General features: G+C 62.8%; 211 protein-coding genes, 1 tRNA gene, 2 pseudogenes and 1 riboswitch (1 of these 215 running past the window's edge). Of the genes and pseudogenes, 121 read left to right on the top strand and 93 right to left on the bottom strand.

The genetic code is table 11. From position 1 onward, the window contains the following. Together J1C56_RS19825 and J1C56_RS19820 are read left to right on the top strand one after the other, a co-directional pair. Positions 1–1,794: the 3' end of an NAD-glutamate dehydrogenase gene (locus J1C56_RS19825; protein ID WP_214391754.1), read on the top strand. It extends 3,000 nt beyond the left edge of the window; only the last 1,794 of its 4,794 coding nucleotides appear in the window; its start codon lies beyond the left edge, outside the window; the stop codon is at positions 1,792–1,794. A 116-nt stretch (positions 1,795–1,910) separates the two neighbouring features. Next, positions 1,911–3,287: an MFS transporter gene (locus J1C56_RS19820; protein ID WP_420797415.1), complete on the top strand. Its 1,377-nt coding sequence runs from the start codon at positions 1,911–1,913 to the stop codon at positions 3,285–3,287. Between the two features lie 61 nt (positions 3,288–3,348). Here J1C56_RS19820 and purH read toward each other — a convergent pair whose 3' ends face one another. The 4 genes from purH to htpX form a co-directional block, all read right to left on the bottom strand. Continuing rightward, entirely contained in the window at positions 3,349–4,965 is a 1,617-nt protein-coding gene (gene purH / locus J1C56_RS19815; protein WP_214391752.1) for a bifunctional phosphoribosylaminoimidazolecarboxamide formyltransferase/IMP cyclohydrolase, read from the bottom strand. Positions 4,966–5,088: 123 nt separating this feature from the next. Continuing rightward, positions 5,089–6,819, bottom strand: a complete 1,731-nt coding sequence (locus tag J1C56_RS19810) for a heparinase II/III family protein (RefSeq protein WP_214391751.1) — start codon at positions 6,817–6,819, stop codon at positions 5,089–5,091. 92 nt (positions 6,820–6,911) lie between these two features. Continuing rightward, on the bottom strand, positions 6,912–8,315 hold the full coding sequence (locus J1C56_RS19805; RefSeq protein ID WP_420797414.1) for an RsmB/NOP family class I SAM-dependent RNA methyltransferase: 1,404 nt from the start codon (positions 8,313–8,315) through the stop codon (positions 6,912–6,914). Continuing rightward, the gene (gene htpX / locus J1C56_RS19800) at positions 8,312–9,328 is read right to left on the bottom strand and encodes a zinc metalloprotease HtpX (protein ID WP_214391750.1); all 1,017 of its coding nucleotides are present in this window, start codon (positions 9,326–9,328) and stop codon (positions 8,312–8,314) included. The genes J1C56_RS19805 and htpX overlap by 4 nt, the downstream gene beginning before the upstream one ends. Positions 9,329–9,436: 108 nt before the next feature. Here htpX and J1C56_RS19795 point away from each other — a divergent pair, with 108 nt between their 5' ends. The 3 genes from J1C56_RS19795 (at position 9,437) to J1C56_RS19785 (ending at position 11,692) form a co-directional block, all read left to right on the top strand. Beyond that, on the top strand, positions 9,437–9,649 hold the full coding sequence (locus tag J1C56_RS19795; RefSeq protein WP_214391749.1) for a DUF1674 domain-containing protein: 213 nt from the start codon (positions 9,437–9,439) through the stop codon (positions 9,647–9,649). A gap of 88 nt (positions 9,650–9,737) precedes the next feature. Then, positions 9,738–10,004: a PepSY domain-containing protein gene (locus tag J1C56_RS19790; protein WP_214391748.1), complete on the top strand. Its 267-nt coding sequence runs from the start codon at positions 9,738–9,740 to the stop codon at positions 10,002–10,004. A gap of 320 nt (positions 10,005–10,324) precedes the next feature. Continuing rightward, positions 10,325–11,692 (top strand): vWA domain-containing protein, encoded by a 1,368-nt coding sequence (locus J1C56_RS19785; RefSeq protein ID WP_214391747.1) that lies wholly within the window; start codon positions 10,325–10,327, stop codon positions 11,690–11,692. A 292-nt stretch (positions 11,693–11,984) separates the two neighbouring features. Here J1C56_RS19785 and J1C56_RS19780 read toward each other — a convergent pair whose 3' ends face one another. The 4 genes from J1C56_RS19780 to J1C56_RS19765 all read right to left on the bottom strand — a co-directional run bounded on the left by J1C56_RS19780 (position 11,985) and on the right by J1C56_RS19765 (position 15,394). Next, on the bottom strand, positions 11,985–12,380 hold the full coding sequence (locus J1C56_RS19780; RefSeq protein ID WP_214391746.1) for a carboxymuconolactone decarboxylase family protein: 396 nt from the start codon (positions 12,378–12,380) through the stop codon (positions 11,985–11,987). Beyond that, positions 12,328–12,747 carry a MerR family transcriptional regulator gene (locus J1C56_RS19775; RefSeq protein WP_214391745.1) on the bottom strand — a complete coding sequence of 140 codons (420 nt, stop codon included), beginning with the start codon at positions 12,745–12,747 and terminating at the stop codon, positions 12,328–12,330. Before J1C56_RS19775 ends, J1C56_RS19780 begins: the two co-directional genes overlap by 53 nt. Before the next feature lie 147 nt (positions 12,748–12,894). Next, positions 12,895–14,514: an ABC transporter substrate-binding protein gene (locus J1C56_RS19770; protein ID WP_214391744.1), complete on the bottom strand. Its 1,620-nt coding sequence runs from the start codon at positions 14,512–14,514 to the stop codon at positions 12,895–12,897. Between the two features lie 55 nt (positions 14,515–14,569). Further along, complete coding sequence (locus J1C56_RS19765; protein ID WP_214391743.1) at positions 14,570–15,394, bottom strand: creatininase family protein; 825 nt, start codon at positions 15,392–15,394, stop codon at positions 14,570–14,572. 226 nt (positions 15,395–15,620) lie between these two features. Here J1C56_RS19765 and J1C56_RS19760 point away from each other — a divergent pair, with 226 nt between their 5' ends. Then, entirely contained in the window at positions 15,621–15,890 is a 270-nt protein-coding gene (locus J1C56_RS19760) for an excalibur calcium-binding domain-containing protein (RefSeq protein WP_214391742.1), read from the top strand. A 48-nt stretch (positions 15,891–15,938) separates the two neighbouring features. Here the strand turns inward: J1C56_RS19760 and acs are convergent, their stop codons facing one another. Continuing rightward, the gene (gene acs, locus J1C56_RS19755) at positions 15,939–17,894 is read right to left on the bottom strand and encodes an acetate--CoA ligase (protein WP_214391741.1); all 1,956 of its coding nucleotides are present in this window, start codon (positions 17,892–17,894) and stop codon (positions 15,939–15,941) included. A 312-nt stretch (positions 17,895–18,206) separates the two neighbouring features. Between acs and J1C56_RS19750 the strand changes: the two genes are divergently transcribed. Both J1C56_RS19750 and J1C56_RS19745 read left to right on the top strand, forming a co-directional pair. Beyond that, a complete protein-coding gene (locus J1C56_RS19750) occupies positions 18,207–18,479 on the top strand; it encodes an usg protein (RefSeq protein ID WP_109574304.1) in 273 nt (90 codons plus the stop codon). Positions 18,480–18,680: 201 nt separating this feature from the next. Beyond that, complete coding sequence (locus J1C56_RS19745) at positions 18,681–19,787, top strand: branched-chain amino acid ABC transporter substrate-binding protein (protein WP_214391740.1); 1,107 nt, start codon at positions 18,681–18,683, stop codon at positions 19,785–19,787. A gap of 69 nt (positions 19,788–19,856) precedes the next feature. Here the strand turns inward: J1C56_RS19745 and J1C56_RS19740 are convergent, their stop codons facing one another. Continuing rightward, positions 19,857–20,519, bottom strand: a complete 663-nt coding sequence (locus J1C56_RS19740; protein WP_214391739.1) for a YggS family pyridoxal phosphate-dependent enzyme — start codon at positions 20,517–20,519, stop codon at positions 19,857–19,859. Between the two features lie 143 nt (positions 20,520–20,662). On the opposite strand from J1C56_RS19740, the gene leuS reads away from it, so the two are divergent. From leuS to J1C56_RS19725, 3 genes are read left to right on the top strand one after another with little or no spacing between them, the layout of a single operon-like run. Next, entirely contained in the window at positions 20,663–23,293 is a 2,631-nt protein-coding gene (gene leuS, locus J1C56_RS19735) for a leucine--tRNA ligase (protein ID WP_214391738.1), read from the top strand. Then, positions 23,280–23,843: an LPS assembly lipoprotein LptE gene (gene lptE / locus J1C56_RS19730; RefSeq protein WP_214391737.1), complete on the top strand. Its 564-nt coding sequence runs from the start codon at positions 23,280–23,282 to the stop codon at positions 23,841–23,843. The genes leuS and lptE overlap by 14 nt, the downstream gene beginning before the upstream one ends. 25 nt (positions 23,844–23,868) lie before the next feature. Next, positions 23,869–24,999 carry an AAA family ATPase gene (locus J1C56_RS19725; protein ID WP_214391736.1) on the top strand — a complete coding sequence of 377 codons (1,131 nt, stop codon included), beginning with the start codon at positions 23,869–23,871 and terminating at the stop codon, positions 24,997–24,999. 7 nt (positions 25,000–25,006) lie between these two features. Here J1C56_RS19725 and J1C56_RS19720 read toward each other — a convergent pair whose 3' ends face one another. Next, a complete protein-coding gene (locus J1C56_RS19720; RefSeq protein WP_214391735.1) occupies positions 25,007–25,897 on the bottom strand; it encodes a DMT family transporter in 891 nt (296 codons plus the stop codon). Positions 25,898–26,030: 133 nt separating this feature from the next. Here J1C56_RS19720 and J1C56_RS19715 point away from each other — a divergent pair, with 133 nt between their 5' ends. Beyond that, the gene (locus tag J1C56_RS19715) at positions 26,031–26,468 is read left to right on the top strand and encodes an Lrp/AsnC family transcriptional regulator (protein WP_214391734.1); all 438 of its coding nucleotides are present in this window, start codon (positions 26,031–26,033) and stop codon (positions 26,466–26,468) included. A gap of 69 nt (positions 26,469–26,537) precedes the next feature. Here J1C56_RS19715 and fsa read toward each other — a convergent pair whose 3' ends face one another. Further along, the gene (fsa, locus tag J1C56_RS19710; RefSeq protein WP_184768050.1) at positions 26,538–27,191 is read right to left on the bottom strand and encodes a fructose-6-phosphate aldolase; all 654 of its coding nucleotides are present in this window, start codon (positions 27,189–27,191) and stop codon (positions 26,538–26,540) included. A gap of 90 nt (positions 27,192–27,281) precedes the next feature. Here fsa and J1C56_RS19705 point away from each other — a divergent pair, with 90 nt between their 5' ends. Then, positions 27,282–29,465, top strand: a complete 2,184-nt coding sequence (locus J1C56_RS19705) for a primosomal protein N' (protein WP_214391733.1) — start codon at positions 27,282–27,284, stop codon at positions 29,463–29,465. 4 nt (positions 29,466–29,469) lie between these two features. Here the strand turns inward: J1C56_RS19705 and J1C56_RS19700 are convergent, their stop codons facing one another. Further along, positions 29,470–29,985 (bottom strand): SAM-dependent methyltransferase, encoded by a 516-nt coding sequence (locus tag J1C56_RS19700; RefSeq protein ID WP_214391732.1) that lies wholly within the window; start codon positions 29,983–29,985, stop codon positions 29,470–29,472. Positions 29,986–30,111: 126 nt separating this feature from the next. Between J1C56_RS19700 and J1C56_RS19695 the strand changes: the two genes are divergently transcribed. The 6 genes from J1C56_RS19695 to J1C56_RS19670 all read left to right on the top strand — a co-directional run bounded on the left by J1C56_RS19695 (position 30,112) and on the right by J1C56_RS19670 (position 35,854). After that, entirely contained in the window at positions 30,112–30,507 is a 396-nt protein-coding gene (locus tag J1C56_RS19695; RefSeq protein ID WP_214391731.1) for an AGROH133_08824 family phage infection protein, read from the top strand. Between the two features lie 238 nt (positions 30,508–30,745). After that, positions 30,746–31,306 (top strand): F0F1 ATP synthase subunit delta, encoded by a 561-nt coding sequence (locus tag J1C56_RS19690; RefSeq protein WP_214391730.1) that lies wholly within the window; start codon positions 30,746–30,748, stop codon positions 31,304–31,306. Then, a complete protein-coding gene (atpA, locus tag J1C56_RS19685; protein WP_108606391.1) occupies positions 31,306–32,835 on the top strand; it encodes a F0F1 ATP synthase subunit alpha in 1,530 nt (509 codons plus the stop codon). The genes J1C56_RS19690 and atpA overlap by 1 nt, the downstream gene beginning before the upstream one ends. 16 nt (positions 32,836–32,851) lie before the next feature. Then, on the top strand, positions 32,852–33,736 hold the full coding sequence (locus tag J1C56_RS19680) for a F0F1 ATP synthase subunit gamma (RefSeq protein WP_214391729.1): 885 nt from the start codon (positions 32,852–32,854) through the stop codon (positions 33,734–33,736). Positions 33,737–33,801: 65 nt separating this feature from the next. Next, positions 33,802–35,349, top strand: coding sequence for a F0F1 ATP synthase subunit beta (gene atpD / locus J1C56_RS19675; RefSeq protein WP_214391728.1), 1,548 nt, complete (start codon positions 33,802–33,804; stop codon positions 35,347–35,349). A gap of 106 nt (positions 35,350–35,455) precedes the next feature. Further along, complete coding sequence (locus tag J1C56_RS19670; protein ID WP_214391727.1) at positions 35,456–35,854, top strand: F0F1 ATP synthase subunit epsilon; 399 nt, start codon at positions 35,456–35,458, stop codon at positions 35,852–35,854. Between the two features lie 127 nt (positions 35,855–35,981). Here J1C56_RS19670 and J1C56_RS19665 read toward each other — a convergent pair whose 3' ends face one another. From J1C56_RS19665 to J1C56_RS19655, 3 genes are all read right to left on the bottom strand, one after another. Beyond that, complete coding sequence (locus tag J1C56_RS19665) at positions 35,982–37,073, bottom strand: CaiB/BaiF CoA transferase family protein (RefSeq protein WP_214391726.1); 1,092 nt, start codon at positions 37,071–37,073, stop codon at positions 35,982–35,984. 59 nt (positions 37,074–37,132) lie between these two features. After that, a complete protein-coding gene (locus J1C56_RS19660; RefSeq protein ID WP_214391851.1) occupies positions 37,133–37,726 on the bottom strand; it encodes an ankyrin repeat domain-containing protein in 594 nt (197 codons plus the stop codon). Positions 37,727–37,818: 92 nt separating this feature from the next. Next, entirely contained in the window at positions 37,819–37,989 is a 171-nt protein-coding gene (locus J1C56_RS19655) for a hypothetical protein (protein WP_214391725.1), read from the bottom strand. A gap of 12 nt (positions 37,990–38,001) precedes the next feature. On the opposite strand from J1C56_RS19655, the gene rfbA reads away from it, so the two are divergent. The 8 genes from rfbA to J1C56_RS19615 all read left to right on the top strand — a co-directional run bounded on the left by rfbA (position 38,002) and on the right by J1C56_RS19615 (position 45,818). Then, the gene (gene rfbA, locus J1C56_RS19650; RefSeq protein WP_214391724.1) at positions 38,002–38,883 is read left to right on the top strand and encodes a glucose-1-phosphate thymidylyltransferase RfbA; all 882 of its coding nucleotides are present in this window, start codon (positions 38,002–38,004) and stop codon (positions 38,881–38,883) included. Continuing rightward, positions 38,876–39,439 carry a dTDP-4-dehydrorhamnose 3,5-epimerase gene (gene rfbC, locus J1C56_RS19645; RefSeq protein ID WP_214391723.1) on the top strand — a complete coding sequence of 188 codons (564 nt, stop codon included), beginning with the start codon at positions 38,876–38,878 and terminating at the stop codon, positions 39,437–39,439. The genes rfbA and rfbC overlap by 8 nt, the downstream gene beginning before the upstream one ends. After that, positions 39,436–40,515, top strand: coding sequence for a dTDP-glucose 4,6-dehydratase (gene rfbB / locus J1C56_RS19640; RefSeq protein WP_280225431.1), 1,080 nt, complete (start codon positions 39,436–39,438; stop codon positions 40,513–40,515). Before rfbC ends, rfbB begins: the two co-directional genes overlap by 4 nt. Then, the gene (gene rfbD, locus J1C56_RS19635; RefSeq protein ID WP_214391722.1) at positions 40,512–41,396 is read left to right on the top strand and encodes a dTDP-4-dehydrorhamnose reductase; all 885 of its coding nucleotides are present in this window, start codon (positions 40,512–40,514) and stop codon (positions 41,394–41,396) included. Before rfbB ends, rfbD begins: the two co-directional genes overlap by 4 nt. 235 nt (positions 41,397–41,631) lie before the next feature. Beyond that, entirely contained in the window at positions 41,632–42,474 is an 843-nt protein-coding gene (locus tag J1C56_RS19630) for a glycosyltransferase family 2 protein (RefSeq protein WP_214391721.1), read from the top strand. Further along, complete coding sequence (locus tag J1C56_RS19625; RefSeq protein WP_338001474.1) at positions 42,357–43,727, top strand: glycosyltransferase WbsX family protein; 1,371 nt, start codon at positions 42,357–42,359, stop codon at positions 43,725–43,727. Before J1C56_RS19630 ends, J1C56_RS19625 begins: the two co-directional genes overlap by 118 nt. Positions 43,728–43,836: 109 nt before the next feature. Continuing rightward, positions 43,837–44,925, top strand: a complete 1,089-nt coding sequence (locus J1C56_RS19620; protein WP_214391720.1) for a DmpA family aminopeptidase — start codon at positions 43,837–43,839, stop codon at positions 44,923–44,925. 26 nt (positions 44,926–44,951) lie between these two features. Beyond that, entirely contained in the window at positions 44,952–45,818 is an 867-nt protein-coding gene (locus J1C56_RS19615; protein WP_214391719.1) for a D-amino-acid transaminase, read from the top strand. A gap of 268 nt (positions 45,819–46,086) precedes the next feature. Here J1C56_RS19615 and J1C56_RS19610 read toward each other — a convergent pair whose 3' ends face one another. The 5 genes from J1C56_RS19610 to J1C56_RS19590 form a co-directional block, all read right to left on the bottom strand. Further along, entirely contained in the window at positions 46,087–47,904 is a 1,818-nt protein-coding gene (locus tag J1C56_RS19610) for a methyl-accepting chemotaxis protein (RefSeq protein WP_214391718.1), read from the bottom strand. Between the two features lie 660 nt (positions 47,905–48,564). Then, positions 48,565–50,019 (bottom strand): phosphonoacetaldehyde dehydrogenase, encoded by a 1,455-nt coding sequence (phnY, locus tag J1C56_RS19605; protein WP_214391717.1) that lies wholly within the window; start codon positions 50,017–50,019, stop codon positions 48,565–48,567. 13 nt (positions 50,020–50,032) lie between these two features. Continuing rightward, positions 50,033–51,289, bottom strand: coding sequence for a phosphonoacetate hydrolase (gene phnA / locus J1C56_RS19600; protein WP_214391029.1), 1,257 nt, complete (start codon positions 51,287–51,289; stop codon positions 50,033–50,035). A gap of 139 nt (positions 51,290–51,428) precedes the next feature. Then, positions 51,429–53,093, bottom strand: coding sequence for a Na/Pi cotransporter family protein (locus J1C56_RS19595; protein WP_214391716.1), 1,665 nt, complete (start codon positions 53,091–53,093; stop codon positions 51,429–51,431). Positions 53,094–53,190: 97 nt separating this feature from the next. Continuing rightward, the gene (locus J1C56_RS19590; protein ID WP_214391715.1) at positions 53,191–54,063 is read right to left on the bottom strand and encodes a LysR substrate-binding domain-containing protein; all 873 of its coding nucleotides are present in this window, start codon (positions 54,061–54,063) and stop codon (positions 53,191–53,193) included. 92 nt (positions 54,064–54,155) lie between these two features. Here J1C56_RS19590 and psrA point away from each other — a divergent pair, with 92 nt between their 5' ends. From psrA to J1C56_RS19485, 21 genes are all read left to right on the top strand, one after another. Then, entirely contained in the window at positions 54,156–55,283 is a 1,128-nt protein-coding gene (gene psrA, locus J1C56_RS19585; RefSeq protein WP_280225446.1) for an iron-containing alcohol dehydrogenase PsrA, read from the top strand. Between the two features lie 56 nt (positions 55,284–55,339). Next, the gene (locus tag J1C56_RS19580; protein WP_214391713.1) at positions 55,340–56,251 is read left to right on the top strand and encodes a phosphate/phosphite/phosphonate ABC transporter substrate-binding protein; all 912 of its coding nucleotides are present in this window, start codon (positions 55,340–55,342) and stop codon (positions 56,249–56,251) included. Beyond that, positions 56,248–57,069: a phosphonate ABC transporter ATP-binding protein gene (phnC, locus tag J1C56_RS19575; RefSeq protein ID WP_280225447.1), complete on the top strand. Its 822-nt coding sequence runs from the start codon at positions 56,248–56,250 to the stop codon at positions 57,067–57,069. Before J1C56_RS19580 ends, phnC begins: the two co-directional genes overlap by 4 nt. Further along, positions 57,069–57,896, top strand: coding sequence for a phosphonate ABC transporter, permease protein PhnE (phnE, locus tag J1C56_RS19570; RefSeq protein ID WP_184769517.1), 828 nt, complete (start codon positions 57,069–57,071; stop codon positions 57,894–57,896). Before phnC ends, phnE (J1C56_RS19570) begins: the two co-directional genes overlap by 1 nt. Before the next feature lie 10 nt (positions 57,897–57,906). Next, positions 57,907–58,752 carry a phosphonate ABC transporter, permease protein PhnE gene (phnE, locus tag J1C56_RS19565; RefSeq protein ID WP_214391712.1) on the top strand — a complete coding sequence of 282 codons (846 nt, stop codon included), beginning with the start codon at positions 57,907–57,909 and terminating at the stop codon, positions 58,750–58,752. A 1,131-nt stretch (positions 58,753–59,883) separates the two neighbouring features. Then, entirely contained in the window at positions 59,884–60,549 is a 666-nt protein-coding gene (npdG, locus tag J1C56_RS19560; RefSeq protein ID WP_214391711.1) for an NADPH-dependent F420 reductase, read from the top strand. 6 nt (positions 60,550–60,555) lie between these two features. Beyond that, positions 60,556–61,323 carry a coenzyme F420-0:L-glutamate ligase gene (gene cofE, locus J1C56_RS19555; protein ID WP_214391710.1) on the top strand — a complete coding sequence of 256 codons (768 nt, stop codon included), beginning with the start codon at positions 60,556–60,558 and terminating at the stop codon, positions 61,321–61,323. Beyond that, positions 61,320–62,297, top strand: coding sequence for a 2-phospho-L-lactate transferase (cofD, locus tag J1C56_RS19550; protein WP_214391709.1), 978 nt, complete (start codon positions 61,320–61,322; stop codon positions 62,295–62,297). Before cofE ends, cofD begins: the two co-directional genes overlap by 4 nt. Before the next feature lie 5 nt (positions 62,298–62,302). Continuing rightward, positions 62,303–63,004, top strand: a complete 702-nt coding sequence (gene cofC, locus J1C56_RS19545) for a 2-phospho-L-lactate guanylyltransferase (RefSeq protein WP_214391708.1) — start codon at positions 62,303–62,305, stop codon at positions 63,002–63,004. Then, entirely contained in the window at positions 63,001–65,424 is a 2,424-nt protein-coding gene (cofH, locus tag J1C56_RS19540; RefSeq protein ID WP_214391707.1) for a 5-amino-6-(D-ribitylamino)uracil--L-tyrosine 4-hydroxyphenyl transferase CofH, read from the top strand. Before cofC ends, cofH begins: the two co-directional genes overlap by 4 nt. Before the next feature lie 125 nt (positions 65,425–65,549). Next, positions 65,550–67,052, top strand: coding sequence for a pyridoxal-phosphate dependent enzyme (locus J1C56_RS19535; RefSeq protein ID WP_214391706.1), 1,503 nt, complete (start codon positions 65,550–65,552; stop codon positions 67,050–67,052). 39 nt (positions 67,053–67,091) lie between these two features. Next, entirely contained in the window at positions 67,092–68,057 is a 966-nt protein-coding gene (locus J1C56_RS19530; RefSeq protein WP_214391705.1) for a CoA transferase subunit A, read from the top strand. After that, a complete protein-coding gene (locus J1C56_RS19525; RefSeq protein WP_214391704.1) occupies positions 68,050–68,820 on the top strand; it encodes a CoA-transferase subunit beta in 771 nt (256 codons plus the stop codon). Before J1C56_RS19530 ends, J1C56_RS19525 begins: the two co-directional genes overlap by 8 nt. A 19-nt stretch (positions 68,821–68,839) precedes the next feature. Beyond that, complete coding sequence (locus J1C56_RS19520; protein WP_214391703.1) at positions 68,840–69,823, top strand: LLM class flavin-dependent oxidoreductase; 984 nt, start codon at positions 68,840–68,842, stop codon at positions 69,821–69,823. Between the two features lie 85 nt (positions 69,824–69,908). Continuing rightward, the gene (locus J1C56_RS19515) at positions 69,909–71,192 is read left to right on the top strand and encodes an ArgE/DapE family deacylase (protein ID WP_214391702.1); all 1,284 of its coding nucleotides are present in this window, start codon (positions 69,909–69,911) and stop codon (positions 71,190–71,192) included. A 335-nt stretch (positions 71,193–71,527) separates the two neighbouring features. Then, the gene (locus J1C56_RS19510) at positions 71,528–73,099 is read left to right on the top strand and encodes a Re/Si-specific NAD(P)(+) transhydrogenase subunit alpha (RefSeq protein ID WP_214391701.1); all 1,572 of its coding nucleotides are present in this window, start codon (positions 71,528–71,530) and stop codon (positions 73,097–73,099) included. Between the two features lie 11 nt (positions 73,100–73,110). Then, positions 73,111–74,580 (top strand): NAD(P)(+) transhydrogenase (Re/Si-specific) subunit beta, encoded by a 1,470-nt coding sequence (locus J1C56_RS19505; protein WP_214391700.1) that lies wholly within the window; start codon positions 73,111–73,113, stop codon positions 74,578–74,580. A gap of 176 nt (positions 74,581–74,756) precedes the next feature. After that, positions 74,757–77,120: a xanthine dehydrogenase family protein molybdopterin-binding subunit gene (locus J1C56_RS19500; protein WP_214391699.1), complete on the top strand. Its 2,364-nt coding sequence runs from the start codon at positions 74,757–74,759 to the stop codon at positions 77,118–77,120. Continuing rightward, positions 77,117–77,956, top strand: a complete 840-nt coding sequence (locus J1C56_RS19495; protein ID WP_214391698.1) for an FAD binding domain-containing protein — start codon at positions 77,117–77,119, stop codon at positions 77,954–77,956. Before J1C56_RS19500 ends, J1C56_RS19495 begins: the two co-directional genes overlap by 4 nt. Next, the gene (locus J1C56_RS19490) at positions 77,953–79,155 is read left to right on the top strand and encodes a xanthine dehydrogenase family Fe-S subunit (RefSeq protein WP_214391697.1); all 1,203 of its coding nucleotides are present in this window, start codon (positions 77,953–77,955) and stop codon (positions 79,153–79,155) included. The genes J1C56_RS19495 and J1C56_RS19490 overlap by 4 nt, the downstream gene beginning before the upstream one ends. 140 nt (positions 79,156–79,295) lie before the next feature. Then, entirely contained in the window at positions 79,296–80,060 is a 765-nt protein-coding gene (locus J1C56_RS19485) for a GntR family transcriptional regulator (RefSeq protein WP_214391696.1), read from the top strand. Positions 80,061–80,126: 66 nt separating this feature from the next. Here J1C56_RS19485 and J1C56_RS19480 read toward each other — a convergent pair whose 3' ends face one another. Then, positions 80,127–81,320: a diaminopropionate ammonia-lyase gene (locus tag J1C56_RS19480; protein WP_214391847.1), complete on the bottom strand. Its 1,194-nt coding sequence runs from the start codon at positions 81,318–81,320 to the stop codon at positions 80,127–80,129. Positions 81,321–81,428: 108 nt separating this feature from the next. Between J1C56_RS19480 and J1C56_RS19475 the strand changes: the two genes are divergently transcribed. Then, the gene (locus tag J1C56_RS19475; RefSeq protein WP_214391695.1) at positions 81,429–81,914 is read left to right on the top strand and encodes an Lrp/AsnC family transcriptional regulator; all 486 of its coding nucleotides are present in this window, start codon (positions 81,429–81,431) and stop codon (positions 81,912–81,914) included. Positions 81,915–81,978: 64 nt separating this feature from the next. Here J1C56_RS19475 and J1C56_RS19470 read toward each other — a convergent pair whose 3' ends face one another. Beyond that, on the bottom strand, positions 81,979–83,097 hold the full coding sequence (locus J1C56_RS19470; RefSeq protein ID WP_420797420.1) for an ABC transporter substrate-binding protein: 1,119 nt from the start codon (positions 83,095–83,097) through the stop codon (positions 81,979–81,981). Between the two features lie 404 nt (positions 83,098–83,501). On the opposite strand from J1C56_RS19470, the pseudogene J1C56_RS32990 reads away from it, so the two are divergent. Next, positions 83,502–83,750: pseudogene (locus tag J1C56_RS32990) on the top strand (hypothetical protein); the annotation flags it as partial. Between the two features lie 391 nt (positions 83,751–84,141). Here the strand turns inward: J1C56_RS32990 and J1C56_RS19460 are convergent. The 6 genes from J1C56_RS19460 to J1C56_RS19435 form a co-directional block, all read right to left on the bottom strand. After that, positions 84,142–84,861: an ABC transporter ATP-binding protein gene (locus J1C56_RS19460; protein ID WP_184770857.1), complete on the bottom strand. Its 720-nt coding sequence runs from the start codon at positions 84,859–84,861 to the stop codon at positions 84,142–84,144. Positions 84,862–84,865: 4 nt separating this feature from the next. Further along, positions 84,866–85,051 (bottom strand): hypothetical protein, encoded by a 186-nt coding sequence (locus tag J1C56_RS19455; protein ID WP_214391692.1) that lies wholly within the window; start codon positions 85,049–85,051, stop codon positions 84,866–84,868. After that, entirely contained in the window at positions 85,044–85,784 is a 741-nt protein-coding gene (locus J1C56_RS19450; protein WP_214391846.1) for an ABC transporter ATP-binding protein, read from the bottom strand. Before J1C56_RS19450 ends, J1C56_RS19455 begins: the two co-directional genes overlap by 8 nt. A 47-nt stretch (positions 85,785–85,831) precedes the next feature. Further along, positions 85,832–86,863, bottom strand: a complete 1,032-nt coding sequence (locus J1C56_RS19445) for a branched-chain amino acid ABC transporter permease (RefSeq protein ID WP_214391691.1) — start codon at positions 86,861–86,863, stop codon at positions 85,832–85,834. Then, a complete protein-coding gene (locus J1C56_RS19440) occupies positions 86,860–87,732 on the bottom strand; it encodes a branched-chain amino acid ABC transporter permease (protein ID WP_214391690.1) in 873 nt (290 codons plus the stop codon). The genes J1C56_RS19445 and J1C56_RS19440 overlap by 4 nt, the downstream gene beginning before the upstream one ends. Positions 87,733–88,383: 651 nt before the next feature. Further along, positions 88,384–88,473 (bottom strand) — tRNA-Ser (locus J1C56_RS19435). Between the two features lie 462 nt (positions 88,474–88,935). On the opposite strand from J1C56_RS19435, the gene rplU reads away from it, so the two are divergent. The 3 genes from rplU to J1C56_RS19420 all read left to right on the top strand — a co-directional run bounded on the left by rplU (position 88,936) and on the right by J1C56_RS19420 (position 90,373). Then, a complete protein-coding gene (rplU, locus tag J1C56_RS19430; RefSeq protein ID WP_214391689.1) occupies positions 88,936–89,367 on the top strand; it encodes a 50S ribosomal protein L21 in 432 nt (143 codons plus the stop codon). A 25-nt stretch (positions 89,368–89,392) separates the two neighbouring features. Continuing rightward, positions 89,393–89,662 carry a 50S ribosomal protein L27 gene (gene rpmA, locus J1C56_RS19425; RefSeq protein ID WP_055974797.1) on the top strand — a complete coding sequence of 90 codons (270 nt, stop codon included), beginning with the start codon at positions 89,393–89,395 and terminating at the stop codon, positions 89,660–89,662. A 123-nt stretch (positions 89,663–89,785) separates the two neighbouring features. Then, on the top strand, positions 89,786–90,373 hold the full coding sequence (locus J1C56_RS19420; RefSeq protein ID WP_214391688.1) for a GNAT family N-acetyltransferase: 588 nt from the start codon (positions 89,786–89,788) through the stop codon (positions 90,371–90,373). A gap of 9 nt (positions 90,374–90,382) precedes the next feature. On the opposite strand, the gene J1C56_RS19415 is transcribed toward J1C56_RS19420, so the two are convergent. Beyond that, a complete protein-coding gene (locus tag J1C56_RS19415; RefSeq protein ID WP_246591594.1) occupies positions 90,383–91,276 on the bottom strand; it encodes an endonuclease/exonuclease/phosphatase family protein in 894 nt (297 codons plus the stop codon). 81 nt (positions 91,277–91,357) lie between these two features. Here J1C56_RS19415 and obgE point away from each other — a divergent pair, with 81 nt between their 5' ends. The 4 genes from obgE to J1C56_RS19395 all read left to right on the top strand — a co-directional run bounded on the left by obgE (position 91,358) and on the right by J1C56_RS19395 (position 95,593). After that, a complete protein-coding gene (obgE, locus tag J1C56_RS19410; RefSeq protein WP_214391687.1) occupies positions 91,358–92,395 on the top strand; it encodes a GTPase ObgE in 1,038 nt (345 codons plus the stop codon). 16 nt (positions 92,396–92,411) lie between these two features. Then, positions 92,412–93,554, top strand: a complete 1,143-nt coding sequence (gene proB, locus J1C56_RS19405) for a glutamate 5-kinase (RefSeq protein WP_214391844.1) — start codon at positions 92,412–92,414, stop codon at positions 93,552–93,554. 3 nt (positions 93,555–93,557) lie between these two features. Beyond that, positions 93,558–94,844 (top strand): glutamate-5-semialdehyde dehydrogenase, encoded by a 1,287-nt coding sequence (locus tag J1C56_RS19400; protein ID WP_214391686.1) that lies wholly within the window; start codon positions 93,558–93,560, stop codon positions 94,842–94,844. Positions 94,845–94,990: 146 nt separating this feature from the next. Continuing rightward, entirely contained in the window at positions 94,991–95,593 is a 603-nt protein-coding gene (locus J1C56_RS19395) for a nicotinate-nucleotide adenylyltransferase (RefSeq protein ID WP_214391685.1), read from the top strand. Here J1C56_RS19395 and J1C56_RS19390 read toward each other — a convergent pair. Next, complete coding sequence (locus tag J1C56_RS19390) at positions 95,583–96,413, bottom strand: AraC family transcriptional regulator (RefSeq protein ID WP_214391684.1); 831 nt, start codon at positions 96,411–96,413, stop codon at positions 95,583–95,585. The genes J1C56_RS19395 and J1C56_RS19390 overlap by 11 nt on opposite strands. A 195-nt stretch (positions 96,414–96,608) precedes the next feature. Here J1C56_RS19390 and J1C56_RS19385 point away from each other — a divergent pair, with 195 nt between their 5' ends. The 10 genes from J1C56_RS19385 to J1C56_RS19340 all read left to right on the top strand — a co-directional run bounded on the left by J1C56_RS19385 (position 96,609) and on the right by J1C56_RS19340 (position 106,188). Further along, positions 96,609–97,856, top strand: coding sequence for an MFS transporter (locus J1C56_RS19385; protein ID WP_214391683.1), 1,248 nt, complete (start codon positions 96,609–96,611; stop codon positions 97,854–97,856). Between the two features lie 167 nt (positions 97,857–98,023). Continuing rightward, positions 98,024–98,401 (top strand): ribosome silencing factor, encoded by a 378-nt coding sequence (gene rsfS / locus J1C56_RS19380; RefSeq protein WP_214391682.1) that lies wholly within the window; start codon positions 98,024–98,026, stop codon positions 98,399–98,401. 17 nt (positions 98,402–98,418) lie between these two features. Next, a complete protein-coding gene (gene rlmH / locus J1C56_RS19375) occupies positions 98,419–98,901 on the top strand; it encodes a 23S rRNA (pseudouridine(1915)-N(3))-methyltransferase RlmH (RefSeq protein WP_214391681.1) in 483 nt (160 codons plus the stop codon). Positions 98,902–99,023: 122 nt separating this feature from the next. Then, entirely contained in the window at positions 99,024–100,343 is a 1,320-nt protein-coding gene (locus J1C56_RS19370) for a murein hydrolase activator EnvC family protein (protein WP_214391680.1), read from the top strand. Between the two features lies 1 nt (position 100,344). Then, positions 100,345–101,673: a S41 family peptidase gene (locus tag J1C56_RS19365; protein ID WP_214391679.1), complete on the top strand. Its 1,329-nt coding sequence runs from the start codon at positions 100,345–100,347 to the stop codon at positions 101,671–101,673. 109 nt (positions 101,674–101,782) lie between these two features. Further along, complete coding sequence (locus tag J1C56_RS19360) at positions 101,783–102,931, top strand: divergent polysaccharide deacetylase family protein (RefSeq protein WP_214391678.1); 1,149 nt, start codon at positions 101,783–101,785, stop codon at positions 102,929–102,931. Between the two features lie 6 nt (positions 102,932–102,937). Beyond that, on the top strand, positions 102,938–103,456 hold the full coding sequence (locus tag J1C56_RS19355; protein WP_214391677.1) for an RNA pyrophosphohydrolase: 519 nt from the start codon (positions 102,938–102,940) through the stop codon (positions 103,454–103,456). A gap of 283 nt (positions 103,457–103,739) precedes the next feature. Further along, a complete protein-coding gene (rnk, locus tag J1C56_RS19350) occupies positions 103,740–104,168 on the top strand; it encodes a nucleoside diphosphate kinase regulator (protein WP_214391676.1) in 429 nt (142 codons plus the stop codon). Between the two features lie 106 nt (positions 104,169–104,274). Continuing rightward, positions 104,275–104,817 (top strand): GreA/GreB family elongation factor, encoded by a 543-nt coding sequence (locus J1C56_RS19345; protein ID WP_214391675.1) that lies wholly within the window; start codon positions 104,275–104,277, stop codon positions 104,815–104,817. Between the two features lie 117 nt (positions 104,818–104,934). Beyond that, a complete protein-coding gene (locus J1C56_RS19340) occupies positions 104,935–106,188 on the top strand; it encodes a D-amino acid dehydrogenase (protein WP_214391674.1) in 1,254 nt (417 codons plus the stop codon). A 2-nt stretch (positions 106,189–106,190) separates the two neighbouring features. On the opposite strand, the gene J1C56_RS19335 is transcribed toward J1C56_RS19340, so the two are convergent. From J1C56_RS19335 to J1C56_RS19325, 3 genes are all read right to left on the bottom strand, one after another. Then, a complete protein-coding gene (locus J1C56_RS19335) occupies positions 106,191–106,592 on the bottom strand; it encodes a VOC family protein (protein ID WP_214391673.1) in 402 nt (133 codons plus the stop codon). 4 nt (positions 106,593–106,596) lie between these two features. Then, positions 106,597–107,202 carry a transcriptional regulator gene (locus J1C56_RS19330; RefSeq protein ID WP_246591589.1) on the bottom strand — a complete coding sequence of 202 codons (606 nt, stop codon included), beginning with the start codon at positions 107,200–107,202 and terminating at the stop codon, positions 106,597–106,599. Between the two features lie 82 nt (positions 107,203–107,284). Beyond that, positions 107,285–108,166, bottom strand: coding sequence for a LysR family transcriptional regulator (locus J1C56_RS19325; RefSeq protein ID WP_214391671.1), 882 nt, complete (start codon positions 108,164–108,166; stop codon positions 107,285–107,287). A 296-nt stretch (positions 108,167–108,462) separates the two neighbouring features. On the opposite strand from J1C56_RS19325, the gene J1C56_RS19320 reads away from it, so the two are divergent. After that, complete coding sequence (locus J1C56_RS19320; RefSeq protein ID WP_214391670.1) at positions 108,463–109,959, top strand: CoA-acylating methylmalonate-semialdehyde dehydrogenase; 1,497 nt, start codon at positions 108,463–108,465, stop codon at positions 109,957–109,959. Positions 109,960–110,006: 47 nt separating this feature from the next. Here J1C56_RS19320 and J1C56_RS19315 read toward each other — a convergent pair whose 3' ends face one another. After that, positions 110,007–110,234 (bottom strand): helix-turn-helix domain-containing protein, encoded by a 228-nt coding sequence (locus J1C56_RS19315; RefSeq protein WP_214391669.1) that lies wholly within the window; start codon positions 110,232–110,234, stop codon positions 110,007–110,009. A gap of 1 nt (position 110,235) precedes the next feature. Continuing rightward, positions 110,236–110,784 carry a hypothetical protein gene (locus J1C56_RS19310; RefSeq protein WP_214391668.1) on the bottom strand — a complete coding sequence of 183 codons (549 nt, stop codon included), beginning with the start codon at positions 110,782–110,784 and terminating at the stop codon, positions 110,236–110,238. Between the two features lie 81 nt (positions 110,785–110,865). On the opposite strand from J1C56_RS19310, the gene J1C56_RS19305 reads away from it, so the two are divergent. After that, positions 110,866–111,462, top strand: coding sequence for a hypothetical protein (locus tag J1C56_RS19305; protein WP_214391667.1), 597 nt, complete (start codon positions 110,866–110,868; stop codon positions 111,460–111,462). 174 nt (positions 111,463–111,636) lie between these two features. Further along, the gene (locus J1C56_RS19300) at positions 111,637–111,957 is read left to right on the top strand and encodes a hypothetical protein (protein ID WP_246591587.1); all 321 of its coding nucleotides are present in this window, start codon (positions 111,637–111,639) and stop codon (positions 111,955–111,957) included. A 15-nt stretch (positions 111,958–111,972) separates the two neighbouring features. Here J1C56_RS19300 and J1C56_RS19295 read toward each other — a convergent pair whose 3' ends face one another. Continuing rightward, the gene (locus J1C56_RS19295; protein ID WP_214391666.1) at positions 111,973–112,620 is read right to left on the bottom strand and encodes a GntR family transcriptional regulator; all 648 of its coding nucleotides are present in this window, start codon (positions 112,618–112,620) and stop codon (positions 111,973–111,975) included. Between the two features lie 115 nt (positions 112,621–112,735). Between J1C56_RS19295 and J1C56_RS19290 the strand changes: the two genes are divergently transcribed. The 10 genes from J1C56_RS19290 to pyc all read left to right on the top strand — a co-directional run bounded on the left by J1C56_RS19290 (position 112,736) and on the right by pyc (position 126,779). Further along, a complete protein-coding gene (locus tag J1C56_RS19290; protein WP_214391665.1) occupies positions 112,736–113,629 on the top strand; it encodes a dihydrodipicolinate synthase family protein in 894 nt (297 codons plus the stop codon). A 31-nt stretch (positions 113,630–113,660) separates the two neighbouring features. Continuing rightward, on the top strand, positions 113,661–114,914 hold the full coding sequence (locus tag J1C56_RS19285; protein WP_214391664.1) for an NAD(P)/FAD-dependent oxidoreductase: 1,254 nt from the start codon (positions 113,661–113,663) through the stop codon (positions 114,912–114,914). A gap of 14 nt (positions 114,915–114,928) precedes the next feature. Further along, positions 114,929–115,930: a 4-hydroxyproline epimerase gene (locus J1C56_RS19280; protein ID WP_214391663.1), complete on the top strand. Its 1,002-nt coding sequence runs from the start codon at positions 114,929–114,931 to the stop codon at positions 115,928–115,930. A 344-nt stretch (positions 115,931–116,274) separates the two neighbouring features. After that, on the top strand, positions 116,275–117,177 hold the full coding sequence (locus J1C56_RS19275) for a branched-chain amino acid ABC transporter permease (RefSeq protein WP_214391662.1): 903 nt from the start codon (positions 116,275–116,277) through the stop codon (positions 117,175–117,177). A 25-nt stretch (positions 117,178–117,202) separates the two neighbouring features. Further along, positions 117,203–118,777: a high-affinity branched-chain amino acid ABC transporter permease LivM gene (livM, locus tag J1C56_RS19270; RefSeq protein WP_420797419.1), complete on the top strand. Its 1,575-nt coding sequence runs from the start codon at positions 117,203–117,205 to the stop codon at positions 118,775–118,777. After that, positions 118,777–120,783 (top strand): ATP-binding cassette domain-containing protein, encoded by a 2,007-nt coding sequence (locus J1C56_RS32985; protein WP_246591585.1) that lies wholly within the window; start codon positions 118,777–118,779, stop codon positions 120,781–120,783. Before livM ends, J1C56_RS32985 begins: the two co-directional genes overlap by 1 nt. Beyond that, a complete protein-coding gene (locus J1C56_RS19255) occupies positions 120,780–121,511 on the top strand; it encodes an ABC transporter ATP-binding protein (RefSeq protein WP_184768004.1) in 732 nt (243 codons plus the stop codon). Before J1C56_RS32985 ends, J1C56_RS19255 begins: the two co-directional genes overlap by 4 nt. 11 nt (positions 121,512–121,522) lie before the next feature. Continuing rightward, positions 121,523–121,870: a DUF6867 family protein gene (locus tag J1C56_RS19250; protein WP_214391660.1), complete on the top strand. Its 348-nt coding sequence runs from the start codon at positions 121,523–121,525 to the stop codon at positions 121,868–121,870. A 144-nt stretch (positions 121,871–122,014) separates the two neighbouring features. Beyond that, positions 122,015–123,130, top strand: coding sequence for a branched-chain amino acid ABC transporter substrate-binding protein (locus J1C56_RS19245; protein ID WP_214391659.1), 1,116 nt, complete (start codon positions 122,015–122,017; stop codon positions 123,128–123,130). A 190-nt stretch (positions 123,131–123,320) separates the two neighbouring features. Further along, positions 123,321–126,779 carry a pyruvate carboxylase gene (pyc, locus tag J1C56_RS19240; protein ID WP_214391658.1) on the top strand — a complete coding sequence of 1,153 codons (3,459 nt, stop codon included), beginning with the start codon at positions 123,321–123,323 and terminating at the stop codon, positions 126,777–126,779. Positions 126,780–126,832: 53 nt separating this feature from the next. Here pyc and J1C56_RS19235 read toward each other — a convergent pair whose 3' ends face one another. Then, a complete protein-coding gene (locus tag J1C56_RS19235) occupies positions 126,833–127,642 on the bottom strand; it encodes an SH3 domain-containing protein (protein ID WP_214391657.1) in 810 nt (269 codons plus the stop codon). 366 nt (positions 127,643–128,008) lie between these two features. On the opposite strand from J1C56_RS19235, the gene J1C56_RS19230 reads away from it, so the two are divergent. Continuing rightward, positions 128,009–129,202, top strand: coding sequence for an MFS transporter (locus J1C56_RS19230; RefSeq protein ID WP_214391656.1), 1,194 nt, complete (start codon positions 128,009–128,011; stop codon positions 129,200–129,202). On the opposite strand, the gene J1C56_RS19225 is transcribed toward J1C56_RS19230, so the two are convergent. Continuing rightward, positions 129,181–130,074, bottom strand: coding sequence for a LysR family transcriptional regulator (locus tag J1C56_RS19225; protein ID WP_214391655.1), 894 nt, complete (start codon positions 130,072–130,074; stop codon positions 129,181–129,183). The genes J1C56_RS19230 and J1C56_RS19225 overlap by 22 nt on opposite strands. 99 nt (positions 130,075–130,173) lie before the next feature. Here J1C56_RS19225 and J1C56_RS19220 point away from each other — a divergent pair, with 99 nt between their 5' ends. Further along, a complete protein-coding gene (locus J1C56_RS19220; RefSeq protein WP_214391654.1) occupies positions 130,174–131,130 on the top strand; it encodes an NmrA family NAD(P)-binding protein in 957 nt (318 codons plus the stop codon). Positions 131,131–131,189: 59 nt separating this feature from the next. On the opposite strand, the gene J1C56_RS19215 is transcribed toward J1C56_RS19220, so the two are convergent. From J1C56_RS19215 to J1C56_RS19190, 6 genes are all read right to left on the bottom strand, one after another. Continuing rightward, positions 131,190–131,348 (bottom strand): DUF3309 family protein, encoded by a 159-nt coding sequence (locus tag J1C56_RS19215; RefSeq protein WP_214391653.1) that lies wholly within the window; start codon positions 131,346–131,348, stop codon positions 131,190–131,192. A gap of 98 nt (positions 131,349–131,446) precedes the next feature. After that, positions 131,447–134,626 (bottom strand): efflux RND transporter permease subunit, encoded by a 3,180-nt coding sequence (locus tag J1C56_RS19210; protein ID WP_214391652.1) that lies wholly within the window; start codon positions 134,624–134,626, stop codon positions 131,447–131,449. A 2-nt stretch (positions 134,627–134,628) separates the two neighbouring features. Beyond that, positions 134,629–135,759, bottom strand: coding sequence for an efflux RND transporter periplasmic adaptor subunit (locus J1C56_RS19205; protein ID WP_214391651.1), 1,131 nt, complete (start codon positions 135,757–135,759; stop codon positions 134,629–134,631). A gap of 242 nt (positions 135,760–136,001) precedes the next feature. Next, on the bottom strand, positions 136,002–137,132 hold the full coding sequence (locus J1C56_RS19200) for a patatin-like phospholipase family protein (protein ID WP_214391650.1): 1,131 nt from the start codon (positions 137,130–137,132) through the stop codon (positions 136,002–136,004). A 48-nt stretch (positions 137,133–137,180) separates the two neighbouring features. After that, on the bottom strand, positions 137,181–137,963 hold the full coding sequence (locus J1C56_RS19195) for a 3-hydroxybutyrate dehydrogenase (protein WP_214391649.1): 783 nt from the start codon (positions 137,961–137,963) through the stop codon (positions 137,181–137,183). Positions 137,964–138,081: 118 nt separating this feature from the next. After that, positions 138,082–138,672: a hypothetical protein gene (locus J1C56_RS19190; protein WP_214391648.1), complete on the bottom strand. Its 591-nt coding sequence runs from the start codon at positions 138,670–138,672 to the stop codon at positions 138,082–138,084. A 186-nt stretch (positions 138,673–138,858) separates the two neighbouring features. Between J1C56_RS19190 and ispG the strand changes: the two genes are divergently transcribed. Together ispG and J1C56_RS19180 are read left to right on the top strand one after the other, a co-directional pair. Next, the gene (gene ispG / locus J1C56_RS19185) at positions 138,859–140,112 is read left to right on the top strand and encodes a flavodoxin-dependent (E)-4-hydroxy-3-methylbut-2-enyl-diphosphate synthase (protein WP_214391647.1); all 1,254 of its coding nucleotides are present in this window, start codon (positions 138,859–138,861) and stop codon (positions 140,110–140,112) included. A 2-nt stretch (positions 140,113–140,114) separates the two neighbouring features. Continuing rightward, positions 140,115–140,969 carry a lytic transglycosylase domain-containing protein gene (locus J1C56_RS19180; protein ID WP_214391646.1) on the top strand — a complete coding sequence of 285 codons (855 nt, stop codon included), beginning with the start codon at positions 140,115–140,117 and terminating at the stop codon, positions 140,967–140,969. Between the two features lie 12 nt (positions 140,970–140,981). Here the strand turns inward: J1C56_RS19180 and J1C56_RS19175 are convergent, their stop codons facing one another. The 4 genes from J1C56_RS19175 to J1C56_RS19160 all read right to left on the bottom strand — a co-directional run bounded on the left by J1C56_RS19175 (position 140,982) and on the right by J1C56_RS19160 (position 145,152). Further along, positions 140,982–141,455 (bottom strand): PTS sugar transporter subunit IIA, encoded by a 474-nt coding sequence (locus J1C56_RS19175; RefSeq protein WP_214391645.1) that lies wholly within the window; start codon positions 141,453–141,455, stop codon positions 140,982–140,984. A 2-nt stretch (positions 141,456–141,457) separates the two neighbouring features. Continuing rightward, complete coding sequence (locus J1C56_RS19170) at positions 141,458–141,643, bottom strand: hypothetical protein (RefSeq protein WP_214391644.1); 186 nt, start codon at positions 141,641–141,643, stop codon at positions 141,458–141,460. Between the two features lie 140 nt (positions 141,644–141,783). Beyond that, the gene (locus J1C56_RS19165) at positions 141,784–144,117 is read right to left on the bottom strand and encodes a response regulator (protein ID WP_214391643.1); all 2,334 of its coding nucleotides are present in this window, start codon (positions 144,115–144,117) and stop codon (positions 141,784–141,786) included. Between the two features lie 117 nt (positions 144,118–144,234). Beyond that, positions 144,235–145,152, bottom strand: coding sequence for a polyprenyl synthetase family protein (locus J1C56_RS19160; protein WP_214391642.1), 918 nt, complete (start codon positions 145,150–145,152; stop codon positions 144,235–144,237). Positions 145,153–145,280: 128 nt separating this feature from the next. On the opposite strand from J1C56_RS19160, the gene mtgA reads away from it, so the two are divergent. The 3 genes from mtgA to J1C56_RS19145 all read left to right on the top strand — a co-directional run bounded on the left by mtgA (position 145,281) and on the right by J1C56_RS19145 (position 146,907). Then, on the top strand, positions 145,281–145,991 hold the full coding sequence (mtgA, locus tag J1C56_RS19155; protein WP_214391842.1) for a monofunctional biosynthetic peptidoglycan transglycosylase: 711 nt from the start codon (positions 145,281–145,283) through the stop codon (positions 145,989–145,991). 154 nt (positions 145,992–146,145) lie between these two features. Then, complete coding sequence (gene rpmF / locus J1C56_RS19150) at positions 146,146–146,328, top strand: 50S ribosomal protein L32 (protein ID WP_008834724.1); 183 nt, start codon at positions 146,146–146,148, stop codon at positions 146,326–146,328. 165 nt (positions 146,329–146,493) lie between these two features. Next, complete coding sequence (locus J1C56_RS19145; RefSeq protein WP_184767984.1) at positions 146,494–146,907, top strand: hypothetical protein; 414 nt, start codon at positions 146,494–146,496, stop codon at positions 146,905–146,907. Positions 146,908–146,939: 32 nt separating this feature from the next. Here J1C56_RS19145 and J1C56_RS19140 read toward each other — a convergent pair whose 3' ends face one another. Both J1C56_RS19140 and phaR read right to left on the bottom strand, forming a co-directional pair. Further along, a complete protein-coding gene (locus J1C56_RS19140) occupies positions 146,940–147,368 on the bottom strand; it encodes a GlcG/HbpS family heme-binding protein (RefSeq protein WP_214391641.1) in 429 nt (142 codons plus the stop codon). A gap of 251 nt (positions 147,369–147,619) precedes the next feature. Continuing rightward, positions 147,620–148,222, bottom strand: coding sequence for a polyhydroxyalkanoate synthesis repressor PhaR (phaR, locus tag J1C56_RS19135; RefSeq protein ID WP_214391640.1), 603 nt, complete (start codon positions 148,220–148,222; stop codon positions 147,620–147,622). Between the two features lie 294 nt (positions 148,223–148,516). Here phaR and J1C56_RS19130 point away from each other — a divergent pair, with 294 nt between their 5' ends. Together J1C56_RS19130 and phbB are read left to right on the top strand one after the other, a co-directional pair. Further along, positions 148,517–149,701, top strand: a complete 1,185-nt coding sequence (locus tag J1C56_RS19130) for an acetyl-CoA C-acetyltransferase (protein ID WP_214391639.1) — start codon at positions 148,517–148,519, stop codon at positions 149,699–149,701. Positions 149,702–149,900: 199 nt separating this feature from the next. Beyond that, a complete protein-coding gene (gene phbB, locus J1C56_RS19125) occupies positions 149,901–150,623 on the top strand; it encodes a beta-ketoacyl-ACP reductase (protein WP_214391638.1) in 723 nt (240 codons plus the stop codon). A gap of 73 nt (positions 150,624–150,696) precedes the next feature. Here phbB and aqpZ read toward each other — a convergent pair whose 3' ends face one another. Continuing rightward, positions 150,697–151,386: an aquaporin Z gene (gene aqpZ / locus J1C56_RS19120; RefSeq protein ID WP_214391637.1), complete on the bottom strand. Its 690-nt coding sequence runs from the start codon at positions 151,384–151,386 to the stop codon at positions 150,697–150,699. A gap of 736 nt (positions 151,387–152,122) precedes the next feature. On the opposite strand from aqpZ, the gene J1C56_RS19115 reads away from it, so the two are divergent. The 4 genes from J1C56_RS19115 (at position 152,123) to J1C56_RS19100 (ending at position 157,240) form a co-directional block, all read left to right on the top strand. Further along, entirely contained in the window at positions 152,123–155,422 is a 3,300-nt protein-coding gene (locus tag J1C56_RS19115; protein WP_214391636.1) for a helicase-related protein, read from the top strand. Positions 155,423–155,427: 5 nt separating this feature from the next. Continuing rightward, positions 155,428–155,811 carry an RNA-binding S4 domain-containing protein gene (locus tag J1C56_RS19110; protein WP_214391635.1) on the top strand — a complete coding sequence of 128 codons (384 nt, stop codon included), beginning with the start codon at positions 155,428–155,430 and terminating at the stop codon, positions 155,809–155,811. Positions 155,812–155,959: 148 nt separating this feature from the next. Further along, positions 155,960–156,298, top strand: coding sequence for a ferredoxin FdxA (fdxA, locus tag J1C56_RS19105; protein ID WP_214391634.1), 339 nt, complete (start codon positions 155,960–155,962; stop codon positions 156,296–156,298). A 357-nt stretch (positions 156,299–156,655) separates the two neighbouring features. Continuing rightward, entirely contained in the window at positions 156,656–157,240 is a 585-nt protein-coding gene (locus J1C56_RS19100) for a CarD family transcriptional regulator (protein ID WP_115730409.1), read from the top strand. A gap of 73 nt (positions 157,241–157,313) precedes the next feature. Here J1C56_RS19100 and J1C56_RS19095 read toward each other — a convergent pair whose 3' ends face one another. The 3 genes from J1C56_RS19095 to J1C56_RS19085 all read right to left on the bottom strand — a co-directional run bounded on the left by J1C56_RS19095 (position 157,314) and on the right by J1C56_RS19085 (position 159,678). Further along, on the bottom strand, positions 157,314–158,087 hold the full coding sequence (locus J1C56_RS19095) for an amino acid ABC transporter ATP-binding protein (protein WP_214391633.1): 774 nt from the start codon (positions 158,085–158,087) through the stop codon (positions 157,314–157,316). Next, positions 158,084–158,764 carry an amino acid ABC transporter permease gene (locus tag J1C56_RS19090; RefSeq protein ID WP_214391632.1) on the bottom strand — a complete coding sequence of 227 codons (681 nt, stop codon included), beginning with the start codon at positions 158,762–158,764 and terminating at the stop codon, positions 158,084–158,086. The genes J1C56_RS19095 and J1C56_RS19090 overlap by 4 nt, the downstream gene beginning before the upstream one ends. Before the next feature lie 140 nt (positions 158,765–158,904). Continuing rightward, positions 158,905–159,678: an amino acid ABC transporter substrate-binding protein gene (locus tag J1C56_RS19085; protein WP_214391631.1), complete on the bottom strand. Its 774-nt coding sequence runs from the start codon at positions 159,676–159,678 to the stop codon at positions 158,905–158,907. Between the two features lie 250 nt (positions 159,679–159,928). On the opposite strand from J1C56_RS19085, the gene J1C56_RS19080 reads away from it, so the two are divergent. After that, the gene (locus tag J1C56_RS19080; protein ID WP_214391630.1) at positions 159,929–160,798 is read left to right on the top strand and encodes an RNA polymerase factor sigma-32; all 870 of its coding nucleotides are present in this window, start codon (positions 159,929–159,931) and stop codon (positions 160,796–160,798) included. Positions 160,799–160,802: 4 nt separating this feature from the next. Here the strand turns inward: J1C56_RS19080 and J1C56_RS19075 are convergent, their stop codons facing one another. The 4 genes and pseudogenes from J1C56_RS19075 to thiB all read right to left on the bottom strand — a co-directional run bounded on the left by J1C56_RS19075 (position 160,803) and on the right by thiB (position 165,958). Beyond that, positions 160,803–162,254: a M48 family metalloprotease gene (locus tag J1C56_RS19075; RefSeq protein ID WP_246591651.1), complete on the bottom strand. Its 1,452-nt coding sequence runs from the start codon at positions 162,252–162,254 to the stop codon at positions 160,803–160,805. 186 nt (positions 162,255–162,440) lie between these two features. Beyond that, positions 162,441–163,198, bottom strand: a pseudogene (thiQ, locus tag J1C56_RS19070) (thiamine ABC transporter ATP-binding protein); the annotation flags it as partial. Continuing rightward, a complete protein-coding gene (gene thiP / locus J1C56_RS19065; protein ID WP_246591582.1) occupies positions 163,195–164,811 on the bottom strand; it encodes a thiamine/thiamine pyrophosphate ABC transporter permease in 1,617 nt (538 codons plus the stop codon). The gene thiP and the pseudogene thiQ, both read right to left, overlap by 4 nt. A gap of 145 nt (positions 164,812–164,956) precedes the next feature. Further along, complete coding sequence (gene thiB / locus J1C56_RS19060; protein WP_214391627.1) at positions 164,957–165,958, bottom strand: thiamine ABC transporter substrate binding subunit; 1,002 nt, start codon at positions 165,956–165,958, stop codon at positions 164,957–164,959. A 44-nt stretch (positions 165,959–166,002) separates the two neighbouring features. After that, positions 166,003–166,123: riboswitch (TPP riboswitch) on the bottom strand. 103 nt (positions 166,124–166,226) lie between these two features. On the opposite strand from thiB, the gene J1C56_RS19055 reads away from it, so the two are divergent. Continuing rightward, positions 166,227–166,871, top strand: a complete 645-nt coding sequence (locus J1C56_RS19055) for a thiamine diphosphokinase (RefSeq protein WP_214391626.1) — start codon at positions 166,227–166,229, stop codon at positions 166,869–166,871. Positions 166,872–166,874: 3 nt separating this feature from the next. Continuing rightward, positions 166,875–168,689 (top strand): ABC-F family ATP-binding cassette domain-containing protein, encoded by a 1,815-nt coding sequence (locus tag J1C56_RS19050; RefSeq protein ID WP_214391625.1) that lies wholly within the window; start codon positions 166,875–166,877, stop codon positions 168,687–168,689. A 10-nt stretch (positions 168,690–168,699) separates the two neighbouring features. Here J1C56_RS19050 and J1C56_RS19045 read toward each other — a convergent pair whose 3' ends face one another. Further along, positions 168,700–169,638, bottom strand: a complete 939-nt coding sequence (locus tag J1C56_RS19045; protein ID WP_214391624.1) for a homocysteine S-methyltransferase family protein — start codon at positions 169,636–169,638, stop codon at positions 168,700–168,702. Between the two features lie 217 nt (positions 169,639–169,855). Here J1C56_RS19045 and J1C56_RS19040 point away from each other — a divergent pair, with 217 nt between their 5' ends. Both J1C56_RS19040 and J1C56_RS19035 read left to right on the top strand, forming a co-directional pair. After that, positions 169,856–170,098, top strand: coding sequence for a type II toxin-antitoxin system CcdA family antitoxin (locus J1C56_RS19040; protein WP_214391623.1), 243 nt, complete (start codon positions 169,856–169,858; stop codon positions 170,096–170,098). Further along, on the top strand, positions 170,098–170,397 hold the full coding sequence (locus J1C56_RS19035; RefSeq protein ID WP_214391622.1) for a CcdB family protein: 300 nt from the start codon (positions 170,098–170,100) through the stop codon (positions 170,395–170,397). The genes J1C56_RS19040 and J1C56_RS19035 overlap by 1 nt, the downstream gene beginning before the upstream one ends. 37 nt (positions 170,398–170,434) lie before the next feature. Here J1C56_RS19035 and J1C56_RS19030 read toward each other — a convergent pair whose 3' ends face one another. Both J1C56_RS19030 and J1C56_RS19025 read right to left on the bottom strand, forming a co-directional pair. After that, positions 170,435–171,937: a hypothetical protein gene (locus tag J1C56_RS19030; RefSeq protein ID WP_214391621.1), complete on the bottom strand. Its 1,503-nt coding sequence runs from the start codon at positions 171,935–171,937 to the stop codon at positions 170,435–170,437. Positions 171,938–172,012: 75 nt separating this feature from the next. Continuing rightward, positions 172,013–173,311 (bottom strand): adenylosuccinate synthase, encoded by a 1,299-nt coding sequence (locus J1C56_RS19025; protein ID WP_184767962.1) that lies wholly within the window; start codon positions 173,309–173,311, stop codon positions 172,013–172,015. 195 nt (positions 173,312–173,506) lie between these two features. Here J1C56_RS19025 and J1C56_RS19020 point away from each other — a divergent pair, with 195 nt between their 5' ends. Next, positions 173,507–174,439: a DMT family transporter gene (locus J1C56_RS19020; protein WP_214391620.1), complete on the top strand. Its 933-nt coding sequence runs from the start codon at positions 173,507–173,509 to the stop codon at positions 174,437–174,439. 53 nt (positions 174,440–174,492) lie between these two features. On the opposite strand, the gene serA is transcribed toward J1C56_RS19020, so the two are convergent. From serA to J1C56_RS19000, 4 genes are all read right to left on the bottom strand, one after another. Continuing rightward, positions 174,493–176,094 (bottom strand): phosphoglycerate dehydrogenase, encoded by a 1,602-nt coding sequence (gene serA, locus J1C56_RS19015; protein ID WP_214391619.1) that lies wholly within the window; start codon positions 176,092–176,094, stop codon positions 174,493–174,495. Positions 176,095–176,269: 175 nt separating this feature from the next. Then, positions 176,270–177,445: a phosphoserine transaminase gene (locus J1C56_RS19010; protein WP_214391618.1), complete on the bottom strand. Its 1,176-nt coding sequence runs from the start codon at positions 177,443–177,445 to the stop codon at positions 176,270–176,272. Between the two features lie 631 nt (positions 177,446–178,076). After that, a complete protein-coding gene (locus J1C56_RS19005) occupies positions 178,077–178,766 on the bottom strand; it encodes an outer membrane protein (RefSeq protein WP_214391617.1) in 690 nt (229 codons plus the stop codon). A gap of 192 nt (positions 178,767–178,958) precedes the next feature. Beyond that, positions 178,959–179,741: an outer membrane protein gene (locus J1C56_RS19000; RefSeq protein WP_214391616.1), complete on the bottom strand. Its 783-nt coding sequence runs from the start codon at positions 179,739–179,741 to the stop codon at positions 178,959–178,961. Positions 179,742–180,288: 547 nt separating this feature from the next. On the opposite strand from J1C56_RS19000, the gene J1C56_RS18995 reads away from it, so the two are divergent. After that, a complete protein-coding gene (locus J1C56_RS18995; protein ID WP_214391615.1) occupies positions 180,289–181,314 on the top strand; it encodes a helix-turn-helix domain-containing protein in 1,026 nt (341 codons plus the stop codon). 84 nt (positions 181,315–181,398) lie between these two features. Here the strand turns inward: J1C56_RS18995 and J1C56_RS18990 are convergent, their stop codons facing one another. Then, entirely contained in the window at positions 181,399–182,178 is a 780-nt protein-coding gene (locus J1C56_RS18990) for an outer membrane protein (protein WP_338001471.1), read from the bottom strand. Positions 182,179–182,475: 297 nt separating this feature from the next. Here J1C56_RS18990 and J1C56_RS18985 point away from each other — a divergent pair, with 297 nt between their 5' ends. The 4 genes from J1C56_RS18985 (at position 182,476) to J1C56_RS18970 (ending at position 184,329) form a co-directional block, all read left to right on the top strand. After that, on the top strand, positions 182,476–183,159 hold the full coding sequence (locus tag J1C56_RS18985; protein ID WP_214391613.1) for an outer membrane protein: 684 nt from the start codon (positions 182,476–182,478) through the stop codon (positions 183,157–183,159). 91 nt (positions 183,160–183,250) lie between these two features. Continuing rightward, positions 183,251–183,523, top strand: coding sequence for a hypothetical protein (locus J1C56_RS18980; RefSeq protein ID WP_214391612.1), 273 nt, complete (start codon positions 183,251–183,253; stop codon positions 183,521–183,523). Between the two features lie 60 nt (positions 183,524–183,583). Beyond that, a complete protein-coding gene (locus J1C56_RS18975; RefSeq protein ID WP_214391611.1) occupies positions 183,584–183,805 on the top strand; it encodes a hypothetical protein in 222 nt (73 codons plus the stop codon). A gap of 149 nt (positions 183,806–183,954) precedes the next feature. Beyond that, positions 183,955–184,329, top strand: a complete 375-nt coding sequence (locus tag J1C56_RS18970; RefSeq protein ID WP_214391840.1) for a heme-copper oxidase family protein — start codon at positions 183,955–183,957, stop codon at positions 184,327–184,329. 142 nt (positions 184,330–184,471) lie between these two features. Here the strand turns inward: J1C56_RS18970 and glmM are convergent, their stop codons facing one another. Further along, positions 184,472–185,824 (bottom strand): phosphoglucosamine mutase, encoded by a 1,353-nt coding sequence (glmM, locus tag J1C56_RS18965; RefSeq protein WP_214391610.1) that lies wholly within the window; start codon positions 185,822–185,824, stop codon positions 184,472–184,474. Positions 185,825–186,145: 321 nt separating this feature from the next. On the opposite strand from glmM, the gene J1C56_RS18960 reads away from it, so the two are divergent. Next, a complete protein-coding gene (locus J1C56_RS18960) occupies positions 186,146–186,514 on the top strand; it encodes a hypothetical protein (RefSeq protein ID WP_214391609.1) in 369 nt (122 codons plus the stop codon). 42 nt (positions 186,515–186,556) lie between these two features. On the opposite strand, the gene J1C56_RS18955 is transcribed toward J1C56_RS18960, so the two are convergent. The 12 genes from J1C56_RS18955 to J1C56_RS32980 form a co-directional block, all read right to left on the bottom strand. Then, positions 186,557–187,726, bottom strand: coding sequence for a serine hydrolase domain-containing protein (locus tag J1C56_RS18955; protein WP_214391608.1), 1,170 nt, complete (start codon positions 187,724–187,726; stop codon positions 186,557–186,559). A gap of 205 nt (positions 187,727–187,931) precedes the next feature. Further along, entirely contained in the window at positions 187,932–189,866 is a 1,935-nt protein-coding gene (gene ftsH / locus J1C56_RS18950; RefSeq protein ID WP_214391607.1) for an ATP-dependent zinc metalloprotease FtsH, read from the bottom strand. A 110-nt stretch (positions 189,867–189,976) separates the two neighbouring features. Beyond that, entirely contained in the window at positions 189,977–191,326 is a 1,350-nt protein-coding gene (tilS, locus tag J1C56_RS18945) for a tRNA lysidine(34) synthetase TilS (RefSeq protein ID WP_338001470.1), read from the bottom strand. After that, positions 191,320–192,372, bottom strand: a complete 1,053-nt coding sequence (gene ybgF / locus J1C56_RS18940) for a tol-pal system protein YbgF (protein ID WP_214391606.1) — start codon at positions 192,370–192,372, stop codon at positions 191,320–191,322. Before ybgF ends, tilS begins: the two co-directional genes overlap by 7 nt. 159 nt (positions 192,373–192,531) lie before the next feature. Next, positions 192,532–193,041, bottom strand: a complete 510-nt coding sequence (pal, locus tag J1C56_RS18935; protein WP_214391605.1) for a peptidoglycan-associated lipoprotein Pal — start codon at positions 193,039–193,041, stop codon at positions 192,532–192,534. A gap of 250 nt (positions 193,042–193,291) precedes the next feature. Next, positions 193,292–194,569 (bottom strand): Tol-Pal system beta propeller repeat protein TolB, encoded by a 1,278-nt coding sequence (gene tolB, locus J1C56_RS18930; RefSeq protein WP_246591648.1) that lies wholly within the window; start codon positions 194,567–194,569, stop codon positions 193,292–193,294. A 77-nt stretch (positions 194,570–194,646) separates the two neighbouring features. Then, entirely contained in the window at positions 194,647–195,717 is a 1,071-nt protein-coding gene (locus J1C56_RS18925) for a hypothetical protein (RefSeq protein WP_214391603.1), read from the bottom strand. Between the two features lie 8 nt (positions 195,718–195,725). Next, the gene (tolR, locus tag J1C56_RS18920; protein ID WP_420797418.1) at positions 195,726–196,178 is read right to left on the bottom strand and encodes a protein TolR; all 453 of its coding nucleotides are present in this window, start codon (positions 196,176–196,178) and stop codon (positions 195,726–195,728) included. A gap of 16 nt (positions 196,179–196,194) precedes the next feature. Next, positions 196,195–196,905, bottom strand: coding sequence for a protein TolQ (tolQ, locus tag J1C56_RS18915; RefSeq protein ID WP_067956800.1), 711 nt, complete (start codon positions 196,903–196,905; stop codon positions 196,195–196,197). 362 nt (positions 196,906–197,267) lie between these two features. Continuing rightward, the gene (gene ybgC, locus J1C56_RS18910) at positions 197,268–197,735 is read right to left on the bottom strand and encodes a tol-pal system-associated acyl-CoA thioesterase (RefSeq protein WP_214391601.1); all 468 of its coding nucleotides are present in this window, start codon (positions 197,733–197,735) and stop codon (positions 197,268–197,270) included. Between the two features lie 183 nt (positions 197,736–197,918). Continuing rightward, entirely contained in the window at positions 197,919–198,740 is an 822-nt protein-coding gene (locus J1C56_RS18905) for a class I SAM-dependent methyltransferase (protein ID WP_214391600.1), read from the bottom strand. 201 nt (positions 198,741–198,941) lie between these two features. Continuing rightward, complete coding sequence (locus J1C56_RS32980) at positions 198,942–199,160, bottom strand: hypothetical protein (protein WP_246591666.1); 219 nt, start codon at positions 199,158–199,160, stop codon at positions 198,942–198,944. On the opposite strand from J1C56_RS32980, the gene J1C56_RS18900 reads away from it, so the two are divergent. From J1C56_RS18900 to J1C56_RS18885, 4 genes are all read left to right on the top strand, one after another. Next, positions 199,069–200,301 carry a glycoside hydrolase family 5 protein gene (locus J1C56_RS18900; protein WP_246591580.1) on the top strand — a complete coding sequence of 411 codons (1,233 nt, stop codon included), beginning with the start codon at positions 199,069–199,071 and terminating at the stop codon, positions 200,299–200,301. The two genes, J1C56_RS32980 and J1C56_RS18900, sit on opposite strands and share 92 nt — an antisense overlap. A 74-nt stretch (positions 200,302–200,375) precedes the next feature. Further along, on the top strand, positions 200,376–201,425 hold the full coding sequence (locus J1C56_RS18895) for a hypothetical protein (RefSeq protein ID WP_214391598.1): 1,050 nt from the start codon (positions 200,376–200,378) through the stop codon (positions 201,423–201,425). Further along, entirely contained in the window at positions 201,422–202,099 is a 678-nt protein-coding gene (locus tag J1C56_RS18890) for a hypothetical protein (protein WP_214391597.1), read from the top strand. The genes J1C56_RS18895 and J1C56_RS18890 overlap by 4 nt, the downstream gene beginning before the upstream one ends. Before the next feature lie 287 nt (positions 202,100–202,386). Then, a complete protein-coding gene (locus J1C56_RS18885) occupies positions 202,387–202,800 on the top strand; it encodes a hypothetical protein (protein WP_214391596.1) in 414 nt (137 codons plus the stop codon). A 66-nt stretch (positions 202,801–202,866) separates the two neighbouring features. Here the strand turns inward: J1C56_RS18885 and J1C56_RS18880 are convergent, their stop codons facing one another. The 12 genes from J1C56_RS18880 to J1C56_RS18825 all read right to left on the bottom strand — a co-directional run bounded on the left by J1C56_RS18880 (position 202,867) and on the right by J1C56_RS18825 (position 211,135). Further along, positions 202,867–203,346 (bottom strand): GNAT family N-acetyltransferase, encoded by a 480-nt coding sequence (locus J1C56_RS18880; RefSeq protein WP_214391595.1) that lies wholly within the window; start codon positions 203,344–203,346, stop codon positions 202,867–202,869. A gap of 2 nt (positions 203,347–203,348) precedes the next feature. Then, entirely contained in the window at positions 203,349–204,389 is a 1,041-nt protein-coding gene (ruvB, locus tag J1C56_RS18875) for a Holliday junction branch migration DNA helicase RuvB (protein ID WP_214391594.1), read from the bottom strand. Beyond that, entirely contained in the window at positions 204,386–204,790 is a 405-nt protein-coding gene (locus tag J1C56_RS18870) for a PIN domain-containing protein (RefSeq protein ID WP_214391593.1), read from the bottom strand. The genes ruvB and J1C56_RS18870 overlap by 4 nt, the downstream gene beginning before the upstream one ends. Then, on the bottom strand, positions 204,787–205,068 hold the full coding sequence (locus J1C56_RS18865) for an AbrB/MazE/SpoVT family DNA-binding domain-containing protein (RefSeq protein WP_214391592.1): 282 nt from the start codon (positions 205,066–205,068) through the stop codon (positions 204,787–204,789). Before J1C56_RS18865 ends, J1C56_RS18870 begins: the two co-directional genes overlap by 4 nt. Before the next feature lie 67 nt (positions 205,069–205,135). Then, on the bottom strand, positions 205,136–205,756 hold the full coding sequence (gene ruvA / locus J1C56_RS18860; protein ID WP_214391591.1) for a Holliday junction branch migration protein RuvA: 621 nt from the start codon (positions 205,754–205,756) through the stop codon (positions 205,136–205,138). 13 nt (positions 205,757–205,769) lie between these two features. Then, positions 205,770–206,186 (bottom strand): type II toxin-antitoxin system VapC family toxin, encoded by a 417-nt coding sequence (locus J1C56_RS18855; protein ID WP_246591578.1) that lies wholly within the window; start codon positions 206,184–206,186, stop codon positions 205,770–205,772. Next, positions 206,167–206,436: an AbrB/MazE/SpoVT family DNA-binding domain-containing protein gene (locus J1C56_RS18850; RefSeq protein WP_214391589.1), complete on the bottom strand. Its 270-nt coding sequence runs from the start codon at positions 206,434–206,436 to the stop codon at positions 206,167–206,169. Before J1C56_RS18850 ends, J1C56_RS18855 begins: the two co-directional genes overlap by 20 nt. Positions 206,437–206,489: 53 nt before the next feature. Continuing rightward, on the bottom strand, positions 206,490–207,011 hold the full coding sequence (gene ruvC / locus J1C56_RS18845) for a crossover junction endodeoxyribonuclease RuvC (RefSeq protein WP_214391588.1): 522 nt from the start codon (positions 207,009–207,011) through the stop codon (positions 206,490–206,492). A 90-nt stretch (positions 207,012–207,101) separates the two neighbouring features. Further along, positions 207,102–207,635, bottom strand: coding sequence for a protease adaptor protein RcdA (gene rcdA / locus J1C56_RS18840; protein WP_214391587.1), 534 nt, complete (start codon positions 207,633–207,635; stop codon positions 207,102–207,104). Positions 207,636–208,051: 416 nt separating this feature from the next. Beyond that, positions 208,052–208,429 (bottom strand): hypothetical protein, encoded by a 378-nt coding sequence (locus J1C56_RS18835; RefSeq protein WP_214391586.1) that lies wholly within the window; start codon positions 208,427–208,429, stop codon positions 208,052–208,054. 246 nt (positions 208,430–208,675) lie between these two features. Beyond that, a complete protein-coding gene (locus tag J1C56_RS18830; protein WP_214391585.1) occupies positions 208,676–210,313 on the bottom strand; it encodes an acyl-CoA synthetase in 1,638 nt (545 codons plus the stop codon). A 51-nt stretch (positions 210,314–210,364) separates the two neighbouring features. Continuing rightward, complete coding sequence (locus J1C56_RS18825) at positions 210,365–211,135, bottom strand: sulfite exporter TauE/SafE family protein (RefSeq protein ID WP_214391584.1); 771 nt, start codon at positions 211,133–211,135, stop codon at positions 210,365–210,367. Positions 211,136–211,309: 174 nt separating this feature from the next. On the opposite strand from J1C56_RS18825, the gene J1C56_RS18820 reads away from it, so the two are divergent. The 7 genes from J1C56_RS18820 (at position 211,310) to J1C56_RS18790 (ending at position 217,590) form a co-directional block, all read left to right on the top strand. Continuing rightward, the gene (locus J1C56_RS18820) at positions 211,310–211,957 is read left to right on the top strand and encodes a thiamine phosphate synthase (protein WP_214391583.1); all 648 of its coding nucleotides are present in this window, start codon (positions 211,310–211,312) and stop codon (positions 211,955–211,957) included. A 6-nt stretch (positions 211,958–211,963) separates the two neighbouring features. Beyond that, complete coding sequence (locus J1C56_RS18815; protein ID WP_246591576.1) at positions 211,964–213,082, top strand: tetratricopeptide repeat protein; 1,119 nt, start codon at positions 211,964–211,966, stop codon at positions 213,080–213,082. A gap of 104 nt (positions 213,083–213,186) precedes the next feature. Then, the gene (gene efp / locus J1C56_RS18810; RefSeq protein ID WP_184767932.1) at positions 213,187–213,753 is read left to right on the top strand and encodes an elongation factor P; all 567 of its coding nucleotides are present in this window, start codon (positions 213,187–213,189) and stop codon (positions 213,751–213,753) included. A 25-nt stretch (positions 213,754–213,778) separates the two neighbouring features. Beyond that, on the top strand, positions 213,779–214,579 hold the full coding sequence (locus J1C56_RS18805; protein ID WP_214391582.1) for an inositol monophosphatase family protein: 801 nt from the start codon (positions 213,779–213,781) through the stop codon (positions 214,577–214,579). Positions 214,580–214,651: 72 nt separating this feature from the next. Beyond that, the gene (gene trhA / locus J1C56_RS18800; protein WP_214391581.1) at positions 214,652–215,341 is read left to right on the top strand and encodes a PAQR family membrane homeostasis protein TrhA; all 690 of its coding nucleotides are present in this window, start codon (positions 214,652–214,654) and stop codon (positions 215,339–215,341) included. A 196-nt stretch (positions 215,342–215,537) separates the two neighbouring features. Then, positions 215,538–216,557, top strand: coding sequence for a MotA/TolQ/ExbB proton channel family protein (locus J1C56_RS18795; protein ID WP_214391580.1), 1,020 nt, complete (start codon positions 215,538–215,540; stop codon positions 216,555–216,557). A gap of 1 nt (position 216,558) precedes the next feature. Further along, complete coding sequence (locus tag J1C56_RS18790; protein ID WP_214391579.1) at positions 216,559–217,590, top strand: peptidoglycan -binding protein; 1,032 nt, start codon at positions 216,559–216,561, stop codon at positions 217,588–217,590. On the opposite strand, the gene J1C56_RS18785 is transcribed toward J1C56_RS18790, so the two are convergent. Then, positions 217,591–217,944, bottom strand: coding sequence for a DUF1304 domain-containing protein (locus tag J1C56_RS18785; RefSeq protein WP_214391578.1), 354 nt, complete (start codon positions 217,942–217,944; stop codon positions 217,591–217,593). 137 nt (positions 217,945–218,081) lie between these two features. On the opposite strand from J1C56_RS18785, the gene J1C56_RS18780 reads away from it, so the two are divergent. The 5 genes from J1C56_RS18780 to J1C56_RS18760 all read left to right on the top strand — a co-directional run bounded on the left by J1C56_RS18780 (position 218,082) and on the right by J1C56_RS18760 (position 230,079). Beyond that, positions 218,082–219,566, top strand: coding sequence for a carboxypeptidase M32 (locus J1C56_RS18780; RefSeq protein WP_214391577.1), 1,485 nt, complete (start codon positions 218,082–218,084; stop codon positions 219,564–219,566). Between the two features lie 92 nt (positions 219,567–219,658). Next, complete coding sequence (locus tag J1C56_RS18775; RefSeq protein WP_338001469.1) at positions 219,659–222,247, top strand: DUF3857 domain-containing transglutaminase family protein; 2,589 nt, start codon at positions 219,659–219,661, stop codon at positions 222,245–222,247. Positions 222,248–222,361: 114 nt separating this feature from the next. After that, positions 222,362–224,014 (top strand): FAD-binding dehydrogenase, encoded by a 1,653-nt coding sequence (locus J1C56_RS18770; protein ID WP_214391576.1) that lies wholly within the window; start codon positions 222,362–222,364, stop codon positions 224,012–224,014. Positions 224,015–224,357: 343 nt separating this feature from the next. Continuing rightward, the gene (locus J1C56_RS18765) at positions 224,358–226,844 is read left to right on the top strand and encodes an autotransporter family protein (RefSeq protein ID WP_338001468.1); all 2,487 of its coding nucleotides are present in this window, start codon (positions 224,358–224,360) and stop codon (positions 226,842–226,844) included. Between the two features lie 358 nt (positions 226,845–227,202). Next, positions 227,203–230,079, top strand: coding sequence for an autotransporter outer membrane beta-barrel domain-containing protein (locus J1C56_RS18760; protein ID WP_246591574.1), 2,877 nt, complete (start codon positions 227,203–227,205; stop codon positions 230,077–230,079). Positions 230,080–230,148: the final 69 nt, after the last annotated feature.

Below are 230,148 nucleotides of genomic sequence, written 5' to 3'. Positions count from 1 at the left end.
CGCGACATCTTCATCGATCCCGAGCCCGACATGGCGGCGTCCTTTGCCGAGCGCAAGCGCATGTTCGACCTGCCACGCTCGAGTTGGCAGGACTATGACAAGTCGAAGCTGTCGGAAGGTGGCGTGATCGTTTCGCGCGCCCAGAAGTCGGTGACGCTGCCCCAGGCGGCTGCGACGGCGATCGGCCTCGCCAAGACGACGGCGTCGCCGACCGAGATCATGAACGCCATCCTGCGCGCGCAAGTCGACCTGTTGTGGTTCGGCGGCATCGGCACCTATGTCCGGGCAACTGGTGAAACCAACCAGGAAGTCGGCGACCGCGCCAATGATGCGATCCGCGTCACCGCCACCGACCTTAGGGTCAAGGTGATCGGCGAGGGTGCCAATCTCGGTACCACGCAGCGTGCGCGCATCGAGTTCGGCCTCAAGGGCGGGCGCTGCAACTCGGATGCCATCGACAATTCGGGCGGCGTCAATTCGTCCGACGTCGAGGTCAACATCAAGATCGCCCTGGCCTCGGCGATGCGCAAAGGCACGCTTCAGCGGCCGGCGCGCAACAAGTTCCTCGCCGAAATGACCGAGGAGGTTGCCGGACTGGTGCTGGCCAACAACTACGAGCAGACGCTGGCGCTGTCGGTTGCCGCCAAGCGCGGCCTGCAGGACATCGCGCATCAGGGCCGCTTCATGAGCGCGCTGGAAGCACGTGGGCTGCTCGACCGGGCGGTGGAAAACCTGCCTTGGCCGCCGGCCCTGGCTGAACGCCAGACGCGTGGCGAACCGCTGACCCGCGCTGAGCTCGGCGTGCTGCTCGCCTATGCCAAGATCGTGCTGTTCTCCGACATCGTTGCCAGCGACGTTCCTGACGAGGCGCATTTCGAACGCGATCTGCTCGGCTATTTCCCCGAGCGCATGGCCAAGAAGTACGCTGCAGAGATCGGCGGTCACCGGCTGCGGCGTGAGATCATCGCGCGTGTCGTCGCCAACGATCTCGTCAACCGCGGCGGTCCGTCCTTCGTCAACCGGCTGCAGGAAGCGAGCGGCCGTTCGGCGGCCGATGTGGTGCGGGCCTTCGCCGTCGTTCGCGACGGTTTTGCCTTGCCGGCGCTCTATCGCGAGATCGACGCGCTCGACAATGTCGTCGACGGTACGCTGCAGCTCGACCTCTACCAGGCGGTGAGCCGGCTGATCTTCGGTACCAGCGGCTGGTATCTCAGGAACGAGCAGAGCGATACGCCGTTGGCGAGCCGCATCGCCGAACTGCAGGAAGCGCGCGCGGCACTGGAGCCAAAATTCTCCGGCATGCTGCCGGCCTTCACCCGCGAGCGCATCGAAAACCGCAAGGCGGGCTTTGCCGCTGCCGGCGCGCCGGAGAAGCTGGCCGAGCGGCTATCGCTGCTCGAAGTCGGCGAACTGGTGCCCGACATCGCGCTGGTGGCGAAGACCGCGAAGGCCGACATCCTGGCAGCGGCGAAGGCGTTCTTCGGCGTCAGCGAGGCGTTCCGCATCCCGCGTATCGAAGATGCCACCCATGCCATTGCCACCTCGGACTATTACGAGGGGCTGGCGCTGTCGCGGGCATCCGACACCATCGGTGCCGCGCGACGTGGCATCGCGGTTGCGGCCTTGACCGGTTTCGGCACAGCTGCCGATCCGGTGGCGGCATGGCTCGAAGCGGGCGGGGAACGCATCAACCGCACCCGCGAAAGGCTGCAGGCCCTGACCGAAGGCGGCGACATCACCGTGTCGCGCCTGACGGTGGCCGCCGGCCTGATGAGCGACCTGTCGGGCCGCTGAGCCTTGCTATAAGGCCTGCCACGGTTGCCTGTGGCAGGCATTTTCCTCAAGGACCACGCAAGCGAACTGCGCTATAGCTCCAGACAACGCGCTGATGCGGCGCGCGCGGAGGGATGATGGCTGACACGATGGTGGTTCAACGCACGCCACGGCGTGGCGTCTGGGGATGGATGTTCTTCGACTGGGCGGCGCAGCCGTTCTTCACCGTGGTCACGACCTTCATCTTCGGCCCCTATTTCGTTTCGCGCATGGCGACCGATCCGGCCATGGGCCAGGCAGCCTGGGGCTACGGCATAGCCGCAGCGGGCCTCGTCATCGCCATCCTGTCGCCGGTGCTCGGCTCGATCGCCGACCAGACCGGCCCACGCAAGCCGTGGATCGCCTCCTTCGCTGCGATCAAGATCATCTGCCTGTGCCTGCTGTGGTACGCCGAGCCCGGCTCGCCGCTGGTGCCGATCGTGCTGTTGTTCTCGCTCGCCTCGGTGGCGGCGGAATTCTCGATCGTCTTCAACGATTCGATGATGCCGCGCCTGGTGTCGAAGGAAGAGATCGGCAAGATCTCCAACATCGCCTGGGGACTTGGCTATCTCGGCGGCATGATCGTGCTGATCTTCGTCGTCGGTTTCCTTGCCGCTTCGCCCGAGACCGGCAAGACGATCATCGGCGCTGCTCCGCTGTTCGGGCTCGATCCGGCAGCGGGCGAGGACGCGCGGGCCACTGGCCCGATTTCGGCTCTTTGGTATCTGATCTTCATCCTGCCGATGTTTTTCTTCACACCCGACAGCGGCAAGGGCATCGCGATCCGCCCGGCCGTGCGGCTGGGGCTCAGCGAGCTCAAGTCGACGCTGGGCGAAGTGCGCCGGCGCACTGGCATCTTCCGCTTCCTTGTCGCCCGCATGATCTACCAGGACGGCGTCAACGCGCTGCTCGGCCTCGGCGGCGCCTTTGCCGCGGCGATGTTCGGCTGGTCGATCACCGAGATCGGCATCTACGGCATCATCCTCAATGTCGTCGCCATTTTTGGCTGCCTCGTCGCCAGCCGGCTCGACACCAGCTTCGGCTCGAAGATCGTGGTGGTGTTCTCGCTGGTGCTTTTGACGATCGCCACAATCGGCATCGTCTCGACCGGACCGGGCTATACGCTGTTCGGCCTCTGGCAGATGCCTGGCGTCGACACCAACGGACTGTTTGGAACGCCTGCGGAAAAGGCCTATATCGCCTTTGGCCTGCTTGTCGGCATCGCCTTCGGCCCGGTGCAGGCCTCGTCGCGCTCCTACATGGCGCGCAGCGTCTCGGCCGACGAGGCCGGGCGCTATTTCGGGCTCTATGCGCTGTCAGGCCGGGCGACGAGTTTTGTCGCACCCTTTACGGTTGCGACGGTCACCGCGCTCAGCGGCTCGCCACGCCTCGGCATGGCGATGATCATCATCTTCTTCGCGGTCGGTCTGGCGGTGCTGTTGAGGACGCCATATCCGGCAGATGAGGTGAAGTAGGGACGCCCCACCCCGCTCCGCTTCGCGGATCGACCCTCCCCACAAGGGGGAGGGTAAAATCTCAGTGCCTGAAATGCCTGACGCCGGTGAAGATCATGGCGATGCCATGGGCGTCGGCCGCGGCGATGACGTCGTCGTCGCGCATCGAGCCACCCGGCTGGATGACGGCCGTGGCGCCGGCCTCGACGGCCGACAGCAAGCCATCGGCGAAGGGGAAGAAGGCGTCGGAGGCGACGACAGAGCCCTTGGTCAGCGGCTCGGCGAGGCCCGCGGCTTCAGCCGCGTCCAGAGCCTTGCGCGCGGCGATGCGCGAGGAGTCGACACGGCTCATCTGGCCGGCACCGATGCCTACGGTGGCAAGGTCCTTTGCGTAGACGATGGCGTTCGACTTGACGTGCTTGGCAACGCGGAAGGCGAACTTGAGATCCTCGATCTCGCGCTGGGTCGGCTGGCGCTTGGTGACGACATTGAGGTCGAGCGTATCGATGACCGCGTTGTCGCGCGACTGGACGAGCAGGCCGCCGGCCACCGACTTGACCGTAATGCCGGCACGGTCTGGATCAGGCAGGCCGCCGGTGACCAGCAGGCGCAAATTCTTCTTGGCCGCGACGATGGCCTGGGCTTCCGGCGTGGCGTCGGGCGCGATGATGACTTCGGTGAAGGTCTTGACGATCTCTTCGGCCGCTTGCGCATCGAGGATGCGGTTGAGGGCGACGATTCCACCGAATGCCGAGACGGGATCGCAGGCCAGCGCCTTGGCGTAGGCCTCTGCGAGCGTTGCACCCTCGGCGACGCCGCAAGGATTGGCGTGCTTGATGATGGCGACTGCAGCGGTGCGGACCGGGTCGAACTCGCCGGCGAGCTCGAAGGCGGCGTCGGTGTCATTGATGTTGTTGTAGGACAGCTGCTTGCCCTGAAGCTGGGTCGCGGTGGCGACGCCGGGACGCTTGTCGCCGGTCAGGTAGAAGCCGGCTGACTGGTGCGGGTTTTCGCCATAGCGCATGACGCTCTGAAGCTTGCCGCCGAAGGCGCGCCAGTCGGGCGTGTCGATTTCGAGCGCTTCGGCGAACCAGCCCGAGATTGCAGCGTCATAGGCCGCGGTGCGGGCGAAAGCCTTGGCCGCGAGCTTCTTGCGGAACTCATAGGTCAGGCAGCCATTGTTGGCGACGATGCTGTCCAGCACATCCTTGTAGTCGGCCGGGTCGGTGACGATGGCGACATAGGCGTGGTTCTTGGCCGAGGCGCGGACCATGGCCGGGCCGCCGATGTCGATGTTCTCGACGATCGAGGCGTATTGGGCGCCCGAATTGCGCACCTCCTCGAAGGGGTAGAGATTGACCGCGACGAGGTCGATCGGCTCGATGCCGTGCTCGGCCATGGCCGCGACATGCTCGGGGTCGTCGCGGACGCCGAGCAGCGCGCCGTGGACCGAGGGATGCAGCGTCTTGACGCGGCCATCCATGATCTCGGGAAAGCCGGTGAGCTCCGAGACGTCGCGAACCGCGATGCCTTCGGCTGAAATGCTCTTGGCGGTGCCGCCAGTGGAGACCAACTCGATGCCGACATTGGCCAGGCATTGGGCGAATTCGATAAGGCCGGTCTTATCGGAAACCGACAGCAGGGCGCGGCGGATAGGCACGAGGTCGGGTGCGGGGATATTCTTGGAAACGACGGCCATGGGTGGCGGGCCCTTCAAAGTTGGGAGCGGAAACTTTGCTTGCGCGCGGCCTAGCATATGAGGCCCGGAAATCAAGGCGCCCAGCGGCGCATCGGGCCTATTTCGCTTGCGAGACGGGGGCGGTCAGCCGCGCTCGCTTTCGAGCCGGTTGATGATGCGCGTGCGCGAGAACTGCCAATGCACTTCGGAGATTTCCGATGCCTTGAACGACAGCACGATCTGGCGCGAGCGGCACGGGCCGCCGAGACCGGCGAAATAGATCGATTCCTCGACCTCGGCTGGAACGTCGGGCGAGGTGAAAACCCAGGTGTCGATGTCGGGCCCGGTCAGCACCAGGCGCTCCTTCTGGTCGCGGAACAGCTGGACGTCGGGATGGACATGGAAGCGGACGGTCACGAGGTCGCGGCCATCGTTCTTGATCGGCGTCTTGCCGGCGCGAAGAATGCGGTCAAAGCCCGACAGGATGCTGCCGCCGGCCGAAAGGCTGAGTTCGCGCTCGTGATGCAGGCCAAAGCGCTGGGCGTAGCCATCGTGGCGAGCGACGAAACCGTGGATGCCTGTCTTGTCGAAGCGCTGGGTCGACACCGACCTGGGGCCGGCATAAAGCGGACTGCCGAGCACGCCGCTGACACGTTGCGAATGGGCGAAGCTGGCCGAAGAGGTGTCGTTGATGGTGACCGTGGAGTGGGCGGCGGTGGCACGCGCCAACGGCCTGAGGTCGGCGGCACCATAGGTGTCAATGCCGGCATTGACGATGTAGTGCTGGCGGCCCGACGACATCTCGAAGGCCAGGCAGCCGGCATGGGCATGGTTCGCCACCTCGATGGGCGGGGCCGTGCCGGTGTCGGCAATCACGGTGGTGCCGCCCATGGCAAGGCGTTCATAGCCGGAATGGGTGGCGTGCAGCGGCGGTGAGCCGGCAGTGTCGTCGTGGCGCAGGATCGCGACGATGCGGTCGTGGATGGTGGCGCCCATGCCGTTGAAGCGGGCCAGGCTGCCGTCCTGGTGGCGGAAGAAGCGCAATGCCGGCAGCATGCGTTCGACGGCATTGATCAGCGCCAGCGGCGGCTGCTCGGCCTGGTTGGCGTAGGTGTGGCGCAAGGGCAGCAGGTCGGCGAGGATCTCCAGCACGGCCATCGGATTGCGCGAGATGTGTCCGCCATCGGGCAGGATCTGGCGGTCGAGCTCTTCGGCGAGGTTGCGGGTGGCCGAGCGCAGCGCGGAGACAGGTGCCGGCAAGGAGAGCGCGGCGAAGGCAAGCGCAATGCGAGCCCTGAGCCGATCCTTGCCGTCGGGCATCTCGCGCGCCATCGCCCGGAGATAGCGGATCTGCATCGCGAGTGAGCGCAGGAAGGATCGGTAGAAGGCGAATTCGGCGCCCTGCAGCACCACCGAGGAATGCTGCAGCCAGGCGATGATACGCTTGGCTGTGGTCGCAGGCTCCCAGGCCGTTCCGGATATGCGGTTGCCGTGCAGGGCGATCCAGTCGGAGACCAGGGCGCGGGCGTTGGCGGCCGCCAGCTCGGTGCCGGCAGCGCGCATGTGGCGCAGCCAGCGGAAGCCATGCAGGCTGCGCTGCCAGCCGCGATTGGGCACGTCGATCAGGAAAGGCGACTGTCCGCCGGTCTCGACCAGATGGCCGGAAAGGGGAAAGCGGCCATAGTAGATTTCGAGTGCGATCTGGGGGTCGGCAAGGCGCAGGTCGGGTGGGGCGATCAGCACGCGTTCGGGCGTTCGTCCGGAGTAGCGCCAGCTGTAAGCCGGGCCGGCGCGCAAACGCCGGCGCGCCTTGCGCCAAAACTCCTTGGCGACGAGTGCCCAAAGGCGCGTCGTGCTGTCCGCCGAGATCGACAATACCCCTCCTGACGCAACCCCACGTCGTGAAACAAATTAGGTTGTTTCAATGGTGGGCGCGAGGGTGAATTTTTCGTTAATGGCCGATTGGATCAGGCGATGCGGCGGAACCTTGCTGCAAAGAAGCCGTCGAGGCCGGAGATTGCGGGATTGCCGAGGTCGAGGCCGGCAGGCGTGGTGCGTAAAAAGCCGGTGGCGGTGACAAAATCGTCGATGCCGGCGACCTCGCCTACGCCAATCGGGTCGAGTTCGACCTTGCCCTTGTGATCGCTCAGGAAGCCGGCGACGAGGGCTTCGCCCTCTTCAGGGTCGAGCGAACAGTTGGAAAAGACGATGCGGCCGCCTGGCTTCACCAGCCTCAGTGTTGCGTCGAGCAGGGCGCGCTGGACGCCGGCGAGCTTGGTGATGTCGGCCGGCGACTTGGTCCACAGCACGTCGGGATGGCGGCGCACCGTGCCGGTGGACGAGCATGGCGCGTCGAGCAACGCGGCGTCGAACAGCTCTTCCGGCTCATAGGCAAGGATGTCGGCATTGACCTTGTCGGCATCGAGGCCAAGGCGCTCGAGATTGCCGGCAAGGCGGACAAGGCGGTTTTTCGAAGCCTCGACTGCCGTGACCTTGGCGCCGGTCAGCACGAGCTGTGCCGTTTTCCCGCCGGGAGCGGCGCACAGATCGGCGACACGCTGACCAGCGACGTCGCCAAACAGCTTTGCGGGCAGGGCGGCGGCGGCGTCCTGGACCCACCAGGCGCCTTCGGCGAAGCCCGGCAGTTCAGCGACCGGACCGGAGAGGCGTTCGATGCGGATCGTCCCGGTGGGCAGCACGGTGCCGCCCAGTTGCTCCGCCCATTTCGCCGGATCCGCCTTGGCGGTGAAATCGACAGGAGCCTCGATGCGATGCGCTGCGAGGATCTTTTGAGCTTCCTCCGCGCCATAGGCCGCGGTCAGCCGCGCGACGAACCAGTCCGGCGCATCGTTTGTCGTAGCCAGCATGTCGGCCAGTTCGGCCTCCTTGGCGCGGGCAAGGGTGCGCAGCACGCCATTGACCAGGCCGGAGAAACGAACCGTGCGCGGATCGGCCTTGGCGTGGGTGACGGCAAGGTCGACGGCGGCGCTGTCGGGAATGTCGAGGAACAGGATCTGGGCTGCCGCGACGTGCAGGATGTGGGTCAGCACGGTGGCATTGGCCGGCAGCGGCTTTTCCAGCCGGCGCGCAATCAGCTTGGAGATGGTGACGCGATGGCGAAGGGCCGTGGCCAGGATGGCGCGGACGAGGCCGCGGTCGCGCATGTCGAGTGCGCGGAATTGCGGATGGCCGTGTTCGTGATCGGTCAGGCCGTCGAGCGGGGTCCTGGCGTCGATGGTCGCGGCAAGCAGGCGAGCGGCTGCCATGCGCGCGGCGATGCCGGGAACGTCGGGGACGATGGACGGCCGGTTGCCCTTGCCGTCGCTGCTGCGTGCGCGGTTTCGCTTTGGGTCGCGCTCGCCGCCGCTCACGACCTCGGGCCCTTCGGCCCGGTCGGATTGCGGCCCCAGGGACCGGAAGGACGCGGCTGCTCGGGCGCCGCCTCCTCGGCAGGTCGACCGCCCCAGGGGCCCTGCTGGCCGGAAGGCGCTGAACGCTGTGCTGTCGGCTGCGGCGCCGTGCGCTGGGCAGGACGACCGACACCCTCGTTCGCCATCGCCTGAAGGGCGGCGATGCGGTTTTCGGTGTTGGGGTGGGTCGAGAAAAGATTGTCCATGCGCTCGCCGGAAAGAGGATTGATGATGAAGAGGGGAGCCATCGCAGGATTGCGCTCGGCTTGGGGGTTGTGGATGCGTTCGACGTTGCGGGCGATCTTGTCAAGGGCGGAAGCGAGCCAGAGCGGATTGCCGCAGATCTCGGCGCCGCGTCTGTCGGCGGAATATTCGCGCGTCCGGCTGATCGCCATCTGCACCAGCATGGCGGCAAAAGGCGCTACGATCATCGCCACCAGCACGCCGATGAAGCCGAGCGGATTGTTGTTGTCGCGGTTGCCGCCGAAGAAGAAGGCGAAGTTGCCGAGCATCGAGATCGCACCGGCAAGGGTTGCGGTAACAGTCATGATCAGCGTGTCGCGGTTTTCGATATGGGCCAATTCGTGCGCCATGACGGCCGCGACTTCTTCGTGGCTGAGGCGCTGCAACAGGCCGGTGGAGGCGGCGACGGCGGCATTTTCAGGATTGCGGCCGGTGGCGAACGCATTGGGCTGCGGGCTGTCGATCAGGTAGACCTTGGGCATCGGCAGGCCGGCATTGGCGGCAAGGCCGCGCACGATGGCGTAATATTCGGGCGCATTGCGCTCGTCGACCTCGACGGCGTGGTTCATGCGCAGAACCATCTTGTCGGAGTTCCAGTAGCTGAACAGGTTCATGCCCGCCGCGATCAGGAAGGCGATGGTCATGCCGCCCGAGCCGCCGATCAGGTAGCCGACGCCCATGAACAGCGCCGTCATGGTCGCCAGAAGCATCGCCGTCCGCATCATGTTCATCGTTCACTCCGTCCTTTTCCGCCCGCGCCAGGGTCGATCACGGCTGCGCGCTTCGCTATATATGATGGGAGAGACGAGGGTTCGTTTCAATCATTTCCGAGGAATCCCATGGACGACGCCAAACCGCAGACCGATCTGGAAACGCCTGCACCCAAGGAGCTTTCGCCGGCAGCCAAGCGTGCTCTGGCGGAAGCCGAGGCGCGCCGCGAGGCCTATGAGGCTCAGCAGGCCAAGCTGCCGCGCGAGATCGGCGGCCGTGGCGGCAAGGAGCCCGGGCGCTATGGCGACTGGGAGATCAAGGGCCTGACCAGCGATTTCTGAGCGGTTCGGGCCGCGCGCTCCCCGCGTTGCGCGATGGAACCGAAATCGCGAGCCGTTCGTTCTCCCAGGGATCGCGCAAGGAGTTGCTATGACCAAGATGATTTTGGGACTCGTGCTTGCTGTCCTGCTGGGTGCCATGCCGGCGCAGGCCCAGACCAAGGAACCAGTGGTGCCGCCGCAGAATTCGCTCAAGCTGTCCGAGATCATCGCCAAGATCGAGCAGCGCGACCAATTCCATTACGTCTCCGAGGTCGATTGGGAGAGCGAGGGCTACTACGACGTGACTTACTACACGTCCGACAAGGCCAAGGTGGAGATCAAGATCGATCCGGTCAGCGGCGAGCCGAGGATGTAGGTTCGCGGCGCGCGCTTCGGGCGCTTTGCCAAGATTGCGAATAGGCGGGACATCTTGGTGTGGCTGCCCCGATCTGGCACAGGCTCGGCGTGCCGAAGTGAGGCGCCACTGGTGGCGCTGCTATTGTCATGGTGAATGGGTGGTAAAGAAGGCGCGGCCGTTGAGCAGGCTGATTAACCTGTTGTTCACCATGTAATCCGGCGATTTACTTGAAATTCAATGACTTGATGCCTTGACGCCACTTCGCCTGCCCGAATGGGCCGCTGCGGCCGGTTTCCTGCTTTGTCCTTGCCAGAGGCACAAAGGCGGCGGGGCGGGACATGCGGAAATTTCAGGCACTGGCACGGGCGGCAAAGCTTTTCGCCGGCGACAGCGGCGGCAATTTCGCCATCCTGGGCGGGATCACCATTTCCATGCTCGCCATGGCAGCCGGCTTCGGCGTCAACGTGGCCCAGCTTCACAATGTCAAATCGGGCCTGTCGCAGGCAGTCGATGCCGCGGTGACGTCGACCGCGCGGGATCTGACGACCGGTAGGATCAAGCTTGAGGACGCGGACGTTACAGTCCGGGCCTTTCTCGAGGCCAATTCCAGCCGGTTGCTGGCGCCCGGCGAAAAGGTCGTGCTGAACAAGGTGACAGTCGACAAGCTGGTCGGCACTGTCGAGGCATCGGCCTATATCGACGTCAATGTGTTCTTTCCATTGTTCGGCAGTGCCAACAAGCAGCGCGTTTCGGCGAAGACCGCTTCACTCTATTCCGACAAGCGCATCGAAGTGGCGATGATGCTCGACGTGACCGGATCGATGAAGGGTCAGAAGATCAAAGATCTGAAGAAGGCAGCAACGAATGCGGTCGACAGTTTTCTGAAGGGTGAGAAGACACCGTCAGGCGACCCGCGCGTGCGCATGTCGCTTGTGCCCTACGCAAACTCGGTCAATACAGGCACTCTGGCGTCAAGCTCTGTCTTCGTGGAGCGCAGTATGGCGGACCGCAAGCAAGCGCCGGCCAATACCGATGCGAAGGCGGTTTCGAGCTCGACGCGTCCCGACAATTGCGCCACCGAGCGCAAAGGGGATTACCAGTACACCGATGCCGGCCCCGATCTTTCGATGGTCAATCGCGACTTTCTCATCGACGACTACTCCAAAGAATACGACGACACACCAACCTGCCCCAGCGCGAAGGTGGTGCCACTTACCGACGATAGCAAGAAGCTCAAGACCGAGATCGAGGCCTTTGTTGCCGATGGTGGCACGGCAGGGCATATCGGCATCCAATGGGCATGGTACACGCTGTCCGAGAACTGGGCCGGGATCTTTCAGAAGTCGGAGCGACCTGACAAGGCCGATCCGGAAAAGGTGGCTAAGTTCGCAATCCTGATGACCGACGGTGAATTCAACTTGTCCTATGCCGACGCTTCCGACGGGAAGGGCGCCTACAATGCGAGCGGCAAGACCGCGACCCGCGCTGCGGCCAAGACGTTGTGCGAAGAGATGCGCAAGAAGGGCGTCGAGATTTTCAGCATTGGCTTCAAGCTCGACACCGCTGCCGCGAAGCAGACGATGAAGGACTGCGCTTCGCCCGACGGTGTGGTGAAGCGCTATTTCGAGACCTCAAACGGGAAGGAACTCGATGCTGCCTTCCAGACAATCGCTCAGAACATCGAGCGACTGGCGCTGACCAAATAGCCAAACGAAGCGCCCAAGAAAAAAGGCCGCCCTTCTTGCGAAGGTGCGGCCTTTCCGTGTTTCCGTCCATGGCGCGGTCTCTGGCTTATGACCCGGAGGTCACCAGCCGCGCTTCTCGCGCCTTAACGGGAAGACTGCTTCCCGAAAGGGCAATCCGCTGAGGCCACGTTTAGGAAAACGAAATCACTCGACATCGGATCACCTCCTTTCAGTTCGTTGAACACAACAGCAAGGTGGGGTGTTTCCGACGTTTTGGCAAGTGCGACCATCGCACTAGGCCCTTGGTACGAGATCATGCGGCGAGACTGTGCTCTTGCTGAAACACCTCCTTGGCGGCGAACAGGCCGTTCAGCGCTGCCGGAAAGCCGGCATAGACGGCCATCTGCATGATGATTTCGACGATCTCATTGCGGCTTAGCCCGACATTGAGCCCCGCCTGGATGTGGACCTTGAGCTGCGGCGTGGCATTGCCGAGCGCTGTTAGCGCCGCGATCGTTGCGATCTCGCGCGATCTGAGGTCCAGGCCAGGGCGCGAGTAGATGTCGCCGAATGGAAACTCGATGATGTAGCGGGCGAAGTCGGGGGCAATGTCGGCGAGGGAATCGACGACCTTTTGGCCGCCTGCGCCGTCGATTTCAAAGAGTGCGCGGGCGCCGCGCTCGAAGCGGCTTTCGCTTGACTGGGTCATGTTGTGTCTCGATCCTTTTTTCTGCATCGGCGTAGCCCGATATCTTGGCGTCGAGAACGAGGAGGTTGGCCTGGAGGTCGGCGACATGGTCCCGCACCTTGCGGCGATGCGCCTCAAGCAGGGTGCGGCGCTCGGCATCGGTGGCTGAGCCTTTCTCGCGGAGGGCAGCATAACGCAGCATTTCGCGGATCGGCATGCCGGTGGCCTTGAGCCGGCCGAGAAACTCGATCCAGGTCAGGATCGATGCGTCATAGTCGCGCTGGCCCGATGCGTCCTTGTCGGGCGCAGGCAAAAGTCCGATCTGCTCGTAGTAGCGGATCGTGTAGGCGGTCAGGCCCGAGCGTTTTGCGAGTTCGCCGATCTTCATGAACACCCTTGTCTCGTTACGACGCTCGCGATGCTAGGTGTTCGAGCGCACTCTAAGTCAAGGCTGTTTTTCGAGGGCTGTTGGAGGCGAGGCAAACGCCCCTCGCGCGGTGGCGCGAAGGGCGTGTTGTATTGATGCGGGCTCTGCCTACTCGGCGATGTCGACAGTCTCGAAGCGATGCGAGCCGAGCGGGTCCATCACGTAGCCGCTGACCTTCTTCGACATAGGCAAGGAGACGGTCGAGTGGTCGAGCGTCGCCCAGGGCGCCTGTTCCTTGAAGATCAGCTGGGCCTGCTCGTAGAGCTTTGCGCGTTCGGCCTGGTCGACAGTCGTGCGTGCCTTCTGCATCAGGTCCTCGAAGGGCTGGTGGCACCAGTTGGCCATATTGGCGCCGCCGACGCCGGCGCAGGAGAAGAAGTAGGACAGCAGATTGTCCGGATCGCCATTGTCGCTGGTGCCGCCGAGGATGATCGCGCCATCACGCTGCTTGTCGCGGGCGCGCTTCAGATATTCGGCCCATTCGTAGGACACGACCTCGACTTCGACGCCGACCTTCTGGAAGTCGGACTGGATCAATTCGGCGACGCGACGCGCATTGGGCATGTAGGGCCGGCTGACCGGCATCGCCCAGACCTTCATCTTCAGGTCCTTGACGCCGGCGTCATCAAGCATCTTCTTTGCCGCCACCGGATCGTAGGGATCGTCGACGACGGCATCGTTGTAGCCCCACATCGCCGGCGGGATCGGGTTCTTGGCGACTTCGCCGAGATCCTGGAACACCGCCTGGAGAATGGCCTTCTTGTCGATCGCCATGTTCAGCGCCTTGCGCACCTCGATCTTGTCGAAGGGCGGGGTCAAGGTGTTGTAGGCGAGATAGGCAACGTTGAGGCCCGGCTTTTCCATCACCACCAGGTTGGGGTCGGCCTTGAGGCCGGGCACATCTGCCGGTGCCGGGTAGGCTGCGACATGGCATTCGCCGGCCTGGAGGCGCTGCATCCGCGTCGATGCATCGGCGGTGATGGCGAAGACCAGCTCGTCCAGTTTCGGCTTGGCGCCCCAGTAGGTCGGGTTTGCCTTGAAGCGCACCACGGCGTCCTGCTGGTAGCCGACGAACTGGAACGGCCCGGTACCGACCGGCTCGGAGTTCAGCTTTTCGGGCGTTCCGGCCGCGGCGAGCTTGTCGGCATATTCCTTGGAGACGATCGACCCCAGGTCCATCGCAAGGTTGGAGAGAATCGACGCATTCGGCTGGCTCAGCACCAGCTTGACGGTGAGGTCGTCGACCTTGGAGATGTCCTTTACCGTCGCCTGCATGTCCATGCCGGCATACATCTCGTAGTTCGCGCCGGTGACATACTGGTGCCATGGATTGTCGGTGCGGTACTGGCGGTCGAAGGAAAGCACCACGTCGTCCGCGTTCATGTCGCGCGTCGGGGTGAAGTAGTCGGTGGTCTGGAATCTCACGCCGGGACGAAGCTTGAACGTGTAGGTCAGCATGTCGTCGGAAACGCTCCAGCTCTCCGCCAGACCGGGAACAAGGTTCGTCGTGCCATTCTCGAATTCGACCAGCCGGCTATAGATCGGCTTCGACGATGCATCCCAGGTGCTGTTGGTGGAGTAGAGTGCGGGATCGAAACCTTCCGGTGCCGCCTCGGAACAATAGACAAGCGTCTTGGCCGATGCCTGGCCACTGAGCAAGCCGAGTGCCCCGGCGGCGACCGTAAGACAAAGGGCAGCCCGAATCGAGCCGCGTTTCAAGGATTTCATCGGGTTCTTCCCCTTCAGGTGTTCTTGGGTGCGGGCGTGACGTTGCAGCCCTGCGTCAGTCGGCACGTCCGGCGCGGGTGTCGAGCCCACGGCCCGGGCGCCAAACGGCGTCGGGCTGCGTCCACAGCACCGGGTCGACGATCAGCTTGGCGAGTTCACGCGCCTGCAGATCGAGGAAGCGTTCGCCTTTCTCAGCCGTGCCCTTGGCGGGGACACCCCATGTGCCGGTGTCGGGCGCGCGCTCGGAAAACGAGTAGAAGCGGTGGGCACCGTGCGGCGCCTCGTGCTTGCCGGCCTCGGCCGTGAAGGCCTCTTCGAACTTGTCTGATTTGACGGTGTCGGGCGAGATCGCCAGCATCACCGATGCCTCGCCCTCGCAGGCATGCTTGGGGCCGTTGTCGGTTTCAAACAGTGCTGCCGTTTCCTCCGGCGCCAGCATCCACGGCGTGGTGTAGACGATGGGCATGGCGAACTCGACGGCCAGTTCGCGTGTCGACATCGCCAGCGGGTCGATGTTGCCGCCATGGCCGTTGACGATGAGCAGGCGGGTGAAACCGATCGCCTTCAGCGAGCGGACAATCGACTTCAGGACATGGAAATAAGCGGTGTAGTCGAGGCTGATCGTGCCGCCGAACGGCAGATGATGCTCGCTCATGCCGAGCCAGAGGCCGGGAAGCACGGCGAGAGGCACATCGTCGGCGACCAGGCGCGCGCCGCGCCGGGCTGCCGCCTCGGCACTCGCCGTGTCGGTGATGACTGGCAGATGCGGGCCGTGCTGCTCGAGCGAGCCGACCGGCAGGATGGCGATGGCGTTGCTGCGCGCGGCGATCGCGCGCAGCTCGGGTGCGGTCATGCGCGCCCACTCAACTTCCCGTGCCATCGAAAACTCCTACCTCGCATGCGAAAATTATTATTCTATAGGAAAATATTTTTCTTAATTGAGTGAATTGTCAATAGCGATACCGAGGTGGCGGCTTGGGCCAAGGGGCTGGGACCTAGCCTGTCCGTGCCGCCCGGGAGGGAGCGGGGTTTGACGCGGGGCAGGTCTCGACCGCAAAAGTTGTCGAGGCCGGGCTTTGGGGGAAGTGGAATTGCGTCAGACGTGCATGCGGATCGGTTCGATCCTGGGAATCTGGATATTCACATTGGGGAGCGCCGGCGCGACATCGCGGCTGGAACGGGCCGTGGAGCAAGGATTGCCGATCACACTTGTCCAGGCCCGAACCTGCAAGCAGGTAAGTTCCTGTGCCGAGGCGGTGGAGCTTTGGTGTGGCGGCTACAGGCGGGCGGACGCCGACAATGACGGCATTCCCTGCGAGAATGTCTGTCCGACGAAAGAACTTGTCGATGAGTTGCGCCAGCAGATCGGCTGCTGAGCCGCGGGAAAATCCCCTCGCATCGTATGACGCGAGGGGATCGAGGGCCTAGGCCCGCTTGTTCTGCCGGTTGGCGACGAGATCGTCGACGACGGCCGGATCGGCCAGCGTCGAGGTGTCGCCCAATGCGCCGAAATCGTCCTCGGCGATCTTGCGCAGGATGCGGCGCATGATCTTGCCCGAGCGGGTCTTGGGCAGGCCGGGCGCGAACTGGATCTTGTCGGGCGAAGCGATGGCGCCGATTTCCTTGCGGACATGGGCGACGAGTTCCTTGCGCAGGTCGTCGGTGGCCTCGATGCCGGACATCAGCGTGACATAGCTGTAGATGCCCTGGCCCTTGATGTCGTGCGGGTAGCCGACGACGGCGGCTTCCGAAACCTTGTCGTGGCTGACAAGTGCGGACTCGACCTCGGCGGTGCCCATGCGGTGGCCTGAGACGTTGATGACGTCGTCGACGCGGCCGGTGATCCAGTAGTAGCCGTCGGCGTCGCGGCGGCAGCCGTCACCAGTGAAATACTTGCCCTTGTAGGTGGCGAAGTAGGTCTGGATGAAGCGCTCGTGGTCGCCATAGACTGTGCGCATCTGGCCCGGCCAGGAATCGGTGATGCAGAGATTGCCGTCGGCAGCGCCTTCCAGCAGCTTGCCCTCGTTGTCGACCAGTTCGGGAACCACGCCGAAGAACGGCCGCGTCGCCGAGCCGGGCTTGAGGTCGGTGGCGCCCGGCAGAGGCGTGATCAGGATGCCGCCGGTTTCGGTCTGCCACCAGGTGTCGACAATCGGCACCTTCTTGTCGCCGACGACGTTGTAGTACCACTCCCAGGCTTCCGGATTGATCGGCTCGCCGACCGAACCCAGCACGCGCAGGCTCTTGCGCGAGGTCTTCTTCACGTGATCGTCGCCGGCGCCCATAAGGGCGCGGATGGCGGTGGGGGCGGTGTAGAAGATGTTGACCTTGTGCTTGTCGACGACGTCCCAGAAGCGCGAGGCGCTGGGGTAATTGGGCACGCCCTCGAACATCAGCGTGGTGGCGCCGTTGGCGAGCGGGCCATAGACGATGTAGCTGTGGCCGGTGACCCAGCCGACATCGGCCGTGCACCAGTATATGTCGCCGTCATGGTAGTCGAAGACGTACTGGTGGGTCATCGAGGCGTAGACGAGATAGCCGCCGGTGGTGTGCAGCACGCCCTTCGGCTTGCCGGTCGAGCCCGAGGTGTAGAGGATGAACAGCGGGTCCTCGGCCTTCATCTTCTCCGGCTTGCATTCGGCTTTCACCGAACGGACCTCGTCGTGGTACCAGTGGTCGCGGCCCGGCGCCCAGCCGATCTTGCCGCCGGTGCGGCGCACCACCAGCACGTCCTTGACCATGACATGATGCTTGGCGGCGATGTCGATCGCCTTGTCGGTGTTTTCCTTGAGCGGAATGGCCTTGCCGCCGCGCAGGCCCTCGTCTGACGTGATGACGAAGGTCGATTCGCAGTCGACGATACGACCGGCCAGCGCGTCGGGCGAGAAGCCGCCGAAGACGATGGAATGGATGGCGCCGATGCGGGTGCAGGCGAGCATCGCGTAGGCCGCCTCGGGGATCATCGGCATGTAGATGGTGACACGGTCGCCCTTCTTGACGCCATGCTTCTTCATCACATTGGCCAGGCGGCAGACGTGTTCGTAGAGCTCGTTATAGGTGATCTTCTTGTCGTCGTAGGGGTTGTCGCCTTCCCAGATGATGGCGGTCTGGTTGCCACGCTTCTTCAGGTGGCGGTCGATGCAGTTATAGGAGACGTTGGTCAGCCCGTCCTCGAACCACTTGATCGACACCTTGCCGTCGAAGGAGGTGTTCTTGACCTTGGTGTAGGGCTTGAACCAGTCGATGCGCTTGCCGTGCTTGCCCCAGAACTTGTCGGGGTTCTTGACGCTCTCGCCATACCATTTCAGGTAGGTGTCGTTGTCGATGAGCGCATTCTTCTTCCACGCCGGCTGGACGCGGTGGACACGGACTTCGGACATTTCTTTCCCTTCCTCCCGGAAACGATCCGGCGGCGACTGCTGGCCGGCGGACGGCGACTCTGGGTCGCACGTTGGCGCGCATTATTATCAATTTGCGGTGCGCCACAATATTAGACATTGGGTTTGCTTCGGCACATTCCGCAGCGGCAAATCGACGCCGCTAGCTGGCGATCAGCAGTCCCCACTGACGGCTGCTAAAGTGCTGATTTCTTGGAACTTATCTCAGGCTGCTCACGTTCATTTTAGTAGACGGTTAACCATCGCGGCGCAGACTCATGCCGTGGAGGAACTGTTCGACACGGAAGGATTGCGATGCGCGACGCTTCTGAACTTGAACTGATGCTCAAGGGCTACGGTCTGACCACGGCCGAGATCCTCTACCATTTGCCTGATCATCCGCATGTGCTGCAGACCTTCATCTGGCAGGACTACGATCTGGCGCCGAAATTCCCGATCCTGTTCGGCTTCATCGAGTTCTGGCGCGCCAAGCTCGATGGCCCCTTGCATTCGGTGCACTACACCCACCGCAAGCTGATTGCGCCCAACGAATGGCGCAAGGTCGACGGCGAATTCGTGCTGCACTGAGCCTGTCCATTCCGACGGGGCTAACTCCCTGATCGGATGTGAACTTCCCTGCAACGCGGCCTCCCGACGCGCTGCGCTGGCACAAATCAATTGCGGCTTTCGAGACGCTGGGCCGATTGCGGCCCGCGCGCCGGGCGGGTATTCCGGCCACCAGAGCTTCCGCTGCACCCTTGAGGCCGGCGGGTAAAAGGGAGAACTATGATGAACATGAAGATCCTTGCGGGCGTCTCGCTCGCAGCGCTGATGGCCTTCGGCTCCGCCGCGCGCGCCGATATCACCATCGGCCTCGTCGCCCCGCTGACCGGCCCGGTCGCCGCTTATGGCGATCAGGTCAAGAACGGCGCCCAGGCTGCCGTCGATGCTATCAACGAAAAGGGCGGCATCCTTGGCGAAAAGATCGTGCTGAAGCTTGCCGACGATGCCGGCGATCCCAAGCAGGGCGTTTCGGCTGCCAACCTGCTCGTTGGCGAAGGCGTGAAGTATGTCGTCGGCCCGGTGACTTCGGGTGTTGCGATTCCTGCTTCGGACATCTTTGCCGAAAACGGCATCCTGATGGTGACGCCGACGGCAACCGCGCCTGATCTGACCGCGCGCGGCCTGACCAATGTGCTGCGCACCTGCGGTCGTGACGACCAGCAGGCGGAAGTCGCCGCTGCCTATGTGCTCAAGAACATGAAGGACAAGCGCGTCGCCGTGATCGACGACAAGGGCACCTACGGCAAGGGCCTGGCCGAAGCCTTCAAGAAGGCGATCAATGCCGGCGGCCTGACCGAAGTCCAGCAGAACTCCCTCAACCCGGGCGAGAAGGATCTGTCGGCGCTGATTACCCGGCTGAAGTCTGACAATGTCGACGTCATCTATTTCGGCGGCTACCACCCCGAGGGCGGTCTTCTGGCGCGCCAGCTGAAGGACGGCGGCGTCAACGCCGTGATCATCGGCGGCGAGGGCCTGTCGAACACCGAGTTCTGGGCGATCGGCAACGAAGCTGCTGCCGGCACGCTGTTCACCAACGCAACCGACGCACTGAAGAACCCAGCCTCGGCCGATGCGGTCAAGGTGCTGAAGGACAAGGGCATCCCGCCGGAAGCCTTCACGCTCAACGCCTATGCCGCGGTCGAGGTGCTCAAGGCCGGCATCGAGAAGGCTGGCAAGGCCGACGACACCGCAGCGGTTACCGCCGCGCTGAAGTCGGGCGAGCCGATCGCCACCGCCATCGGCAACCTGACCTATGGCGAAACCGGTGACCTGACCTCGCCGAGCTTCTCGCTGTTCAAGTGGGAAGGCGGCAAGATCGTCGCCGCGGAGTAATTCCGACATACGCAAAGCAAAAGGCCGGGATCCAAATCCCGGCCTTTTGTGTTCGTGGCTGCTGGCATCTCAGCGGGTGCCGAAGATCGCCGAGCCGACCCGCACGCTGGTGGCGCCGAATGCAATCGCAAGTTCGTAGTCGCCCGACATGCCCATCGACAGCTTCTCGACGCCGGCTTCGCGCGCCAGTTTTTCGAGCAGGGCAAAATGCGGACCGGGGTTTTCGTCGGCTGGCGGGATGCACATCAGGCCTTCGATGGCTAGGCCATGGACCTCGCGGCAGCGCTTGGCGAAGGCGACGGCTTCGCGCGGTTCGATGCCGGCCTTCTGTGGCTCGGAGCCTGTGTTGACCTGGACGTAGAGTTTCGGTGCGCGGCCCTGGCGCTCGATTTCCCTGGCGAGCTCTGCGGCGATCTTCTCGCGGTCGACAGTCTCGATGACGTCGAACAGCGCGACGGCTTCCTTGGCCTTGTTGGATTGCAGCGGGCCGATCAGGTGCAGCTCGATGTCGGGGAATTCAGCCTTTAGCGCTGGCCACTTGCCTTGCGCTTCCTGGACGCGGTTTTCGCCGAAGACGCGCTGGCCAACCTCGATGACGGGGCGGATGTGCTCGGCATCGAAGGTCTTGGAGACCGCCACCAGCCCTGTCGAGCCCTCTGGCCTGTTGGCCTCGCGCTCGGCCGCACCTATCTTATGCTTCACCAGAGTGAGCTGTTCGACCGACTTTTCCATGCCGCTGGCCCTGCTGCTTTTTGCCCGCCTCCGGCCTGCCGGAGTTGACGGGTCCGGGAATCCATGATGAACACCCGGCAACGATTTCCTGAACCGCGGGTTTTCGCCCCGGTCCATGCACGCTTTTAAGTGAAAAACATCCGATGGCAACCGAACGATACAATCCGCGCGCGTCCGAACCCAAATGGCAGAAGGCCTGGGGCGAGGCAAAGCTCTTCGAGACCGAGAACGACGATCCCCGCCCGAAATACTACGTGCTGGAGATGTTCCCATATCCGTCGGGGCGCATCCATGTCGGTCACGTCCGCAACTACGCGATGGGCGACGTCGTCGCGCGCTTCCGCCGCGCCATGGGCTACAATGTGCTCCATCCGATGGGCTGGGATGCCTTTGGCATGCCGGCTGAAAATGCCGCGATGAAGAACAAGGTCCATCCCAAGGACTGGACCTACCAGAACATCGCCACGATGCGCACGCAGCTGAAGTCGATGGGCCTGTCGCTGGACTGGAGCCGCGAGTTCGCCACCTGCGACGTCGACTATTACCACCGCCAGCAGATGCTGTTCATCGACTTCGTCGAGAAGGGCCTGGTCACGCGCAAGTCTTCCAAGGTCAACTGGGACCCGGAGGACATGACCGTGCTCGCCAACGAGCAGGTCATCGACGGGCGTGGCTGGCGTTCCGGCGCGCTGGTTGAACAGCGCGAACTGACGCAGTGGTTCTTCAAGATCACCGATTTCGCGCAGGACCTGTCGGACGCGCTCGATGGCCTCGACGAGTGGCCCGAGAAGGTCAAGCTGATGCAGCGCAACTGGATCGGCCGGTCCGAGGGCCTGCTGATCCGCTGGCCACTGGCCGCCGGTACCGCGCCTGCAGGCGAGAGCGAGCTCGAGGTCTACACGACTCGGCCCGATACGATCTTCGGCGCCTCGTTCATGGCGATCTCGGCTGATCATCCGCTGGCCAAGAAGGCCGCCGAAGACAAGCCCGAGCTCGCCGCCTTCATGGAGGACGTGCGCCGCATGGGCACGTCTGTCGCAGCACTTGAGACGGCCGAGAAGAAGGGCATGGACACCGGTATCCGGGTCGTGCATCCGTTCGACCCGAGCTGGACGCTGCCGGTCTATGTCGCCAATTTCGTGCTGATGGACTACGGCACGGGCGCCATCTTCGGCTGCCCGTCGGGCGACCAGCGCGACCTCGACTTTGCCAACAAGTATGGCCTGCCGGTGGTGCCGGTGGTGATGCCGGAAGGTGGCGATGCCACGACTTTTCAGATCACCGAAGAGGCCTATACCGACGACGGCGTGATGATCAATTCGCGCTTCCTCGACGGCATGAAGCCGGATGAGGCGTTCAACGACGTTGCCAACCGTCTCGAGCAGATCTCGATAGGCAATCGCCCGATGGGCGAGCGCAAGGTGCAGTTCCGCCTGCGCGACTGGGGCATTTCGCGCCAGCGCTACTGGGGCTGCCCGATCCCGATGATCCACTGCGAGGATTGCGGCGTCGTGCCGGTGCCGAAGGCCGACCTGCCGGTCAGGCTGCCCGACGACGTCGAGTTCGACCGTCCGGGCAACCCGCTCGACCGCCATCCGACCTGGCGCCACGTCAACTGCCCGCAATGCGGCAAGGCGGCACGCCGCGAGACCGACACGATGGACACCTTCGTCGATTCGTCGTGGTATTTCGCGCGCTTCACCGCACCTTGGGAGAACGAGCCGACCGATCCGAAAGCCGCCAATGAGTGGCTGCCGGTCGACCAGTATATCGGCGGCATCGAGCATGCGATCCTGCACCTGCTCTACTCGCGCTTCTTCACCCGCGCGATGAGCAAGGCCGGCCATCTCGACCTGTCCGAGCCATTCAAGGGCCTGTTCACCCAAGGCATGGTCGTGCACGAGACCTATCGCCTCGGCAGCGGCCCGAATGGCGAATGGGTTTCGCCGAGCGACGTCAAGATCGAGGAGATCGACGGCAAGCGGCGGGCGACGCTGTTCTCGACCGGCGAGCCTGTGGAGATCGGTTCGATCGAGAAGATGTCGAAGTCGAAGAAGAACGTTGTCGATCCCGACGACATCATTGCCAGCTACGGCGCCGACACGGCGCGCTGGTTCGTGCTCAGCGATTCGCCGCCCGAGCGCGACGTCGTGTGGACCGAGGCCGGTGTCGAGGGCGCGCATCGTTTCGTCCAGCGCGTCTGGCGCCTGGTGTCCGAATCGGCCGACGTGCTGGCCAAGGCGGAAGCCAGGGCAGCCGGCGAGGGCGATGCTGCGGCAGTCTCCAAGGCAGCGCACAAGGCGCTGAAATCGGTCGGCGAGGACATCGGCAAGCTCGCCTTCAACAAGGCGGTCGCGCGCATCTACGAACTGACCAACACGCTGCAGGGTCCGCTCGCCGACGCTGCCGCCGGCAAGGCATCGGCAGAGATGGTTTCGGCACTGCGCGAGGCGGTCGACATCCTGATCGTTATGATCGCGCCGATGATGCCGCATCTGGCCGAGGAGTGCTGGGCTGCGTTGAGCGGCGAGGGCATGGTTGCCGATCGGGCGTGGCCGAAGTTCGATCCGGCGCTCATCGTCGACAACGAAATCACCTATCCGGTGCAGATCAACGGCAAGAAAAGAGCTGATTTGACAATCGCCCGCGACGCAGATCAATTGACCGTCGAAAAAGCGGCGCTGGCACTGGAAGCAGTGCAAAAGGCGCTGGATGGGAAGTCGCCGCGCAAGGTGATTGTTGTGCCGCAGAGGATCGTCAATGTCGTTGCCTGATGCGCGGAATTCTGCTGGCCCGTTGCGTGTTGTTGCGCGTCTGGCGCTTCTTGCCTCACTTGCACTGGCATCTGCCTGCTCGGTTCGTCCGCTCTATTCGGACGGGCCGGTGTCGGCAGGCGTCGAGGCCGGCACGGCGACGCAACTGGCCTCGATCAACATCAAGCCGGTCAGCACCCGCTACGGCCAGGAAGTCCGCAACCACCTGATCTTCATGTTCAACGGCGGCGCCGGCCAGCAGGCGGCAGCACCCTACACGATGGATTTGGCGGTTACGGCGCTGAACGAATCGGCGCTGCTCGCTGCGGTGACCAACAAGGACGACGAGCCCACCACCGGAACGATGACCCTGACCGGCATCTATGTCATCACCGACATCAAGACCGGCAAGCGTATCGCCTCGGGCAAGCGCAACGTCTCGGCGTCGTTCGATCGTCCGCGCCAGGAATTCGCCACTCTGCGGGCGCAACGCGATGCCGAAAACCGCGCGGCGCGCGAGCTTGCCGAGCTGCTCAGGCTGGCCATCGCCCAGGATATGTCGAAGGGCTGAGTCCTAGTTCCGGGAGGATCGGTCGATGCGGCTGACGTCCTTTTCAGCCGCAGGCTATCGTTCGCTGAGATCGATCCGATTGGATCTCGGCCAAGTCAGCGTCTTTGTCGGCGAGAACGGGGTTGGCAAGTCCAATCTCTATCGGGCGCTGCAGCTGATCAAGGCATCCGCTGAGGGAACGCTGGCTCGCGAGATAGCGGGCGAGGGCGGCATGGGCTCGGCGCTGTGGTCGGGCAAGAGACGCACCGGCCAGCCTGTCCGCGTTATCATCGATGCGCATTTCGTCGACGACGAAACAGCAGCCGGATACGCTTACAAGGTCGAGATCGGCCTGCCGCCGCCGGTTTCAGCCGGCTTTGCTTTCGAGCCGCACGTCAAGGAAGAGACGCTGACCGTCGAAGCCGGGCGACGTCCGGTCGAGATGATGACCCGCAAGGGCCCTGTCGTGTTTGCCCGCGACGGCGATGGACGCCGGGTCGAGCATCCGGAACGCGTCCTGAATTCCGAAACGGCACTCGCGTTGCTTGGCGGCTCCGGGCGTTATCCCGAGGTCGGCGACCTGCGTGCCGCCGTTGCCGGCTGGCGTTTTTATCACGGCTTTCGCACCGATGCCGACTCGCTGGTGCGCCGCCCGGCCCTCGCGACGACGGCACCGATGCTCGACGAGGACGGTGCCAACCTGGCGGCCGTCTTTGCGACGCTGAGGCATATCCGCGAGGACACTGTCGATCTCGACCGCTGTATCGGCGACGCGCTTGGCGGAGCACAACTCGATGTTCCGGTGCCGGGTGAAACCGCGACGTTCGGACTTGTGCTGCCCGAGTTCCCGCAGCGGGTGTTTCGCCCGCAGGAGCTGTCCGACGGGCAGATCCGGTTCCTTGCGCTGGCGGGCGCGCTGATGTCCTACCGCCTGCCACGACTGATCGCGCTCAACGAGCCGGAAGCGAGCCTGCATGTGCGCATGCTGCCGTCGCTGGCCGACATGATCGCGCGCGCCGCCGAGCGCACCCAGGTATGGGTGGTGACGCATTCACGCGAACTTGCTGATCTCGTGCACGACCGCACCGGCGCGCGAGCGCTGACGGTCATACGCGTCGAGGGTGCGACGATGATCGAAGGCATGCGGTCGACCGGCTTGATGCCGGACGACGACTGAAGCCTGTTCAGGCACGCGCGACGCGCGGCTTCACCAGAGTCCAGCCCAGCGTCATGCCGGCGGCGGCAACCAGGATAGCGGCGGCGCCGAGCAACTGCAGCGGCTGGAGGCGATGACCGAAGGCAAGGAAGTCGGCCAGGATCGCGACAACAGGATAGATGAACGACAATGAGCCGACGAGATTCGTCGGCAGCTTCTGGATCGCGCCGTAGAGCAGGATGTACATCACGCCGGTGTGGATGACGCCGACTGCGACAAGCAACGCCCAGGTCTTCGCATCGGTTGGCAACTCTGGGAAGTCGGCGAAGGGCGCGAGCATCGCGATGCCGACAGTAACCTGGATCAGCGCGATCAGGTGCGGCGGCACGCCCTTGAGCTTCTTGGTGATGATCGCGGCGATGGCGTAGAAGAAGGCCGCTCCCAGCGCCAGCAGGATGCCCGAGAGATAGTCGGTGCCGACAGCACCTGCGCCCGGCTTGGACTGGACGATCAGCAGCATGCCGCCGAAGGCGAAGGCGAGCCATGTCAGCTTGGTCAGTGTCAGGCGCTCGCCGAACAACAACGCTCCAAGCGCCACCAGCATGAAGGGCTGGGTGTTGTAGACGGCGGTGGCGATCGAGATCGAGGCGCGCGGGAAGGCGGCGAACAGCAGGATCCAGTTCGAGACGATGGCGACGCCGCCCGCGGCCGCCCACACGATCTGGTGGCGCGTGATCAGCGCTGGCCGAAACAGGCCAAGCGCCGCGCAAACGATCAAAAGCGTGATCGCACCGAAAGCGCAGCGCCAGAATACCACTGACATGACCGGCTGGCCGGACAGGACGACAAACAGCCCGATCGTTCCCGAAATCACCATTGCAGCGGTCATTTCGACCGTGCCGCGCATCTTGTCCGACATTGCCACGCACCCCTGGTTTCAGGACTGCATTTGTAGGCCTGTGGTTGGTCGGAATATATGGATTATGGAAGGTGATTGTGAGGTTGAGACTAATCTTGTAAGGTAATCTGGCAAAAATACCTAAGAGGCTTGCATGCTGGACGATCTCGACAGGCGCATCGTCGAAATTCTGGTTGATGACGCCCGGATTTCGCTGAAGGAACTGGCGCAGCGGGTAAACCTGTCGTCGCCAAGCACCTCCGAACGTCTCAGGCGGCTGGAGGAGCGCGGCGTCATCCGCGCCTTCACGGTGGACATCGACCCGGTTGCGCTCGGCTACACCTTGCAGGCGATCGTGCGCATCCGGCCGCTGCCGGGAAAGCTGCATCAGGTGCAGAAGCTGATCGAGGACATCGCGCAGTTTTCGGAATGCGACAAGGTGACCGGCGACGACTGCTTCATCGCCAGGCTGCACATCCGTTCGATCGACGAGCTCGACAAGATCCTCGACCAGATCACCGACAAGGCCGAGACCAACAGTTCGATCGTCAAGGCGCAGCCGGTGAAGCGACGCTTGCCGCCGCTGGCATGATGCCTGGTTGGCAGGCACAACAAAGCCGGCGCAGATGGTGCGCCGGCTTTGTTGTTCGGTGGGAAGAATTCAGCCGATCTTCTGGCCGGTCTTGGCCCAGTCGGACAGGAACATCTCGAGGCCCTTGTCGGTCAGCGGGTGCTTGACCAGCGCCTTGAGCGTTGCCGGCGGGATGGTGGCGACGTCAGCGCCGATCATCGCGGCGCGCTTGACGTGCTCGGTCGAACGGATCGAGGCGGCGAGGATCTCGGTGTCGAAGCCGTAGTTGTCGTAGATGTGGCGGATCTCGGCGATCAGTTCCATGCCATCGACACCCATGTCGTCGAGGCGGCCGATGAACGGCGAGATGAAGGTCGCGCCGGCCTTGGCGGCGAGCAGCGCCTGGTTGGCGGAGAAGCACAAGGTGACATTGACCATGCGGCCTTCCGAGGTCAGCGCGCGGCACGCCTTGAGGCCGTCGAGCGTCAGCGGCACCTTGATGCAGATGTTGTCGGCGATCTTCGACAGCACCGCCGCTTCCTTCATCATCTCGGCATATTCGGTGGCGGCAACTTCCGCCGAAACCGGGCCTTCGACGATGTCGCAGATTTCCTTGGTCACTTCGGCGATGTTGCGGCCCGACTTGAGGATCAGCGAGGGGTTGGTGGTGACGCCGTCGAGAAGGCCGAGCTCGTTCAGCTCACGGATGTCCTTCACGTCGGCGGTGTCGACGAAAAACTTCATGGTGGTCTCCTTGGCAATGGAAGGGTGCCCCTGGGGCACCGCATGTCTCGGCCTTTGCTCTAAACCAAGTTCGGGGCAAGGTCACGCGTCATGACCGCCGATTCGCCAAGAACAAGGGCTGCCGCCGTGCTGGTGCCGATGCCGGCCGAGCGCGCCTATTCCTATGCCGTGCCCGACGGCATGCAGGTGGTGCCCGGGTCGATCGTGCGCGTGCCGCTGGGGCCGCGCGAAGTGGCCGGCATCGTCTGGGACGGGCCGGTCGAAGCGGTGGATCCCAAGAAGCTCCGTCCCATCGCCCATGTCTTTGATTGCCCGCCCATCACCGAGCAGATGCGGCGCCTCGTCGACTGGATCGCGCAATACACGCTGTCGCCGCCCGGCATGGTGGCGCGGATGATCCTGCGCGCGCCCGAAGCCTTCGACCCGGAGCCGTGGACCGAAGGCATCAAGCGCAGTGACGGCGAACCAGACCGGATGACGGCGGCGCGGACACGTGTGCTCGAAATGGCCAATGACGGCATGGCCTGGACGCGCTCGGGGCTGGCGCATGCCGCCGGCGTGTCCTCGACCGTCGTTGACGGGCTGAGGGCACAAGGCGTGTTCGAGACCGTGATGATACCGCCGCGCCCGGTGGTGGCCGCCCCCGACACATCCTATGCCGCAGCCGAGCTGACGGGTGACCAGGGAGCGGTGGCCGCAGGCCTGCGCGACCAGGTCGAAGCCGACCGATTCGCCGTCACCCTCATCGACGGCGTCACGGGCTCAGGCAAGACCGAGGTCTATTTCGAGGCGATTGCGGCGGCACTCGACAAGGGCAAGCAGGTGCTGATCCTGCTGCCTGAAATCGCCCTGACGCAGGCGTTCCTCGAGCGCTTCCAGAACCGATTCGGCGCGAAGCCTGCCGAGTGGCACTCGGACCTGCCGCCGAGGATGCGCGAGCGCGTCTGGCGCCAGGTGGCGGAAGGCGGCGTGCGGGTGGTCGCCGGCGCGCGCTCGGCGCTGTTTTTGCCTTTCAACAATCTTGGCCTGATCGTCGTCGACGAGGAGCACGACCCTGCCTACAAGCAGGAGGACCGCGTCTTCTACAACGCCCGCGACATGGCCGTGGTGCGCGCCCATATCGGCGGTTTCCCGGTGGTACTGGCCTCCGCCACGCCTTCGGTGGAAAGCCGGGTCAACGCGGAGCAAGGCAAATATGCCCGAGCCGTGCTGTCGGCGCGTTTTGCCGAAGCCGCGCTGCCGCAACTCGCCACCATCGACATGCGCCGCTCGCCGCCGGCACGTGGCGGCTTCCTGTCGCCGGTGCTGCTTGGCAAGATGCGCGAAACGCTTGGTCGGCAAGAGCAGTCGCTGCTGTTCCTCAACCGGCGCGGCTATGCACCGCTGACGCTGTGCCGGGTCTGCGGCCATCGCTTCGGCTGCCCTGTCTGCTCTGCCTGGCTGGTCGAGCATCGCTTTCGCGGCCAACTCGTTTGCCACCATTGCGGTCACAACGAGAGACGCCCCGAGGCCTGCCCGGAATGCGGCACCTTCGATCATCTCGTCGCCTGCGGCCCCGGCGTCGAACGCATTGCCGAGGAAGTGGTCTCGCACTTCCCCGATGCCCGGACCATCGTGCTGTCATCGGACATGCTCGGTGGGGTCAAGCGGCTGAGACTGGAGCTGGAGGCGATCGCCAATGGCGAGGCCGACATCATCATCGGAACCCAGCTTGTCGCCAAGGGCCACAACTTTCCGAACATGACGCTTGTCGGCGTTGTCGACGCCGATCTCGGCCTGGCCAATGGCGATCCGCGTGCGGCCGAGCGCACCTATCAGCTTTTGTCGCAAGTAACGGGGCGGGCAGGGCGCACCGGCAAGAAGAGCCTTGGCCTGCTGCAGACATTCCAGCCCGACCATCCGGTCATGCGGGCGATTGTCTCAGGCGATTCGGAGGCCTTTTACGACCGAGAGATTTCCGAGCGGGAGAAGGCAGCGTTGCCGCCCTTCGGCAGGCTCGCCGGCATCATCGTCAGCGCGGCGACAAGGCCAGAGGCCGAGAGCCATGCACGCGGGCTGCGCCGCGCGGCCCAGGTGGCGCAGGATGTCCATGTGCTTGGCCCGGCGGAGGCGCCGTTGGCACTGATCGGCGGGCGCCATCGCTTCCGGTTGCTGGTGCAGGCCGACAGGAAGGCCGATATCCAGGGCTACATCCGTGCGCTGCTTGCCGCCGGGCCCAAGGTTCGCGGCTCGGTGCGCGTGCAGGTCGACATCGACCCGCAGAGCTTCCTGTAACCGACTAGGTCGGTTTGGCGACCATGCCGAGCAGCGGCGGTTTTGCGTCTGGACCGTGCATCGACTTTTCCAGCGTGTAACTGGCCGCAGCCAGCCGCACCACGATAGCGCGCTCGATGGTTGGGATCTGGCTGGCACTTGGCGGCTCGAAGAACAGGAACAGCCGACCCTCGGGCGCAAGCAGCGAGCGGATCAGCTTGAGTTCGCGCGCCGCCTCCAGCCAGAACAGGTTGACGTTGATGGCGAAGATCTTGTCGAAGAGCCGGCCCGCTCCCTTCCAGTCGGCGAAAGCCCCTTGCACAAGGGCAGCCTTGCCGGCGGTGATTGCCGCGCGGTTTCTCGCCTCGGCGGAGCTGATCGCGCTGTCCGAACGATCCAGCCCGGTGATGTGACCGTCGATCAGAAGCGGCGTAATCTCGGCCATGGCGACGCCTCGTCCGCAACCGATTTCCAGCAGCCGTTCGCCGGGTCGAATGGCGAGGTGGTCGATTGCCCAGACTATGCGCTCCGGTATGGCCATGGTCCTCTCCACTGGCTCAGTAGCCACATCTTACTTGTTCCAGCCGCCCCCGCCAGTTGCGTACTGGCGCTCGGCACGCCGTCCGCTATGATCGCCACGGATTCACGGCCTAGCCGGAGGGGGAATATGGAATTTACATTTCCGTGGCCGACAAGCCAGGGCGAGTGGCTGGCGTGGAGTTCGGCGGCGGTCACGCTGCTGTTCGGCGTCATCTTGTTCTTCGCCCCGAGGATCGCCTTCCGCCTGCTCAGGTTGCAGGCACGGCCCGACAATCCGGAAGCCATCGCCCAGGGACGCGCGACCATGGCGGGCTTCTTCCTCGGTGTCGGACTGTGCGCGATTCTGCTCGCCCAGCCATGGCTTTACATGGCGCTCGGCGTGTCCTGGCTGTTCACGGCCTTTGGCCGCGTCGTCGCGATGATGTCGGACGGTGCCAACACCCCATACAACTGGGTGGCGATCGTTATCGAACTGGGTCTGGCGGCCCTACCCCTGGGGTTTGTTTTCGGCTTCTGGCCGTGAATCGCCGTCAAGCCGCCGCTCCGGCGCGCGAGATGCGACAATAGTGCCTCAAACGGCTGTTAGAGGACGTGTTGCGGTCCTCAAAAGCCTGTGCTAGACGGCAATCGACTTTCGGCCGGGGGAATGCGGCTGTCGCGAACTCCGGGGTCAAAAAACGCAGTAAGGTCAAAGATTTAGCTAGAGTCTCACACTCGCGCCAACAATCTTGCGGCCTGTCAGACAAGAGAAAAGACGGTCCGTGACCCAATCTTCCTCGCCAATCTCCGGTGTTGCTGAGCGCTATGCGGGATCGTTGTTCGATCTCGCGCTCGAAGCAGGCGCTGTTGCAAAGGTAGAAGCCGACCTCGGTCGTTTCGCTGCGCTGCTTGACGGCAGCGCTGATCTCGATCGCCTGATCAAGAGCCCGGTGTTCTCCGGCGAAGATCAGGAAAGGGCCATTTCGGCGATCGCCGACAAGGCCAAGATCGCCGGTCTGACCGGCAATTTCCTCCGCCTCGTGGCGCGCAACCGCCGCCTCTTCGCCCTGCCCGGCATGATCAAGGCGTTCCGCCAGATCGCCGCCGAGCATCGTGGCGAGACGTCGGCCGAGGTGACTTCGGCGCATGCGTTGACCGCTGCGCAGGAAACGGAACTCAAGTCGGCGCTGAAGAGCGTCGCCGGCAAGGACGTGGCGATCTCGGTCGCCGTCGATCCTTCGCTGCTCGGCGGCCTGATCGTGAAGATGGGCTCGCGCCAGATCGATACGTCGCTCAAAACCAAACTCAATTCGCTCAAGCTTGCACTGAAAGAGGTCGGCTGATGGACATCCGCGCCGCGGAAATTTCCGCAATTCTGAAAGACCAGATCAAGAATTTCGGCAAGGAAGCCGAAGTTACCGAAGTCGGTCAGGTTCTGTCGGTCGGCGACGGTATCGCCCGCGTCTACGGTCTCGACAACGTCCAAGCGGGCGAAATGGTCGAGTTCCCGGGCGGCATCCGCGGCATGGCGCTGAACCTTGAAAGCGACAACGTCGGCGTCGTCATCTTCGGTGCCGACCGCGACATCAAGGAAGGCGACACCGTCAAGCGTACCGGCTCGATCGTCGACGTCCCGGTTGGTCCGGAGCTGCTCGGTCGCGTCGTTGACGCGCTCGGCAATCCGATCGACGGCAAGGGTCCGATCAAGGCGAAGGAACGCCGCCGCGTCGACGTCAAGGCGCCCGGCATCATCCCCCGCAAGTCGGTGCATGAGCCGATGTCGACCGGCCTCAAGGCCATCGACGCCCTGATCCCGGTCGGCCGCGGCCAGCGTGAGCTCGTCATCGGTGACCGCCAGACCGGCAAGACCGCCATCATTCTCGACACCATCTTGAACCAGAAGGCTATTCACCAGTCCGGTCCGGACAAGGAAAAGCTTTACTGCGTCTACGTCGCTGTCGGCCAGAAGCGCTCGACCGTCGCGCAGTTCGTCAAGGTGCTCGAAGAGCGCGGCGCGCTCGAATATTCGATCATCATCGCTGCCACGGCTTCCGATCCGGCCCCGATGCAGTTCTTGGCGCCGTTCGCCGGCTGCGCCATGGGCGAATACTTCCGCGACAACGGCATGCACGCGCTGATCGGCTATGACGATCTGTCCAAGCAGGCCGTCGCCTATCGCCAGATGTCGCTGCTGCTGCGCCGCCCGCCGGGCCGCGAAGCTTACCCGGGCGACGTCTTCTATCTGCACTCGCGCCTGCTCGAGCGTTCGGCCAAGCTGAACGACGAAAACGGCTCGGGTTCGCTGACCGCGCTTCCGGTCATCGAGACGCAGGCCAACGACGTGTCGGCCTACATCCCGACCAACGTGATCTCGATCACCGACGGCCAGATCTTCCTCGAGACCAACCTGTTCTTCCAGGGCATCCGTCCTGCCGTGAACGTCGGTCTGTCGGTGTCGCGCGTCGGCTCGTCGGCCCAGATCAAGGCGATGAAGCAGGTTGCAGGCTCGATCAAGGGCGAGCTCGCGCAGTACCGCGAGATGGCGGCGTTCGCGCAGTTCGGTTCTGACCTCGATGCCGCTACCCAGCGTCTGCTCAACCGCGGTGCGCGCCTGACCGAGCTGCTCAAGCAGCCGCAGTTCTCGCCGCTCAAGACCGAAGAGCAGGTCGCGGTGATCTTCGCCGGCGTCAACGGCTACCTCGACAAGCTGGCCCTCAACAAGGTCGGCAAGTTCGAGCAGGGCCTGCTGGCTTACATGCGCTCGGAAGGCAAAGACGTTCTCGACGGCATCCGTACGGAGAAGGCGCTCAGCGACGATCTCCGCGGCAAGCTCAAGGGTCACATCGACGCTTTCGCGAAAAACTTCGCCTGACACTGACGGATAAGGCATGGCCTCGCTAAAAGACCTCCGCAACCGTATCGCCTCGGTCAAGGCGACGCAGAAAATCACCAAGGCGATGCAGATGGTCGCCGCGGCGAAGCTGCGTCGCGCCCAGGAAGCTGCGGAAGCCGCGCGTCCCTACTCGCAGCGCATGGGTGCGGTTCTCGCTAACATCGCCCAGGCTGTCGGCGGCGGTGGCGATGCCCCGGCGCTGATGACCGGCACCGGCAAGGACGACGTGCATCTGCTCGTCGTCTGCACTGCTGAGCGCGGCCTTTGCGGCGGCTTCAACAGCCAGATCTCGCGTCTGGCCCGCGACCATGTCCGCAAGCTCCAGGCCTCGGGCAAGACGGTCAAGATCATCACCGTCGGCAAGAAGGGCTATGATGTCCTGCGTCGCGATTTCGCTTCGCTGATCATCGATCGCGTCGAACTGCGCGATGCCAAGCAGGTTGGTTTCGTTCATGCCGACATGATTGCCAAGAAGGTGATCACCCTGTTCAACCAGGGCGGCTTCGACGTTTGCACGCTGTTCTATTCCGAGTTCAAGTCGGTGATCAGCCAGGTTCCGACAGCACAGCAGGTCATTCCGGCTGCGGCTCCGTCGGTCAGCACTGATACCGCCACCAGCGGCGGTGCGGTCTACGAATACGAGCCTGAGCCGGGCGAAATCCTCGGCGATCTCATTCCGCGCAACATCTCGGTGCAGATCTTCCGTGCGCTGCTTGAGAATGCGGCCGGTGAGATGGGTGCCAAGATGAGCGCGATGGACAACGCCACGCGCAACGCAGGCGACATGATCAACAAGCTGACGATCACGTACAACCGCCAGCGTCAGGCCCAGATCACCAAGGAACTGATCGAGATTATTTCGGGCGCCGAAGCGCTCTAGCCACGTGATGGCTCGCCGCAAGGCGGGTCCGCGTGAAACAACGAACGGACACAGAGGTTAGAACGATGGCTAAAGCAGCTACTCCGAAAGCCGCTCCGGCGGCGGAAAAGGCCCCGGCAGCAAAGAAGGCGGCGCCTGCCAAGGCAGCCGCTGCCAAGGTCGAAAAGTCGGCGGTCGTCGCCACGGGCGCCGGTCGCGTCTCGCAGGTCATCGGCGCCGTCGTCGACGTCCAGTTCGACGGCGAGCTGCCGCCGATCCTGAACGCGCTCGAGACGATGAACGGCTCCAACCGCCTCATCCTCGAAGTGGCCCAGCATCTCGGTGAAAACACCGTTCGCTGCATCGCCATGGACATTTCGGAAGGCCTCGTTCGCGGCCAGTCCGTTCGCGACACCGGTTCGCCGATCATGGTGCCGGTTGGTGACGAAACGCTCGGCCGCATCATGAACGTCATCGGTGAGCCGGTTGACGAAGCCGGCCCGGTCAAGACCAAGCTGAAGCGCGCCATCCACCAGGAAGCGCCCGCCTATGTCGACCAGTCGACGGAAGCACAGATCCTCGTCACCGGCATCAAGGTCGTCGACCTTCTGGCTCCTTACGCTCGCGGCGGCAAGATCGGCCTGTTCGGCGGCGCCGGCGTCGGCAAGACCGTTCTGATCCAGGAACTGATCAACAACGTCGCCAAGGCGCACGGTGGTTACTCGGTGTTCGCCGGTGTCGGCGAGCGCACCCGCGAAGGCAACGATCTCTATCACGAAATGATCGAGTCGGGCGTCAACAAGGACCCGCACGAGAACAACGGCTCGACCGAAGGTTCCAAGTGCGCCCTGGTGTTCGGCCAGATGAACGAGCCGCCCGGTGCGCGCGCCCGCGTTGCCCTTTCGGGTCTGACCATCGCCGAGCATTTCCGCGACCAGGGCCAGGACGTGCTGTTCTTCGTCGACAACATCTTCCGCTTTACGCAGGCGGGTTCGGAAGTGTCGGCTCTGCTTGGCCGTATTCCTTCGGCCGTGGGCTATCAGCCGACGCTGTCGACGGACATGGGCCAGATGCAGGAACGCATCACCACCACCCACAAGGGTTCGATCACCTCGGTGCAGGCCATTTACGTGCCCGCCGACGACTTGACCGATCCGGCGCCGGCAACCTCGTTCGCGCATCTTGACGCGACGACGGTTCTCAACCGCGCGATTTCGGAAAAGGGTATCTACCCGGCCGTGGATCCGCTCGACTCGACCTCGCGCATGCTCGATCCGCTGATCGTCGGCGAAGAGCACTATTCGGTCGCCCGTCGCGTTCAGGAAATCCTCCAGCGCTATAAGTCGCTGCAGGACATCATCGCCATCCTGGGCATGGACGAGCTGTCGGAAGAGGACAAGGTCACGGTCGCCCGCGCCCGCAAGATCGAGCGCTTCCTCTCGCAGCCGTTCTTCGTCGCCGAAGTGTTCACCGGTTCGCCGGGCCAGCTGGTTCCGCTCGAAGACACCATCAAGAGCTTCAAGGGCCTGGTGGACGGCGAGTACGATCACCTGCCGGAAGCTGCCTTCTACATGGTGGGCGGCATCGACATGGCGATCGAGAAGGCCCAGCGCCTGGCTGCGGAAGCGGCATAATCATAAAAGCCGCAGCGCGGGCCAATCGGTCCGCGCTGTTGCACCGATGACTGCCCTGTTGCGGGCAGGTCTGCTCGGAACTCCGTCCAAGCATTTGTGAGACACCATGGCTGAAGCTTTCAAATTCGAACTGGTCTCGCCCGAGCGTCTGCTCGTTTCGGAGCAGGTCGAGTCCGTCGTCATTCCGGGTGCGGAGGGCGAAATGACTGTCATGGCCAACCACGCGCCGGTCATGACCACGATCAAGCCGGGTGTCGTGACGGTGAAGACCGTTGCCGGCAAGGAAGAACGCTACGTCGTGTTCGGCGGTTTCGCCGACATCGTTCCTGCCGGTTGCACGCTGCTCGCCGAATCGGCGACGCCGGTCAAGGATATCGACCGCGCCGAACTGCTGCGCCGCATCCAGGAAGCGCGCGAGGACGTCTCCGACGCCAAGGAAGATCAGGCCCGCACCAAGGCGGAAGTCTATCTCAACCACCTGTCGACGCTGGAAGCCGCGATCTAAGGTTTCTCGCCTGGGCCAGTGCCCAGATCGGCAGATCTGCTCAAGCCGTCGGTGATACCGGCGGCTTTTTGCTTTTTGGCTCTCAGCGCGCGGAGCTCCGCTGTGAGGTACATTGCTCAATTTCAGTTTAGTTGTTCCACATCTCGACCGCCTCGGTCAGCGGCAGCAAGTCGTGAGGCCGGGCACGCGCCTCGGTCGGTGTGTCTGAAAAGCGTGGAGCCGGGGCGGGCTGTGTCAGTCCGTCAAGCTCGACGAAGCTCTCCCGGGCGACGAGATGCGGATGCAGTACCGCCTGGTGAAGGTCGAGCACTGGCGAAACACAGGCGTCGGAATGTTCGAGCAAGGCCAGCCATTCCGAGCTGGGCCGCGTGCTGATCAGTGTGGCGATCTTCTCTTTCAATGCTGGCCAATTGCGCGGGTCGGCGCGGAGCGCATGGGCTGAAACATCCAGCCCGACAGTCTGCCGAAACAGTTCGAAGAACTGCGGCTCGATCGGGCCGACGGCGATGTGGACACCGTCGGCGCAGGCATAGGCGCCGTAATAGGGAGCGCCGCCATCGAGCAGATTGGCGTCGCGCTGAGCTCGCCAGCCGCCCGAGGCTGCGAGGTCGTGTGCCATGCTCATCAGCTGTATGGTGCCGTCGCAAATAGCGGCGTCGACGACCTGACCGGCCCCGGTGCGCTGCGCCGAAAGAAGTGCGGCGAGCATGCCGGAGACGAGGAACATCGCACCGCCGCCGAAGTCACCGACAAGGTTGAGCGGCGGCAAGGGACGGTCGACCGGGCCAATTGCTGCGAGCGCGCCGGTGATAGCGATGAAGTTGATGTCATGCCCGGCGTGGTTGGCGAGGGGGCCGGTCTGCCCCCATCCCGTCATGCGCCCGTAGACAAGGCGGGGGTTGCGCTCAAGCAATGGTTCTGGCCCGAGCCCGAGCCGCTCCATGACGCCTGGCCTGAAACCTTCGATGAGAGCGTCGGCGCCATCGACCAGCTTTCGCACCATTTCTGCGTCTTCGGTGTTCTTCAGATCGGCCTCGACTGTTGGCCGTCCGCGCCCGGAAATGGGGTCAGGCAATGTCGGTACTGCGCCTGGCCTGGCTATGCGGATGACATCTGCGCCCATATCGGCGAACTGCATGGCGGCAAAAGGGGCAGGGCCCAGCCCGACGAATTCGACGACGCGAATCCCCACAAGCGGTCCTTTGGCCGGTGCCGGCATGACGATTTCTCCTTGCGGCTGGACGGTCCTTGTGAAGGCCCGGTTGGCTGCGCCGGACGCTATCGCGCGCCGGCCGCGACCAGGATCTTCTCGATGTCGGCGAAGCCATGCTTGCGCGCATTCTGAAGTGGCGTCACGCCATCGCCGTCGGCAAGGTTGACGTTGGCGCCAGCGTCGACGAGCAGCTTGACGATGGCGACATGGCGTGGGCCCCCATCGCCTAGCACGATTGCCTCCAGAAGTGCGGTCCAGTTGAGCTTGTTGACGTGGTCGATATCGACACCGGCCTCGATAAGCGTGCGCACCGTGTCGACGTGGCCGCGTTCGGCGGCGGGGATAAGGGCGGTGCCGCCATAACGATTGGTGCTCTTGAGGTCGGCGCCATGCGCCAGGGTCATTTTCAGTATCTCGAGATGTCCGCGTGCACCGGCATAGAGATAGGGGCTGTCGTTGATGGCATCCTTGGCGTTGACGTCGGCACCGGCATCGATCAGCACCTTGGCCGCTTCGATCTGGTTGGCATGAGTGGCCAGCAACAGCGCGGTGCGCCCGCTTTCGTCGCGTGCATCAATGCTGGCACCCTTGGTGAGAAGGGCCGCGATGGCGGTGGCATCGCCCCTGGATGCCATTGTGTGCAGTTCACGATCGAGCATCTCGTCTCCGGCGGCTGGTGCAATCCATGCCATGAGGGCGAGGATCAGGACATAAGCGATTTTGGGCAATACCGTGGTCATTTTCATATCTTTCACTGCGGCTGGCCAGCCCCCGCATTGATAGCGAACCTGCGCTCCGCAAGTTTTACCTTTTGAAACCAAATCTGTTCGTGATTGTGGCAGATGACGTTGGTGTCTTGTTTGTGCTTGCCATACGGTTTATTGCGAATCGTCAGCCGGACGGGGGTCAAAGGCAACGACATCAGGAATCCACCGTGAAGGGAATCATTCTAGCGGGCGGTAGTGGCACGCGACTTTACCCAGCGACACTTGCGGTATCGAAGCAGATACTACCGATCTATGATAAGCCGATGATCTATTATCCGCTTGGCGTTCTCATGCTGGCGGGTATCCAGGACATCCTCATCATTTCGACACCACGCGACCTGCCGCAGTTCCAGCAGCTTCTTGGCGACGGCTCGGCTTTCGGCGTCTCGTTTTCCTACGCTGTTCAACCGTCCCCCAACGGCTTGGCCGAGGCTTTCATCATCGGGCGTGACTTCATCGGCAACAGTCCGGTGGCTCTCATCCTTGGCGACAACATCTTCTATGGCGACGGCCTGTCGGAGCGCTGCCGGGCCGCGGTGGCGCGCGAGAACGGCGCCTCGGTCTTTGCCTATCAGGTAGAGGATCCGCAGCGCTATGGCGTCGTGACATTTGACCGGACGACCCAGCGCGCCTTGTCGATCGAGGAAAAGCCGGCGGAGCCGCGCTCCAACTGGGCGGTGACAGGGCTTTATTTCTACGACAATTCGGTCGTCGACATTGCCTCGTCGATCAAGCCGTCGGTGCGTGGCGAGCTGGAGATCACCGACGTCAATCGCACCTATCTCGAGCGCGACACATTGCATGTCGTGCGGTTGGGCAGGGGATATGCCTGGCTCGACACCGGAACGCATGACAGCCTGCATGAGGCATCATCTTTCGTGCGCACGATCGAGCATAGGCAAGGCATCAAGATCATGTGCCCGGAAGAAATCGGCTTCGAGCTGGGCTGGGTCAGCGAGGAACAGATGCTTCGCCGCGCTGCTGCCCTCGGCAAGACCGACTATGCGCGCTACCTTGAGCGTCGGGTCAGGGAAATCGGCCATGGTTGAAGTCAGCAATCTGGGCCTGGACGGCGTTCTTGAGATACGCGTGCCCAGGTTCGAGGACGCGCGCGGTTTTTTCTCCGAGACATGGAATGCCGACAAGCTGGCGCAGGCCGGCGTGGCTGTCGATTTCGTGCAGGACAACCACTCGCTCTCGCGCGAGCGCGGGGTGCTGCGCGGGTTGCATTTCCAGCTGCCGCCCTTCGCGCAGGACAAGCTGGTGCGCGTGCTGCGCGGTTCGATCTTCGATGTCGCCGTCGACATCCGCAAGGGCTCGCCAAGCTTCGGCAAATGGGTCGGGCTGACGCTTTCGGCCAAGCAGTGGAACCAGATCCTGGTGCCCAAAGGCTTTGCGCATGGCTTCGTCACGCTCGAGCCCGACACCGAGGTCGTCTACAAGGTGTCCGCGCCCTATTCGCAACCGCATGATCGTTCGATCCGCTTCGATGATCCTGCTATCGCAGTAGCGTGGCCCGTGCCGGCGGCCGAAGTGATCCTGTCGGACAAGGATGCAGTGGCCCCTTTGCTGGCTGATGTCGAAACCGGATTCATCTACCCGTGAAAAACGTTCTTCAAACTGTTCTGGTCACTGGCGGTGCCGGTTTCATCGGCTCGGCCGTCTGCCGGCACCTGGTCGGCACCGGCAGTTACCGCGTCGTCAACCTGGACAAGCTGACCTACGCCGGCAACCTGACGTCGCTGCGCGATCTTGAGGGCCATCCCAACTACGTGTTCCGGCATGCCGACATCTGCGACACCGACAAGGTGCGTCAGATCCTGGCGGACGAGCAGGTCGATCTGGTCATGCACTTGGCCGCCGAAAGCCATGTCGACCGCTCGATCGACGGGCCGATGGCCTTCGTCACCACCAATGTCGTCGGCACGGCGAGCCTGCTGTCGGCTGTACTCGACCATTGGCGTGGTCTTGGCGAGGACGCGCGCAAGCGCTTCCGCTTCCACCATGTCTCGACGGACGAGGTGTTTGGTGACCTGCCTTTCGATTCCGGGGTCTTCACCGAGGAATCGCCGTATAAGCCGTCTTCGCCCTATTCAGCGTCGAAAGCTGCGTCCGACCATTTCGTTCGCGCCTGGCACGAGACCTACGGACTGCCGGTCGTCCTGTCGAATTGCTCCAACAACTACGGGCCCTACCACTTCCCGGAAAAGCTGATCCCGCTTGTCATCGCCAACGCTCTGGATGAGCAGCCGCTGCCCGTCTACGGCAAGGGCGCCAACATCCGCGACTGGCTGTTTGTCGAAGACCATGCCAGGGCGCTCGAAACGGTCATGACCAGAGGTCGTGTTGGCGATAGCTACAACATCGGCGGACGCGCCGAGCGCACCAATCTGGAGGTCGTCGAGACCATCTGCGCGTTGCTTGATGCCCGCCGCCCCCGCGCCAGCGGTCGCTCCCATCTCGACCTCATCACCTATGTCACCGACCGTCCGGGGCATGACCGGCGCTATGCGATCGATCCGACCAAGAGCGAACGGGAACTGGGCTGGACGCCACTGGAGACATTCGAGACGGGTCTTGCCAGGACCGTCGACTGGTATCTGGCAAATGGCTGGTGGTGGCGGCCGATCCGCGAGCAGCGTTTCGACGGGAGCCGCCAGGGACTGGTCGGCGCCAAGTGAAGATTCTCGTTACCGGAACATCGGGACAACTGGCGCGCTCGCTTGCCGCGCGCGCCCAGGGACAGGCGGAGATCGTGCTTGTCGGGCGACCCGACCTCGACCTTGAGAACCCGGCGACGTTCGCGCCGGTTCTGAAATCGGTCGCGCCAGACATGGTGATCAACGCGGCGGCGCACACCGGCGTCGACCAGCAGGAAGACGAGCCCGAGCGCGCCTTTCGCATCAATGCCGAGGCGCCGGCTGAACTGGCCAGGCTGACCAGGCTCGCCGGCATTCCGATCATCCAGATCTCCACCGACTACGTCTTCGACGGCACGTCGACACGTCCTTATGTCGAGGCGAACAAACCCAATCCGCAGACGGTCTACGGCCGTAGCAAGCTGGCAGGCGAAGAGGCTGTGCGCGCCGGCAATCCGGATCATCTGGTCGTCCGCACCGCCTGGGTTGTCAGCCGCTATGGCCGCAATTTCGTCAAGACGATGCTGTCCTTGGCGGAAACGCGCGACAGCCTGCAGGTGGTGGCGGACCAGTTCGGCAATCCGACCGAGGCTCATGACCTTGCCGATGGCCTGCTGGCGGCGGCAGCGGCATGGCGTCGGCAAGGGGGATTTCCGCAAGGCCTCTATCACCTTGCCGGCCAGGGCCGGGCAAGCTGGCATGACCTGGCCGGTCATGTCTTTGCTGTCAGTGCGTCGCTGGACGGACCGTCCGCCCTTGTCGAGCCGGTCGGCAGCGAACAATGGCCGGCGAAAGCGGCGCGACCGGCAAATTCGGAGTTGAACTCCGAAGCCTTCTTCCGCGATTTCAACTATCGCGCGGGGCACTGGCAGGAAAGGGTCGGCGCATTGGTGACGGAATTGGCGGGGTCGGCAAACAGGTGAGCCTTGTTCCGACGCTTCCGGTAGGAAAGACCGCCAGCGGGAGCGAGGCCGGGTAGCAGCCGCTCGAAGATTTCTCGCCGTGGTTGATCACTGGATTGCTGCAGCTGAAAGAAGCTGTGATTGTATATGTGTTGTCCGGACAGCCGTTTCACTGCATAGATGCAAAACGAGGGAAAGCTCATTGCTTTGGCAGGAGTCGACATTTACGTTCAGTCAAGTTGATGCGGACGACTTTATGAAACCGGAAGTGGATTTGATCGTCGTTACCCACAACAGCGGCTCGGTCCTGCCGGTGTTTTTGGCGACTGTTCCCAGTTGTGCAAACGTTGTTGTCGTCGACAATGCCAGCTCGGACGACTCCGTGACGCTTGCCGAGGCTGCCGGGGCGAAGGTCATCGAGATCGAGGAAAATGTCGGCTATGGCAGCGCCTGCAACGTCGGTGCGGCGTCGGGCAATGCGCAGTTCCTGCTGCTTGCCAATCCCGATCTCCGCTTCGAGGCTGGCGCGATAGAGGCGCTTGTCGCCGCCGCCGCCGCCCATCCAGATGCTGCCTTCAATCCGCGCTTCTATTCGGGTTCGCGTCGGCGCTTCAGGCGGTGGTCGCGGCTGCTGCCTGCTTCCGACTTTTGGCACGGGTCGCCGCCCGATCACGACTGCGCCATCCCGGTCCTGCATGGCGCCTGCATCTTCATCAGGCGCGAGCATTTCGAGCAGGTCGGCGGATTCGACCAGAAAATCTTCCTGTTTCATGAGGACGACGATCTGAGCTTGCGGCTGCGGCGGGCCGGCATCGAGCTTCGGCTTGCCGCCGGTGCTGTGGTCGACCATGCGGAAGGGCGATCCAGCGCCAGGTCGATCGAGTCCGGCCGTATCAAGGGGGAGGCGATGGGGCGTTCGCTGGTCTATGTCATGAACAAGCACCAGATGCCGCTGGACGTGCCGGCCGAGCGTTATCGCACGTGGCTGAAGCTGCTGTGGCCACATGTGCTGTTCTCCAGCTCGCGCCGCTCCAAGCTTCTGGGTTTTGCAAATGGACTGAATGGTGGCCCGATGAACAGTTTCGGGAAGCGCCGGTGAACGCGCTGTCAAGCGCTCCGTGGCGTGAAAGGCCATCGTTTTTGCGCAGATTATGGGGGAGGTTGCGGCGGATCGCGCAGCCGTCCCGCTGGCTGGCGAAGACACAGCCGGCGGACCGGCTTTACGACGCCAATGTCGGCAATCTCCTCGGCCGTTATCCTGCCGGCGACTACAAGCCGATTTCCAACGAAGTGCCGCCCAAGACGGACATTCGGCTGGTGGCGTATTACCTGCCGCAATTCCATCCGACAGCCGAAAACGACGAGTGGTGGGGCAAGGGTTTCACCGAATGGCGTAATGTGGCGCGCGCGTTTCCTGTTTTCGAAGGCCACTACCAGCCACGGATGCCGGGCGAACTCGGCTACTACGATCTGCGTCTGCCTGAGGTCATGAGCCGGCAGGTCGAGCTTGCCAAGCTCTACGGCATCTCGGCCTTCTGCTTTCATTTCTACTGGTTTGGCGGCAGACGGCTGCTTGAAGGCCCGCTGGACCACTACCTGGCAACCGCCGATCTCGATCTGCCGTTTTGCCTATGCTGGGCCAACGAGACCTGGTCGCGGCGTTGGTCCGGACGCGAGCAGGATGTGCTTCTGGCGCAACGGCATTCGCCGGAGGACGACATCGCGGTCATTCGCGGTCTCGACACGTATTTCCGCGATCCCCGCTATCTGAAGATCGACGGCAAGCCGGTTTTCACGATTTACCGCGCCAGCCTCTTTCCCGACATGAAGGCGACCATTGTGCGCTGGCGCGCCGAGATGGCCAGGATGGGGTATCCCGGGATCTATCTGATCGCCACAAACGCGTTCGACTTCAGCGCGCATCAGGACCATGGCTTCGATGCGCTGTCCGAGTTCCCGCCGCACAATGTCCGTACACCCAACATCGAAAGCAGCCTGGCCGTCTCTCGCTTCAGGGACAGTGGGCGCATCCGAAGCTATACCGACGTGGTGGCGGCGGAAAAGGCAAAGTCGGTTGAGGCGGGCGTTGTTCACCCCGGCGTCATGCCGTCTTGGGACAACAGTGCCCGCCGCCCGACGTCAGCCCAGATCTATCACGGCTCGACGCCGGCTCTTTTCGAAGAGTGGCTCGGGCACGCCATGAGGCGCGCGCAGGCAAACCCCGCGAACGAGCGCCTTGTCTTCATCAATGCGTGGAATGAGTGGGGCGAGGGCGCCTATCTCGAACCCGACCTGAGATATGGCTATGCCTATCTCGAGGCCTGCGCAGAAGCCCTTCGAAACCATCGATGATGCTGGAAGATCGGGCCGCCTGAAAGCCGGCCGTGGCATAGAAGACGGTGCCGCCCTGGTATCGAGCTTTGCCATGTCGCCGGACGGCAAAGCGCCTTATGGATGTCGGATGAAGCACAATTCGACAGACAGTTCCGAAACATCGCCGCGTTCGAGGCTGCGCGACCTTGGCATCGCACCAGGTGTCTTCGCCCCCGGCCCGCTCAATGCCATCACCGATGTCCCTGGGCTTCTGGTCGGGCATGCAACTGTTGTCGAAGGTGCCACCATCCGCACCGGCGCCACCGCCATCCTGGCGCATGGCGGCAACATCTTTTGCGACAAGGTTCCGGCGGCAATCGCCGTGTTCAACGGCTACGGCAAGTTCGCCGGCTCGACCCAGATCGAAGAGTTGGGCGAGATCGAAACGCCTGTCGTGCTTACCAACACGCTGGCAACCGGCCGCGCCATCGAGGCGATCCATGCCCACACGCTGGCGCAGCCCGGCAACAGCCGCGTGGTGTCTATCAACGCGGTGGTCGGCGAGACGAACGATTCCCGCCTGAACGACATCCGTGCCGGCCGTCCCGACATTTCGGAAATCAGAGCTGCAATCGACGCCGCCAGTGATGGCGAGGTGGCCGAAGGTGCTGTCGGCGCGGGCTCTGGCACCGTCGCCTTCGGGTTGAAGGGCGGTATCGGCACAAGCTCGAGGCTCGTGCCTTTCAAGAGCGGCGAAACCTTCACTGTCGGCGTGTTGGTGCAGTCGAACTATGGCGGACGCCTCCTGGTCGACGGCGTGCCTTGCAGTGCCAGCCCGGCCACGGAAGACAAGGACGGCTCGATCGTCATCGTCGTGGCGACCGACGCTGCCTTGTGCGAGCGCAACCTGAAGCGCCTGGCTCAGCGCGCTTTCGGCGGCCTGGCCAGGACGGGGGCGGCACTGAGCAACGGCTCAGGCGACTATGCGCTGGCATTTTCGACCCATGAAAGTGTCAGGCGCGCACCCGAACGGCGCGCTAGCATCGCCCTGATGCCGACACTGCCGAACGAACTGGTGTCGCCGCTGTTTGAGGCGGTGATCGAGGCAACCGAAGAGGCTATCCTCAACTCGCTGTGCATGGCGCATACGGTCGAGGGCTATGATGCGAGCAGCGGCAAGCCGTCCCGCGTCGAGGCAATTTCATTGGAAGCGCTGGCTCGGTACAAGGCGCGCTGACAACTTACTCACATTGGAGAGTTCTTATGACCGGTGGACAAAACCGCATCGTCTGGCTGAATGGCAGCTACCTGCCGGCTGCCGAGGCAAAACTGTCGATCTTCGATCGCGGCTTCCTGTTTGCCGATGGCATCTATGAGGTAACGGCCGTTCTCGATGGCAAGCTGGTCGACAGCACCTTGCATATGGCGCGACTGGAGCGCTCGGCGCGTGAACTTGGCCTGCGCCTGCCCATTGCCACCGGGGCAATCGAGGAGATCGAGCGTGGTCTGATCGAGCGCAACGGGTTGCAGGAAGGGCTGGTTTATCTGCAGCTGACCCGTGGCGCCGAGGAACGGAATTTCCTGTATGGCGAGGAACTGGAACCGACGCTGTTGCTGTTCACGCAGCCGAAGGTGCTTGTCGATGTTGCTTCGGCCAGGACCGGCATTGCCGTCAAGACGTTGGCCGATCAGCGCTGGGCCAGGCGCGACATCAAGAGCGTGTCCCTGCTGCCGCAGGTGCTTGCCAAGCGCGATGCGAAGGCAGAAGGCTGCGACGAGGCGTGGATGATCGAAGACGGTCATGTCAGCGAAGGCGCGTCCTCGACCGCCTACATCATCACCCATGACGGCAAGATCGTTTCGCCCGCCAACAGCCAGCGCACGCTGCCCGGCTGCACGCGGCAGGCGCTCGTCCAGTTGGCCGAGGAAGGTGGCCTGACGCTTGAGCAACGCCGCTTTACCGTCGAGGAAGCTCTGGGCGCGGCCGAAGCCTTCATCACCAGCGCCTCGACATTCGTCATGCCGGTGACCCGGATCGACGGAAAGCCGGTCGGCGACGGCAAGCCGGGACCGGTCGTCACGCGGTTACGCGAGATCTATGTCGACCATGCGCGCAAGAGTGCAAGCTGACAGGCGGGGGCTCTGATCAGCAGGTGCTCGCGGTGCCAAAATCTATCGGGGCGCCCCGCAAAGACGGGCTTGCAAACGCGGTCGTCCTGGCTGCAGTCAACAAGGACCGCAAGGCGCTGGCTGCCGCCGCCGGCAAGGCGCCGATGCGGCCTGACTACCTGCTGGCCGGGAGGCAGCCAAGCTAGAGGAGGTGGCCTGGCGGCCACCTCGGCGTTTATCGGAGGCTCTGACTCACGGTACGACGACTCACGGTACGACTTGCCTGCTGTCAGGCAGCGCGACGCCGCCCCGGCAATGCCGAAGCGGTGGCAGCCTCCGCAAGCGCGAACTGGGCGATCAACTGGCGCAGTCGGGCGGCTTCACCGGCGAGCGTCACGCTTGCGGCGGTGGTCTCCTCGACCATGGCGGCGTTCTGCTGGGTTACCTGGTCTATCTGATTGACCGCAGTATTGACCTCGGCAAGGCCGGTCGACTGCTCGCGCGCTGAGGTGGCGATCGCGTCCATGTGCCGGTTGATGGCCACCACATGGGTTTCGATGGTCGTCAACGCCTCACCGGTTTGCCGCACCAGCTTGACGCCGGCCTCGACCTCGACGCTCGAATGACGGATCAGATCCTTGATTTCCTTGGCCGCCTTGGCGGAGCGCTGCGCCAGTTCGCGCACCTCGTGGGCGACGACCGCAAAGCCCTTGCCCGCCTCTCCTGCCCGCGCCGCCTCGACGCCGGCGTTCAGTGCCAACAGATTGGTCTGGAAGGCGATCTCGTCGATGACGCCGATGATGTTGGAGATCTGGCCGGAGGCTTCCTCGATCCGGCCCATGGCCTCTACCGCGTTCGCTACCACCGCGCCTGACTGGGCTGCACTGGCATTGGCCTGCATTGCCACCGAGCGCGCCTCGTCGGCGCGCTTGGAGGAGTTTGAGACATTGACGGTGATCTCGTCGAGCGCGGCAGCCGTCTCTTCCAGCGAAGCCGCCTGCTGTTCGGTGCGGCGCGACAGATCGTCGGCGCTGACGCTGATCTCGCGGGTTCCGTTGTCGATTGAGCCGGCCGACAAGGTGATGGCCGACAGCGTGCCGCCGAGCTGGCCGATCGCGGCGTTGAGATCATGGCGCAGCGGCTCGAAATCCGGCGCGAAGGCCTGTTCCAGCTGGAACGACAGGTCACCGGAGGCAAGCCGGCGTAGACCGGCCGCAAGCCCCGAGGTCGCCTGCTCCAGTCGCGCCTGGGCGGCGGCTTCCGCTGCCTCGGTCAGGCGAATGCGGTCGCTTTCGGCCCGAGCCCGCGTGGCTTGCGCCTCCTCTTCCATCCGCCTGTTGGCAATCGCCGCCTGCCGGAACACCTCGACGGCCCCAGCCATCTCACCGATCTCGTCGCTGCGCCCGGAAAAAGGAACCGCGGTCGCCGTGTCGCCGGACGCTAGGCGGTGCATCGCCTCTTGCATGCGCTTGAGCGGGGTCGTCACGCCGCCGATCACCAGCCAGACCGAGACGCCGACGATGGCGAACGACACAACGGCAAGCGCGCTCATCCACAGGACGATGGCCGACTTCAGATCGTTTGCGGCGCTAAACTCCTCCTGGGCCACGCGAAGCTGGAGGGAAACCAGGTCGCTGATGGGCGTGGCAAGCGGATCGATCGTCGGATAGAGCCGATCAACGACAAAGCGATCGAGCGATGCCTGGTCTTTTCGTGCGATGATCTCGATCAGAGTGTCGATCTCAGTTTTCGAGCTCTCGCGAAGCTCGGCGAAACCGTCGGCCAACGCTTTTTCCTCCGGTGTCATGGCCGTGGACGCATAGGCCGTCCAGGAACGGTCGATGGCCTCGATGGCGACGCGCAACGCCTTCTCGCCATCTGTCCAATCGAGCGCGCCGCTCCTGACCTTGTGGGCCGTGTCGACGATGTTGACGGCGTACATGTCCGCGACGGTCTTCAAGTGGGTCATCGGCTCGACGCGATCGACGACAATGGTATGGGTCCGCTCCGACATGGATTGCAGCGCCAAAAAGGCCGTGCCGCCTGAGATAAGCAACAAAACCGCCAGGAGGGCGATACTGGCAATGAGTTTCAATCTGATGGTCATAACGGGTTCCGCGTTCGCGTCGATTTGGACGAGTATCCCGATGATAAGATTGCAATTTTATTAAATAATAATATTTGAATATTGTTCTTGCTAGGTTCTCTGACGGCATACGGGAAGGGCCTTTAAGCGTTTCAACCAGAGCGTTTTTCAAACGACCCGAAGGTATTGCTTCCAGGCTTGAATCCGGTGCATCTGCAGCAGAATCAGCGTGGCCCGGGCGGAACCGCACGCATGTTCCAGCACAGGTTCAGCGGAACCAGGTTTTGGCCCCCTTTCCGGTCGCTGCCTGCTGGTGAACGCCGACCCAGGTACTGTCGAGCATCAGATGTTGGTTGTAGTGATCCTTGGTGAGGTCGTCGAGACGCGCTCCCAGCGGCAAACTTCTGTGACGATTGCATGCCTGAGCTCTCCTCGCCCTTGAGGTGCTTCGCCATGACGTGCCGGATCGGCTGGACGGCCACTGCGGCTTTGTTCCCGGTGCCAATCGAACGCGGTATGCAGGTAATCCAGCGCCTGCCAGGGGGATCCAAGCGCCCTGATGCGACGACCCTTGTCGATCAGGAATATTCCGCTTGCGCCGCCCTGGCGTTCGAAGTCTGTTCGCAACAGCAGCACTGCGAAATACGGGCTTGCTGTTTGGCTGCCAGGGGGACGCCGATTTCACCAAGGCAACGAGAATGTCTTGACGTTTGTGAAGCTCTTCATCGCCTCGATGACGCCTTCCTTGTAGCCGTTGCCGCTATCCTTGATCCCGCCAAATGGCGACATCTCGATGCGATATCCGGGGACTTCCCAGATATTCACGGTGCCAACCTGCAGGCCGGCGATGTATTTCTGCATGCGGCGGAAGTCGTTGGTGCACACACCTGACGACAGGCCGAAGGCGGTCGAGTTGGACAGCGTTATCAGTTCATCGTCATTGTCGGGCGCGCGCACGATCGGAATGATCGGGCCAAACGTCTCTTCCATGACCAGTTCCGACGTATGCGGAACGCGGTCAACGACGATCGGCGGCAAGAGCGCGCCCTTGCGGCCGGGGTCGTAGAGCACTTCGGCACCTTGTTCGGCGGCCATGTAGACGCGGCTTTCGAACAGTGCGGCGGCCTTTTCGTGCACCACCGTGCCGAGATCGGTCGTCCGGTCCATCGGGTCGCCGAACTTGAGCTTCTTGGCGCGTTCGAGCACCATCGGCACGAAGCGGTCGGCGACGCTTTCCTGGCACAGGATGCGCTTGACCGCGGTGCAGCGCTGGCCCGAGTTCTTGGTCGCACCTGCCACCGCGAGATCGGCCGCCTTGGCGAGATCGTCATCCGAGAGATCATTGAGGATGATCAGCGGATCGTTGCCGCCGAGCTCCAACACCTGGCGCTTGTAGCCGGCGGTGCGGGCGATCAGCTTGCCGACCGGCACGCCACCGGTGAAGGTGATCAGCTCGATGTTGTCGTTGGTGATCATCTCGGCGCCGATGTCGGCCGGCATGCCTGTCACCACCGACAGCATCTCCGGCGGCAGACCTGCCTCGTAGAGAATGTCGGCGAGGATCAGCGCCGTCATCGGGGTGAGTTCGGTCGGTTTGACCACGACGCAATTGTTGGTGGCGATCGCCGGTGCCACCTTGTGCGAGACCATGTTGAGCGGATGGTTGAACGGCGTGATTGCCGAGATCGCCTTAAGTGGCTCACGCGTGGTGAAGATCTTCCGCGCCTTGCCGTGCGGGGTCAGGTCGCAGGAAAAGATCTGGCCGTCGTCCTGGATGCACATCTGTGCCGACAGCGTGAACACGTCATAGGCGCGGCCGACCTCGTACAAGGAATCGGCTTTCGAGATGCCGAGCTCCAGCGTGATGATGTCGGAGATCTCTTCCTTGCGTGCGGCAAGGGCCTCTGCGGTGCGAAACAGGATCTGCTGACGCTCGTAGCGCGTCAGCTTCGGCTTGTAGTTGGCCGCGATCTCGAAGGCCTGGCGGGCGTGCTCGGCACGCCCCGCAGGCACAGTGCCGATCACCGCATCGGTGTAGGGGTAATGGACGTTGACGACGCCATCGGCATCGACCTTGCGCCCGGCGATGCGCATCGGTTCATGGCGCACCTTGAACGTTGTTTCAGCCTTGACCATCGTCAGTCCTCCCTCAGGCCAGCGCTGCCGCCATGGCGGCATAATAGAACGCATCGAAGTTGCGCAGAACCGGTTCGTTCGGCAGCGACGGCAGCTTGCGGTTGACGATGAACGGTACTGCCTGTTCGGTCAGGCCGCCATGCGAGCGCAGCGGCTCGTTGAGCGCTGCCAGATCGTGGCGATGCTCGCTGGTGCCGATGGTCTTGTTTTCGGTGGAGACCAGCACGATGTCGCCGATGCGGTCGGATGGCAGTTCGAAACGTTCGCAGGCGGTGGCGTTGTCGATGACGACGTCGATGCCTTCAATGGCGGCGAGGCGCTTCATGATGTCGGCCTGGTCGGCACCTTCGGGCAGGTAGGCGGTGGCGAACGAACCGAGCGCGCCGTGGTGGACGACATAAGGATCGGTGATCGGCAGGATGACGCGCGCTGCGTCCTTGCCCAGCCATTCGTCGAGAACGTCCTGGACATAAACCACGTCAGGGGTGCCGTCGGCCTTGTGCTTGGGCTTCATGCCATGGTCGGCGGTGATGACGATGGCGGCACCGAGTGCGTCGAGCTCGCCGAGATATTTGTCGAACATCTCGTAGAAGGCGTTGGCCTGCGGCACGCCGGGGGCATATTTGTGCTGCACGTAGTCGGTGGTGGTCAAATACATCACGTCAGGCTTGAATTCCTTGAGCAGCTTGACGCCGGCGGCAAAGACGAACTCCGACAGCTCGGCCGAATAGACTTCCGGAACCGGCTTGCCGAGCCAGGCGGATGCATTGTCGATGCCGTGTTCGGCCTTGGTCGAGACATCGGACTTCTCCGACGAGAAGCAGATCGCGCGGCCCTCGTCGAACTTCAGGCCGCTGCCGAGAAGAGCGCGCAGCTTGTCCTTGGCGGTGACCACGGCAACCCGCGCACCGGCATCGTAAAAGGCCTGGAAGACGGTCGGCGCGCGCAGGAAGCGCGGGTCGTTCATCATCACTTCCTTGCCGGTCTCGCGCTCGTAGAGATAGTTGCCGCAGATGCCATGCACTGCCGGCGGCCGGCCGGTGGCGATCGACAGATTGTTGGGGTTGGTGAAGCTCGGGATGACGCTGTGGGCGGTGCGTTCGGTGCCGTTGGCGCGGATCTTCACCAGCGAGGGCATCAGGCCTGCCTTGATCGCCTCGTCGAGATAGGCCGGCTCGCAGCCATCGAGGCAAATCGCAATCGCCGGCACGCGCGGCCATTCATAGCTGCGGCCATTGGCGCTGACGTTGATCGTGGTCATCTTGTTCATGGGAGGGTCCTTTGGCTTGGAGCAATCCGATTGCCGGTGGTATGCGCCGCCTCGGATATGGATCGTCTCTTGTGTGCCGTAACTCCATCTATTTGCCAAATCGCAATTATGAATTCGATCGATAGGCCAGAGCTATGGATCAGCTTGCCTTGGCCAGCCGGCTTTCCAACAGATCGCCGCTTGCCGTCAAAATGGGGTAGGCGACTGTAACCAGTAGCGAATTGATCTCTTTCAGGCCGCGGGCGATTTCGAGATGCATTCCGCTGGTTTCGATGCTTTCCGGCGTTCCGGACTGCAGCCGCTTCAAATGCTGGCCATGCGTATGGCGGTGCAGGTCGCGCATTCTTTGCTTTTCGACGACCAGCTGTCGTGCGGACAGCTGGTCCTGTGAAATGAGAACGTTGAGGGCAAGGTGCATATTTTCGATCAGCCGCTCATGCAGATCGGCCAGTTCTTTCCAACCCTCGTTGGAGAAGCGCCAGTTCTTGTCGGCGCGCTCCTCGGCAAGGACCAGCAGGTTCTTGGCTATCACATCGCCGGCATGTTCGAGATTGATGGCCAGATCGGTCAACTCGATGCTGCGCCGCGCTTCCTCAACTGTCATCTGGCCGCGGTTCACCTCGGCAAGATAGAGCTTGATGTCGGTGTGGGCCTGGTTGACCGCTTCATCCAGGCAACGGACGCGAGCGATCTCGCTGCGGGTGCCGGCGCGCAGGAGGTCCATGACCGGCCGCACCATCGTCTCCAGCAATTCGCCCATGCGCAGCAGTTCGCGCGTGGCACTGGCAAGTGCGAGGCGCGGTGTCGCGATGACGGAACGATCGAGCGCGCTGACGCGATGGCTCAAGGGGTCGCCGGTGGCTTCAGCTAGTGGATCGGGTAGCAGGTGACGGGTGAGTGCCGCCATCGCCGATATGAAGGGCAGGCTAACAGCGACCAGGCCGCCATTGAACAAAAGGTGGAAGTTGACCAGCGCCGTGCCTGGCCCAGACCCCAGCATTGCGATTGAAAAACCGCTCATTTCGAGTGCGGCAAGAGCCAAGACTGCACCCGTCGCGCGGAAGATCAGATTGCCGACCGGAATCCGCTGTGCCACGGCAGGCATGCCACGTGACAGCCAGAAAGCGATGAGGCCACCACCAAGATTGCAACCGAGCACGAGCGGCACGCCGGCCTCCAGCGGCACAAGGCCTTGCGCGGCAAATGCCGCAGTCATGAGGACCGCGGCGACGCTCGAATGCACCACCCAGGTAAATAGGGCCCCGACGAGAAAGGCGGTGACGTAGTCGTCAGCCAGGTAAGCCGACAGAGACGGCAGCATGGCTCCGCTGCGCAACGGCCCCGTCGCTGTCCCTATCAACTGCAGCGACAAAAGGACGAACCCGACACCAAGGATCATCCGCCCGGTTTCGCGAAGCTTCTCGCCTGATAGCTTCAGGTGCATCACTCCGCCGGCAAACAGGCAGACCGGTACCAGCCAGCCGAGATCGAACGACAGGATGCGCACGACCACCGCCGAGCCAAGGTCCGCGCCAAGCAGCAAAGCAAGCCCGGTCGGCAGCGCGAGAACCCCGCTCGCTGCGAAACCACAGGCAAGCATCGCAACAGCAGTGGAGCTTTGCAGCATTACTGCCATCACCATCCCGCCTGCCGCGGCTTTGGTCTGGCCGCGCCTGGCCTCTCCCAGCATCGATCGCAGCGTTTCACCGTACGCGCGTTCCATACCGCTGCGCACCATATGCACGGCAAAAAGCAGCAGCATGGTCGCGCCGGCCAGATGAAGCAAAATCAGGGAAAAGTGCATGGGCGTCCCTTCGTCGACTAAACAAAGGGTCAGGCTTCAGGGCCTATTCGTCAATTCGATAGTTTCAATAGATCCATAGTGCATGACTATGGATGGATCACGCCTTGGGATGGAGGACAGACGTCATGAAAGCCTCGATCTTGGGCGAGTGCCGGCGTTCCTGCAGGCATGCAAGCCGGTACTCCGTCTGGATCGTTGCATCCGCGATGCGGATGGTCTCGAGGCGAGGGTGCGCGACAAACTCGAAGTCCGCGACGACACCAATACCCAGTCCACGCTCTACGGCCTTCCAGACGCCCTCGCGGCTGCCGATCTCGAGCAACGGCTTTATCGGTACTCCGGCTTTTTCGGCCGCCTGTTCAAAGGCACGGCGGGTGGTGGAACCAGTTTCGCGCAGGATGAGCGGCTGGTCTGCCAGTTCGGCCATCGTGATGCTTTCGCGGCCATGCCAAGGGTGATCTGAATTCACGAACACGACCACTTCATGTGTGCTGAAGGCAACCGAGTAGATCCGCGGATCATCGACGACATGGGCGAGGATTGCGACGTCGGATTCGAGATCGAGGATCCTCTGGAGTGTCTGGTCCGAGTTGCCCAAGAGCATGCTGACCTTGATCGACGGGTACGTCGCCAGGAAGCGCGCCACCATCTCGGTGGCATGGAAAGGTCCAACCGCCGCCACGCGCAACTGGCCTGTCGTCAGCCGCCCGCTGCTGAGCAGCAATTCTTCGGCCTCGTCCTGCAAGCTCATGATGCGCCGGCTGATGTCGAAGAGTGCGGCGCCTGTCTCCGTCAGCTCGACGCGGCGCCCGCGGCGCACCAGCAATTCGACGCCATAGCGATCCTCCAGCTCCTTCACCTGTGTTGTGACGGTTGGCTGGCTGATGTGAAGGGCGTTGGCTGCGGCCGTGAAACCTCGGTTTTCAGCGACAGCATGAAACGAGCGGAGGTGGGTAAATACTATAGCCATAGTCTATGATAATCGACAAAGATTTGTATTAGTCAATGGATCGGCCCTCCGCCACACTTCTCCTGCCATCAGTTCAAGACAGGAATTCAACCGTGTGGTCATATAGCAATCCCGTCGACGTCCGTTTTGGCCGGGGCAGTTTTTCCAGGCTCGCCGACGCCATCGGCGGCCGCAGATACGCTCTGGTCACCTACGGCGATCCGTACTTCAGGGGCCTCGTTGCCGAGCTCGAGGCCAAGGCGGGTAGGCCCGCTTTGATCATCGACGATATCGCGCCCAATCCCGACATTGCCCTGCTGGAGATGCAGACTGCACGCTTCGCCAAGCTGGCTGCACAGCCTGAAGTGGTGGTCGCGCTTGGCGGCGGGTCGGTCATCGACTCGGCCAAAGTCTTTGCCGCAGCACTGGGCGATTTCGCGACGGTAGACGCCTATCTCAAGAAGCGGGCCGGCGCCGAGACGATCAAGCCCTGGCCGCTGATTGCGGTTCCGACAACCGCTGGCACCGGAAGCGAAGTCACGTGCTGGGGAACCGTCTGGGACAATGCGGGCGGCGTGAAGTTCTCGCTGGCGCACCCGGGCCTCTATCCCGAATTCTCGATCGTCGATCCCGATCTGATGATTGGCAAGCCACGCGAGCTGACGATCCAGACCGGGCTGGACGCACTGTCGCATGCACTGGAAAGCCTGTGGAATCGGAATTCCAATCCCGTTTCCATGGCGCATGCGGTCATGGCGGCCCGCGGCGTGCTCTCGACTTTGCCGCTTCTTGCCAATGATCTCCGCAACGCCGACCTGCGTGAGCGGATGGCTCGAGCGGCCACGCTTGCAGGATTTGCCTTTTCGAACACCAAGACGGCGATCGCCCATTCGCTGTCCTATCCCATCACCTTGCGGCACGGCGTCCCGCACGGCATCGCCTGCTCGTTCACCTTGCCGATGATCATCCGCAGTGTTGCGGGAGAAGGTGGCATCTGTACGGAGGGATTGAACGCGATATTTGGTAAGGATGCCGACGGCGCGGCCGATCATCTCACGGCATTCCTTGCCAAGCTCGGGATCGCCACGGATCATCACCACTACGGCATCGAACATGGCGAATGGCGCGAGCTAATCGACCTCGCCTTCGACGGCGAGCGTGGACAGAACTTCATCGGCGGCAAGGACAACCTGCTGAGGGCTGCCGGTCTAGGCAAGGAGAAACGCCAAGCAGTCGCATGATTGAAGCGCTGCAGCGGGAGGACGCTGCGGTATCACCGTTTTTTTGGGAGGAAAACATGAGTGCTTTGAAACACACGTTCGTGGGCCTGATGACTGCTGGCGCAGTCGTCGCCTATGCGAGCTCGGGACTGGCGCAGGAGTGCAAAAATCCGGACCAGCTGGTCTTCTCGATCATCCCGACCGAGGAGACCACCCAGGAACTCGACATCTACAAGCCGTTGCTGGACAAGCTGAAGGAAAAGACCGGCAAGCCCGTCGAATTCTTCATGCCGACGTCCTACGCCTCGGTGATCGAAGGCATGGTCAATGGCTGGGTTCAGATCGGTGTCCACGGGCCCAACTCCTACGTGCTGGCTAAGGAAAAGGACCCGGCGCTGGAGGTCTTTGCCACCTACACCAAGGCCAAGGGGCACTTCCAGGAGGAAGGCCCCGGCTACAGGGCAGTGCTGATCAGCAAGGCCGGTTCCAAGTTCGACAGCATCGAGACCGTGAAGGGTTCCGTTGTCGGCCTCGCCGATCCCGCCAGCACCTCAGGCAACCTGTTGCCGCGCATGGTTTTCGGCGACCTGGTGAAGGTTGGCCCGGAGCTCGAGAAGTACTTCTCCAAGGTGGTCTACACCGGCGGTCACGACCAGTCAGCGCTCGCGGTGAAAGAGGGCCGTGTCGATGACGCCTTCGTCGCAACGCACCGGCTCGACAATGTCATCGATCGAGGTCTTGCGAAAGCGGAAGACTTCAAGGTCATCTGGTCGTCGGAGATCATCCCGCAGGACCCGATGGTCTATCGTGGCGATCTCTGCGAGCCGCTGAAGGCGGCAATTCGCGAAGCCTTTCTGACCCTGCACGAGGATGCGAATTCGAAGCCGTTCTTCGATGGCATCAAGTCGACCAAGTTCGTGCCCATGAAGGACAGCGATTACGATATCATCCGCAAGCTGGTGGCGGCTGAGAAGGCGGCGGGCCAGTGAGACACGAAAAGATCATAGTCGAAGGCCGCGCGCAGCGCGGCCTTCCTGCCAAGGTCGCGGATGCCATGTCGATTCTCGAGGTTCGCAATCTTAAGGTCAGCTATTCGACCGGAGGCCCTCAGATTCTCAAGGGTATCGATTTCGAGGTGGGCGGCGATGATTTCTGCGCGGTCATCGGGCCGAGTGGTGCCGGCAAGTCGACCTTGATCCGGTGCATCAACAGGCTGGTCGAGCCAACCGAAGGCGATATCATCCTGTTTGGGCAATCTGTCTGCCCACTCAACAGCGGCGATCTGCGCCGCTTGCGCCGACGCATCGGCATGATCTTCCAGGAATTCAACCTGGTGAACCGCATGTCGGTGATGGACAACGTCTTGTCTGGCCGCCTTGGCTATACAGGCGCCTTCCGCAGTTTCTTCAAAGCGTTTCCGAAAGAAGACATTGATCGGGCGCTGAACCTCTTGGAGCGCGTCGGTCTGCAGGATCATGTCGACAAACGCGCCGACGCCTTGTCGGGTGGCCAGCGCCAGCGTGTCGGCATTGCTCGCGCCTTGATGCAGCGGCCGGAGATTCTGCTGCTTGACGAACCGACTTCGGCCCTCGACCCGAAGATCTCGCGCGACGTCATGGGGTTGATCCGCGAACTGGCGGCCGAGTTCAAGATCCCGGTATTGTGCAACATCCACGACGTGCAGCTGGCGCTCGAAACCTGCAACCGCATCATCGGCATGCAGGATGGCTACAAGAAGTTCGACGGTCCCGCCAAGGGCATGCGCAAGCAGGATCTCGACGAAATCTATGCCATGGAAGTGCTGTGATGAGCATTACCGCCGCGCCAGTCTCCGCACACGGGTTCGATGCCTATCTCGCCCACAAGCGCCGCCGTCGCATCAACAACTGGTTGCTCGTCGCTTGCAGCGTCGCGCTGCTTGCCTGGTGTTTCTGGGACACCATCATGTTCGACACCGACTGGCAGCGCATGGGCGGCGCGCTCGGTATCGGCGGCACACTTGAGCGCTTCCTTCTGATCGACTGGTCGCTTCTTCCCAAGCTCCTGGTGCCGGCGCTGGAAACGCTGATGATGGCGACGCTCGGCACCATTTTGGGCTGCGTCTTTTCGCTGCCTGTCGCCTGGTTCGGCGCGGCCAATGTCACTCCCAGCAAGTACTTCTTTTATCCCCTCGGCCGCTTCCTGATGGTGCTCAGCCGTTCGATCCACGAGATCATCTGGGCTCTGCTGTTCGTCGGCGCGGTCGGTCTTGGCGCGCTGCCCGGCATCCTCGCAGTGGCGATGCGCTCGGTAGGCTTCATCTCGAAAATAACGGCCGAGGCGATCGAGAACATAGACCCAAAGCCGGTCGAGGCGATCCGCGCAGTCGGCGGCAACCAGTTCCAGGTCATGTACTACGGCATCGTGCCGCAAATCTTGCCGGTGATTATCGGGACCATCATCTTTGAGTGGGACATCAACATTCGCCGCTCGGCAATCATGGGGCTCGTCGGTGCAGGAGGGCTTGGTCTGGTCTTCTTCCGTCAGATGGCGATGTTCAATTATGGCGGCGTCACGCTGGTGGTGCTGGCCGTCCTCGTGCTGATCGCCATCGGAGAAGTGATTTCCCACTACGCCCGCAAAGCCGTGATCTGAGGACGCGATGATGCCTGTAACCACCACCGCTACCCACTCGATGCCTGCAGCGAACCGCAAATGGTCGCGCTACCGTCATCCAGAATCGACAATCCGGTTCGCTGTCATCCTGGCGATACTCGCCTTCCTCGGCTACTCGATAACCTACCTCAATATTGACCTGTCTCGTATTCTCGGCGCTTTCCCCAGGCTCGTCGAAATCCTTGCGACCCGCTATTTTCCCCCTGACATGAACTACGTCTCCGACGCAGACTTCCTGCGCTCGGTCCTGCGCACGCTGGAAATGTCATTGCTCGGCGGCTTTTTCGGCGTTGTCTGCTCGATCCCGCTTGCCTGGCTGGCTGCGCGCAACATCACTGTCAGCAAGCGAATTGCTTATCCATTCGGGCGCTTTGCCATCATGAGCAGCCGCTCCATCCACGAGACGATCTGGACCATCCTCTTCGTCACCGTCCTTGGATTTGGCATGTTGGCGGGCACGCTGGCGCTGACTGTTTTCTGCGTCGGATTTGCCGGAAAGCTTTTTTCCGATGAGCTTGAGGCAATCGACATGGGGCCCGTCGAGGCACTGCGCTCGGTCGGCGCCAATCCTTTGCAGGTGTTCCAATACGCGGTCCTTCCGCAAGTGCGCGTCGCCTTCACCGGTATCGCCATCTACACATGGGATGTGGCTTTCCGTGCCGCGACCGTCGTTGGGTTCTTTGGTGGTGGTGGCATGGGCTGGTATCTAAAGCGCACGACGCAGCAGATGGAGAGCACGCGTGTTGCCGCCATATTGCTGGTGATTATCGGTCTTGTGCTTCTTGCCGAGATTGGATCGGGATGGCTGCGCAAGCGCATCGGGAAGATGCGGTAATCCGCACCTGCGCTGAACACGATACCGCGATCGGGCGCGTGTGGCCACTCTGGCTGAAGCGCTCCAGGGTCTGCGTCGCGGAGTTGCAATCCCGACAGATCCGCTTTGAGCCACTTGAACAGGCGTTGCGCCGTCCGCTCATCACATGTCGATGGCCGATGCCTTCATTCGACGCATTTCTCCGACGCTCGCTTGCATGGCGCAAAGCGGTTTTATGCCAGCGGTCTTTCGGCCATGCCGAGCTTTGCCAACCCTATCGATCGTGTGTGGACCCCGCCTGCGGTCCACGGCATTTCCGGAACTACTGGTTCGATCACGATTGCCTGCACACGCCGCCTGATCGCTTCGGTGCCCAATCCTCTGCGTATGGAGGTCCGCTTTCGCGGCCTGTCGATCGAAAGCTGCCAGCCCGCTCCCGGCCCCGAAGCGGATTGCCCACCCAATGTAGAGCTGACATTGCGCATATCGACGCCTCTAGCCCCAATTGCAGGCTGGGTGCTCGGGCGATTTGGACGTTGCGGGAGGCTGAACGTTAGATTTCAGGGTAGCGAAAGAGATGAAGATCCATTTCCCCAATGAACTCACGGAACACCTCACCGTACGCGATTGCCTTCTCCAAAAGGAAGCGAGCTACGGCAGCAGATGGGGACATTGGCCGAGCAGGCGCAAGCGCCGACGGTCTTCGGCGGACCAGGCGCGGTGAGCGCGGCGCGCATCCTCCGAACTGATCGCGAGCGGCCGCGACACGATCGTCTGTCATGTGGTGTTCCCCCGCTATCCGACCTACACCCGGCCGAAGCCTATTGGCGGCGCCTTCGCGAGGCCTGCAGCGGGAGGACAGCCCGTGTCCTTCCTGCACTGCGCTGGTCGACCAGTGTCTGACATCGGAATCTCCCTTCGGGCTCGATCCCTACCATCACTTGCAATCATGCCGACCAAGTAGCGCAGATCGTTCTTTCGATTGGCCAAAATGGCAGGCCGCGTGATGCATCGGATAAGCGCGCAAAGCGGCGCGCAAATCCAACTTGTCTTATCTTACTATTGATAGTATGTTCATCACATTGGCGAGCGTGTGAATGGCTCAGCCCAACAGAGCGCAATCCTGCTCTCCAACTTCAAATGTGAGGAACGATGTCCGACTCGTCCAAGCCTGTAATCGGAATCATTGGTGGAACTGGAGACCTCGGTTCCGGCCTGGCGAAGGCCTGGGCTGCCGCCGGCTACAAAGTCGTGATCGGCTCGCGTAGCCGTGACAAAGCAGTTGCTCTCGCATCCGAACTTGGATCAGGCATTGTCGGTGAAGACAACGTTGGCGCCGCCAGGCTGGCTGACGTAGTCGTGCTGGCCGTGCCATTCGCAAGCCATGACGCAACGATCGCCGAAATCAAGGAGGTCGTTCAGGGCAAGATCGTCGTTGACGCGGCTGTGCCGCTGGTGCCTCCGAAAGTCTCCACCGTACAGCTTCCGAGCGCTGGTTCCGCAGCCCAGATCGCCCAGGGACTGCTGGGAGAGGGGGTCCGCGTTGTCTCCGCCTTCCACAATGTTGGTGCGGCCAAACTGCACAAGGGCGGACGAGCCGAGTGCGACGTTCTGGTGTTCAGCGACGACAAGGAGGCTCGCAATCAGGTCATTGAACTCGCAGGTGCCGTCGCCAACCGTGGTGTCGGTGGTGGTGCTCTCGCAAACTCGGCCGCGGCCGAAGCGCTCACATCGGTCCTGATCTGGATCAACCGTCAATACAAAGTCCCCGGTGCCGGCATCGCAATCACCGGACTTGAGGACGCAAACGCTGCGTAAACGGCCATGGCATCCGTCTCGCTCTCGCTTCATGCAATACCTGGACTGCCGCTGATCGCCCCCGGGGACGATCTCGCCGGCCTGATCGCAGAGGCCCTGCGCACGTGTGGGCTGGGTCTGATGGACGATGACATCGTCGTGGTGGCGCAGAAGGTCATCTCCAAGGCAGACGGTCTCTACGTCGAACTTGATAGCGTCGAGCCGTCGCAACGTGCCCGCGACATCGCCGCACAAGTCGGCAAGGATCCGCGCCACGTCGAGGTGGTGCTGCGCGAGGCGGAGGAGGTCGTCAAGGTCGGGCCGCACGTCATCGTGGTCGCTCATAAGCTTGGCTTCGTCATGGCGAATGCCGGCATCGATGAATCCAACATCGAGCATGCCAACGGCAGCCGCGTCCTATTGCTCCCGCGCGATCCCGATGGCTCCGCATCCGCCCTCAAACTTCGTCTGGATCAGATGTTCGGGGTCGCTTGCGGCGTCGTCATCAACGACAGCTTTGGCCGCCCATGGCGCAATGGCGTGGTTGGCGTTGCGATCGGAGCTGCAGGAATGCCGGCGCTGGTTGATCGGGTCGGCGCCGAGGACCTGTTCGGCCGAACACTGAAGGTGACCGAGATCGCTGTCGCAGACGAGATCGCCTCGGCGGCCTCGCTGATGATGGGGCAAGCCAACGAAGGCTTGCCGGTGGTTCTTATCCGCGGATATCGGCCAACCGCGCCCGCGCGGCCGGCCGCATCATTGATCCGCTCCCGCGAGAGGGACATGTTCCGATGAACGCTTCCAAATCAACGGGTCGGGTGGTTGCCCTGTGTGGCGGTGTCGGAGGTGCCAAGCTCGCGTTCGGTCTCGAACGGCTTCTCGGCAACGATCTCACGCTGATCGTCAATACAGGCGATGATTTCGAGCACCTCGGCCTGAAAGTCTCGCCCGACATCGACACCGTTCTCTACACTTTGTCGGGCCTCGCCAATCGCGAACTCGGCTGGGGCCGGCAGGACGAGAGCTGGAATTTCATGAAGGCGCTGTCGACACTCGGCGGCGAGACCTGGTTTCAACTCGGCGATCGAGATCTTGCCATCCACGTCGAACGAACGCGGCGTCTGAGGACCGGCGAGACGCTTTCCGCCGTCACCAGCAGTTTCGCAGCACATTTCGGGATTGCCGCGCAGGTTCTGCCTATGAGCGACGACCGGATCAGCACCGCCGTGGTGACATCGGAAGGAGTGCTGCCGTTCCAACGCTATTTCGTAGAACGGCGTTGCGCCCCGCGCGTTGACAGCATTCATTTCGAACGTTCGGTGAGAGCGCGCGCATCATCTGAGGTTCTGTCCGCTCTGGGTGATCCGCAACTGACGGCGATCATTGTTTGCCCGTCAAATCCTTTTCTCAGCATCGATCCTATCCTGTCGGTGCCGGGCGTCCGGGCGGCCATAAAGAAGTCGGTCGCACCCGTGGTCGTAGTGTCGCCCATCATAGGCGGCAAGGCCGTCAAGGGGCCGACGGACAAGATCATGACCGAGCTTGGCATCCCCAGGACATCGAAAGCAATCGCCGAGCACTATCTCGACCTGATCGATGGATTGATCATCGATCACACCGATGAACAGGAACGCGAAATCGCCGGCTGCGCGGTTCGTACGGCTTCGTCGCTCATGAACACTGATCAAGATCGCGTCCGGCTCGCAGGCGAGGCGCTCGATTTTGCGCGCCACCTCGTGTCGAGCCCGCAGCGGCAATTCGGAGGCTGACTCTGATGGCCACGATTGCTGCACCTTCGAAGATATGCGCTCTCGTTCCTGTCAAACGATTGGGCTGGGCAAAATCCCGCCTGGCGCCGCATCTGACGACAGGTGAGCGGAATTGCCTTGCGGAAGCAATGTTGCGCGATGTGCTCGATGTGCTCTCCAAGGTCCCTCAGTTGGGGGGAATAGCGGTCGTCACCTCGGACACCGCCGTCGCTTCAATAGCAAACGACTACGCCGCCGTAGTCATTGACGATCTCGATGATGCTGGCATCAACAATGCCGTAAGGCGTGGGCAGAGGGTGCTCGCAGCCGAGGGCTATGCCGGTGTCTTGGTCATCCCCGGCGACATCCCCTTTCTGAGTGCCCAGGAGATCGAACTGGCCCTGTCGACGCTCGCCGACTGTAACGTCGTGATCACACCGGCAAATCGTGACGGCGGAACAAACCTGCTCGGGTTCTCTCCGCCCCACGTCATGGACCCCTCCTTCGGGCTGCACAGCTTCAGGCGTCACCTTGCCATAGCCAGGGCGATGGGCCTGGAAGTTGTCGTGCTCCCCCTCGAAGGAGCGGGACACGATATCGATGTACCCGCCGATCTCTGGTCGGACACGGATGGACCAGCAATTCAGACACGCCGGCTGCTCGCGCGCCTTGGGAAAGATGTTCCCCCTGCTTGCCCCGGCCCTACTCAGGAGCCTCTGTCGCCATGAACCACGCTGTGCTTCTCAACGATTTCGCGCCTGAACGGAGACTGAGCCGCGAAGAGGCGCTGAACCTGGTCGAGATCAATGATCTCCAGCCGCTGCTGTCTGCTGCGCGCCATCGTCGAGACTGGGCTCACGGCGACCAGGTCTCGTATTCCCGCAAGGTGTTCATTCCGCTGACACAACTCTGCCGAGACGTCTGCCACTACTGCACATTCGCGCATCCGCCGCGCAAGGGGCAGCGGGCATTCCTGACCCGCGACGAGGTTTTGGCGATCGCCGAAGCCGGCAAGAAGGCGGGCTGCAAGGAAGCGCTGTTCACGCTCGGCGACAAGCCGGAGCTGCGCTATCGCGTTGCGCGCGAGGAATTGAAGGCACTCGGGCACGAGACGACGATTTCTTATCTTGCCGAAATGGCTTCGGTCGTTCTCAAGGAGACCGGACTTCTGCCGCACATCAATCCAGGTTTGCTGACGAGCGAGGACCTCGCGGCCCTGCGGTCCGTCTCGATCTCGCAAGGAATCATGCTGGAGAGTGTATCGAAACGGCTGTGCGAGAAGGGCGGTGCCCATCACGGTTCCCCCGACAAGGCACCTGCGGCGCGATTGGACACCATCCGCCGTGCCGGCGAAAAGAAGGTTCCGTTCACGACGGGCATTCTGATCGGCATAGGCGAGACGCGGGCCGAGCGCATCGACTCGTTGCTGGCGCTGCGCGACCTTAACGATGAGTTCGGGCACATCCAGGAAATCATCATCCAGAATTTCCGCCCCAAGGCTGGAACCAGAATGGAGGACATCGAAGCGCCGGCGCTTGAGGATCATCTTTGGACCATTGCAGTCGCGCGGCTGTTGTTCGAGCCAGGGATGAACATCCAGGCCCCTCCCAATCTTAGCCCAGGCGCGCTGGAGCAGATCGTTCACGCAGGCATCAACGATTGGGGAGGGGTTTCGCCGGTCACGCCGGATCACGTCAATCCTGAAGCACCCTGGCCGCAACTCGTCGAACTCTCTGACGTGACCTCAATGGCGGGCAAGGACCTGGTCGAACGGTTGGCGATCTACCCCTCCTTTGCCAGAAAACCCCTGGAATGGGTCGATACGGACCTGCGCTTTCCTCTCTACAACCGGATCGACGCCGAGGGCTGGCCACGCAGCGATAACTGGTGCCCAGGCCGCTCCGATCCCATCCCCGCAACCGAAGCGCTTCTGCTCAGCGCAGCTCCGAACCGTGTCGGTGGGAGAGTGCGTGCCATCCTGGACAAGGCGGCCGAGGGGACGATGCTCACTGAAAACGACATCGTCACTCTGTTCCGGGCACGGGGTGGCGATTTCGCCGCTGTTTGTCGGGCGGCCGACGCTCTGCGCCGGCGGGTCAACGGCGACACCGTCAGCTATGTCGTCTGCCGCAACATCAACTACACCAACATCTGCTACTTCAAATGCCAGTTCTGCGCCTTCTCGAAGGGCAAGCTCAGCGAGAACCTGCGCGGACGCCCCTACGATCTCGAGATGAGTGAGGTCGCAGCGCGCGTGCGCGGTGCCTGGGAGCGCGGCGCGACTGAAGTCTGCATGCAGGGAGGTATCCATCCGTCCTATACCGGCGCGAAATATCTCGAGATCTGCCAGGCGGTGAAAGAGGCGGTTCCGAACATGCACATGCATGCGTTTTCGCCGCTGGAAGTCTGGCAGGGCGCAAAGACGCTTGGCATATCGGTTTCCGATTTTCTCGCGCAGCTGAAGGCGGCCGGTCTGAGCACATTGCCGGGTACGGCAGCCGAAATCCTTGATGACGAGGTGCGCGCGACCTTGTGTGCGGACAAGATCAACACGCAGGAATGGCTCGACGTCATGCGCGCTGCCCACAAACTCGGCTTCCGCACGACGGCGACGATCATGTTCGGCCATATCGAGGGTTACGAACACTGGGCGCGCCATCTCATCAGGGTTCGTGACCTGCAGATGGAAACGGGCGGGTTCACCGAATTCGTGCCGCTGCCATTCGTTCACATGGAGGCGCCGATCTATCTCAAGCGCCGGTCGCGTCCAGGGCCGACCTTCCGCGAAGCCATCCTTATGCACGCCGTCGCGCGTCTGACACTGCATCCGCACATCACCAACATCCAGGCGTCATGGGTGAAGCTTGGGCAGGAGGGCGTGCGGCACTGCCTGAACGCCGGCGTGAACGATCTCGGTGGAACCTTGATGGACGAAAGCATCTCAAGGGCCGCCGGCGCCAGCCATGGCCAGGAGATGACCCCTCAGCACATGGAGGCCATCATCCGGAAAGCGGGCCGCCAGCCGAGGATGCGCAACACTGTTTACGGCGATGCCCCCGCAGGCTCGCGCGAACGGGCTTTCGCAGCTGCCGCCGCGCGAACTGCCTCTGAAAGCACCTCTGCACGCGAACCGGTCTGCGCTGGCTGACAGCCCGATTGCGAGCCGGTTTCGCAGGTGGAAATCTTTTGCTATAGGCTAGTCATACTAACATTAGGATGATAATATGACTTAATGATCGCCCGACAGCCAGACGCTACAAGGAGATGACGGAAATGCCTGCACCAGGAGGCGGCCTTCTCGATAAGGTTGAAGTGGTTGATGGCGACATTCGCAGGTCCGCCGTCGAATGCGCGCGCAGCCGTGGCGTTGTATTGCCAACCTTCTCCCAGCTTGCTGGGTCGGCGCCAATTCCGCCATCCATCCTTGACCGCTTGCAATCGGTTGACCCTGACGCGCCAGATCCTTTGAACCTGTGGCGTGTGAACTGGTTCAATTCGGACGACCGGCGAGGGCAGCAAGCGGTGCCTGCCCATGTCGTATTGCCGCGCAGTCTGACTGGGGTCGAGGCACCGATAGTGGTGTTGCTCGGCGCCCGCTTTCCGATGATCGGTGCACATAAGGTGCTGCCGGCTTACGCCGGGCTGGTGACCTATTTCGTCTCGGGACGATTTGATCCGCGCCAGCATCGGGCGGTTTGGCCGTCGACGGGCAACTACTGTCGGGGCGGCCTGGCGGTATCACGAATCCTTGGCTGCGATGGTGTCGCTGTCCTGCCCGAAGGCATGAGCCGAGAACGCTTCGAGTGGCTTGAGCGCTGGGCTTCTGACCCGTCTCACATCATTCGCACTGTCGGCACCGAGAGCAACGTCAAGGAAATCTACGACAAGTGTCACGAACTGGCGCAAAGCGCCGACAACGTCATTCTGAACCAGTTTTCGGCCTTCCCGAACTACATGGCGCATTTCGCCTGCACGGGTGCTGCGTGCGAGCGGGTCTTCGACGATGTCCGGGACCAGAACAGCCAAGCAAGGCTGGCTGCGTTCGTCTCGGCAACGGGGTCAGCAGGGACCATTGCAGCCGGCGACAAGCTCAAACAGTCTTACGGGACGCGGATCGCCGCCGTCGAAGCTTTGGAATGCCCGACACTGCTCGAAAGCGGGTACGGCGAGCACAACATCCAGGGCATCGGCGACAAGCATGTGCCCCTGATTCATAATGTCCTAAACCTGGATTTCGTGGTCGGTGTTTCGGATCGATCGACGGATCAGTTGAACTATCTCTTCAACACCCCCGAGAGCAGGCATCTGCTGGCATATCGCCTTGGCCTGAATGGCGAAGAGCTATCCTTCCTGGACGACATCGGCATCTCGGGCATTGCCAACATCATCGCCTCGATCAAGCTGGCCAAGCATATGAATTTCGGGCCGCACGACGTTGTCATGACGATCGCGACGGACGGCGCCAGCCTCTATTCGAGCGAGATGGAGGCGATTGGGCGCGGTGAATTCAGCGGCGGCGTTTCCGAGGCAGATGTCGAGCATCTGCTGGCTACCTGCCTGCACGAAGCTGCTGCTGACAGCCTCATCGAAATGACGGCGCGCGAGCGGCGCAGGGTTTTCAATCTTGGCTACTACACCTGGGTTGAACAGCAGGGCGTGACGCTGAGCGATTTCGACGCCCGGCGCGATCAGTCGTTTTGGCGTGCGGCCGCCGACGCCGCATCCGCCTGGGACGAACTCATCACCGAATTCAATGCCGAAGTCGGCCTGAATTAGCTGCGGACGCTATCTGCGGCGAACTAAAGGAGAAACGAAGTGCTTGAAGCTCAACTCGAGCCATACTCACGGCTGAGGGAAAACCTCGCAGCACGTGATCGAAGCCTGCGCGAAAAGGTCATGTCGCTGGAGGAAGCGGCAGGGCTTGTCCAGGACGGCATGAAGGTCGGCATTGGCGGCTCGACCATGTCTCGGACACCGATGGCGTTGATCTGGGAGATCATCCGCCAGCGCCGGCAGAACCTTTCCTGTTCGCGCTGCATCGTGTCGACCGACGGTGACCTTCTCTTCGGGTCCGGGGTTTCGGACCACATCATCACCAGTTGGTTCGCCCAGGGCATCCTCTGGGGTCTCTCCAAGGTGATGCGCCATCACGTCGAAACGCAAGGCAAGCGCTACGAGGAGTGGAGCCATATGGGCGTCGGAATGCGGCTCCGCGCCGGCGGCATGGGCGTTCCCTTCCTGCCAATGCGTGCAATGCTCGGCTCGGACGTGATGCGGCAGCGGCCAGAGGCAAAGCCCATCGATTGCCCATTCACCGGCGAAAGGCTTCTGCTTGTGCCGGCGCTCAACCCTGATGTTGCGCTCATCCACGTTCAGCGCTGCGACGCCTACGGCAACGCCCAGATCGATGGCCTGCAATTCATGGACATCGACCTCGCGCTTGCAGCCAACAAGGTCATCCTGACCACGGAGCGCATCGTGTCGAATGACCAGATCCGCCGTCACCCCGATCAGACGAAGATCGCCTTCCTCTGTGTGGATGCGGTGGTCGAGGTTCCTTACGGCGCGGCCCCGCATGAATGCTTCGGCATCTATGAACCAATGCTCAAGCATATGGACGCCTACGTGAAGCAGGTCAATGCCGACCCGGTGAAGGGGATGCAGGAGTATCTTGAGAAGTACTTCTACGGGCCGAAAAACTGGAACGAATACCTGGAGTTGATTGGGCTTGAAGAGCTTCTCGAAGCAAGTCAGCGCGGCAGGAGCATCTACAATGACTGAAGCCAGCAACTACACCGCCTCTGAAATTCTTGCGATCCTGGCGTCGCGCCAGCTCAAGGATGGCCAGGTGGTCTTCGCCGGTGTCGGAACACCGTTGCTGGCGGCAACTCTTGCCCAGCAACTGCGCTGCCCAGGCCTGACCATCCTGTTTGAAGGAGGCGTTGTCGGCGCCTTCGTGGAGGCGGGAAAACTGCCACCATCGACGAACGATCAGCGCTGCACCAAGCGCGCCAACATGGTGCTCGGCAGCGCCGACGTTCTGCTCCTTCTGCAGCGCGGTTATGTCGACATCGGTTTCATGGGTGGGGCCCAGATCGACCAGTTCGGCAATCTCAATTCGTCCTTCATCGGCGATCCGGCCGCACCGAAGACGCGCCTGCCTGGCACGGGTGGCGGCAATGACATCTCGAGCCTCACCAACATGATCGTTGCGATGAAGCACGAGAAGCGGCGCTTCGTCGAGAAGGTCGACTTCATCACCAGCCCTGGCTTCATCCGGGGCGGCAACTCCAGACGCGAAAGCGGTCTACCCGCTGGCGGAATGTTCCGCGTGATTACCGAACTCGCGATCTTCGGTTTCGACGAGACCACCCGTCGCATGCGCGTGCTGGCACTTAATCCCGGCGTTTCCCGCGAGGAAGTGCAGGATAACACCGGCTTCAAGCTCGAATTCGACGCGAATCTTCACGTCACCGAGCCGCCAACCACCCGTGAACTGCAAATCCTGCGACAGCTCGATCCCGAGCGGCTTTTCACTGCCTGATTTTCCCGGAGGAAGAACTATGACACTGATTACAAAGACTTTCGGCATCGCCGCGCGCAATTTCGTGGCCTATCCGAACATGCCCGACGCCCGCAAGCTCGTGGAATACGGCGTGCGCGTTGAGGAACTCGGTTACGACTCCGTCTGGGTCTGGGACCACATGCTGCTTGGCGTCGACCCCAACTTCCCGATCATCGACTCGCTGACCGCACTCACCGGGATCGCCGCAAGGACGACCAAGATCCGCATGGGTACGGGCATCCTCGTGTTGCCGCTGCGCAATCCCGTGGCTCTCGCCAAGCAGCTGTCATCCATGGATCAGCTGTCCAATGGACGCATGATCATGGGCATGGCGGCCGGTTGGTACAAACGCGAATTCGATGCGATGAGCCTGCCTTTCTCCAAGCGCGGCAAGATTATGGACCAGAACCTCGAGATCATGCGCCGGCTCTGGACCGAGGACCGCGTGACCGGGAAATACAGCATTGCGGATCCGGAAACCGGCGTCCAGCTCGAGTACAACATGTCGAAAGCCGTGATGTATCCCAAGCCGGCACAGTCGCACCTTCCGATCCTCATCGGCGGCTATGCCGATGCGGCACTGAAGCGTGCAGGAACCACCGGCGACGGCTGGCTCACCTATTTCTACCGTGCCGAGGATTTCAAGAAGTCGTGGGACAAGGTCCTCGGCTTCGCCAAGGAAGCGGGCAAGGACCCGAGCTCCGTGATGAGCGCCTCGCAGCTGCCGATCATGGTCGGCGCTTCGAAGGAAGCCGTCCGCGAAGACATGATGGATTGGCTCAACAAGGAATGGGATTTCCCCGAACACAGCGACTGCACCCGCGAGAGCGCGATCATGGGCTCGGTCGACGACTGCGTCGAGCAGCTCAAGGCTCACATCGATGCCGGCGTCCAGAAGATCATCTTCGTTCCCTACAAGTATGAGATGGAGCAGATCGAAACCATCGCCCGTGAAATCATCCCCCGCCTGAAGGCTCTTTGACCCCAACTCCGTCCTGTTTGCGCTCACCGCGGGCAGGATGGATCTCTTTTTTGCGAACGAGACGCCGCCTTATCGGGAGATTGAAATGACTGACCCAAACCGCAAACGAATATTGGACAAAGTTGACGCCTCAAAAGACGAAGCGGTTCGCTTCCTGCAGAAGATGGTTACGATCCCCAGCGTCACCGGCGACGAGGCGGCAATCCAAGCGTTCCTTCACGGATACCTGAATACGATCGGCCTCGATGTCGACATCTGGGATACCGACTGGGAAGAGCTCAAGAAGCATCCCGGCTACCGACCGGTCGCGCGTGGCTATGAAGGGCGGCCCAACATCGTCGCAAGCGCAAAGGGTTCTGGCGGCGGGCGTTCGCTGCTACTCAATGGCCACACCGACGTTATTCCAGTCGGCAACGGCGAGGGGTGGAGCGACAATCCGTGGTCGGCGAAAATCGAGAACGGTCGCATCTACGGCCGCGGATCCTGCGACATGAAGAGCGGCGTCGCCAGCCACATCCTGGCCGTGCAGTATCTCAAGGAACTCGGTATCGATCTCAAGGGCGATGTGCTGATCAACATCGTGATCGATGAGGAAGTCAGCGGTCATGGGACGCTCGACACTGTCATCCGCGGCTACTCGGCCGACGCTGGCATCTCGGGCGAGACCAGCGACCTGCATGTGCAACCCGCATGCATTGGGCGCATCTGGTTCGAGATCGAAATTCAGGGCAAACCGGCTGGCATCCAGCAGCGCTATCTCGGCGTCAGCGGCATCATGCTCGGTCAGAAGATCGTCGCTGCGGTGCAGGAGATGGAAGACGAGCGCGTCGCAACGGTCAAGCATCCGCTTTATCCGAGTGCAATCGATTCTCTGCCGTGCATCATCGGTTCGTTCCAGGCCGGCAACTATCCGAGCGCCTTCCCTGCAACTGCCCTTCTCAAGGGCTCGATCGGCACGGTGCCCGGAGAAGATCACGAAGGGGTCAAGCAAAGCCTGGTGAAAAAGATCGCCGAGGCGGCGGCCAAGGATCCGTGGATGAAGGACCACCCCCCTGTGGTGCGTTTCGTCGGCTACGATGCTGAGGCCTCCGAGATCCCGCGGGACCATGCCATCGTGCAAACCGTTTCCCGCAACTATACGGAAATCACCGGCAAGGAGCCGACCATCAGCGGACGCCAGGGTGCTGCCGATACCCGCTTCCTCAACAGCTATGGTCATACCCCCACGGTGATCTTCGGCCCTGGCTCGACCGCCATCATGCACGCCAATGACGAGTATGTGTCGATCGACGACTACATTGCGTCCATCAAAGTCATGGCACTTTCCATCTACGACTGGTGCAACGCGGCGCCCTTGGTGAAGTCCTGAAGCCGTAGTTCGTTACGTATCCACGATTTCCGTCAAAGGGGCCGCAAGGCCCCTTTTTCACAATGCATGTTCGTCTTTCACAATGCATGCTCGTCAGAAATTCATCCTATCTTACTATAAATAGGTTGACTTTGCGAGGAGCCTGACGCACGCTCCTATCAAGCTCGGCTTGCCCACCAAACTCGAGTGTATGACGACGATGCTCCACCTGAACTCTTCAGCGAGTTCAAGCTGGCGGCTCAAATCCAGCTTCGCTGTATCGGAGATACACCTATGCGCTTCGGAACAATCGACCAATCACGCGCCGGGAAGGGCGCCGGAGGAGTAATGGCACCATGAAGGTCGGCGCATTAAGAGAGACGTTTGCGGGAGAGACGCGCGTGGCGGTAACACCGTCGTCGGCGGTGCATCTGGCGAAACTCGGCCATAAGGTCTTCATGGAAGCCGGCGCTGGCAAGGCGTCAGGCTTCAACGACGCTGATTATATCAAGGCCGGCGTAGCAATCGAGAAATCGGCAGCCGATCTCGTCAAGGCCGTCGACGTCGTGGTCAAGGTGCGTCAGCCGACCGAGGTGGAACTCAAGCGGCTGAAGCTCGGCCAAACGCTGATTTCCTTCTTCTATCCGGGTCAAAACGCGGCACTCCTGAAACTTGCGGAAAAGCAGGCCGTCACGGCGGTCGCCATGGACATGGTTCCACGCATCAGCCGCGCGCAGAAGATGGATGCGCTTTCTTCAATGGCCAACATTGCCGGCTATCGCGCGGTGATCGAAGCGGCCAACAATTTCGGCCGTTTCTTCACCGGTCAGGTCACGGCCGCCGGCAAGGTGCCGCCCGCCAAGGTCCTGGTGATCGGTGCCGGCGTGGCGGGGCTTGCGGCAATCGGAGCGGCACGTGGCCTCGGTGCGATCGTGCGGGCTTTCGACGTGCGCCCGGAGGTCGCCGAGCAGATCGAATCGATGGGCGGTGAATTCCTGTTCCTTGATTTTTCCGACAGCCAGGACGGGGCTGCCACGGGCGGTTATGCCGCGCCGTCATCCCCGGAGTTTCGCGCCAAGCAGCTTGAACTGTTTCTTTCTCAAGCTCCGGATGTGGACGTCGTCATCACAACAGCGTTGATCCCCGGCCGCGATGCGCCAAAACTCTGGACCGCCGATATGGTGGCCGCGATGAAGACGGGCTCGGTGGTCATCGACCTGGCGGCTGAGCGAGGTGGCAACTGCGATCTGACGGTGCCCAACGAAAAGATCGTCACCGACAACGGCGTCACTGTCGTTGGCTATACCGATTTCCCAAGTCGCATGGGCGCACAGGCGTCGGAACTCTATGCGAACAACATCCGCCATTTCCTGACCGATCTCACGCCCGGCAAGGACGGCGTCATCAAACACAACATGGAAGATGACGTCATCCGTGGCGCAACCGTCGCGCATGGCGGGTCGATCACCTTCCCGCCGCCACCGCCCAAGATTGCCGCCATTGCGGCGCAGAAACCCAAGGAAAAGGCAAAGGAACTCACAGTCGAGGCAAAGCGCGCCAAGGAACTGGCGGATTCCCGGGCGCAGACCCGCTCGCAATTCGCGCTGCTCGGCATTGGCGCGGTACTGATGCTAATCATCGGCCTGTTCGCACCGCCAAGTTTCCTCGGCCACTTCATCGTTTTCGTGCTTGCCTGCTTTGTCGGCTTCCAGGTGATCTGGAACGTCAGCCATTCGCTCCACACACCACTGATGGCCGTCACCAACGCGATCTCCGGCATCATCATTCTGGGCGCGTTGCTGCAGATCGGACTTGGCTCCCAGTGGGTTGTCGCCCTGTCGGCCGTCTCCGTTCTGATCGCCACGATCAACATCGTCGGCGGCTTCCTCGTCACCCGGCGAATGCTCGCCATGTTCCAGAAATCGTAGGGGAAACCGACATGGAAATCGGACTCACGACCGCAACCTATGTCGTTGCCGCCATCTTGTTCATCCTGTCGCTCGGCGGGTTGTCAGGACAGGAAAGCGCCAAACGGGCCGTCTGGTACGGCATTGTCGGCATGGCGCTCGCCGTGCTTGCCACTCTATTCGCCGCCGGCCCAGTCAACTTGCATATCACCGCGGTCATGATCGCCTTCGGAGCGTTGGCTGGCTGGTATGTGGCCAACCGCGTGCAGATGACGGAAATGCCACAGCTGGTCGCAGCCCTTCACTCCTTTGTCGGCCTTGCCGCAGTGTTCATCGGCATCAATGCCGAGATCACGCTGACGGATGTCCTGGCGGCAAAGGCGTCAGGGGCTACCGAGACGTTCACCGGCTTTGCGGCAGTCCTGGCGCACAAATCACCAGCGGAAATCGCGGTGCTCAAGATCGAAGTATTCCTTGGCATCTTCATCGGGGCGGTCACTTTCACCGGTTCGATTGTCGCGTTTGGGAAGCTCGCCGGGAAGATCGACGGGAAGGCCAAGAAATATCCCGGCGGCCATGCTTTGAACGCCGCTGCGGCTCTTATCTGCCTGGCGTTCGGTGCTGCCTACTGCATGGGTGTGGGCATTCTGGGCGCCGACGGCATTCTGGGATCGAGCTTTACGCAACTCGTGCTTGTTTCGCTGTTTGCCGGATTTATCGGCTGGCACCTGATCATGGGCATCGGCGGTGCCGACATGCCTGTGGTTGTCTCCATGCTGAACAGCTATTCCGGCTGGGCGGCTGCGGCCATCGGCTTCACCTTGGGCAACGATCTGCTCATCGTTACGGGTGCATTGGTCGGCTCTTCCGGTGCGATCCTTTCCTACATCATGTGCAAGGCGATGAACCGCAGTTTCATTTCCGTGATCCTTGGCGGCTTCGGTGGGCCGCAGCAGCTGACCATGCAAATCGAGGGTGAACAGCTCGCCATCGACAGCGACGGCGTGGCTGCGGCACTCAACGACGCCGAAAGCGTGATCATCGTGCCAGGCTACGGCATGGCCGTGAGCCAGGCCCAGCAATCTGTCAGCGAGCTGACCCGCAAGCTGCGCGCTGCCGGCAAAGTAGTGCGCTTTGCCATCCATCCTGTCGCCGGTCGCTTGCCGGGTCACATGAACGTGCTGCTCGCGGAAGCCAAGGTGCCTTACGACATCGTTCTGGAAATGGACGAGATCAACGAGGATTTTCCGAACACCGACGTCGTGATCGTCATCGGCTCCAACGATATCGTCAATCCGGCCGCTCAGGACGATCCAGGCAGCCCCATCGCCGGCATGCCGGTGCTGGAGGTCTGGAAGGCGAAGACCGTCTTCGTTTCCAAGCGCGGCCAGGGGACCGGCTACTCGGGCATCGAGAACCCACTGTTCTTCAAGGAGAACACGCGGATGTTTTATGGCGACGCTAAAAAGTCCATCGACCAGCTGCTGCCGATGCTTGGCTGACCCCCCATACGGTAGAGTCCTGATGACGCAACAACGTGGCGGGCTGACACCATGACACCTTGCGTCAAAATTCATGCTATTATCTTATTAATAGTATGATACGATCTGGTTTGAATTGGCTGGCGTCCGTCCTATCAGGATAGGCGTCAACCAGACAAAATGGGAGAGACATCAGCATGACCGAACAAGGCGTCGGCGCGTCATTGCTTCGTAAAGAGGACGATCGTTTCTTGCGAGGACGCGGCCAGTATGTCGGAGACATACGGCTTGCCGGCATGAAGGACGTTGCGTTCGTACGGTCTCCCCTGGCGCACGCCAACATTCGCTCGGTCTCAGCCCATGAGGCCATCCGTGGCCAGGTCGTTCTACCGGCCGACTTGAAAGGGGTGAAACCGATCGTTGCGGTTTCGGGCTTGCAAGGCTTCAAGGCCTCGGAGCAGCCCATTCTGGCGCATGACAAGGTCCGGCAGGTGGGCGAACTGCTTGCCATGTGCGTAGCAGACACACGGGCTGCGGCGGAAGACATCGCTGCACAGGTCGATGTCGACCTGGAGGAATTGCCAGCAGTTCACGACATGCTGAAAGCCCGCGAACCTGGCTCGGCCCTGCTGCATGAGCATTGGGGCGACAATGTCTTTCTCGAGACTTTTGTCGACGTGAATTTCGCGGCGGCACTCGACGCTCCCATCAAGGTTACACGCGAAATTTCGACTGCCAGGCAGAACATGTCGCCGATGGAAGGCCGGGGCACGGTTGCCTATTGGGACAGCCGGATGGAGCATCTCGTGCTCTATACCGGGAGCCAGATGCCGCACATCGTGCGCAACGGCCTTGCCGAATGCCTGGGTCTCGACCAGGTTCAGATTCGCATCATATCGCCGGATGTTGGCGGCGGGTTTGGCTACAAAGGGATCTTGCTGCCCGAGGACATCTGTCTGGGGTGGTATGCGATGCGGTGCGGCCATCCCGTTCGATGGCTGGAGGACCGCCGCGAGAATCTGACTGCCGGCACCAATTGTCGAGAGCACCACTACCGCATCACTGGCTACGCCGATCGCGATGGCAAACTGCGTGGTATCGACTGCGAGGCTACAGTCGACTCTGGCGCCTATTCTTCTTATCCGTTCTCGGCATGCCTGGAAGCTGCCCAGGTTGCCTCGATCCTGCCCGGGCCCTACGATTTTCCATCTTACCGCTGCCATACGTGGTCGATTGCCACCAACAAATGCCCGATCCTGCCCTACCGGGGTGTGGCGCGTACCGGCGTCTGCACGGCAATGGAGCTGATCATCGACGCCATTGCGCGCGAATGCGAGCTCGAACCTCATGAAGTACGCCGGCGCAATCTGGTTCGTTCCGAACAGATGCCTTTCGACAACATCACCAAGAAACACTTCGACAGCGGCAACTATCCTGAAGCGCTCGACAGGGCCATTGCGGCCATTGATCTGCCATCGATCCGCGCGCGTCAGAAGAAAGGGGAGGCAGACGGCCGGCTGATTGGCGTCGGACACTCGGTCTATTGCGAGCAGGGGGCCCACGGCACATCCGTCTATGCTGGCTGGGGCATTCCGATGGTGCCGGGCCATGAGCAGGCGACCGCGCGCATGACACCCGATGGCGGACTTGAACTCCGGATCGGCGCGCATTCGCACGGCCAGAGCATGGAAACCACCCTGCCACAGGTCGCGCATGAAATCCTCGGCATCGACACCAGCAAGATCAAACTGGTGCATGGCGACACGGAGTACACGCCCTATTCGACAGGCAGCTGGGGCTCTCGCTGTGCTGTGATGTCGGGTGGAGCAGTGGCTACGGCGTCGCGTGAGTTGGCGGGCCTGATCAAAAAGATCGCAGCGCATCTTCTGCAAACAGAAGTCGACTCGTTGGAATTGTCCGGCGGGCAGGTCCATGGGGCCAACGGCAGCGTCACCATCAAGGAGATCGCCCACACCTGGTATCGTCGACCTCAGGACCTGCCGGCCGGCGTCGATCCGCGCGGGTTGGAAGTGACCATCGGCTACAAGCCGCAGCGCGATTCCGGCACCTTTAGTTACGCTGCCCACGCGGTGATAGTCGCCGTCGATCCTGAAATGGGTGACATCGAGATCCTCGACTATGTCATTGTCGAGGATGGCGGGAAGCTGATCAATCCGATGGTGGTCGATGGCCAGATCTATGGCGGACTGGCCCAGGGTATAGGCACTGCTCTCTACGAAGAAATGAATTTCGACGCGTCCGGGCAGCCGCTGGCCTCGACTTTTGCGGACTACCTGTTGCCGGGGCCGACCGAGGTGCCTGCTCCGCGACTTGATCACATGGAAACGCTCGCGCCCTACACCGAATTCGGGGTCAAGGGCATCGGGGAAGGCGGAGCTATCGCGCCTCCTGCCGCAATCAGCAACGCTGTCAACGATGCGCTAAGAGGTTATGGCGTTGAGCTACTCCGATCACCCATCACGCCGCGCCGTGTCCTGGAGGCCATCCAGCGATCGCAGCACAACCAGCCAGCCCGGCAACCGCAGGGAGCAGTAGCGTGAAACCGGTCAATTTCGACTACGCCCGTCCCAAGGACGTCGCTGGTGCCATCGCGCTCATCGGCGATGAGAGCCGTACTGTAAAGGTCATGGCCGGCGGGCAATCGCTTGGTCCCATGCTCAACATGCGTCTTGTGCAACCGGACCTGGTGGTCGACATCACTGGCATTGGCGAACTCAAAGCCGTCACTGATCAAGGCGACCGGATTGTGGTCGGCGCCTGCGTGACGCATGCGGATTTCGAAGATTTGCGCGTGCCCGACGTCACCCACGGTGCGCTGCCGTCCGTCGCCAGCGGCATTGCCTACCGAGCTGTCCGCAACCGCGGCACGATCGGCGGAAGTCTGACACATGCCGACCCGTCTGCCGACTGGATTTCCATCCTGTCCGCCATTGGCGCTTCGGTAACGGTCGAGGGGCCGGCTGGTAGTCGTACAATGTCGGTTGAGGACTATATGCTTGGCGCGCTCGAGGCGGATCTGCGTCCCGGCGAGATCCTGGTTTCGGTCAGTATCCCCAAGCTCGGAAAGGGTGCCCGCTGGGGCTATTACAAGAGTTGCCGCAAGACGGGCGAATTTGCACACGCGATCGGGGCGTTTCTCCACGATCCGGAGAGGGGTGCAAGCCGGGCCGTTATCGGCGCGACAGAAAGCAAGCCGATCGTTGTGGCTGCTGCTACCGCCTTCATTGGTGATGGACGAGGCGACAAACCTGCAAAGGGGTTTGACGCCAACGCCACGGCAAAACTCCTGGAAGCCTCTGGCATGGTCGATCAGATCGATCGTCAGACCCATGTCGTCGCCTTGCGACGCGCGATCGAGCGAGCATACCCAGCATGACAACAATCAATCTCACCGTTAACGGCAAGCAACTTTCAGCAACGGCGGAACCTCGGACGCATCTCGCCGACTATCTTCGCGACTGCCACAATCTGACCGGAACCCACATTGGCTGCGAGCATGGCGTCTGCGGCGCGTGCACGCTTCTCGTCGATGGCGTGCCGACCCGGTCCTGCATTACCTTTGCGGTGACGTGCGAACATGCCCATGTCACGACGATTGAAGGTCTGGACGACGACGAGATCGCTACCGAACTGCGGGCAGCCTTCAAGCGGGAACACGCCCTTCAGTGCGGCTATTGCACACCAGGGATGATGGTCTCGGCACGCGACGTCGTGCTGAGGATGGAGAGCCCGAGCGAGCATGATATCCGCGTTGCCATGAGCGGGAACCTTTGCCGCTGCACAGGGTATGTCGGCATCGTTCGAGCCGTTCAAAGCGTCATTGAGGCACGACGCAAACGCGGTGCAGGTGCCATACCCGACGGCAACCGCAAGCTGCTCGGACCGGCGGGTTCCGGCCATTCCAGCGCCGTTGCCGCCAATGGAGCTAAGCCACGCGAGACCTCCGCCACAAAGGCTGCTGCCTCTGTGGCAGCTGCACCGGCGCGCGCTGATGCGAACTGGACGCCACAGACGACGTTCGTGCAGAGCTTCACGGTCGAGCACCCCGTGGATCAAGTGTGGGAGTTCTTCGGACGCATCGGCGAGGTGGCGACTTGCCTTCCCGGCGCGTCACTCGATGGCGAGCCTGTCGATGGACATGCCGAGGGGCGCATCAAGGTCAAGGTTGGCCCCATCAGCGCTGAATTTCAGGGTGTTGCAGACGTCAGTCGTGACGACGCCACACGCACCGGCACCATTAGCGGCGCTGGCAAGGACCAGCGAAGCAATTCGGCAACGCGCGGCCTGATCGGCTACGCTGTCAAGCAGGGCGATAGACCTGAGCAGACCCGCGTTGACGTGACGGTTGGGTTCACACTGACCGGAATGCTCGCGCAATTCAGCCGATCCGGGCTGGTGCAAGACATTGCCAACCGGTTGATCGCTGCCTTTGTTCAGAATCTGGAAGCCAAGCTTTCAGCCGGCGAGGGTGCAGCGCGTGCTGTCGCTGCCGAATTTGACGCTGGCTCGCTGTTCACATCGGTGATAATCGGCCGGATAAAGGCGCTCTTCGCCAGCGTGTTCCGGCGCCGGTAAGCCGCGAAGCTGTCAGATGGTCGTCGACCGAAATTTAGTGGTGAAGCCGGCCAGGCTTGGTCCAATTCGCGCCCCTTGCACAACCAAGTTTGATCGGACCGGGGCTGGATAAATGGTTCTATTTACCGTATATTAGGCTCATGAACATCACATCCAAAATCTACGATCGCAGCCCTACGCCGCTCTACATTCAGGTCGCCTCGGTCATGCGGCAGCGCATCGACCGCGGCGTCTGGCTGCCTGGCGACAAGATATCCACGCTCGAGGAGCTGGAGGTCGAGTTCTCCGTAGCGCGCGTCACGATCAGGCAAGCCATCGACCTGCTGCGACAGGAGGGCCTGCTGGACGCCCAGCAAGGCCGCGGCACCTTCGTTTCTCTTAAGCTCAAGAAGAATCGTTGGTTGAACCTGGCGACCGATCTTGATGCAATGATCGCCAACCTCAAAGACAATGTGCTCAAGCGTGTTCACATCGAGGAAGGCGCTGCCGCTCCCGAACTGAAGGTCGGAGAAGGAACGCCCGCCGAGGGTTATACCTTCCTCAGAAGCGTGCAGTACAACAACGGCGAACCCTTCTCAGTCGTCAATCTGCATTTGGCGAAGCATATCTTCGACAAGGATCGCAAGCGCTTCACCCACTCTGCGGCACTGCCGCAGATCCTGGAAATGCCCGACGTCACGATTTCTCAGGCGCCCCAGACGTTCACGATCGGCGTTGCAGATCCCGAGACAGCGAATTTGCTCGAGATCGGTCTTGGAGAACCCACTGCCGACTCCCGGCTTATCCTAATCGATGACAATGGCGTCGCCATCTACGTGGCAAGCATCCATTATCACAAGGATTGCTTTGCTTTGCGTGTCGAACTGCTGGACCACAGCAAGCGCCGCCAACGGACGGCGAAATGACCATCGTCGATGCCGCTCGCTGATATCCTCAATACAAGCGGCATCGATCGGTTTCGTCACGGCCGCTTAACGCGACCCAAGGACTTCAGCCGGCGACCGGCCAACGATCGCTTCATATCGCGCCCGGTCGGTCGCCCCTTCGGTGTTGATGACAAATACACGCGAGGAAGCATCAAGCCCGAGTTTCGCCCGGGCCTCGTTGGACGCGAGCGCCTGCAACAAGCCAGCCAGTCCAGCGCCACCGCTCTCGCCTGCCACGATTGCGGGATCTCCGCCCTCTGGAGTTGCCAGCTGGCGCATGGTGTCGGCGGCATTCTCCTCGCTGACCGTCATGAACGCGTCGGCTTTGCGGCTGAGGATACGCCAAGCCACAAGCGATGGTTCATAACATTCGAGCATGGCCATGATGGTGGGCTCCCCGTGCTCGATCTTGACGGGCTGACCGGCAACCCCGCTCTGATAGATACATGCGGCACGGTCCGGCTCGACCACGATGAACGTCGGACGTTTGGCGCCATAAACAATATCAAAGTGGCCGGCAACCGCTGCAGCCAGGCCACCAACACCGGCTTGCATGAAGACATGGGTCGGCGCGGCCGGGAGTTCCTGCAAAGCTTCCTGCAGCATGGCCGTGTAACCTTGCATGACCAACCCCGGGATGCGTTCGTAACCCGGCCACGACGTATCGGACACGACGATCCATCCATGCTCTTGGCAGACACGCTCGGCTTCTGCGACGGAGTCATCATAGGTGCCGCTGACGCGGATCATCTCCGCTCCGAATTGCGCGATGGCCGCGACGCGCTCGTCCGTCACACCCGAATGAACGAAGATCGCAGCCCTGGCTCCGACCAGCGTAGCTCCCGCAGCGACCGACTTTCCATGATTGCCGTCGGTCGCGCAGCCGACCGTGATGCGCTCCGCTATCTGCCTGACGGCCGGCGTTTGCAGCTCGCTGACATCGACCTCCCTTCCGAGCTCACGGCTCGCTTGCTCGAGCACGAGCCGGATTACGGCATAGGATCCACCGAGAGCCTTGAAGCTGCCGAGTCCCAAACGCTGCGATTCATCCTTCACATGGATTGCCGCAACCCCGACCTCGCTCGCCAGGTGCGTCAGCGCGCGGAGCGGAGTAGGGGTGTGGTTGGGCCGAAAGGTCAGGAACCGTTCCACGGTCCGGGCCGCCTCAAGCCCGAGCATTTCCGCATCGGACCGATCGAGCGGCCGGTTGAGGTCGGCATGCGTATTCATCAGCAGCAGCATGGGATTATCCTTTGGCGAATTCACTGAAGAATAGTCCGCGTGGTCCTCAAAATTTGCGCGATCTAGCCACATCGCACGCAACATCTTTGCAAGTTTGGGGGTGACATGCGCGGCACTGATGCTGGAAGCCTGGATAGCTTCGATCTTGCGATACTCGACATCCTCCAGCGGGACAATTCGACTTCCCAGCGGATCATCGGGGAGCGGGTCCATCTTTCCGCGGCAGCGGTCAATCGCAGGATCCAGCGGATGCGCGATGCTGGGGTCATCGTCGGCAATTACTCGACGCTCGATCCCGCAAAAATGGGCAGACCGATTACAGTCATCGTCGAGGTCCGCATCGAAAGTGAGCGGCTGGATCTGCTGGATGCCGCCAAGCGGAGTTTTCAGGCAGATCCGGACGTCCAGCAGTGCTATTACGTCACGGGCGACGCGGATTTTGTTCTCATCGTCACGGTGCCGTCGATGGGCGAATACGATGCCCTGACGCGCCGATTGTTCTTCGAGAACCACAACGTCAGGAAGTTCCGCACACTCGTCGTCATGGAGAGGCTGAAGGCAGGCCTCGCCATCCCGCTTCACAACGCATGAAACATGAAAAGGCCCGGCGGTTTCCCGCTGGGCCTTGAAACTCAGTTTTCGCTGTCGTCGTTTATCAGGAAGACGGCAGGACCACCTTGCCGTCCTTGATGGTGATCAGCGTGCCCTTGGCGAGGTACTGTCCGCTTTCCTTGCCCTCTGGTCCGTCCTTGGTGAAGGTGACATTGCCGTTGAGGGTAGGCACATCCACACCCCAGAATGCTTCGCGGATGGCCTCGGGCTCTGCTTTTCCAGCCTTCTCGATCGCGGTCTTGATGACGAAAATCCCATCGTAGCCACGATAGCTCTCGGTCATGCCGGCCGCATTGTGGCCAGCCTTTGCCCAAGCGTCGATGAAGACCTTCGACTGGTCCGGATGCGGCGTCTTGGCTGCATCCCAAGGCGCAAAGAAGACCATATGCATGGTGTTGTTGGCGGCAGCGCCGGCCTGTTGGATCAGCTGGTCAGGGTTCTGCGACCCGCCCGTGGTGATGATCTTCTTGGTGATGCCGAGGGCTGCAACCTGCTTCAGCACCAGCGTCAGCTGCTCGACGCCCGTCGTGACAATGATCGTGTCGGAGTCGGACGCTTTGATCTTCGACAGCTGCGCACCCATGTCCTCGGCGCCCTGGTCCATGGTTTCAGCAAGGCCGACCTCGACGCCGTTCTCCTTGAACATCGCCGAGAAGTCCGTGATCGTGCCACGACCCCAGTCGTTGTTGATGCCAAGGAAGTCGACCTTCTTGATCCCGAGCGAAGGAAGCAGCGGCTGGAAGATCTTCGCCTCCACCCAGGATGGCGGGGAGATGCGGAAGATATAGGGATTGCCCTGCTTGGTGATCTTGCTCGACGACGACGTTTCGACCAGCATCGGCACCTGGTACTGCATGAGCTTGGGCATCACCGCGAGCGTGAGGCTCGAACCCCAGGCACCCATCATGATGGGAACCTTGTCGCTGGTGATCAGCTTTTCCGCGACGGCTGCCGCCTCGGTCGGATTGCTCTTGTTGTCTTCGATGACAAGTTCGATCTGTTTGCCGAGGATACCACCGGAAGCATTGATCTGGTCAGCTGCGAGCTTGGCGCCGTTGACGATGTAGGTGCCGGAGGCAGCAAAGGCGCCGGTCAGCGGTTCGTTGACACCAATTTTGATGGTGTCGTCAGCAGCTGCAGTTCCATACGCCACACCCGCCATTACCAGCGCGACGCTGACTTTACTCACGATGTTAATAAGCCTACTCATGCGAATTCTCCCCTTATTTGACTGCACTTTGCGCGCTCTCACGACAACGCCGCCTCTTTCGTGGCGGCGCATGACGGCAAGGATTGGAAACAGGCAGACGAACTTGCGCTCCTCCCGAGTGCGAGCAAGCAGTGATACTATCATCCCATTATTAGTAAGATAGAGCAAGCGCTTTTCACGTTAGCTGGCCAGCATCTTGGCGCGGCCTACCGGCGGCCGCCAAAGGCCTCGCGGGCCAATTAAACCTAAAATCAGTATGATGGTACTAATTTAGAGCTCAACCCCACTGGCTGGTTCATCTCCACGTGCACCTGGATATCGCGCTCCAACTCGCACACTTTTTGTCCGGTGCGGGTGTCGCCAAGTTCTCGGGCGCCGATGCTATACACCCGGGCTATGGCTTGCTGCCGGAAGCCCGGAGTTCGCAGTGCGTTGCAAACGGATACTTTCATCGGCCCGAATCCGGACGCCAGCTCGGCAGCAAGGTGGCTGCGACGCGCAATCTGGCGATCGAAGTCGTGCCCGTGGTGCTGGCTACAGATCCGCTGCCGAACGATGCCGAGGAAGTCAAAAAGCTGGCCAGGGCGATCAGCTATGCGGTCATGCAGCGCGGCATGGCCATGCAGAGCATGTGGGCGCTGCCGCCCACATGGAAGGCTTCACTGACCCTCGCGACATTCCCGCCCGGCTGGCTGCGTGGGAAAGCGGCGAACGTCCGCTCGACGAACACTGCCAGCGCTGGTGGTCTCTATGGCGAGGTCTCGGCCTTGCCCGGCGACGTGCGCGCCCGTGCTGTTTCCAGCGCAATGGCCGACCCATGGGGCCGCTCGGAGTTGCTGCGCGCGGCAAGGAGCCAGCCGACGGGAACGACGCTTAGGCGAGGGCGAGCAAACTCGCATCCTCATGTTTATCGGAACAAATGCGACCGAAGGACGCTTTCTATGACGCCCCTCGATCAACCATTCATCCGCTACTGCAGCCTCGGGAACGCACAAGCTATGCGTGAGCCAGTCCTGCTCCCAGATATGCCTCGCGGACATGCGGATCATTGATCAGCTTTTCGCCAGGCCCCTCGAGGACCATGGAGCCCGCTTCGAGCAGATAGGCATGGTTACACATATCGAGAGCGGCGAAGGCGTTTTGTTCGACCATCAGAACTGTCGTCCCGGCATCGCGGATACCTTTGATGATGTCAAAGGTCTGAGAAACGATGTTTGGGGCGAGACCGAGCGAAGGCTCGTCGAACATGATCAATTTGGGCCGCGACATCATCGCACGGCCGATCGCAAGCATCTGTTGTTCGCCGCCCGAGAGGGTTCCAGCGATCTGCTTGCGCCGCTCGGCCAGTCGTGGGAAGAGCCCAAAGATGTGGTCAATGTCCTGCCGGATGAGAGCGGTGTCCTTGCGCAGATAGCACCCGACCTCAAGATTCTCGAGCACAGTCATCTGGCCGAAGACGCGCCGTCCTTCCGGGCAATGGGCAATGCCCAGGGACAGAATACGGCTTGCGGTTCGACCTGTGATCTCTTCGCCGTTGAACAGGATACTGCCGCTGGCGGCCGGCACCAAACCCGAGATTGCTCTCAAGGTGGTGCTCTTGCCGGCACCGTTCGCGCCGACAAGGACCACGAGCGAGTTTGCCGGAACCTTCAGCGAAACGCCTTTCAGCGCGGTTACCTTACCATACCGACATACCAGATTTTTTATCTCGAGCATGTGTTCACTCCTTGACCGGGGTATGCAACGATGTCCGGATCCGAATTGTTGCTTCCTTGGGTTCAGACCACGACCCGGTCGGATTTGCCCCGATCAGCACCACCATCGCGTTCGCGAAATCCCTGAGGGGCGGGTTGCCGAAGGAGACGGTTTTCCCAAAGCGGCAGATCAGCTTCTTGATCTCAAGCATGCTTCACCCCTTGACCGAGATAGGCTTGGATCACTTCCGGATCATTCTGGATTTCCTTGGGGGTTCCGTTCGCGATGATGCGCCCGTAGTTCAGGACCACGATCCGGTCGGAAATGCGCATCACCATTGGCATGTCGTGCTCTACGAGCAGGATCGTCGTGCCGCGACTGCGGAGCTTGTCGATCAGTTCGATGAAGCGCCCTGTCTCTGTGGCGTTCATGCCTGAAACGGGTTCATCGAGAAGAAGGGCTGAAGGCTGCGCTGCGAGGGCGAGCGCAACGCCGAGCAGTCGCTGATCGCCATACGGCAAACCCGAAGCCCGCTCCTTTGCCTGGTGCTCGATGCCAACAAGGCGCAGGATTTCCCACGCTTGATCACGGAGCTCTGCCTCGGCCTTACGTTCCCGCGGCAGTGACAAGAGCGTGCCCAGCAGTCGAGCAGACGTCTTCCGGTGCAGACCGATAAGCACATTGTCGAAGACGGAAATCTTGTCGAACAGATTGGTGCGCTGAAAGGTGCGTACCAGCCCAAGTGACGTCACCTGGTGCGGTTTGAGCCCGGCAAGCGACGTGCCTCGAAACGAAACCCGTCCCTTGGTTGGTCTTTGAAAGCCGGTGATGATGTTGAATGCGGTGGTTTTGCCGGCCCCATTGGGGCCGATGAGGCTGACCAACTCACCCTCATTGACATGGAAATTCATGTCGGAGATCGCGATCAATCCACCGAAATGCATTGCCACGTTTTCGACACTCAAGATGGCCTTGGCATTTTGCGCTGAGGTCACGAACGTGCTCCTTTGCCGGGCTCCATCGCAAGCTCGGCACTTTTAGCGGTTGCTCGGCTGAACCAGCGCTCGATCGCCGGGACAATCCCTTCAGGCAGGACGAAGACGATCAGGATCATCAATGCGCCGTAGAGGATCCATTGAACCTCCGGGCCGACGTAGTTGCGCAATATGACTGGAGCAACTCCGAAAATAAGGCCCCCGACAACCGGCCCGGCAAGCGTTCCCTTGCCGCCGGTGATGACCATGATCACCATGGTTACAGTGTTGAGGAACATGAAGATCATCGGGTCGATAATCTGGATGTAGTGCGCGTAAAGTGTCCCGGAGACGCCGGCAATCGTGCCGGCAAAGACGGCTGCAAGCACCAGGTAGCGCGTGACGCTTATGCCGACGGAGGTCGCCAGAATCTCGTTCTCGCGCAGTGCGATCATCGCCCTGCCGTAGGGAGAGTCGATCAGCCGCTTGATGATGATGTAAGTGATGACGATAAAGGTCAACACGACGTAGTAGTTCGCCCCCTTGCTCCACAGCGTGGCGTAGCCGATCGGCTCGAAGCCAAGCGTCAGCGGCGGGATTCCGGGCAATGCCAAGGGGCCATTCGTCAGTTCGATCCAATTGAGTGCGATCAGCCGGGTGACTTCGGCAAAGCTGACGGTGACGATGACGAAATAGGCGCCGCGCACGCGGAATGCGAGCTTGCCGATAAGATAGCCACAGAGCCCCGCTGCCGCGCCGCCCAAGACGACGCCGATGACTGGAGGCCAGGGCTCATGGGTGATTTGATAGCCGAAGATTGAAACGTTGAAGCCAAGCGACGTCAGCGCGCTGACATAGGCGCCAATTCCGAAAAAAGCGACGTGCCCTAGGCTTAGCTGGCCCGTATAGCCGAGCAGAAGATTGAGACTCATGGCCGCGAGCATGAAGATGCCGCATACGACGAGCGTGTGGAGGTAATATTGGTCGGTCAACCAGAGTGGAACGCTGAGGAAGAACGCCAGCACCAATAGGGGAAAAATACGGCTCATCCGACGCGCTCCGATCTGGCGAACAGGCCCGTGGGCCTAAACAGCAGGACGATGATGATGATGAGGAAGCCCATGGCGTCGCGGTAACCGGACGAGATGTAGCTGGCTCCCATTTCCTCGGCGAACGCCAGAATGAAGCCGCCAAATGCCGCGCCGGTAATGTTTCCCAGGCCGCCAAGAATGACGATGGCGAATGCCTTCAATGAAGCGAGGTCGCCCATCGCTGGCGCAACCACGAAAACAGGGCCGAGGAGCGCCCCAGCGGCCGCGGCGAGAGCCGAGCCTAGCCCGAAAGTGGTGGTGTAGATCGCGCTCGTGTTGATGCCCATCAGCGCCGCGGTCGAGCTATCCTGGAATGTTGCTCGCATCGCCTTGCCAAGCTTCGTGCGATTGATCAGCACGTAGGTGGCTGCGATCAAAGCCAGCGCGACGATGAGAACAAAGACGCGGACGCTGGAAAGCGATACTGGGCCCAGAGTCAGGGGCTCAATCGGGAAAGGCGAGTTGATGGACTTGGCAACGCTGCCCCATATCAGAATTTCGGTGTTCTGAAGCACGATCCAGGCGCCGATCATGATCAGCATGGTGGTGTCGATATCGGCACCGCGCTTGGATCGGAGCAGTAGATACTCGATCGCAGCGCCAAGGACCATGCCGGCGCAGATCGCGAAGGCGATCGCCACGTAGAAGTTCATCCCCAGCACGACCGCAAAGAAGTACATCATATATGCGCCGAAAGCGTAAAGTTCACCATGTGTGAAATTTACAATACGCATGATGCCGAAGATAAGCGTGAGACCTATCCCAAGCAGAGCATAGGTCCCGCCCATGATTAGGGCGTTGGCTAAGTGTTGTAAGAACTGATCCAAGACGACTCCTCACCTCTTTTTATGCTGTTGCGATTCTGATCGCCTAGGCAACCACGCCGCATTTCCTTAGGGAGACAGCCAGAGACGACGCCGTCACGAGACGCACCGTCGCCTCGATTGGTTGGCTTCCGCTGACCTTTATCGGTCGGCGGAGGTCTGGAGTCCCATCAGGCTAGCTCCTCCCTGACAACGGCTCTGCCCGCCCTCAAGGCCAGGGCAACCCGGCCAAAGGCAATTCTTACTATCATTAGAATAACCATATCTTAGGATAACTGCAAGGCCTTTTTGGCTCTGATCCACCAATGTGTTTGACAGGGCTTTCAGGCTTGGGGGAGCGAAATGGATTCGGCGGAGCGCTGCGGATCGTCGAGCAGGAACTTCAGGCCGCGATAGGTGGCGCGCATGAAGCGCTGGGCTAGCAGGCCTAAGCCACGCGCGTCAGACCCGGCAAGACCATGGGGTGCCCTTGGATGGGAAGGTACCGGTGAGATTAGGGAACTCTGTTCGCCTGACCTGAGCGTGCCAAGACGTTCCCCGCTTCCGAATAGACGCCATAGCCAGCCTGCCGTGTGCCAGAATTGTGCCAAGGTGCTTTTGGGATGTTTGCAGCGAAATACGCTTGCGGAATAAGTCAATCAAATCAATGGCTTATGGCGGAGAGGGAGGGATTCGAACCCCCGATGGGCTTGCACCCATGCCGCATTTCGAGTGCGGTGCATTCGACCACTCTGCCACCTCTCCGCGGTCGTGATCGGCCGTTGCCGGCGCGGCGCACTAGATAACGGCTCATGGCCTGTCGCACAAGGCCAAATGTGACCGTGATCATGTATCTTTTCCGCCGGTCCGGAAATAGCCGCGGGACGCTGCGTCAGTTCGGTCGAAAATCCGGTTCCAGCGGCTGCTTCACGGACGTTTTGTCCGGCGCAACACTGCCGCCGCGGTTGTCCGTTTTCGCAAAGGCCTGTATCCAGGCTTGGACTTCATGAGGCTTGCGAAAGAAGGGAGCACTTGGCCTGGCCGTAAAACGGCAGTGATGCCAAGGTGTTCGCCTTGACTTCAAGGCAACCTTCGGTTACGGGACGCCCTGCAATCAGCGTGGAGGGTTCTCTGCGCCGTTTGCTATGAACCCGTATCGACTGACAAAAAGACGGCCGAACCACTCAGGTGGTTCAAAAAGGCCGACCGAACAGCGAAAGGCATAAAATGTTCGCAGTCATCAAAACGGGCGGTAAGCAGTATCGCGTTGCCGCCAATGATGTGATCAAGATCGAAAAGCTCGTCGGCGCCGCTGGCGACACCGTTGAATTTGTTGAAGTGCTCGCCGTTGGCGAAGGCGACAACGCCGAGATCGGCGCGCCCTTCGTGGCCGGTGCAGTGGTGACGGCGGAAGTCGTCGAGCACGGCCGCAACAAGACCGTCATCGCCTTCAAGAAGCGTCGTCGCCAGAATTCGCGTCGTGCGCGCGGTCACCGCCAGCATCACACCACTGTCCGGATCTCCGAGATCCTGACCGGCGGTGCGAAGCCTTCGAAGAAGGCGGCAGTGCAGGCCGAAGCCGCAGCTGACGTAGCTGCAGAAAAGCCCGCGAAGAAGGCAGCGCCGAAAAAGGCTGCAGCCGTCGCGGAATCAGAGTAATCAGAGCGACTGAAGGAGAACATCCATGGCACATAAGAAAGCTGGCGGTTCGTCGCGCAACGGTCGCGATTCAGAGTCGAAGCGCCTTGGCGTCAAGAAGTTCGGTAGCGAATCGGTGATTCCGGGCAACATTATCGTTCGTCAACGCGGCACCACCTGGCATCCCGGCGTCAACGTCGGCATGGGCAAGGATCATACGCTTTTTGCGCTCGAAGCAGGCGCCGTGACCTTCAATAAAAAAGCCAATGGCCGAACCTACGTATCGGTTAACCCGATTCTCAAGGCCGCGGAGTAGCCGGTTCCGCACTACAACACCGGCGCCCCATCTCGGGAACCGGTGTCTGGCCAAGCCAGGAAAAGGATCAGGGGAGATGGGTTTCCATCTCCCCTTTTTCATTTTTCCTGGAGGATTTTTGACATGGTTGCCGAAAAGGACGACGTCGAAGACGAAAGATTGTCGATCGACTGCCCTATATTGCTGACCGAGCGGCTGGTCCTGCGCCCGCCACATGAAGACGACATTGCCGAGCTGGTGCAGCTGGCCGACAACCGCCACATCGCCGAAATGCTGTCGCGCATGCCGCACCCCTACGGCGAGGCCGAAGCGCGGGCCTTCCTGTCGATGGCGCGTGCCCGGCGCGGCGGGGTGGTCTATGCCATCACCATCGCCGACACCGGCGCCTTCGTCGGTTCGGCCGGGCTCAACGTCACCGATCGCGGGCTCGAGCTCGGCTACTGGATCGGCGAACCCTACTGGAAGTCGGGCTACGCCACTGAGGCTGCGCATGCGCTGGTCGATCTCGCCTTCCGTGCGACCGATGTCGCCGTGCTCAACGTCTCGTGCCGGGTCATCAACCCGGCGTCGCGGCGGGTGATCCACAAGTGTGGCTTCCAGTATGCCGGCCAGGGCATGCTGAACTCGATGGTCGCCGGCCAGGTTCCGGTCGAGCGCTACAGGCTCGACCGCAAGACCTGGGCGAGCCTCAGGTCTTGGGCGCGGTTCTAAGCCAGCTGCTTAGTTCAGCTCGACCCACACAGGTTGGTGGTCGGAGCCTGCCGCATCGCTGTCGATGCGGACGGATTTGACCCTGGCGGCAAGGTTGGCCTGGACGAAGACGTAGTCGATGAGGCGGGTCTTTTCCGGATGGGTCGTGTCGGTCCAGGAGACCGATCCATCCGGGACACCACCCGCCAGCGCGTAGGCATCGACAGGGTGATGGGTGACGATCTGCGGACCTTCCACCGGGTCGGGCACGCCGGTCATGACAAGGTGCTCGGGCGAGCCGGATACCATGTTGAAGTCGCCCATGAGCAAGAATTCCTCGGGGCAGGGGAGCTCGGGGAAACCGTATTCGGCGGCGCCGGTGAGGACGCCGCCTTCCGCGGCAAAGGCGTAGACCCGTTCCTTGAGGTGGCGGATCTGGGCGATGCGCTCCTCCTGACTGATGTGGTCGGTATGTACGGAATAGACACGCAGCGGGCCCGACGGCGCCATGACCAGCGCTTCCAGTGCCGAGCGTTGCAGGTTGCCGCGGCTGAGGCGTCTTGTGCGCGGCAGGAGCAGGTTGCGCGACGCGACGATCGGCCAGCGCGACATGACCATGTTGCCGAACTGCAGCCGCTTGTTGGCCGGCTTGCCATTCTCGAGCAGACCGAAGTCGATATCCATGGCGACGCCAAAGATGTGGAAGTAGTCGGGCAGCAATTCGGCAAGCCCGGCGACCATGTCGGCGCCATTGTTGCGCATGAAATTGCGGGTCACCTCCTGCAGGGCGATGATGTCGGCGCCAGTGACGGCGGCCGCAATTCGCTCGAGGTCGTAGCGGCCGTCCCGGCCGATGCCATACTGGGTGTTGTAGGTGACCAGCTTCACTGTCGAAATCTCCCCGTCATTCCAGGCGGTTTCCAATCCGCTCTCGCCCTTAGCCACGCCTTGCGTTATGGCAGGTTCGCTGAAACAACCAAATAGCAACAAGAAACGAACAGTCCGATGAAATTTCTCGACCAGGCCAAGGTATACATTCGCTCCGGCAACGGCGGTGCCGGCGCGGTGTCGTTCCGGCGCGAAAAATTCATCGAGTTCGGTGGACCCGACGGTGGCGACGGCGGCCGTGGCGGCGACGTCTGGCTGGAGGTCGTCGATGGCCTCAACACGCTGATCGACTATCGCTACCAGCAGCATTTCAAGGCGCAGACCGGCATTCACGGCATGGGCCGCAACATGACCGGCGCCAAGGGCGCGGACATCATCCTGAAAGTGCCTGTCGGCACGCAGGTCTACGAAGAAGACAACGAGACGCTGATCTGCGACCTGACCCAGGTCGGCCAGCGCTATCTGCTCGCCAAGGGCGGCAATGGCGGCTTCGGCAACCAGCATTTCAAGACATCGACCAACCAGGCGCCACGGCGCGCCAACCCCGGCCTCGATGGCCAGGAGATGTGGGTGTGGCTCAGGCTCAAGCTGATTGCAGACGCCGGTCTCGTTGGCCTGCCCAACGCCGGCAAGTCGACCTTCCTTGCCTCGGTCACGGCGGCCAAGCCCAAGATCGCCGATTATCCCTTCACCACGTTGCATCCGGGCCTCGGCGTTGCCCGCATCGACGCCCGCGAATTCGTCATCGCCGACATCCCCGGCTTGATCGAAGGCGCGCATGAGGGTGTTGGCATCGGCGACCGATTCCTTGGCCATGTCGAGCGCACGCGCGTGCTATTGCATCTCGTTTCGGCGCAGGAAGAGAACCCGGGCAAGGCCTACAAGGTCGTGCGTGGCGAGCTTGAAGCCTATGGCCATGGGCTGACCGACAAGATGGAGATCGTAGCACTTTCCCAGGTCGACACGCTCGATCCGGACGAGCGCAAGAAGAAGATCGCGTCGCTGAAGCGCGCGGCGGGACGCGCGCCGATCCTGCTGTCGGCCGTCACTCGCGAGGGCGTCGAAGAGACGCTGCGCGCGCTGATGAGCGTCGTCGAAGAGGCCCGCAATGCAAGCGGCGACGTGGCACCCTCCGACGCGCGCTGGACGAAGTAGGCAAACTGCGATGACGATCCCTTCGCTGAAGACCTACAAGCGCATCACCGTCAAGATCGGCTCGGCCTTGCTGGTCGACCGAACCAGCGGGCTGAAGCGCGAATGGCTTGCCTCGATGGCCGACGACATCGCGACGCTGGCCGAAGGCGGCGCCGACGTGCTGGTCGTGTCGTCGGGTGCGATCGCGCTCGGCCGCACCATCCTTGGCCTCGGCAAGCGTGCGCTGAAGCTCGAGGAGAGCCAGGCTGCGGCCGCCGTTGGCCAGATCGCCCTGTCGGGCGCCTGGGCGGAGGAACTCGGACGCAAGGGGCTGAAGTCGGGGCAGATCCTGGTCACGCTCGGCGACACCGAGGAGCGCCGGCGCTATCTCAATGCGCGCGCCACCATCTCGACGCTGCTCAAGATGAACGCGGTGCCTGTCATCAACGAAAATGACACGGTGGCGACGAGCGAAATCCGCTACGGCGACAATGATCGCCTCGCGGCGCGCGTGGCGACGATGATGGGCTCGGACCTTTTGGTGCTACTGTCCGACATCGACGGGCTTTACACCGCCCCGCCGGCGATTGACCCGAATGCCAAATTCATCCCGGTCGTCGACCGCATTACATCAGATATCGAAGCGATGGCCGGGGGAGCTGCCTCCGAACTGTCGCGCGGCGGCATGCGGACGAAGATCGACGCCGGCAAGATCGCAACCGCGGCAGGCACGGCGATGATCATCACCGCCGGAACCAGGCTGTCGCCGTTGATGGCGATCGAACGCGGCGAACGCGCCACCTTGTTTCGGCCGAGCGGCAACCCGGTGAAGGGCTACAAGACCTGGATCGCCGGCCAGCTCGAACCGGCCGGACGATTGACCGTCGACACGGGCGCCGTCGGTGCGTTGCTGCAGGGAAAATCGCTGCTGCCAGCGGGCGTGAAGCTGGTCAGCGGCAATTTTTCGCGTGGCGATACGGTGGCGATCCTGTCGCCCGAGGGCCGCGAGATCGCGCGCGGGCTGGTTGCCTATGACGCTGCGGATGCCGTAAGGATCGCTGGGCTAAAGACGGCTGAGATCGAAACCGTTCTCGGCTACGAGGCACGTTCGGCGATGATCCATCGCGACGACCTCGTGGTCAGCCACACGGACAAGGTTGCGGTGCAAGCGGAAGGGTAGGACATGCTGAAGGCGCATGAAAAGTCCCATGAGGATACGGCGCAGCTGATGGCCGAAATCGGCCGCAAGGCTCGTGCCGCCGCCCGCCCACTCGCCGTCGCCAGCGCCGAGCGCAAGCATGCCGCGCTGATCGGCATGGCCGAGGCCATCCTGCGCCGCCAGGACGAGATCCTCGACGCCAACGCCATCGACGTGAAGAACGGCGAGGAAGCGGGGCTAAGCGGCTCGTTCATGGATCGCCTCAAGTTGAAGGCGGGTCGCATCCGCGACATGGCCGACGGCATCAGGGCGATTGCCGAGCTGCGCGATCCGGTCGGTGAAGTGATTGCCGCATGGGACCGTCCCAACGGCCTGCATATCGAACGCGTGCGCACGCCGCTCGGCGTCATCGGCGTGATCTATGAGAGCCGGCCCAATGTGACGGCCGATGCCGGTGCTTTGTGCCTCAAGGCCGGCAACCCGGTGATCCTGCGCGGCGGCTCGGATTCGCTCAACTCATCGCTGGCGATCCATGCCTGCCTGGTCGAGGGGCTGAAGTCGGCCAACTTGCCGGAAGACGCGATCCAGCTCGTGCCGGTGGCCGACCGTGCAGCAGTGGGCGAAATGCTCAAGGGCCTGTCGGGCAATCTCGACGTGATCATCCCGCGCGGCGGCCGCAGTCTGGTCGAGCGCGTGCAGAACGATGCGCGGGTGCCTGTTTTCGCCCATCTCGAGGGCATCTGCCATCTCTACATCGACAAGTCGGCTGAGCTCGCCATGGCGGTAGGCATAGCCGTCAACGCCAAGATGCGCCGCACCGGCATTTGCGGTGCTGCCGAGACCCTGCTTGTCGACCGCGCGGTGGCTTCCACCCATCTGGTGCCGGTGCTCGAAGCGCTGCGCAAGGCCGGCTGCGAAATCCATGCCGACGAAGACGTGCTTGCCGCCTTCTCTGACGCCAAGCCCGCGACCGATGCGGACTGGGTGACCGAGTATCTCGACGCCATCATCTCGGTTAAGCTCGTCGATGGTGTTTCAGGCGCCATCGAACATATCGAGACGTTCTCTTCGCACCACACCGAGGCGATCGTCGCCGAGGATGCAAAGGCCGTCGAGCGCTTCTTCAACGAGATCGACTCGGCGATCCTTTTGCACAACGCCTCGACGCAGTTTGCCGATGGCGGCGAGTTCGGCATGGGCGCCGAGATCGGGATCGCCACAGGCAAGATGCATGCGCGGGGGCCGGTCGGTGTCGAACAGCTGACATCGTTCAAGTACCGCGTGCGCGGCAACGGCCAGCTCCGGCCGTGATGGGGATTGCCCTCCCTTTGTGGGGAGGGTGGCGAGCAAGGCGAGCCGGGGGTAACAAACTGACGTCAGAGGCACCCCCACCCCGCTCCGCTGCGCGGATCGACCCTCCCCACAAGGGGGAGGGTGTTGCTTCGCAATATCTCCGCATGCCGCATGCCATGAAGGGCATGCAGGTTGGACTGTTTGGCGGGTCGTTCAACCCGCCGCATGCCGGCCATGGCCTTGTCGCCGAGATCGCCATGCGCCGCCTGCAACTCGACCAGCTGTGGTGGATGGTGACCCCGGGCAACCCCCTGAAAAGCACGCGCGAGCTGGCGCCGCTGGCAAAGCGCATCGAGCTGTCGGAGGCGATCGCCGAAAACCCGCGCATCAAGGTCACTGCCTTCGAGGCGGCGCATCATGTGCGCTACACCGCCGACACGTTGGCGCTGATCAAGGCGCGCAATCCGGGCGTCGATTTCGTCTGGATCATGGGGGCGGACAACCTGCGCGATTTCCACCGCTGGCAGCGCTGGCGCCAGATCGTGATGACCTTCCCGATCGCCGTCATCGACCGGCCTGGGGCGACGCTGTCGTTCCTGTCTTCGGTGGTCGCCAAGACCTTCGATTATGCCCGCGTCGACGAAGGTGACGCCCCGCTGCTGGCGCGGATGAAGGCCCCCGCCTGGACCTTCATCCATGGTCCGCGTTCGCTGCTGTCGTCGACAGCGCTGAGGAACGGGACCGCCAAGGAAAAGCCTAGCTCTTGATCGGGATCCAGAGTTCGTAGCCGCCATTGCCGGTCGCCGGGTCGAAGGTCTCGGGGTAGAGTTCGAAGTTGGGGCCGTCGGCGGCTTCATGGCCCGATGTCGGCAGCCACTTGCTCCATACCGTATGGGTGATGCGGCGGATCATCGAGATGTGGTCGGTGGTGGCAAACACCGCATAGCGCTGCGGGGCGATGCGCAGGCGGCTGTACTCGGATGTCAGGTCCGAGAAGTCCTTGACCTCGACGCCGGCGATGTACTCGAAGCTGTCGTCGTCAAAGTTGTGGCAGACGCCGTAGCCGACATAGTTCTTCTGGCCGGGCACGCTGCCGAAATGCGGGCCGAAGCGCTGCCACAGCGACGGGATCGCCAGGCTGGTTTCGCTGGTGTAGCGCTGGCCGAAGCCGGCGATGAGCAAGGGGCCGCCGTCGACAAAGCGTGACGGGGCGAGGTTTTCGACAAAGGTTTCATCCATCTTGAGAAGCTCCAGGCGTTGGGGCTGGGATACGGAGCCGTTCGCGCGCACCTCCTCGGGCGTCTGCCCGAAGCGGTCGCGGAAGGCCCGGGTGAACGCCTCATGCGAGCCATAACCGGCGTCGAGCGCGACCGCCAAAATGTCGGGCGCACCCTTGGCCAGAGCATGCGCCGCGTCGGTCAGGCGGCGAGCCCTGATGTAGCCCGTGACCGAATGGCCGGTGGCGGCTGCGAAGGCCCGGGACATATGGAAGCGCGAGACACCGCCAGCCGTGGCGATATCGTCGAGGCCGATGTCCTTGAAGTAGTGGCTTTCGATGTACCAGATGGCTTTCTGAACGGGTGTCATGGGTCTTTCCGGCATGAGAACGGCCCCGATATGCCTCTAGCCGGGGCGGTCCATTTGATCGCGCTTGCTGCACAGCGCCTTTTTGCAGCGATGTCGATGTCAAAACGACGCCTGCCCGACTTTTTTTGGCTTGGTCGGCATGGTCCATGTCGCAATTGCGGCTGCGCGCAAGCCCTGGACGAGCGACGTTGCTGCATGGATCAGCGGGACGACACGAGTACGGCCGAGGAGGGCGAACACACGCCGGCGATTGCCGTTGCCGGCGTGATCCTGGCGATGGCGCTGCTCGCCGTCGGCAATGGCCTGATGTTCGGCTACATTCCGGTCAGCCTGGGCGCTGCGGGCTATGCGCCGACCTGGGCCGGCTCGATCCTGACCGGACTTTCGGCAGGCGGCCTGGCCGGCTGCATGCTCACCGGCACGTTGGTGCGCCGCGTCGGCCATGCACGCGCCTATATGGTGTTCTCCGCGCTGATCGTACTCTCAAACGTCGCCGTGGCGGCCGGGCCGTTCCCGCTCATCTGGATTGCCGCCCGGGTGCTCTACGGCTTTGCTATCTGCGGGCTGTTCATCGTGGCCCAGAGCTGGCTCAACGATGCTGTCGGTAACGACATACGCGGCCGGGTCATGGCGACCTTCTATGTCGCCTATGTCGTCGGCCTCGGCGTCGGCTCGTTCCTGCTGCGCTTCATCGACATCGCAACGCCGCAGGCGCCGCTGCTTTGTGTTGCCTTCGCGGCCATTTCGATCCTGCCCGTGGGGCTGACCCGCCTGCGCCAGCCACCGCCGCCGCTGGCGGCCTCGGTCGCACTGGGGCGCGCGTGGCGCATCTCCCCCGTCGGCGTTGCCGGCATGTTGGCCGTCGGCGGGCTGTCGATGATGATCGCCGGCTTTGCTCCAATCCACGCGACGGCGAGCGGCTTCAGCCAGCAGGAGGTGGCCACATTGTTGTTTGCCATGCCGCTCGGCACGCTGCTGTTCCAGATTCCGTTCGGCTGGATTTCCGACCGCACCGACCGGCGCTATGTGTTGGTGGCGGCGGGGCTTCTGGTGGTGATCGCCGGTCTGGCCGCAAACCGTTTCGACGGCAGTGCCTTGCCGGTCATGGTCGCAATCTATGTGGTGTGGAGCGGAGCGAGCGAATCGATCTATTCGCTGTCGAGCGCGCATGCCAGCGACCGCGCCCACAAGGACGATCTCGTGGCGCTGTCGAGCAGCATGCTGTTTGCCTGGTCGCTGTCGGGTTTCATCGTGCCTGGCCTCGGTACCTTGCTGACCGCGTTCTACGGCACCCAGGCTTTCATGTATGTCGCGATTGCCGTAGCCGCCCTGTTCACAGTATTCGTGCTCTGGCGGCTGCGCATCAACCAGGCGGTGCCGGCGGGCGAGGCGGGCAGCTTTTCGCCCATGTCGGCGCAGTTGCCGCCATCGGCCGAGCCTTGAGCAGGGCAGGTATGGAAGCGGCCGGGCGATCAACTTGTTGTCGCTGTCTTGAAACTGTAGCCCAACTCTGCCTATCTGAATGGTGTCGCCCGAGTTCAGGGTGATTTGGTTGTTCCTGTCGGAAAGGAAAGACACTGAGAACAGCACTTCGGAAGAAGGCGGAAATTATGCCTTCGCCGGCCGGGATAGGCGAATTCGACGCCGTTGCCCGCGCCATCAAAACAGTCCTTGTCAGTCTGGAAGACTCCAAGGCCGAAGATATTGTCTCCATCGACATCCAGGGGAAATCGAGCCTAGGCGACTATATGGTCATCGCCTCGGGCCGGTCGCACCGTCATGTCGCGGCGGTTGCCGGTCATCTCCTCACAGCGCTGAAAGATGCCGGTCTCGGCACTGCCCGCGTCGAGGGGCTGTCGGGCGCCGACTGGGTGCTCATCGATTCAGGCGACATCATCGTCCATATCTTCCGGCCCGAGATCCGCGAGTTCTACAATCTCGAAAAGATGTGGCAGGCGCCGGATCTAGAGGAAGAAACGGTTCATTGAACCGTTAGACGCCAGGGATGAAGGTAGCGATACATGCCGTGGGCCGGATGAAAGCCGGCCCTGAGAAGGAACTCGCCGACCGCTATCTCGACCGGTTCTCGAAAAGCGGTGGTCCGCTCGGCTTCGACTTTTCCGGCGTTACCGAGATCGCCGAAAGCCGCGCCCGCGATGTTGACGAGCGGCGGCGCGAGGAAGCCGACAGGCTGCGTGCCCAGATGGTCTCTGGAACAGCGCTGATCCTGCTCGACGAGCGCGGCAAGAACTTCTCCTCACAACAATTCGCCGACAAGATTGCCGCGTTGCGCGATGGCGGCCAGCGCGGACTGATGATCGCGATTGGTGGGCCCGACGGCCATGACAAGGCGTTGCGCAACGAAGCCAACATGCTGATTTCCTTCGGCGCCGCGACATGGCCGCACCAGATGGTCCGCATCATGCTCGGCGAGCAACTCTATCGCGCCGCAACCATTCTTTCAGGGCATCCCTATCACCGCGCGTGAAATGCCCGGAATTCGACAAAATGGCTGGTCAAGGCTCCCGAGCGGCTATGCCGGCCAAACATGGTTGATGGTTCGTTAACGATGCCGCCGCTAGAGTCGCAAGCTTACAACCGGATCATCGCATGGCGCGGAGTACCCCAGTGAAGGCGTGGCTTCAACCATGCCGCGGCATCGTCGCGGCATGCTGGATTGCGCTTGCCTGTGGGGTTGCGTCGGCCCAGGTGGGGCCGCCCTTGCCGGATCCGGAACGAACCCGGTCCGAACTCGAGAATCTGTCGCGCGTCATCGAGGTTTCAGCCGAGCGGCGCGAAAAGCTGGCGGCCGAGATCGCCCAGGTGAAGAAAGATCATGCTTCGATCACGGCGGCGCTGATCCAGTCGGCCAAGACAGAACGCAAGCTTGCCCAGGATATCGAAGACATCGCCGGCAAGCTCGAGGGGCTGAAGGAGCAGGAGGCGGGCATCCGTACCTCGCTCAACATGCGCCGTGGCGTGCTCGCCGAGGTTCTGGGTGCGCTGCAGCGGATGGGCCTCAATCCGCCGCCGGCCATCCTGGTCAAGCCGGAGGACGCGCTGTCGTCGATCCGCAGCGCCATCCTTCTCGGCGCCGTGGTGCCCGAGTTGCGCTCGGAAACCGAGATATTGATGGCCGACCTCAAGGAGTTGTCGCGGGTGGTCGCCTCCATCGAGGCGGAGCGCGACCGCCTGACAACCGCTATGACGGCGCAGGCAGGCGAAAAGGCGCGGCTTGACCTGCTGCTCGAAGCCAAGGGCCGGCTGCGCTCGGAATCCGAGATCGCGCTTGCCGACGAAACAAAAAAATCGGCCGAACTTGCGGCGCGGGCCGAAAGTCTCAAAGATTTGATCGCCTCGCTCGACAAGCAGGCGGCGAAGAAGACGGCCGACGCGGAAGCTGCAAGGAAGCAGGCGGAGGAGGCTGCAAAGGCAGCAAACGAACCCGTCGTTCCTGTGGTGCCCGATGCCAACCAACTTGTTGCTTCCGCACCGTTTTCCTTGCTCCAGGGGCAGGTGGCGCTACCTGTTTCCGGGCGGGTAAAACGCCGCTTCGGTGCCGACGACGGCATAGGCGGAACCATGCTTGGGGACATGGTTGCGACACAATCGGGCGCCATCGTCACCGCTCCGGCGGATGGAAGCGTTCTTTATGCGGGGCCGTTCCGCTCCTATGGTCAACTCTTGATCCTCAACGCCGGCGATGGCTATCATGTCGTCTTGGCGGGGATGAGCAGAATCAGCGTCGCGCCGGGTCAGTCCGTACTAGCAGGCGAGCCGATCGGTGCGATGGGAGAGGCGAGGGTGGCGAGCACCTCAGCCTCGGACAATGCGAATGCGACGCCGGAACTCTATGTCGAGTTCCGCAAGGATGGAAAACCCGTCGATCCGACCCCGTGGTGGGCGGACCGTACCTCTGGAAGGACATGAGATGATGCGTAAACTGTCGCTTCTGCTTGCCGGGGCGCTGATGGGGGGCTCAGCGATGAGCCTGGTGTACGGCGCGCCTGGCTCGACAGCGAATGCGGCGGGTTCCGAAACCTACCGCCAACTCGCCATTTTCGGCGACATCTTCGAACGCGTGCGCGGCCAGTATGTGACCCCGCCGGACGAAAAGGCGCTGATCGAAAGCGCCATCAACGGCATGCTGACCTCGCTCGATCCGCATTCGTCCTATCTCAACGCTGAAGCCGCCAAGGACATGCGCGTCCAGACCAAGGGCGAGTTCGGCGGCCTCGGCATCGAGGTGACGATGGAAAACGAGCTGGTCAAGGTCATCACGCCGATCGACGACACGCCTGCCGCCAAGGCTGGCGTTCTGGCCGGCGATTACATCTCCAAGATCGACGGCGAAGAGGTTCGCGGCCTGACGCTGAACGACGCGGTCGAGAAGATGCGCGGCCTGATCAACACGCCGATCAAGCTGACGATCCTGCGCGAAGGCGCCGACAAGCCGATCGAGCTGTCGATCATGCGCGACGTCATCAAGGTCAAGGCCGTCAAGTTCCGCGTCGACAACGACGTCGGCTACCTGAAGGTCACCTCCTTCACCGAAAAGACCTTCGATGACTTGCAGAATGCGATCGACACGATCAAGAAGCAGGTCCCGACGGACAAGCTAAAGGGTTATGTGCTCGACCTGCGCCTCAACCCGGGCGGCCTGCTTGACCAGGCGGTCAGCGTATCCGACACCTTCCTCGACCGTGGCGAGATCGTTTCGACTCGTGGCCGCGATCCGAAGGACATCACCCGCTTCGACTCGCGTCCTGGCGATGATATCGACGGCAAGCCGCTGATCGTGCTGATCAATGGCGGTTCGGCGAGTGCCTCGGAAATCGTGGCCGGCGCGCTGCAGGACCTGCGCCGTGCGACCGTGGTGGGCACGCAATCCTTCGGCAAGGGTTCGGTGCAGACCATCATCCCGCTGGCCGAGAACGGCGCGCTCAGGCTGACGACGGCGCTCTATTACACGCCGTCGGGCAAGTCGATCCAGGGCAAGGGCATTACGCCCGACATCAAGGTCGACCAGCCGCTGCCGGCAGACCTGCAGGGCCGCGACGTGACGCGTGGCGAATCCGAGCTCAAGGGCCACATCAAGGGTGCTGAGGAAAGCGACAAGGGGTCGGGCTCGGCAGCCTATGTGCCGCCGGAGCCGAAGGACGACCTGCAGCTCAACTATGCGCTGGAGCTGTTGCGCGGACAGAAGACCGATCCGGCCTTCCCGCCCAACCCCGACAAGGCCGTGATGAACCAGCAGTAAGGGGCGGCCGGCGAAGCGCTGGCCTGCTCAACATGACAATGCCATGCTGCCGGGACCGCAAGGTTCCGGCAGTTTGATTCGGGGAGGCTGGCTTCGGCCATAGAGCGGCTTGGTGCAGATCGAAAAGGAAATCGACCGTCCGCTCGGACAGGCGCCGCGCCGTCCAGCCGGCAAGCGCTTCGCCTGGTTGCGCAAGGGCCCGCTGCTTGCCGGACTGTGCATTGTGGCGCTGGTAGCGGCGTCGGCCTCGATTGCATTTCGCCAGAAGCCGTTTCGCACGCCCGAAGTTGTTGCGGTGGCGGTGCCCGAACCTGTTGCCGCCCCGGCCCAGCCCGTGGCCAAGCCGAAACCGGCACCGACCAGCGGCGGCCCGCAGATCATCCGCGTCAATCCACCCGAGAGCGAGGGTGGTGCCGTGGTCGTCCGCGACCCGTCGGCCGTCGGGCAGAATGTGCGCATTGCCCACCTGCCGGAGAAGGCACTGATCGAGGACAGCGCGGCCGGGCCGTTGCCGATCCGCGCCGCCGACGGGCGCCGCCCGTTCGACGTCTATGCCCGGGCCTGGTCGGGTGCGCGCGGGGCGCGGGTGGCGATCGTGATCGGCGGGCTCGGACTGTCGCAGACCGGAACCCAGACGGCGATCGGCAAGCTGCCGCCGGAGATCACGCTTGGCTTCGCGCCACAGGGCAACAGCCTTGGCCGCTGGATGCAGGCGGCGCGGCGCGAGGGCCACGAGATCGTCATGCAGGTGCCGCTGGAGCCATTCGATTTTCCCAACGTCAATCCCGGACGCAATACGCTGACGGTCGACGCAAGTTCGGACGAAAACCTCAAGAACCTGCGCTGGACGCTGTCGCGGACGACCAACTACACCGCCGTGATGAATTATATGGGCGCGCGCTTCTCGACGAGCCCGGAGGCGATGGGTGTGATGATGGCCGAGCTCGGCAAGCGCGGCATCGGTTATGTCGATGACGGCTCTTCGGCACGCAGCCTGGCGCCCGAGACGGCGCTGAAGAACGGCGTGCCGTTTGCGACCGGCGATGCCATCATCGACGGCGTGCAGGATCGTGGCGCGATCCTCGACAAGCTCGACGAGCTGGAGCGGACGGCGCGCGCCAAGGGCTTTGCCATCGGAACCGGCAATGCGTTCGACGTCACGGTCGACGCCGTGGCCTCATGGGCAAGCGAGGCACGCAAGCGCGGCATCGAGATCGTGCCGATTTCGGCTGTGGCGAGCGACCCCGAACGAGGATAGGAAACGATGTCGAAAACCCTGAACGCGCCTGAAGATCTGCCTTACCGCCCCTGCGTCGGCATCATGGTGCTGAACGCCAGGGGAATGGTCTGGGCCGGGCGCCGCATCGCCGAGCCGGACAGCGAATTGTCGAATACAGACCAGCTGTGGCAGATGCCGCAGGGCGGCATCGACAAGGGCGAGGAGCCATATCCGGCGGCCATGCGCGAGCTTTACGAAGAGACCGGCATGCGCAGCGTCAGCCTGCTTGCCGAGGCGCCCGACTGGATCAATTACGACCTGCCGCCGCATCTTCTGGGTATCGCGTTCAAGGGGAAATATCGCGGCCAGACGCAGAAATGGTTCGCTTTCCGCTTCGAGGGCGATGAAAGCGAGATTGCCATCAATCCGCCTCCCGGCGGCCATTCGGCCGAATTCGACCGTTGGGCGTGGAAGCCGATGTTCGAGCTGCCGGAGCTGATCGTGCCATTCAAGCGCAGGGTTTACGACGAGGTTGTCGCAGCCTTCCGGCACTTGGCCGGATAGGCCTTCCGGCTGCCGCCCTTGACAAGCAGGGCAGGGTCGGCGACCCTTCGCCTATGTTCACCTACGCTCATATTGGCAGCTTTGCCCTGTTTCGGGTCTGCCCTATCGCGGGATCCTAGCCCCGGCTCGGTCGCTTTGCGACGTCCGAGCCCCAGGGGCACATTCTTCAACGCATGAATCATGAGAACCGGAACGCGTAGCGGAACGGTCTGAACATTTGGAAACGTCCGTTTGCGCGGACGGACCGGTCGCGCGCGTTTCCGCGACGGCCGGACGAGAATCTATGAGGCATCCATTGCGCCAGAACATCAAGCAGCGCCGCGAACATGAGATCGTGGTGAGCGAAAACGACCATGCCAGGCTGACCGGCCTTGCCGAATCCAGCCTCGAACGCCTGCCGGGCATTGCCGAGGAACTGCTCGCCGAAATGGAGCGCGCCAAGATCAAGCCGCTCAGCCGTATCCCGGCCAATGTCGTGCGCATGGGCTCGACCGTGACGTTCCGCGGTGGCGACGGCGAGGTCAAGACGGTGACGCTGGTCTATCCCGGGAAGGCGGACATTGCCGAAGGCAAGGTCTCGATCCTGACACCTGTGGGTGCGGCGCTGATCGGCCTTCGCGAAGGCCAGTCGGTCGCCTGGACGTCACGCGACGGCCGCCGTCTCGAACTCGAGATCGTTGCCGTCGAAGCACCGCGCGCGGACGCCAACTGACGGGCCGCGAGCTCCAACCAGCCCAATTCTGAAATCCCGCCCGTGCGTTCACCTTGACGCCCGGCGCTGCATGCCGGGCAACGACCGGTGCTTGCGGAGACAAGCCATGTCCAAATGTCAGCTGACGACCAAGGATTTCGCCATCGTCAAGACGATGCTCGACCGCCTGGCGTGGTCGGGCGGCCCGCTGGTGGCACTTTTGCGCCGGAAGCTCGCGTCGGCACATGTGGTGTTTTCGAACGAAGCCGATGCCGACGTGGTGACGTTGAACAGCCGCGTCACTTTCAGCGTCGATGGCGGTGCACCCCATACCCGTATTGTCGCGCATGGGCCGATGGACGGCATGGTCGGCCAGATCATCCCGATCACCGTGCCGCGCGGGCTTGCCCTGCTCGGCTTGCGCAAGGGCCAGTCGATCATTGTCGACTGCGGCCGTGGTGAGACCGAGACCATCCGTGTTGACGAAATCCACTACCAGCCGGAGGCGGCGCGGCCGGGAATAGCGACGCCGGAAGTTCGCCCAAACCTGGCGGACCGTCGCTTTCCGGTGCTGGTGTTCAGTGCCGATGAGCCACAACCCCTTGGCGCGCCGAGAAAAATCCGGCACATCTCGGGAAATGGCGATGACCCAGGCCCCACGGCGGCCTGACGGGCGCCGTTCTACAGCGTCCGCGTCATGTTCGAGGGCACCGATGTTGTAGAAGCTTGAGTTTCTGTATGCCCCGAAATCGGAACCAGGTTTCGAGGGCATGCATCTGGGGGCGCAATGAAGGTCATAGTCGTCGGTGGTGGCGTCATCGGGGTGACGACCGCCTACTACCTGGCCGAGGCGGGCCACGAGGTGGTCGTTTACGACCGCCAGAAGGGACCGGCGCAAGAAACCAGCTACGCCAACTCGGGCGAGATCTCCTCTGGCTGTGCCTCGCCGCTGGCGGCACCCGGGGTGCCGCTCAAGGCGCTCAAATGGCTGGCGATGAAGGACGGGCCATTTTCCTTCCGGCCGAAATTCGATCCCAAGATGTGGATGTGGCTCGCCCGGATGCTGCGCAATTGCACGGCCGAGCGTTACCAGGCCAACAAGTCCTTGATGGTGCCGCTCGCCGAATACAGCCGCGACCTGCTGCGTGTACTGCGCGAAGGCACCGACATCGCTTATGACGAACTCAGCCACGGCACGTTGCAGCTGTTTCGAACCCAGGAGCAACTCGACGGCATCGGCTCCGACTTGGCCGTGCTCGACAAGTTCGAGGTGCCTTACGAAATCCTCGACGCTGCCGGCTGCATTGCAGCCGAGCCGGGCCTGGCCGGCGCACGCCACGATATCGCCGGCGGCCTGCGCCTGCCTGACGACGAAACCGGCGATTGCCGATTGTTTGTCCAACGGCTGACGGAACTCTGCGTCGAGCGCGGTGTCGTGTTCAAGTTCGGCCAGAAGGTCTTTTCGATCGATGCTTGGGCCGGAAAAGTCCAACGCATCACAGCCGACGGTCCCGGAGAGGCCGACGCGTTCGTCCTGGCTGCGGGCAGTTACTCCGAGCGCTTCATGCGCAAGCTGCACCAGCGCTTGCCGGTCTATCCGCTGAAGGGATACTCGCTGACCGTGCCGGTTGCCAATGCGGTTGCCGCGCCGGTGTCGACGGTCATCGACGAAACCTACAAGGTCGCCATCACCCGGCTTGGCGATCGCATCCGTATCGGCGGCACGGTCGAGATGTCTGGCTTCGACCTGACCTTGCACGAATCGCGCCGTGCCCCGCTCGAACGGTCGCTGGGCGAGCTGTTTCCCGGTGCTGGCGATTTGCGCGAGGCGCATTTCTGGTGCGGCTTGCGGCCGATGACGCCGGACGGTCCGCCGATCCTGGGAAGGACGAAATTGCCGAACCTTTACATCAATATCGGCCACGGCATGCTTGGCTGGACCATGGCCTGCGGCTCGGGGAAAATCCTGGCCGACATGATCTCCGGCCGCGAGCCGGAGATCGATATCAGCGGGCTCGGCCCAGCGCGTTTTTGGGGCTGAGGTCAGGCCACCTTCTTCAGCGAGCGCGGCGCTTCCGCCGACTGGTACATCGAGATGACATGGCCGTCGGGATCGGCGAATTCAGACGACCAGCCCTCCGGCGCGTGACTCACCGGGGTGACGATGGTCACGCCCTTGTCGGCGAGGGTTGAAACGACGTCGTCGATGCCGCCCTCGGCGATTTCGAAGACGATGATCGGTGAGTTGCCCGGGCGCGATTCCATCCTGAAGAAGATCAGGTCGACGCCGTTTACGGTCTGGGCGATGAGCCAGTCGCCTCCTGTATCCGCGTCGCCTTCCATGCGCTGGACATCGAGGCCCATGACATCGCGATAAAACGCTTCCGTCTTGTCGATGTCCGAGACGTAGTAGCAGATGTTGCCGAGTTTGCTTTTGCCGAACATTTGGTCACTCCGTGATTTCGGTTGCACGTCTGCTAGGTTGCCGTGCAGCCGGGTTTTGTGAGGTGCCGATGACAAAAAGGTGCCCGTCGGGATCGTGGCTGGCGAGCAGGGCTCCCGGTTGCCTGGCCAACGCGAGCAGGGAGCGCCTGATGCTGCCGAAGGCAAGTGTGCCGCACAGGCCCGGAATTTCTCCAACGGGATCGCCGCCAAACGCCAGCCAGCGCTGCCGGATCTCGGAGATGCGCTGACGAAGGGCCGGATCGGCAAGGCGCTGCAGCCAGGCGATTTCCTGTCGGGTATGGCCGGTCAAAGCCAGCAGCGTCGTCGTGCGCAGGCTGGGCGGCAAAGTCGCCACGAAGCGGACCGGCGCAGTTTCATGGGGCGTTGGTTCGCAGCTGCCGACCGCGAATGGCGCTTCACGCTTTTTCCGCCGCACTGCCGAACGCGCGTCGAAGGCGGCGCGGCGGCGCAACGCGCCTTCCAGCCAGCGCCGATTCTCGATCTTCGACAGGTCGGTGCGTCCCGCTTCGACGGCTGCGACAAGCACTATCTGCAGCAGGTCCTCGGCCTCGTCGGCGCGTCGTGTGGCGCGCCGGGCCTTGCGCAGCAATTCTGCGTAGGGGCGGGGCAGCAAATCCGTTTCCTCGTATGGAGCGGCGATGTTAGCGGATGTGCGAAATTGTCGGAAGGGTTTAGATGAACAGCGCCCGTTCGCGTTCCACCGACTTGGTGATGAAACCCGCCACGGTCTGGATACGGCGCAGTGGCCGGACGGACTCGTGATAGACCAGCCAGTAGGCGCGGCGGATCGGCGCGATCGCCGTAACCGGCACGATCTCCGAGATGGTGCGGGCAATGAAGGTGTGCAGGATACCGATGCCGGCGCCCGAGCGCACCGCCTCGACCTGGCCGAGCGCCGACGAAATCGAAAAGGCGGATTCCCACGAAGGGCTGAACTCGGCGGCATAGTCGAGCGAGGGGCTGACAACCAGGTCGGGCACGTAGCCGATCAGGCGATGGCCGGACAGTTCCGAGCGCGAGGCGGGCAGGCCATGTGCCTCCGCATAAGCGCGCGAGGCAAACAGGCCGAGCGAGTAGTCGACCAGCTTTGCCGCCACCAGCCGGCCTTCGCTCGGCCGTTCCGTGGTGATGGCGATGTCGGCTTCGCGTCGGGACAGCGAAAACGTCCTGGGCACCGGCACCAGCTGGATGCGCAGGTCGGCGTGTTGCGCGGTCAGCGTGCCGAGACGCTGCGCCAGGAAGGCGACGCCAAAACCGTCGGGCGCGCCGATGCGCACAGTGCCCGACACCTCGTCGCCTTCGCCCGATATCTCGGCGCGGGCGGTCAGCATGTCAGCTTCCATGCGCTCGGCGACTTCGAGGAAGCGTTCGCCGGTTGGCGTCAGTTCGCTGCCGGTGGTCAGCCGCCGGAACAGCTTTGTCTTCAAGGCCTCTTCGAGTGCTGCGACGCGCCGCGAAACCGTTGCGTGGTTGAGCTCCAGCCGGCGTGCCGCGCCAAGGATCTGGCCGGTGCGGGCCACGGCGAGGAAGATGCGGACGTCATCCCAGTTCATCGAAGGCCTCCATTGCGGACGTCGTTCCTCACCCGTTTACGGGCAGAGGATGCTGGCAGGCAGGTGGGGGCATTTCTGGGCTTGCCAACAAAGCGCTGCCCCCTCATCAGGCCCTTCGGGCCATCTTCTCCCCATGAGACGGGTAGAAGGAACGACTGCACCCTACTATGCATGAAATCGCATTCAAGCTCCTCTTGGCCTTTATTTTTTGCACAACGGTTGCGTTCGCCCTCGCGTTGCATATGCGCGCTTTAAGCAGGACAATGAGCCATCAACAAGCAACTGGGAGAGAGACGATGGTCGATTACGGTCATTTCATCGGCGGCAAGCATGTCGCTGGCACCAGCGGACGCAAGCAGGACGTTCTGCAGCCGATGGACGGCTCGGTGCGTGCTACCGTAGCACTTGCCTCGGCGCAGGAACTGCGCGCCGCTGTCGAAAACGCCAAGGCAGCGCAGCCGGCATGGGCCGCCACCAACCCGCAGCGCCGCGTTCGCGTGCTGATGCGTTTCCTCGAACTGGTCAACAAGGAATACGACTCGCTGGCCGAACTGCTGGCGCGCGAGCATGGCAAGACCATCGCCGACGCCAAGGGCGACATCCAGCGCGGCCTCGAAGTCGTCGAAGTCTGCATCGGTGCCCCGCACATGATGAAGGGCGAGTTCACCGACGGCGCGGGCCCCGGCATCGACGTCTACTCGATGCGCCAGGCGCTCGGCGTCGTCGCCGGCATCACCCCGTTCAACTTCCCGGCGATGATCCCGCTGTGGAAGATCGCTCCGGCGATCGCCTGCGGCAACGCCTTCATCCTGAAGCCGTCCGAACGCGATCCGGGCGTGCCGATGCGCATCGCCGAACTATTCCTCGAAGCTGGTCTTCCGGCGGGCATTCTCAACGTCGTCAACGGTGACAAGACTGTCGTCGACGCGATCCTCGACGATCCGGATATCAAGGCCGTCGGCTTCGTCGGCTCGACGCCGATCGCCCAGTACATCTACAGCCGTGGCTGCGCCAACGGCAAGCGCGTCCAGTGCTTCGGCGGCGCCAAGAACCATATGATCATCATGCCCGACGCCGACATGGACCAGACCGTCGATGCGCTGATCGGCGCCGGCTACGGCTCGGCCGGCGAGCGCTGCATGGCGATCTCGGTTGCCGTGCCTGTCGGTCACGACACCGCCGAGCGGCTGATGGAAAAGCTGATCCCGCGCGTCGAGAGCCTGAAGGTTGGCCCCTCGACCGACTCCTCGGCCGATTTCGGCCCGGTGGTGACGCGTGAGGCGCTGGAGCGCATCAAGGGTTACGTCGACATCGGCGTCAAGGAAGGCGCCAAGCTCGTCGTCGACGGCCGCGGCTTCAAGATGCAGGGTTACGAGAACGGCTTCTACATGGGCGGCTGTCTGTTCGACAATGTCACCGCTGACATGCGCATCTACAAGGAAGAGATCTTTGGCCCGGTTCTGTCGGTCGTGCGCGCGCCGACCTACGAGAACGCCATCAAGCTCGCCAACGACCACGAAATGGGCAACGGCGTTGCCATCTTCACCCGCGACGGCGATGCCGCTCGTGACTTTGCATCGCGCGTCCAGGTCGGCATGGTCGGTATCAACGTGCCGATCCCGGTGCCGATTGCCTACTACACCTTCGGCGGCTGGAAGGCGTCGTCCTTCGGCGACCTGAACCAGCATGGTCCGGACGCGTTCCGCTTCTACACCAAGACCAAGACGGTGACCTCGCGTTGGCCGTCGGGCGTCAAGGATGGTGCGGAGTTCGTCATCCCGACGATGAACTGACGTATCTCCCGAGACTGAAATGAAACGGGCGCCCTTGGGCGCCCGTTTTACGTTTCATCCTCTTCCTCCGGCCCCGGCCGATACTCCAGCAGGTCGCCCGGCTGGCAATCGAGCTCGGCGCAGATGCGCGCCAGCGTCGAAAAGCGCACACCGCGAACCTTGCCGGATTTGAGCAGCGACAGGTTCTGTTCGGTGATGCCGACCTTGGCAGCGAGCTCCTTCGAGCGCATCTTGCGGCGCGCAAGCATGACATCGAGATTGACGACGATCGGCATGTCAGATGAACCGCTTGTTGTCGTCGTCGATCTCCGACGCCACTGCAAGCAGGTGGCCGAAGACGATCAGTATGCCCGACAGAATCACGGCGAGCAGCTCGTGCGTGCCGAAGCTGATCGCCAGGAAACGCTGGCCGACAGGCATGTCGAGGCTGACGATCAGCGAAACCAAGGGCGGAGCCAGGATCATCGCAATCGCGTTGGCGAGGAAGGCGATGCCCGAGAGCCGCATCAAGCGGGCGCTCTCGGCACCGACAATGTCATGCAGCGCGATTTCGCGGAACGCCCGCCGCAGCGTCTGCAGCGCCCAGATCAGCAGCCCCGCCTGAGCGAGAAATGCCGTCGCCAGCAACAGTACCGTTGAAGCCGACAGCTGTGCCGGCTTGGGAAGTGCCAATTTTTCGATGACGAAATTGCCGATCCAGGTCGGGTCCGACCAGGCCAGCCACAGGCCGTAGGCGACAAACAGGGCGACGACGCCCATCAAAGCCGAAATCAGCATCTCCATCCGCCGACTCAGCAGCCGGGCACGTTCGCGTGCAGCTTTCATTTCTTGCCTCTTCAAATTCTGTTTGCAAAAATTATCGTAAAACAATAAGTCAGCGCTGTCAAACAACCATATGGAGGCATTATGTCGGCTCAAGGACGTTCGATTGCGGCGCTGGCCGGGCTGCTGGCGCTGTCTGCCTGCGCCTCGCTCAACCCGATGGCGCTGACCAAGCTTGCCGGCCTCGACCCGCTGGAGATCGCACCGGAGCAGATCAGCGTCGCGGCAGTCATGCCTGTCCCGCTCAGGCTGCGCACTGGCGATGTCGTGCTGCATTTTGTCATGGATGCACCAGCGCCCTATGGTCCGATCGACGAAAAGCTGCCGCTCGAAATCGTCGCCGGCGACAATGCGCCAGGGGTCTCGGCCAGTCCTTCCTTCGAACGAATCCAGGTCGCCCGCGTCGCCGAGGCCGATCGGGCCCGGCTGGCTGCGGCGCAGGCCAAGGCGCGCGCCTTCAAGGCGACTGGCAGGAAAGACGGCAAAGGCAGCATAGCGGTGACGATCGCGGGCGGCTGCCGCGACGGCGCCATAAATCCGGGGCCGCTGATGGCGGAGATCTACATGCGCAGCAAGGCGGACGAGCAATACTTCCCGCTGATGTCGTCTCTGAACCTCAGAAAACTGGTGGGCGACGAGGCCATCGCCAAGATGCCGGACTGCGAAGCCGCGAAGGGCTGAGGTGCCGCTGCTTGTCCCTGTCTTTGGCGTGTTGGGTTGCCGGAGCTACAGCTTCATATCCTGTTGTCGGAGCAAGCGATTGAACAGCCCTATGCCCCGGGGCCTTCTGTGTGCCGTTCGTGTTAAGATGTGCCCTGACCTTTCCGTACAGATGCGGCGGCAAGGAGGTGTCGAATGGCACTTACGCTCGCATTTCGCACAAGCGGGCTGGCAGCACTCGGCGTTGCGCTGATGCTGCCGGCAACGCCTGCAGTCGCCGAGCTGTTTTGCAGCAATCATGATGCTATCGTCGCTGGTCTGACGGACAGTTTTCACGAGCGACGCTTTGGCTACGGCGTCGCCAGCGACGCCGCCATCATCGAAATCTACGTCTCTGACGACGGCACCTGGACCGTGCTGATGTTGGATGTCACGGGGCGCAGTTGCGTGCTCGCCGCCGGTGACGGCTGGGAGAGTTCAATCGAGGACGTTCGGGAAACCGAACCCAGGCACTGATTGCCTCAAGCAGCGTCAACGCGTTGCCGCCGCTTCGGCGTGGGCGCGCAACATCGACATCAGCCGTTCGGCTTCCTGGGCCGCACCTTCCTCGTCATGCTCGAGAATGGAACGGATCAGCGCCACGTGATGTTCGGCCGACGCGGCGAGCCCGGTGTCGCGCTGGTAGCGGAACCAGAAGCGGCGGCTGTGGGTCTGCAAGGGTGCTGCGAGGCGAGCGGCGAAGTCGTTGTCGGCGGCGAGTGCGAGTGCCTCATCGAGCGCCTTGTCGGCTTCGAGGAAGCCGAGCACGTCGCTTGACAACACCGCCTTTTGCATCGCAAGGGCCGCGGCATGGAATTGGTTGGCGGCGTCGCGGGTGACGAAACGGGCTGCAGAGCGGGCAAGTACCTGCTCGATGCCGCGACGCGCGTCGAGCACGCGCAGCCAGTCGCCGGGGTGCAGCGGCGCGATCGCCAGGCCGGCACGCGGCCTGATTTCGACCAGCCCCTCCCAGGCCAGGCGCTGGATCGCTTCGCGCACCGGTGTGCGGCCGAGGCCGAGCCGATCGATCAGTCCGCCTTCGGTGGCAATGCTGCCTGGGGCGAGTTCGAGGGTAACGATCAGCCGTTCCAGCTCAAGATAGGCTCTCGTCGCAGCCGGTTCCAGTTTCTCAGCTTGCATGACCGAATCTCTTGAAAGCTCAATGATATATTTTTGATATATCAGATGCGAATGCCAATTGACAACGGTGGCCGCTTCGTCATATATCAGTGATATATCAGATGGAGAAAGCGCCATGTGGGCCGGAGTCATCCCAGCAGTCACCACCAAGTTCACGGCAGACGATCGCCTCGATCATGCCGAAATGGAGCGTTGCTTCGCGCTGCAGATGGAGGCCGGATGCGACGGCCTGATCGTCGCCGGCTCGCTCGGCGAGGGCCCGATGCTTTCGCATGACGAAAAGATCGAAGTGCTGAAGACGGCCCAGAAGGTCGCCGCCGGCAAGCCGGTGCTACTGACGGTCAACGAGGCCGGCACCCGCGAGGCGGCCGCGATCGCCAAGCGCGCCGCCAAGGAAGGCGCCTCCGGCCTGATGGTCGTGCCGAGCCCGATCTACCACACCAATGCGGAAGAGACGGTTGCCGCCCTGCGTGCCGTCGCTGAAGCCGGCGACCTGCCGGTGATGATCTATTCCAACCGGCTCGCCTACCGCGTCGACGTCACCGTCGACCAGATGGAGGAACTGGCGTCCGACAAGCGCTTCGTTGCGGTCAAGGAATCGTCCGACGACATCCGCCGCTCGACCGAGATCATCAACCGCCTCGGCACCCGCTACGATCTCTTCACCGGCGTCGACAACCTCGCTTTTGAGGCTCTTTCGGTCGGTGCCATCGGCTGGGTCGCCGGTCTGGTCGTTGCCTTCCCGCGCGAAACGGTCGCCATCTACCAGCTGATGAAGCAAGGCCGGCGCGAAGAGGCGCTCGCCATCTACCGCTGGTTCCGTCCCCTGCTCGATCTCGACGTCTCGACCTATCTGGTCCAGAACATCAAGCTGGCGGAAGTGCTGGCGATCGGTTCCAATGATCGCGTGCGGATGCCGCGCAAGCCACTATCCGGCGAGCGCCGCAACGCAGCGGAAAAGATCATCAAGGATGCTCTTGCCGTCCGCCCGGCGCTGCCGAAGTTCTGATCGGGGAAGAACGCTTCGGGGGAGGCATGGGATGAGCTCAGCAGTCGACGAGATCGACATCGCCATCATCGGTGCCGGCATCGTCGGCATCGCGGCGGCTGCCTATCTCGTTGAAGCTGGCCGCAAGGTGACCGTGTTCGATCGAACCGGCATCTGCGAGGAAACCAGCTCCGGCAATGCCGGTGCCTTCGCCTTCTCCGATGTCTTGCCGCTTGCCCACAAGGGCATGATGCGCAACGTGCCGAAATGGCTCGCCGATCCGCTTGGCCCGCTCACCATTCCGCCCGCCTATCTGCCAAAACTCGCGCCATGGCTCTATCGCTTCTGGCGTGCCGGGGCACCCGCCAATTACGAGGCGAGCCTTGCGGCGCAGGTCGGGTTGATGAAGCTCGCCGAGCAGGAATGGGCATCACTGATGGCGCGATCGGGCACCGGATCGATGCTGCGCGAGGACGGCTCGCTGGAGCTCTATGAGAGCGAGGCGGAGTTCAAGGCGGCGCTACCGAGCTGGGCGGCGCGTGACCGTTTCGGCATTGCCTACCAGCATCTCGAAAAGCGCGAGCTTGCCGGCTATCAGCCCGGCCTCGTCGATCGCTTCACGCGCGGCACATTCGTGCCCGGCTGGAAGACGGTGTCGGACCCGAAGGACCTCGGCAAGGCGATCTGGCGCCACGCTGAATCCAGCGGTGCTTCCCTTGTCAAAGGCGATGTCGGGCTTGTCAGGCTCTCCGGGGACCGCATCCTGATCCAGCTCAAGCAGGGTCGCACGCTTTTCGCGCGCCAGGTGCTGATCGCCGCGGGCGCCTGGTCGCATCTGCTGGCGCGCCAGCTCGGCGATGTCATCCCGCTCGAAACCGAGCGCGGCTACAACACCACGCTTCCTACCAGTGCCTTCGATGTGAAGCGCCAGCTGATCTTCTCCGGACATGGCTTCGTCATCACCCCGCTTACCACCGGCCTGCGTGTCGGCGGCGCGGTCGAGCTTGGTGGGCTGGCCCGCGCGCCGAACTATGCCCGCTCGAAGGCGATGCTGGAAAAGGCGCAAAAATTCCTGCCGGGACTCGACCCGTCTGGCGGGCGTGAGTGGATGGGCTATCGCCCGTCCTTGCCCGACTCGCTGCCGGTCATCGGTGGCTCGCGCAGCCATCCCAACGTGCATTACGCCTTTGGCCACGGCCATCTCGGCCTGACCCAGGCGGCCGCCACCGGCCGGCTGGTGCGCGACCGCATGCTCGGCCAGAAGCCGGCTCTCGATCTCACCCCCTTTTCGGCACAACGTTTCTGACGCAAGGTACCTCCATGGCGCGCCATTCCTTCTTCTGTATCGACGGCCACACCTGCGGCAATCCGGTGCGACTGGTGGCGGGCGGCGGCCCTCGCCTCGAAGGTTCGACGATGATGGAACGGCGGGCGCATTTCCTCGCCGAATACGACTGGATCCGCACCGGGCTGATGTTCGAGCCGCGCGGCCATGACGTGATGTCGGGCTCGATCCTCTATCCGCCAACGCGCGAGGATTGCGACGTCGCCATCCTGTTCATCGAGACCTCCGGCTGCCTGCCAATGTGCGGCCATGGCACCATCGGCACGGTGACGATGGCGATCGAGCACGGGCTGATCAAACCGAAGACGCCCGGCACGCTGCGCCTCGATACGCCGGCCGGCCTCGTCATCGCCGAATACAAGCAGGTCGGCGATTATGTCGAGGAGGTGCGCATCACCAACGTGCCGTCCTTCCTCTATGCCGAAGGGCTTTCGGTGGAGTGCCCGGTGCTTGGCGAGATCAAGGTCGACGTCGCCTATGGCGGCAACTTCTACGCTATCGTCGAGCCGCAGGAAAACTACCGCGACATGGCTGACTACACCGCCGGCGATTTCATCGCCTGGAGCCCGGTCGTGCGCCAGCGCCTGAACGAGAAATACGCGTTCGTGCATCCCGAAAATCCCGGCATCAACCGGCTGTCGCACATGCTGTGGACGGGCGAGCCGAAGCATGCAGAGGCGCACGCCCGCAACGCGGTGTTCTACGGCGACAAGGCCATTGATCGCTCGCCCTGCGGCACCGGCACGTCGGCGCGCATGGCGCAGCTTCACGGCAAGGGCAAGCTCAGGGCGGGCGACGATTTCGTGCACGAATCGATCATCGGTTCGCTGTTCAAGGGACGGGTCGAACGCGAGGTCGAGATGGCCGGCAAGAAGGCGATCATTCCCTCGATCGGCGGTTGGGCGCGGATGACTGGATTGAACACCATCTTCATCGACGATCGTGATCCGTTCGCGCATGGATTCATAGTCAAATAGTCGTATGGCAGGGAGCAGGAGTAGCCAATATGTCTAGACATTCTTAGGAAGGAGACCATCGGCGAGACGCAAGGACCTGTTGCGGTTGCGTATTTTGGCGCTACATTCTTCGATCATGGCGCGCAAAATCACCGGAATCGGCAAAGACATTGCGTTGAGCCAATGATAGGTTCGCGATAGTCCAGGGCTTGGACAACATAAAACAGAGGCGGCGGAAAACGCTGTCCGGCAAGCGGCAACGGGTTGAAGAATCACGTTGCAATCCAGGCTCGAAACTTTAGGACTAGGGGAAATATCAAAAGGAATGCGCGCATGGCGCGACATTCCAGGGGAGCCGCATCCATATGCAGTATTTCGTCCAGCAGATGGTCAATGGGCTGACGCTGGGGTCTATCTATGGCCTCATCGCGATTGGCTACACGATGGTCTATGGCATCATCGGCATGATCAATTTCGCCCATGGCGACATTTTCATGCTCGGCGCCTTCATTGCGCTGATCGTGTTCCTGATCCTGAGCAGCATCTTTGTCTCGGTCCATGTCGTGCTGTTCCTGCTCGTCATGATGGTCGTGGCGATGGTGATGACCAGCCTCTACAACTGGACCATCGAAAAGGTCGCTTATCGGCCGTTACGTGGTTCGTTCCGGCTGGCGCCGCTGATCACGGCAATCGGCATGTCGATCGCTTTGTCGAACTTCGTCCAGGTGACGCAAGGTCCGCGCAACAAGCCGATCCCGCCGATGGTCTCGACGGTCTACAACGTCAACGGCATCTCGATCTCGCTGAAGCAGATCATCATCGTCGTCGTCACCGTCGCGCTGCTGGCGCTGTTCTGGTATCTCGTCAACAAGACCTCGCTTGGCCGCGCTCAGCGCGCCTGCGAACAGGATCGGAAGATGGCAGCGCTGCTCGGCATCGACGTCGACCGCACCATCTCCATCACCTTCGTCATGGGCGCGGCCCTTGCCGCCGTCGCTGGCACGCTGTTCCTGATGTATTACGGTGTCGTTGCCTTCTCCGACGGCTTTGTTCCCGGGGTCAAAGCCTTCACGGCGGCTGTTCTCGGCGGCATCGGCTCGCTGCCGGGCGCCATGCTTGGCGGCCTGATGATCGGCTTCATCGAGAGCATGTGGTCGGCCTACTTCTCGATCGACTACAAGGATGTCGCGGCGTTCTCGATCCTCGCCATCGTGCTCATCTTCCTGCCCTCCGGCATCCTTGGCCGGCCCGAAGTCGAGAAGGTCTGAGACAATGGCCAATATCGCACAAGCCATGCGCGACGAGACCGCAACGCCAATCCAGCGCGGCCTCAAGGAGGCGCTCTATGCGGGCGCCATCTCATTCGGCCTGTTCTTCCTGTTCATCGGTCTCAGGACCGACCAGAACATCTCCAACGAGCTGATCCTCGTTCCACGCTGGGGCCTGCTCGCCATCGTCGTTGGCCTGGTGATGATCGTACGCTTCGTCTACGTCGCTTATGGTCAGCCGTTCATGGCGCGGCAGAAGATCGTCAATGTCGCCAGCGGCCTGCTGCCCGACAGCGTGGGGACGCGGTTCTTCCGGCTGCCCTACTTCATCGCGGCGCTCGCGATCGCTGCCGCGCTGATGATCTTCGCCGGTTCGCTTGACGGAATTTTCGGGGCTGGCCTCGCTGGCTATATGCGCTTCTTCCGGGCGCTGGCGATCATCTACGCCCTGGCATCGGTGCTGTTTTACTTCCGCGCCTTCATCCACGCGCATTTTTCGGCGCTGGGTATCGGCGTTCTGGTGATCTACCCGATCTTTGTGGTGGTCGCACTGACGCTTATCAACGGCTCCGTGGCATCCGGCTTCCAGGGCTCGCTCAAGTGGGTCGACAATTTCGGCATCCAGATCCTGATCTATGTGATGCTCGCCTGGGGCTTGAACATCGTCGTTGGTCTCGCCGGCCTGCTCGACCTGGGCTATGTCGCCTTCTATGCCGTCGGCGCTTACGCCTACGCATTGCTGGCGACGCATCTCGGCTGGTCGTTCTGGATATTGCTGCCGGTGGCTGGCTTCATGGCCGCTTTCTGGGGTGTCATGCTCGGCTTCCCGGTGCTGCGTCTTCGAGGCGACTATCTCGCCATCGTCACGCTGGCCTTCGGTGAAATCATCCGACTGGTGCTGATCAACTGGCGCGAAGTGACCAATGGCGCGGCCGGCATCTCCGGCATTCCCAAGGTCAGCTTCTTCGGCCTGATGTCGTTCAACGTCTCCGACCCGAACTACATCGCCAAAGTGCTCGGCATCGCCCAGTCCGGTGCCTACTACAAGATCTTCCTCTACTACCTCATCTTGGCTCTGGCGCTGCTGACAGCCTTCGTCACCATTCGCCTGCGCCGCATGCCTGTCGGCCGTGCCTGGGAAGCGCTGCGCGAGGACGAGATCGCCTGCCGCTCGCTCGGCATCAACACCACGACGACCAAGCTGACGGCCTTCGCCACCGGCGCGATGTTCGGCGGTTTCGCCGGCTCCTTCTTCGCCGCGCGCCAGGGTTTCGTCTCGCCTGAATCCTTCGTCTTCCTGGAATCGGCGATCATCCTTGCCATCGTCGTGCTCGGCGGCATGGGCTCGCTTGTCGGCATCGCGGTCGCTGCCGCGGTGATGATCGGCGGCACTGAAATCCTGCGCGAGATGGAGTTCCTCAAGGTCGTGTTCGGACCTGACTTCACACCGGAGCTCTACCGCATGCTGCTGTTCGGCGTGGCGATGGTCATCGTGATGCTGTGGAAGCCGCGAGGTTTCGTCGGCAGTCGAGAACCCACTGCCTTCCTGCATGAGCGAAAAGCCATCTCCAGCTCCTTCACCAAGGAAGGACACGGCTGATGAACGCGAGCGCATCCATGAACAATTCGATCCTGCAGGTCGAACACCTGTCGATGAAGTTCGGCGGCCTGGTTGCCATCGGCGATCTGTCGTTCGAGGCCAAGCGCGGTGATATCACCGCCCTGATCGGTCCGAACGGTGCCGGCAAGACCACGGTCTTCAACTGCATCACCGGCTTCTACAAGCCGACCGAGGGCATGATCCGATTCAATGGTCGGGAAGGTGCCGAGTTCCTGCTCGAGCGCATGCCCGACTTCCAGATCACGGCCAAGGCCAAGGTGGCGCGCACCTTCCAGAACATCCGGCTGTTTTCGGGCATGACACTGCTCGAAAACCTTTTGGTGGCGCAGCACAACAAGCTGATGAAGGCCTCGGGTTACACCGTCATGGGCCTGCTCGGGCTCGGCGGCTACCGCAAGGCATCGGCTGAATCGGTCGATCTTGCCAAGCACTGGCTCGAAAAGGCCGAGCTGATCGATCGCGCCGACGATCCGGCCGGCGATCTGCCCTACGGCGCGCAGCGGCGGCTCGAGATCGCCCGTGCCATGTGCACCGGGCCAGAGCTGCTTTGCCTCGACGAACCGGCGGCCGGTCTCAATCCGAAGGAGTCGCTGGCGCTCAACACGCTGCTCATCGACATCAAGAACAACACCGGCACGTCGATCCTGCTCATCGAGCACGACATGTCGGTGGTCATGCAGATCTCCGATCACGTCGTGGTGCTCGAATACGGTCGCAAGATTTCCGATGGCGACCCGATGTCGGTCAGGACCGATCCGAAGGTCATCGCGGCCTATCTCGGCGTCGACGACGAGGAAGTCACAACCGTCCTCGTCGAGGTTGGCGACGAACAGGTGATAGAAGAGCTCGAAGGCGTGCCCGATCCGGCGCATGGTCCAGGCTCGTCGTCATCGATGATGGCCGGCCCGGTCAGCGACACCATTGGTCACAGCGACGGACATGGCGAAGTCGTAACCGTATCCAAGGGTGCGTCGAAGGCAGCACAGGTCGAAGCCCGCGATGCCGCCCGTTCGGCTGCGGCGGACGCCAAGCCCAAGGCAAAGGCGCCGAAGGCGAATACGCCTGCTGCACCTGCCGTTGGGCTGATGGCAGCGCCCAAGCCGGCGAAGGCCGCCCCTGTTGCAAAAGCTCCGGCCAAGCCGAAAGCTCCTGCCAAGAGCACGACATTGGCGGCACCTGTTGCCAAGGCGTCCGCGAAGACCGCGGCAGCCAAACCGGCAGTGGTAAAGGCTGATGCGCCGAAAGCCGCTGCAAAGCCGGCTACGGCTCCGGCGGCGAAGCCCGCAACCAAGGCGACGGCAAAACCAGCTGTGACTGCGCCGAAGGCGGTGACCGCGACGGTTGAGCCGGCGAAAGCGGGCAAGGCCACGCCTGCTCCAAAAACAGCGCCAAAAGCTGCGGCGGCGAATGCTTCCAAGCCAACGCCAGCGCCGAAGGCAGCGCCTGCAGCCAAGGCCGAGATCAAGTCGTCCAAGCCAGCTGCGGCGCCAAAAACAGCGACGTCGACCAAGCCTGCGTCGAAGGCGCCAGCCACCAAGGCATCTGCCGCCAAGGCGACTGGTAAGCCCGCGGTGAAGGCGGCGGTCAAGCCGGCCACGGCACCCGCGGTGAAGGCGACGGCTGCCAAGCCCGCAGCCAAGGCTGTGGTGACACCCGCAAAGGCTCCGGCAACCAAAGCGCCCGCGGCAGCCAAGGCGCCTGCTGCCAAGACCATCGCCAACGTCCTTGCCGCTCCGCGCGGCGGCGTGGCGGACCGGCTGATCCTGATCAAGGGCATCGGACCGGTCAACGAGAAGAAGCTCAACGATCATGGCATCTTCCATTTCGACCAGGTGGCGGGATGGAAGAAGTCGGACATCGCGGCGGCGGAGGCCTATCTCGCCTTCGATGGCCGGATCGAGCGCGAAGACTGGGTGGGGCAGGCCAAGGCGCTGGCGCGTGAAGCGGCCAAGCCGGCGAAAGCCAAGCGCGGAGGTGGCAAGTGACGGCTGCAAGAGCTTTGCTCGACATCAAGGGTGTCGAGACCTACTACGGCAACATCCGTGCGCTTAGCGGCGTCGATGTTGCCGTCAACGAAGGCGAAATCGTCGCCCTGATCGGCGCCAACGGCGCCGGCAAGTCGACGCTGATGATGACCATCTTCGGCACGCCCAGGGCGCGCCGCGGCACCATCACCTTCGCCGGCACCGATATCACCGACCTGCCGACGCATGAGATCGCCAGGCTGCGCATCGCGCAGTCACCGGAAGGCCGGCGTATCTTCCCGCGCATGACGGTGATGGAAAACCTGCAGATGGGCGCCAGCCTCGACAACCTCAAATATTACGACGAGGACGTCGAGAAGGTGTTCACGTTGTTCCCCAGGCTCAAGGAGCGTATCGCCCAGCGCGGTGGCACACTTTCGGGTGGCGAGCAGCAGATGCTGTCCATCGGCCGCGCGCTGATGGCACGGCCCAAGCTGCTGCTGCTCGATGAGCCTTCGCTTGGTCTGGCGCCGCTGATCGTCAAGCAGATCTTCGACGCCATCCGCGAGCTCAACCGCACCCAGGGCCTGACCGTATTCCTTGTCGAGCAGAACGCCTTCGGCGCGCTCAAGCTGGCGACACGTGGCTATGTCATGGTCAATGGCGTGGTTACGATGAGCGGCACGGGCAAGGACCTTCTCGCCAATCCAGAGGTTCGCGCGGCCTATCTCGAAGGCGGCCGCCACTAGGAGGATCCATCATGCACGGCATTCTCTACGAGGAAGCCTCGATCTGGCAGTTCTTTTTCGTCACCTGCGTTCTGGGTGGCTGGGCTGCCTGGATGACTGGCCGCGCCTGCGCCCAGACATGGCGAAACTACACCCAGCTCGTGCTCTACATTCTGGGGCTCGGGATCGCCATCCGCTTCATCCATCATGCGTTGTTCGACGGCACGATGTTCACGCTGCAATACTATATCGTCGACACTATCGTTCTGTTGGCGTTCGCAATAATTGGGTACAAATACACGCGAACAAACCAGATGGTGACGCAATACAATTGGCTTTATGAAAAGGTTTCGCCTCTTTCTTGGAGATCGAAGTCCTGAGGGGCAGAAGCTAAATATCGGCGCCGATTCGCCAATGAATCGGCGTGACAACTGCCGGAAAATCGGCAAACTCACCTTTCTGCGATATGGGTGGGCATCGCAAGAAAGAAACTCCACGCCCACTCAATTAATGGGAGTGTTTCAATGAAAAAGTCACTTTTGTCGGCTGTTGCACTGACCGCGCTCGTCGCGTTCAGCGGCAGCGCATGGGCCGATATCATCGTTGGCGTTGCTGGCCCGATCACCGGCCCGAACGCGGCGTTCGGAGCGCAGCTCCAGAAGGGCGCTGAGCAGGCTGTCGCCGATATCAACGCTGCTGGTGGCATGAACGGCGAGCAGATCAAGCTTGTGGTTGGTGACGACGTCTCCGATCCTAAGCAGGGCATTTCGGTCGCCAACAAGTTCGTCGCTGACGGCGTCAAGTTCGTCATCGGTCACTTCAACTCGGGCGTCTCGATCCCGGCTTCGGAAGTCTACGCCGAGAACGGCATCCTCGAAATCACCCCGGCTGCGACCAATCCGAAGTTCACCGAGCGTGGCCTGTGGAACGTGTTCCGCACCTGCGGCCGTGACGACCAGCAGGGCGCCATCGCCGGTGCTTACCTCGCGGAGAAGTTCAAGGACGCCAAGATCGCCGTCATCCACGACAAGACGCCTTATGGTCAGGGCCTTGCCGACGAAACCAAGAAGTCGATGAATGCCGCCGGCCTGACGGAAGTCATGTATGAAGGCGTCAACATCGGCGACAAGGACTTCGCGGCGCTGATCGGCAAGATGAAGGAAGCCGGCGTTACGATCATCTATTGGGGCGGCCTTCACACCGAAGCCGGCCTGATCATCCGCCAGGCGGCTGACCAGGGCCTCAAGGCGACGCTCGTCTCGGGCGATGGCATCGTGTCGAACGAACTGGCCTCGATCGCTGGCGACGCTGTTGCCGGTACGCTCAACACCTTCGGTCCCGATCCGACCCTGAACCCGGCCAACAACGCGCTGGTCGAGAAGTTCCGCGCTGCCGGCTTCAATCCTGAGGCCTACACGCTGTACTCCTATGCCGCGATGCAGGTCGTTGCAGGTGCTGCCAAGGCCGCTAACTCGGTTGATCCGCAGGAAGTCGCCAAGGCGATGAAGGCAAACACCTTCCCGACCGTGCTCGGCGACATGGGCTTCGACGAGAAGGGCGACCCGAAGCTGCCCGGCTACATCATGTATGAATGGGTCAAGGGCGACGACGGCAAGTACACCTACAAGCCGCAGAAGTAATTTCAGCACCATTTGCTGAGGAGAAATGCCCGGCGCTTTGCGCCGGGCATTTTTTTGTGCCGTGGAAAATATACCCGTCTGACGCTGGGGAAATTAAATCGATTTAAGAGAATGCATTTTCGGTTGCACTGCAGCATTTTCCCGCTAATCATTCGCCGCCTCTTAAATATCCCGTGCCTGGAGCGTTTTCGTGCCGATCAGCAAGATCCTCGTCGCCAACCGATCCGAAATCGCCATCCGCGTCTTCCGCGCGGCCAATGAGCTGGGGCTCAAAACCGTGGCGATCTGGGCCGAAGAGGACAAATATTCGCTGCATCGCTTCAAGGCCGACGAATCCTACCAGGTCGGCCGCGGACCCCATCTCGCCAAGGACATGGGGCCGATCGAAAGCTATCTGTCGATCGAAGAGATCATCCGCGTCGCCAAGCTGTCCGGTGCTGACGCCATCCATCCCGGCTACGGCCTGTTGTCGGAAAGCCCGGAGTTCGCCGAAGCCTGTGGCGAAAACGGCATCACCTTCATTGGTCCCAAGCCCGAAACGATGCGCCGGCTTGGCAACAAGGTGGCAGCACGCAATCTCGCCATCGAAGTCGGCGTGCCGGTCATCCCGGCGACCGATCCGCTGCCCGACGACATAGACGCAGTGAAAAAGCTCGCCACCGAGGTCGGCTATCCATTGATGCTCAAGGCTTCCTGGGGCGGCGGCGGCCGCGGCATGCGCGCCATCCGCAGCGAGGCCGATCTCGCCCGCGAGGTGACCGAAGGCAAGCGCGAGGCCAAGGCAGCGTTCGGCAAGGACGAGGTTTATCTCGAAAAGCTGATCGAGCGTGCCCGCCACGTCGAAGTGCAGGTGCTGGGCGACACCCATGGCAACGCCGTGCATCTGTTCGAGCGCGACTGCTCGATCCAGCGCCGCAACCAGAAGGTCGTCGAGCGCGCGCCGGCACCTTACCTCAGCGAGGAACTTCGCCAGGAACTGTGCGGCTATGCCCTCAAGCTCGCGCGCGACACCGCCTATATCGGCGCGGGAACTGTCGAGTTCCTGCAGGATGCCGACACCGGCAAGTTCTACTTCATCGAGGTCAACCCGCGCATCCAGGTCGAGCACACAGTCACCGAGCAGGTGACCGGCATCGACATCGTCAAGGCGCAGATCCACATCCTCGACGGCTTTGCCATCGGGACGCCGGAATCGGGCGTGCCTGTTCAGGCCGACATTCGCCTCAACGGCCATGCCCTGCAGTGCCGCATCACCACAGAGGATCCGGAACAGAACTTCATCCCCGACTATGGCCGTATCACCGCCTATCGCGGTGCCACCGGCTTCGGCATCCGCCTCGACGGCGGCACGGCCTATTCGGGCGCGGTCATCACCCGCTTCTACGATCCGTTGCTGGAAAAGGTCACCGCCTGGGCGCCGAACCCGGTCGAAGCCATCGCCCGCATGCACCGCGCGCTGCGCGAATTCCGTATTCGCGGCGTGGCAACCAACCTGACGTTCCTCGAAGCGATCATCACGCACCCGGCGTTTCGCGATAATTCCTACACGACCAAGTTCATCGACTCGACGCCCGAGCTGTTCGCCCAGGTCAAGCGGCAGGACCGCGCCACCAAGCTGCTCAACTACCTTGCCGACGTTACCGTCAACGGTCATCCCGAGACGCGCGGCCGTGCCGCACCAAACCCGGAAGCCGCAGCTCCTGTCGTGCCATGGTTCACTGGAGCGATCCCCGACGGCACCAAGCAGCGGCTCGACGCCCTTGGCCCGGAGAAGTTCGCTGCCTGGATGCGCGACCAGAAGCAGGTGCTGATCACCGACACGACGATGCGTGACGGTCACCAGTCGCTGCTGGCGACCCGCGTCCGCACCCACGATATCGCTAAGATCGCCGGCACCTATGCCCGCGCGCTGCCGCAGCTTTTGTCGCTTGAATGCTGGGGCGGTGCGACCTTCGACGTCGCCATGCGTTTCCTGACCGAAGATCCGTGGGAGCGCTTGTCGAAAGTCCGTCAGGCAGCGCCCAATATCCTGTTGCAGATGCTGCTGCGCGGCGCCAACGGCGTCGGTTACACCAACTATCCCGACAACGTCGTCCAGCATTTCGTCCGCCAGGCCGCAGCCGGCGGCGTCGACCTGTTCCGCGTCTTCGACTGCCTCAACTGGGTCGAGAACATGCGCGTGTCGATGGACGCCGTCGGCGCAGAGGGCAAGCTCTGCGAAGCGGCGATCTGCTACACCGGTGACATCCTCGATCCGGCCCGCGCCAAGTACGACCTGAAATATTATGTCGGGCTGGCCAAGGAGCTGGAGGCCGCCGGCGCCCATATCATCGCCGTCAAGGACATGGCCGGCCTGCTCAAGCCCGGTGCTGCGCGGGCGCTGTTCAAGGCGCTGCGCGAGGCGACCGACCTGCCGATCCATTTCCACACCCACGATACCTCGGGCCTGTCCGCCGCGACGGTGCTCGCGGCGGTGGAGAGCGGGGTCGATGCCATCGACGCGGCGATGGATGCTTTTTCCGGCAACACCTCTCAGCCTTGCCTGGGCTCGATCGTCGAAGCGCTGCGCGGCTCGGACCGCGATCCTGGGTTGGCGCCTGAATGGATCCGCCGCATCTCGTTCTACTGGGAGGCGGTGCGCAACCAGTATGCGGCCTTCGAGAGCGACCTGAAGGGGCCTGCCTCGGAAGTCTATCTGCACGAAATGCCGGGCGGCCAGTTCACCAACCTTAAGGAGCAGGCGCGCTCGCTCGGGCTCGAGACCCGCTGGCACGAGGTGGCGCAGGCCTATCACGACGTCAACCTGATGTTCGGCGACATCGTCAAGGTGACGCCGTCGTCCAAGGTGGTCGGCGACATGGCGCTGATGATGGTGAGCCAGGAGCTGACCGTCGCCGACGTCGAGAACCCGGCCAAGGACATCGCCTTCCCGGATTCGGTCGTATCGATGCTGCGCGGTGATCTCGGGCAATCGCCCGGCGGTTGGCCGGCGGCACTGCAGAAGAAGGTGCTGAAGGGCGAACAGCCGATCACCGCGCGCCCCGGTTCGTTGCTCAAGGCCGCCGATCTCAAGGCAAACCGCAAGGAGATCGAAGCAAAGCTCGGCCGCAAGCTGTCCGAGGACGAGTTTGCCTCCTGGCTGATGTATCCGAAGGTCTTTACCGATTTCGTTGGTGCGCAGGAGAATTACGGTCCGGTCAGCGTGCTGCCGACGCCGGTCTATTTCTATGGCATGAAGCCGGAGGACGAAGTCTTCGTCGACATCGAAAAGGGCAAGACGCTGGTCATCCGCTGCCTGGCCGTCGGCGACGTCGACGAAAAGGGCATGGTGACTGTGTTCTTCGAGATCAATGGCCAGCCGCGCCGCATCAAGGTGCCGGACCGTGCCCATGGCGCCTCGGCTTCCAAGGCACGGCGCAAGGCCGAGGCTGGCAACGACGCCCATGTCGGTGCGCCGATGCCCGGCGTGGTCTCGACGCTCGCCGTTTCGGCAGGTCAGCCGATCAAGGCCGGCGACGTGCTGCTGTCGATCGAGGCGATGAAGATGGAAACGGCACTTCATGCCGAGCGCGACGGCACGATTGCCGAAGTCCTGGTGCGTACCGGCGACCAGATCGACGCCAAGGATCTTCTGGTCGTCTACGGCTGAATAGTTGCAGGCCGGGCACGTTCGTCGTTGCCAGGCCTGTCCAATTCCTTGGCCTAGAACAGGCCCTGGCCGGCAGCTGCCTCTTCCTTGACGCTGCGCCGGATCAGGCTCTTGAACATGTAGCCACGCTGGCCGTTGTAGACGACCGTGCACCAGTTGCAGCCGGTCTCTGCTTCGATGGCGGCATTGGCCGGTACCACCACGATCACCTTGGCTTCATCGGCAGGACCATCGCGCAGGTTGGCGTATTTGGCCGCCTTGGCCGGGCTCATGTCGGGCAAGGGCGCCTGGACCGCGTTCGCGTCGACCATGCCGGTCGATGCTTCGAGCATGGCGATCTCCGCCTCGGTTTCGGCGACCTGCACATCCAGCGTCCCGCGCAGCCCTTCAGCCATGATCGACGCCGTGTCGGAGGCGTCAGGCGTCTCGCTGGTCGCAGGCGCACTGATGTCGGCGACGGCGACGGTCTCCGAACCGCGCTCGTCCGGGCCGGCAGCTGTGGTCGGCGCCGGCTTTTCAAAGTGGCCGGTGACAGGCGACGAGGCGGGTGCCGCCAGCAGCGGCGGCCGTGCTGCGGCAACCGGCGCGGCTGCCGTCGGAGCGGGCGTGGTCGCCATCGGCTCGGCTGTCGCTGTCTTGACTTCCATGCCGGCAGCCTTGGTTTCGAGGCGCGGTGGCAGGACAGTTGCGGTTTCTATCGGGTCGGGCTCGTCGCTGCCGGAGAACCCGAAGGCAACGATTGCGATCGCCATCACCGCGGCGGCGCCAAGCAAGGCAATCTCGAGCCTCGACAGATGCAACCGGGGCAGGCGGGCGGCGAGGCCGCTGGATATCCCGGCAAGCCGGAAAGCGGGGGTATTCATGATACAAGACTCCACACTGGCACGACCCGGCGACAATGCCGAAGCCGACCCCCACCCGATTTGGCATGCAACGCTTCGAAACGATTGCGAACGTGGAGTTGTTGCCCGTCCCGCCGCAGTTTCTAGGCTTCCAAGTTAGCCGAGCTATTCGACGGAATTCGGGCAATCGTTAACCTTTGTTACCGGTCTGGCCCAATGCTTGTCGAGAAAGCTGCCTTGACGTGCGATTCAATCGATTTAAAAATACCGGTATGCAATGACACATCGCGACCGATCCGAACGGTGGCGGTCACTTTTTGAATCCCGCGATCACGGCAGGCTGAGATCGATTTCAGCCACCGGGCAGCCATGTTAGGAGTGCGTTCGATGAACGCCAAAGACGCCACCCCGACATCCGCCAATGCAGCCTCGGCCCGATGGGCCGTTGCGGCCGCGTTTTTCATGAACGGCTTCATGACCGGGAGCTGGGCGCCGCAGATTCCGTTGCTGGTCACGCGGCTCGGCATCAGCGAGTTCGTGCTCGGCCTGCTGATCCTGGTCTTCGGCATCGGTGCGCTGACGGCAATGCCGTTTTCAGGCTACCTGATGACCAAGCGCGGCTCACGTCCTGTTGTCATCGGTTTCGCCTGGATTCTGGTCTTTGCATTGCTGCTTGTGGCGCTGGCGCCCAACGTCTGGCTGACCGCGCTGACGATGTACATCTTCGGCGCCACGGCAGGCGCCATGGATGTCGCCATGAATGCCAATGCGGTCGCGGTGGAAAAGCGGCTGTCGCGCGCCATCATGTCGTCGTCGCACGGCTTCTGGAGCCTCGGCGGTTTCGTCGGCGGCGGACTCGGTGGCATCGCCATCCAGCAATTCGGGCATCTGCCGCACGCCATGTTCGTCACGGTTGTCGCCGCTGCGATGACCGCTTTTGCCCTGCGCTACCTCATCGAGGACAAGCCGGTGGCGCATGAAAGCAGGCATTTCCGCATGCCGCGCCTGGCGGCGATCTACCTTGTCGGCCTGATGGCGCTGTTTTCGATGATCCCGGAAGGTGCCGTGCTCGACTGGGCCGCGCTCTATCTCAAGCAGGAACTCGGGGCCGACATCGCCACCGCCGGTTTCGCCTTTGCCGCCTTCTCCGGCATCATGGCGCTGATGCGGTTCCTCGGTGACGGCGTGCGCAACCGCTTCGGCGCGGTCAACACGCTGCGCGTCTCGGCGCTGGTCGCCGCTGCCGGCATGCTTGCGGCCGGCCTCGCGCCCAATCCATGGATTGCCATCGCTGCCTTTGCCATGTGCGGGCTTGGCGTCGCCAACATGGTGCCGATCGCCTTTTCCGCCGCCGGCAACCAGCCCGGTGTGGTGCCGAACATCGGCATGAGCGTCGTCACCACGATGGGCTATTCGGGCATCCTGGTGGCGCCGTCGGCGATCGGCTTCGTCGCGGGCCATACTGGCTTCGCGCCTGTTTTCGTCACCTTGTCCGGACTGCTGGTCGTGGTGTCCGTCATGGCCGGGCTCGCCCGCCATGCCGACTTCAGGGCCGGTACTCAGACGGTGCCGGCGGAATAGCGCTTCAGCTCTTCGTTCAGGAAATCTGCAACGCGGCGAATGCGTACGCTTGCGCGCACGTCGCGGTGCATAGCGAGCCAGACCGGCAGTTTTGGCAGCGGCAGGTCAGGCAGGACTGTTTCGAGCAGCGGTTCGCGATGGATGAGCTGTTCTTGCGCGATGCCGATGCCGTTGCCTGCCCGCACCGCTTCCCAGAGCACGATGTGGTTGTCGCTACGCAGGCGGAAGTTGTGCCGCGTGATGCCAGGCAGGAAGTGTTCGAAGCCCCGGATCATCTCATCGCTGCGGTCGAAACCGATCAGGTCGTGGTCACGCAAATCCTCCGGCCGCCGGGGCCGTCCACGCCGTTCGAGGTAAGCTGTCGCAGCGCACATACGAAGCGCGATGTCGGTGACCTTGCGTGCCACCAGCTCGTTCTGGGCGGGCTGCACCATGCGGATGGCGATGTCGGCGTCGCGGCGCAGGAGGTTTTCAACCTCGTTGGAAGCGACGATCTCGATTTCTATGCCGGGCTCCTCGATGCCCAGGCGCGCCAGCATGGCGGGCAGGACATGGGCTGCCACCATCTCGCTCGCCGCCACACGGACAGTGCCTTCGATCGCTTCCACCGAACCCAGCGCCAGGCGGGCGAAGGCGGTCGCCTCTTCGCTGACCGACCGGCCACGTTCAAACAGCAGGCTGCCGGCCTCGGTCAGCACGTAACCCTGGCGGCCGCGGCGGAACAGCGTGACATCGAGCACCTGCTCGAGTTCGGCGACATGGCGGCCGAGCGTGGGCTGGCTCGAGGCGAGACGGCGCGCCGCAGCCGACAGGCTGCCGGCCTCGGCGACAGCGACAAAGCTTCGGATCAGGTTCCAGTCGATCTCAGTCATATATTCAAAAATGGATATCGAAACGCCATCCGTAGTCAATTTAAATCCGGCAATGAATGGACGAAATAGAGGTCATACAAACAAACCGGAGTGACCGACATGACCAAGATCGCAATATTGGGTGCCCGTGGCCGGCTCGGCCGCGCTGTCGCCAAGGCCTTTCTCGACGCCGGATATGAAGTGCGGGCGATCACTCGTGACGGCAAGCTGCCATCGGAACTGATCGGCGCCGAAGCATTCGCTGCCGATGCGCTCGACCGGCAGTCGCTGGTCGATGCCACCCGAGGCATGGACATCATCTTCAACGGCCTGAGCCCTGTCTACTCGGACTGGAGTTCGGTCCTGCCGATGGCCGAAAACGTCATGGCGGCGTGCCACGCCAACGGCGCCCTGCACATGGTTGCGGGCACTGTCTACAATTTCGGCTCGCCGATGCCGGCTGAGATCACCGAGGACACGCCGCAGCACCCGAGCACCGAGAAGGGCCGCATCAGGGCGGCGCAGGAGCAGCTCTACCGGCGCGAGGCCGATGCCGGCCGGGTGCGCACGATCCTGCTCAGGGCGGGTGATTTCTTTGGTGGCAAGGGCACCGGCTCGTGGTTCGATCTGGTGATCGCCTCAAAATTCGCCAAGGGCGTCTATACAGCACCTGGCCCTGTCGAGCTCGTCCATGCCTGGGCGTACTTGCCCGACCTCGCCAACACCTTCGTTGCGCTTGCAGAAAAGCAAGAACGGCTTGGCAGCTATGAGAACTTCAACTTCCCGGGCCATGCGCTGACCGATCTCGAAATCAAGGCGGCGATGGAGCGCGTGACCGGCCGCAGGCTCAGGCTCGCCTCGATGCCCTGGTGGGTGCTGCGCGCCGGCAGTCCGTTCGTCTCGATGTGGAAGGCGATCGTGTCGATGTCGTATCTGCGCTTCGAGCCGCACCGGCTCGTCTCGACGAGACTAGAGGCTGTCGTCGGAGAGATTCCCCACACGCCGCTCGACGAGGCGGTGAAAGGGGCGCTTGACGATCTCGACCTGCTCCCCGCCAGGCTCAAGGCCGCCGCCTGATCCAATGCAAAACGCCCGGAGCACTCCAGGCGTTTTGTTGTTCGGCTAAGCTTGGATTGTCACACCCGGCCCATCAGCATCAGCACCAGCAGCACCACGAGCAGGATGCCGACGATGCCCGATGGGCCGTATCCCCACCCGCGCGAGTGCGGCCAGGCCGGGACGGCGCCAAGCAGGATCAGGATCAGGATGATGATGAGCAGCGTTGAAATTGTCATTGTCCATGCCTCGGAATCTTGTGTTTCATCGAGGCAGCAACGCAAAAGGCCGCCCGGTTGTTCCTGGGCGGCCTTTCATGCACTCTTGCTTGGTCGGTTTATTCCGCAGCCTTGGGGAAGGCGACGGCGGGCTCGTCGGGACCGGGTGCCGGGGTGGCGCCGGCCTCGGCCTTGTCCTTCCTGCCGAAGCGGAAGAGCTTGCTGAGCCAGCCACGCTGGCCGGCCTTTCGCTTGTCGCGGGTGAACACCATCAGCATCGCGGGCGTCACCACCAGCGTCAGCACCGTCGCGAAGGACAGGCCGAAGACGATGGCTGAGGAGAGCGCGATCCACCACTGAGTCGACGGCGCATTGATCGTCGTCTCGTGGTGGAAGATCTCCAGGCCCAGGCCGAAGGCGATCGGCATGACGCCGAGGATGGCCGAGAGTGCGGTCAGCACCACGGGGCGCGCGCGCTCGCGGCAAGTCTGCAGCACGGCGTCGAGCTTGTTCCAACCTTCATCGCGCAGCCGGTCGTAGGTGTCGATCAGCACGATGTTGTTGTTCACCACCACGCCGGCCAGTGCGATGAAGCCGATACCGGACATGACGATGACGAAGGTCTGGCCGGTCAAGAGCATGCCGAGCAACGCCCCGATCACCGCCATGACAACGCAGGACAACACCAGGAGCACGCTGGTGAACTTGTTGAACTGCGCCAAGAGCACGATGAAGATCAGGAAGATCGCGGCACCGAACGCATTGCTGAGGAAGGCTGCCGCCTCGGCGCTGTCTTCGTTCGAACCGGCGAGTTTCCAGTCGACGCCAGGCTTGGCCATGTCGCCGACGGTCTTGGCCACCGCCGCCTGCACTTCGGCGACCTGGAAGCCGCCTGCCACATTGGCCTGGATGGTGATGGTGCGCTTGCTGTCGATACGCTTCAGGACGCCAGCGGTCGGTTCCGGCTTGCGCGAGACGAAGTTGGAGATCGGCACGGAGCCCTGCGCCGTCTCGATGCGCAGATCGTCGAGCGCCGACAGCGTGCGGCGGTCCTCAGGCAGGCGGAGCCGGATGTCCACGGCGTCATCCGTGCCCGCGGGGCGATAGTCGGTCAGTTTCAGGCCCGTGGTTACGAGCTGGACCACGGTCCCGACAGCTGTCGGGCTGACGCCGAACTGCGCGGCCTTGGAGCGATCGACCTCAAGCGCCCAGTCGACGCCAGGAGGCGGCAGGCCATCGGAAATGTCGATGACCCCGGGAACCTTGGCCACGGCCGCAGCCACTTGCTTGGCATAGTCGTTGAGACCAGTCGGGTCCGTTGCCGAGAGCTGGACCTGGATGGCCTTGCCGGTCGGCGGGCCGGCGTCCGGAACGCGCACCTCGACATCGACGCCTGGAATGCCAGCCATCGCGACACGCAAGTCGTCGAGGATCGTGTGTGCGGATTGACGCTCGCGCCAGTCGATGAACTCGTAGTTGATGACGCCGACGACGTCTTCCGGAACGTCCTCGCCACCGCGCGTCTTGCCGACCTTGGTCAGGACCGACTTGATGCCCGGCCAGCCGATGATCCTGTCCTCGGCGATACGAACCGCTGCGTCCATTTCTTCAAGCGAGAGGTTGCCGCGGGCATGCACGTAGAGCAGGCCGTAGTCCGGCTCGACAGACGGGAAAAACTCGACGCCGTTGCCGAACTTCACGTAGGAATACAGCCCGCCGCCAAGCAGCATCATCGTCAGCACGATGGCGGTGATCGGGTAGACCACCGCCTTCTTGACGACCGCCATGTAGAGGCCGTCGCGATTTTCTTCCTCGGTATGCAGAGGCGCCTTGCCGATGATGGCACCAATCGCCGGAGCGAAGATCAGCGCATAGGCCATCGACGCGGCGAGCGTGACGATCAGCGTGATCGGCAGGTACTTCATGAAGTCGCCGACGATGCCTGGCCAGAACAGCAGAGGCGAGAAGGCGGCGATACGGGTCAGCGTCGCGGCAATGACCGGTCCGGCCATGCGCTTGGCTGCTTCCTCGAAAGCCTGTTCCTTCGGCATGCCTTCCGACATGCGGCGCTCGGCATATTCGGTGACGATGATCGCGTCGTCGACGAGCATTCCGACTGCCAGAATGAGCGAGAACAGCACGATCATGTTGATCGTGTAGCCCATCAGGGCAAGCAGCAGGATGCCGATCAGGAACGAAGACGGAATCGCCAGTCCGATCAGCATCGAGGCGCGCCCCGAAAGTGCGTAGAGAATGACGATGAAGACCAGGATGACGGCAATCATCACGTGGTTCTGCAAGTCATTGAGCAGCTGGTTGACGAAGACCGACTTGTCCTGGGTATAGGTCACCTGCAGGTCGGGCAGCACCTTCTTGCTCTGTGCCACGAATTCTTCCGCGACCTTCTTCGAACCTTCGATGGTCTCGACGACATTGGCGCCGATACGCTTCTTGATTGCCAGCGTGATCGCCGGCCTGCCGTCGATGCGGGCAATCGTCTCGGCGTCCTTGAAGGTCGAGCGGACGGTGGCGACGTCGCGAACCCTGACGACGGCGTTCGGGCCGGCCACGACAGGCAGGTTTGCGACATCCTCCGGCGTTTCGATCAACGACGGCACCTTCACCGCGTACTTGCCTTCCGCACCCTCGATGGTGCCGGCGGCGACGAGGCTGTTCGATGCGCCGACGCCCTGGATGAGTTGGTCGAGCTGCAGGCCATAGGAGGACAGCTTCACCGGATCGACGATCGCCTCGACAAGCTCGTCGCGAGATCCCTGGATCTCGGCCTCGAGCACGCCGGGCACTTCCTCGATGCGGTCGCGCAGTTGCTTGGCGGCGGCGGTCAGCGCGCGTTCCGGTATGTCGCCGGACAGCGTGATGAACACGACCGGGAACTCGGAGAGGTTCACCTCGTTGACTGTCGGTTCCTCGACGCCCGCGGGCAGGTCGCGCTTGGCGTCCTGCACCTTGTTGCGCGTGTCGATCAGCGCGTCGCCGAGGTCCACCGACGGGTCGAACTCGACAATGACGTTGGCGCCGCCCTGATAGGCGTTCGACTTCATCTCCTTGAGCCCTTTCAGGCTCTTGAGCTGGGACTCGACGGGGCGGAGCAGCAGCCGTTCGGCGTCTTCAGGCGAAATGCCGTTATACACCAGGCTGACATACATGATTGGAATGGCGACGTCCGGCTCGGCCTCCTTGGGCACGGCGCGGTAGGCAAGCGCCCCCGCGATGACCAGGAAGAGCAAGACCGAAAGAGTCAGTCGCGCATTGCGGATCGCAAGCTTGACGATATCCATTGTTACTGTGTCCCGGCCGCGCTTTCAGCGAGTTTCTTGAGGGCCGCCTCGTCGGCGACCTGGGCCTGCACTTCGTCGCCTTCCTTGACCAGGTCCTGGCCGGCGATGATGATCCTGGCATCAGCGGGAATGCCGCCGAGCACGAGACCCTTCTGGGTGTCGTCGACCAGGTCGATCGGATAGAAGACCACCTTCGACGCCGCGTCGATGGCGCGGATGCCGAGGTCGCCGTTCTGGCCCAGTGTCACCACCGAACGGGGCAAAACCACCGCGCTGGTCGGGTTGGCGCGCACCGTGATCTCGGCGGTCATGCCTGCCGGGATGGCATTGTCCTTGTTCGGGACCGCGATCTCGATCGGGAAGGTCCGCGTCTTGGCGGTGGCGTCGCGGCTGATGTAGCGGACGGTGCCCTTGACCACTTCGCCATTGATCAGGCTCACATCGGCCTCGTCGCCGATCTTGACGTAGCGCAGGTCGCGCTCGCTGATCTCGCCCTTGGCGAGGATCGGGTCGAGGCTCAGGATTGTGGCAACCTCGCCGCCCTGGGCGACCGAGGAGCCAAGCTCCACCGCGACGCGATCGACGACGCCGTTGAATGGTGCCTTGACCTGGTTGCGCGACAGCTCGGCTTCGGATGCCTGGAGCTGCGACTGGGCGGTCTGGAAGTTGGACCATGCGATGTCGCCGGTCAGCTTGGCCGCAGAGCCTGCCTTGGTCAGCTTCTGGGCTGCTTCCCATTCGGCCTTGCGCTGCGACAGCACGGCCTTGGACGTTTCGACGGCGGCTGCCTTTTCTTCGGCGTCGAGCATCAGGATCAGGTCACCCTGCTTGATGTGGTCGCCCTGCTTGACCGGCAGTTCGGCAATGATGCCGGCTGCGCGGGTGGCAAGTGTCGCACGCTTCTCTGCTTCGGTCTGGCCGGAAATGCGGATGGCGCGGGCGTGTTCGATACGAGGCGGCGCCACGACCATGACGGTGCGCAGGGGTACCTTGGGTGTCTCGGCTACGGCAGGTTTTTCTTCGGGGGCTGTCTGGGCGCTACCCACCGAGGAGAATTCGCCAGTGCCCATCCACGCGGCGAATGCCACGAGCACGACCAAGGCTGCAAGCTTATGGAACCTAATCTTCGACATTGTCGTTATCCGTTAAGGACGGTTGCGGCTACCGCCATCTTGCCTGGCGCGTCGCCCCGATATGGTGGCGCGCAATACCGCATTCAATCCGCCGCGGGGGCAAAGTGGCGGAAGGGCGTCTTCTACATCAAATGCAGATCGCAAAATAGTGATAAAAAAGAATGGAAACATCATCCTGACAAAACTGGCAGGAAGTGTCAGCACGCTGCGGTTGCCGCGTCGAATGGGCCGATTCTCGCGGGTTAGTTGTGTTGGCGAACGGCAGCCGGCTTGGTCCTTGTGGCCAAAAACTCACGTACGCGCCGTCCGACAGAGGGGCCGTGCAGCGGCTTGAAGCCGTCGTCGAGTTGCCCGGATAGGTCGAGTGTGGCCTTGGTGCCGACCGAATCAAAGTTGTCTTCGAGCCAGTCGCTGGCCGAGGTGCGGCCAAGGTCGCGCAAGTATTCGAGGAACGCCCATTCGGCATTGACCTTGGACGACGCCGAAAGATCCTTGAAGGCCTCGTCGGCATCGATGCGATGCATGCGGATGTCGCGGAACTCGCCATGCGGCAGGCGCCCGGCGGCGATCAGCTCCTTGATGAAAGCAATGGCGCGGAATTCGCGCAGCAGCCCGGCGTTGAAGGTGATCTCGTCGATGCGGTTCTGGATTTCGTTGGCCGTCTTGGGCGTCTGCTCGCGGATGACAGGGTTGATCTGGACGAGAAGCACGTCGTCGGTGTCGTTGGCCTTGAAAAACGGGTAGATCGCCGGATTGCCGCCATAGCCGCCATCCCAATAGGGCACGCCGTTGATCTCGACGGCCTGGAATATCTGCGGCAGGCAGGCCGAGGCCATCACCGTGTCGAGGTCGATCTCGCCGTCGCTGAACACGCGCAACTGGCCGGTCTCGACATTGGTTGCCGAGATGAACAGGTCGATGTCCTTGCAGGCACGGACATTGGCGAAGTCGATCTCTTCGGCGACGACATCGCGCAGCGGGTTGAGGTTCAGCGGGTTGGCTACATAGGGCGAAAACACCCGCGACATGGTGTCGAACCAGATGTAGCCGGGCGTATTCTCGATCGACCAGTTGCCCCACACCACATCCCAGGGCGAACGCTGCACCGGGCTGAAACGACCCTTGCGCGCAACTGCACGCCAGAAATCCGCGAGCTTGGCGCGCGCGCCGTCGCCGCCGCCGCGCACCCAGCCGTCGGCCAGCGCCACCGCGTTCATCGCGCCGGCGCTGGTGCCTGAGATGGCTTTGATGTCGGGCCTGCCGTCCTCCAGCAGGCGGTCGAGCACGCCCCAGGAAAAGGCCCCGTGCGAGCCACCACCCTGAAGCGCGATGTTGATCGGTTTCGTCTCCTCCGCCTTGCCGTTTCCAGTCATGGCGTCATTATTCCTTTGGTTTGGATTCTTTTGCCCGCTTGGCGGACCTCACTGGGCCGTCCAGCCGCCATCCACCGAGATGTGCGTGCCGTTGATCTGGGCCGCTGCCGCCGACGCGAGGAAGACCGCGGTCGCCGCGATCTGCTCGACGGTCACGAACTCCTTGGTCGGCTGGCGGTCGAGCATGACCTCGCGGATCACCGTCTCGCGGTCCATGTTGTGCGCCTTCATCTGGTCGGGGATCTGCGCTTCGACCAGCGGGGTCAGCACGTAGCCGGGGCAAATGGCGTTGCAGGTGATCTTTTCCTGCGCCAGTTCCAGCGCCACCGTCTTGGTCAGGCCCATGATGCCGTGCTTGGCCGAGACATAGGCCGACTTGTAGGCCGATGCGACGAGCCCGTGCGCCGAGGCAATGTTGATGATGCGGCCGCCGCCGGCCTTCTTCATCAGCGGGATCGCGGCCGCGGTGGTGTGAAACGCCGACGTCAGGTTGATGGCGATGATGGCGTCCCACTTCTCGACGGGGAAGTCCTCGACCGGGGCGACATGCTGGATGCCGGCATTGTTGACCAGCACGTCGACGGAACCGAATTCTTCGGCGGTTTTGGCTATCAGCGCCCGGCACTCCGCCGCTTTCGACATGTCAGCCTTGATGTAGACAACCTCGGCCTTGTGTTCCTTCGCCAGCCGCTCGGCGATGGCATGGTCGGCCGGCGTGTCGGAGAAGGAGTTGATGACGACATTCATGCCGTCGCGGGCGAAAGCCTCGGCGATGGCGAGGCCGATGCCGGAAGTCGAGCCGGTAACGATGGCGGTCCTGGTCGCGGTCATGCAGGAAATCCTTCGGGAATCTCTATGGTGCGATGCAACATATACGTGCTGTGCGGCGCAAAAGAAGCACCGCTGTCGCACAGTTTCGTGAAATTGTGGTGTGGGACCTGCGCTTTTTCTACCAGTCGTCGTAGGCTGGGCACGCGGCGTCCGGGAGCTTTGACAGCAGGAAACGCTTGTCGTCGGCGCCTGATGTCACCTCGACGCCATCTTCGTCTTCACCGCAATCGACTGTCATGCGAAGCCGACCGAGCGCCTCGAGGTCGACCATGATCTTGCCGTCGCCGCTACGCTTGACCGTCACGCCGCCGCCGTCGCAGTCGACACCGCAGAAGATCGCCTTGCCGTCTTCGGTGGGACGGCATTCGCCCATGGCAGTCAGCGGCTTCGGCTGCTTGTGGCCGCGCAGCCGGGCCAGGACCTCGAAATAGTAGTTGCGCTGGCCCTTGGGCGAGAACTCATCCGGATCATGGATGTAGTAGGCGAGGCGGAACTGCATCTCCGTCACCCGCTGCTGCGGATGCGCTTTCAGGTGCGCCGCGTCATAGACGCGGCCGAAACAGGCGCGCGCGCCGGCTGCGGGCGGGATGAAATTGGCGAGTTCGCCTTCCCTACCGGGTTCGATCGCCTGGGCGCGGGCACCGGCGATAGCCAGCAGGCTCGACAAGACGACAAATGGCAATACGGGAACGCGACGCGGAGTTGCCATGAAATCCCCCATTATGCTCATCTACCATATCGCATCCGGCGCGGCCGTTCATCTCGCCGTTCGCGGGCAGGTTAACAAAGGGGTTCGCGCTGACCCTTGGCGGGCGCGACCACCTGCGATATTGACATCGCGCGCAGCGCGCGCCACCTCAGGCGCGGATACCTCGAGCTTCAAGAAGGCCGTCCGATGACCGGCTATTTTTCGTCCCCATTCCCCCGCCGCAAGTCGGTCGGCGTCAGCGTCGGCGGCGTGATCGTGGGTGGCGAAGCACCTGTCGTCGTGCAGTCGATGACCAACACCGACACTGCTGACATCGACAAGACCGTCGCCCAGGTTGCCGCCCTTCATCGGGCCGGCTCCGAAATCGTGCGCATCACCGTCGACCGCGACGAAAGCGCTGCCGCCGTGCCGCATATCCGCGACCGTCTCGCCAGGCTCGGCATCCAGGTGCCGCTGGTCGGCGATTTTCATTACATCGGCCACAAGCTGCTTGCCGATCATCCCGCCTGCGCCGAGGCGCTCGCCAAGTACCGCATCAATCCAGGCAATGTCGGGTTCAAGGAAAAGAAGGACAAGCAGTTCGCCGACATCGTCGAGATGGCGATCCGCTACGACAAGCCGGTGCGCATCGGCGTCAACTGGGGCTCGCTCGACCAGGACCTGCTGACAAGGCTGATGGACGAGAACCAGGCGAATGGTTCGCCGCTCACCGCCAGCCAGGTGATGCACGAGGCCATCGTGCAGTCGGCGCTGATTTCGGCTGATCTCGCCGAAGAAATCGGCTTGCCGCGCCAAAACATCATCCTGTCGGCCAAGGTCAGTGGCGTGCAGGACCTGATCGCCGTCTACACCATGCTTGCCGCCCGCTCCGACCACGCGCTGCATCTCGGCCTGACCGAGGCCGGCATGGGCTCGAAGGGCATCGTCGCTTCGTCGGCGGCGATGGGCATCCTGTTGCAGCAGGGCATCGGCGACACCATCCGCATCTCGCTGACGCCGGAGCCCAATGGCGACCGGACCCGGGAAGTGCAAGTGTCGCAGGAATTGCTGCAGACCATGGGCTTCCGCCAGTTCGTGCCGATCGTCGCCGCATGCCCGGGCTGCGGTCGCACCACGTCGACCGTGTTCCAGGAACTGGCCCAGAACATCCAGGATGATCTGCGCAAGAACATGCCGGTCTGGCGCGAGAAATATCCCGGCGTCGAGATGCTGAAGGTCGCGGTGATGGGCTGCATCGTCAACGGCCCTGGCGAATCCAAGCATGCCGACATCGGCATCTCACTGCCCGGCACTGGCGAGACGCCTACGGCCCCGGTGTTCATCGACGGCAAGAAAGCGGCAACGCTGCGTGGGCCTGCCATCGCTGCCGATTTCGAGAAGATGGTCGCCGACTATATCGAGCAGCGTTTCGGCCGGGGCGGCCAGGCGGCAGCCGAATAGCGATGCGGAACCTGTCGAGGACAGCGCTGGCTTTCCTCGTTTCGCTGGCTATGTGCGTGCCTGTACTGGCCGATCCGCCACGGTCGCCGAAAAAGGCCCATGCCGCGCGCGTCTGCTACCTGATTGACATCCATGCCCGGCGCCACGGCCTGCCAAGCGAATTCTTCGCCCGTCTGATCTGGAAGGAAAGCCGCTTCGATCCGAACGCGGTGAGCCCGGCAGGCGCCGAAGGCATCGCCCAGTTCATGCCGGGTACCGCTGCGATGCGCGGCCTCGCCAATCCTTTCGACATGGAGCAGGCGATCCCGGCGTCGGCTCGCTATCTCGGCGAACTCAAGTCCGGCTTCGGCAATCTCGGCCTGGCCGCCGCTGCCTACAATGCCGGCGAAAGCCGCGTTGCGCGCTGGCTATCTTCCGGCGGCTTCCTGCCGCTCGAAACCGAGGACTATGTGCTCGACATCATGGGCGAGCCGGCCGACAATTTTTCCGACAAGGCTCATGCCGGCACGAACAGGCCGCTCGCTCCGAAGATGTCCTTTGCGGCGGCCTGCCAGAATCTCAGGGTCATCATGTCCGAGACCATCGCCATGGCGAGCGTGCATGTGAAACCTTGGGGCATCCAGGTTGCCGGCAACTTCCGCCGCTCGGCGGCCATCAGGCAGTGGCAGCGGCTCGAAGCCCGGTTTCCGAAGCTGTTGTCGTCGCACGAGCCGGTCGTCAGCCGGGTGCGGACGCCGATCGGCCGGCGCGGCGTCTATGCCGTGCGCATCGGAGCCGACGAACGCAGCGAAGCCGGCAGGATCTGCCAGAGCCTGCGCAGCATCGGCGGCGCCTGCATCGTGGTCAGGAACCGCTGACGGCCGATTTGTTCAGGCCGCCGCGGAGCTCTTGAGTGGCGGCTGATCAGTGAGCAGGCGATGTGCCGTTTCAGCATTGTCAGCCTTGCGCAGACGCATCACCACTTCGGCGTCGCGCAACCGGCGGGCGATCTTGGCCAGCACGTTGAGATGTTCCTGCGGCGAAGCCTCCGGCAACAGCAAAAGGACCACAAGATCGACATCCCGGTCGTCGATGGCCTCGAACGGGCAGGGCGCAGCGAGGCGCGCAAATGCGCCATATGGCCTCTGCAGCCCGCGCATCCTGGCATGCGGTATCGCCACGCCCTGGCCGAGCCCGGTCGAGCCGAGCTTTTCCCGCGCCGCAAGCACCGAGGTGATCTCGGCAGCAGGACAGCCGGTGCGCCGCGACGCATGGGCCGCAAGCGCTTTGAGCAGCCGCGTCTTGCCCTCCGGCTGGAGGTCGAGGACCACGTCCTCGACCGAAATCACGTCCGAGATTTCCATCGTCAGCTTGAAAGCATGGTGGCCAGCGCCAGCCCACCCAGCAGCACGCCGGTCACGAAGAACAGGCGGGTGAACATGAAGGGTTCGGTCTGGCCCTTGACCAGGTTGCCATCATTGGCGGACTCGCGGCGCGTGGGCTCAACGGTGCGTGCGCTGACGAAGCGGTCGGGCATCTGGGTACGAAGCATTTTTTACTTCCTTGTTGTTCGCGCCGGAGCGGCGAGATCGCCGTCGTCCGGTCGCGTCAGGAAGGTAAAAGCCCTGGCATCAGGATTCGAGAGAGGCGGACACCCCAAGAAATAAAGAAGTCATAGCCATCTAGCGGCGTCTATGCCGACTGGGCGAGTTCCGCGCTCTCGCTCAGCCACGTCCCGATCTTGGCGCCGAGCTTGTCGGGCGACACCGGCTTGGGCAGGTAATCGTCCATGCCGGCGTCGATGCATTTCTCGCGGTCGCCCTTGAGTGCGTGCGCGGTGACGCCGATGATCGGCGTGCGCGTTCCGTTGGCCGCTTCTTCGGTGCGGATGGCGCGCGTTGCTTCGTAGCCGTTCATCTCCGGCATCGAAACGTCCATCAGGATCAGCTTCGGCTTGAAGGTGCGGTACATCTCCACCGCCGTGCGGCCGTTGCCGGCGATGCGATGGCTGAGGCCAAGGCCGGCAAGGATCTGGCCGAAGACGAGTTGGTTGACCTCATTGTCCTCTGCCACCAGAACATCGAGCCCGCCGCCTTGCAGCGCCATAGGCTCCGGCTGGACGAGCAGTGCGGGGGCAGGGCCGCGGATGACGGTGAAGGCCGGTGGTGGTGCGTGGCGGACCGGCTCGCGCACGAACTCGATGCGACCGGCCTGCGAACGGGCCTTTTGTACCGCCGCGATCACCGTGCCGAGAAGCACCGCCGAGCGGGCCGGCTTGGTCAGATGCGCGGATATGCCGAAATCGAGCACCATGCGGGAGAAATCGATCTGGTCGACCGAGGTCAGAAGCACCACCGGGATCGACGAGATGCGGCTGTCGGCGGCGATTGCCTTGGCGACGTCGGCGCCGTTCATGCCCGGCATCTGGTAGTCGAGGATGACGCAGTCGACGCTGGCGCCCAACTGGGCTGCACGGTCGAGGAAGGCGAGGCCAATGGCGCCGCTTTCGGCCGCGGCGCAATCGAAGCCCCAGCTCTTCAACTGTTCCAGCAGGATTTCGCGATTGACCGGGTTGTCGTCGATCACCAGCACGCGCGCGCCGGTGACGTCGACCGGCACGACGCTATTGGTCTGCTGGGCTTCGTAGACCGGCAGCATGGCGGTGAACCAGAACACCGAACCCTTGCTGAGTTCGCTTTCGACGCCGATGCGGCCACCCATCAGGTCTACGAGGCGTGCGGCGATGGCAAGGCCGAGACCGGTGCCTTCGTGGCGGCGGGTCGAGCTGCCGTCGACCTGGGCGAATTTCTCGAACACGCTCTGCAGCTTGTCGGCGGGGATGCCGATGCCGGTGTCTTCGACGCGGACGCTGAGCGCTACTGTCCCATCGACGACCTCGCCGGTGACATCGACAAGCACATGGCCGCGCTCGGTGAACTTCACCGCATTGCCGAGCATGTTGGTGATGATCTGGCGGAAGCGGCCGACGTCGCCGGTCACGTGGGTCGGCAGTCGCGGGTCGATGCGCACGATCAGCTCGAGGTTCTTTTCAGCGACACGCGCCGAGATCAGGGTCGCGACATCCTCCACCGCCTCGCCAAGATGGAACGGGGCGGGGTCGAGCGTCAGCTGGCCGGCGTTGATCTTGGAGAAGTCGAGCACGTCGTTGATGATCGTCAGAAGGGCGTTGCCCGACTTCACGATGACTTCCGTGAAAGTCTTCTGGCGCGGCGTCAGGTCGGTGCGCGCCAGAAGCTCGGCCATGCCGAGCACGCCGTTCATCGGCGTGCGGATCTCGTGGCTCATATTGGCGAGGAATTCCGACTTGGCGCGATCGGCAGCCTCGGCTTTCTGAAGCGACTCGGTACTTTCGGCGAAAGCACGTCGGATGGCATGCTCCATCGGCCTGAACACCCAGACGGCGACACCGGCGATGACCAGGATCAGCAATGCCGCCGCGGTCGTCAGCAACCGGTCGCTGCGGGTCTCGGCGTAACGGCGTTCGTTCTCCATCGCGGCGGTGGCGCGCAGCAGCATTGGCTGGGCAAACAGCTCGTTCTGGTTGCGGATTTCGCGATAGCTCCACTCATCGGCGCTCTGGGCGCTCGCCAGCGCGCCGAGATTGCGGGCGATGTCGCGTGCCGACCAGAACAGATCGCCGTTGATCGCGGCGCTGTCGAGCTCGCGCAGCGACTTGTCCGACAGATATGGGCGTATCGCGTCGATCGTTGCGGCCAGGTGGTTGATGCGGACATCGAGCCGGACGGCATGGTTGTGCGCGGCAGCGGCGAGCGCCTGCTGCGTTTCCGGCCGCCAGGCGGCGTTCGTCGTCTCGGCGAAACTGCTGGCGTTGCGCAATTCGCGTGAAAACAGCTGAAGTTCGGCGGCAATGGCATCGACATCGCGGCGATATGTATTGCCCTGGCTGAAGGCCAGCATCACGGCAATGGACGTCAGTGCGAAGATCAGGAGCCCCGAAAGGTATCTGATCCGTATCGAACGGATGAAGGACGAGTGCTCCGGCATGCGCAACCCCAAACACATACGCACAATCTTACAGAGCCGGAATAGACACCATTAACATTAAGAGTTTCTGACCTGCACAACTTGTCCGCGAGATTGTTGCTTGGGTGGCAGTAAAGATCAGCTATTGCGCTCGGCTATGAAACTTGCGGCAGCCTTGAGCATGATTGCGCGCTCGCCGAAGGGCTCCAGCAAGTCATGCGCCTGGCTGACCAGGCCGGCGAGTTGGGAGCGGGCCCAGTTGGGGCCGTGCAGCGAAACCAGGGTCGCCTTGCCGGCGGCAGCATCCTTGCCTGTCGCCTTGCCCATCGTCTCGGCGTCGGCGGTGAGATCGAGCAGGTCGTCGGCAAGCTGGAACGCAAGTCCGATCGCCGAGCCGAATTCGGACAGTCTTTCGCGCTCGTTTGCTGAGGCGCCGGCGACGATGGCGCCGGCCTCGCAGGCGAAACGGATCAGCGCGCCCGTTTTCATCGCCTGCAGGCGAATGACGCCGGCTTCGTCGGGCTTGTTGCGTTCGGCGTCGAGGTCGAGCGCCTGGCCGCCGACCATGCCGCCGGGGCCCGCGGCGCGGGCGAGCGCCAGCACAAGGGCTGCGCGGCGATCCGCCGGCAGCGGCGTCGCGTCGTCGGCAATGATGTCGAAGGCAAAGGTCAGCAGGCCGTCGCCAGCAAGGATCGCGGTCGCTTCGTCGAAGGCCTTGTGCACTGTCGGCTGGCCGCGGCGCAGGTCGTCGTCATCCATCGCCGGCAGGTCGTCATGGATCAGCGAATAGCAGTGCACGCATTCGAGGGCTGCGGCGACGCGCTGCGCCGCCTCGCCGTCGGCGTCGAACAGGGCGGCGCTCTCCAGCACGAGAAACGGACGCAGCCGCTTGCCGCCATTGAGCACGCCATGGCGCATCGCTGCCATCAGATGCCCAGGTCGTGCGATCTCGCCGAAGAGGGTGCTCTCGCCGAGCAGCTGCCGCAGTTGCGTCTCGACGGTCTCTGCGCGCATGCGCAGGAAGGTTTCGAACATGATATCGCTGTCGATCGTCATGGCGGCGAGCGGTAGCCGACAGTCAGACGTTGCGCAAGAAGCCAACCGCCTTTATGCCAAAAGGCTGACAAGGCAGGGCGGACGGGTTGTCGGAACCGATCATAGAGCCGGAAACCGAAAGGCTGGAGATGGCAGCAGCGCGTCGCGGGGTTTTCTCGCGCGGAAGCCTGCGCCGCTGGGTGCGGCTCGGCGCGCTGGTCGCCGCGATCATGGTGGCGCTGCCGGTGGTGCTGACCATCCTCTATTTGCCTCCTGTCGTGCGCCCGATCTCGACGCTGATGATCAAGGACCTCGTCACGCTACAAGGCTATGACCGCCAGTGGGTGCCGCTCGACGACATCGCGCCCGTCATGGCGCATTCCGTCATCATGTCCGAGGACGGGCAGTTCTGCTTCCACAAGGGCATCGACCTTGGCGAGCTCCGCGGCGTCATCAACGACGCGCTTGAAGGCGAGGCCACGCGCGGTGCCTCGACGATTCCGATGCAGACGGTCAAGAACCTCTATCTGTGGAATGGCCGCTCTTTCCTGCGCAAGGTGGTCGAGCTGCCGCTGGCGATCTATTTCGATGCCCTGATGCCCAAAAGGCGGATCATGGAGATCTATCTCAACATCGCCGAGTGGGGCCCCAACATCTACGGCGTCGAGGCGGCGTCGCAACACTATTTCGGCAAGCCGGCAAGCCAGCTGTCGCGGCGCCAGGCAGCGCTTCTGGCGGTGACCTTGCCCAATCCCGCGGCGCGCAATCCGGCCAAGCCAGGACCTGGTCTCAAGCGGCTTGCCTCGGTCATCGAACGCCGTGCCGGCAAGGCTGGCGCCTATGTGCAGTGCCTGGATTAGATTGGCGCCTGCAGGACCGAAAAAAGAGTCGCTTCGGGCTGGTCAAGCCGGCTTTCGCCGTGTATAGGCTCGCCAACTTTCTCAGTTTCCGGCCCTTGCGCGGCCCTTTCACGAGGGCGGACAGGGTCATTTGACCGATTGGTGGAGTATATCCATGGCTGTTCCAAAACGAAAAACCTCCCCGTCCAAGCGCGGCATGCGCCGCTCGGCCGACGCGCTGAAGGCCCCGACCTATGTCGAGGACAAGAATTCCGGCGAAATGCGCCGCCCGCACCATATCGACCTGAAGACCGGCATGTACCGTGGTCGCCAGGTGCTGACGCCGAAGGAAAGCTAAGCAGCTTTTCCTAGGAAAGCTGAAAAGCTTTCCTCAGCGAGCCTATCGGGAAAGGACCGGCCCAGCCGGTCCTTTCTTTTTGCGTGCCCGGATGGTGCTGAATTTTCTTGACGCCAAGGCATCAGGGGATTCTAGAAGGTGCCAGCGCAACGCGGAGACCGGTCCATGCTCGCGGGCATTCCCCTTCTGATCATCCCCTTCATCCTGTTCAACATGGGGCTTGCCGGCCTTTTCGGCAGCGGCGTGAACGGCGACCCGTGGTCGGGCGAGATCCTGTCGCTCAACATGATGTCGGGTGGCGTCTTCACATTGACGCTGGGCAATCTGCTGGTCGTCGTCGGATTGCTGTTGCTGTTCGTCGAGATCGTGAAGTCGACGCGTACCAGCAACGCGTCCGTGGTCGACCATCTGCTGTCGACCTTCGTCTTCGTCGCGTTCCTGGTCGAATTCCTTCTGGTGCGCGGGGCCGCGCACCCGGTGTTCTTCACCTTGATGGTGATCGCATTGCTGGACGTCTTGGCCGGGTTTTCGGTTTCGCTCCGCTCGGCCAGCCGCGACGTCACCTTCGGCCGCGAGTAGGAGCGCGTCCCCAAGGGGAACGCGCCCGCCAATCAGACCTTGGCGACGAAGCCTGCCGATTCGATGCCGGCCATGGCGGCGAGCTCGTCATTGTCCGACGTGTCGCCCGAAATGCCGACCGCGCCGAGCACGTCGCCATTCTTGTTGCGGATCAGCACGCCGCCCGGCACCGGCACGATCTTGCCGCCCGATACCGCCGAAAGCCCCTGGAAGAAATGCGGACGCTCGACAGCGGCAACGCCGAGCGCACGCGAGCTTGAACCCACGGCGAGCGCGCCGTAGGCCTTGCCCGACGCCACCTCGGCGCGGATGAAGGGCGAGCCGTCCTGACGCTGGAACGCAAGCAGATGTCCACCCGCGTCGAGCACGGCTATGCCGAGCGGCTTGAATTTCTGCTCGGCGCCAAGTGCAAAGGCGGTGTCGATGATGGCGTTGGCCTTGGCCAGCGTCAGTTCGGTCATGATCATTCCTCCTGATTATTGATGGGCGTCTAGCAAACACGCTCCGGACGCCGGGCAAAACCCTGCATCCGGTTGAAACTGCCTTACCTGAATGGGTGGGAGAGGGGGGGGCCGTTCCAGCAGCCCTGGGTCCTAAAGCTTGGCTTCACTCCAGGACTGGAGAGGTCCTCCGGCCCTTCGCATGGCTCAGGGCGTTCGACGCTCGGAAAGCCAAGCAATTGGCTTTCCGTCGGCCTTTGGCCGACCGCGTCTCACCCCATGGAATCGATCTTCCGCTGCATCGCGGCAAGCTGGTCCTTGAGCTCCTTGAGCTCGTCCGGCTTCTCGGACGTTTCCTTCTTGGCCGGCTCGGCGGGGGTTGCTCCAGCGCCAGGCATCGGGAAAGGCGTGAACATGCGCATCGCGTTCTGGAACAGCTCCATGTTGCGGCGTGTCTGTTCCTCCAGCGCCTTCATCGGCGCGGCGCCCTTCATCATGTCTATCGGCGCCTTGCCGAAGGTCGACTTCATCTGCTCGCGGAAGCGCTCATGCTCCTTGGAGAAGGCCAGCATCGACTGCTCGAGGAAGCTCGGTACAACCATCTGCATCTGGTCGCCATAATACGAAATCAGCTGTCTGAGGAAGGGGATCGGCAGCATGTTCTGCCCGTCCTTGTTCTCCAGTTCGAAGATGATCTGGGTCAGCACCGGGTGCGTAATATCCTCGCCGGTCTTGGCATCCTGCACGGTAAACTCTTCGCCCTTCTTGACCATTTCGGCCAGGTCCTCGAGCGTGACGTAAGTACTCGTACCGGTGTTGTAGAGTCGGCGGTTGGCGTATTTCTTGATTACGATCGGCGTGTCTTTTGCGGCCATCAGCATCCTCCCCCGGAAGACCGGAATGCCATGTAAGCAGCCGGTAACATTTCGCCGGTCACGAGGATAAGCGCAAAGCAATCGCAAATCCAAGTGGTTTGTGCACTGCAAGAAGGCAAGGCGGGTCCGCGCCGGCAAAAAAATGCTGCGCAGCATTGCTGCACTGCGGCCGCAGCATCGGCAATCCAGTGATTTTCCGGTTTGACTCGGGTCCTGGAACGGGCAAGAAAAGTCATGAGCGCCAACGTCCTCGACGCGCAACAACCTTTCGTCAAACGAAGTCTGGAGAGAAACATGTCCGCCTCGTCCTCCATCGTCGTCGCCAGCGCCGCCCGAACGCCGGTCGGCTCGTTCAACGGCGCCTTCGCCAACACGCCGGCGCACGAACTCGGCGCTGTTGCGGTCCGCGAGGCGCTTGCACGCGCCGGCGTCGATCCCAAGGAAGTCGACGAAGTCATCCTCGGCCAGATCCTTGCCGCCGGTGCCGGCCAGAACCCGGCCCGCCAGGCGGCCATGGCGGCGGGCGTGCCGCAGGAGGCAACCGCCTGGGGCCTCAACCAGCTTTGCGGCTCGGGCCTGCGCACCATTGCCATCGGCATGCAGCAGATCGCTACGGGCGACGCCAAGATCATCGTCGCCGGCGGCCAGGAATCGATGTCGATGGCGCCGCACTGCCAGCACCTGCGCGGTGGCGTGAAGATGGGCGACTTCAAGATGATCGACACGATGATCAAGGATGGCCTGACCGACGCCTTCTACGGCTACCACATGGGCAACACGGCCGAGAACGTCGCGCGCCAGTGGCAGCTGACCCGTGACGAGCAGGACCAGTTCGCGGTCGCCTCGCAGAACAAGGCCGAGGCCGCACAGAAGGCCGGCCGCTTCGCCGACGAGATCGTGCCGTTCACCATCAAGGGCAAGAAGGGCGACACCATCGTCGACCAGGACGAATACATCCGCCATGGCGCGACGCTCGATTCGCTTGCCAAGCTGCGGCCTGCCTTCGACAAGGAAGGCACCGTTACAGCCGGCAACGCCTCGGGCATCAATGACGGCGCTGCCGCCGTCGTCCTGATGACCGAAGCCGAGGCCGTGCGTCGTGGTCTCACCCCGCTGGTGCGTATCGTCTCCTGGGCGACCGCTGGCGTTGATCCGCAGATCATGGGCACCGGCCCGATCCCGGCATCGCGCAGGGCGCTCGAAAAGGCTGGCTGGTCGGTCGGCGACCTCGACCTCGTCGAGGCAAACGAGGCTTTCGCCGCGCAGGCCTGCGCGGTCAACAAGGACATGGGCTGGGATCCGGCGATCGTCAACGTCAACGGCGGCGCCATTGCCATCGGCCACCCGGTCGGCGCTTCCGGCGCCCGCGTCTTCAATACGCTGGTCTACGAGATGCGGCGACGCAGCGCGAAAAAGGGTCTTGCGACCCTGTGCATCGGCGGCGGCATGGGCGTCGCGATGTGTGTCGAGGCGATGTAAATCGAAAAGCAAGAGGGCGGCCAATGTGCCGCCCTTTTTTGTCTCTAGCGCATGACCCCGAAAATCGGAGTCGATTTCCGGAAAGGATCATGCGCCAATTCAAAATGTTACGGCGTCCTTTGCGCGTCCCAAAGGACGCGCGGCGCTGTAAAAGCCTGTCGCAAGGGCAATCCATCAAGCAGCAGAAAAGGGGAAACGCATGTCTAAGGTTGCACTCGTCACCGGCGGATCGCGCGGCATTGGTGCTGCGATTTCGATCGCGCTGAAGAACGCAGGCTACAAGGTCGCCGCCAACTATGCCGGCAACGACGAAGCGGCGCAGAAATTCAAGGCCGAGACGGGCATCCCGGTCTACAGATGGTCGGTTGCCGACTACGACGCCTGCGAGGCCGGCATCAAGCAGGTCGAGGCCGACCTCGGCCCCGTTTCGGTGCTGGTCAACAATGCCGGCATCACGCGCGACTCGATGTTCCACAAGATGACGCGCGAGCAGTGGAAGGAAGTCATCGACACCAATCTGAACGGTGCCTTCAACATGACACATCCGCTGTGGAGCGGCATGCGCGACCGCAAGTTCGGCCGTATCGTCACCATCTCCTCGATCAACGGCCAGAAGGGCCAGGCCGGGCAGGCCAACTACTCGGCTTCCAAGGCCGGCGACATCGGCTTCACCAAGGCGCTGGCCCAGGAAGGCGCGCGCGCGGGCATCACCGTCAACGTCATCTGCCCGGGCTATATCGCCACCGAAATGGTTATGGCGGTGCCGGAAAAGGTGCGGGAATCGATCATCGCCCAGATACCTGTCGGTCGCCTCGGCGAGCCGGAAGAGATTGCGCGATGCGTGGTGTTCCTGGCATCGGAAGAGTCGGGCTTCATCACCGGCGCCACGCTGAGTGCCAATGGCGGACAGTATTTCGTCTGACAGGCTCGCCTGCTAGACCTGGAAAAAGAAAACGGCGCCGAAGGGCGCCGTTTTCTCGTCTGGCCGGGTGAGGTCAGTCCTTTTCGAACATTGCCTTGTGGACGATGCCGGCGATTGCTGCGCCGACGATCGGGGCAACCCAGAACAGCCAGAGCTGCTGCAGGGCGACGCCGCCGACAAACAGCGCCGGGCCGGTCGAACGGGCCGGGTTGACCGAGGTGTTGGTCACCGGGATCGAGATCAGGTGGATCAGCGTCAAAGCGAGGCCTATGGCGATCGGCGCGAAGCCAGCCGGAACACGTCCATGGGTCGAGCCGAGGATGATCATCAGGAACATGAAGGTCAGGACCACTTCGATGATCAGCGCCGAGGACAGGCCGTATTTGCCCGGGGAAGCGTCGCCGTAGCCATTGGTGGCGAAGCCGCCGATGCCGGCAAAGTCGGCCTTGCCGCTGACGATGAGGTAGAGCACCGCCGAGGCGACAACAGCTCCGACCACCTGGGCGATGACATAGGGCACGAGGTTCTTGGCCTCGAAGCGCCCGGCCATCATCAAGCCAACCGAGACGGCAGGGTTGAAGTGGCCGCCGGAGATGCCGCCGACGGCATAGGCCATGGTCAGGACCGTCAGGCCGAATGCCAAAGCAACACCGGCAAAGCCGATACCAAGTTCGGGAAACGCGGCTGCAAGCACGGCACTGCCGCAACCGCCGAAGACGAGCCAGAATGTGCCGAGGAATTCGGCGAATAGACGTTTGGTCATGATGTTCCCTCCAATGCGCCTGCGCGGTGCGCCGCATTTTCCGGAGGCCCCGCCTAGGCAACCCCCGCCGCGCAGACTCAACGTGCGGATGGAGACACGGCTCGGCGCCGGGCACAACGGGTGCAATTCCCTTAAGGGAATGCAATCACAGATATTTTTGCGTGGGCCGGCATGTGCCGCTATGGCACGCAAAGGTTAACGTGCAAGTCGGGGAGCTGTGGACAGGCTTGTGCATATCAGGTGGATAATCGGTGGACGGGTGCAGTCGGGCACAACATCTAGCGGTGAACAAATCAGGAAACTTGTCCTATCAGTGATTCGTAGCCTGTTCGTTCCGCATTTGGTTCAAATGTTAACCGAATGTCCGTCGCCGCTGGTCCCAGCGTTAATGTGGCGATAGGAAACATCAATAAAATCATTATTTTGCGCCGAGGTCGCCGAGGCGTTCCGGCGCTTGGCCGGCAAAGGTTAACGGCGGCGCGCTGAGGCATGAAACGGGCCACTTTAGAGATTCTGCATGTGGTGCAGCTTGCCAGCCGGAAATCTATATGTTGGGGTGAACAAAACCTGAATCTGTCGGAGTCAGTGATTCGTCGCTGATTCGTTCTAGACTCGTTCCAACTCTTAAATCTGGAACATTCCGCTTTCGCTTCGCCGCGCAAATCCCTATGTGTCCAGTCGTCGCGACAGGCGGCGCAACGCCGGGTTGGCCCGGCGCCGAGGGCGGTTCCTTAGAATGAATGTCCACTCCAAGCAGAACGACCCCCTGATCCTGTCAGGCCGCGATGTCACCGCGGTTCTGGGGCCGACAAATACCGGCAAGACGCATCTCGCCATCGAGCGCATGGTCGCGCATGAAAGCGGCATCATTGGCCTGCCACTCAGGCTGCTCGCCCGCGAGGTCTATGGCCGGGTTTGCGAAAAGGTCGGTGCCCACAAGGTGGCGCTGGTCACTGGCGAAGAGAAGATCCTGCCGCCGGGCGCGAAATACTCGGTTTGCACCGTCGAGGCGATGCCGCGCCAGACCGACGCGGCGTTCGTTGCCATCGACGAGGTTCAGCTCGCCGGCGATCTCGAGCGCGGCCATATCTTCACCGACCGCATCCTGCATCTGCGCGGCAGGCAAGAGACGCTGCTGCTCGGTGCCGCCACCATGCATGGCATCCTGCAAAAGCTTCTGAAGGGCGTGTCGGTGGTCACGCGGCCGCGCCTGTCGCATCTTGCCTATGCCGGTTCCAAGAAGCTGACGCGTTTGCCGCGCCGCTCGGCCATCGTCGCCTTCTCGGCCGACGAGGTCTATGGCATCGCCGAACTCATCCGCCGCCAGCAGGGTGGCGCCGCCGTGGTGCTTGGCGCGCTCAGCCCACGCACCCGCAACGCCCAGGTCGAGCTCTACCAGTCTGGCGACGTCGATTACCTGATTGCCACCGACGCCATCGGCATGGGCCTCAATCTCGATGTCGACCACGTCGCTTTCGCCCAGAACCGCAAGTTCGACGGCTACCAGTACCGCCAGCTGACCGCGGCCGAGCTTGGCCAGATTGCCGGCCGTGCCGGCCGACATCTGCGCGACGGCACCTTCGGTGTCACCGGCCAGGTCGATCCGTTCGACGAGGAACTGATCGAGAAGATCGAAGGCCATGATTTCGAGCCGGTGAAGGTGCTGCAGTGGCGCACCGCCCAGTTCGACTTCGCCAGCCTCGACACGCTCAAGCGCTCGATCGACACCGTGGCGCCCGTCGAGGGCCTGACGCGCGCGCTGCCGGCGGTCGACGCCCAGGCGCTCGAGCACCTTTCGCGCGACGAAAACATCCGCACGCTCGCAAGCGGCCGCGAGCGTGTCGCGCTGTTGTGGGAGACGTGCGCGCTGCCCGACTACCGCCGCATCGCGCCGGCCCAGCACGCCGACCTCATCGCATCGATGTATGACGATCTCGCCCGGCATGGTCACGTCGACGAAAACTACATGGCCGAGCAGGTCCGCCGCGCCGATTCCACCGAAGGCGACATCGACACGCTTTCGCACCGGATCGCACAGATCCGGACCTGGACTTTTGTCTCAAACCGCCCTGGCTGGCTTGCCGATCCGGCACACTGGCAAGAAAAAACGCGAAACATCGAAGACAGATTGTCGGATGCACTGCATGAGCGGTTGACGAAACGCTTCGTAGACCGCAGGACTTCCGTCCTCATGCGCCGCCTTAGAGAAAACACTATGCTTGAAGCCGAAATAAGCCCGTCCGGAACTGTCCTCGTCGAGGGTCATCACGTCGGCGAACTGCAAGGGTTCCGTTTCACCGCCGACCAGAGCGCGGGTGGAGAAGATGCCAAGGCCGTGCGCACGGCAGCCCAGAAGGCGCTCGCCGCCGAATTCGATTCCCGCGCCGAGCGTTTCTCGGCGTCGCCCAATGGCGATATCGCGCTTGGCTCCGATGGCGTGCTGCGCTGGATCGGCGCGCCGATCGGTACGCTGGTCGAGGGCGAAGACGCGCTCAAGCCGCGCGTCATCCTGCTTGCCGACGAACAGCTGACCGGCCCGGCTCGTGACAAGGTCGCGGCGCGCGCCGACCGTTTCGTCAATTTCCAGGTCGAGTCGCTGCTCAAGCCGCTTGTCGATCTCAAGGCCGCCGAACAGCTTTCCGGCATCGGCCGCGGCATCGCTTTCCAGCTGGTCGAGAATTTCGGCCTGATCAACCGCCGCGACATCGCCGAAGACGTGAAGTCGCTCGACCAGGAAGGCCGCGCCGCCCTGCGCCGCCTTGGCGTGCGCTTCGGCGCCTATCACGTCTTCGTTCCCGCGCTGATCAAGCCGGCGCCGGCAGGGCTGGTGACGCTGCTCTGGGCGATCAAGAACGACGGCAAGGACAAGCCGGGCTTCGGCGACGTCGTCCACGCGCTCGCCGCCGGCCGCACCTCCGTCGTTATCGACCCGACCTTCGACAAGACCTTCTACAAGCTTGCCGGCTTCCGCAATCTTGGCCGCCGCGCCGTGCGTGTCGACATCCTTGAGCGTCTCGCCGACCTGATCCGCCCGGCGCTCGCCTGGAAGCAGGGTATCGGCGCGCGTCCCGACGGTGCCTATGACGGCAGCTCGTTCATCGTCACGCCGCAGATGATGTCGATCCTCGGTGCCACCGGCGACGACATGGAAGAAATCCTCAAGGGCCTCGGCTACCGTGCTGAGCCGAAGCCAGCCGCCGAGGTCAAGGACAAGCTCGAGACAATCGACAGCGCCGCTCGCGAGGCCGTGGCCAAGGCTGTCGCCGCAAAGGCTGCCGCGGCCGCCGAAGCTGCTGCGCCCGCTGCGAGCGATGAGGCTGCCGACGTTTCCGCCGAACCCTTCGTCGAGACGGCCGAAACCACCGAACAAGGAGCTTCCGAAGTCGCCGAACAGGCGCCGGAGGCCGAAGCAGACGGGCAAGCAGCTGAAACCGTCGCCGAGCAGACCGAAGCGGTTGCCGAACGTGCAGCCGAGGTCGCCGCTGAACCGGTGACCGAAGCAGAGCCCGTGTCCGAGCCGGAAGTCGAGGCGGAAGCCGCAGAGGCTGTTGCCGAAGCTCCTGCTGCCGATGCTGTTCCGGTGGAAGCCGCGGCGGCAGACGCCTCCGAAGCCGTGGAAGCGCCCAAGCCGATCCTGCTGTGGCGTCAGGGCCGCTTCGAACAGCGTCCGCGTCATCGCCAGGACAACCGCTCGCGTGGCGGCCAGCGCGAGCAGCGTGCCGCCGGTGCCGCTGGCGCACCTGCTGCCCGTCAGGGCGAAGCCAATCGCAACCGCGAGGGCGGCGAAGGCGGTCGTGACAACGGTCGTCCGCGCTTCGACCGCAAGCCCGGTGGCAAGCCGCAGGGCGAGGGCGGACGCCCCGACAACCGCAACCGTGGTGAGCGCCCAGGCGGCGACAAGCGTGACGGCGATCGCGGCGGCTTCAAGGGCAAGCCCGCCTTCCAGCCGAAGCCGCGCGAAGAGCGACCGGTGCGTATCGATCCCGATTCGCCCTTCGCCAAGCTCGCCGCGCTGCGCGACCAGCTCAAGAAGTAAACGCCTTGGCCGGCGAGGGAAGACAGCGCATCGACAAGTGGCTGTTCTTCTCGCGCGCGGTCAAGTCGCGTTCGCTCGGCGCCAAGCTCGCACAGTCTGGCGGCGTCAGGTGCAACGGCCAGAAGCTCAGCCAGGCCTCCGACATCGTCAAGACGGGCGATGTGCTGACGATCACGCTCGACCGCCGCATCCTGGTCTATAAGGTTCTGCTGGCTGGCGAGCGTCGCGGGCCGGCCGAGGAAGCGCGCAAGCTCTACGACGACATCTCCCCGGCGCCAACGCCCAAGGACCAGGCGCCACCGGACGCCAAGCCGCCGCTGCGCGAGGTTGGCAGCGGCCGTCCGACCAAGAAGGAACGGCGCGCCACCGACAGGCTACGCGACCAGTGACGCAAAGCATTTGGAGCCGCGGCGGGCGAGTTGAGAATAGCGTTCCGCCAACTGGCTTCTGCGCGGAATGGCCGCCCTTGCAAGAGCTCCGCAAAGGGGATACCTCACCCGAAAGATACAAAATACGGGAAGTCCCGGAGCCTGCTTCATGACCTACGTCGTCACCGACAACTGCATCAAATGCAAATACATGGATTGCATCGAGGTTTGTCCGGTCGACTGCTTCTATGAAGGCGAGAACATGCTCGTCATTCACCCTGACGAGTGCATCGACTGCGGCGTCTGCGAACCGGAATGCCCGGCTGACGCGATCAAGCCCGATACCGAGTCGGGCCTCGACAAATGGCTGCAGATCAACACCGAATATGCCGAAAAATGGCCGAATATCACGGCCAAGAAGGAACCGCCTGTCGACGCCAAGGAATTTGACGGTGTCGAAGGCAAGTTCGAGAAGTTCTTTTCGGCTGAGCCCGGCGAAGGCAACTGAGGGCTGCGCGCCTGAAAGGCGCTAGATCGTTGGATTGAGGGCCGCCGTCGACTCTTGACGCGGCAGGATGTTCGCGTATGCAGCAAAATCTTGATTCTTCCGACTTTTTGTGTTAGAGCTAGCCCAACATGCCGATGACACAACGTCGATCTATGGCGCATAGCCTAACTCACTGAAAGGTGACAACCCTAATCCGGACCAGAGTAATCTGGGCCCGGCAGTCGCAATGTTTGCGGTTTGCTGGTCCAAGCTCTTCCGATTGGGGGTCGATTGTCGTGCGGCAGAAGGTCGCGTTTTGCGACTGTCCCGATCAACCGGCCTCGGCGGGCCGGTGTCACAAGAAGGAGTTCAGGGCGTATGGCAACTTCCATCCCGCAGAAGAAATCCGCAGCACGTCACGGTTTCAAGACCGGCGAGTATATTGTCTATCCGGCACATGGTGTCGGCCAGATCGTATCGATCGACGAGCAGGAAGTGGCGGGACACAAGCTCGAACTGTTCGTGATCGATTTCCAGAAAGACAAGATGCGCCTCAAGGTGCCGGTCGCCAAGGCGACGTCCATCGGCATGCGCAAGCTTTCCGAGACCGACTATGTCGAGCGCGCATTGAAGGTCGTGCAGGGTCGCGCCCGCGTCAAGCGCACCATGTGGTCGCGCCGCGCGCAGGAATATGATGCGAAGATCAATTCAGGCGACCTGATCTCGATCGCCGAAGTCGTGCGCGACCTCTACCGCGCCGACAACCAGCCGGAGCAGTCCTATTCCGAGCGCCAGCTTTATGAAGCAGCGCTCGACCGCATGGCACGCGAACTGGCAGCCGTGAACCGCTTGTCGGAGACCGAGGCTGTCCGTCTCATCGAGACCAACCTCAACAAGGGTCCGAAGCGCGGCGCCAAGGCCGACAACGAAGAAGCCGACGCCGAGCAGGAAGAAGCTGCCTGATCAGGCTTTTCAGTTCCGTTATGAAAAACCCGGCCAATGGCCGGGTTTTTTTGTTTCCGGGCCGAGGTGGCTGTTAGCCCTCGCCGCCCTTGCCGTGCTCGTGCTGATGCGTGATCGTCGCGATGAAGCGCCTGGTGCGTTCGTGCTTCGGATTGCCGAACACCTCGTTTGCCGGCCCCTTTTCGACAACCGAACCGGCTTCCAGGAACAGCACCTCATGGGCGATCTTGGAAGCCAGGCGCAGGTCGTGCGTGGCGATCACCATGGTCGTGCCCTCGCGCGCCAGCTGGCCGAGCACGTCGACAACCTCCTGCGCCAGCTCGGGGTCGAGCGCCGATGTCGGCTCGTCGCACAACAGCACCTTGGGTGATGGTGCCAGCGCGCGTGCGATTGCCACGCGCTGCTGCTGCCCGCCCGAAAGCGTCGCCGGCCAGGCATCGACCTTGTGCGCCATGCCGACCTTGTCGAGTAGCGCCATGGCGCGTTCGCGCGCCTTGGCTTCCGGCCATTTCAACACGGTCACCAGCCCTTCCATGACGTTTTCGACCGCCGTGCGGTGCGGAAACAGCTGGAAGTTCTGGAACACCATGCCGGTTTGGCGCCGCAGCTGCTGGATCGCCTTGGTGGCGACCCGATGGCCGGGGCGGAATTCGAGCGTGTCATCGCCGATACGCACGGTACCCGAGGTCGGAATCTCGAGCAGGTTGATGCAGCGCAAAAGCGTGCTCTTGCCGCCTCCCGATGGGCCGACAAGCGCGGTCACACTGCCCTCCCGGATCTCGACGGAGACGTCCTTGAGCACGGTGTTGTCGCCGAACTGCTTGACGATGTGGGACAATCCGATCATGACCGCGCCTCCAGGAAGCCGCCGTAACGGTTGAGCCGCCTTTCGAGCCTGACCTGCAGCGACGACAGCACCGAACTCATCGCGAGATAGAGTATGGCCGCCTCGACATAGAGGATCAGCGGTTCATAGGTCGTGGCGACGATGCGTTGTGCTGCCTGGAACATCTCCGGCACGGTGATCGCGGCGGCAAGGGAGGTGTCCTTGACGAGCGAGATGAAGGTGTTGGACAGCGGCGGCACCGCGACGCGTGCTGCCTGTGGCAGGATGGTGCGGCGCATCGCCTGCGACCATGTCATGCCGATCGAATAGGCGGCTTCCCACTGCCCCTTGGCCACCGAACTGATGGCGGCACGGATGATCTCGGAGGAATAAGCCCCGACATTGAGGGTGAAGCCGATCAGCGCGGCTGGGAAGGCGTCGAGCACGATGCCGACGCTCGGCAGGCCGTAGAAGATCAAAAACAGCTGCACCAGAAGCGGCGTGCCGCGGATGATCCAGACGTAGAAGCGGACGATCGCCGACAGCCAGGCCGGCCCGAACAGGCGGGCAAGCGCCGCACCCAGCCCGACCGTCAGGCCGAAGGCGAAGGAGAGCAGCGTCAGGGGTGCCGTGAAGATGAGCGCTGCCCACAACAGGGGGCCGAGCGACTCCAGCATCAATTGCAGCCAATGTGGCAAGATGAGTGCTCCCTCTCCACAACAAACGAGCCCGGAAAATCGCAGATTTTCCGGGCAAGTTCATGGGAAAAAATGAGAGGTGGGAAATGAGTGCCTTTCAGGCGGCCGCCACGCCGGGCGCCGCCTGACGTGCAATGTTGTTACTGCGAGACGTCAGTGCCGAAATAGGCCTCGGAAATCTTCTTGTAGGTGCCGTCGGCCTTGATCTCGGCCAGTGCCTTGTTGATCGCCTCGACCAGCTCGGGCTCGCCCTTGCGCACGATAACGCCGGAGAAATCGGCCTTGGCCTCTTCGGCAACGATCTTCACGTCGGCGTCGGGCTTGTGCTTCTTGAAGTCGAAGAACGAGAGCGAGTCGTTGATGGTGGCGTCGGCGCGGCCGTTGAGCACCAGCTGGATCGACTGGTCGAAGCCGTCGGTACCGACCAGTTCAGCGCCATTGGCTTCGGCGATCTTGCCGAAATTGCTGGTCAGCGACTGGGCCGACTTCTTGCCCTTGAGATCGGCGAAGCCCTTGATGTCCTCGTTCTTGCCGCTGACGATCAGCACGGCCTTCGAAGCGATGTAAGGGTCGGAGAAGTCGTACTTGGCCTTGCGGGCCTCGGTGATGCCGACCTGGTTGATGACGGCGTCGTAGCGCTTGGCATCGATGCCGGCGATCAGCCCGTCCCACTTGCCTTCGAGGAATTCCGCCTTGACGCCGAGGCGCTTGGCGATTTCCTTGCCGATCTCGACGTCGAAGCCGACCAGCGCGCCCGAGGCGTCGTGATAGGTAAAGGGCGCATAGGTGCCCTCGGTGCCGATCTTGAACACGCCGGCCGCCTTGATCTCGTTGAGATTTTCACCGGCGTGGCCGGCGGCGACGGCTGCGAGCTGGATCGTTGCGGCAACGGCCAGCGACTTAAACCACTTCATTTTGTGTGATCCCGATTCTGTGCCCGGCATGCTGGCCGGGAAAGTTGTGATTGGCGGCAATCTGTCAGAAGCCAGCCTCGAGCATAAGGAATGAAATTTCAATTATGGCGCAATACTGGAATGTGAATCTACGGATGCCATGGCAGCCGGCCACTCCGGAACATAAGCCGAGACGGCGCGTTAATAGCCTCGCGGGGAAGCGTCACAATTGCGATGCCTGCCCGGCTGCTCTCAGGACAAGGGGCGCAAGATGTATATGGATCGGGCAGGCCTGGCCGGCGAGCAGATGATGCTGAGGGCCGCGTCGCGCGCGCCTTATCTGGAGCGCGGCGAAGAACTCGAGCTGGCGATCCGTTGGAAAGAGCGGCGCGACCAGGACGCACTTAACCGCATCGCCACGGCCCATATGCGCCTCGTCATCGCCATGGCGGTCAAGTTCAGGCGCTACGGCCTGCCGATGGGCGACCTCATCCAGGAAGGCCATGTCGGGCTGCTCGAGGCTGCTGCGCGTTTCGATCCCCAGCGCGAGGTTCGGTTCTCGACCTATGCCACATGGTGGATTCGCGCATCGATGCAGGACTACATCCTGCGCAACTGGTCGATCGTCAGGGGCGGCACCAGTTCGGCGCAGAAGTCGTTGTTTTTCAATTTGCGCCGCATGCGCGCCCGTCTCGCCCAGGGCAGTGGCCCGCTCGGCAACAGCTCAGCCTATCAGGAAATCTCGGTAGCACTTGGCGTGTCGGAAGCCGACGTCGCGATGATGGACATGCGCCTATCGGTGCCCGACTCATCGCTCAACGCGCCGCTGAGCGATGATGGCGATGCCGGCGAGCGCATGGATCTTTTGGTGTCGGACGATCCTTGGCCGGACGAACTCGTCGGCGAGGCGATCGACATCGAGCGGCGTTCGGGCTGGCTGCACGACGCGCTGGGCGTGCTCAACGCGCGTGAGCTTCAGATCATCGAGGAGCGTCGGCTGACGGAAGAAGGTGCGACGCTCGAAGAGCTTGGCACCTCCCTTGGCATCTCCAAGGAGAGGGTCCGGCAGATCGAAACCCGCGCGATGGAAAAGCTGAAATCGGCGCTGGTGCGGCAGAACTCCGCATTCCTGCCGGCTTGAACCGTCACCTGTCGGTGACGACCTTGACCTTGTCACCGGCTGACACCGAAGCGCCTGGCGCCAGCGCGTTCAGCACTCTGAACAGATCGAGCTTGCGATCGACGCCGACCATGCTGGCGGCGAGCGAACCCATGTTCTGGCCCAGCTGAACTGTGACGACGCGGATGCGCAGCGGCTTGAGTGCGGCCTTTTCCGCTGCCGTCATCACGCGGAAGCTTGAGCTGACCGAACGCGCGATGGTTTCGAGCGTGGTGCTGGCGGTCGGTGCGGCCGTCAGCAGGCGGTAGACCTGCGCGCCGTTGCGGATCACGACGATGTCGAACTGCCAACCCTCGGCGCTGGCGCGGGCGAAGGCGGCTTCGTTGCCGTTGATCGTTTCAGCGCGCACGCTCGATGGATCAAGCCCTGCCACCCAGCCGCTCTTGACGTAGTCGGCCAGCGGCAGCTTGGCGTCGATTGCCACGCCGTCGAAACGGATCGCGGTGTTGTCGGGGCCGGTCGCGGTGACGGCTGCCGCGGTGTTGTCGATGATGAAGCCCTGCGGCACGGCAAACGAGATGCCGAGCTTGGGGTGCATGAAGGTCGTGCCGCGGACATAACCTTCGTCGGGCGTGTCGCCGAACAGCAGCCCGTCTATGCCGGCAAGGAAGGAATCGCGGTCGCGCTTGCCAATGCCCGGCGCGCCGAACTGGCGGGCGTGGCGCTGGGCGAGATCGATGCGCTGGGGCGCATTCGGGTGGCTAGCCAGGAAGTCGAGGCTGGCGTCGGTGGCGCCGCTAACCGCGCGCAGGTCGGAGTATGCGGCCATCGACTGCAGGAAGCGCCCGGCGGCAAACGGATCGTAGCCGGTCTGGCCGCTCATCTTGATGCCGATGCCGTCGGCTTCCAGCTCCTGGTTGCGCGAGAACTGGGCGAGCCGGAGCTTGCCGCGGATCAATGCTGCCTTGGCCGTTGGGCTTTCGCCGAGCACGTCGGTGACGACCTTGGTCGCCAGCACTTCCTCGGCTTCCTTCTGCTGGCGCTGGATGCCGTGGTTGGCGGTGACGTGTCCCATCTCGTGCGAAATGACGGCTGCCAGCTCGGCCGAATCATTGGCCAGCGCCAGGAGCCCGCGCGTGACGTAGAGATAGCCGCCGGGCAGCGCGAAGGCGTTGACGTTGGGCGAATTGAGGATGGTGATGCGATAGGTCTGGTTCGGGTTGCTCGACACGGTGGTCAGGCTGCCGACCACCTTGGCGACCATGCGCTCCAGCTTCGGATCGGAGTATTCGCCGCCATAGGTCGCCAGGATGCGCGGATGCTGCGCCTTGGCGATCTCGGCAAGCTTGTCGTTGCGGGTGACGTTGTCGACGGTCACCGGATTGTTGGACGGCTGGAACCCGGATTCGCGAACGTCGGAGGGGTTGAGCACCTGGCAACCGGCGACAAGCGCCGACAGCGCCACAGCGAACAGCAGTCGCGCGTAGCGGGGCGAAGTCGTCTCGATCAGTCCGTCGCGGCAGGTGGGCAGAGCTCGCGTCCTTTCAAATTCCTCAGGCGGCAGGCAAAGCAGAAGCGGGCCCGACCAAACGGACGTAGCCACACTCAGCTTGCCGACACAATAAGGCCGTTACCGCCAATATGGCGATTTGGCTGTAAATTATGTCCGCTTCCGGGCAACGCGGCGTGATCGTGCCATCACCGTTCACTGCCGATATAGTGTCTGAATGCTTCAGGTCCAGAAGTCGTAAAGAAATCCGCAGTCTTTCCAGCCACTGCTACAGCGCCAGACTCGACGAAAACCATGTTTTCGGCCAGTTTCCGTGCGTCTTCAGGCTGGTGTGTCACGAAAAGCACGGTCATGCGGCGTTCTGCTTGGACGCCGGCCAAAAGGTCAAGCATATCGCCACGCAACGCTGGGCCAAGCGAGGCAAAGGGTTCATCCAACAGGAGAATCGGACGATCGCGCACCAGAACGCGCGCCAATGCCACGCGCTGGCGTTCGCCGCCGGACAGTTCGCGCGGCAGGCGTTTCTCCATGCCGGCGAGGCCGACGCGGGCAAGTGCCGCGGCCACGTCCTGTCTATCGGCCGCGCTCAGGCGCAGTGCCGGCGAGCGCCCGAGCCCGACATTCTTTTCGATGTCGAGATGGGAAAACAGATTGTTTTCCTGAAACACCATCGACACAGGCCGGTCGGCTGGCGGTGCCGTGGTCACGTCCATGTCGCCGATCAGCACCCGGCCTTCGCGCGGTGTCTCGAAGCCGGCCACGAGGTTGAGCAATGTCGACTTGCCTGCGCCACTCGGCCCCATGATCGCGGTGATCTCGCCGGGCGCAAAGGTCACGTCGAAGCGCACCATGGTGTCGCTGTAGCTGAACACCACATGGTCGAGGCGCACCGCGGCACTGGTCGAGGTCATTTCGAAGTCTCCCTGCCGAGGCGGTCGGCGAGCATTGTCAGGGCCAGGCACAACAGCCCGAGCATCAGCGCAAGTCCCGCCGCGTCGTCGGTGCGGTAGCTGCCCATGCGGGCGAGCAGAAGGTAAGGCAAGGTCTGCACCGCGTCGCTGCCGAACAACGCGATGACGCCGAGGTCGCCGAGCGACAGTGCCATGGCGAAGGCGAATGCCGTGGCAAGCGGGCGCTTGAGCACCGGCCAGTCGATCAGCCGAAGCCTGTTCCAGCCTGATATGCCGAGCTGGGCGCATAGCCTTTCGTGACGCTCGCTCGCTGTATCATAAGCGGGGCGGACGGCGCGGACGGCAAATGGCATCGCCATCACGGCGTTGACGGTCACCACCATGATCGGTGCCAGCGCAAAGACGTCGACCGACTGCCGCACCAGCACGAACCAGCCGGCGCCGATGACGATCGGCGGTACCACCAGCACGAAGCCGGCGCCTGTGTCGGTGAAGCGTTCGAGCAGCGTCTTATCGCCAGCCACCCTGCTGCCGGCCAGTGCCCGGCGCGCCATGACGAGCGACAAGGCGAGCATGGCTGCGAGCGTCGCAGACAACGTGGCCAGAACGATGCTGGTCAGCGTCGCTCGTTGTACCGAAGCTTCACCGGCCAACCGGCCAAGATCGGCCTCAAGCCCCGACGCAACTGTCGCCAGCATCGGGCCGCCGACGAAGGCAAGCGCAATCAGGATGGCGGCGACGTTGAGCGTCCGTTCGCCGGCCTTTGCCCTGATGTAGCTGCGCTGCGCCACCGGCAGGTTGGCATCGCCTGTCGTGTTGGCACCGAGCCGCATCAGCACCAGCACCACGATTGCGGTGAGGGCTATCTGCAGCAGGGTCAGGGCGACGGCGCGCGCGGGATCGAAGTCGAAACGCAGCGCCTGGTAGATCGCCACCTCCAGCGTCGTTGCTGCCGGCCCGCCGCCGAGCGTCAGGACGATGGTGAAGGAGGTGATGCACAGCATGAACACCAGGCCGGCGATGCCGGGCAGCGCCGCTTGTATTGCCGGCCATTCGATCAGGCGGAAGCTCGACCGCGCGCCCATGCCGAGCTGGCTCGCCAGCCGCCATTGGTCCGTCGGTACTGTCTGCAGCGCCTCCAGTATCAGCCGCGTCGCCAAGGGCAGGTTGAAGAAGACATGGGCAACGAGAATGCCCGACAGTCCGTAGATGCCGGGCCAGGTGCCGCCGGTCAGCGCTGCAAGCGGTTCGGCGAAATAGCCGGCGCGGCCGTAGAGCGACAGGATGCCGAGTGCCGCCACGATCGCCGGCAACGCCAGCGGTACGGCAAACAGGCGCAGGATCAGCGAACGGCCAGGAAAGGCGGGATGACGCGACAGGGAGCGGGCGACGAAGATCGCCGGCACCACCGATAGCAGCGTCGACAGCAACGCCTGCCACAGCGTGAACCGGGCGATGCGGAAGAGATAGGAATCGAACGCGGCTGCCGCGCCTTGCGGATTGCGCACGGCCTCGATGCCGAGCCCGGCGAATGCGCCGCCGATGAGGATGCCGATGGCGGCGAGCGCGATGACGCCGGCGGCGATGCGGGGGTCGGTGCTGGATTTGGCCAAGGCTGCGCTGCCCCTCACCCTTACCCTCTCCCCGTAAACGGGGCGAGGGGGGCGTCGGCGTTGCGGCTTGTCCCTTCTCCCCGTTCACGGGGAGAAGGTGCCGGCAGGCGGATGAGGGGCGGCATAGCCATCTCAGGCGACCGTCTTACTTGCTCATCACGCCGAGCCACTCGTCGACCCAGGCCTTGCGGTTGGCGGCGACTTCGTCGGCGCTGAAGATCAGCGTCTTGGCCGGCTTCACCAGCTTGTCGAAGGCCGGGTTCAGCGGCTTGTCGGTCTTGCCGGCCGGCAGCATCCAGTTGGTCTCGGGCACCGCGTCCTGGAAGCCGGGGCTGGTCATGAAGGCCATGAACTTCTCGGCCAGCGGGTTCTTGGCGCCCGTCGTGGTGATGCCGGCAACCTCGATCTGCAGGTAGTGGCCCTCCTCGAAGGACGCTGCCTGGTAGCGCTCGGTGTTCTCGGCCACCATGTGGTAGGCCGGCGAGGTGGTGTAGGACAGCACCATCGGCGCCTCGCCCTTGGTGAACAGGCCATAGGCCTCGCTCCAGCCCGGCGTGACTGTCAGCACGCGATCCTTGAGCTTGGCCCAGGCTTCCGGCGCCTTGTCGCCATAGACCGACTTGACCCAGAGCAGCAGGCCGAGGCCCGGCGTTGAGGTACGTGGGTCCTGGATCGCGATCTTCTCTTCCGGATTGCCCTCGACCAGTTCCTTCAGGCTCTTGGGCGGGTTCTTCAGCTTCTCGGTGTCGTAGACGACGGCGAAGTAGCCGTAGTCGTAGGGAACGAAGGTGTCGTCCTTCCAGTCGCCCGGCACCTTGACGTCTGCGCCAGCGGCATGTGGCACGAACAGGCCGGTGGCCTTGGCCTCGGCGGTCAGGTTGGTGTCGAGGCCGAGCACGATGTCGGCCTTGGTCGCAGCACCTTCGAGCTTGACGCGGTTGAGCAGTGCCACGCCGTCAGCGACGGAGACGAAGTCGACCGTGCAGGCGCAGTCGGCCTCGAAGGCCTTCTTGACCTGCGGGCCGGGACCCCACTCCGAGGTGAAGCTTTCATAGGTATAGACGGTGAGCTTGCCTTCGGCGCTCGCGGGAAAGACGGCTGCGGCGAGTGCCAGGGCTGAGGTCAGGGACAGCAAGATCGTGCGCATCGGCGCCTCCTTCATGGGTGTTGAAAGGGAATTTGAAGCGCCGGGCGTCCGAAGCATCTAATCCCTCCGCCGGTACAAACCGGATCAGGTTCAGCGGGTTGGCCGGATTTCCCCATGCCTCTCAGCCGACGCGTGTGAACGCGTCAGGCACCCCGTTAGAGCGGTTCAACAAATAGGGCCGCGCGGAAGGTCACGCAAGCGGTAGTTTGCCGGCCATTGCCCATGTCGCGGCCTTCCGTTTCGGTCGCCGGACTGGTAATGCGCTGCCATGACCCGGTTCACCATACTTCTTGGCGGCGAGCTTTTCCGCACACCGCTCGTCGACCGTCAGGTTGCGGGCAGCCGCGTGATTGCGGCCGATGCCGGCATTCGCCACGCCGCCACGCTCGGACTCATGCCGGAGCTGTGGCTCGGCGACTTCGATTCCGCGCCTGCCGAGGTCGATCCGCGCTTTGCCGGCGTGCCGCGCGAGGTCTTTCCGCACGACAAGGACAAGACCGACGGCGAGCTGGCGATAGCCGCGGCCCGTAACCTCGGCGCGACGTCGCTCGTGCTCGTCGGTGCCTTTGGCGGCCCGCGTGCCGACCATGCCTTCCTGCATCTGGCGCTGGCGCTGAAGCTGGCGGAGGAGGGGATGCAGGTGATCCTGACCAGCGGCCGCCAGGAGGCGCACCCGCTTTTGCCGGGGACAATGGCCCTCGACTACGTCGATGGCACGCTGTTTTCGATACTCGCCTTCTCCGAACTCTCCGGGCTTAGCGAAGAGGGCGCCAAGTGGCCGCTCGACAGCGTCGAAGTGCCGTTCGGTTCGTCGCGGACACTGTCCAACGAAGTGCGTGGCGCTTTGCGTGTCTCGCTCGGCAGCGGCCGTGCGCTGCTTCTCGCCCATCCTTTTCCCGCCTCGGATTTCTGAAACATGGCGCCACCGCTTCTCAATCTCGACGGCATCCGTCTGACCTTTGGCGGTCAGCCGCTGCTCGACGGCGCTTCGCTCTCGGCATCCTCAGGCGACAAGATCGCGCTGGTGGGCCGGAATGGTTCCGGCAAGTCGACGCTGCTCAAGATCGCCGCCGGCATGATCGAGCCGCAGGACGGCGAAGTGTTTCGCCAACCCTCGGCGACGATCCGCTATCTGCCGCAGATGCCCGACATGGACGGCTTCGCCTCGGTGCGGGCCTATGTCGAAGCCGGGCTCGGGCCGGCTGACGATCCGCATCGCGCCACCTACCTGCTCGACCATCTCGGCCTCACCGGCGAAGAGTCGCCGGCCGACCTGTCGGGTGGCGAGGCGCGCCGCGCCGCACTTGCCCGCGTCATGGCGCCCGAGCCCGATATCATGCTGCTCGACGAGCCGACCAACCATCTCGACCTCTCCGTCATCGAATGGCTGGAAGAGGAACTGATCCGCACTTCGTCGGCGCTGATCCTGATCTCGCACGACCGCCGCTTCCTCGAACGTGTCAGCCGCAATACGGTCTGGCTCGACCGCGGCCAGACGCGGCGGCTGGACCGCGGCTTTGGCCATTTCGAGGAATGGCGCGACCAGATCCTCGAGGAAGAAGAGCGCGACCAGCACAAGCTTGGTCGCCAGATCGTGCGCGAGGAGCACTGGCTGCGTTATGGCGTGACGGCGCGCCGCAAGCGCAACATGCGCCGCCTCGGCGAGCTGCAGACGATGCGGCAGCGCTTCCGCGGCCATCGCGGCGCCGAAGGCGTGGCGACGATGGTGGCGAGCGACGCCGCCGAATCCGGCAAGCTCGTCATCGAGGCCAAGAACATCGACAAGAGCTTCGGCGATCTGACGGTTGTGAAGGGCTTCTCGACCCGTATCCAGCGCGGTGACCGCGTCGGGCTTGTCGGGCCGAACGGAGCCGGCAAGACGACCTTGCTCAAGATGCTGACCGGCGAGCTCGAGCCCGACGCCGGCACGATCCGGCTCGGCGTCAATCTCGAGATCGCCATCCTCGACCAGAAGCGCGAGGCTGTCGATCCGAACGAGACGCTGTCGAGCTACCTGACCGACGGGCGCGGTGAAAACCTCGTCATCAATGGCGAGCAGCGCCACGTCGTCTCCTACATGAAGGACTTCCTGTTCAAGCCCGAGCAGGCGCGCACGCCGGTGCGTGAACTCTCGGGTGGCGAGCGCGCCCGGCTGATCCTGGCCCGTGTTCTCGCCCGCCCGGCCAACCTTCTGGTGCTCGACGAGCCGACAAACGATCTCGACATGGAGACGCTGGAACTGCTGCAGGAACTGGTCGCCGGTTTTGCCGGCACCGTCATCCTGGTCAGCCACGACCGTGACTTCCTCGACCGGACGGTGACCAGCATCATCGCGCCCGACAGCGAAGGCCGCTGGATCGAATATGCCGGCGGTTATGCCGACATGCTGGCCCAGCGCGGCGGCTCCAAGCTCGACGACCGCAAGTCGCGAAAGGCTGCCAATGGCCAGGCCTCAGCTGGCCGCAGCGAGCCGGAAGCGCCCAAGGCGGCGTCGAAGAAGCTGTCGTTCAAGCAGAAGTTCGCGCTCGAAAGCCTGCCCAAGAATATGGAAGCGGTGAGCACGTCGATCTCGCGGCTGGAAAACCAGATCGCCGATCCGGCGTTCTACGAGCGCGACCCGCACGGCTTCCAGAAGACCATCGCCGCCCTCGACAAGGAGCGCGCGACGCTGACCGCGCTCGAGGAAGAGTGGTTCGAACTGGAGATGCTGCGCGAGGAGCTCGAGGGGTAGCCCAGCGACTTCAAAGGCAGGCGTCGCAGATGGCTGCGATATGGCGGTGGTCGGTGCCGCAGCAGCCGCCAAGAACCTTGATGTGGCCAAAGCGGTCCCGCATGGCGCGATAACGCTGGCCGAGATCGGCAGGGTCGCCGGGGTCGAGTTCGGTCGCCGCATCAAGCTCGGCGTGGCTCTTTGCGGATGCGTTCGCTCGCACGCCGCCGATGCGGCGGATCCACTCGCCGCCTTCCGCCAGCACGCTGTCGAAATGGCTGGGATGGGCGCAGTTGATCATGAAGTAGGCCGGCGCGCCGTCTGTCTCGTCATCGACGGTCTCGATCGCCTCCCGCAAGCTTTCACCCGAGGGCAGGCGCCCGTCGGTCTCGACGGTGAAAGAAATCACCGACGGGAGGCCCGCGCCCATCGCGGCGCAGGCGATGCCGACCGCCTCCTCGGGGTAGTTCATGGTCACGGCGCTGACCATGTCGGCGCCCGCGTCACGGAACGCAACGACCTGATCGCGATGATAGTCTGAGGCCTCGACCGGCGTCATCTTCATGTCGGGACGGTAGCCGTCGCCGCGCGGTCCGAGCACGCCATTGACCGGCACCGTCATGCCGCGAGCAACATAGGGCGCTCGCAAAGCCTTCGCCTGCGCGACGGCGCGACGGTCGATGTCGACGAGCGCTTCGCGTGAAAATCCGAGCTTTTCACCCCAGTCGGGGTTGGCGCGCCATGTCGGCGTGTCCAAGACGAAGCTCAAGCCGTGGCGCTCCGCGATATCGAGATAGTGCCGGAAGTAGCTGTCGAGCCTGTCGCGGCCGGCTGCATCGAGAAGAAGTGGAAACGCCGCGAAGCACGGCAGGTCCATTCCTTCCAGGAAGACCAGCGTCGTCTCAAGACCTCCGTCGGTGAGTGCGATGGAGGTGCCGAGATGCGGAAGATCGGTCGTCACAGGGTTCATGACATCTCCGGAGGAGTCCGGGTTTCTGTCGTCTGCGCCAGCCAGCACGTCGGCCAAAGGCGTTCTTCAGACTAACATCTTAGTTTAGCAATCTCTACTGCAAGAGGCCGAGGATGTGTGGCTGGAACATGAGTGCGGCGTGTGAAACTGGAACGGTAGCCCTGTTAATTCCACAAGATCATGCGCATACTGTGTGTGCATGATCGCAGGAGATCGCATGCTGCAGAACGCGTCCAAACCTATCCGCAAGCCGACCAATGTCTCTCTCGATTCAAGACTGGTCGAAGAGGCCAAGGCGCTGGGCATCAACATGTCCCAGGCCGCTGAAGCTGGGCTGGCGAAGGCGATTTCCGAAGAGAAATCGCGCCAGTGGCTTGAGGAAAACAGGGAAGCGATCGAAAGCTCGAACAAGTATGTGGAACGTCACGGATTGCCGTTGGCCAAATATCGGCTGTTCTGATGGCGCGCTTCGATCTGTATCGTGGTGGGGATGCCGACACCTACTTGCTCGATGTTCAGGCTGATCTGCTCCGGCATATGAACACGCGCGTCGTGGTGCCGGTGTTGCCGCCAGACATGGCGCCGAAGCCTGGGCGTAGGCTGAATCCGATTTTTTCGATCCGTGGCAAGGACTACGTCATGGTGACGCAGTTCATTTCCGCCGTGATGATTTCCGAGCTTCCGGTTGCCGCGGAGAATCTTTCCCGACATCACGACCAGATCACCGACGCTCTGGACATGCTGTTCCAAGGCTACTGACGCGAACAGTCATCCGCGCCAGCCAGCCGAGCTATGCTCAGCCCGCTTCCTTGGCCTGCCAGGCCTTCATCGCTTCTTCGAACACCTTGTCGCCCGGGATACCCTTTTCGAGCGTGAACAGCGCGCGGCGGCCGGATTTGTAGACCACAGGCACGTCGATCCAGCTCTGGCGGCGCAGCAGGTTCAAATTGGCGTCGACTTCGGCCTTGGTGTCATTGAGAGCCACCAGGAAGAAGCCGTCGGCGATCTTGGCCGGGATGCCGAGCAGCGAATTGCCGGCGTCTTGTTCGGAGCTCTTCATCGCCACGCGCAGGATGTTTTCGATGCCGCCACCGTCGAAACTGTCGGGCGTCAGGAAGATCATTTCAAGGATGTGGCTCGCCGGCAGTGTCTTGTCCGCGTTGCGGCGGATCGTCATGCGCAGCTGGATATCCTTGCCGGGAATGGTCGCCTCGGCGCGGATCGCCGGTTCGGGCGGCAGGTCGCCGCCGGGCGATTCCTGCACCACCGTCCAGACGACGGAACCGGGTTCGGCTGAACCCTGGGCCACGTTGGTCCGCTCTTCGTAGAAGATCGCCTTCTGGCCGACGGCCACCGGGGCGTTTTCGCTTGCCGCAGGCGGTGTCGTTGCCGGGGTGCCTTCGGCGGGTGTTGCCGGCGTGGCAGGGGTTGCCGGCGCAGGCTCGGGCGTGGCTGGCGGCGTTGCCGGGGCAGGCTGGGTCAGCGCCGCAACCGAGGTACCTTCGCCGACGCCATTGCTGCCGCTGGCCGGGCCGGGATCGACTTCCTTGCCGTCCGCGGTCATGCGCTGGGTGAACTTGCCCGGCTCGCCGTTGGCGGGAGCCTGTGCGGCCTGGCCGCCATTGGCCGGCGGAGGTGTCGCAGCTTCATTCGCTGGCGGCGCCGTCTCCGTCGCTGTGTCACTGCCGCTGCCGAGGAAGGCATCGCGGTTCGACCACAGGGCATAACCGCCGGCGCCGACCACCGCCACGGCAAGAGCCGCCGCGATCAGGCCGCCGCTGACGCGCTTGCGCGGCTTTTGCCTCGTATTGGCGAAAGGGTCGCCGCCATCAGCCGCATTTTCGCCGAAACGGTCGTCGCCTTCCTGCGCTTCTTCATCGTCGCTTGCGGAAAAATCGGGCAGCGGCTCGCGCTGTTGCGGCGCGTAGGCGGGAATAGGAGCGGCGGCAGGCGGCGTTGCGACTGGCGTTACCGGCCGGTACGGCTCAGGTTCCGGCGTGGACCGGCTGTAGGCCGGCTTGTCCTTGTTGCGGGCGATCGAGGTAAAGACGTTTTCCAGCTCGGCCAGCGGATCGTCTTCCACCGGTGGCGGGTTGAACTCCGCCTCGACGATCGCGATCGCGTCCTCGAGCGACTTGGTCTGGCGTTCGGCAACGGCTGCGGGCGGCTGCGGATTGAGCGCGGCGAGCTTGGCCGCGATGGTGCTGCGGGCCTTGTCATATACCCGCGCGCGCATCGCCGGCGTGGTGTCGCCCATGCCATCCAGCGTCTTTTTCAGAACCGCTACGAAATCTGCCATTCTCTCGTCGACCTATCTCTTCTTCTGGGCCGGGCCGCGCCCGGCGGCAAATCAGCCGCCGGAAAGCTGCCAAAACTAGTCTTCAAACGGGTCGGTCACAAGTATCGTGTCATCCCGCTCGGGGCTGGTGGAAAGCATCGCCACCGGAGCACCGATCAGCTCCTCGATGTAGCGCACATACTTCACCGCCTGGGCCGGCAGGTCGTTCCAGCTGCGGGCGCCGGCGGTGGTGCCCTTCCAGCCTTCAAGCGTCTCGTAGACCGGCTCGACGCGCGCCTGCGCGCCCTGGCTCGCCGGCAGGTAGTCGATAAGCTCGCCGTCGAGCATGTATCCGGTGCAGACCTTGATCTCGTCCAGGCCGTCGAGCACGTCGAGCTTGGTCAGCGCGATGCCCTTGATGCCGTTGACGGCAACCGCCTGGCGCACCAGCACGGCGTCGAACCAGCCGCAGCGGCGCTTGCGCCCGGTCACCACGCCGAACTCATGGCCGCGGGTGCCAAGGAATTCGCCGACTTCGTTCTGCTGCTCGGTCGGGAAGGGGCCTTCGCCGACGCGGGTGGTGTAGGCCTTGGTGATGCCGAGCACGTAGTGGATCGAGCCCGGGCCCATGCCAGAACCTGCGGCCGCCTGCCCGGCGACGGTGTTCGACGACGTCACGAACGGATAGGTGCCGTGGTCGATGTCGAGCAGGGTGCCCTGGGCGCCTTCGAACAGGATGCGCTCGCCGGCGCGGCGCTTGTCGTCCAGCACCTTCCAGACGCGGTCCATGTAGGGCAGGATCTTGTCGGCGATCGAGGTCAGCTCGGTCATGATGACGTCGTGCGTCACCTCCGGATGGCCAAGCCCGCGGCGCATCGCATTGTGGTGCGTGAGCAACCGGTCGACCTTCTGGGGCAGCGTTTCCAAATCCGCCAAGTCCATCACCCTGACAGCACGGCGGCCCACCTTGTCTTCGTAGGCGGGGCCGATGCCGCGACGGGTTGTGCCAATCTTCGTTCCGGAATTGGAGGCGGCGTCCTCGCGGAAACCATCCAGCTCACGATGCAGCGACAGGATAAGCGCGGTGTTTTCGGCGATTTTCAGGCGGTCGGGGCCGATCTCGACGCCCTGGGCGCGGATCTTTTCCAGCTCGGCGACAAAGGCATGCGGGTCGAACACCACGCCATTGCCGATGATCGACAGCTTGCCTGCGCGCACGACGCCGGACGGCAGCAGCGACAGCTTGTAGACGACACCGTCGACAACCAGCGTATGGCCGGCATTGTGCCCGCCCTGGAAACGCACCACCACATCGGCGCGCTCCGACAGCCAGTCGACGATCTTGCCCTTGCCTTCGTCGCCCCACTGGGAACCGACGACCACCACATTGGCCATATTATTTTCCTTCCGACATCGCGGTGCGGGCCGCGAACAGTGCAAAATGACAGGCCTCTATAACGCCAAGCAATTGGATGTGCGACCTTTCTTTGCCGCCCCAGGCACAACAATTTCCGCCTTTGGGTGCATTTACTTGTCCAAAGCCAGCACCTAGGCCGGCATGGTGCCCCTCGCCAGCGAAAGTCCGGTCGCATGCAACGAAACGCTTATGTCCTGCTGTTGGCGACCACGCTGTTCTGGGGAGGCAATGCGGTGGCGGGCAAGCTTGCCGTTGGCCACGCCTCGCCGATGCTCCTGACCTCGCTGCGCTGGGCATTCGCGGCGGCACTCCTCGGTGCCGTCGGCTGGTCTAGGCTTCGGGCTGACTGGGCGGTTGCGCGCAAGCACATCTGGCTGCTCATCGCATTGGGCGGGCTCGGCTTCACCGCCTTCAATGCGGCACTCTACTCGGCGCTCAACTTCACCTCGGCGATCAATGCCAGCATCGAGCAAGCCGGCATGCCGATGGTGATTTTCGCGGCCAATTTCATCCTGTTTCGCATGCGCGTCACCTGGGGCCAGATCCTGGGCTTTCTGCTGTCGCTGACTGGCATTGCGCTCACCGCCAGCCATGGTGATCTCCGGACCCTTCTTGCGCTCGACATGAATTTTGGCGACGCGCTGATGCTGATCGCCGTGCTGGTCTACAGTGCCTACACGGTGGCGCTGCGCTTCAAGCCCGACATCCACTGGCAAAGCCTGATGATTGTGATGACGTCAGCTGCCTTCGTCACCTCGATCCCCTTTGTCGTCTGGGAAATCGGCACCGGCCGCGCGATTGTGCCCGACACGCTGGGTTGGGCGATCACGGCCTACATGGTCCTGTTCCCCTCGATCCTGGCGCAGATCTTCTACATCAGGGGCGTCGAACTCATCGGCGCCAATCGCGCGGGCCTGTTCATCAACATGGTGCCGATCTTCGGCACGCTGTTGTCGGTGATGATCATCGGCGAAGATTTCCAGCTCTACCACGCGGTGGCCATCGCGCTGGTGCTCGGCGGCATCTGGCTTGCCGAACACTCCGGGCGGAAGATGGCGAGCGCCGAGGAACTTCTGGCAGCCGACAAGCCCGGTGCCGATGCCTGAAAAGAAAAAGGCGCGGGACCAGCCCGCGCCTTTCGTGCCTTGGGAGGCGATTGTCAGATCCCGTTGACGTCGAACTGCAGGCGCTTGGCCGAGTCGATCGACTTGTGGTCGCGCACCTTGGCGAGCACGTCTTCGGGGAACGGCGCGTCGAGATAGAGCAAGGCAATCGCATTGCCGCCCGGGTGGTCGCGGCCGAGCTGGAAGTTGGCGATGTTGACGCCGCTTTCGCCGCACACGGTGCCGAGCAGGCCGATGATACCCGGCGCGTCGGCGTTGGTGGTGTAGAGCATGTGCTGGCCGACCTCGGCGTCGAGATTGATGCCCTTGATCTGGATGAAGCGCGGCTTGCCGTCGGAGAAGCAGGTGCCGGCGATCGAGCGCGTCATGTGCTCGGTCTTCACCGACAGCTTGATGTAGCCGTCGAACACGCCCGACTTGTCGCGCTTGACCTCGGCGACGATGATGCCGCGTTCCTTCACCATGATCGGCGCCGACACCATGTTGACGTCGGAGACCTGCGGCCGGATCAGGCCGGCAAGGGCAGCGCTGATCAGTGCCTTGGTGTTCATCTGCGCGGTCTGGCCGTCGAACAGGATCTCGACCTCGGTGATCGGGTCTTCCGTCACCTGGCCGACAAAGGCACCGAGCACTTCGGCGAGCTTGACGAAGGGCTTGAGCCGCGGCGCTTCCTCGGCGGTGATCGAGGGCATGTTGATGGCGTTGGAGACCGCGCCCTTGACCAGGTAGTCAGCCATCTGCTCGGCGACCTGGAGTGCGACGTTCTCCTGCGCTTCCGAAGTCGAGGCGCCGAGATGCGGCGTGCAGACGACGTTGTCCATGCCGAACAGCTCGTTGTTCTCGGCCGGCTCGACCTCGAACACGTCGATGCCGGCACCCGCCACCTTGCCGCTTTTCAGCCCGACGATCAGGTCCTTCTCGACGATCAGGCCGCCGCGGGCGCAGTTGATGATGCGCACGCCCGTCTTCATCTTGGCGATGGAGTCGGCGTTGATGATGTTGCGTGTCTTGTCGGTCAGCGGCGTGTGCAGGGTGATGAAGTCGGCGCGGGCGAACAGCTCGTCGAGCTCGACCTTCTCGACGCCGAGTTCCTCGGCACGGTGTTCCGACAGGAACGGATCGAAGGCAACGACATGCATCTTCAGGCCCACGGCGCGGGTGGCGACGATCGAGCCGATGTTGCCGCAGCCGATCAGACCAAGCGTCTTGCCGGTGATCTCGACGCCCATGAAGCGGTTCTTCTCCCACTTGCCAGCGTGCGTCGAGGCATTGGCCTCGGGAAGCTGGCGGGCGACCGCGAACATCAGCGCGATGGCGTGTTCGGCCGTGGTGATCGAATTGCCGAAGGGCGTGTTCATGACAATGATACCGCGCCGCGAGGCGGCGGGGATGTCGACATTGTCGACGCCGATGCCGGCGCGGCCGATGACCTTGAGATTGGTCGCTGCCGCGATCAGCTTTTCGGTGACCTTGGTCGCCGAGCGGATGGCGAGGCCGTCATACTGGCCGATGACTTCGAGCAGCTTTTCCTTGTCCTTGCCGAGGTCGGGCAGATAGTCGACCTCGACGCCACGATCCTTGAAGATCTGGACAGCAGTGGTGGAGAGTTTGTCGGAAACGAGAACGCGGGGCGCCATGAGTGGGTCCTTTGCGATTGGCGTTCCCTCCCCCTTGAGGGGAGGGTGGTCGCGAAGCGACCGGGTGGGGTGCAAGCGGCCGTGCTCGGCCTGATTTTCTTTGAGGTTGGCGTGGGTGGAGATAACCCCACCCGGCTCACTTCGTTCGCCACCCTCCCCTCAAGGGGGAGGGAACTCAGGCCGCAGCCTTGAGCGCTGCCTTCTGATTTGCGAAGGCCCAGTCGAGCCACGGCATCAAGGCAACCAGATCGGCGGTTTCGACAGTCGCGCCGGCCCAGATGCGCAGGCCGGGGGGCGCGTCGCGGTAAGCGCCGGTGTCGAAGGCAACGCCTTCCTTTTCGAGCGCCGAGACCATGGCCTTGGCGAACGCCGCCTGGCCGTCCTTGTCCAGGGCTGCGACCTCCGGATCGACGATCGACAGGCAGACGGATGTGTTCGAGCGCGTCTCCGGCACGACGGCCAGGTTGGCGAGCCAACCCGACTTCTGCACGAAGGCGTCGATGGCGGCGAAGTTGGCGTCGGCGCGGGCGACCAGCGCATCGAGCCCGCCCAAGCCCTTGGCCCAGTTCAGCGCGTCGAGATAATCCTCGACGCAGAGCATCGACGGCGTGTTGATGGTCTCGCCCTTGAATATGCCTTCGATCAGCTTGCCGCCGGAGGTCAGGCGGAAGATCTTCGGCAGCGGCCAGGCCGGCTTGTAGGTCTCGAGCCGCTCGACGGCGCGGGGGCTGAGGATCAGCATGCCATGCGCGCCTTCGCCGCCGAGCACCTTCTGCCAGGAGAAGGTGACGACATCGAGCTTTGCGAAATCGAGGTTCTGGGCAAAGGCCGCGGAAGTGGCGTCGCAGATGGTCAGGCCCTTGCGGTCGGCGGGGATGAAGTCGCCATTGGCGACGCGCACGCCCGAGGTCGTGCCGTTCCAGGTGAAGACCACGTCGCGGTCGAAATCGACCTTGGCGAGATCCGGCAACTCGCCATAGGCGGCCTCGAACTTGCGCACATCTTCGAGCTTCAACTGCTTGACCACGTCGGTGATCCAGCCGGCACCGAACGATTCCCAGGCGACCATGTCGACGCCGCGCTCGCCGAGCAGCGACCACAGCGCCATCTCGACGGCACCGGTGTCAGAAGCCGGAACGATGCCGATACGATAGTCGGCAGGAACCTGGAGAACTTCGCGGGTCAGCGCGATGGCCTGCTCGAGCTTGGTCTTGCCGACCTTGGCGCGGTGCGAGCGGCCAAGCGGCGCGTCGGCGAGTGCCTGGAGCGACCAGCCGGGACGTTTTGCGCAGGGACCTGAGGAGAAATTGGGATTTGCCGGACGGAGTCCGGGCTTGGCGACGATCGTCATCGTGGTGCTATCCTTCCAGATAGGTGGCCCCTCGTTGGGGAGGGGTGGCCCACGGACGGCGATATTCCTGAGGACCTCCGGCGTCAAGAGGAAAGTTTGCGTCGCAAGGAGAACATGCGTCAACGAGGCCTATGCAGGCCGCCCGACAGCGGGTCGCCGATCGGCCATTCCCGCAAACTGCAAACTCCGCCTAGTCGACCGGCAGCAGATAGCCCGCGTGTACCAAATGCTCGTGCAGCAACTCCCTGATAGCTTCCTGCCGGCTGGCTTCGTTCTGCTTGCCGCGGCGAAGGCAGAGCGGCTGCCACTGCCGAAGCAAACCAGATGATCGCCTATCTGTGTAGCCTTTTTGAGTTGCCGAGCCTTACTGTCGTCTACGAAGAATTCTCCCGGAATCCCATTCCGGATATCAGGCGCTTCGGAAAATTTGCCGGAATTGATCTCTCGATCTGGTCGCCTACCGAGACAGAGTTGCAAAAACAGGCGGACCAAACGAACGCGGAGTTCGTTCGTCTTTATCGCGAGCGGTCGAGGCCTCGGATCTTGGCGCGCTAGACGTCGGAACGGCTTTCCAAAACGAAAACGGCGAGCCTTGGCCCGCCGCTGTCACCATCTCGAAGCTATCATGCGCCTACCAAAGGTCGTAGCGCAGGCCGACCCTGACCTGGTGGAAGTCGACGCCCTTCTTCATTTGCACTGCCGGCACGTCGGCGTACTCCAGGCCAGGTGCCGCGAGATACTGATAGCCTACGTCGATCGAGGCGTTCTGGCTGACCTTGTAGGCGACGCCGGCATTGAGCGAGTAGGCTAGGGCGTATTGCGTGTCGCGGAGGTACCAGTCGGGCGTCGTGGTGGTGTCGTCTACCCGCTGGCTGGAGTAGATGAGGCCGACGCCGGCGCCGAGATAGGGCGTAAAGCCGGCGATGGTGCCAAGGTCGACATAGGCATTGGCCATGCCGGTCCACATGCTGTTTTCGGCTTGGATCGTGTCGACACCGTTGGTTGCACCGTAGCGGTCATGGGCCAGGAAGCCCAAATTGAGGTCGCCGCGCAGGTAGTCGGTGAAATGATAACCAGCGCCAATGCTGCCATTGACGAAGGTGCTGTCCGATTCGACCCCGAACAGGGTGAAATCATAGGGCGACTTCGTGATGTTGTAGCCGACGTCGCCGCGCAGGTACCAGCCGGAGCCGACTTCGACGGGGACATATTCCGGCGCCTCATCGATCGCGATTGGAGGATCATAGTCGGCAGCGCCCGCTGCCAGCGGCCAAAGCATGGTCGCGGCCAGTGCCAGCGCTATGCGAGACGTCAAGGTCATGATCGCATTCTCCCGAAATGGCCCCAGGTACTGCCCAGGAATCCAGCAGCCGTTCGAGTCATCATTAACCATAGAGGTTAAGTCACGGTTAAGGATAACAGATGGTTAGCAGGTGTTTTGCGGCTGGCTGGGCAAAGAAAAACCGCCCGGCAAGCCGGGCGGTTCGATGTTGGCAAGGATTGAGCTGGCCGCCTAGTTCAGCGAGTAACGGACGCCGAGCTTGAAGTCGTGCGAGGTGATGTCCTTGAACCGGATGCCGTCGTTGGCAGGCGGGAAGGGGAAGGACGGGTCGACGTTTTTCAGCTCGCCGGTCTGGCCGTCGCCGAGATTGACGAAGCTGTAGCCGAGATCGATGGTCATCCGCTCGGTTGCCTTGATGCCGAGACCGGCATGCAGCGCCCAGGCGAGATCCCAGCGCGACTTGTCGGCGGCATAGGCGCCGCCACCCGTCTGCGGGTTGGTGTCGGTGAAGCCCGAAATGGTGTTGCGCGACGCGCCGATACCAGCGCCGAGATAGGGCGTGATGCCGTAGAAGGTGCCGACGTCGGCATAGGCGTTCGCCAGGAACAGCCATTCCGACTTTCTGCCGCGGTAGTTGTTGGTGGTAACCGGATCGGTGGGGGCCGTGGCCCTCAGCCAGTCTTGCGCGGTGAAGTCCGCGGCACCGCGATATTCCGCGGTGATGTCGCCACGCAGGAAGTCGTTGAACTGATAGCCGACGCCGAGACCGAATGTCGGCGCGGAGCCGAAGCTGCCTTCGTCATACCAGCCATGCTCGGACGGAATGTCGAAAAGAGGCGACTCCAGTCCTTTGATGCGCTGATTGCTCATGCCGATATGGCCGCGCAGGTACCAGCCACCATAAGACGGCTGCTCTACCTCGATGATCGGCTCGGGCATGTCCGCCGCGAATGCCGGCGCTGTCACGCCGACGAGCAGCGCGGCGAATAGTGCTTTCCTTCCAATATTAAACATGCTGATAACCCTATCCCTGCGGACCGCAACGCGCCCGGCCATGACTAACCCGCGTGGATAATGCTTGGTATAGGTTAAGGCGTGCTTAACCGTGTCGGTTAACCACGAATACTTTGCAATCAGCGGTTTCATTGGCCGCCGCCGGCTGCTTCGGCGCATGAAAGGAGTCCGTCCAAGGCGGACTTTTGCGCCCATTGGCGACTTCCTCAGGTGGCCGAGCGGCTCTCCGAGATGACGCCGACAATGTCGTTGACCACTGTCTCGACCAGCTGCGGGTCGTCGCCTTCAGGGGGTGCGATCTCTCATGGGTTTAAACGCTGCCTGTGTCAGCCTACACGGCAGGTAGATGAGCGCGAACGTTGCCTCTTTCTGAAGAAGGTATGACCCAACGCCTTGACCGTGCGTCTCAACCGCTTGACCTAGCGTCCCAAGCCATTGACTAATTTAGCCAATGCGGATCACCTCGCGCCGTTCGATCGATGCTATTCCGGACAGGGAACAGTAGAAGGTTCAACACCGGATCCGATGGGCGGGGGCCAAGATCGACATGGCTGCATCACAGCGAATCGAATGGCCATTTGCGCCGGGAGCAGAGTGTCTCGCAGCCTGGAAAGGTCTGCTTTCCCTGCTTGTCGACTGCGCCATTCCCGACGATGCCGACCCCGCGCTGTTTGATTTTCATGGCCGCAGCTGGCAGCTTCCGGGTGCCTTCCTGCACGTCAATGGCGGATCTGCGATGACGATGTCGCGGACCCAAAAGGTCATCGACGAACGCCCGGCCCCGCACATGGTGCTGTACATGGTTATGGAAGGGCAGGTCACGACCAATTACGACGGGTTGATCCAGGAGCACGTGCCCGGGGATATTGTCGTCGTCGACTATTCGATGCCCTATGAGAGCCAGACCCCTGGCTACGAGGGGATCACGCTGACCTTCGACAAGGCCAGTGTGCCGGTCGAGCTGCAGAACAATACGCACGGGCTGGTGTTGACGGCGAACGATCCCAGCGGCGCCATGCTCGGAACCCAGCTCAAGGCGCTCGTGGAGCATATCGAAAGTCTCAGCATACATCAGAGCCAGGTGATGGTTGACAACATCCTGCGCTTTGCCGCCGCTGCCTTTACGACCCCCTTGACGCGCGAAAGACGTGACAAGCGCTTCCTCTTCCAGCGCGCGTCGTCGACCGCGCGACAAAAGCTGTCCGATCCCGACTTCGGTCCGGATGAGATGGTAGCCGTTCTGGGTGTTTCCAGGTCGAAACTGTTCCGCCTGTTCGAGCCGCATGGTGGCGTGCAGCGCTGGATGCTGGCTGAACGGCTCAAGGGAAGCCTGCAGAGCATTCTGCGTTCAACGCCGGATCACAAGATAGCAGCCATCGCTCGCGATCACGGGTTTCGCAGCGAGGCGCACTTCAGCCGCGCCTTCCAGAAGCGGTATCAGGTCAGCCCCAGTTCCGCGCGCCGCATCGCCAACGATTCAGTGGGCATGGCCGCCTATGAGACCGTGCTGAAGCAAGGCAGCGGAAACGGAGCAGCGATCGTCGAAGCCTGGCTTGCGTCCGCTCGAGCCTGAGAATCGACCGTGCCGAGTGTTTTTGGGCCCCGTGCAAACGAAAGGGCGGCCCGAAAGCCGCCCCGACTGGTTCGCGAAGCCTGATCAGAACCTGTAGTTCAGGCCGGTCTTGAGTGTGTGGAATGCGGTGTCGACGCTCGTACGCCCGTTATTTCTGTGAAAGTCATTGTCTCCTGATGTCTCGATGCTGCCCAGGTCGACATAGAGATATTCGGTCTTGAGCGTGATGTTCTCGGTCAGGCCGTATTCGAAACCGGCGCCCGCCGTCCAGCCCAGCTTGGTGTTGGAAAACGAATGGCTGCGGCTGTTGCCGGAAGCTCCTTCATCCCAGTATTCGTTATCGACGGCTGATGTCTTGATGCTGCCATAGGCCGCGCCGCCGGTGCCGTAGATCAGGAAATTGTCCATGGCATAGCCGAGCCGGCCGCGCAGTGTGCCAAACCAGGCGATCTTGGTCTCTACGTCGCGGTTGCCGAACTCACCGAGATCGATCCAGTTGTAGCTCCGGGAGTCCTTTGCCTTGATTCCGGATGCGGAAAGATCCGCTTCGACGCCAGCAACCCAGTTGGGACCAAGCTGGTGGTTGTAGCCGACCTGCACGCCACCAAACGCGCCAAAGGCGGTGACGTCTTCGGTGAGGCGGTTATCGCCAATCTCATCCAAAGGACTGGCGGTATGATCGAACGCGTGTTTGAACGTGCCGCCGCCAATACCGCCATGAACGCCGATGTAAAGGCCGCTCCAGTCATAGGCGAAGCGTTCCGCGACCGGTGCTGGCTCGACGGCCAGATCTGCGGCATGGGCCGCGACGGTACCTAAGAAAACAGCAGAATGTATTGCAGCAATTGTGAGAAAATCATTCACAGGCAGCCCCGAGATTCGCATGTGGAGAACATCATTTTTCTCTACATGAGAAGCCGGTCACCCACCTTGATCGCGCGTCTCATCTTCATGACCGGGCGTCCCAATATGTTTTCCAACCTGGTTTGGGGCAGTGACAGCATGGCCTGCCGGTGCGAGAGCAACGACGGCAGTTCACCGAATGCTCTGCCGGTGGCTGGCGCGCGCAACTCATGTTGCGTTGCGTCGGCCTCTCTCACACTGGCTTTGCAGCGCTTTTGTCGAGCCGGCACTGCGTGCGACTGATCTAAGGGATGGGCAATGAACAAGGTTCTACTCGCGACGACATGCCTGTTTGTTGTTTCCGGCAGCGCGTTGGCGTCTGACATTGCTGTCCGAGAACCAGCTTCGGAACTCGTCGTTGCTGCCTTCACCTGGACAGGCGGATATGTCGGCGCCCAGACGGGAAATGTCAGGGGAGATGGCACCTTCGGGGGAGATGGCGATCATGCCAATCCGAAGCCGGCCGGGTTCGTCGGAGGCTTGTACGCCGGTGCGAACTATCAATTCGGCAATGACGCCGTCGTCGGCATTGAGGCCGACATGGCCTGGAGCGGGGCCGACGATCGTGCGCTCGTGTACAATTCGGCCGGCATTCCCTGGCCTGCCGACTACCCGGTCATCCAGGAGATAAACCGAACCGGCGCGGTCCGTGCGCGCCTCGGATACGCCATGGACCGGTGGCTTCCTTACATCGCCGGTGGCGTTGCATTTGCCGCGGTAGATCAAAGGCTCGTCGGAGCCGATGGAAATTTCAACGCGACCTATACCGGTTGGACGCTTGGCCTCGGTACGGAATACGCCTTCTCCGACAGCATGATTTTCCGGGCCGAGTATCGTTATGCCGATCTTGGGAGCAAGACGTTCGACCTGCAGGATGCACCTCCATTGGACATCGCGCTCAAGACCAGCGACGTCCGCGTCGGCATCGCCTACAAGTTCTGACCGGCGACCTCGCCTCTGGCCCGTCCCCAAAAGCAGCAGGTTTGTTCCTTTGAATCAGGAACCCCGGGGTAACGGGGCACCTGAAAGGCCGGTGCCTGCAATTCACCCGTTGGTGCCGGCCACAGCCGCGCCGGTCTTCAGGGCTTGCATCGGCGTCGCTGACAAATTTTTCGACACTCCAGTTGATTTTGGCTCGGGCATCGTGCCGGGCCTTCCCTCATTGGGCGAGCGGCACGGCAACGCCATTCGAGCGGCCATGATTGTCCGTCTCATCTTGATGACCGAACGTCCCAATGTGCAGGGCCATCTTGCTCGGGGCAGTGACAGCATGATCGGCATCGCCGAGAGATATCCTCGGTCTTGACGCCCGCCGTCTGCGGAGGACGGCAAGACACGGGCGGAGCGAGAGTTGGGGGACACGAGCATGCCAGACGAAGCAGTCCAGATGCAGCAGATCGGGGAAGCATTGGTGGAGAGACCCGCCCACCCGCAGTCATCATTTACGGGTTGGGTCCTGCGCAAGGCATGGTCATTTGTCACGTTGGCCAGCCCACGCGCGCATCGCGACCAACGGTCGGACAGCATGGAAGCGTTCGATATGCTCGGCGGCTGGAAAGGCCCCGACGCCAAGCGGCGCGACCTCTAACGGGCCAGTATCTTGATCCCGTGTCGGGCAAAACAATCCTGGGCGAGCTAGAGCTGCGTTGGGTTCGCCGAGTGCCCTGCTGGGTGGTCGCGTGCGCAATGGACAATTGCGTGTCGGTCTTTTCTCTGTCGAAAATTTTTGAGGGAAAAATGCCAGGCATTGCGAAATTGTATTTCATCACGGCGATCTGTTTTCTTGTCGCCGGAATCCTGGTTGGCCTGCAGATGTCGATTGCGCATGAATACGCCGCCACCGGCGCGCATGCGCATATCAACCTTCTCGGTTGGGTGACCATGGCCATTTTCGGCGCATTTCAGGCGCTTAACCCGCGCGGTGCCGGCACCCGTTTCGCGAAGGCGCAGTATTATGTCTACACGGGCGGCGTGGTTGTGATGACGCCGGCTCTCTACTTGCTGCTGACCGGGAAGCCGTCCTTCGAACCGATTGTCGCCGTGTCATCTCTGGTGGTGTTCGCTGGCGTCCTCATGTTCGCCGCGATCATGTTTCGCGCTCGCGCGGACTAGGCGATCTTCGGCGCGCCATTCACGCCTATCGAAGTGGTGCGCCACCGTGGCAACCGCCCGACTTCAGCCGCAGGACAGTGCCAGTTTCGACATACAAAAAAAGCCCGCCAGAAGCGGGCTTTTTCATAGTTGAGAGGCTTTCTCAGGCGGCCGAGCGGCTTTCCGAAATGACGCCGACAATGTCGTTGACCACGGTCTCGACCAGTTGCGGGTCGTCGCCTTCGGCCATGACGCGGATCAGGGGCTCGGTGCCGGAAGGGCGGATCACCAGGCGGCCGGTCTTGCCGAGGCGGTTGCGGCCGTCCTCGATCGCAGCCTTGACCAGCGTTTCCTCGAGCGGCTTGCCGCCGTTGAAGCGCACGTTCTTGAGCAGCTGTGGCACCGGTTCGAAGGTGCGGCTCAGCTCGCTCATAGGCTTGTTGGAGCGCTTGATGCAGGCCAGCACCTGCAATGCCGCCACCAGCCCGTCGCCGGTGGTCGAATAGTCGGTCAGCACGATGTGGCCGGACTGCTCGCCGCCGATGTTGAGGCCATGCGCGCGCATGTGCTCGACGACGTAGCGGTCGCCGACCTTGGTGCGGTGCAGTTCTAGGTTGATGTCGCCGAGGAAACGCTCGAGGCCGAGGTTCGACATCACCGTCGCCACCACGCCGCCGCCGGCGAGGCGGCCGCTCTGCTGCCAGGACTGGGCGATCAGCGCCATGATCTGGTCGCCGTCGACGACGGTACCGTTTTCGTCGACGATGACGACGCGGTCGGCGTCGCCGTCGAGCGCGATGCCGATGTCGGCGCGCACCTCATGCACTTTCTTCTGCAGGCCGGCCGGATGGGTCGAGCCGCATTCGTCGTTGATGTTGAAGCCGTTGGGCTCGACATTGATGGCGATGACTTCGGCGCCCAGCTCCCAAAGGGCGGCGGGCGCCACCTTGTAGGCCGCGCCATTGGCGCAGTCGACGACGATGCGCAGGCCCGACAGCGACATCGAGCGGGGCAGGGTGCGCTTGGCGAATTCGATGTAGCGGTCATGCACGCCGTCGACGCGCTTGGCCCGGCCGAGGCCATCGGAATCGGCAAGCATCGCCTCGACGTCCTGGTCGAGCATCGCTTCGATGCGTTCCTCGATCTCGTCGGACAGCTTGTAGCCGTCGGGGCCGAACAGCTTGATGCCGTTGTCGTGGTAGGGATTGTGCGAGGCCGAGATCATCACGCCGATGTCGGCGCGCAGCGAGCGCACCAGCATAGCGACCGCCGGCGTCGGGATCGGGCCGAGCAGGAACACGTCCATGCCGGCGGCGCACAGGCCCGCCACCAGCGCGTTCTCGATCATGTAGCCCGACAGGCGCGTGTCCTTGCCGAGCACCACGCGATGACGGTGACTGCCGCGCTGGAAAGACAGGCCGGCGGCCATGCCAACCTTCATCGCGATCTCGGCCGTCATCGGAAATTTGTTGGCCCGTCCGCGAATGCCGTCGGTGCCGAAATAGCGTCCAGCCATGTTTAGCCTGTCCCCGTGGAGTCCACCCGCGCTTGCTTTGCCACAAGCCGGGCCGACCAACGCATCACATTTGGTGAGTTTATGTCACAAAAGCTTAGAAAAGGGTTGGGGTTTTTGGGGAAGCGGTCGCATCGGGGCGGGTACCCGTGGCCTCATCTCACTCTTGTTCGTCTGGCGACTGGCTTTGCTGCAATATGCGCCTGCCTCGGGACGGCGGTTCTCTTCCAGATTTCTGCAATTCGCAGTACGCTTGTAGTGTCGGAGATATAAGTGGCCCTGTTCGATGGGAGATTATTCCCGAATTGAAAGTAGGATCGACAAATGCCGATCTTGTATCGGCGCATTGCGCCAGAATACTGCAGCTTCTACATAGCCGGATCGAGGAATGTCGAGGTGCCAATAGGCGGCGAACTGAGAACAGTTCGCGCCTCAAGAGATTGTCTCAATGTGTCCTGCCTCTATGCTCAAAACGGAGATACTGCGGTCTTCTTGGGACGGGCTGTTGACGTCGAAAGGCCCGAGAAGCCGATCTATGATGGGATGCTGAATACCCAAAGTAGCCTGGTCATCATTTTCGACGCCAACATGCCCGAAATCATGAGTATGCAGGTGACCACCGTTGAAACGCGCGTTCGAATTTGGGTAAATCGCCTATTGGAGCCAGACAAAATCCAAATTGGATTGGGGTAGCCTTGCGATAGCAAAAAACGCCGCCCGTAGGATCGTAACGGTTCACCCCGCAAGCTTTGCACCAACCAGCAGGTCGTCGATCACCGAAGCGCGAAACGCACCGCTCTCCGGGGTCCCATCGTTGTTCATGAGAAGGGCCGCCACGTGGCTGTTGTCTTGCGACAGGGCGACGATGTTGGACGCACCGTTGTCGCTGCCGGTGTGGCCGACAACCTTGCGGCTCGCGGTTTCCTCCTCGGTCCAGCCGAGCCCCTGATATGGGTAGATCTTCGCATCGACCTGCCGGCGCAGCATTTCGGCTGATGCCCGCTGGGACAGGATGGCGTTCGGGCCTCCGCCCAGCATGGCATGCAGCGATCTTGCGAGATCGCTTACCGAGCAGCGCAGCATTCCGGCGGGAACGTCGGGATAGCCTTGCTGCGGCAGCTCGACGAACACGCCGCCCTCGAACGTGTAGGGCTTGGCAAGCAACTCGGGCTGGAACTCTCTCAGGTACCAATGGGCATTGTCCACGTCGAGCGGGTCGAGAATGTTGTCCTTCACGTAGGCAGGGAAGCTCGTTCCGCTGACGCGCTCGACGACGTAGCCGGCGAGCGCGATGGCGACGTTGCTGTATTCCCACTTCGCGCCCGGCTTCGCCTTGAGAAAGGAGGTCTCTGGCGCGTAGGCGCTGCCGCCTTTCACAAGATAGTCCCTCAGGAAATCCGACAGGCTTTGCGTCGGATCGCCCGGGAAAGACACGTCGCCATGGCCTTCATCGAAAATGCTGGATGTATGGGTCAGCAGGTGATGCGGCGTGATCGGCAGCTCCGGATGGTGCGGGTTGCGGACCTGAAAATCGATGAAATCGTTGATGTCGCCGTGCAGGTCGTGTCCCTGGCGCTCAAACAGCTGCACAAGGGCGGAAGCCGTGAAAAGCTTGCTGACGGAAGCCAGATGCATCGGGGTGTCGACGGTGAGCTTTCGCTGCTGTTTCAGGTCGGCGAAGCCGAATGCGCCGCCATAGAGCGCAGCGTTTTGCCTGGACGCGATTGCCATTGCCGCGCCTGCAACATTTGCGGCTTTCATCCTGGCGGGAATGCCGGCTTCGAACTCGCGGCGCCAGGCTTGGAACGACTGGTTCTTTTGTTCGCTGGCGAAAACCAGATGTCCTTGAGGCATGAGCAATCCGGCCAGTCCCAGTTTGAGCAATGAACGACGCGTTGAGGTCATGATCCATCCCGCTTTCCGTGGCGGCCTGCCGATCGAACGCGATTCGGACGCCCCCGGCATGGGCGGCATGCGCGCCTACAACTTCGGCGAAAGCTTGGCGGCGGCTTGGAGCATGGATGGAGCTTGCTTGTCGGCGGATCCGGAATGCAAAAACGCCGCCGGGCTTTCCCAGCGGCGTTTTTCATTCAGTACCGGCGTTGACGCCTCAGCTCGACGGCTGCGGTTCCATGCCGCCTTCGGGCTCCGAACCCTTCTTCTTGCCGCGGGTCGAGCCGGCTTTGGGCACGGCCGAACCGCGCGACGGCGGGGTGTCGTCGCCCATGTCGCGGGCCGGCTTGTTGCCGGCGATCAGCTGCTTGATCTCTTCGCCCGACAGCGTCTCGTATTCGAGCAGGCCTTCGGCGAGCAGGATCCAGTCCTTCTTCTTCTTGGTCAGGATTGTCTTGGCGGAGGAATAGGCCTCGTCGATCAGGCGGCGCACTTCGGCGTCGATGATCTGCGCGGTCTCTTCCGAGACGTTCTGCGTCCGTGCGACCGAATGGCCGAGGAACACCTCTTCCTGGTTGTCGCCATAAGCGACATGGCCAAGCTTGTCGGAGAAGCCCCAGCGCGTGACCATGGCGCGTGCCAGCTTGGTCGCCTGTTCTATGTCGGAAGACGCACCCGAGGTGATGTTTTCCTTGCCGAACTTGAATTCCTCGGCGACGCGACCACCCATCATGATCGCAAGGCGCGAGATCATGTATTTGTAGCTCATCGAGTAGCGGTCGCCTTCCGGCAGCTGCATGACCATGCCGAGCGCTCGGCCACGTGGGATGATCGTCGCCTTGTGCAGCGGGTCGGCGACCGGAACGTTGAGCGCCAGGATGGCGTGGCCGGCCTCGTGATAGGCGGTCAGCGCCTTTTCCGCCTGGGTCATGGCCGAGGAGCGGCGCTCGGCGCCCATCATGATCTTGTCCTTGGCGTCCTCGAACTCGGCCATGGTGACGAGGCGCTTGTTGCGGCGCGCTGCCATCAGGGCGGATTCGTTGACGAGGTTCATCAGGTCCGCACCCGAGAAGCCCGGGGTGCCGCGCGCGATGACCTTGAGGTCGACATTGGGCGCCAGCGGAACGTTGCGGACATGGACCTTGAGGATCTTCTCACGGCCGACGATGTCGGGGTTCGGCACAACGACCTGACGGTCGAAGCGGCCCGGACGCAGCAGCGCGGGATCGAGAACGTCGGGACGGTTGGTCGCGGCGATCAGGATGATCGACTCATTGGCCTCGAAGCCGTCCATTTCGACCAGCAGCTGGTTCAGCGTCTGCTCGCGTTCATCGTTGCCGCCGCCGAGGCCGGCGCCACGATGGCGGCCGACAGCGTCGATTTCGTCGATGAAGATGATGCAGGGCGCGTTCTTCTTGGCCTGCTCGAACATGTCGCGGACGCGGCTTGCGCCAACGCCGACGAACATTTCGACGAAGTCTGAACCCGAGATGGTGAAGAACGGCACATTGGCTTCACCGGCGACGGCGCGGGCAATCAGCGTCTTGCCGGTGCCGGGAGGGCCAACGAGCAGCACGCCGCGCGGGATCTTGCCGCCAAGGCGCTGGAACTTCTGCGGGTCGCGCAGGAATTCGACGATTTCTTCAAGGTCTTCCTTGGCTTCGTCGACGCCGGCGACATCACCAAAGGTGACGCGGCCATGCGCTTCGGTCAGAAGCTTGGCCTTGGACTTGCCGAAGCCCATGGCGCGGCCGGAACCTGACTGCATCTGGCGCATGAAGAAGATCCACACGCCGAGGATCAGGATCATCGGCAGCCACGACAGCAGCACCGAGAAGATCGAGCCGGAGCCGTCGTTTTCGGGACGGGCATTGATGGTTACGTTCTTCTGCTCAAGCCGCGACACCAGGGTCGGGTCGCCGGGCGAGTAGGTCTGGAAGCCGGTCGAGTTGTCGATATAGGTGCCGCTGATGCGGTCACCGGCAATCGTCACCGTCTTGACGCGGCCGGAATTCAGATCCTGGAGGAACTGCGAATAGGCCACTTCGCTCGACGCACCGCGGGTCTGCGGGGTCTGGAACAGATTGAACAGGGCGATGAGCAGAACGGCTATGATCGCCCACAGCGCGAAGTTGCGATAGTTCGGATTCATCGAGTATCCCGTTGGCGTTCGTGGGGAACGCGTATGGTGAGAGTAAGCTTGCCCCTAACATAGGCACGGGCTCCCACATTGCCAAGCACGTCCCTAAGTCTCGGTTAAGGTCAAACACCAATGTGACCGCGGCATGGCGAGGCCGGGATCGGGCGCCCGCCAATCAGCTTTTGCACGGCCCGGGCCGGGGCCAGATCGAAGCCCGGCAGGAAACGCGCCCAAGGAGCGGCCACCGCGTCAGCATTCGTTAGAAATGCCAAGCCGGCCAATGTTTGGCCGCGCCACAAGGCGGGCTCGGCCGCAAGTGCAGACCTGACAAGACTTTGCGGCGCATTAGCTTCCACTGACATGGCCGAGGCCGCGCCAACACCCAGTGGCGCGATGGTCAATTCTGTTGCTTCTTCCGGCGGCAAGAGCCCGTAGCGGCCGTCCCAGATACCTGATGCCAATGGCGCTGCCAGCGGCAATCCACGCCCCTCGCGCAGCACAAAAATGCCGGTGCGCCTGATGTCCACGAGCGCGCGCGACAATGTGGCGCGGGCCGGTTTTTGGTTAGCCGGTCGGTCCGCCAGACGCGCCAGCAGGTTCTGGACACGTGCCTCGTCGGGCAAATGCGACAACCCTCCGGCAACAGCGACCAGGATGCGCAATGCATAAGCCGCCGCGTCCCTGTCGGGCGCGTGCGCGAATGCCGTTTCGAGGCGCAGCAGGCCGGGGCTGACGCGGCTTGCATGTTCGGTGATGAGTGCTGCGCCCCGCGCGCCCAGTTCGATCCGCGCGGCGCCGGCCAGCCGCGCTTCGGCAAGGGCGTCCTCGACATACTGCTCGCCGCCCTGTTGCAGCGACAGCCGCATGCGCGGCCGCTCATAGGCCTGGTTGGTGTTGGTGGGGTCGTCGAGCCAGCCCGTGCCGCGCGCCCGGAGCACCTCGCGCAGTCTGTCACGGCGTTGGCCAAGCAGGGGCCGGACGATCCAGGTGTCGCCATCGAAAAGCGTCGCCGGCGCCATGCCAGCGCTGCCACGGCCCGTGCCGCGAGCACCGCGCATCAGCACCGTTTCGGCCTGGTCGTCGGCGGTGTGGCCGGTGACGATGATTGTCGCTCCCGCATCGCATGCGGCTTCTGCCAGGAGATCGTAGCGCGCGTCGCGCGCAGCGGCGGCGATGCCAGTCGACGGCTTGTCGCCGGTCCAGCGCATCGTGCGGTGGCCGATGCCGTGGCGCGCGCAAAGCTGTGCCACCTGGTGGGCCTCGGCGCTGGAACCGGGCCGCAGCGCGTGGTCGACGGTCACGGCGAGAAGCTGCGTCGCGGGCGCGTGCCGGTCGAGATGCGATTTGAGAAGAAGAAGAAGCGCTGTCGAGTCGCTGCCGCCTGATACCGCTGCGACAATCGTTGTGTGCGAGGCGAAGTCGAACTCGGAAAAGTCTTGATAAAAAACGGCGTCGATCGGCTGCGTCAGCACGCGGCGAGAGCCCGTTCCTGCTTGACCCGCTCCTTGATCGCGCCGGAGACGTCGGAATAACGCTTGCCGATCTCGCCGAAGGTGGCGCAGGCGACTTCGTGCTGCTTCAGGCCGACCAGCGACACGCCGAGCTTGAGCATCATTTCAGGCGCTTTCTTGGACTTCGGGTATTCCTTGCTGGCGGACAGGAAAATCTCGGCCGCATCGCGATACTTCTTTTGGCCGAGCAGCGACTCGCCCAGCCAGAAGCGGGCGTCGGCGGTCTTGGGGTCGGCGGGGAAACGCGAGATATGGTCGCGAAAACCCTGTTCGGCGGTGGTGTAGTCGCCGGAAAGCACGAACTGGTAGGAGTTGCGGTAAAGCTCGTCGGGATCGTTGGTGTCGGGCAAAGCGGCTACGGCGGTGCCGTTGGCTTTCGGCTGGGCCGGCTGTGCCGCGACAGGCGCCTGCGGCTGGGCCGGAGCTGCTGCCTGCGGGTTGGCGGTGTCGGACACGACGTTGCCATTGGCATCGACGGTGATGGTGCCGAACGTCGTCGGCGGCGCGCCGGTACCTCCGCCGGTTACGGCACCGGGCTCGCCGGTGCCGGATTCGGTAATCACCTCTCCGACGCTGTTTCCGCCGGCGGCCGGAGCGGTCGCGGTCTGCGCCGCACCGGGTTGAGGCGCCGTGGGCGCCTCAACGATCGAGCTGTTGGTCTTGCCTGTTGCGTCGGACTTCTTCTGCCCGCCGCCTTCAAGCTCCTGGAAGCGGAACTCGTTGTCTTCCTGCATTTTCCGCATCTGCTCCTGCATCTGCAGGATCTGGAAGTTCAGCTCCTCGATGGAGCCGTTGAGCTTGCGGATTTCCTCTTCGAGCGTGGTGACGCGCGGATCGCCCGCCTGGGCGAGCTGGATCGGAGCTTCGGTGCTCTCAGTCTTGCTGCCGAAAACGCCCGGCAGGCCGATCTTTGGGAAGTCGATGCCAAGGCCGTCGCGCGCATGCGCCGCGGCCCCCGACAGAAGGAAGATGGCAAGTGTGCCACTCAGGATTGATCGAAAATGCATTAGCCTCTCGCCGTGGAAGAGAATTGGTTGCTTTGCGCCGATGCGCTCTCGTCATTTATCAGGACCGGAGACTTCGGCCAAATTTTGTTTCAGACCGCCAGATAAGCAAAAGGCGGCCCGAAGACCGCCTTTCGTTCAATTTGGTGGCAGTCGCGCGGCTCAGCTGCCGGCGCCCGAGAGCGTCGTGACGGCGCGACGGTTCTGCGACCAGCAGGAAATGTCGTCGCAAACCGCGACCGGACGTTCCTTGCCGTAGGAAATCGTCTTCAGGCGGTTCGAGGCAACGCCCTGCGAGATCAGGTAGTCGCGGGCGGCAGCGGCGCGACGCGCACCGAGAGCCAGGTTGTATTCGCGGGTGCCGCGTTCGTCGGCATGGCCTTCGACAACGACGGCGTACTGGCCGTACTTGTTCAGCCACTGCGCCTGGCGGCTCAGGATGCCCTGCGCGTCGGCGCGAACCGACGAGGAGTCGGTGTCAAAGAAGATACGGTCGCCGACATTGACGGTGAAGTCCTGCGACGAGCCAGGCGTTGCCGAGCCGGCGCTGCCGCCGAGGCCAAGATCGGCCGCGTTGTTAGGGGTTTTCTTCGAGGCGCAGCCGGCAATCGCCAGAGAGGCGATCAGGGCCACGACCACAGGGTTGGTTGCAAATTTTGCGATACGGCGCATCCAGCCTCTCCTTCGCATTCGAGTGATTTCGTTGAACATCCAGTAACCACGTTGGGGTTAACCGGCATTCAATGAACATGGTTAAAAATTCGTTGCCGCTCGCTGTAGCGTCCCCGCATACGGCAGTCGTCGAACATGCACTTCGCCGCGCACCGTAGGCGAAAATACGGCAGAAAGGCGGCGTCATTGGGCAAATGACGCCGCCTGGTCCATTAGTCGCGCCTTCACAAGGGAAGGTTAACGATGGTTCCTAATCGAGCAGTGGCGACCAGGCCGGATCCGAGGCAAAGCCCGAGGTCGGGATCGCCTGTTCGTTGCGGCCGGTGAGGTCGACCGAGTAGAGCTTGGGGCCGCCGCCGCCGGGCTGGTCGCGGAAGAACATCACGACACGGCCGTTCGGCGCCCAGGTCGGGCCTTCCTGCTGGAAGCCCGTCGACAGGATGCGTTCGCCCGAACCGTCGGTCTTCATCACGCCGATCTGGAATTGGCCGCCCGACTGTTTGGTGAAGGCGATCAGGTCGCCGCGCGGCGACCAGACCGGCGTCGAGTAGCTGCCGCCGCCGAAGGAGACGCGGGTCTGGCCCGAACCGTCCGCGCCCATGATGTAGATCTGCGGCTGGCCGCCACGGTCGGAGGTGAAGACCACCTTGGAACCGTCGGGCGAATAGGACGGCGAGGTGTCGATGGCGCTGGAATTGGTCAGGCGCGTGGTGGTGCGGCTGCGCAGGTCCATCGAGAAAATGTTGGAATTGCCGTCGTCGCGCAGCAGGCTCATGATTACCTTCTGGCCGTCAGGCGAAAAGCGCGGTGCAAAGGTCATGCCGGGGAAGTTGCCGACGAGTTCGCGCTGGCCGGTCTCGATCTGCAACAGATAGACCTGCGGCTGTCCGCTCTCGTAGGACATGTAGGTGATTTCCTGGCGCGTCGGCGAAAAGCGCGGGGTCATCGCCATCGAACGGCCGTCGGAGAGGTAGCGCACATTGGCGCCGTCCTGGTCCATGATGGCGAGGCGCTTCTTGCGCGCGGTCTTGGCGCCCGACTCGTCGATGAACACGACGCGGGTGTCGAAGTAGCCCTTTTCGCCGGTCAGGCGCTCATAGATCGCGTCGGCGATGATGTGGGCGATGCGGCGCGAATTGGCCTTGTTGGCGAAGAACTGCTCGCCGGCAAGCTGCTGGCCGGCGAAGGTGTCCCACAGCCGGAACTCGGCCTTGAGCCTGCCGTCGGCCTCATGGCTGACGCGGCCGGTGACCAGCGCCTGGGCGTTGATGACCTTCCAGTCTTCAAAGCGCGGCGCGACGTCCGGGTTGGAGATCTTTTCGATGAAGGCGCCCTTGTCGATCGGCGCGAACAGGCCCGAGCGTTGCAGGTCGGCGGCGACGATGCCGGCGATCTCGGCACCCATCGCATCGCCCGACAGGAAGTCGGTGATGGCGATCGGCAGCGGCTCGACATTGCCCTTGTTGACGTCGATCTCGACCAGCGCGCGTGCGGGCAAGGTAGCAAACGCGGTCATGCCGCTCGCCATGGCGCCGATCAGAAGGATCGCTTTGATTACATGCTTCATTAGATAGGCCTCTTAGTTCCGGGTGAGCGCGTTGGCGCTCAGAACATTTCGCTCGGGTCGAAATTGACGATGACTTGATCCCAGCCGCCGGCATATTTGTCAGCCGGCAGATTGTATGGGGCGCACTGGAGGACGGCGCGGCGCGCCGATTCAGCTGCTGCGCGCTCGATACCGGCCGAGCCGCCGCCGGAGATGATCTCCGGTCGTCCCTCGATCTCGCCGCTCGGCGTGAGATTGAACTGGATGGAAACCTTGAGGCCGCCGCCGTCCATGGCGCCCGCCGGAACGTTCCAGCAGCGCTGGACCTGGCCGCGAAGCGCGTCCATCTCGCTCTGGCTCAGCTTGTTGCCGCCGGTGTCCTTCTTGCCGCCCAGCGAGGCCTGGTCGGTCGAGCGCTTGGCGCCGCCGCCCGATGGCTTCTGCTTGTTGAGCAGAGCTGCGACCTCGTCGGCGTTGAATTCCTTCTCTTCAGACTTCGGCTTGGAGGCCGCCTGCTGGGTCTGCTTGTCTTCCTGCTTGCGCTCCGGCGTCTTGGCCGTCTGCGCCTGGGGCGGCTGCGGCTTGGCTTCAGGCGCCGGGGCGTTTTCGGGCAGCTTGACGGCTTCGGCCTCGGCCTGGTCGGAGACGATCGTCTCGGCCACCGGGTCGGGCTTGACCTCCTGCTTGGGCTGCGGCTGCGGCGTCACTTCCGTTGCCGGCACGGGGGTCGGCTTGGGCTCGGCCTGCTTCACCGGCTCGGGCTTGGGCTGCTCGACCGGTGTCGGCTTCGGCTCAGGCTTGGGCGAGGGCGGCGGAGCAGCTGCAACGTCGACTTCCTTTTGCGTCGGCTCGGGCGTCGGCGGCTTGTCGCTGTCGGTCTTGTTGTCGCCGACATTCTGGGCGTCCGGCACGATGTCGGGACGGCTCGTCGGCTTGGGTGCCGGCTTTTCGTTGGCCGGGGCCTTCTTGTCGCCCTTCTGGATCTGGGTGATCGATTCGACCGGCACGATGTCGACCGGGAACGCCTCGACGTCGGCGACTTCGAGGGCGCTGGGCGCAGACAGCGTAAACAGGCCGAAGCCCAGCACCGCCGCATGCAAAACCACAGATGTCGTGAGGCCGGTCTTCATTTTGCGGGCTACTGGTCCTGTTCCTGCAGCGTGACGAGGCCGATCTTGTTGTAACCGGCGGCCTGGATGCGGGCCATGACCTTCATCACCGTGCCGTAGTCGGCGGTCTTGTCGCCGCGCACGTAGATGCGTTCCTCGTAGCCGGCCTTGGCGATGGCACCGAGCTTGGCGACGACTTCCTCGATCGGGATCTCGGTTTCCTGGATGTGGATCTGGCCGGCTTCGTTGATCGAAATGGTGATCGGCTGCGTTTCCGAGTTCAGCGCCTTGGCTGCGGTCTCGGGCAGGTCGATCGGTACGCCGACGGTCATCAGCGGCGCTGCCACCATGAAGATGATGAGCAGCACCAGCATGACGTCGACGAACGGCGTGACGTTGATTTCGGACATCAGGCCGTGATGGCGGCCGCGCCGCCGGTGGCCGCGCCCGCCGCGGCCCGAACCGCCCGCGCTAACTGACATACCCATGGTCTACTCCTCAGGCCCGCTGCGCGACTTTTTCATCGATTTGGCGCGAGAGTATGGCGGAGAACTCGTCGGAGAAGCCCTCCATGCGCATGCCGATCTTGCCGGCGTCGGATGACAGCTTGTTGTAGGCGATGACGGCGGGAATGGCGGCGAGAAGGCCGATTGCCGTTGCCAGCAGCGCCTCGGCGATACCGGGGGCGACGACGGCGAGGTTGGTCGACTTCGAGCCGGCGATGGCCTGGAACGAGGTCATGATGCCGACGACGGTGCCGAACAGGCCGATGAACGGTGCTGCCGAACCGATGGTGGCGAGGAAGCCGAGGCGGCCTTCCAGCCGCTCCATCTCGCGCGTCAGCGCAAGGTCCATTGCCTTGTCGATGCGGGTCTGCAGCGCCAGCGGCGACTTGGCACCCTTCTCGAAGCTCTTCTTCCACTCCTTCATGGCAGCGACGAAGATCGCGCTCATGCCAGTGGTCTTGCGGTCGGAAAGGTTGCGATAGAGCTCTTCAAGCGACTGGCCCGACCAGAAGATCTGTTCGAAGCGGTTCAGCGCCGCGCGCATGCGGTTGTAGGCAACCAGCTTGTCGACGATGATCGCCCAGGTCCACACCGACGCGCCGAGCAGGCCCAGCATCACCAGCTTGACCACCCAGCCGGCCTGCCAGAACAACGCCCAAATCGACAATTCCGCGCCGGTCTGGGCGAGAGGTAGGTTTTCCATCTTGTAACAGTCCTTAAGATTTCCGGGCCCGGCTCGCAGCTAGCCCTTGCGCATCATCCCATCGTGGTCCGTTCGCGCGAAGCTTCCGGAAGTGCCCCAAAATGCGCCTTTTCGGCCTTTTCGGGGCGAAATTTGGTGAAAGGAAGGCCGCTCGGAATCCTTACGACTTTCACTGGCCCCTTAATGGACCGTTATGGTTAAAGATGGGTTAGGAATATGCCGCCGCGCCAAGCTGTCGCCCCGGCTGGGCCGGGGTTGGGGTGCTGTGGAGCGAGGAATTGTGGCCAATGCGTCACACAATCTTGTGATCGGCAACGGCGTCGCGATCGTCCGCCGGGATCGTCGGGCATACCGCCTGGGCCTTACCGCCCGGGCATGAAGGCTTCGACCCAGTCCTTGGGGAAACGCCTCGGGCGGCCGTTCTCGCCGACGATCGCCGCTTCGACCTTGGCTTCGACCAGCACCTCGTCCCCGCGCTTCAGCTGCTGGGCCATGGTGATGCGGGCGCCTGAGATGTCCTGGGTCCGGGTTTCGATGGTCAGCACGTCGTCGATCCTGGCCGAGGCGCGGAAATCGATCTCCATGCGCCTGACAACCCAGACGATCTTTTCGCCATGCTTGCCGTCGGCGAGTTCGGTGTGGTGGACGCCGGCAAGGCGCAGGAAGTCCGAGCGGCCACGCTCGAAGAATTCGAGATAACGCGCATGGTAGACGACGCCTGAAAAGTCGGTATCGGCATAGTAGACCCGCGCCATCAGCCGGTGGCCGAAAGGCGTCAGGGCGCCGGAAAGGCCGGCCGCCAGCAAGTCCTGGTCAACATGATCCGCCATCGCACGTCCTCGTTCCGGCCGCGTTGCCAGGAAAATCTGGCAACAAGGCAAGGAATCCGATGGCATTATCGGCGGCAACGATCAAGAACTGTCTGATGGCGTTGCCGGCGGGCACTCATTCGCGCCCGCATCGGCGGCGATGCCGCGCCGCCGTGGGGAGAGCGGTGCGTTGCAACGGTCCCGTCAGACCCTTGCGCCATGCCTTTCGGCCAGCGTTCCACTCTTCTCCTGGCTTATCATCGGCATGCGAGGTTGTGTGTTTATCGGCCCCGGGCGCTTGCGTGAGAACACCAGCAGGTTGGTGCGCATTGCCGGCGGCATGAACCATTGCAGCAGCGAGACGAAGGCAAAGCCCGCCGCCGTCCCGCCGTGATATTTCGGCGTGCCATTGGAAATGTAGCCGTGGTGCGACCAGCTTTCTTCGCCGAAAGCCTGTCGAATGCTGCCCAAACTGTTCATGCGGTAGAATGTCGGAAATGCGTCTTCCCGCGGCCGCTCGGGCCATACCAGCCGCATCATGCGGTCCTTGAGCGTTTCCGGCACGATATTGGTACCGATCCCGACATAGCCAAGACGGTTCGGCGTGAGTGCGCAAAGCCAGCCGCCAGGCTTGAGAACCCGGTCAATTTCCTGCGCGAACTGCTTGGGATGTTCGACATGTTCGATCACCCATTCGCAGATGATCACGTCGACACTTGCGTCCTCCAACGGAAGCCGGCCGCCGGGTTCCATGACAAACGCCTCGTCGAGATGCGGATGCGTCATCACGACCGGGTCGACGTCGATGCCGATGACCTTTTTGACGCGACCATGGAAATTGCAGAACCACTTGCGGAACGGGGCACTGCCCTGGTCGAAACGGGACCCGCGGCCGGCACCCAGATCGACAACGACCATGTCGGGGTCCACCAGGGCGTTGATGCGCGTGTAGAACTCGATCGCCTCGTCATCCCGCGTAAATCCGCCAGCCGCCGTCTCCGGCCGCCATCTGTCAACCACTGTCATCGTAACACCCCGCCGCGCGATTGATTGAATTCGGTCACTATAGGGGCTCTTAACGAATAAATAACCAACATGACCTGGCGAATCAGAAAGATCATTACTTAGGGTTAATTTGCGCTGCCCTTTACTGCGTCACGAAACCCACCGCCATGAGGCCGGCGCAGCTTTCCGCAATGAAAGTTGAAGGTCTATTTCAGCGAAGTATTATTTAGAGCGTCCTTTAGTCGCCTGCCGGCCCGGCTTTTCATCATGTTCAGCCTTGGGGCTTTCCTTTTCCCAGGCTTTTGGGCACCAGTTCTCTTGGGCGAACGGGATGGTGGCAATGGTGGCGATGATCAGAACCTCACTCATGGCATTGCTGGCGCTGGCCTTGTCGGTCTGTTCGGCCGGTGCCGCGACATTCTCGATGAAGCGCGGCGTCAATCTCGACATCTGGGAAACCTGGCCCGGCGAGGACAAGTGGGGCGACGCCAACGTCATCCTGCCGTTTCCCGAATGGCGCAAGCGGGTCGGCGAAGGTGAGCTGAAGGCGCTCAAGGCCGTTGGCTTCGACGTCGTGCGCATCCCCGTCGACCCCTCGGTGTTCCTGTCCGAAAAGACCGAGCCTCTGCGCGAGCAACTGCTCGAAAGCGTCCTGGAATCGGCTCGCATGGTCAATGCTGCCGGACTCAAGGCGGTGGTCGACCTTCACCTCATTCCCGCCGGCGGCAACGGGCAGATCGGCATGTCCGAGGTGATGGACGATCCGGCCAATTTCGACCGCTATGTCGAACTGGTCCGGCAAATGGGCCTCACCCTGGCCAAGGAAGATCCCGCTCAGGTCGCCTTCGAACTGATGAACGAGCCGGTCGTCGATTGCGAGCCGGCGGACGCCAAGGTCTGGCCCGAACGTCTCAAGCGCCTTTACGCCGCCGCGCGTTCCTCGGCGACCCGGCTGACCCTCGTGCTGTCGGGCAGTTGCTGGGCAAGTGCCGAAGGCCTTGCCGCGCTCGACCCCAAGGATATCCCCGACGACAATGTCATCTGGACGTTTCATTCCTACCAGCCGTTCCTGCTGACGACCCAAGGCGCCACCTGGGCAGGCGACTTCATCCGCTATGTCACCGGACTGCCTTATCCGCCCTACTCCGTGCCGCGCGAAGAACTTGACGCCGCGCTCGACAAGGTCAGGGCCAAGATCACGGCCGAGGCGCCGTTGCTGCGCCGCTCAGGCATGCTCGCCTATCTCGACGAGCAGATGGCGCTCGTCGACAGCAAGGAAAAGCTCGAAGCCGAACTCGACGCGCCTTTCGCTCAAGTCGACGCTTGGGCGAAGAAACACGGCATCTCGCCTGACAACATCTATCTCGGCGAGTTCGGCATGATCCGCCAGGAGTACAACAACCCCTATGTCATGCCCGGCGCCTGGCGCGCCGCCTATGTCAGCGACATGATCGCGCGTGCCGAAGCACATGGCTTTGCCTGGTCGATCTGGGGCTATGGCGGCGCCTTCGGCATCGTCGACGAATTCGAGGGCCGCAAGGCGGAGTCGGACGTGCTGGAGGTTGTGAAGGGGCTCAAATAGTAAGCCCGATATTCTATCATTGATTGTAGGAATATTTTCTTGTACCATTGCCGTTGTTTGGCGATGGGACAAACATGACGAACACAAACGACGAAAACGCCGCCCTTAGGAAGTTCCGCACCAGGCATGTCGGCCTCGATCTCGATGTCAAACTGCTGCGGCTGCGGCTGAAGGCAGGATTCAACCCCGCCCAACCTCGCGTGCCCGCCGGTGATCCCAACGGTGGGCAATGGACGGACAACGGTGGAGGTGCCGGGCGCTCGCGACCGGACCGAAATCTGTCTGGCGCCGGATCGTCGCCGGGCATGACACCCGGCCCGGGCGCCGGGACGGCTTCTGCGAGCAAACCTGTTATCGACCGCGCGCGGATCGTGGCACGTGTTGGATCATCCAATCGCCCGGGAAACCCCCATGTCCGGCACACGGTAAGCCTTCCGGGCGGACGGCGTTTCGTATTCCAGACCGAGGGTACGCGCCAAACCGTGCTTGACGGTGCCGGCAATCCGATCAGCAAGACGCTGTGGACCCCTCACGGGCCGATGTCGCAGCCGGTCGTGCGGCTCGCGGGCGCAGATGACACGCAGGGTGTCTTCGACGCGGCACGGCAACTCTACAACCGGCTGTCGGCCACCAACACACTGGACCAGAGAGCCTGCCTCGCCTTCACGGCGAAGGAGTTCCGGCCGGACGGCTCATTGCTGACACCGATGAGCTTCGTCGGCATGCTCTCGCGCGCCGAGACGGAGAAGGTCTGCTCGAAGCTCACACTCGTTCAAAGGTTATCCGACGAAGCGATGCAGGAGGCCAAGCTCACCGGGCCATATCCAAATGCGACAGTGTTTGGCACGGCTGTACATACGCGGCTGCACAAGAAGATATTAGCGCTCAAAGACTCTACCCTGACTTCAGAGCAGTCGTTGCTGAAACGAATGGAGGAAACTCTGTTCGATTTCAGTGCTGTGCGCGTCGATGTTCTGGAAGATCGAAATGTTGGTCCGATCTGTGTCTATGATCTGAAAACGGGGCGAAGGGGTCTTAGCCGCAGCCGGGCCATCGAGTTTGCAAGGCGGCTTGCCTTTCATGGTCGCCCGATCATCATAATCGAAGTGAGGCCTTACGAATGACCGCCTCGCAACTCATCAAGCGTCATATCAAGCCGCTTCTGACACGCCACACGGATCTTGAGATTATCGGTCGCTGGCTTGTCATGAAGCCAATACGGCATGTGCTGAGAGGCGTCGTTATCCTGACTCGCAACCATGATGAGTATTTTGTTCCGAAATGGGCTGTGACCCATTTTTGTGAACCTGTCGGCAATTTCCCCCTTAACTGGGGCGATCGAATTGACCGGGAAACACCAGGGCTTTTCACTTGGGATTCCGACGGGGCTCTCCAACTCGTCAAGCAGCTGGAGCGGGACATCCTGCCCATCTTTCGCAGCATCCAGACGTTTGACGATCTGGTCGCCTATGTCGAAACCAAGCCGCTTCCTTATCGCCGTTTCGAGATCGACGAGCTGCGCGGCGCGTGCCTACATGCGGCGCGTGGCGACCTGGAGACGGCGCGGGCCAAGCTCGACGATCTCCGGAATGGCCGCTCCTTGTGGTGCATCCCAGGCTTTGCCGAAGCAGAGGTGGCGGCGGTCGTCGACGGGCTCGGGCCGGCGCTCGACAAGGGCGACAGGCTCGCTATTGCCCGGCAACTTGCGACCTGGGAAGAGGCTCGCATGGCCAAATTGCCCAAAGGGTTCGCCCGCATCTGGGAGCCGACGCCGTTTCCCGTAGAGCAGCAAATTTAGTTTTTATCACGGTTCACGCGGTACTGTCCGATGCCCGCAGCTCAGTTGATCAATGCGCACCTCAAGCATCTGATTGCTCGACATGCCGACGTCGAGATAGTTGGTCGCTGGCTTGTCATGAAACCGATCAGGCATGTGCTTCGCGGCATTGTCATGCTGAGCCGCGATCACGATTCCCCCAATGGGCCGTCACGCATTTCTGCGAACCCGTCGGCAATTTCCCGCTCAACTGGGGCGAGCGTCTCTATCGGGACAGCCCGGGTCTCTGGCTGTGGGACGATCCCGATATGCCAGAGTACTTCATCTCCAAGCTCGAAAGTGTGGTGCTGCCGGTCTTCCGCAGCATCGAGACGCTCGACGATCTGGTCGCTTATGTCGAAACCAAGCCGCTCCCGTATCGCCGTTTCGAGATCGACGAACTGCGTGGTGCCTGTTTGCACGCGGCGCGAGGCGACCTGGAGACGGCGAGGGCCAAGCTTGACGAACTCCGGAACGGCCGTTCGATGTGGTGCATCCCAGGCTTTGCCGAAGCGGAAGTGGCCTCGGTCGTCGACGGGCTCGGGCCGGCGCTTGATAGGGGCGACAGGGCCGCGATTGCCCGGCAACTTGCGACCTGGGAAGAGGCGCGCATGGCCAAATTGCCCAAAGGGTTCGCCGGCATCTGGGAACCGACGCCGTTTCCGGTTGAGCAAGCTCCATAGGATCGCCCGCTCATCTTTTCGGGGACATACTGGTCGGCGGGAGCACGTTCGGTAATGAGCGCCTTGTCAGGCCTTGTGGCGTTCGAAGCGTTGCTCGCGGACGCCGCCTGACCACTGGTCGCGCTCTGCCTCCGCCACAAGCGCGAAGCCGAAAGACTCATAGAGGTGACGGGCGGGCTTCAGTCCGTCGAATGTCGTGAGGTAGACGCCGGGAAAGCCTTGTGCGTCGGCATGCGCGATCGCTGAATCCATCAGCCTGCGTCCCAGGCCAGTGCCACGCGCCTTGTCGCTGGTGATGAACCAGCGCAGATGCGCCAAGGGTTCACCCGGCGCCGGCGCCTCCAGGCTGATCGTGCCCAACAGCGTGCCACTGTCGTCGTCCTTGGCGGCGAAGAAGTCGAGGCCCGGCCTGAAGCCGGTCATGAAGGCGGAAAGTTCGCCAGCGACCTTGGCCTCGAAAGGCAGGCCGAAGCCCCATTCGCGGGCGTAGTATTCGGCGTGCAAGCGAACGATGTCGGCTATCAGTCCGGGACGATAGCCTGGCATGCTCAGTCCTCTTCCTGGAACAGGTTGATCTGCTGGATCGTTAGGTCGCGCGGGATATCGAGGCCGAGATGTTTCCAGGCATTGGCCGTCAGCACGCGGCCGCGCGGCGTGCGCTGGATGAAGCCCTGCTGGATCAGGTAGGGTTCGATGATGTCTTCGATGGCGTCGCGCGGCTCGGACAGTCCGGCGGCGATGGTCTCGATGCCGACGGGGCCGCCGCCGAAATTCATCGCAATCATCGAGAGATAACGCCGGTCGAGCGAATCGAGACCGAGGGCGTCGACCTCGAGCCGCGACAGCGCCTCGTCGGCGATGCGGCGGTCGACCGGCCCCGACCCGGCCACCGAGGCGAAGTCGCGGACGCGGCGCAACAAGCGGCCGGCGATGCGCGGGGTGCCGCGGGCGCGACGGGCGATCTCGATGGCGCCGTCGTCGGCCAGCGGCATGCCGAGGATACGGGCCCCACGCCGCACGATCAGTTCCAGTTCCTCGACGGTATAGAAATTGAGCCGGACAGGAATGCCGAAGCGGTCGCGCAGCGGGTTGGTCAAAAGCCCGAGCCGGGTGGTCGCGGCGACAAGCGTGAACTTAGCGAGGTCGATCTTGACCGAGCGCGCCGCCGGACCTTCGCCGATGATCAGGTCGAGCTGGTAGTCCTCCATCGCCGGATAGAGGATTTCCTCGACCGCCGGGTTGAGCCGGTGGATCTCGTCGATGAAGAGCACGTCGCGCTCTTCGAGATTGGTCAGAAGAGCCGCGAGGTCGCCGGCCTTGGCAATGACCGGGCCCGAGGTCGAACGGAAATTGACGCCGAGTTCGCGCGCCATGATCTGCGCCATCGTGGTCTTGCCGAGGCCGGGTGGGCCGACGAACAGCACGTGGTCGAGCGCTTCGCCTCGGCCCTTGGCCGCTTCGATGAAGATCTTGAGGTTGGCGCGCGCCGCCGCCTGGCCGACGAAATCGTCGAGCGTCTGGGGGCGCAGGCTGTTGTCGGAGTCCTCGCCGCGCTTGTCGGGGGTAATGAGACGGTCGGGGGTATTCACTTAAGCAGTTCCATGGACGGAATGAATTTGGCGGCGGGCTGGTCGAAGGTCACCGTTCGGGAGCAACCGAGCTGGAGATTGTGTTCGGCAACAAGGGCGTCGGCAAAGTCGACCTGGGGCACGGCGGCCCGTTCCAGCGCGCGCACGACAGCGTCGAAGTCTTCAAAAAGCAATGTCTTCACTTTCAGCAGCCGGTGAATGGCGCCCAAGGTCTGTTCTTTCGACTGTCGATAGCGTGAGGTCAGCGCCCAAGAAAATTCCGCAAGCACGATGAGGCTGACGAAACCTGGATTTTCTTCGCTCAAAGTGTTTCCGAAGGCGAGCGCTGCAGCCCGCTGGCCGGCATCGTCATTCAGCACCATACGCAGCAGGACGTTGGTGTCGATGCCATGCTGGGTCACGCAGCATCCCCTTGGCCGGCTGCCTCTTCGCCGAAGACATGGCTGGCCACGGCATCGCGGACCGCCTTGTCGATTTCCTCCAGGCTTGCCGGGCCGCCGGGCGGGTCGCCGAGAAAGCCGGCGAGATCCCCGAAGGCAAGATTGCGTGGCGTGCCGACGAGATGATCGTCGATGACAGTCCATGCAATGGTGTCACCCGGCTTGAGCGCCAGCATATCGCGAACATCCTTCGGGATGGTGAGCTGGCCCTTGGAGGTCAAAGTGGCTTCGGCGCTCATTTTGCTTACTCCAGGCCAGAATTCTTACACTTGGCAATATAGTAAGAAAAAGCGGGGCCAGCAACGCTCACCGTGCCAGCTCCTTCAGGCCGAAGCGGATCAGCTTGGAGGAATCGGCGTCGTCGCCGGCGGTCTTCATGGCGGCGGCAATGGCGTTGGCGGCGATGTCTCGGGAATAACCGAGATTGACCAGCGCCGAGACCGCGTCGGCGATCGGGGCAGGGGCGACGCCCTCGCCGAGTTCCTGCTTGAGGCCGATTGTGCCCGACGCCTCGCCGGCAAAGGCCGGTGCCTTGTTCTTGAGTTCCGTGACGATGCGCTCGGCGACCTTCTTGCCAACGCCGGGTGCGCGGCTGACCATGGCGATGTCGCGCAGCGCGATCGCATTGGCGAGGTCGGACGGCGCCAGCGTCGACAGGATGGCCAGCGCCACCTTGGCGCCGACGCCTTGGACATTGGCCATCAGCAGCTTGAACCACTCGCGCTCGAGTTCGGTCTTGAAGCCGTAAAGCCGGATCATGTCCTCGCGGACATAGGTCTCGATGAACAGGACGGCGGCTTCTCCGGCGCCGGGCAAGGCTGCGAGCGTGCGCGTCGAACAAAACGCGACGTAGCCGACGCCATGGACGTCGAGCACGCAGAAATCCTCGCCGATCTCGTCGACGGTGCCCTTCAACTTGCCGATCATGCTTCAAGCCTCGTCATGGATGGGTATCGGGAGCGATGATTTCGAGATTGGGGAAATAGGTGCGGTAGCGCGAGGCGTCGCGGGTCAAAAGGCGGTGTCCCGAGACAAGCGCATGCGCCCCAATGAGGAAGTCTGGCAATGTCAGCTCACGGCGCCCGCCGCGCAGCCTGTATTCGCGGTGCGCCCAACCGGCGGCCAGCGCCGCCTCGAAAGGTATGTCCTCGTAAGTCCACAGTGCGGAGACGAAGACGCCTTTATAACGCTCTGCCGAAACGAACTCATGTGCAACTTCGGCTGCGACGACGACATTGAAAATAAGGTCGCCATAACGCCGCGCTTCTCGAATCTGTTGCCTGGACCACGTGGCCCACTGCGACGCCGGCTCGACGACATCAATGATGACGTTGGAATCAATGATTGTCGCGGACATCACGATCCCTGGTCATGGCCATGATGTCATCGGCAGTCAGGTTGCTGTCACCTGTGCCCTCAATGCGGCGGAACCAATCCTCCAGACTACGGTCAAGCGCCTTCGCTCGCATGTCTGGCTCGGTACCGCGCACCAGTTCGACAGCGCCATCGGCGCGTTCGACGAATTCCACCTCCGAGCCTGCCTCGATGCCGAGCCGGTCGCGGATTTCCTTTGGGATGGTGACCTGGCCCTTGGTGGTGACTCGCATGGTAATACCTCTGAGGTATTACTTACTGCCGGCATGAGAACAAGTCAAGAACATCAGGCATGCGCAGCGGCCAAGGCTGCCAGCCGGTATGCCGGGCTCTGGCGGTGGTGGGCGTGACAGATGGCGATGGCCAGCGCGTCGGCGGCGTCGGCGGTGTCGAACACCGATTTCGGCAGCAGAACCTTGACCATCATGGCGATCTGCTTCTTGTCGCCATGGCCAACGCCGATGACCGCCTTCTTTACCGCATTGGGCGAATATTCGGCCACCACCAGCCCGGCGCGGGCCGGCACCAGCATGGCGATGCCGCGCGCCTGGCCAAGCTTCAGCGTCGCCGTCGCGTCCTTGTTGACGAAGGTCGCTTCGACCGCCGCCTCATGCGGCATCTCGCGGTGCAGCACGTCGGCGAGGCCGTCATGCAACTGGCAAAGCCGGCTGGCAAGTGCCGCCTTGTTGTCGGAGCGCACGGTGCCGGCGGCGACAAACCGCAACGAATTGCCGAGGCTCTCGATGATGCCCCAGCCAGTACGCTGAAGCCCGGGGTCGATGCCAATGATGCGAATCGTCTCTCTCATTCCGCGAACTCTATCTTCACGGAGGCAAGACGCCAGAAAAATGTGAACAAAACAGAAACAATCCCCGCGTCATCGCGGGGATATTGCTGCCTAGTTGCGGGCAAACGCGGTGTTGAGCAGCGAGATCTGGTCGGAAACCGGATTGCTGCGGCGCATCGCCTGCACCGGCACGACGGTGGTGCCGTTGCCGTAGATCTCATCGTCCATGCGGCGCACATGTGCCTGCAGGCGCAGCGAGCGGCGCACCAGGTCGACGAAGTCGCCGGGCAGTTCGTTCCAGCCGGCGGCGTCGTCATGGGCGGAAGCCGTGTCGAGCCGCACCTTGGACTTCTCCGAGGCGACTTGGTCGCGGGTCATTTCGCCGGAATTGGCGGCGCGCTGCAGAAGCAGCCATGAGGCGATCTGCATCAGGCGCGTGGTCAGGCGCATCGATTCGGCGGCGTAGAGCGTGGCGGCAAGCCGCGACAGCTTCTTGGCCTCGACGCGGCCAGCGCCATCGAGATATTCGGCCGCCTGTTCGACCAGCCCCATGCCCTCATTGTAGAGGGGCTTGAAGGACGGCGAAAACACCCGCCTTTCGGCGAGCTTGATCGTGTTTGCGCTTTCCCTCGAAGGCTCGTTCATCATCGCTACCCTGCAACCCTGTTCGCGTTCTGCCCGTCTTTTTCGACGGATTCTGCGCGGCCTGTTCCTATACGCCAAGCCCGATGAAAATGCGCTTCCGCCGGTGTGAACGCAAGCGCATGTTTAACAAAGGGTTAACGCGCCGGATTGGGCCGCTTTTGGAGGGCGTTCCGAAGGCGCGCGGGCAAAAAAAAGAGCCGCGGAAAAACGCGGCTCTCAGGAGTTTAACAGGGAGGCGTCAAACAAAGTGGCTCCAACCACTCGGTAAGAATCCAGATGACTGGATACGCACAGTAAACACTGGGAATGCTTAATGGGCGCTTAAGATCGGTGCCGATTTCGTCTTTTGGCGCGTTAGACTGTGCCGGCACGGCACAACGGCGCGACGTTTCCGGCAGGCGCGATCTTATGCCGACTCAGGACTTCCACACCGTCGGCAGTGCAATGAAGGCAAACAGGAACATCGCGGCGTAAAAGCCCATCGACGAGATCGCCACCACCGGTTCGATCGCCGCGTTGCCGCCAAGCAGGAAGAACAATCCAACCAGAAGCCCGATGCCGCTGACCGCCGTCAGCCAGAAATGGACCTTGGCCAGCATCTTGTCCCGGGCCACCGGAAACAAGTGGTAGAAGAAGGCAAACACCGCCGACATCAGCCAGCCCGCCACCATGGTGTGGGCGTGGACCGGCATCTGGCTGTGGTCCTGGCTGATCGACATATGCAGCCCGAGCGCCATGCCGCACAGCGCGTAGACAATGGCGAGCGTGAAGAAATTCCGTGCTACCCCTTGCATTGCAGTCTCCTGTTGCCTTTTCCCCCCGCAGGGAATGGGTTGGATCTCCGGCCCAGCAGGCCGTCTTGCGGTGCATGTGCACCGGGCGTGTTTCCGCCGCATGCCGCGCGACCGGGCGGCATGGATGTGGCGCGGTTACATTGGATAGATGTGCCGGCCGTTCGCCTCCCCGCGGCCCGGCTTCTGGACGAGCGCCATCCTCCCGACTGCGCACCGCAGGCTAGCACGGCTAATCTTGCCGCAGCCTTATCCCTTGGCCATGTCGCGCAGCCGGAACTTCTGGATCTTGCCGGTCGAGGTCTTGGGAATCTCGGCGAAGATCACCGCCTTAGGCACCTTGAAGCGGGCGAGCAGCGTTCGGCAATGTTCGATGATCTCTGCCTCGGTCGCCGTCCTGCCCGGCTTCAGCTCGACATAGGCAACAGGCACTTCGCCCCATTTGTCGTCGGACTTTGCCACCACACCGCACGATGCGACCGCCGCGTGCTTGTACAGCGCATCCTCGACCTCGATCGACGAGATGTTCTCGCCGCCGGAAATGATGATGTCCTTGGACCGATCCTTGATCTGGATGTAGCCGTCGGGATGCATCACGCCGAGGTCGCCGGAATGGAACCAGCCGCCGGCAAAGGCCTCGTCGGTCGCTTTCTTGTTCTTGAGGTAGCCCTTCATGACGATGTTGCCGCGGAACATCACCTCGCCGATGGTCTCGCCGTCGGCTGGCGTCTTCTCCATGGTCTCGGGATCCATCACCGTCAGGTCCTCGAGCGCGGCATAACGCACGCCCTGGCGCGCCTTCTTTGCCGTGCGTGGGCCTTTTTCCAGCGCGTCCCATTCGCCATGCCATTCATTCACGACGGCCGGCCCATAGGTCTCGGTCAGGCCATAGAGATGGGTGACGGCAAAGCCGGCGTCGGCCATGCCCGACAACACCGCCTCGGGCGGTGGCGCGGCGGCGGTGTTGAAGGTGACCTGCTGCGAAAACGCGCGCTTGTCTTCGTCGCGGGCGTTGATCAGGATCGACATGACGATCGGTGCGCCGCACAGATGGGTCACGCCGAGGTCGGCGATGGCATCGTACATCTGTTTGGCGCGCACCCAGCGCAGGCAGACATGGGTGCCGGCCTGCACGGCAAGCGTCCAGGGAAAGCACCAGCCGTTGCAGTGAAACATCGGCAGCGTCCAGAGATAGACGCAGTGCTTGGCCATGCCGGCATGGATGGTGTTGGTATAGGCCATCAATGCCGCGCCGCGATGATGGTAGACTACGCCCTTGGGATTGCCCGTTGTACCAGAGGTATAGTTGAGCGAGATCGCATCCCATTCGTCGTCGGGCATCGACCAGGCGAAGGCCTGATCGCCGGATGCGACGAGGGCCTCGTAGTCGAGGCTGCCGATGCGCTCGCCCTTGGGGTAGGGCGCGTCGGCAGGATAACAGGGATCATCATAGTCGATGACCAGCGGCTTCACCGTCGCCAGTGCCAGCGCCTCCTTGACCACGCCGGAGAATTCGCGGTCGACGATCAGCACCTTGGTCTCGGCATGGTCGAGTTGGAATGCGACGATCGCCGCATCAAGCCTCGTGTTGAGGGAATGCAGCACACCCCTGGTCATCGGCACGCCGAAATGCGCTTCCAGCATCGGCGGCGTGTTGGACAGCATCACAGTCACCGTATCGCCCTTGCCGATGCCGCGTTTTGCAAGCGCCGAGGCGAGTTGCAGTGAGCGTTCCCACCACTGGCGGTAGCTCGTGCGCTGGTCGCCATGGATGATGGCCGGATGGTCGGGAAAGGTCCTGGCCGCGCGTTCGAGAAAACTCAGCGGCGTCAGCGGCTGGTGGTTGGCGGCATTCTTGTCGAGGTGTTCCTCGTATGCTTTGGCCATCGGTTCCTCCCTGTTCCCCTAACCTAGATCAGGAGCGGTCCGCGTTCATCCTCACATGAAGTCGGCCACTCCGTCATAAAGCAGCTTCAGCGCGACGATTGCCACAGTGACGTAGGTGAAAGGATAAAAGATCTCCGGCCGCATCCGCCTGACCAGCCAGGCGCCGGCCAGCGTCGCCAGTGGCGCCAGCGGCATTAGCGCCAAAGAGGCAGTGAGGTTGGCGGTATCGAACTGGCCAAGCGCGAAATAAGGCACCAGCTTGATGGCGTTGGTCACGGCGAAGAAGATGACACTGGTTCCGGTCAACACCTTCGGATCCATGCGCAGCGGCAGTGTGTAGACCTGGAAGGGCGGGCCGCCGACATGGGCGACGAAGCTGGTGAAGCCGGCGATCGATCCCCAGAAGGCGCCGGCCACGCCGTTCGGCTCGGTCTTGTGGTCGGCGCCGTGGCGCAGGCTGGTATAGATCCAGCGGGCCACGAAGATGAAGGCGATGGCGCCGACGATGAAGCGCACATTGTCGGCGGTCACGACAGAGGCCATCAGCCAGCCGATGCCGATGCCGATGATCGACCCGGGGAGCATCTGCCACAGGATGGTGCGGTCGAAGACGCCACGCCAGGTCCACAGCGAAACGACGTCCATCAGGATGAGGATCGGCAGCAGGATGGCCGCCGCCTGCACCGGCGAGATCACCAGCGCCATCAGCGGCACGCCGACGAAGCCGACGGCACCGCCGAAGCCGCCTTTCGACAGGCCGACGAGAATCACGGCAGGAACTGCCGCCGCATAAAACCACGGGTCGAAAAGAAGTGCGGTCATGAAGAGCCTCTCGAATCCGCAATATCGGGATGAATGGCAGTTGGCGAGTGCACGCTCCATGTTTTCACGTGCTTGGGGTCTTCAGCGCATCCTGTTCAACGGCGGCACTTTGTTCTATGCCCCAATGCAAACATGATCGCCTTGCATAGGCGTCAAGCACCCGGATCGACGAACATGAACCCAACCACGCCACCCAATCGCTGCCGCATCGTGCTGATCGCGCCGCCCACGGTTTCGCCTGCGGATGTCGAGGCGGCGCTCGCGGGTGGCGATGTCGCCTCGCTGATCCTGCCCGGCGAAGGCGTCGATGAGGCTTCTTTCCAGAGCTTTGCCGAAAAGGTCGCGGCGGCCGCGCGCGCGGTCGGCGTTGCAGTTGTCGTTGCCGGCGACACCCGCGTTGCCGGGCGTGTTCATGCCGACGGCATTCATATCGAGGGCAAGAAGGCCGAACTGGCCGAAGCCGTCGAGAACTATCAGGAACGCATGATGGTTGGCGTCGGCGGCGCCAAGACACGCGATGATGCGCTGGAACTCGGCGAAGAGCGGCCTGACTACATGTTCTTTGGCCGCTTCGGCTATGACAACAAGCCGGAGCCGCATTCGCGCAACCTGTCGCTCGGCCAGTGGTGGGCCGAGATGATCGAGATCCCCTGCATCGTCATGGCCGGCTCAGATATCGCTTCGGTGGAGACGGTGGCGGCGACCGGTGTCGAATTCGTTGCCATATCGTCGGCGGTGTTCGGCGAAGGCATCGACCCGCGCGAGGCGGTGGCCCGCGCCAATGCGCTGCTCGACGAGACTGCGCCGCGCTTCGAGGGATAAACGTCGATGGACCGTTCGCGCCTACTCGCTGCTTTGCTGTGCCTGGGCTTTGGGCTCAAGCCCGCGATGGCGGTCGAGAGCGCGCCAATCACGCCGTCCGACCAGGGGGCTGTTCCCTCGCTCGGCAAGTCGCTCGATCTCATCGATCCGAACCGTTTCGGGCCGGCCCCCATGCCGCTCGACACGGGGTCGATGCCGGTTGTCGAACCAGTTCCGGCACCAATTGGATCGCCGGACCTTGGCGCCAATCCGGCGGCCAAGACAACTGACGGAATCGACCCCAACCGTTTCGGCGGCAAGCACTCGGACGAGGCCTATGGCGCCTTCCAGCGTGGCCTCTACAAGACGGCCTACAATCTTGCCATTACACGCGCCGAGGCGGGCGATGCGGCGGCGCAGACGCTGGTTGCCGAAATCCTTTCACGCGGCCTGGGCGTTGCCCGCAACGATGGCGAGGCGGCCAAATGGTATGAGCGCGCCGCCGAACAGGGCATTCCCGAAGCGCAGTTCCAGTATGCGCTGCTGCTGCTTGACGGGCGTTACGTCACCCGCGACGACAAGGCTGCCAATGCACTGATGCAGGCAGCAGCCGAGGCCGGCAACCGGTTCGCCCAGTTCAACTATGCCCAGATGCTGGTGCAGCGCGAGCCGGGCGGCAAGGGGCTCGAAAAGGCCGTGCCTTACTACGAGCGGGCGGCGGCCACAGGGCTACCCGATGCGCAATACGCTATGGCCCAGGTCTACGCCAATGGCGTTGGTGGCAAGCGCCGCGACGATAACCAGGCGCGGCTGCTGCTCGTGCGCGCCGCAAGGCAGAATTACGACTCGGCCCAGTTCGACCTCGGGCTGTGGATGGCCGACGGCCGTGGCGGCGACCGCGACATGAAATCCGCCTTCGGCTGGATGAGGCTTGCCGCCGATGGCGGCAATGTCGCGGCGCAGAACCGCCTCGCCAAATTCTACATGGGCGGCATTGGCGTCGATCCCGATCCCATTCTGGCCGCGGCATGGTACATCAACGCCCGCCGTGCCGGGCTCAACGATCCAGAGATGGACGACTTCCTGCGCGGTCTGACCGACACGGAGATGAAACAGGGGCTGGAGCGCGCCAACCGTCTCCGCTGACGTCAGCCAAAATCGCGACTTCTCTTGCCTAAAAAGCCATTTTGTGGTCTTGGAGGCGCCGATAGCGCCCCTTCCGGCGCAAACCTCTCTTCCGGAATCCAATCATGGCCAAGATCAACGGCAACGAAATCCGTCCCGGCAACGTCATCGAGCATGACGGCGGCCTCTGGGTGGCGGTACGGACCAATCACGTCAAGCCCGGCAAGGGCGGCGCCTACAACCAGGTCGAACTCAAGAACCTCATCAACGGCACCAAGCTCAACGAGCGTTTCCGCTCGGCCGAGACGGTCGAAAAAGTCCGCCTCGAGCAGAAGGACTTCTCGTTCCTCTACGAGCAGGGCGACGCGCTGGTATTCATGGACACCGCCAGCTACGAGCAGCTCGAACTGCTCAAGGATTTCGTCGGCGATCGCGCCGCGTTCCTCCAGGACGGCATGATGGTCACGGTCGAGCTCTATGACGAGCGTCCGATCGGCATCGCGCTGCCCGACCAGGTGACGCTGACGATTACCGAAGCCGACCCGGTGGTGAAGGGCCAGACGGCTGCTTCGTCCTACAAGCCGGCAGTGCTGGAAAATGGCGTTCGCGTGCTCGTGCCGCCCTTCATCTCGTCGGGTGAACGCATCATCGTTGACACCAACGAGCTCACCTACGTCCGCCGCGCGGATTGAGCACGGCAACACGGAGTCCTAGATCATGGCGCGTTCAGCGATCCTAAATGTTATGGTGCAGGCCGCCATGAAGGCCGGCCGCTCGCTGTCGCGCGACTTCGGCGAAGTGCAGAACCTTCAGGTGTCGCTGAAGGGGCCCGGCGACTATGTCAGCCAGGCTGACCGCAAGGCCGAAGACATCCTGTTTGCAGAGCTGTCGAAGGGCCGCGCGGGCTATGGCTTCCTGATGGAAGAGCGTGGCGCGGTCGCCGGCGAGGACGACCAGCACCGCTGGATCGTCGATCCGCTCGACGGCACCACCAACTTCCTGCACGGCATTCCGGTGTTCTCGATCTCGATCGCGCTGGAGCGGCAGGGCCAGATCGTTGCCGCGGTCGTCTACAACCCGGCGATGGACGAACTCTACACCGCCGAGCGCGGTGGCGGCGCCTTCCTCAATGATCGCCGCCTGCGCGTTTCCGGTCGCACCAAGCTTGTGGATGCCGTCATCGGCTGCGGCGTGCCGCATCTCGGCCGTGGCCATCACGGCAATTTCCTGCTCGAGCTGCGCAACGTCATGGGCGAAGTGGCCGGCATCCGCCGTCTCGGCTCGGCGGCACTCGATCTCGCCTATGTCGCTGCGGGCCGCATGGACGGTTTCTGGGAAACCGGGCTGTCGCCCTGGGATGTCGCCGCAGGCATCCTTCTGGTGCGTGAAGCCGGCGGTTTCGTCTCCGACGACAAGGGCGGCCAGGACATGCTCGACGGCGGCTCGATCGTCGCCGGCAACGAGACCATCCACCGTGCGCTCATCAAGACGCTGAAGCGGCCTGTTACGCCGCGCTGATCCGCCGCGTCACCGGCTTCTTGCCTTCGTTCCCTGCGCCTGCCCATATTAGGGCCCGCGCAGGGGCGAGCCATGTCGGACAATCAACGCAAGCATGAAACGGCTGTGCCCTTCGTCGGGCGCTACAGCCATTCGCGCGCCGAGTTGATCGCTGATGGCGTGGTCCATGCGATCGGCATCGTGCTGGCGGTTGCCGCCGGTGCCGTACTGCTTTCGGTTTCCGCCTTCTATACCGCAACCGGTGAGTATCTCGCGGCGGTGGTCTTCGTCGTCGCCCTGCTCACCGTGCTGTCGGTGTCGTGCGCCTACAATCTTTTGCCGGTTTCGCCGGCCAAATGGGTGCTGCGCCGCTTCGACCATGCCGGCATCTACCTTTTGATCGCCGCCACCTACACGCCGTTCCTCGTCCAGCTCGAAGATCGCGTCACAGCAAGCTGGATGGCCGGCATCGTCTGGTCTGCGGCACTTGCCGGCATGACGATCAAGCTGTTCCTGCCCGGCCGGCTCGACCGGTTGGCGATCGCCTTCTATCTCGCCATGGGCTGGAGCGGTGTGGTCATCCTGCAGCCGCTGATCGCCACCTTGCCCAGCGCCACGCTGTGGCTGCTGTTTGCCGGCGGCATGGTCTATTCCTGCGGCGTGATCTTCTATGCCTGGCAGCGGCTGCGCTTCCAGAGTGCTGTCTGGCACGGCTTCGTCATCACCGGCGCTGGATTGCATGTCGCCGCGATGATCGACCTTCTGGTGGTGGCCCGGCTCTGACAAGCCGTTCCGGAAGTCGACGCGCGCAAGCGTCTTTCATTTTCGTCACATTTCCGCTTACAGTCGTAGTCCACTAACGCATCGCGCCGAAACTCTTGAAAAGCTCGGCGCGTAGACTTCAAAGTGATGGAGCGGCCCAGGCGCGTCCGAATGGATAGGCGGGGCTCCAATCGCAGGAACCGGAACCGGGGCGCCGATGGCATTGTTGAAATCTCTCGGAGTAGGCAAAGGCTCCGATGTGCTGAACTACGATCCGCACCGCCTGTCCTCGCCGCAGGTGTTCCTGCTGACGATGATCATCTTCCTGGCGATCGTCGCCTTCATCGCGGCAATCCTGACGCGGCAGATCTCCAGTGCCTTCGGCACCAACCCCGGGCTCAATGGCCTGATCATCGGCGTGCTCGTTGTCGGTATCGGCCTCGCCTTCGTCCAGGTCGGACGCCTGTTCCGCGAGGTGCGCTGGGTCAATTCCTTCCGCGCCGGCTCCGAGGCGGCGAACCCCGTGCTGCTTGCGCCGATGAAGGCGATGCTCGGGCGTTCGGCCTCGATGGCGTTCTCGACAAGTTCGATGCGGACCATGCTCGATTCCATCGCAACCCGCCTCGACGAAAGCCGCGACGTCTCGCGCTATCTCGTCGGCCTCCTGGTCTTCCTCGGCCTGCTCGGCACGTTCTGGGGCCTGCTTGGCACCATCGGCTCGATTGGCGAAACCATCCAGTCGCTCGACCCGGGCTCGGGCGACGCTTCTGCGGTGCTCGAATCGCTGAAGGCCGGCCTCGCGGCACCGCTGCAAGGCATGGGCACGGCGTTCTCATCGTCGCTGTTCGGTCTCGCTGGCTCGCTGGTGCTGGGTTTCCTCGACCTGCAGGCCGGACGCGCCCAGACGCGCTTCTACACCGAGCTTGAAAACTGGCTGTCTTCCGTCACCGACCTGTCCTCCGACATGGTCGTTGCCGATGCCAAGAACGGCTCTTCCGACGAAATTCGCGTGCTGTCCGAGCGCCTGCGCAACATGCAGGAGCAGGGCGGCTCGAACCCGCGTGTCGCCGCCGCCATGGCCAATCTCGCCGACGGCATCTCCGGTCTCGTCAAAAACATGCGCAGCGAACAGCAGATCATGCGCGACTGGGTCGAGGCGCAGTCGGATGAACAAAAGGCGATGCGCAACACGCTCGAAAAGATCGCCGACGCCCTGAAGAAGGAAGGGGTGCACTAAGGTGGCATTGGCGCGCGGGCGGCGCGGCGACCGCCGCATCGACTATTGGCCGGGCTTCGTCGACGCGTTGTCGACGCTGCTTTTGGCGATCATGTTCCTGCTTTCCGTCTTCGTGCTGGCGCAGTTCCTGCTCAGCCGCGAAATCTCGGGCAAGGACGAGGTGCTCACCCGGCTCAATTCGCAGATCAACGAGCTGACGCAGCTTCTGGCGCTCGAAAAGTCAAGCTCGCAGGACGCCGAGGATGCGCTGGCAAACCTGCAGGCGTCGCTGTCGGCAGCCGAGAGCGAAAAGAGCCGGCTCGAACAGCTGCTGTCGCAAGGTACGGGCGCCGGCGCGGAGGCCAACGCACGGATCGGAACTCTGTCGGGCGAGCTCGAAAGCGAGCGCCAGGTCAGTCAGCGTGCGCTCAGCCAGGTGGAACTGCTCAATCAGCAGATATCGGCGCTGCGCCGTCAGATCGGTGCTCTCGAAGAAGCGCTCAACGCGTCCGAGACCCGCGACAAGGAATCCAACACCAAGATCGCCGACCTTGGCCGCCGCCTGAACGTGGCGCTTGCCCAGCGCGTGCAGGAACTCAACCGCTACCGTTCCGACTTCTTCGGCCGCCTGCGCGAGATCCTGTCCGACCGTGAAAACATCCGTATCGTCGGCGACCGCTTCGTCTTCCAGTCGGAGGTCCTGTTCCCGACCGGATCCGAGCAGATCAACGATGCCGGCCGCGGCGAGATGAAGAAGCTCGCCGATGCCATCATCGAGCTGCAGAAGGAAATCCCGCCAGAAATCAACTGGGTGCTGCGCGTGGACGGCCACACCGACAACATTCCGCTGTCGGGCACCGGCCGCTACCGCGACAACTGGGAGCTTTCGTCGGCGCGCTCGACCTCGGTGGTCAAGTTCCTGATCGAAAATGGCGTCCCCGCCAACCGCCTCGTCGCTGCCGGCTTCGGCGAATTCCAGCCGCTCGACGAAAGCGGCAGCGACGAGGCACGCTCCAAGAACCGCCGCATCGAGCTCAAGCTCACTGAGCGCTGACTACCAGCCAAGCCAGAGGGCACCCAGCGCAAGGACTGCCGGCACGGTCTGGATGTAGAGGATCTTGCGGCTGACTGTCGCCGCGCCATACAGCCCGGCAATGGCAACGCATAGCAGGAAGAAAACCGTGACCTGGAACCCTGCCTCGCCCAGCCACAAGCCCCAGATCAGGCCGGCGGCGAGAAAACCGTTGTAGAGCCCCTGGTTGGCGGCCAGCACCTTCGACGCGGTGGCGAAATCCGGCTTGAGGCCAAAGGCCTTGTGGCCGCGCGGCGTGTCCCACAACACCATTTCCAGATAGACGATGTAGAGATGGATCAGGGCCACCAGCCCGACCAGGATGTTTGCAAGCATAACCGTCCCCCTTCGATCTCCGGCATGACTTGAGCATGCCGGCTGCCGCACCGGCAAGTGGTGGACCAGCCGAACAGTCTTGCGAATGCGCGCGCTTTGGTATCCTCTCGCCGCGATTTTGAGACAGAGGAGCCACCATGTCCTTCGCAAGAATAGACGAACTCGGCCGCAAGCTCGAAGCGCTGGAACACGCGCTCGCCATTTTGGGCGCCGACGAAGCCACCCACATGGCGGTCGGTGGCGGCGCCAAGCGCGCCGAGGCGCTGTCGGCACTTGCCGGCATGCACCACCGCCAGGCGACCGCGCCCGAGATATCAGACTGGATCGCCGCCGCCGAACGGGAAACGCTCAACGACGAGCAGTCCGTGGCGCTGCGCGAGTTCCGCCGCCAGTACACCAACATGACCTGCCTGCCGTCGGAGTTCGTCGAGCGCCAGACCTCGGCGCGGCTGCGCTGCGAGCAATTGTGGCGCGACCTCAGGGCCAAGAACGACTGGGCCGGTTTCCAGCCGGCGCTTGAGGGCATCGTCGCCATTGCGCGCGAGGAGGCGGCATTGCGCTCCGAGGCGCTCGGCCTCGACCCCTATGATGCGCTGATGGAGCAATACGATCCCGGCAACCGCACAGCCGACATCACGCCCGTCTTCACCGATCTCAAGGCGTTCCTGAAAGACTTCGTGCCGGAGGCCCTTGCCGTGCAGCAGGAGCGCCTGGCGAAAAATCCCAAGCGGCCACTGTCCGGCGTCTACCCCATCGAGCGCCAGCGCGAACTCGGCCTTGCCATGATGGGCGCCGTCGGTTTCGACCTGACGCGCGGCAGCCTGTCGGTGTCGCACCACCCGTTCTGCGGCGGCGTGCCGTCCGACGTACGCATCACCACGCGCTACAAGACCTCCGACTTCCTGTCGGCGCTGATGGGCGTGCTGCACGAGACCGGCCATGCGCTCTACGAGCAGAACCTGCCCGAAGCCTGGTCGCACTGGCCACTCGGCAAGGCGCGCGGCATGGCCGTGCATGAAAGCCAGAGCCTGTTCGTCGAAAAGCAGCTCGGCCGCAATCCTGCCTTCTGGCGCTGGGCGCTGCCGCTGGTCGAACAGCATCTCGGTGAAAGCTGGTCGATGGATGAGATCCTGCCGCACGTCCACCACGTCGAGCGCGGCCTGATCCGCGTCGATGCCGACGAGGTCACCTATCCGCTGCATGTCATCCTGCGCTACGAACTCGAGCAGGAACTGATCTCCGGCCGCCTGCAGGTGTCGGACCTTCCCGAGGCATGGGACGCCAGGATGCGCGAGTATCTCGGCCTGTCGACCATCGACAATCCGGCCGACGGTCCGATGCAGGACGTGCACTGGCCGAGCGCCGCCTTCGGCTATTTCCCGTCCTATACGCTGGGCGCGATGATGGCGGCGCAGCAGTGGGCGGCACTGACCAAGACCCATCCCGCTGTCGACGACGAGATCGCGCGCGGCCATTTCGCAACGGTCAACAACTGGCGCCGCGACAACATCTGGTCGCAGGCCTCGCGCTGGTCGACGCCGGAGCTGCTCGAACGCGCCACCGGCGAAAAGCTCAACGCGGCGCATTTCACGGCGCACCTGAAGAAGCGCTACGGCAGATAACAAAAGCGCGCGGTCTTCTTTCGAGGCCTGGCCTTTACTTCCCGATTGATCCCGCCGACAACATCGCTGTTGTTGTTCGGCGGGGTTTGGTTGTGGGTTGCAGTATTTCGGCGAGGGGCTGGCTCCTCGCCAGCTTTGTTCTGTTTCTGATGGTCTTGCATCCTCAACTTGCCAATGCAGGCAGTGACGTTGGCAAGGGACCTGTCGAAAGCTGGGTAACTGAAGTCGATATTCCGACTGCCGACCCGAACCGGGCCGACCACATCCGCAACGGAATTTCCAGCCTGCTTTCGGATTGGCAGGTGATGTATCGCCCCGGTGGCTACGTCGAATACGAGCGGGATGCCTATCAGGTCGTCGACCGGCCGGGGCTCGAGCAGGCCGCAACGATCAACCTGAACTTTGATCCGGCACGGCATAGCGTCAAACTGAACCACCTGCGGGTCATCCGCGACGGCGTCGTGCAGGACCGGCTCGTCGAGACCACCTTCGATATCTATCGGCAGGAGCGCGACTCGGTGCGCGGTGTTTTCGACGGGTGGCTGACCGCACGCATCGATGTCAGGGACGTGCGCGTCGGCGACATCATCGACTATGCGACCACGACGGACAGACGGGAGATCGTCGGCAAGGACCTGTTCTACTATTACGTTGCCGCCGGGTGGGACAAACCGGTCGGCCTGATGCGCCGCGAGATCATCTGGCCAACATCGCGGCCGCTGCACCTCAAGCAACAACGCACCAGCATCAAGCCGAAGGTATCCAATGTTGCCGGTCACACGCGATACCTCTGGGAGATCTTCAATCCCGAGCCGGTCAAGGTCGAGGAAAATCTGCCGGCCTCGTTCGTGCCTTGGGGTCATGTGCTGGTATCGTCGACAACGAACTGGCGAGAGGTGGCTGATGCGGTGGCCGCAAGCTATCAGCCGGTCAGCACCTTCCCTCCTGCCTTCACGGCGAAGCTCGACGCAATCGCTGCGCGCCACAGCGATCCGCGCGAGCGGATGATCGAGGCGTTGCGCATCGTCCAGGACGAGGTCCGCTACATCAGCCTGTCGATCGGAGCCGGGTCCTACCTGCCGCGTGATCCTGCAACGGTGATCGCCAGCGGCTTCGGCGACTGCAAGGACAAGGCGCTGTTGCTTGCGTCGGCTCTGACCTATCTCGGGGTCAAGGCTGAGGTCGCGCTCGCCGACCTCGATGGCGGTTATGGCCTGACCAGTTTCCTGCCGACGTTGCGCGCATTCGACCATGCCATCGTGCGCGCGGAAATCAGCTCCCGCGTCTTCTGGCTGGATGGCACTGATTACCTCCAGGGTGGCCGTGGCGACCGGCTTGTCGAACCCGACTATGGCTATGTCCTGCCGCTCTCGAGCTCGAAGGGCGAGTTGGAAAAGATGCGGGCGGCTGAGCCCCTTGAACCGACGACCGCGGTTGCCGAGGAGATCAGTTTTCCAGCACAGGCCGGCGATCCGCTGACTTTGAAAACAGTGACCACCTATCGTGGCGTCGATGCCGACACGATGCGCCGCAAGCTGGCGGGCCAGTCGCTTCAGCAATTTGCCGACAGCTACCTCAAGTACTACGACCAGCAATATCCGGGCATTCGCAGCGTGGCGGCGTTGAAGCCGGTGGATGATCGCGACAGCAATGTGATCACCTTGTCGGAAGCCTATGAACTGTCGCCGGAGGCCCTGGCCGCGAAGGACCTGGCCAAGAATTTTCCGCTCCGCGCCGATCTTGATGATGCCAGCCTTCCCAAACCAGCAAAATTTGGTCGGACCGGGCCGGTGTGGATCGGCAGCCCGACCTATCGTCGTCACAGCGTGACGGTCAAGAATCTAAAAGCTGAGTTTTCGGCTGAACAGGCCAAGAATGTGATGACACCGTATCTCATTCTGTTGACTGGCTGGAGCAGCACGCCATCGGAATTCACCATCAATTGGGACCTGAAAAAGCTTGGCTCCGAGGTGCCTGCATCGGCGGTGAGCGAGTATCTCGCCTCGGTTGACGAAATCTTCGAGAACACGCGATGGTCCTATGATTTTACCCATGAGGGCACGAAAGCCGAGGAAGTCAGCACTTCAGAAACGGATTATCAGGGAATCGCCCTTGCTGCGTGGCTCTTGGCTATGCTTGCGACCTGTGTGGTCGAACAAAGGACCTTCAAACCAAGGCCAGGCCAGCTTTACTGGCCTATCTCACCCCGGAAGTTCGTCGTGATGACGGTACTGACAGGAGGGCTATACGGCATACTGTGGGGCTGGCGCGTGTTCCGCCAGCAGAAGGTGGCATATGGTGCGCGCTACTGGTCGTTCCTGCGCGGGGTCTTTCTGTCATTCTTCGCAGTACAGATTTTCCTCCGCGTCAACCGAGACCTCGGCGCCCGGCAGGTCGCAACCTGGCTGGGCGTGGTAGCCGGACTGCTGCTGCTGGGTAGTGAAGTCTACACCTTTGCGATCGAGCCACCCGAAGCAGTCTGGGCGAATGGTCTCAGGATATTCGGCGGTTTGGCCATTTCCGCGCTCGCGCCGCTGCCACTCGTTGTCGCGATCAATCGCATCAATGAAGGAAATTCCGAGTATCTGGTTCGAAACTCCCGGTTCACCGACTGGGACAGGGCTTGGATGGTTGTCGGGGCTTTCTTTACCGTGGTTCTCGCCTACTACCATTTGCAGTAGCTCCGGGCCGATCGTTCCTTCCCCAGCGGAACCAAACCGCCCAGACTTTCCGCTTGATCTTGCCGTCCGTTGCCTGAAACTCGCTGCGACGGCAGAGGACCTTGGGAGGGGCAGTTGGCGGACCGGGCGGATGCGATCGTTGTCGGTGGCGGACTTGCCGGCCTGGTTGCCGCGGCAGCGCTGGCCGATGCCGGCAAGCGGGTCATCGTCCTTGAGCAGGAAGGCGAGAATTCGCTTGGCGGCCAGGCCTTCTGGTCGCTCGGCGGGCTGTTTTTCGTCGACAGCCCCGAGCAGCGCCGCATGCGCATCAAAGACAGCTGCGAGCTTGCGCTGCAGGACTGGCTGGGCTCGGCGCAGTTCGACCGCCCGGAGGATTTCTGGCCGCGCAAGGTGGCCGAGGCTTTCATCGATTTCTCCGCCGGGGAGATGCGGCCCTGGCTGCATGCCCAGGGCATGCGCTGGTTTCCCGTCGTCGGCTGGGCCGAGCGCGGCGGTGCCTTGGCGCATGGCCACGGCAATTCGGTGCCGCGCTTCCATGTCACCTGGGGCACCGGCCCCGGCGTGCTCGAACCGTTCCTGCGTCGTGTCCGCGACCATGCTGCCGCCGGCCACATCACGCTCAAGTTTCGCCATCAGGCCAGCCGCCTGATCAAGACTGGTGCGGCGGTAACAGGCGTGTCGGGCGAAATCCTCGAACCCTCCACCGTCGAGCGCGGCCAACAGTCGGGGCGCAAGGTGACAGGCGACTTCGAGTTCCACGCAGGTGCTGTCATCGTCACCTCGGGCGGCATCGGCGGCAATCACGAGCTGGTCCGCAAAGCCTGGCCGGTCGCGCGGCTCGGGCCAGCGCCGAAGAAGATGGTCGCCGGCGTGCCGCATCATGTCGACGGCCGCATGGTCGCGATCACTGAAGCCGCCGGCGGCGCGGTGATCAATGGCGACCGCATGTGGCACTACACCGAGGGGCTGACCAACTGGAACCCGATCTGGCCGAACCACGGCATCCGCATCCTGCCGGGGCCGTCGTCGCTGTGGTTCGATGCGCTGGGCGAGCGGCTGGAAGCGCCGTTCCTGCCCGGCTTCGACACGCTTGGCACTCTGAAGCGTATCCTGTCCACCAGCCAGGAATACTCCTGGTTCGTGCTGACCCAGAAGATCATCAAGAAGGAATTCGCGCTGTCCGGTTCCGAGCAGAATCCGGACCTGACCTCCAAGCGCTGGATCGAGGTGCTGAAGAGCCGCCGCGCCAAGGGCGCGCCGCCGTCGGTCGAGGCCTTCAAGCGGCATGGCGAGGATTTCGTGGTCCGCGACAACCTGCGCGACCTCGTTGCCGGCATGAACGCGCTCGCCGGCAACGGCCTGATCGACCACGACCGGCTGCATGCGCAGATCGCGGCACGCGATCGCGAGATCGACAACCCCTTCTCCAAGGACGCCCAGGTCACCGCCATCCATGGCGCGCGGCGCTACCTCGGCGACCGGCTGGTGCGCACCGCCAAGCCGCACAAGATCCTCGACCCGGACAACGGCCCGCTCATCGCCGTCCGCCTCAACGTGCTGACCCGCAAGACTTTGGGCGGCCTGCACACCAACCTGGACGGCCAGGTGCTCGGCATGGACGGCGAGATCATCCCGGGCCTTTATGCGGCGGGCGAGGTCGCCGGCTTCGGCGGCGGCGGCTATCACGGCTACAACGCGCTCGAGGGCACCTTCCTCGGCGGTTGTATCTTCTCCGGCCGCAATGCCGGCCGGCACGCGGCGCGGTAGCCGCCGCAGCCGGCACTCGCCGCAACCTTCAACGTCACCAACGAAACCGAACTTGCCGCCGCGATCAGCACCGCCAACGCCAATGGCGATGCGTCGAATACCATCAATGTCAGCGCCAACATCACCTTGATCGCACCGCTGCCCCTGGCGGTTAAGTTCTGAGCCATGGTGGCGCCGAAGCCGCGCCGACGTAACCGGTCAAATCTACGGTGTTGGAATTACACCCAGAAATGGCGTGGCTGAAATCTTCCCATCCATGGTGTTGTCGTTTAGGTGTGGCTCATTAATTTTGGGCCTGCCTGAGGGATAAGCTCCCCTTCCGACGGCAGGTGGGGAGCAAACAGTGCCTGCCATTTTTTCCACAACGCGCGCTCTTTCGGGCGTGTCACTCGTTGTCCTGTGCGGTTTGCTCCAGCCTGCCTGGGCCGATCCGGTGGTTCTCCTCGATGGCGAGGAGATCACTGATCCCGTTGGCTTCGACCCGTTCCAGGAATTCGTCGTCGGCGCTGGTGCCACCGGCACCTATTCCGGCAGGATCTACGAGTCCGGCGAAGTCGGCTACATCAGGAAGACCGGCGCCGGTACACTCGTCGTCACCAATGGCAGCAATAGCTTCAGCATGGGTGCCATCATCAGCGGCGGCGCCATCCGTGTCACCGGCGGTTCGGTCCTTGGCTCGGGCGCCATCACGCTCGACGGCGGCACGCTGCAGTCGGGTGCCGCCGCGCTTCAGCTGATCAACCACACCATCCAGTTCACTTCGGCCGGCGGGGCGATCGATACAGGCAGCTTCGATCTGACGACCGAGGCCCAGATGGTCGACAGCGACGTATCCCTCGGCACCGGCACCTTCACCAAGCTTGGCAGCGGCGCGCTGATCCTCACCAACCCGTACGGCTTCAGCAATTATGCCACGGCGACCAATGTCGCCGAGGGCAGCATTGTCGCCGGTTACGCCAATGTCTTCAGCGCCAACAGCAGCTACACTGTGGCAAGCGGTGCTTTGCTGGTACTCAGCTACCACGACCAGAAGATCGGCTCTCTCGCCGGGTCCGGCACCGTCGACCTCGGCAGCGCTACGCTGACGACCGGCAATGACAACAAGAGCACCACCTTCTCGGGTGTCATCTCGGGCAGCGGCAAGCTGGTCAAATCAGGTAGCGGCACCCAGACGCTTATGGGCGCCAATCTCTATTCCGGCGGCACTATAGTCGACGCCGGCACGCTGATTGTCGGCGTCGGCGGTGCGGGCGCAATCCAGAGCTGGGTCGAAGTCAAATCGGGCGCCCGGCTCGGCGGCAGCGGCACCATTGGCGGTGACGTCACGGTGGCTGTTGGCGCTACGCACGGCGCGGGCAACTCCATCGGTACCCAGACCATCAACGGCAACTACGCCAACCACGGCATCCTCGAAGTCGAGGCGACGCCATCTGGCGCCGACAAGCTCGTGGTCAACGGCACCGTCGACATCTCGGGTGCAACGCTCAACCTCGTGCTGTCGCCGTCGACGATGGGCGCCTGGCTGCCGCTCAACGGCCCGTTCACGCTGATCGCCAATGACGGCGGCGACGCCGTGACGGGCGCCTTCGCGTCCGTCGGCAACCTCAACAACCTGCTCTTCCTCGACCATCTGCTCGACTACGCCGGTGGCGACGGCAACGACGTGACGCTTGCGCTCAGCCGCAACAACGTCACGCTGGGCAGCATCGCCGATGCGCCCAACCAGGCCGCCACCGCCGCAGCTGTCGCCAGCCTGCCGAATTCCAATCCCGTCGCCGCCGGTTTCCTGATGTCGACCAACGAGGACGAGGCGCGCGATGCGTTCGAGCAGCTTGCCGGCGACGTGCACGCTTCGGTCAGCAGCGGTACGACACAAACGAGCCAGTTCCTCGGCGAATTCGCCAATGACCGCGTCCGCTCGGCCTTCGGCGATGTCGCGGCCCCCGACCTGCCGGTCATGGGTTATGGCGAGGGTGGGCTTGAGCTGGTCGCCGCCGATACCGACCGCTTCGTCGTCTGGGGCCAGGCCCTGGGCAACTGGGGCTCGTTCGACGGCGACGGCAATTCGGGCGGCTTCGAGCATTCGAGCGGTGGCCTCGTCGCCGGTGGCGACACCGTTGTCGGCGATGGCTGGCGCCTTGGCCTGCTCGGCGGCTACAGCCGCACCAGCTTCGACACGGACGATGGTGCTGCGTCGGGCGACAGCGACAACTTCCATGTCGGCGTCTATGGCGGCCGCCACTTCGGTGCCGTCGCCCTGCGCGCCGGTGCCTCCTACACCAGGCATTCGATCGACACGAGCCGCACGGTCTCGTTCCCCGGCCTCACCGAGACGCTCAAGGCGTCTTACGATGCCGGCACGGCCCAGGCCTTCATCGAGACGGGCTACAAGCTGGAGATGGGCCGCGTCGCCTTCGAACCCTTCGCCGGTCTGGCCTATGTCTCGACCTCGACCGACGGCTTCACCGAAACCGGTGGCGCGGCGGCGCTGACCAGCACTGACAAAAGCTTCGACAGCACCACGACGACGCTCGGCCTGCGCGCTGCCACCGACTTCAATGTCGGCGATGCCAAGGCGACGGTTCGCGGCGGCCTCGGCTGGCGCCATGCCTTCGGCGATGTCACGCCCGCGTCCACGGTGGCCTTCGCCGGCGGCGGCGACAGCTTCACCGTTCATGGCGCGCCGATCGCCCGTGATGCACTCTTGGTCGAAGCCGGCCTCGACTTCGCCATCGCGCCCAAGGCCAATCTCGCCTTGAGCTACAACGGCCAGATCGCCAACGGCGCCCGCGACCACGGCGTCAAGGCAAGCCTCGGCGTGAAGTTCTAGGGGCATTGGGAGTGGAGCAGGCGCAAGCGCCTGCCGTTCCGCTTCGCCTTCGCCAGCTCAATTCCACTTCCTTGCGCGAGTGCTCGCATCGCGCCGGCGAGTCCATCTGGCGGTCGTGCCAGTTGTACAAAGTTGAATGCACCATCCATAATATTTTGTATTGCTGTATAAGCTGGGCTGTTCTAAGCAATGCTATTGCTTAAGTTTTGGGTGGGGATTGGGGTCTCCGCACAATTCATTTGCCCGTTCGGGCGCGCATGCAAGTGGTGGGGATATAATGCATTTTTTTGACCGCAGCTCGGCTGCGCGCATTCGTTTTGAATCATCTCAAGCTTTCCGGACTTCTTCCAGCCACCCCTTGAACCGACCGATCGTCCGGCTTGCCGCTCTGCGGTCCGGTACGGCGCTGGTTACGCTTGGGGCTGTGGCGGTTGTGCTCGGCACTGCATCGCCGGCTCGCGCTGCAGACCAGTACTGGGATGGCCCTTCCACTCTTCCGATCATCATCGAAGGCGGTGCCGGCACCTGGAACGCGGGCGGCACGAACTGGACCGACATCAGCGGTGCGATCAACGGCACCTGGGCTGGTGGCACTGCCGTGTTCGGTGGTGCCGGCGGCGGGGTAAACGTCCAGGGCCACCAGAACTTCGACATGCTGCGTTTCACGGGGAATGGTTACAGGCTTACAGCCACCGCTTCTGACTCGCTCACCCTGGCGCCGGTTGGCAGCACGGCGACGATCAATGTGGGCACCGGCGTTACCGCCGAGATCGGCATGATCCTGAAAGGGTCGGCGGCACTCAACATTACCGGTGGTGGCACGCTGAAGCTCAGCGATTGGGTCAACACCTATACCGGCGCCACCACGATCGGCTCCGGCACGACGCTCCAACTGGTCCGCCAGGGCAAAATCAGCGCCTCCAGCGGCGTGGCTGTCGACGGTACTTTTGACATTTCGACCACGGACGCAGGCGCGAGCATCAAGGCGCTGAGCGGATCAGGTCAGGTTGTCCTCGGCGAGCGGTCCTTGTTCCTCACGGCCGCCAACGGGACCTTCTCGGGCGTGATCTCGGGCAATGGTGGCGTCAACATCGACGGCACCAAGCAGGTCTTCACCGGGGCGAACACCTATCTCGGCAGCACTGGCGTCGGCACCGGCGCCACGCTTCAGATTGGCGATGGTGGGACGAGCGGTTCGGTCGCTGGTGCAATACTCAATTATGGCACTGTTGTCTTCGACCGTTCCGACGACGTCACCTTCGCAGGTAACATAACCGGTCCGGGCGCGTTCGAGCATGTCGGCGGAAGCAAGTTGACCCTTACCAGCGTTGGCAACAGCGGCAGTGGCACCGTGCTGATTTCCAACGGCGGTACGCTGCAGTTCGGCGACGGCTCGGGCACGTGGCTCGCCAATGCTGGCGGCACGATAACCATCGAGGCCGGCAGCAAGCTCATCTCCAAGTCCAGCAGCCAGTTCTGGGGCGGCAAGCTCGCTGGAGCAGGCGACTTCTTCAAGGAAGGCTCAGGAAGGATCATCCTCACTGGCGACAGCTCGGCTTTTGCCGGCTCGACCTTGGTCAACAGCGGGGCACTTTACGTTGGCCGCTTGGGCGCGGGCAAGCTCGCGGGACAGCTCGATGTCGATACCGGCGGTCGCCTCGGCGGCAGCGGTACGATCATTGGCAACGTCACGGTCAAGGCTGGCAGCACACACGCCGTTGGCGACATTTATGAGGCGTCGCGGCCGAGCAACGTGCTCGTCCACACCCAGACCATCAATGGCAACTACGTCAACAACGGCATCCTGGAAATCGAGGCCAGCCCGACCTCGGCCGACAGGCTCACGGTCAATGGCACCGTCAACATTGCCAATGCGACGCTCAACCTGTCGCTGACGCCCAATGACCCGAGCCCGGCCGGTGGCTGGGACCCGCTCAACGGGCCGTTCACGATTATCGCCAACGACGGCAATGACGCCGTGACCGGCACGTTTGCGTCCGTGGGCAATCTCAACAACCTGCTCTTCCTCAATCACCTCATCAGCTACACCGGCGGCGACGGCAATGACGTCACGCTGGCGCTGAGCCGCAACGACCTGTCGGTCGAGGAGGTCGCCCAGTCGCCGAACCAGTCGGCTGTTGCCGGCGCTGTCGACAACTTGCCAAGCGGCAATCCGGTGCGCTCGGCGCTGTTGATGTCGACCGACGAAGACGAGGCGCGTGATGCGCTGAACCAGCTCGCCGGCGACGTGCACGCTTCGGTCAGCGGCGGGACGACGCAGACGAGCCAGTTCCTCGGCGAATTCGCCAATGACCGCGTCCGCTCGGCCTTCGGCGATGTCGCGGCCCCCGACCTGCCGGTCATGGGTTATGGCGAGGGTGGGCTTGAGCTGGTCGCCGCCGATACCGACCGCTTCGTCGTCTGGGGCCAGGCCCTGGGCAACTGGGGCTCGTTCGACGGCGACGGCAATTCGGGCGGCTTCGAGCATTCGAGCGGTGGCCTCGTCGCCGGTGGCGACACCGTTGTCGGCGATGGCTGGCGCCTTGGCCTGCTCGGCGGCTACAGCCGCACCAGCTTCGACACGGACGATGGTGCTGCGTCGGGCGACAGCGACAACTTCCATGTCGGCGTCTATGGCGGCCGCCACTTCGGTGCCGTCGCCCTGCGCGCCGGTGCCTCCTACACCAGGCATTCGATCGACACGAGCCGCACGGTCTCGTTCCCCGGCCTCACCGAGACGCTCAAGGCGTCTTACGATGCCGGCACGGCCCAGGCCTTCATCGAGACGGGCTACAAGCTGGAGATGGGCCGCGTCGCCTTCGAACCCTTCGCCGGTCTGGCCTATGTCTCGACCTCGACCGACGGCTTCACCGAAACCGGTGGCGCGGCGGCGCTGACCAGCACTGACAAAAGCTTCGACAGCACCACGACGACGCTCGGCCTGCGCGCTGCCACCGACTTCAATGTCGGCGATGCCAAGGCGACGGTTCGCGGCGGCCTCGGCTGGCGCCATGCCTTCGGCGATGTCACGCCCGCGTCCACGGTGGCCTTCGCCGGCGGCGGCGACAGCTTCACCGTTCATGGCGCGCCGATCGCCCGTGATGCGCTCTTGGTCGAAGCCGGCCTCGACTTCGCCATCGCGCCCAAGGCCAATCTCGCCTTGAGCTACAACGGCCAGATCGCCAACGGCGCCCGCGACCACGGCGTCAAGGCAAGCCTCGGCGTGAAGTTCTAAACCCGAAATTGCCGGGCGGGCACTCCAGCCCGCCTGGCACCTCGTCTCGTTCGAGAATTGCCTTTGTTG

The sequence above is a fragment of the Aminobacter anthyllidis genome, from assembly GCF_018555685.1.
GTDB classification, from domain to species: Bacteria; Pseudomonadota; Alphaproteobacteria; order Rhizobiales; family Rhizobiaceae; genus Aminobacter; species Aminobacter anthyllidis.
Note: the sequence above shows the minus strand (reverse complement) of the source record. Positions and strands in the feature narration are given on the sequence as shown.

Coding starts and splice junctions, on each gene's coding strand:
- atpA (WP_108606391.1), top strand. CDS start 31,306: ATGGACATCCGCGCCGCGGAAATTTCCGCAATTCTGAAAGACCAGATC.
- J1C56_RS19450 (WP_214391846.1), bottom strand. CDS start 85,784: ATGCATTTCGGTGGATTGATCGCGATCTCCGACATGAATTTCCATGTC.
- livM (WP_420797419.1), top strand. CDS start 117,203: ATGCGCGACGAGACCGCAACGCCAATCCAGCGCGGCCTCAAGGAGGCG.
- J1C56_RS19190 (WP_214391648.1), bottom strand. CDS start 138,672: ATGGCAACTCCGCGTCGCGTTCCCGTATTGCCATTTGTCGTCTTGTCG.
- lptE (WP_214391737.1), top strand. CDS start 23,280: ATGTCGTTGCCTGATGCGCGGAATTCTGCTGGCCCGTTGCGTGTTGTT.
- J1C56_RS18815 (WP_246591576.1), top strand. CDS start 211,964: ATGGACCGTTCGCGCCTACTCGCTGCTTTGCTGTGCCTGGGCTTTGGG.
- J1C56_RS19485 (WP_214391696.1), top strand. CDS start 79,296: ATGAACATCACATCCAAAATCTACGATCGCAGCCCTACGCCGCTCTAC.
- J1C56_RS19210 (WP_214391652.1), bottom strand. CDS start 134,626: ATGGATATCGTCAAGCTTGCGATCCGCAATGCGCGACTGACTCTTTCG.
- J1C56_RS19725 (WP_214391736.1), top strand. CDS start 23,869: ATGCGGCTGACGTCCTTTTCAGCCGCAGGCTATCGTTCGCTGAGATCG.
- J1C56_RS19115 (WP_214391636.1), top strand. CDS start 152,123: ATGAATGTCCACTCCAAGCAGAACGACCCCCTGATCCTGTCAGGCCGC.
- J1C56_RS18890 (WP_214391597.1), top strand. CDS start 201,422: ATGACCGCCTCGCAACTCATCAAGCGTCATATCAAGCCGCTTCTGACA.
- J1C56_RS18830 (WP_214391585.1), bottom strand. CDS start 210,313: ATGGCCAAAGCATACGAGGAACACCTCGACAAGAATGCCGCCAACCAC.
- J1C56_RS19520 (WP_214391703.1), top strand. CDS start 68,840: ATGACACTGATTACAAAGACTTTCGGCATCGCCGCGCGCAATTTCGTG.
- ftsH (WP_214391607.1), bottom strand. CDS start 189,866: ATGAATCCGAACTATCGCAACTTCGCGCTGTGGGCGATCATAGCCGTT.
- J1C56_RS18995 (WP_214391615.1), top strand. CDS start 180,289: ATGGCTGCATCACAGCGAATCGAATGGCCATTTGCGCCGGGAGCAGAG.
- J1C56_RS19775 (WP_214391745.1), bottom strand. CDS start 12,747: ATGAAGATCGGCGAACTCGCAAAACGCTCGGGCCTGACCGCCTACACG.
- J1C56_RS19695 (WP_214391731.1), top strand. CDS start 30,112: ATGGAATTTACATTTCCGTGGCCGACAAGCCAGGGCGAGTGGCTGGCG.
- tolQ (WP_067956800.1), bottom strand. CDS start 196,905: ATGGAAAACCTACCTCTCGCCCAGACCGGCGCGGAATTGTCGATTTGG.
- J1C56_RS32985 (WP_246591585.1), top strand. CDS start 118,777: ATGAACGCGAGCGCATCCATGAACAATTCGATCCTGCAGGTCGAACAC.
- J1C56_RS19345 (WP_214391675.1), top strand. CDS start 104,275: ATGTCCAAATGTCAGCTGACGACCAAGGATTTCGCCATCGTCAAGACG.
- J1C56_RS19100 (WP_115730409.1), top strand. CDS start 156,656: ATGGCAACTTCCATCCCGCAGAAGAAATCCGCAGCACGTCACGGTTTC.
- pal (WP_214391605.1), bottom strand. CDS start 193,041: ATGCGCCGTATCGCAAAATTTGCAACCAACCCTGTGGTCGTGGCCCTG.
- J1C56_RS19610 (WP_214391718.1), bottom strand. CDS start 47,904: ATGACCATCAGATTGAAACTCATTGCCAGTATCGCCCTCCTGGCGGTT.
- J1C56_RS19820 (WP_420797415.1), top strand. CDS start 1,911: ATGGCTGACACGATGGTGGTTCAACGCACGCCACGGCGTGGCGTCTGG.
- J1C56_RS19305 (WP_214391667.1), top strand. CDS start 110,866: ATGTCGGCTCAAGGACGTTCGATTGCGGCGCTGGCCGGGCTGCTGGCG.
- cofC (WP_214391708.1), top strand. CDS start 62,303: ATGGCCACGATTGCTGCACCTTCGAAGATATGCGCTCTCGTTCCTGTC.
- J1C56_RS19050 (WP_214391625.1), top strand. CDS start 166,875: ATGGCGCCACCGCTTCTCAATCTCGACGGCATCCGTCTGACCTTTGGC.
- glmM (WP_214391610.1), bottom strand. CDS start 185,824: ATGGCTGGACGCTATTTCGGCACCGACGGCATTCGCGGACGGGCCAAC.
- J1C56_RS19500 (WP_214391699.1), top strand. CDS start 74,757: ATGACCGAACAAGGCGTCGGCGCGTCATTGCTTCGTAAAGAGGACGAT.
- J1C56_RS19300 (WP_246591587.1), top strand. CDS start 111,637: ATGGCACTTACGCTCGCATTTCGCACAAGCGGGCTGGCAGCACTCGGC.
- J1C56_RS19475 (WP_214391695.1), top strand. CDS start 81,429: ATGCGCGGCACTGATGCTGGAAGCCTGGATAGCTTCGATCTTGCGATA.
- J1C56_RS19025 (WP_184767962.1), bottom strand. CDS start 173,311: ATGGCCAATGTGGTGGTCGTCGGTTCCCAGTGGGGCGACGAAGGCAAG.
- J1C56_RS19225 (WP_214391655.1), bottom strand. CDS start 130,074: ATGACTGAGATCGACTGGAACCTGATCCGAAGCTTTGTCGCTGTCGCC.
- ybgF (WP_214391606.1), bottom strand. CDS start 192,372: ATGCATTTTCGATCAATCCTGAGTGGCACACTTGCCATCTTCCTTCTG.
- J1C56_RS19665 (WP_214391726.1), bottom strand. CDS start 37,073: ATGCCGGCACCGGCCAAAGGACCGCTTGTGGGGATTCGCGTCGTCGAA.
- J1C56_RS19250 (WP_214391660.1), top strand. CDS start 121,523: ATGCACGGCATTCTCTACGAGGAAGCCTCGATCTGGCAGTTCTTTTTC.
- J1C56_RS19200 (WP_214391650.1), bottom strand. CDS start 137,132: ATGACTGGAAACGGCAAGGCGGAGGAGACGAAACCGATCAACATCGCG.
- J1C56_RS19795 (WP_214391749.1), top strand. CDS start 9,437: ATGGACGACGCCAAACCGCAGACCGATCTGGAAACGCCTGCACCCAAG.
- rpmA (WP_055974797.1), top strand. CDS start 89,393: ATGGCACATAAGAAAGCTGGCGGTTCGTCGCGCAACGGTCGCGATTCA.
- J1C56_RS18900 (WP_246591580.1), top strand. CDS start 199,069: ATGATCAGAACCTCACTCATGGCATTGCTGGCGCTGGCCTTGTCGGTC.
- J1C56_RS18820 (WP_214391583.1), top strand. CDS start 211,310: ATGAACCCAACCACGCCACCCAATCGCTGCCGCATCGTGCTGATCGCG.
- J1C56_RS19525 (WP_214391704.1), top strand. CDS start 68,050: ATGACTGAAGCCAGCAACTACACCGCCTCTGAAATTCTTGCGATCCTG.
- J1C56_RS18885 (WP_214391596.1), top strand. CDS start 202,387: ATGCCAGAGTACTTCATCTCCAAGCTCGAAAGTGTGGTGCTGCCGGTC.
- J1C56_RS19085 (WP_214391631.1), bottom strand. CDS start 159,678: ATGAAGTGGTTTAAGTCGCTGGCCGTTGCCGCAACGATCCAGCTCGCA.
- obgE (WP_214391687.1), top strand. CDS start 91,358: ATGAAATTTCTCGACCAGGCCAAGGTATACATTCGCTCCGGCAACGGC.
- J1C56_RS19220 (WP_214391654.1), top strand. CDS start 130,174: ATGACCAAGATCGCAATATTGGGTGCCCGTGGCCGGCTCGGCCGCGCT.
- J1C56_RS18795 (WP_214391580.1), top strand. CDS start 215,538: ATGGCATTGTTGAAATCTCTCGGAGTAGGCAAAGGCTCCGATGTGCTG.
- J1C56_RS19365 (WP_214391679.1), top strand. CDS start 100,345: ATGATGCGTAAACTGTCGCTTCTGCTTGCCGGGGCGCTGATGGGGGGC.
- J1C56_RS19740 (WP_214391739.1), bottom strand. CDS start 20,519: ATGGAAAAGTCGGTCGAACAGCTCACTCTGGTGAAGCATAAGATAGGT.
- J1C56_RS19195 (WP_214391649.1), bottom strand. CDS start 137,963: ATGACCGCGACCAGGACCGCCATCGTTACCGGCTCGACTTCCGGCATC.
- J1C56_RS19230 (WP_214391656.1), top strand. CDS start 128,009: ATGAACGCCAAAGACGCCACCCCGACATCCGCCAATGCAGCCTCGGCC.
- J1C56_RS18975 (WP_214391611.1), top strand. CDS start 183,584: ATGCCAGACGAAGCAGTCCAGATGCAGCAGATCGGGGAAGCATTGGTG.
- J1C56_RS18895 (WP_214391598.1), top strand. CDS start 200,376: ATGACGAACACAAACGACGAAAACGCCGCCCTTAGGAAGTTCCGCACC.
- J1C56_RS19790 (WP_214391748.1), top strand. CDS start 9,738: ATGACCAAGATGATTTTGGGACTCGTGCTTGCTGTCCTGCTGGGTGCC.
- J1C56_RS19040 (WP_214391623.1), top strand. CDS start 169,856: ATGCTGCAGAACGCGTCCAAACCTATCCGCAAGCCGACCAATGTCTCT.
- J1C56_RS19170 (WP_214391644.1), bottom strand. CDS start 141,643: ATGCTTCGTACCCAGATGCCCGACCGCTTCGTCAGCGCACGCACCGTT.
- J1C56_RS19580 (WP_214391713.1), top strand. CDS start 55,340: ATGAGTGCTTTGAAACACACGTTCGTGGGCCTGATGACTGCTGGCGCA.
- J1C56_RS19295 (WP_214391666.1), bottom strand. CDS start 112,620: ATGCAAGCTGAGAAACTGGAACCGGCTGCGACGAGAGCCTATCTTGAG.
- phnY (WP_214391717.1), bottom strand. CDS start 50,019: ATGGTCAAGGCTGAAACAACGTTCAAGGTGCGCCATGAACCGATGCGC.
- J1C56_RS19765 (WP_214391743.1), bottom strand. CDS start 15,394: ATGGCACGGGAAGTTGAGTGGGCGCGCATGACCGCACCCGAGCTGCGC.
- ruvA (WP_214391591.1), bottom strand. CDS start 205,756: ATGATCGGCAAGTTGAAGGGCACCGTCGACGAGATCGGCGAGGATTTC.
- rpmF (WP_008834724.1), top strand. CDS start 146,146: ATGGCTGTTCCAAAACGAAAAACCTCCCCGTCCAAGCGCGGCATGCGC.
- J1C56_RS18880 (WP_214391595.1), bottom strand. CDS start 203,346: ATGCCAGGCTATCGTCCCGGACTGATAGCCGACATCGTTCGCTTGCAC.
- J1C56_RS19385 (WP_214391683.1), top strand. CDS start 96,609: ATGGATCAGCGGGACGACACGAGTACGGCCGAGGAGGGCGAACACACG.
- rlmH (WP_214391681.1), top strand. CDS start 98,419: ATGAAGGTAGCGATACATGCCGTGGGCCGGATGAAAGCCGGCCCTGAG.
- ybgC (WP_214391601.1), bottom strand. CDS start 197,735: ATGGCGGATCATGTTGACCAGGACTTGCTGGCGGCCGGCCTTTCCGGC.
- J1C56_RS19245 (WP_214391659.1), top strand. CDS start 122,015: ATGAAAAAGTCACTTTTGTCGGCTGTTGCACTGACCGCGCTCGTCGCG.
- J1C56_RS19165 (WP_214391643.1), bottom strand. CDS start 144,117: ATGCCGGAGCACTCGTCCTTCATCCGTTCGATACGGATCAGATACCTT.
- J1C56_RS19670 (WP_214391727.1), top strand. CDS start 35,456: ATGGCTGAAGCTTTCAAATTCGAACTGGTCTCGCCCGAGCGTCTGCTC.
- leuS (WP_214391738.1), top strand. CDS start 20,663: ATGGCAACCGAACGATACAATCCGCGCGCGTCCGAACCCAAATGGCAG.
- J1C56_RS19010 (WP_214391618.1), bottom strand. CDS start 177,445: ATGACGATCGTCGCCAAGCCCGGACTCCGTCCGGCAAATCCCAATTTC.
- J1C56_RS19745 (WP_214391740.1), top strand. CDS start 18,681: ATGAACATGAAGATCCTTGCGGGCGTCTCGCTCGCAGCGCTGATGGCC.
- J1C56_RS19470 (WP_420797420.1), bottom strand. CDS start 83,097: ATGGCGGGTGTGGCGTATGGAACTGCAGCTGCTGACGACACCATCAAA.
- J1C56_RS19455 (WP_214391692.1), bottom strand. CDS start 85,051: ATGCTTGAGATCAAGAAGCTGATCTGCCGCTTTGGGAAAACCGTCTCC.
- J1C56_RS18985 (WP_214391613.1), top strand. CDS start 182,476: ATGAACAAGGTTCTACTCGCGACGACATGCCTGTTTGTTGTTTCCGGC.
- J1C56_RS18805 (WP_214391582.1), top strand. CDS start 213,779: ATGGCGCGTTCAGCGATCCTAAATGTTATGGTGCAGGCCGCCATGAAG.
- ruvC (WP_214391588.1), bottom strand. CDS start 207,011: ATGAGAGAGACGATTCGCATCATTGGCATCGACCCCGGGCTTCAGCGT.
- J1C56_RS19370 (WP_214391680.1), top strand. CDS start 99,024: ATGGCGCGGAGTACCCCAGTGAAGGCGTGGCTTCAACCATGCCGCGGC.
- J1C56_RS19780 (WP_214391746.1), bottom strand. CDS start 12,380: ATGACCCAGTCAAGCGAAAGCCGCTTCGAGCGCGGCGCCCGCGCACTC.
- J1C56_RS19310 (WP_214391668.1), bottom strand. CDS start 110,784: ATGAAAGCTGCACGCGAACGTGCCCGGCTGCTGAGTCGGCGGATGGAG.
- J1C56_RS19020 (WP_214391620.1), top strand. CDS start 173,507: ATGCAACGAAACGCTTATGTCCTGCTGTTGGCGACCACGCTGTTCTGG.
- J1C56_RS19515 (WP_214391702.1), top strand. CDS start 69,909: ATGACTGACCCAAACCGCAAACGAATATTGGACAAAGTTGACGCCTCA.
- J1C56_RS19325 (WP_214391671.1), bottom strand. CDS start 108,166: ATGAACTGGGATGACGTCCGCATCTTCCTCGCCGTGGCCCGCACCGGC.
- J1C56_RS19175 (WP_214391645.1), bottom strand. CDS start 141,455: ATGGAAATCTCGGACGTGATTTCGGTCGAGGACGTGGTCCTCGACCTC.
- J1C56_RS19750 (WP_109574304.1), top strand. CDS start 18,207: ATGCGCGACGCTTCTGAACTTGAACTGATGCTCAAGGGCTACGGTCTG.
- J1C56_RS19705 (WP_214391733.1), top strand. CDS start 27,282: ATGACCGCCGATTCGCCAAGAACAAGGGCTGCCGCCGTGCTGGTGCCG.
- J1C56_RS19320 (WP_214391670.1), top strand. CDS start 108,463: ATGGTCGATTACGGTCATTTCATCGGCGGCAAGCATGTCGCTGGCACC.
- cofH (WP_214391707.1), top strand. CDS start 63,001: ATGAACCACGCTGTGCTTCTCAACGATTTCGCGCCTGAACGGAGACTG.
- rsfS (WP_214391682.1), top strand. CDS start 98,024: ATGCCTTCGCCGGCCGGGATAGGCGAATTCGACGCCGTTGCCCGCGCC.
- J1C56_RS19700 (WP_214391732.1), bottom strand. CDS start 29,985: ATGGCCATACCGGAGCGCATAGTCTGGGCAATCGACCACCTCGCCATT.
- J1C56_RS19715 (WP_214391734.1), top strand. CDS start 26,031: ATGCTGGACGATCTCGACAGGCGCATCGTCGAAATTCTGGTTGATGAC.
- J1C56_RS19000 (WP_214391616.1), bottom strand. CDS start 179,741: ATGTTTAATATTGGAAGGAAAGCACTATTCGCCGCGCTGCTCGTCGGC.
- J1C56_RS19285 (WP_214391664.1), top strand. CDS start 113,661: ATGAGCTCAGCAGTCGACGAGATCGACATCGCCATCATCGGTGCCGGC.
- J1C56_RS19205 (WP_214391651.1), bottom strand. CDS start 135,759: ATGTCGAAGATTAGGTTCCATAAGCTTGCAGCCTTGGTCGTGCTCGTG.
- mtgA (WP_214391842.1), top strand. CDS start 145,281: ATGGCAGCAGCGCGTCGCGGGGTTTTCTCGCGCGGAAGCCTGCGCCGC.
- J1C56_RS19395 (WP_214391685.1), top strand. CDS start 94,991: ATGCCGCATGCCATGAAGGGCATGCAGGTTGGACTGTTTGGCGGGTCG.
- J1C56_RS18785 (WP_214391578.1), bottom strand. CDS start 217,944: ATGCTTGCAAACATCCTGGTCGGGCTGGTGGCCCTGATCCATCTCTAC.
- J1C56_RS19445 (WP_214391691.1), bottom strand. CDS start 86,863: ATGAGCCGTATTTTTCCCCTATTGGTGCTGGCGTTCTTCCTCAGCGTT.
- J1C56_RS19720 (WP_214391735.1), bottom strand. CDS start 25,897: ATGTCGGACAAGATGCGCGGCACGGTCGAAATGACCGCTGCAATGGTG.
- J1C56_RS19275 (WP_214391662.1), top strand. CDS start 116,275: ATGCAGTATTTCGTCCAGCAGATGGTCAATGGGCTGACGCTGGGGTCT.
- npdG (WP_214391711.1), top strand. CDS start 59,884: ATGTCCGACTCGTCCAAGCCTGTAATCGGAATCATTGGTGGAACTGGA.
- J1C56_RS19510 (WP_214391701.1), top strand. CDS start 71,528: ATGAAGGTCGGCGCATTAAGAGAGACGTTTGCGGGAGAGACGCGCGTG.
- J1C56_RS19215 (WP_214391653.1), bottom strand. CDS start 131,348: ATGACAATTTCAACGCTGCTCATCATCATCCTGATCCTGATCCTGCTT.
- J1C56_RS19280 (WP_214391663.1), top strand. CDS start 114,929: ATGGCGCGCCATTCCTTCTTCTGTATCGACGGCCACACCTGCGGCAAT.
- J1C56_RS18855 (WP_246591578.1), bottom strand. CDS start 206,186: ATGTCCGCGACAATCATTGATTCCAACGTCATCATTGATGTCGTCGAG.
- J1C56_RS19660 (WP_214391851.1), bottom strand. CDS start 37,726: ATGCTCGATCGTGAACTGCACACAATGGCATCCAGGGGCGATGCCACC.
- J1C56_RS19420 (WP_214391688.1), top strand. CDS start 89,786: ATGGTTGCCGAAAAGGACGACGTCGAAGACGAAAGATTGTCGATCGAC.
- purH (WP_214391752.1), bottom strand. CDS start 4,965: ATGGCCGTCGTTTCCAAGAATATCCCCGCACCCGACCTCGTGCCTATC.
- J1C56_RS19505 (WP_214391700.1), top strand. CDS start 73,111: ATGGAAATCGGACTCACGACCGCAACCTATGTCGTTGCCGCCATCTTG.
- trhA (WP_214391581.1), top strand. CDS start 214,652: ATGTCGGACAATCAACGCAAGCATGAAACGGCTGTGCCCTTCGTCGGG.
- J1C56_RS18955 (WP_214391608.1), bottom strand. CDS start 187,726: ATGACCTCAACGCGTCGTTCATTGCTCAAACTGGGACTGGCCGGATTG.
- J1C56_RS18825 (WP_214391584.1), bottom strand. CDS start 211,135: ATGACCGCACTTCTTTTCGACCCGTGGTTTTATGCGGCGGCAGTTCCT.
- rcdA (WP_214391587.1), bottom strand. CDS start 207,635: ATGAACGAGCCTTCGAGGGAAAGCGCAAACACGATCAAGCTCGCCGAA.
- J1C56_RS18925 (WP_214391603.1), bottom strand. CDS start 195,717: ATGAAGACCGGCCTCACGACATCTGTGGTTTTGCATGCGGCGGTGCTG.
- cofD (WP_214391709.1), top strand. CDS start 61,320: ATGAACGCTTCCAAATCAACGGGTCGGGTGGTTGCCCTGTGTGGCGGT.
- J1C56_RS19620 (WP_214391720.1), top strand. CDS start 43,837: ATGAAGCACAATTCGACAGACAGTTCCGAAACATCGCCGCGTTCGAGG.
- J1C56_RS19490 (WP_214391697.1), top strand. CDS start 77,953: ATGACAACAATCAATCTCACCGTTAACGGCAAGCAACTTTCAGCAACG.
- J1C56_RS19290 (WP_214391665.1), top strand. CDS start 112,736: ATGTGGGCCGGAGTCATCCCAGCAGTCACCACCAAGTTCACGGCAGAC.
- J1C56_RS18905 (WP_214391600.1), bottom strand. CDS start 198,740: ATGACAGTGGTTGACAGATGGCGGCCGGAGACGGCGGCTGGCGGATTT.
- J1C56_RS19785 (WP_214391747.1), top strand. CDS start 10,325: ATGCGGAAATTTCAGGCACTGGCACGGGCGGCAAAGCTTTTCGCCGGC.
- J1C56_RS19400 (WP_214391686.1), top strand. CDS start 93,558: ATGCTGAAGGCGCATGAAAAGTCCCATGAGGATACGGCGCAGCTGATG.
- ispG (WP_214391647.1), top strand. CDS start 138,859: ATGACCGGCTATTTTTCGTCCCCATTCCCCCGCCGCAAGTCGGTCGGC.
- J1C56_RS18835 (WP_214391586.1), bottom strand. CDS start 208,429: ATGCAAGGGGTAGCACGGAATTTCTTCACGCTCGCCATTGTCTACGCG.
- fdxA (WP_214391634.1), top strand. CDS start 155,960: ATGACCTACGTCGTCACCGACAACTGCATCAAATGCAAATACATGGAT.
- J1C56_RS19590 (WP_214391715.1), bottom strand. CDS start 54,063: ATGGCTATAGTATTTACCCACCTCCGCTCGTTTCATGCTGTCGCTGAA.
- tolR (WP_420797418.1), bottom strand. CDS start 196,178: ATGTCAGTTAGCGCGGGCGGTTCGGGCCGCGGCGGGCGCGGCCACCGG.
- rnk (WP_214391676.1), top strand. CDS start 103,740: ATGAGGCATCCATTGCGCCAGAACATCAAGCAGCGCCGCGAACATGAG.
- J1C56_RS19080 (WP_214391630.1), top strand. CDS start 159,929: ATGTATATGGATCGGGCAGGCCTGGCCGGCGAGCAGATGATGCTGAGG.
- phaR (WP_214391640.1), bottom strand. CDS start 148,222: ATGGCCGCAAAAGACACGCCGATCGTAATCAAGAAATACGCCAACCGC.
- rplU (WP_214391689.1), top strand. CDS start 88,936: ATGTTCGCAGTCATCAAAACGGGCGGTAAGCAGTATCGCGTTGCCGCC.
- J1C56_RS19655 (WP_214391725.1), bottom strand. CDS start 37,989: ATGTCGTTGCCTTTGACCCCCGTCCGGCTGACGATTCGCAATAAACCG.
- tolB (WP_246591648.1), bottom strand. CDS start 194,569: ATGGCGAGCGGCATGACCGCGTTTGCTACCTTGCCCGCACGCGCGCTG.
- J1C56_RS19035 (WP_214391622.1), top strand. CDS start 170,098: ATGGCGCGCTTCGATCTGTATCGTGGTGGGGATGCCGACACCTACTTG.
- serA (WP_214391619.1), bottom strand. CDS start 176,094: ATGGCGCCCCGCGTTCTCGTTTCCGACAAACTCTCCACCACTGCTGTC.
- J1C56_RS19340 (WP_214391674.1), top strand. CDS start 104,935: ATGAAGGTCATAGTCGTCGGTGGTGGCGTCATCGGGGTGACGACCGCC.
- cofE (WP_214391710.1), top strand. CDS start 60,556: ATGGCATCCGTCTCGCTCTCGCTTCATGCAATACCTGGACTGCCGCTG.
- J1C56_RS19595 (WP_214391716.1), bottom strand. CDS start 53,093: ATGCACTTTTCCCTGATTTTGCTTCATCTGGCCGGCGCGACCATGCTG.
- J1C56_RS19335 (WP_214391673.1), bottom strand. CDS start 106,592: ATGTTCGGCAAAAGCAAACTCGGCAACATCTGCTACTACGTCTCGGAC.
- aqpZ (WP_214391637.1), bottom strand. CDS start 151,386: ATGACCAAACGTCTATTCGCCGAATTCCTCGGCACATTCTGGCTCGTC.
- J1C56_RS19355 (WP_214391677.1), top strand. CDS start 102,938: ATGTCGAAAACCCTGAACGCGCCTGAAGATCTGCCTTACCGCCCCTGC.
- J1C56_RS19680 (WP_214391729.1), top strand. CDS start 32,852: ATGGCCTCGCTAAAAGACCTCCGCAACCGTATCGCCTCGGTCAAGGCG.
- J1C56_RS19130 (WP_214391639.1), top strand. CDS start 148,517: ATGTCCGCCTCGTCCTCCATCGTCGTCGCCAGCGCCGCCCGAACGCCG.
- J1C56_RS19005 (WP_214391617.1), bottom strand. CDS start 178,766: ATGACCTTGACGTCTCGCATAGCGCTGGCACTGGCCGCGACCATGCTT.
- phnE (WP_214391712.1), top strand. CDS start 57,907: ATGCCTGTAACCACCACCGCTACCCACTCGATGCCTGCAGCGAACCGC.
- J1C56_RS19055 (WP_214391626.1), top strand. CDS start 166,227: ATGACCCGGTTCACCATACTTCTTGGCGGCGAGCTTTTCCGCACACCG.
- J1C56_RS19160 (WP_214391642.1), bottom strand. CDS start 145,152: ATGACGATCGACAGCGATATCATGTTCGAAACCTTCCTGCGCATGCGC.
- J1C56_RS19390 (WP_214391684.1), bottom strand. CDS start 96,413: ATGACACCCGTTCAGAAAGCCATCTGGTACATCGAAAGCCACTACTTC.
- J1C56_RS18865 (WP_214391592.1), bottom strand. CDS start 205,068: ATGAGCGCCGAAGCCACTTTGACCTCCAAGGGCCAGCTCACCATCCCG.
- J1C56_RS19770 (WP_214391744.1), bottom strand. CDS start 14,514: ATGAAATCCTTGAAACGCGGCTCGATTCGGGCTGCCCTTTGTCTTACG.
- thiB (WP_214391627.1), bottom strand. CDS start 165,958: ATGCGCACGATCTTGCTGTCCCTGACCTCAGCCCTGGCACTCGCCGCA.
- J1C56_RS19460 (WP_184770857.1), bottom strand. CDS start 84,861: ATGCTCGAGATAAAAAATCTGGTATGTCGGTATGGTAAGGTAACCGCG.
- phbB (WP_214391638.1), top strand. CDS start 149,901: ATGTCTAAGGTTGCACTCGTCACCGGCGGATCGCGCGGCATTGGTGCT.
- J1C56_RS18780 (WP_214391577.1), top strand. CDS start 218,082: ATGTCCTTCGCAAGAATAGACGAACTCGGCCGCAAGCTCGAAGCGCTG.
- J1C56_RS18850 (WP_214391589.1), bottom strand. CDS start 206,436: ATGCGAGTCACCACCAAGGGCCAGGTCACCATCCCAAAGGAAATCCGC.
- J1C56_RS18960 (WP_214391609.1), top strand. CDS start 186,146: ATGCCGATCTTGTATCGGCGCATTGCGCCAGAATACTGCAGCTTCTAC.
- J1C56_RS19535 (WP_214391706.1), top strand. CDS start 65,550: ATGCCTGCACCAGGAGGCGGCCTTCTCGATAAGGTTGAAGTGGTTGAT.
- J1C56_RS19095 (WP_214391633.1), bottom strand. CDS start 158,087: ATGATCGGATTGTCCCACATCGTCAAGCAGTTCGGCGACAACACCGTG.
- J1C56_RS19630 (WP_214391721.1), top strand. CDS start 41,632: ATGAAACCGGAAGTGGATTTGATCGTCGTTACCCACAACAGCGGCTCG.
- fsa (WP_184768050.1), bottom strand. CDS start 27,191: ATGAAGTTTTTCGTCGACACCGCCGACGTGAAGGACATCCGTGAGCTG.
- htpX (WP_214391750.1), bottom strand. CDS start 9,328: ATGAACATGATGCGGACGGCGATGCTTCTGGCGACCATGACGGCGCTG.
- J1C56_RS19045 (WP_214391624.1), bottom strand. CDS start 169,638: ATGAACCCTGTGACGACCGATCTTCCGCATCTCGGCACCTCCATCGCA.
- phnE (WP_184769517.1), top strand. CDS start 57,069: ATGAGCATTACCGCCGCGCCAGTCTCCGCACACGGGTTCGATGCCTAT.
- J1C56_RS19315 (WP_214391669.1), bottom strand. CDS start 110,234: ATGCCGATCGTCGTCAATCTCGATGTCATGCTTGCGCGCCGCAAGATG.
- atpD (WP_214391728.1), top strand. CDS start 33,802: ATGGCTAAAGCAGCTACTCCGAAAGCCGCTCCGGCGGCGGAAAAGGCC.
- J1C56_RS19030 (WP_214391621.1), bottom strand. CDS start 171,937: ATGGCAGATTTCGTAGCGGTTCTGAAAAAGACGCTGGATGGCATGGGC.
- J1C56_RS18970 (WP_214391840.1), top strand. CDS start 183,955: ATGCCAGGCATTGCGAAATTGTATTTCATCACGGCGATCTGTTTTCTT.
- phnA (WP_214391029.1), bottom strand. CDS start 51,289: ATGAACAAGATGACCACGATCAACGTCAGCGCCAATGGCCGCAGCTAT.
- acs (WP_214391741.1), bottom strand. CDS start 17,894: ATGTCCGAAGTCCGTGTCCACCGCGTCCAGCCGGCGTGGAAGAAGAAT.
- J1C56_RS19235 (WP_214391657.1), bottom strand. CDS start 127,642: ATGAATACCCCCGCTTTCCGGCTTGCCGGGATATCCAGCGGCCTCGCC.
- J1C56_RS19145 (WP_184767984.1), top strand. CDS start 146,494: ATGCTCGCGGGCATTCCCCTTCTGATCATCCCCTTCATCCTGTTCAAC.
- J1C56_RS19180 (WP_214391646.1), top strand. CDS start 140,115: ATGCGGAACCTGTCGAGGACAGCGCTGGCTTTCCTCGTTTCGCTGGCT.
- J1C56_RS19140 (WP_214391641.1), bottom strand. CDS start 147,368: ATGACCGAACTGACGCTGGCCAAGGCCAACGCCATCATCGACACCGCC.
- J1C56_RS19760 (WP_214391742.1), top strand. CDS start 15,621: ATGCGGATCGGTTCGATCCTGGGAATCTGGATATTCACATTGGGGAGC.
- efp (WP_184767932.1), top strand. CDS start 213,187: ATGGCCAAGATCAACGGCAACGAAATCCGTCCCGGCAACGTCATCGAG.
- rfbC (WP_214391723.1), top strand. CDS start 38,876: ATGGTTGAAGTCAGCAATCTGGGCCTGGACGGCGTTCTTGAGATACGC.
- J1C56_RS19615 (WP_214391719.1), top strand. CDS start 44,952: ATGACCGGTGGACAAAACCGCATCGTCTGGCTGAATGGCAGCTACCTG.